Annotated in this window: 228 protein-coding genes, 2 tRNA genes, 1 other RNA gene, 6 pseudogenes and 1 riboswitch (2 of these 238 running past the window's edge); of the genes and pseudogenes, 111 read left to right on the top strand and 126 right to left on the bottom strand. The window is 61.5% G+C overall.

The features are described from left to right. Positions 1-575, bottom strand: the 5' portion of a protein-coding gene (locus AC1DLV_RS08815; RefSeq protein ID WP_476799170.1) for a gamma-glutamylcyclotransferase. The gene continues 115 nt to the left of window position 1, outside the view; the window shows 575 of its 690 coding nt (coding positions 1-575); the start codon lies at positions 573-575; its stop codon lies beyond the left edge, outside the window. Positions 576-695: 120 nt separating this feature from the next. On the opposite strand from AC1DLV_RS08815, the gene AC1DLV_RS08810 reads away from it, so the two are divergent. Next, positions 696-1,694 carry an acetyltransferase domain-containing protein gene (locus AC1DLV_RS08810; protein ID WP_476799169.1) on the top strand — a complete coding sequence of 333 codons (999 nt, stop codon included), beginning with the start codon at positions 696-698 and terminating at the stop codon, positions 1,692-1,694. Then, complete coding sequence (locus AC1DLV_RS08805; RefSeq protein ID WP_476799168.1) at positions 1,691-2,167, top strand: methyltransferase family protein; 477 nt, start codon at positions 1,691-1,693, stop codon at positions 2,165-2,167. The genes AC1DLV_RS08810 and AC1DLV_RS08805 overlap by 4 nt, the downstream gene beginning before the upstream one ends. Before the next feature lie 7 nt (positions 2,168-2,174). Here AC1DLV_RS08805 and AC1DLV_RS08800 read toward each other — a convergent pair whose 3' ends face one another. The 3 genes from AC1DLV_RS08800 to AC1DLV_RS08790 form a co-directional block, all read right to left on the bottom strand. Continuing rightward, positions 2,175-2,561: a MerR family transcriptional regulator gene (locus AC1DLV_RS08800; RefSeq protein ID WP_476783864.1), complete on the bottom strand. Its 387-nt coding sequence runs from the start codon at positions 2,559-2,561 to the stop codon at positions 2,175-2,177. 161 nt (positions 2,562-2,722) lie between these two features. Beyond that, positions 2,723-4,153 (bottom strand): magnesium transporter, encoded by a 1,431-nt coding sequence (gene mgtE / locus AC1DLV_RS08795; protein WP_476799167.1) that lies wholly within the window; start codon positions 4,151-4,153, stop codon positions 2,723-2,725. A 125-nt stretch (positions 4,154-4,278) separates the two neighbouring features. Next, positions 4,279-4,701 carry a MerR family transcriptional regulator gene (locus tag AC1DLV_RS08790; protein ID WP_476799166.1) on the bottom strand — a complete coding sequence of 141 codons (423 nt, stop codon included), beginning with the start codon at positions 4,699-4,701 and terminating at the stop codon, positions 4,279-4,281. Between the two features lie 72 nt (positions 4,702-4,773). Between AC1DLV_RS08790 and AC1DLV_RS08785 the strand changes: the two genes are divergently transcribed. After that, on the top strand, positions 4,774-7,053 hold the full coding sequence (locus AC1DLV_RS08785; protein WP_476799165.1) for a heavy metal translocating P-type ATPase: 2,280 nt from the start codon (positions 4,774-4,776) through the stop codon (positions 7,051-7,053). Between the two features lie 373 nt (positions 7,054-7,426). On the opposite strand, the gene AC1DLV_RS08780 is transcribed toward AC1DLV_RS08785, so the two are convergent. After that, positions 7,427-7,511: transfer RNA gene (locus AC1DLV_RS08780), tRNA-Leu, on the bottom strand. A gap of 208 nt (positions 7,512-7,719) precedes the next feature. On the opposite strand from AC1DLV_RS08780, the gene lipB reads away from it, so the two are divergent. Then, positions 7,720-8,460 (top strand): lipoyl(octanoyl) transferase LipB, encoded by a 741-nt coding sequence (gene lipB, locus AC1DLV_RS08775; RefSeq protein ID WP_476799164.1) that lies wholly within the window; start codon positions 7,720-7,722, stop codon positions 8,458-8,460. 464 nt (positions 8,461-8,924) lie between these two features. On the opposite strand, the gene AC1DLV_RS08770 is transcribed toward lipB, so the two are convergent. The 22 genes from AC1DLV_RS08770 to AC1DLV_RS08665 form a co-directional block, all read right to left on the bottom strand. Then, positions 8,925-9,611, bottom strand: a complete 687-nt coding sequence (locus AC1DLV_RS08770; RefSeq protein WP_476788325.1) for an ABC transporter ATP-binding protein — start codon at positions 9,609-9,611, stop codon at positions 8,925-8,927. Then, on the bottom strand, positions 9,612-10,898 hold the full coding sequence (locus AC1DLV_RS08765; protein ID WP_476799163.1) for a lipoprotein-releasing ABC transporter permease subunit: 1,287 nt from the start codon (positions 10,896-10,898) through the stop codon (positions 9,612-9,614). Continuing rightward, entirely contained in the window at positions 10,895-12,223 is a 1,329-nt protein-coding gene (gene proS, locus AC1DLV_RS08760) for a proline--tRNA ligase (protein ID WP_476799162.1), read from the bottom strand. The genes AC1DLV_RS08765 and proS overlap by 4 nt, the downstream gene beginning before the upstream one ends. A 463-nt stretch (positions 12,224-12,686) precedes the next feature. Then, positions 12,687-12,956: a DUF1467 family protein gene (locus tag AC1DLV_RS08755; protein ID WP_476799161.1), complete on the bottom strand. Its 270-nt coding sequence runs from the start codon at positions 12,954-12,956 to the stop codon at positions 12,687-12,689. After that, a complete protein-coding gene (mce, locus tag AC1DLV_RS08750) occupies positions 12,953-13,357 on the bottom strand; it encodes a methylmalonyl-CoA epimerase (protein ID WP_476799160.1) in 405 nt (134 codons plus the stop codon). The genes AC1DLV_RS08755 and mce overlap by 4 nt, the downstream gene beginning before the upstream one ends. Positions 13,358-13,371: 14 nt before the next feature. Continuing rightward, positions 13,372-15,042: a ribonuclease J gene (locus tag AC1DLV_RS08745; protein ID WP_476799159.1), complete on the bottom strand. Its 1,671-nt coding sequence runs from the start codon at positions 15,040-15,042 to the stop codon at positions 13,372-13,374. Positions 15,043-15,064: 22 nt separating this feature from the next. Further along, a complete protein-coding gene (locus tag AC1DLV_RS08740) occupies positions 15,065-15,892 on the bottom strand; it encodes a biotin--[acetyl-CoA-carboxylase] ligase (protein ID WP_476836151.1) in 828 nt (275 codons plus the stop codon). Between the two features lie 4 nt (positions 15,893-15,896). After that, positions 15,897-17,333 (bottom strand): NADH-quinone oxidoreductase subunit NuoN, encoded by a 1,437-nt coding sequence (nuoN, locus tag AC1DLV_RS08735; protein ID WP_476799157.1) that lies wholly within the window; start codon positions 17,331-17,333, stop codon positions 15,897-15,899. A 17-nt stretch (positions 17,334-17,350) separates the two neighbouring features. Next, the gene (locus AC1DLV_RS08730; protein ID WP_476799156.1) at positions 17,351-18,856 is read right to left on the bottom strand and encodes an NADH-quinone oxidoreductase subunit M; all 1,506 of its coding nucleotides are present in this window, start codon (positions 18,854-18,856) and stop codon (positions 17,351-17,353) included. Beyond that, entirely contained in the window at positions 18,856-20,844 is a 1,989-nt protein-coding gene (gene nuoL, locus AC1DLV_RS08725) for an NADH-quinone oxidoreductase subunit L (RefSeq protein ID WP_476799155.1), read from the bottom strand. Before nuoL ends, AC1DLV_RS08730 begins: the two co-directional genes overlap by 1 nt. A gap of 10 nt (positions 20,845-20,854) precedes the next feature. Next, complete coding sequence (nuoK, locus tag AC1DLV_RS08720; protein WP_269929749.1) at positions 20,855-21,163, bottom strand: NADH-quinone oxidoreductase subunit NuoK; 309 nt, start codon at positions 21,161-21,163, stop codon at positions 20,855-20,857. A 2-nt stretch (positions 21,164-21,165) separates the two neighbouring features. Then, positions 21,166-21,786, bottom strand: a complete 621-nt coding sequence (locus tag AC1DLV_RS08715) for an NADH-quinone oxidoreductase subunit J (RefSeq protein WP_476799154.1) — start codon at positions 21,784-21,786, stop codon at positions 21,166-21,168. Positions 21,787-21,914: 128 nt separating this feature from the next. Next, positions 21,915-22,406, bottom strand: a complete 492-nt coding sequence (nuoI, locus tag AC1DLV_RS08710; RefSeq protein WP_055970601.1) for an NADH-quinone oxidoreductase subunit NuoI — start codon at positions 22,404-22,406, stop codon at positions 21,915-21,917. After that, the gene (gene nuoH, locus AC1DLV_RS08705; protein WP_476786561.1) at positions 22,406-23,449 is read right to left on the bottom strand and encodes an NADH-quinone oxidoreductase subunit NuoH; all 1,044 of its coding nucleotides are present in this window, start codon (positions 23,447-23,449) and stop codon (positions 22,406-22,408) included. The genes nuoI and nuoH overlap by 1 nt, the downstream gene beginning before the upstream one ends. An 8-nt stretch (positions 23,450-23,457) precedes the next feature. Then, positions 23,458-25,539 (bottom strand): NADH-quinone oxidoreductase subunit NuoG, encoded by a 2,082-nt coding sequence (nuoG, locus tag AC1DLV_RS08700; protein WP_476799153.1) that lies wholly within the window; start codon positions 25,537-25,539, stop codon positions 23,458-23,460. A gap of 78 nt (positions 25,540-25,617) precedes the next feature. After that, positions 25,618-26,307 (bottom strand): NADH-ubiquinone dehydrogenase, encoded by a 690-nt coding sequence (locus tag AC1DLV_RS08695; RefSeq protein WP_476799152.1) that lies wholly within the window; start codon positions 26,305-26,307, stop codon positions 25,618-25,620. Between the two features lie 85 nt (positions 26,308-26,392). Further along, positions 26,393-27,700, bottom strand: coding sequence for an NADH-quinone oxidoreductase subunit NuoF (gene nuoF, locus AC1DLV_RS08690; protein WP_476799151.1), 1,308 nt, complete (start codon positions 27,698-27,700; stop codon positions 26,393-26,395). 11 nt (positions 27,701-27,711) lie between these two features. Next, positions 27,712-28,758 (bottom strand): NADH-quinone oxidoreductase subunit NuoE, encoded by a 1,047-nt coding sequence (nuoE, locus tag AC1DLV_RS08685; RefSeq protein WP_476799150.1) that lies wholly within the window; start codon positions 28,756-28,758, stop codon positions 27,712-27,714. Further along, a complete protein-coding gene (locus AC1DLV_RS08680; protein WP_476788332.1) occupies positions 28,759-29,949 on the bottom strand; it encodes an NADH-quinone oxidoreductase subunit D in 1,191 nt (396 codons plus the stop codon). A gap of 9 nt (positions 29,950-29,958) precedes the next feature. After that, positions 29,959-30,564 carry an NADH-quinone oxidoreductase subunit C gene (locus AC1DLV_RS08675; RefSeq protein WP_476799149.1) on the bottom strand — a complete coding sequence of 202 codons (606 nt, stop codon included), beginning with the start codon at positions 30,562-30,564 and terminating at the stop codon, positions 29,959-29,961. A 6-nt stretch (positions 30,565-30,570) separates the two neighbouring features. Then, positions 30,571-31,152 carry a NuoB/complex I 20 kDa subunit family protein gene (locus tag AC1DLV_RS08670; protein WP_476799148.1) on the bottom strand — a complete coding sequence of 194 codons (582 nt, stop codon included), beginning with the start codon at positions 31,150-31,152 and terminating at the stop codon, positions 30,571-30,573. Continuing rightward, positions 31,143-31,508 (bottom strand): NADH-quinone oxidoreductase subunit A, encoded by a 366-nt coding sequence (locus AC1DLV_RS08665; RefSeq protein WP_476799147.1) that lies wholly within the window; start codon positions 31,506-31,508, stop codon positions 31,143-31,145. The genes AC1DLV_RS08670 and AC1DLV_RS08665 overlap by 10 nt, the downstream gene beginning before the upstream one ends. Positions 31,509-31,851: 343 nt before the next feature. Between AC1DLV_RS08665 and AC1DLV_RS08660 the strand changes: the two genes are divergently transcribed. The 8 genes from AC1DLV_RS08660 (at position 31,852) to AC1DLV_RS08625 (ending at position 42,149) form a co-directional block, all read left to right on the top strand. Beyond that, a complete protein-coding gene (locus AC1DLV_RS08660; protein WP_476799146.1) occupies positions 31,852-33,078 on the top strand; it encodes a winged helix-turn-helix domain-containing protein in 1,227 nt (408 codons plus the stop codon). Then, a riboswitch (cobalamin riboswitch) is annotated at positions 33,073-33,279 on the top strand. It overlaps the preceding gene by 6 nt. 39 nt (positions 33,280-33,318) lie before the next feature. Then, the gene (locus AC1DLV_RS08655; protein ID WP_476799145.1) at positions 33,319-33,756 is read left to right on the top strand and encodes a DUF1636 family protein; all 438 of its coding nucleotides are present in this window, start codon (positions 33,319-33,321) and stop codon (positions 33,754-33,756) included. Next, the gene (gene cobW / locus AC1DLV_RS08650) at positions 33,753-34,790 is read left to right on the top strand and encodes a cobalamin biosynthesis protein CobW (protein WP_476799144.1); all 1,038 of its coding nucleotides are present in this window, start codon (positions 33,753-33,755) and stop codon (positions 34,788-34,790) included. The genes AC1DLV_RS08655 and cobW overlap by 4 nt, the downstream gene beginning before the upstream one ends. Positions 34,791-34,803: 13 nt before the next feature. Beyond that, positions 34,804-38,436 carry a cobaltochelatase subunit CobN gene (locus AC1DLV_RS08645; RefSeq protein WP_476799143.1) on the top strand — a complete coding sequence of 1,211 codons (3,633 nt, stop codon included), beginning with the start codon at positions 34,804-34,806 and terminating at the stop codon, positions 38,434-38,436. Further along, entirely contained in the window at positions 38,433-40,010 is a 1,578-nt protein-coding gene (cobG, locus tag AC1DLV_RS08640) for a precorrin-3B synthase (protein WP_476799142.1), read from the top strand. The genes AC1DLV_RS08645 and cobG overlap by 4 nt, the downstream gene beginning before the upstream one ends. A 2-nt stretch (positions 40,011-40,012) precedes the next feature. Next, complete coding sequence (locus AC1DLV_RS08635; protein WP_476799141.1) at positions 40,013-40,645, top strand: precorrin-8X methylmutase; 633 nt, start codon at positions 40,013-40,015, stop codon at positions 40,643-40,645. After that, complete coding sequence (locus tag AC1DLV_RS08630) at positions 40,642-41,391, top strand: precorrin-2 C(20)-methyltransferase (RefSeq protein ID WP_476799140.1); 750 nt, start codon at positions 40,642-40,644, stop codon at positions 41,389-41,391. Before AC1DLV_RS08635 ends, AC1DLV_RS08630 begins: the two co-directional genes overlap by 4 nt. After that, positions 41,388-42,149, top strand: coding sequence for a precorrin-3B C(17)-methyltransferase (locus AC1DLV_RS08625; RefSeq protein ID WP_476799139.1), 762 nt, complete (start codon positions 41,388-41,390; stop codon positions 42,147-42,149). The genes AC1DLV_RS08630 and AC1DLV_RS08625 overlap by 4 nt, the downstream gene beginning before the upstream one ends. On the opposite strand, the gene AC1DLV_RS08620 is transcribed toward AC1DLV_RS08625, so the two are convergent. Next, positions 42,116-42,883 (bottom strand): cobalt-precorrin-6A reductase, encoded by a 768-nt coding sequence (locus tag AC1DLV_RS08620; protein WP_476799138.1) that lies wholly within the window; start codon positions 42,881-42,883, stop codon positions 42,116-42,118. The two genes, AC1DLV_RS08625 and AC1DLV_RS08620, sit on opposite strands and share 34 nt — an antisense overlap. Before the next feature lies 1 nt (position 42,884). Here AC1DLV_RS08620 and cbiE point away from each other — a divergent pair, with 1 nt between their 5' ends. The 3 genes from cbiE to cobM are packed head-to-tail and all read left to right on the top strand — an operon-like array spanning position 42,885 to position 45,258. After that, on the top strand, positions 42,885-44,114 hold the full coding sequence (gene cbiE / locus AC1DLV_RS08615) for a precorrin-6y C5,15-methyltransferase (decarboxylating) subunit CbiE (protein ID WP_476799137.1): 1,230 nt from the start codon (positions 42,885-42,887) through the stop codon (positions 44,112-44,114). Continuing rightward, positions 44,111-44,497, top strand: coding sequence for a cobalamin biosynthesis protein (locus tag AC1DLV_RS08610; protein WP_476799136.1), 387 nt, complete (start codon positions 44,111-44,113; stop codon positions 44,495-44,497). Before cbiE ends, AC1DLV_RS08610 begins: the two co-directional genes overlap by 4 nt. Beyond that, a complete protein-coding gene (gene cobM, locus AC1DLV_RS08605) occupies positions 44,494-45,258 on the top strand; it encodes a precorrin-4 C(11)-methyltransferase (protein ID WP_476799135.1) in 765 nt (254 codons plus the stop codon). The genes AC1DLV_RS08610 and cobM overlap by 4 nt, the downstream gene beginning before the upstream one ends. On the opposite strand, the gene AC1DLV_RS08600 is transcribed toward cobM, so the two are convergent. Beyond that, on the bottom strand, positions 45,225-46,340 hold the full coding sequence (locus tag AC1DLV_RS08600; RefSeq protein ID WP_476799134.1) for a cobalt-precorrin-5B (C(1))-methyltransferase: 1,116 nt from the start codon (positions 46,338-46,340) through the stop codon (positions 45,225-45,227). The genes cobM and AC1DLV_RS08600 overlap by 34 nt on opposite strands. Before the next feature lie 53 nt (positions 46,341-46,393). On the opposite strand from AC1DLV_RS08600, the gene cobA reads away from it, so the two are divergent. From cobA to AC1DLV_RS08555, 9 genes are all read left to right on the top strand, one after another. After that, the gene (gene cobA / locus AC1DLV_RS08595; RefSeq protein WP_476799133.1) at positions 46,394-47,179 is read left to right on the top strand and encodes a uroporphyrinogen-III C-methyltransferase; all 786 of its coding nucleotides are present in this window, start codon (positions 46,394-46,396) and stop codon (positions 47,177-47,179) included. Continuing rightward, positions 47,176-48,489: a cobyrinate a,c-diamide synthase gene (locus AC1DLV_RS08590; RefSeq protein WP_476799132.1), complete on the top strand. Its 1,314-nt coding sequence runs from the start codon at positions 47,176-47,178 to the stop codon at positions 48,487-48,489. Before cobA ends, AC1DLV_RS08590 begins: the two co-directional genes overlap by 4 nt. Position 48,490: 1 nt before the next feature. Next, positions 48,491-49,249, top strand: a complete 759-nt coding sequence (cobS, locus tag AC1DLV_RS08585) for an adenosylcobinamide-GDP ribazoletransferase (RefSeq protein ID WP_476799131.1) — start codon at positions 48,491-48,493, stop codon at positions 49,247-49,249. A gap of 24 nt (positions 49,250-49,273) precedes the next feature. Then, the gene (gene cobT / locus AC1DLV_RS08580) at positions 49,274-50,284 is read left to right on the top strand and encodes a nicotinate-nucleotide--dimethylbenzimidazole phosphoribosyltransferase (RefSeq protein ID WP_476799130.1); all 1,011 of its coding nucleotides are present in this window, start codon (positions 49,274-49,276) and stop codon (positions 50,282-50,284) included. 191 nt (positions 50,285-50,475) lie between these two features. Next, complete coding sequence (locus AC1DLV_RS08575; RefSeq protein WP_476799129.1) at positions 50,476-51,462, top strand: sulfate ABC transporter substrate-binding protein; 987 nt, start codon at positions 50,476-50,478, stop codon at positions 51,460-51,462. An 81-nt stretch (positions 51,463-51,543) separates the two neighbouring features. After that, entirely contained in the window at positions 51,544-52,365 is an 822-nt protein-coding gene (cysT, locus tag AC1DLV_RS08570; RefSeq protein ID WP_476799128.1) for a sulfate ABC transporter permease subunit CysT, read from the top strand. Position 52,366: 1 nt separating this feature from the next. Continuing rightward, entirely contained in the window at positions 52,367-53,275 is a 909-nt protein-coding gene (cysW, locus tag AC1DLV_RS08565; protein ID WP_476799127.1) for a sulfate ABC transporter permease subunit CysW, read from the top strand. Continuing rightward, a complete protein-coding gene (locus tag AC1DLV_RS08560; protein ID WP_476799126.1) occupies positions 53,272-54,294 on the top strand; it encodes a sulfate/molybdate ABC transporter ATP-binding protein in 1,023 nt (340 codons plus the stop codon). Before cysW ends, AC1DLV_RS08560 begins: the two co-directional genes overlap by 4 nt. Positions 54,295-54,467: 173 nt before the next feature. Next, the gene (locus AC1DLV_RS08555; protein WP_476784842.1) at positions 54,468-54,917 is read left to right on the top strand and encodes an RrF2 family transcriptional regulator; all 450 of its coding nucleotides are present in this window, start codon (positions 54,468-54,470) and stop codon (positions 54,915-54,917) included. A 15-nt stretch (positions 54,918-54,932) separates the two neighbouring features. Here AC1DLV_RS08555 and AC1DLV_RS08550 read toward each other — a convergent pair whose 3' ends face one another. From AC1DLV_RS08550 to AC1DLV_RS08540, 3 genes are all read right to left on the bottom strand, one after another. Further along, positions 54,933-55,850 carry an LLM class flavin-dependent oxidoreductase gene (locus AC1DLV_RS08550; RefSeq protein WP_476799125.1) on the bottom strand — a complete coding sequence of 306 codons (918 nt, stop codon included), beginning with the start codon at positions 55,848-55,850 and terminating at the stop codon, positions 54,933-54,935. A gap of 128 nt (positions 55,851-55,978) precedes the next feature. Then, positions 55,979-56,131, bottom strand: coding sequence for a hypothetical protein (locus AC1DLV_RS08545; protein ID WP_476799124.1), 153 nt, complete (start codon positions 56,129-56,131; stop codon positions 55,979-55,981). Positions 56,132-56,451: 320 nt separating this feature from the next. Continuing rightward, on the bottom strand, positions 56,452-56,727 hold the full coding sequence (locus AC1DLV_RS08540; RefSeq protein ID WP_476799123.1) for a glycine zipper domain-containing protein: 276 nt from the start codon (positions 56,725-56,727) through the stop codon (positions 56,452-56,454). Between the two features lie 367 nt (positions 56,728-57,094). Between AC1DLV_RS08540 and AC1DLV_RS08535 the strand changes: the two genes are divergently transcribed. The 7 genes from AC1DLV_RS08535 (at position 57,095) to AC1DLV_RS08505 (ending at position 62,168) form a co-directional block, all read left to right on the top strand. Further along, positions 57,095-57,580 (top strand): hypothetical protein, encoded by a 486-nt coding sequence (locus AC1DLV_RS08535; RefSeq protein WP_476799122.1) that lies wholly within the window; start codon positions 57,095-57,097, stop codon positions 57,578-57,580. A 416-nt stretch (positions 57,581-57,996) separates the two neighbouring features. Next, the gene (locus tag AC1DLV_RS08530) at positions 57,997-58,317 is read left to right on the top strand and encodes a DUF982 domain-containing protein (RefSeq protein WP_476799121.1); all 321 of its coding nucleotides are present in this window, start codon (positions 57,997-57,999) and stop codon (positions 58,315-58,317) included. A 145-nt stretch (positions 58,318-58,462) separates the two neighbouring features. After that, positions 58,463-59,344, top strand: a complete 882-nt coding sequence (gene rfbA / locus AC1DLV_RS08525; protein WP_476799120.1) for a glucose-1-phosphate thymidylyltransferase RfbA — start codon at positions 58,463-58,465, stop codon at positions 59,342-59,344. Beyond that, positions 59,337-59,900, top strand: coding sequence for a dTDP-4-dehydrorhamnose 3,5-epimerase (gene rfbC, locus AC1DLV_RS08520; RefSeq protein WP_476799119.1), 564 nt, complete (start codon positions 59,337-59,339; stop codon positions 59,898-59,900). The genes rfbA and rfbC overlap by 8 nt, the downstream gene beginning before the upstream one ends. Further along, positions 59,897-60,976, top strand: coding sequence for a dTDP-glucose 4,6-dehydratase (rfbB, locus tag AC1DLV_RS08515; RefSeq protein WP_476799118.1), 1,080 nt, complete (start codon positions 59,897-59,899; stop codon positions 60,974-60,976). The genes rfbC and rfbB overlap by 4 nt, the downstream gene beginning before the upstream one ends. Further along, on the top strand, positions 60,973-61,854 hold the full coding sequence (gene rfbD / locus AC1DLV_RS08510) for a dTDP-4-dehydrorhamnose reductase (protein ID WP_476799117.1): 882 nt from the start codon (positions 60,973-60,975) through the stop codon (positions 61,852-61,854). The genes rfbB and rfbD overlap by 4 nt, the downstream gene beginning before the upstream one ends. After that, positions 61,851-62,168: a hypothetical protein gene (locus AC1DLV_RS08505; RefSeq protein WP_476799116.1), complete on the top strand. Its 318-nt coding sequence runs from the start codon at positions 61,851-61,853 to the stop codon at positions 62,166-62,168. The genes rfbD and AC1DLV_RS08505 overlap by 4 nt, the downstream gene beginning before the upstream one ends. 329 nt (positions 62,169-62,497) lie before the next feature. Here the strand turns inward: AC1DLV_RS08505 and AC1DLV_RS08500 are convergent. The 3 genes and pseudogenes from AC1DLV_RS08500 to AC1DLV_RS08490 all read right to left on the bottom strand — a co-directional run. Next, positions 62,498-62,855 (bottom strand): annotated as a pseudogene (locus AC1DLV_RS08500) (transposase); the annotation flags it as partial. 118 nt (positions 62,856-62,973) lie between these two features. Further along, positions 62,974-64,566 (bottom strand): hypothetical protein, encoded by a 1,593-nt coding sequence (locus AC1DLV_RS08495; RefSeq protein WP_476799115.1) that lies wholly within the window; start codon positions 64,564-64,566, stop codon positions 62,974-62,976. Further along, positions 64,563-65,420 carry a glycosyltransferase family protein gene (locus AC1DLV_RS08490; protein ID WP_476836150.1) on the bottom strand — a complete coding sequence of 286 codons (858 nt, stop codon included), beginning with the start codon at positions 65,418-65,420 and terminating at the stop codon, positions 64,563-64,565. The genes AC1DLV_RS08495 and AC1DLV_RS08490 overlap by 4 nt, the downstream gene beginning before the upstream one ends. Positions 65,421-65,851: 431 nt before the next feature. Between AC1DLV_RS08490 and AC1DLV_RS08485 the strand changes: the two genes are divergently transcribed. The 3 genes from AC1DLV_RS08485 to AC1DLV_RS08475 all read left to right on the top strand — a co-directional run bounded on the left by AC1DLV_RS08485 (position 65,852) and on the right by AC1DLV_RS08475 (position 68,977). Beyond that, positions 65,852-66,184, top strand: a complete 333-nt coding sequence (locus AC1DLV_RS08485) for an NAD-dependent epimerase/dehydratase family protein (protein WP_476799113.1) — start codon at positions 65,852-65,854, stop codon at positions 66,182-66,184. Positions 66,185-66,346: 162 nt separating this feature from the next. Continuing rightward, positions 66,347-67,261 (top strand): glycosyltransferase family protein, encoded by a 915-nt coding sequence (locus tag AC1DLV_RS08480; RefSeq protein ID WP_476836149.1) that lies wholly within the window; start codon positions 66,347-66,349, stop codon positions 67,259-67,261. Between the two features lie 45 nt (positions 67,262-67,306). Further along, positions 67,307-68,977 carry a methyltransferase domain-containing protein gene (locus tag AC1DLV_RS08475; protein ID WP_476799111.1) on the top strand — a complete coding sequence of 557 codons (1,671 nt, stop codon included), beginning with the start codon at positions 67,307-67,309 and terminating at the stop codon, positions 68,975-68,977. Between the two features lie 144 nt (positions 68,978-69,121). Here the strand turns inward: AC1DLV_RS08475 and AC1DLV_RS08470 are convergent. Next, positions 69,122-70,221 (bottom strand): IS3 family transposase gene (locus tag AC1DLV_RS08470; RefSeq protein ID WP_476799110.1). Its coding sequence is split into 2 segments (ribosomal slippage): positions 69,122-69,957 and positions 69,957-70,221, totalling 1,101 coding nucleotides; the frame shifts between segments, so codons are not numbered across the junction. Positions 70,222-70,307: 86 nt separating this feature from the next. Continuing rightward, positions 70,308-70,391 (bottom strand): annotated as a pseudogene (locus AC1DLV_RS08465) (IS3 family transposase); the annotation flags it as partial. 5 nt (positions 70,392-70,396) lie between these two features. Between AC1DLV_RS08465 and AC1DLV_RS08460 the strand changes: the two are divergent. Further along, positions 70,397-70,581, top strand: a pseudogene (locus AC1DLV_RS08460) (IS66 family transposase); the annotation flags it as partial. Positions 70,582-70,800: 219 nt separating this feature from the next. Here the strand turns inward: AC1DLV_RS08460 and AC1DLV_RS08455 are convergent. The 3 genes from AC1DLV_RS08455 to AC1DLV_RS08445 form a co-directional block, all read right to left on the bottom strand. Further along, a complete protein-coding gene (locus AC1DLV_RS08455; RefSeq protein WP_476799109.1) occupies positions 70,801-71,850 on the bottom strand; it encodes a class I SAM-dependent methyltransferase in 1,050 nt (349 codons plus the stop codon). Positions 71,851-72,232: 382 nt separating this feature from the next. Further along, positions 72,233-73,444, bottom strand: a complete 1,212-nt coding sequence (locus AC1DLV_RS08450; protein ID WP_476799108.1) for an acyltransferase family protein — start codon at positions 73,442-73,444, stop codon at positions 72,233-72,235. After that, positions 73,441-74,409 (bottom strand): class I SAM-dependent methyltransferase, encoded by a 969-nt coding sequence (locus AC1DLV_RS08445; RefSeq protein WP_476799107.1) that lies wholly within the window; start codon positions 74,407-74,409, stop codon positions 73,441-73,443. Before AC1DLV_RS08445 ends, AC1DLV_RS08450 begins: the two co-directional genes overlap by 4 nt. A 213-nt stretch (positions 74,410-74,622) precedes the next feature. Here AC1DLV_RS08445 and AC1DLV_RS08440 point away from each other — a divergent pair. The 3 genes and pseudogenes from AC1DLV_RS08440 to AC1DLV_RS08430 form a co-directional block, all read left to right on the top strand. After that, positions 74,623-75,260 (top strand): annotated as a pseudogene (locus AC1DLV_RS08440) (IS5 family transposase); the annotation flags it as partial. 117 nt (positions 75,261-75,377) lie between these two features. Beyond that, a pseudogene (locus tag AC1DLV_RS08435) lies at positions 75,378-76,397 on the top strand (IS110 family RNA-guided transposase). Between the two features lie 412 nt (positions 76,398-76,809). Beyond that, positions 76,810-77,016 (top strand): hypothetical protein, encoded by a 207-nt coding sequence (locus tag AC1DLV_RS08430; protein ID WP_476799106.1) that lies wholly within the window; start codon positions 76,810-76,812, stop codon positions 77,014-77,016. A gap of 47 nt (positions 77,017-77,063) precedes the next feature. Here AC1DLV_RS08430 and AC1DLV_RS08425 read toward each other — a convergent pair whose 3' ends face one another. The 5 genes from AC1DLV_RS08425 to AC1DLV_RS08405 all read right to left on the bottom strand — a co-directional run bounded on the left by AC1DLV_RS08425 (position 77,064) and on the right by AC1DLV_RS08405 (position 82,946). Continuing rightward, positions 77,064-78,155, bottom strand: a complete 1,092-nt coding sequence (locus tag AC1DLV_RS08425; RefSeq protein WP_476799105.1) for an acyltransferase family protein — start codon at positions 78,153-78,155, stop codon at positions 77,064-77,066. Further along, on the bottom strand, positions 78,152-80,008 hold the full coding sequence (locus AC1DLV_RS08420) for a methyltransferase domain-containing protein (RefSeq protein WP_476799104.1): 1,857 nt from the start codon (positions 80,006-80,008) through the stop codon (positions 78,152-78,154). Before AC1DLV_RS08420 ends, AC1DLV_RS08425 begins: the two co-directional genes overlap by 4 nt. Beyond that, positions 80,008-80,946, bottom strand: coding sequence for a glycosyltransferase family protein (locus tag AC1DLV_RS08415; protein WP_476799103.1), 939 nt, complete (start codon positions 80,944-80,946; stop codon positions 80,008-80,010). Before AC1DLV_RS08415 ends, AC1DLV_RS08420 begins: the two co-directional genes overlap by 1 nt. Positions 80,947-80,978: 32 nt before the next feature. Next, positions 80,979-82,055 (bottom strand): NAD-dependent epimerase/dehydratase family protein, encoded by a 1,077-nt coding sequence (locus AC1DLV_RS08410; RefSeq protein WP_476799102.1) that lies wholly within the window; start codon positions 82,053-82,055, stop codon positions 80,979-80,981. Between the two features lie 642 nt (positions 82,056-82,697). Next, the gene (locus AC1DLV_RS08405; RefSeq protein WP_476799250.1) at positions 82,698-82,946 is read right to left on the bottom strand and encodes a helix-turn-helix domain-containing protein; all 249 of its coding nucleotides are present in this window, start codon (positions 82,944-82,946) and stop codon (positions 82,698-82,700) included. A gap of 143 nt (positions 82,947-83,089) precedes the next feature. Between AC1DLV_RS08405 and AC1DLV_RS08400 the strand changes: the two genes are divergently transcribed. The 31 genes and pseudogenes from AC1DLV_RS08400 (at position 83,090) to AC1DLV_RS08250 (ending at position 109,538) form a co-directional block, all read left to right on the top strand. After that, positions 83,090-83,722, top strand: a complete 633-nt coding sequence (locus AC1DLV_RS08400; RefSeq protein WP_476799101.1) for a hypothetical protein — start codon at positions 83,090-83,092, stop codon at positions 83,720-83,722. Positions 83,723-83,798: 76 nt separating this feature from the next. Further along, a complete protein-coding gene (gene ehuB / locus AC1DLV_RS08395) occupies positions 83,799-84,701 on the top strand; it encodes an ectoine/hydroxyectoine ABC transporter substrate-binding protein EhuB (RefSeq protein WP_476799100.1) in 903 nt (300 codons plus the stop codon). After that, positions 84,698-85,357: an amino acid ABC transporter permease gene (locus AC1DLV_RS08390; protein WP_476799099.1), complete on the top strand. Its 660-nt coding sequence runs from the start codon at positions 84,698-84,700 to the stop codon at positions 85,355-85,357. Before ehuB ends, AC1DLV_RS08390 begins: the two co-directional genes overlap by 4 nt. Then, positions 85,347-86,006, top strand: a complete 660-nt coding sequence (locus AC1DLV_RS08385; RefSeq protein WP_476799098.1) for an amino acid ABC transporter permease — start codon at positions 85,347-85,349, stop codon at positions 86,004-86,006. Before AC1DLV_RS08390 ends, AC1DLV_RS08385 begins: the two co-directional genes overlap by 11 nt. Before the next feature lie 120 nt (positions 86,007-86,126). Beyond that, the gene (locus tag AC1DLV_RS08380; RefSeq protein ID WP_476799097.1) at positions 86,127-86,876 is read left to right on the top strand and encodes an amino acid ABC transporter ATP-binding protein; all 750 of its coding nucleotides are present in this window, start codon (positions 86,127-86,129) and stop codon (positions 86,874-86,876) included. Between the two features lie 32 nt (positions 86,877-86,908). Next, positions 86,909-87,922, top strand: a complete 1,014-nt coding sequence (locus AC1DLV_RS08375) for a succinylglutamate desuccinylase/aspartoacylase family protein (protein ID WP_476799096.1) — start codon at positions 86,909-86,911, stop codon at positions 87,920-87,922. Between the two features lie 180 nt (positions 87,923-88,102). Beyond that, the gene (locus AC1DLV_RS08370) at positions 88,103-88,312 is read left to right on the top strand and encodes a transcriptional regulator domain-containing protein (RefSeq protein ID WP_476799095.1); all 210 of its coding nucleotides are present in this window, start codon (positions 88,103-88,105) and stop codon (positions 88,310-88,312) included. Continuing rightward, positions 88,236-88,874, top strand: a complete 639-nt coding sequence (locus AC1DLV_RS08365) for a DUF2285 domain-containing protein (protein ID WP_476799094.1) — start codon at positions 88,236-88,238, stop codon at positions 88,872-88,874. The genes AC1DLV_RS08370 and AC1DLV_RS08365 overlap by 77 nt, the downstream gene beginning before the upstream one ends. Before the next feature lie 148 nt (positions 88,875-89,022). After that, positions 89,023-89,304 carry a helix-turn-helix transcriptional regulator gene (locus tag AC1DLV_RS08360; protein ID WP_476799093.1) on the top strand — a complete coding sequence of 94 codons (282 nt, stop codon included), beginning with the start codon at positions 89,023-89,025 and terminating at the stop codon, positions 89,302-89,304. A 153-nt stretch (positions 89,305-89,457) separates the two neighbouring features. Next, positions 89,458-90,210, top strand: a complete 753-nt coding sequence (locus AC1DLV_RS08355; RefSeq protein ID WP_476836148.1) for a replication initiator protein A — start codon at positions 89,458-89,460, stop codon at positions 90,208-90,210. 365 nt (positions 90,211-90,575) lie between these two features. Then, positions 90,576-91,097: a DUF2840 domain-containing protein gene (locus AC1DLV_RS08350; protein WP_476799091.1), complete on the top strand. Its 522-nt coding sequence runs from the start codon at positions 90,576-90,578 to the stop codon at positions 91,095-91,097. Beyond that, positions 91,094-91,639 (top strand): S26 family signal peptidase, encoded by a 546-nt coding sequence (locus AC1DLV_RS08345; protein ID WP_476799090.1) that lies wholly within the window; start codon positions 91,094-91,096, stop codon positions 91,637-91,639. Before AC1DLV_RS08350 ends, AC1DLV_RS08345 begins: the two co-directional genes overlap by 4 nt. Positions 91,640-91,707: 68 nt before the next feature. Next, entirely contained in the window at positions 91,708-92,043 is a 336-nt protein-coding gene (locus AC1DLV_RS08340) for a DUF736 domain-containing protein (protein WP_476799089.1), read from the top strand. Between the two features lie 3 nt (positions 92,044-92,046). Continuing rightward, entirely contained in the window at positions 92,047-92,856 is an 810-nt protein-coding gene (locus AC1DLV_RS08335) for a lytic transglycosylase domain-containing protein (protein WP_476799088.1), read from the top strand. A 247-nt stretch (positions 92,857-93,103) separates the two neighbouring features. Next, positions 93,104-94,879 (top strand): relaxase/mobilization nuclease domain-containing protein, encoded by a 1,776-nt coding sequence (locus AC1DLV_RS08330; protein WP_476799087.1) that lies wholly within the window; start codon positions 93,104-93,106, stop codon positions 94,877-94,879. 23 nt (positions 94,880-94,902) lie between these two features. Further along, the gene (locus AC1DLV_RS08325; RefSeq protein WP_476799086.1) at positions 94,903-96,885 is read left to right on the top strand and encodes a conjugal transfer protein TraG; all 1,983 of its coding nucleotides are present in this window, start codon (positions 94,903-94,905) and stop codon (positions 96,883-96,885) included. A 2-nt stretch (positions 96,886-96,887) separates the two neighbouring features. Further along, positions 96,888-97,379 (top strand): ribbon-helix-helix domain-containing protein, encoded by a 492-nt coding sequence (locus AC1DLV_RS08320; RefSeq protein WP_476799085.1) that lies wholly within the window; start codon positions 96,888-96,890, stop codon positions 97,377-97,379. Between the two features lie 406 nt (positions 97,380-97,785). Then, a complete protein-coding gene (locus tag AC1DLV_RS08315) occupies positions 97,786-98,073 on the top strand; it encodes a PIN domain-containing protein (protein WP_476799084.1) in 288 nt (95 codons plus the stop codon). A gap of 276 nt (positions 98,074-98,349) precedes the next feature. Beyond that, positions 98,350-99,285, top strand: coding sequence for a P-type conjugative transfer ATPase TrbB (gene trbB / locus AC1DLV_RS08310; protein WP_476799249.1), 936 nt, complete (start codon positions 98,350-98,352; stop codon positions 99,283-99,285). Further along, complete coding sequence (locus AC1DLV_RS08305) at positions 99,282-99,614, top strand: TrbC/VirB2 family type IV secretion system protein (RefSeq protein ID WP_476799083.1); 333 nt, start codon at positions 99,282-99,284, stop codon at positions 99,612-99,614. Before trbB ends, AC1DLV_RS08305 begins: the two co-directional genes overlap by 4 nt. Then, the gene (locus AC1DLV_RS08300; RefSeq protein WP_476799082.1) at positions 99,614-99,877 is read left to right on the top strand and encodes a VirB3 family type IV secretion system protein; all 264 of its coding nucleotides are present in this window, start codon (positions 99,614-99,616) and stop codon (positions 99,875-99,877) included. The genes AC1DLV_RS08305 and AC1DLV_RS08300 overlap by 1 nt, the downstream gene beginning before the upstream one ends. 10 nt (positions 99,878-99,887) lie before the next feature. Beyond that, positions 99,888-102,374: a conjugal transfer protein TrbE gene (trbE, locus tag AC1DLV_RS08295; RefSeq protein WP_476799081.1), complete on the top strand. Its 2,487-nt coding sequence runs from the start codon at positions 99,888-99,890 to the stop codon at positions 102,372-102,374. Then, on the top strand, positions 102,371-103,135 hold the full coding sequence (gene trbJ / locus AC1DLV_RS08290; protein ID WP_476799080.1) for a P-type conjugative transfer protein TrbJ: 765 nt from the start codon (positions 102,371-102,373) through the stop codon (positions 103,133-103,135). The genes trbE and trbJ overlap by 4 nt, the downstream gene beginning before the upstream one ends. Before the next feature lie 11 nt (positions 103,136-103,146). Beyond that, positions 103,147-103,473 carry a putative entry exclusion protein TrbK-alt gene (gene trbK-alt / locus AC1DLV_RS08285; protein WP_476799079.1) on the top strand — a complete coding sequence of 109 codons (327 nt, stop codon included), beginning with the start codon at positions 103,147-103,149 and terminating at the stop codon, positions 103,471-103,473. A gap of 2 nt (positions 103,474-103,475) precedes the next feature. Beyond that, entirely contained in the window at positions 103,476-104,852 is a 1,377-nt protein-coding gene (trbL, locus tag AC1DLV_RS08280) for a P-type conjugative transfer protein TrbL (protein WP_476799078.1), read from the top strand. A gap of 3 nt (positions 104,853-104,855) precedes the next feature. Beyond that, positions 104,856-105,545 carry a conjugal transfer protein TrbF gene (gene trbF, locus AC1DLV_RS08275; protein ID WP_476799077.1) on the top strand — a complete coding sequence of 230 codons (690 nt, stop codon included), beginning with the start codon at positions 104,856-104,858 and terminating at the stop codon, positions 105,543-105,545. Further along, a complete protein-coding gene (gene trbG, locus AC1DLV_RS08270; protein WP_476799076.1) occupies positions 105,542-106,567 on the top strand; it encodes a P-type conjugative transfer protein TrbG in 1,026 nt (341 codons plus the stop codon). The genes trbF and trbG overlap by 4 nt, the downstream gene beginning before the upstream one ends. After that, on the top strand, positions 106,564-107,775 hold the full coding sequence (locus AC1DLV_RS08265; RefSeq protein WP_476799075.1) for a TraB/TrbI/VirB10 family type IV secretion system protein: 1,212 nt from the start codon (positions 106,564-106,566) through the stop codon (positions 107,773-107,775). Before trbG ends, AC1DLV_RS08265 begins: the two co-directional genes overlap by 4 nt. Continuing rightward, positions 107,772-107,858: pseudogene (locus AC1DLV_RS08260) on the top strand (DUF2274 domain-containing protein); the annotation flags it as partial. The gene AC1DLV_RS08265 and the pseudogene AC1DLV_RS08260, both read left to right, overlap by 4 nt. A gap of 215 nt (positions 107,859-108,073) precedes the next feature. Continuing rightward, positions 108,074-108,292: a hypothetical protein gene (locus tag AC1DLV_RS08255; RefSeq protein ID WP_476836147.1), complete on the top strand. Its 219-nt coding sequence runs from the start codon at positions 108,074-108,076 to the stop codon at positions 108,290-108,292. Beyond that, positions 108,285-109,538, top strand: coding sequence for a site-specific integrase (locus tag AC1DLV_RS08250; protein WP_476799073.1), 1,254 nt, complete (start codon positions 108,285-108,287; stop codon positions 109,536-109,538). The genes AC1DLV_RS08255 and AC1DLV_RS08250 overlap by 8 nt, the downstream gene beginning before the upstream one ends. 153 nt (positions 109,539-109,691) lie before the next feature. Here the strand turns inward: AC1DLV_RS08250 and AC1DLV_RS08245 are convergent, their stop codons facing one another. Continuing rightward, the gene (locus AC1DLV_RS08245; protein WP_476836146.1) at positions 109,692-110,018 is read right to left on the bottom strand and encodes a hypothetical protein; all 327 of its coding nucleotides are present in this window, start codon (positions 110,016-110,018) and stop codon (positions 109,692-109,694) included. Positions 110,019-110,280: 262 nt separating this feature from the next. On the opposite strand from AC1DLV_RS08245, the gene AC1DLV_RS08240 reads away from it, so the two are divergent. Both AC1DLV_RS08240 and AC1DLV_RS08235 read left to right on the top strand, forming a co-directional pair. Beyond that, positions 110,281-110,808, top strand: a complete 528-nt coding sequence (locus AC1DLV_RS08240) for a hypothetical protein (protein ID WP_476836145.1) — start codon at positions 110,281-110,283, stop codon at positions 110,806-110,808. 144 nt (positions 110,809-110,952) lie between these two features. Further along, entirely contained in the window at positions 110,953-111,552 is a 600-nt protein-coding gene (locus AC1DLV_RS08235) for a hypothetical protein (protein ID WP_476799070.1), read from the top strand. Between the two features lie 26 nt (positions 111,553-111,578). Here the strand turns inward: AC1DLV_RS08235 and AC1DLV_RS08230 are convergent, their stop codons facing one another. Next, positions 111,579-111,914, bottom strand: a complete 336-nt coding sequence (locus AC1DLV_RS08230) for a hypothetical protein (protein WP_476799069.1) — start codon at positions 111,912-111,914, stop codon at positions 111,579-111,581. Between the two features lie 118 nt (positions 111,915-112,032). On the opposite strand from AC1DLV_RS08230, the gene AC1DLV_RS08225 reads away from it, so the two are divergent. Continuing rightward, positions 112,033-112,479, top strand: a complete 447-nt coding sequence (locus AC1DLV_RS08225; protein ID WP_476799068.1) for a Ros/MucR family transcriptional regulator — start codon at positions 112,033-112,035, stop codon at positions 112,477-112,479. On the opposite strand, the gene AC1DLV_RS08220 is transcribed toward AC1DLV_RS08225, so the two are convergent. The 3 genes from AC1DLV_RS08220 to AC1DLV_RS08210 form a co-directional block, all read right to left on the bottom strand. Continuing rightward, positions 112,480-112,695: a hypothetical protein gene (locus AC1DLV_RS08220; RefSeq protein WP_476836144.1), complete on the bottom strand. Its 216-nt coding sequence runs from the start codon at positions 112,693-112,695 to the stop codon at positions 112,480-112,482. Continuing rightward, complete coding sequence (locus tag AC1DLV_RS08215) at positions 112,683-112,955, bottom strand: DnaT-like ssDNA-binding protein (protein ID WP_476799066.1); 273 nt, start codon at positions 112,953-112,955, stop codon at positions 112,683-112,685. Before AC1DLV_RS08215 ends, AC1DLV_RS08220 begins: the two co-directional genes overlap by 13 nt. A 395-nt stretch (positions 112,956-113,350) precedes the next feature. Next, positions 113,351-113,485, bottom strand: coding sequence for a hypothetical protein (locus AC1DLV_RS08210; protein WP_476799257.1), 135 nt, complete (start codon positions 113,483-113,485; stop codon positions 113,351-113,353). 35 nt (positions 113,486-113,520) lie between these two features. On the opposite strand from AC1DLV_RS08210, the gene AC1DLV_RS08205 reads away from it, so the two are divergent. Continuing rightward, the gene (locus AC1DLV_RS08205; protein ID WP_476799248.1) at positions 113,521-113,799 is read left to right on the top strand and encodes an autotransporter domain-containing protein; all 279 of its coding nucleotides are present in this window, start codon (positions 113,521-113,523) and stop codon (positions 113,797-113,799) included. A gap of 114 nt (positions 113,800-113,913) precedes the next feature. Here AC1DLV_RS08205 and AC1DLV_RS08200 read toward each other — a convergent pair whose 3' ends face one another. Both AC1DLV_RS08200 and AC1DLV_RS08195 read right to left on the bottom strand, forming a co-directional pair. Beyond that, positions 113,914-114,744, bottom strand: coding sequence for an aldolase/citrate lyase family protein (locus tag AC1DLV_RS08200; RefSeq protein WP_476799065.1), 831 nt, complete (start codon positions 114,742-114,744; stop codon positions 113,914-113,916). A 12-nt stretch (positions 114,745-114,756) separates the two neighbouring features. Next, positions 114,757-115,266, bottom strand: a complete 510-nt coding sequence (locus tag AC1DLV_RS08195) for a cupin domain-containing protein (RefSeq protein ID WP_476799064.1) — start codon at positions 115,264-115,266, stop codon at positions 114,757-114,759. 173 nt (positions 115,267-115,439) lie between these two features. On the opposite strand from AC1DLV_RS08195, the gene AC1DLV_RS08190 reads away from it, so the two are divergent. Continuing rightward, positions 115,440-116,264, top strand: a complete 825-nt coding sequence (locus AC1DLV_RS08190; RefSeq protein ID WP_476799063.1) for a glycosyltransferase family 2 protein — start codon at positions 115,440-115,442, stop codon at positions 116,262-116,264. 72 nt (positions 116,265-116,336) lie between these two features. Here AC1DLV_RS08190 and AC1DLV_RS08185 read toward each other — a convergent pair whose 3' ends face one another. The 4 genes from AC1DLV_RS08185 to AC1DLV_RS08170 form a co-directional block, all read right to left on the bottom strand. After that, a complete protein-coding gene (locus AC1DLV_RS08185; protein WP_476799062.1) occupies positions 116,337-116,993 on the bottom strand; it encodes a hypothetical protein in 657 nt (218 codons plus the stop codon). 12 nt (positions 116,994-117,005) lie between these two features. Beyond that, positions 117,006-117,584 (bottom strand): DUF2213 domain-containing protein, encoded by a 579-nt coding sequence (locus AC1DLV_RS08180; RefSeq protein ID WP_476799061.1) that lies wholly within the window; start codon positions 117,582-117,584, stop codon positions 117,006-117,008. A gap of 151 nt (positions 117,585-117,735) precedes the next feature. Beyond that, on the bottom strand, positions 117,736-117,945 hold the full coding sequence (locus tag AC1DLV_RS08175; RefSeq protein WP_476799060.1) for a hypothetical protein: 210 nt from the start codon (positions 117,943-117,945) through the stop codon (positions 117,736-117,738). Between the two features lie 118 nt (positions 117,946-118,063). Beyond that, the gene (locus AC1DLV_RS08170) at positions 118,064-118,321 is read right to left on the bottom strand and encodes a DnaB-like helicase N-terminal domain-containing protein (RefSeq protein ID WP_476799059.1); all 258 of its coding nucleotides are present in this window, start codon (positions 118,319-118,321) and stop codon (positions 118,064-118,066) included. A 111-nt stretch (positions 118,322-118,432) separates the two neighbouring features. Between AC1DLV_RS08170 and AC1DLV_RS08165 the strand changes: the two genes are divergently transcribed. Further along, on the top strand, positions 118,433-118,681 hold the full coding sequence (locus tag AC1DLV_RS08165) for a DUF982 domain-containing protein (protein WP_476799058.1): 249 nt from the start codon (positions 118,433-118,435) through the stop codon (positions 118,679-118,681). Between the two features lie 68 nt (positions 118,682-118,749). Here AC1DLV_RS08165 and AC1DLV_RS08160 read toward each other — a convergent pair whose 3' ends face one another. After that, positions 118,750-119,019, bottom strand: a complete 270-nt coding sequence (locus AC1DLV_RS08160) for a helix-turn-helix domain-containing protein (RefSeq protein ID WP_476799057.1) — start codon at positions 119,017-119,019, stop codon at positions 118,750-118,752. A 413-nt stretch (positions 119,020-119,432) separates the two neighbouring features. Between AC1DLV_RS08160 and AC1DLV_RS08155 the strand changes: the two genes are divergently transcribed. Then, positions 119,433-119,666, top strand: coding sequence for a hypothetical protein (locus AC1DLV_RS08155; protein WP_476799056.1), 234 nt, complete (start codon positions 119,433-119,435; stop codon positions 119,664-119,666). Between the two features lie 115 nt (positions 119,667-119,781). Here the strand turns inward: AC1DLV_RS08155 and AC1DLV_RS08150 are convergent. Continuing rightward, positions 119,782-119,857 (bottom strand) — tRNA-Lys (locus tag AC1DLV_RS08150). Between the two features lie 101 nt (positions 119,858-119,958). Continuing rightward, positions 119,959-120,873, bottom strand: coding sequence for a PhzF family phenazine biosynthesis protein (locus AC1DLV_RS08145; protein WP_476799055.1), 915 nt, complete (start codon positions 120,871-120,873; stop codon positions 119,959-119,961). 186 nt (positions 120,874-121,059) lie between these two features. Between AC1DLV_RS08145 and AC1DLV_RS08140 the strand changes: the two genes are divergently transcribed. Genes AC1DLV_RS08140 through AC1DLV_RS08130 form a run of 3 tightly spaced genes read left to right on the top strand, consistent with a single transcriptional unit; the run spans position 121,060 to position 124,281 of the window. Continuing rightward, the gene (locus AC1DLV_RS08140; protein WP_476799054.1) at positions 121,060-122,358 is read left to right on the top strand and encodes an efflux RND transporter periplasmic adaptor subunit; all 1,299 of its coding nucleotides are present in this window, start codon (positions 121,060-121,062) and stop codon (positions 122,356-122,358) included. Between the two features lie 4 nt (positions 122,359-122,362). After that, the gene (locus AC1DLV_RS08135; RefSeq protein ID WP_476799053.1) at positions 122,363-123,067 is read left to right on the top strand and encodes an ABC transporter ATP-binding protein; all 705 of its coding nucleotides are present in this window, start codon (positions 122,363-122,365) and stop codon (positions 123,065-123,067) included. Positions 123,068-123,069: 2 nt separating this feature from the next. Further along, entirely contained in the window at positions 123,070-124,281 is a 1,212-nt protein-coding gene (locus AC1DLV_RS08130; RefSeq protein ID WP_476799052.1) for an ABC transporter permease, read from the top strand. Positions 124,282-124,291: 10 nt separating this feature from the next. Here AC1DLV_RS08130 and AC1DLV_RS08125 read toward each other — a convergent pair whose 3' ends face one another. From AC1DLV_RS08125 to AC1DLV_RS08115, 3 genes are all read right to left on the bottom strand, one after another. Further along, positions 124,292-124,744, bottom strand: a complete 453-nt coding sequence (locus AC1DLV_RS08125) for a cupin domain-containing protein (protein ID WP_476799051.1) — start codon at positions 124,742-124,744, stop codon at positions 124,292-124,294. A 108-nt stretch (positions 124,745-124,852) separates the two neighbouring features. Next, complete coding sequence (locus AC1DLV_RS08120; protein WP_476799050.1) at positions 124,853-125,566, bottom strand: hypothetical protein; 714 nt, start codon at positions 125,564-125,566, stop codon at positions 124,853-124,855. A 10-nt stretch (positions 125,567-125,576) separates the two neighbouring features. Continuing rightward, a complete protein-coding gene (locus tag AC1DLV_RS08115; RefSeq protein WP_476799247.1) occupies positions 125,577-126,689 on the bottom strand; it encodes an endonuclease/exonuclease/phosphatase family protein in 1,113 nt (370 codons plus the stop codon). 150 nt (positions 126,690-126,839) lie between these two features. Here AC1DLV_RS08115 and AC1DLV_RS08110 point away from each other — a divergent pair, with 150 nt between their 5' ends. The 3 genes from AC1DLV_RS08110 (at position 126,840) to AC1DLV_RS08100 (ending at position 128,551) form a co-directional block, all read left to right on the top strand. Continuing rightward, positions 126,840-127,346 carry a BA14K family protein gene (locus AC1DLV_RS08110; RefSeq protein ID WP_476799049.1) on the top strand — a complete coding sequence of 169 codons (507 nt, stop codon included), beginning with the start codon at positions 126,840-126,842 and terminating at the stop codon, positions 127,344-127,346. A gap of 135 nt (positions 127,347-127,481) precedes the next feature. Next, the gene (locus AC1DLV_RS08105) at positions 127,482-128,147 is read left to right on the top strand and encodes a BA14K family protein (RefSeq protein ID WP_476799048.1); all 666 of its coding nucleotides are present in this window, start codon (positions 127,482-127,484) and stop codon (positions 128,145-128,147) included. 110 nt (positions 128,148-128,257) lie between these two features. Beyond that, the gene (locus AC1DLV_RS08100) at positions 128,258-128,551 is read left to right on the top strand and encodes a PilZ domain-containing protein (protein WP_476799047.1); all 294 of its coding nucleotides are present in this window, start codon (positions 128,258-128,260) and stop codon (positions 128,549-128,551) included. 211 nt (positions 128,552-128,762) lie between these two features. Here AC1DLV_RS08100 and ilvC read toward each other — a convergent pair whose 3' ends face one another. From ilvC to AC1DLV_RS08075, 5 genes are all read right to left on the bottom strand, one after another. After that, on the bottom strand, positions 128,763-129,782 hold the full coding sequence (gene ilvC, locus AC1DLV_RS08095; protein ID WP_476783265.1) for a ketol-acid reductoisomerase: 1,020 nt from the start codon (positions 129,780-129,782) through the stop codon (positions 128,763-128,765). A 24-nt stretch (positions 129,783-129,806) separates the two neighbouring features. Then, positions 129,807-130,460 (bottom strand): TetR/AcrR family transcriptional regulator C-terminal domain-containing protein, encoded by a 654-nt coding sequence (locus tag AC1DLV_RS08090; protein ID WP_476799046.1) that lies wholly within the window; start codon positions 130,458-130,460, stop codon positions 129,807-129,809. 136 nt (positions 130,461-130,596) lie between these two features. After that, the gene (locus AC1DLV_RS08085) at positions 130,597-131,856 is read right to left on the bottom strand and encodes an FAD-dependent oxidoreductase (RefSeq protein ID WP_476799045.1); all 1,260 of its coding nucleotides are present in this window, start codon (positions 131,854-131,856) and stop codon (positions 130,597-130,599) included. A gap of 76 nt (positions 131,857-131,932) precedes the next feature. Next, complete coding sequence (locus tag AC1DLV_RS08080; RefSeq protein WP_476799044.1) at positions 131,933-133,849, bottom strand: potassium transporter Kup; 1,917 nt, start codon at positions 133,847-133,849, stop codon at positions 131,933-131,935. Between the two features lie 115 nt (positions 133,850-133,964). Beyond that, positions 133,965-134,705, bottom strand: a complete 741-nt coding sequence (locus AC1DLV_RS08075) for a pyridoxine 5'-phosphate synthase (protein WP_476799043.1) — start codon at positions 134,703-134,705, stop codon at positions 133,965-133,967. 131 nt (positions 134,706-134,836) lie between these two features. Between AC1DLV_RS08075 and AC1DLV_RS08070 the strand changes: the two genes are divergently transcribed. Both AC1DLV_RS08070 and AC1DLV_RS08065 read left to right on the top strand, forming a co-directional pair. Next, positions 134,837-135,226 (top strand): SpoIIAA family protein, encoded by a 390-nt coding sequence (locus AC1DLV_RS08070; protein ID WP_476836143.1) that lies wholly within the window; start codon positions 134,837-134,839, stop codon positions 135,224-135,226. A gap of 47 nt (positions 135,227-135,273) precedes the next feature. After that, positions 135,274-136,146 carry a hypothetical protein gene (locus AC1DLV_RS08065; protein ID WP_476836142.1) on the top strand — a complete coding sequence of 291 codons (873 nt, stop codon included), beginning with the start codon at positions 135,274-135,276 and terminating at the stop codon, positions 136,144-136,146. 51 nt (positions 136,147-136,197) lie between these two features. Here the strand turns inward: AC1DLV_RS08065 and AC1DLV_RS08060 are convergent, their stop codons facing one another. After that, entirely contained in the window at positions 136,198-137,325 is a 1,128-nt protein-coding gene (locus AC1DLV_RS08060; protein WP_476799040.1) for an ATP-dependent DNA helicase, read from the bottom strand. Positions 137,326-137,470: 145 nt separating this feature from the next. Here AC1DLV_RS08060 and AC1DLV_RS08055 point away from each other — a divergent pair, with 145 nt between their 5' ends. Then, positions 137,471-137,986, top strand: a complete 516-nt coding sequence (locus AC1DLV_RS08055) for an N-acetyltransferase family protein (RefSeq protein WP_476799039.1) — start codon at positions 137,471-137,473, stop codon at positions 137,984-137,986. Between the two features lie 60 nt (positions 137,987-138,046). Here AC1DLV_RS08055 and AC1DLV_RS08050 read toward each other — a convergent pair whose 3' ends face one another. Genes AC1DLV_RS08050 through AC1DLV_RS08030 form a run of 5 tightly spaced genes read right to left on the bottom strand, consistent with a single transcriptional unit; the run spans position 138,047 to position 140,980 of the window. Further along, a complete protein-coding gene (locus AC1DLV_RS08050; RefSeq protein ID WP_476799038.1) occupies positions 138,047-138,685 on the bottom strand; it encodes a glutathione S-transferase family protein in 639 nt (212 codons plus the stop codon). Positions 138,686-138,734: 49 nt separating this feature from the next. Next, a complete protein-coding gene (locus tag AC1DLV_RS08045) occupies positions 138,735-139,094 on the bottom strand; it encodes a nitrile hydratase accessory protein (RefSeq protein WP_476799037.1) in 360 nt (119 codons plus the stop codon). Next, positions 139,063-139,722 carry a nitrile hydratase subunit beta gene (gene nthB, locus AC1DLV_RS08040; protein ID WP_476799036.1) on the bottom strand — a complete coding sequence of 220 codons (660 nt, stop codon included), beginning with the start codon at positions 139,720-139,722 and terminating at the stop codon, positions 139,063-139,065. Before nthB ends, AC1DLV_RS08045 begins: the two co-directional genes overlap by 32 nt. Further along, on the bottom strand, positions 139,719-140,336 hold the full coding sequence (gene nthA, locus AC1DLV_RS08035; protein WP_476799035.1) for a nitrile hydratase subunit alpha: 618 nt from the start codon (positions 140,334-140,336) through the stop codon (positions 139,719-139,721). The genes nthB and nthA overlap by 4 nt, the downstream gene beginning before the upstream one ends. A gap of 47 nt (positions 140,337-140,383) precedes the next feature. Then, on the bottom strand, positions 140,384-140,980 hold the full coding sequence (locus AC1DLV_RS08030; protein ID WP_476799034.1) for a LysE family translocator: 597 nt from the start codon (positions 140,978-140,980) through the stop codon (positions 140,384-140,386). Positions 140,981-141,170: 190 nt separating this feature from the next. Between AC1DLV_RS08030 and AC1DLV_RS08025 the strand changes: the two genes are divergently transcribed. Continuing rightward, on the top strand, positions 141,171-141,929 hold the full coding sequence (locus tag AC1DLV_RS08025) for a hypothetical protein (RefSeq protein WP_476799033.1): 759 nt from the start codon (positions 141,171-141,173) through the stop codon (positions 141,927-141,929). A 43-nt stretch (positions 141,930-141,972) separates the two neighbouring features. Here AC1DLV_RS08025 and ilvN read toward each other — a convergent pair whose 3' ends face one another. Both ilvN and AC1DLV_RS08015 read right to left on the bottom strand, forming a co-directional pair. Continuing rightward, complete coding sequence (ilvN, locus tag AC1DLV_RS08020; RefSeq protein WP_476788552.1) at positions 141,973-142,545, bottom strand: acetolactate synthase small subunit; 573 nt, start codon at positions 142,543-142,545, stop codon at positions 141,973-141,975. A 76-nt stretch (positions 142,546-142,621) separates the two neighbouring features. Beyond that, positions 142,622-144,406 (bottom strand): acetolactate synthase 3 large subunit, encoded by a 1,785-nt coding sequence (locus AC1DLV_RS08015; protein ID WP_476799032.1) that lies wholly within the window; start codon positions 144,404-144,406, stop codon positions 142,622-142,624. A 366-nt stretch (positions 144,407-144,772) separates the two neighbouring features. Here AC1DLV_RS08015 and AC1DLV_RS08010 point away from each other — a divergent pair, with 366 nt between their 5' ends. Continuing rightward, positions 144,773-146,596: an ATP-binding protein gene (locus AC1DLV_RS08010; RefSeq protein ID WP_476799031.1), complete on the top strand. Its 1,824-nt coding sequence runs from the start codon at positions 144,773-144,775 to the stop codon at positions 146,594-146,596. 65 nt (positions 146,597-146,661) lie between these two features. Here the strand turns inward: AC1DLV_RS08010 and AC1DLV_RS08005 are convergent, their stop codons facing one another. The 6 genes from AC1DLV_RS08005 to miaA form a co-directional block, all read right to left on the bottom strand. Further along, entirely contained in the window at positions 146,662-146,973 is a 312-nt protein-coding gene (locus AC1DLV_RS08005; RefSeq protein WP_476799030.1) for a hypothetical protein, read from the bottom strand. A gap of 140 nt (positions 146,974-147,113) precedes the next feature. After that, the gene (minE, locus tag AC1DLV_RS08000) at positions 147,114-147,377 is read right to left on the bottom strand and encodes a cell division topological specificity factor MinE (RefSeq protein ID WP_476799029.1); all 264 of its coding nucleotides are present in this window, start codon (positions 147,375-147,377) and stop codon (positions 147,114-147,116) included. Beyond that, on the bottom strand, positions 147,374-148,189 hold the full coding sequence (gene minD, locus AC1DLV_RS07995; protein ID WP_476799028.1) for a septum site-determining protein MinD: 816 nt from the start codon (positions 148,187-148,189) through the stop codon (positions 147,374-147,376). Before minD ends, minE begins: the two co-directional genes overlap by 4 nt. Positions 148,190-148,208: 19 nt before the next feature. Then, positions 148,209-148,916 (bottom strand): septum site-determining protein MinC, encoded by a 708-nt coding sequence (gene minC, locus AC1DLV_RS07990; RefSeq protein ID WP_476799027.1) that lies wholly within the window; start codon positions 148,914-148,916, stop codon positions 148,209-148,211. Between the two features lie 305 nt (positions 148,917-149,221). Beyond that, positions 149,222-150,013, bottom strand: a complete 792-nt coding sequence (locus tag AC1DLV_RS07985; protein WP_476799026.1) for a GGDEF domain-containing protein — start codon at positions 150,011-150,013, stop codon at positions 149,222-149,224. Between the two features lie 74 nt (positions 150,014-150,087). Then, positions 150,088-151,035 carry a tRNA (adenosine(37)-N6)-dimethylallyltransferase MiaA gene (gene miaA / locus AC1DLV_RS07980; protein WP_476799246.1) on the bottom strand — a complete coding sequence of 316 codons (948 nt, stop codon included), beginning with the start codon at positions 151,033-151,035 and terminating at the stop codon, positions 150,088-150,090. Here miaA and serB point away from each other — a divergent pair. Together serB and AC1DLV_RS07970 are read left to right on the top strand one after the other, a co-directional pair. Next, positions 151,025-151,909 carry a phosphoserine phosphatase SerB gene (serB, locus tag AC1DLV_RS07975; RefSeq protein ID WP_476799025.1) on the top strand — a complete coding sequence of 295 codons (885 nt, stop codon included), beginning with the start codon at positions 151,025-151,027 and terminating at the stop codon, positions 151,907-151,909. The genes miaA and serB overlap by 11 nt on opposite strands. Continuing rightward, on the top strand, positions 151,909-152,481 hold the full coding sequence (locus AC1DLV_RS07970) for a GNAT family N-acetyltransferase (protein ID WP_476799245.1): 573 nt from the start codon (positions 151,909-151,911) through the stop codon (positions 152,479-152,481). Before serB ends, AC1DLV_RS07970 begins: the two co-directional genes overlap by 1 nt. A 44-nt stretch (positions 152,482-152,525) precedes the next feature. On the opposite strand, the gene AC1DLV_RS07965 is transcribed toward AC1DLV_RS07970, so the two are convergent. The 7 genes from AC1DLV_RS07965 to AC1DLV_RS07935 all read right to left on the bottom strand — a co-directional run bounded on the left by AC1DLV_RS07965 (position 152,526) and on the right by AC1DLV_RS07935 (position 158,652). Beyond that, complete coding sequence (locus tag AC1DLV_RS07965) at positions 152,526-154,034, bottom strand: DegQ family serine endoprotease (RefSeq protein ID WP_476799024.1); 1,509 nt, start codon at positions 154,032-154,034, stop codon at positions 152,526-152,528. 124 nt (positions 154,035-154,158) lie between these two features. Further along, a complete protein-coding gene (locus AC1DLV_RS07960) occupies positions 154,159-154,344 on the bottom strand; it encodes a DUF2065 domain-containing protein (protein WP_476799023.1) in 186 nt (61 codons plus the stop codon). A 3-nt stretch (positions 154,345-154,347) separates the two neighbouring features. Continuing rightward, the gene (hflC, locus tag AC1DLV_RS07955; RefSeq protein ID WP_476799022.1) at positions 154,348-155,289 is read right to left on the bottom strand and encodes a protease modulator HflC; all 942 of its coding nucleotides are present in this window, start codon (positions 155,287-155,289) and stop codon (positions 154,348-154,350) included. Next, entirely contained in the window at positions 155,289-156,392 is a 1,104-nt protein-coding gene (gene hflK / locus AC1DLV_RS07950; RefSeq protein ID WP_476799021.1) for an FtsH protease activity modulator HflK, read from the bottom strand. The genes hflC and hflK overlap by 1 nt, the downstream gene beginning before the upstream one ends. A 149-nt stretch (positions 156,393-156,541) precedes the next feature. Continuing rightward, on the bottom strand, positions 156,542-157,060 hold the full coding sequence (locus AC1DLV_RS07945) for a dihydrofolate reductase (RefSeq protein ID WP_476799020.1): 519 nt from the start codon (positions 157,058-157,060) through the stop codon (positions 156,542-156,544). 42 nt (positions 157,061-157,102) lie between these two features. Beyond that, positions 157,103-158,110 carry a DUF4424 domain-containing protein gene (locus AC1DLV_RS07940; protein WP_476799244.1) on the bottom strand — a complete coding sequence of 336 codons (1,008 nt, stop codon included), beginning with the start codon at positions 158,108-158,110 and terminating at the stop codon, positions 157,103-157,105. 104 nt (positions 158,111-158,214) lie between these two features. Next, positions 158,215-158,652: an Lrp/AsnC family transcriptional regulator gene (locus AC1DLV_RS07935; protein WP_109575434.1), complete on the bottom strand. Its 438-nt coding sequence runs from the start codon at positions 158,650-158,652 to the stop codon at positions 158,215-158,217. Between the two features lie 129 nt (positions 158,653-158,781). On the opposite strand from AC1DLV_RS07935, the gene rocF reads away from it, so the two are divergent. Both rocF and AC1DLV_RS07925 read left to right on the top strand, forming a co-directional pair. Next, positions 158,782-159,702, top strand: a complete 921-nt coding sequence (gene rocF, locus AC1DLV_RS07930; protein ID WP_476799019.1) for an arginase — start codon at positions 158,782-158,784, stop codon at positions 159,700-159,702. Further along, on the top strand, positions 159,702-160,754 hold the full coding sequence (locus tag AC1DLV_RS07925) for an ornithine cyclodeaminase (RefSeq protein ID WP_476799018.1): 1,053 nt from the start codon (positions 159,702-159,704) through the stop codon (positions 160,752-160,754). The genes rocF and AC1DLV_RS07925 overlap by 1 nt, the downstream gene beginning before the upstream one ends. A 4-nt stretch (positions 160,755-160,758) precedes the next feature. Here the strand turns inward: AC1DLV_RS07925 and AC1DLV_RS07920 are convergent, their stop codons facing one another. Both AC1DLV_RS07920 and AC1DLV_RS07915 read right to left on the bottom strand, forming a co-directional pair. Continuing rightward, the gene (locus tag AC1DLV_RS07920) at positions 160,759-161,937 is read right to left on the bottom strand and encodes an acetate/propionate family kinase (RefSeq protein ID WP_476799017.1); all 1,179 of its coding nucleotides are present in this window, start codon (positions 161,935-161,937) and stop codon (positions 160,759-160,761) included. Positions 161,938-161,942: 5 nt separating this feature from the next. Further along, positions 161,943-164,330: a phosphoketolase family protein gene (locus AC1DLV_RS07915; protein WP_476836141.1), complete on the bottom strand. Its 2,388-nt coding sequence runs from the start codon at positions 164,328-164,330 to the stop codon at positions 161,943-161,945. A gap of 213 nt (positions 164,331-164,543) precedes the next feature. Here AC1DLV_RS07915 and AC1DLV_RS07910 point away from each other — a divergent pair, with 213 nt between their 5' ends. Genes AC1DLV_RS07910 through AC1DLV_RS07895 form a run of 4 tightly spaced genes read left to right on the top strand, consistent with a single transcriptional unit; the run spans position 164,544 to position 169,110 of the window. Then, positions 164,544-165,125 (top strand): hypothetical protein, encoded by a 582-nt coding sequence (locus tag AC1DLV_RS07910; protein ID WP_476799015.1) that lies wholly within the window; start codon positions 164,544-164,546, stop codon positions 165,123-165,125. A 1-nt stretch (position 165,126) separates the two neighbouring features. Further along, positions 165,127-165,789 (top strand): ABC transporter ATP-binding protein, encoded by a 663-nt coding sequence (locus AC1DLV_RS07905; protein WP_476799014.1) that lies wholly within the window; start codon positions 165,127-165,129, stop codon positions 165,787-165,789. Next, positions 165,782-166,465, top strand: a complete 684-nt coding sequence (locus tag AC1DLV_RS07900; RefSeq protein WP_476799013.1) for an ABC transporter ATP-binding protein — start codon at positions 165,782-165,784, stop codon at positions 166,463-166,465. The genes AC1DLV_RS07905 and AC1DLV_RS07900 overlap by 8 nt, the downstream gene beginning before the upstream one ends. Continuing rightward, positions 166,462-169,110, top strand: a complete 2,649-nt coding sequence (locus AC1DLV_RS07895; protein ID WP_476799012.1) for an FtsX-like permease family protein — start codon at positions 166,462-166,464, stop codon at positions 169,108-169,110. Before AC1DLV_RS07900 ends, AC1DLV_RS07895 begins: the two co-directional genes overlap by 4 nt. Before the next feature lie 28 nt (positions 169,111-169,138). On the opposite strand, the gene AC1DLV_RS07890 is transcribed toward AC1DLV_RS07895, so the two are convergent. From AC1DLV_RS07890 to AC1DLV_RS07875, 4 genes are all read right to left on the bottom strand, one after another. Further along, a complete protein-coding gene (locus AC1DLV_RS07890; RefSeq protein ID WP_476799011.1) occupies positions 169,139-170,143 on the bottom strand; it encodes an AraC family transcriptional regulator in 1,005 nt (334 codons plus the stop codon). Between the two features lie 408 nt (positions 170,144-170,551). Next, positions 170,552-171,439: a hypothetical protein gene (locus tag AC1DLV_RS07885; RefSeq protein WP_476799010.1), complete on the bottom strand. Its 888-nt coding sequence runs from the start codon at positions 171,437-171,439 to the stop codon at positions 170,552-170,554. Between the two features lie 337 nt (positions 171,440-171,776). After that, positions 171,777-172,571 (bottom strand): thymidylate synthase, encoded by a 795-nt coding sequence (locus AC1DLV_RS07880; RefSeq protein ID WP_476799009.1) that lies wholly within the window; start codon positions 172,569-172,571, stop codon positions 171,777-171,779. Between the two features lie 247 nt (positions 172,572-172,818). Continuing rightward, entirely contained in the window at positions 172,819-173,130 is a 312-nt protein-coding gene (locus tag AC1DLV_RS07875; protein WP_476799008.1) for a DUF2853 family protein, read from the bottom strand. A gap of 181 nt (positions 173,131-173,311) precedes the next feature. Between AC1DLV_RS07875 and ssrA the strand changes: the two genes are divergently transcribed. Together ssrA and AC1DLV_RS07865 are read left to right on the top strand one after the other, a co-directional pair. Further along, positions 173,312-173,672, top strand: a transfer-messenger RNA (tmRNA) gene (ssrA, locus tag AC1DLV_RS07870). Positions 173,673-173,785: 113 nt separating this feature from the next. Further along, complete coding sequence (locus AC1DLV_RS07865) at positions 173,786-174,343, top strand: AAA family ATPase (RefSeq protein ID WP_476799007.1); 558 nt, start codon at positions 173,786-173,788, stop codon at positions 174,341-174,343. On the opposite strand, the gene AC1DLV_RS07860 is transcribed toward AC1DLV_RS07865, so the two are convergent. Both AC1DLV_RS07860 and AC1DLV_RS07855 read right to left on the bottom strand, forming a co-directional pair. Beyond that, entirely contained in the window at positions 174,336-175,490 is a 1,155-nt protein-coding gene (locus tag AC1DLV_RS07860) for a GGDEF domain-containing protein (RefSeq protein ID WP_476799006.1), read from the bottom strand. The genes AC1DLV_RS07865 and AC1DLV_RS07860 overlap by 8 nt on opposite strands. Before the next feature lie 198 nt (positions 175,491-175,688). Continuing rightward, a complete protein-coding gene (locus tag AC1DLV_RS07855) occupies positions 175,689-176,894 on the bottom strand; it encodes a multidrug effflux MFS transporter (protein ID WP_476836140.1) in 1,206 nt (401 codons plus the stop codon). Positions 176,895-177,064: 170 nt separating this feature from the next. Here AC1DLV_RS07855 and AC1DLV_RS07850 point away from each other — a divergent pair, with 170 nt between their 5' ends. The 5 genes from AC1DLV_RS07850 to AC1DLV_RS07830 all read left to right on the top strand — a co-directional run bounded on the left by AC1DLV_RS07850 (position 177,065) and on the right by AC1DLV_RS07830 (position 179,345). Continuing rightward, positions 177,065-177,718 carry a TetR/AcrR family transcriptional regulator C-terminal domain-containing protein gene (locus tag AC1DLV_RS07850; RefSeq protein ID WP_476799004.1) on the top strand — a complete coding sequence of 218 codons (654 nt, stop codon included), beginning with the start codon at positions 177,065-177,067 and terminating at the stop codon, positions 177,716-177,718. A gap of 152 nt (positions 177,719-177,870) precedes the next feature. Continuing rightward, positions 177,871-178,410, top strand: coding sequence for an SspB family protein (locus tag AC1DLV_RS07845; protein WP_476799003.1), 540 nt, complete (start codon positions 177,871-177,873; stop codon positions 178,408-178,410). 17 nt (positions 178,411-178,427) lie between these two features. Continuing rightward, complete coding sequence (locus tag AC1DLV_RS07840; RefSeq protein ID WP_476799002.1) at positions 178,428-178,619, top strand: DUF4169 family protein; 192 nt, start codon at positions 178,428-178,430, stop codon at positions 178,617-178,619. After that, entirely contained in the window at positions 178,616-178,852 is a 237-nt protein-coding gene (locus AC1DLV_RS07835; RefSeq protein ID WP_476799001.1) for a ribbon-helix-helix domain-containing protein, read from the top strand. The genes AC1DLV_RS07840 and AC1DLV_RS07835 overlap by 4 nt, the downstream gene beginning before the upstream one ends. Positions 178,853-179,030: 178 nt before the next feature. Further along, positions 179,031-179,345, top strand: coding sequence for a BrnA antitoxin family protein (locus AC1DLV_RS07830; RefSeq protein ID WP_476799000.1), 315 nt, complete (start codon positions 179,031-179,033; stop codon positions 179,343-179,345). 30 nt (positions 179,346-179,375) lie between these two features. On the opposite strand, the gene AC1DLV_RS07825 is transcribed toward AC1DLV_RS07830, so the two are convergent. The 4 genes from AC1DLV_RS07825 to AC1DLV_RS07810 all read right to left on the bottom strand — a co-directional run bounded on the left by AC1DLV_RS07825 (position 179,376) and on the right by AC1DLV_RS07810 (position 186,217). Next, entirely contained in the window at positions 179,376-183,287 is a 3,912-nt protein-coding gene (locus AC1DLV_RS07825; RefSeq protein ID WP_476836139.1) for an AsmA family protein, read from the bottom strand. A 286-nt stretch (positions 183,288-183,573) separates the two neighbouring features. Further along, on the bottom strand, positions 183,574-184,098 hold the full coding sequence (locus AC1DLV_RS07820; protein WP_476798998.1) for a hypothetical protein: 525 nt from the start codon (positions 184,096-184,098) through the stop codon (positions 183,574-183,576). Between the two features lie 76 nt (positions 184,099-184,174). After that, positions 184,175-184,630, bottom strand: coding sequence for a GNAT family N-acetyltransferase (locus AC1DLV_RS07815; RefSeq protein ID WP_476798997.1), 456 nt, complete (start codon positions 184,628-184,630; stop codon positions 184,175-184,177). A 171-nt stretch (positions 184,631-184,801) separates the two neighbouring features. After that, the gene (locus AC1DLV_RS07810) at positions 184,802-186,217 is read right to left on the bottom strand and encodes an FAD-binding oxidoreductase (RefSeq protein ID WP_476798996.1); all 1,416 of its coding nucleotides are present in this window, start codon (positions 186,215-186,217) and stop codon (positions 184,802-184,804) included. Positions 186,218-186,440: 223 nt separating this feature from the next. Here AC1DLV_RS07810 and AC1DLV_RS07805 point away from each other — a divergent pair, with 223 nt between their 5' ends. The 3 genes from AC1DLV_RS07805 to AC1DLV_RS07795 all read left to right on the top strand — a co-directional run bounded on the left by AC1DLV_RS07805 (position 186,441) and on the right by AC1DLV_RS07795 (position 188,118). Next, complete coding sequence (locus AC1DLV_RS07805) at positions 186,441-187,157, top strand: hypothetical protein (RefSeq protein ID WP_476798995.1); 717 nt, start codon at positions 186,441-186,443, stop codon at positions 187,155-187,157. A 135-nt stretch (positions 187,158-187,292) separates the two neighbouring features. Then, complete coding sequence (locus tag AC1DLV_RS07800) at positions 187,293-187,772, top strand: thioesterase family protein (protein ID WP_476798994.1); 480 nt, start codon at positions 187,293-187,295, stop codon at positions 187,770-187,772. Between the two features lie 148 nt (positions 187,773-187,920). After that, positions 187,921-188,118, top strand: coding sequence for a hypothetical protein (locus tag AC1DLV_RS07795; protein ID WP_476798993.1), 198 nt, complete (start codon positions 187,921-187,923; stop codon positions 188,116-188,118). 36 nt (positions 188,119-188,154) lie between these two features. On the opposite strand, the gene AC1DLV_RS07790 is transcribed toward AC1DLV_RS07795, so the two are convergent. Both AC1DLV_RS07790 and AC1DLV_RS07785 read right to left on the bottom strand, forming a co-directional pair. Further along, the gene (locus tag AC1DLV_RS07790; RefSeq protein ID WP_476798992.1) at positions 188,155-189,033 is read right to left on the bottom strand and encodes a dienelactone hydrolase family protein; all 879 of its coding nucleotides are present in this window, start codon (positions 189,031-189,033) and stop codon (positions 188,155-188,157) included. Between the two features lie 207 nt (positions 189,034-189,240). Next, entirely contained in the window at positions 189,241-189,363 is a 123-nt protein-coding gene (locus AC1DLV_RS07785) for a hypothetical protein (protein WP_476798991.1), read from the bottom strand. A gap of 83 nt (positions 189,364-189,446) precedes the next feature. On the opposite strand from AC1DLV_RS07785, the gene AC1DLV_RS07780 reads away from it, so the two are divergent. Then, positions 189,447-190,133 (top strand): hypothetical protein, encoded by a 687-nt coding sequence (locus tag AC1DLV_RS07780; protein WP_476798990.1) that lies wholly within the window; start codon positions 189,447-189,449, stop codon positions 190,131-190,133. A 13-nt stretch (positions 190,134-190,146) separates the two neighbouring features. Next, the gene (locus AC1DLV_RS07775) at positions 190,147-190,575 is read left to right on the top strand and encodes a hypothetical protein (protein WP_476798989.1); all 429 of its coding nucleotides are present in this window, start codon (positions 190,147-190,149) and stop codon (positions 190,573-190,575) included. Between the two features lie 129 nt (positions 190,576-190,704). On the opposite strand, the gene AC1DLV_RS07770 is transcribed toward AC1DLV_RS07775, so the two are convergent. Then, positions 190,705-191,358: a DapH/DapD/GlmU-related protein gene (locus AC1DLV_RS07770; RefSeq protein ID WP_476798988.1), complete on the bottom strand. Its 654-nt coding sequence runs from the start codon at positions 191,356-191,358 to the stop codon at positions 190,705-190,707. A gap of 42 nt (positions 191,359-191,400) precedes the next feature. Further along, entirely contained in the window at positions 191,401-191,889 is a 489-nt protein-coding gene (locus AC1DLV_RS07765) for a CreA family protein (protein WP_476798987.1), read from the bottom strand. A gap of 120 nt (positions 191,890-192,009) precedes the next feature. Between AC1DLV_RS07765 and AC1DLV_RS07760 the strand changes: the two genes are divergently transcribed. The 4 genes from AC1DLV_RS07760 to AC1DLV_RS07745 all read left to right on the top strand — a co-directional run bounded on the left by AC1DLV_RS07760 (position 192,010) and on the right by AC1DLV_RS07745 (position 195,634). After that, complete coding sequence (locus AC1DLV_RS07760) at positions 192,010-192,213, top strand: hypothetical protein (protein ID WP_476798986.1); 204 nt, start codon at positions 192,010-192,012, stop codon at positions 192,211-192,213. A gap of 38 nt (positions 192,214-192,251) precedes the next feature. Next, the gene (locus AC1DLV_RS07755; protein ID WP_476798985.1) at positions 192,252-192,830 is read left to right on the top strand and encodes an SCO family protein; all 579 of its coding nucleotides are present in this window, start codon (positions 192,252-192,254) and stop codon (positions 192,828-192,830) included. Between the two features lie 20 nt (positions 192,831-192,850). Further along, complete coding sequence (locus AC1DLV_RS07750) at positions 192,851-193,723, top strand: 50S ribosomal protein L11 methyltransferase (RefSeq protein ID WP_476798984.1); 873 nt, start codon at positions 192,851-192,853, stop codon at positions 193,721-193,723. A gap of 81 nt (positions 193,724-193,804) precedes the next feature. After that, a complete protein-coding gene (locus AC1DLV_RS07745; RefSeq protein WP_476798983.1) occupies positions 193,805-195,634 on the top strand; it encodes an aminopeptidase P family protein in 1,830 nt (609 codons plus the stop codon). A gap of 232 nt (positions 195,635-195,866) precedes the next feature. On the opposite strand, the gene AC1DLV_RS07740 is transcribed toward AC1DLV_RS07745, so the two are convergent. From AC1DLV_RS07740 to rsmH, 22 genes are all read right to left on the bottom strand, one after another. Further along, the gene (locus tag AC1DLV_RS07740) at positions 195,867-196,163 is read right to left on the bottom strand and encodes an AzlD family protein (RefSeq protein WP_476784732.1); all 297 of its coding nucleotides are present in this window, start codon (positions 196,161-196,163) and stop codon (positions 195,867-195,869) included. Further along, entirely contained in the window at positions 196,160-196,888 is a 729-nt protein-coding gene (locus AC1DLV_RS07735) for an AzlC family ABC transporter permease (protein WP_476798982.1), read from the bottom strand. The genes AC1DLV_RS07740 and AC1DLV_RS07735 overlap by 4 nt, the downstream gene beginning before the upstream one ends. A 190-nt stretch (positions 196,889-197,078) precedes the next feature. Continuing rightward, positions 197,079-197,669 carry a 3'-5' exonuclease gene (locus AC1DLV_RS07730; protein WP_476798981.1) on the bottom strand — a complete coding sequence of 197 codons (591 nt, stop codon included), beginning with the start codon at positions 197,667-197,669 and terminating at the stop codon, positions 197,079-197,081. Positions 197,670-197,677: 8 nt separating this feature from the next. Next, on the bottom strand, positions 197,678-199,831 hold the full coding sequence (gene ligA / locus AC1DLV_RS07725; RefSeq protein ID WP_476798980.1) for an NAD-dependent DNA ligase LigA: 2,154 nt from the start codon (positions 199,829-199,831) through the stop codon (positions 197,678-197,680). 134 nt (positions 199,832-199,965) lie between these two features. Beyond that, positions 199,966-201,642, bottom strand: coding sequence for a DNA repair protein RecN (gene recN, locus AC1DLV_RS07720; protein ID WP_476798979.1), 1,677 nt, complete (start codon positions 201,640-201,642; stop codon positions 199,966-199,968). A gap of 10 nt (positions 201,643-201,652) precedes the next feature. Beyond that, complete coding sequence (locus AC1DLV_RS07715) at positions 201,653-202,522, bottom strand: outer membrane protein assembly factor BamD (RefSeq protein ID WP_476798978.1); 870 nt, start codon at positions 202,520-202,522, stop codon at positions 201,653-201,655. 184 nt (positions 202,523-202,706) lie between these two features. Then, the gene (lpxC, locus tag AC1DLV_RS07710) at positions 202,707-203,642 is read right to left on the bottom strand and encodes a UDP-3-O-acyl-N-acetylglucosamine deacetylase (protein WP_476798977.1); all 936 of its coding nucleotides are present in this window, start codon (positions 203,640-203,642) and stop codon (positions 202,707-202,709) included. Between the two features lie 278 nt (positions 203,643-203,920). Next, a complete protein-coding gene (gene ftsZ, locus AC1DLV_RS07705) occupies positions 203,921-205,612 on the bottom strand; it encodes a cell division protein FtsZ (RefSeq protein ID WP_476798976.1) in 1,692 nt (563 codons plus the stop codon). 70 nt (positions 205,613-205,682) lie between these two features. Further along, positions 205,683-206,993, bottom strand: coding sequence for a cell division protein FtsA (ftsA, locus tag AC1DLV_RS07700; RefSeq protein WP_476783873.1), 1,311 nt, complete (start codon positions 206,991-206,993; stop codon positions 205,683-205,685). Further along, the gene (locus AC1DLV_RS07695; RefSeq protein ID WP_476798975.1) at positions 206,990-207,931 is read right to left on the bottom strand and encodes a cell division protein FtsQ/DivIB; all 942 of its coding nucleotides are present in this window, start codon (positions 207,929-207,931) and stop codon (positions 206,990-206,992) included. The genes ftsA and AC1DLV_RS07695 overlap by 4 nt, the downstream gene beginning before the upstream one ends. Beyond that, the gene (locus AC1DLV_RS07690) at positions 207,919-208,845 is read right to left on the bottom strand and encodes a D-alanine--D-alanine ligase (RefSeq protein ID WP_476783871.1); all 927 of its coding nucleotides are present in this window, start codon (positions 208,843-208,845) and stop codon (positions 207,919-207,921) included. Before AC1DLV_RS07690 ends, AC1DLV_RS07695 begins: the two co-directional genes overlap by 13 nt. Before the next feature lie 359 nt (positions 208,846-209,204). Further along, positions 209,205-210,170 (bottom strand): UDP-N-acetylmuramate dehydrogenase, encoded by a 966-nt coding sequence (gene murB, locus AC1DLV_RS07685; protein ID WP_476798974.1) that lies wholly within the window; start codon positions 210,168-210,170, stop codon positions 209,205-209,207. Further along, positions 210,167-211,573 (bottom strand): UDP-N-acetylmuramate--L-alanine ligase, encoded by a 1,407-nt coding sequence (gene murC, locus AC1DLV_RS07680; protein WP_476798973.1) that lies wholly within the window; start codon positions 211,571-211,573, stop codon positions 210,167-210,169. The genes murB and murC overlap by 4 nt, the downstream gene beginning before the upstream one ends. Continuing rightward, positions 211,570-212,697 (bottom strand): undecaprenyldiphospho-muramoylpentapeptide beta-N-acetylglucosaminyltransferase, encoded by a 1,128-nt coding sequence (gene murG, locus AC1DLV_RS07675; protein WP_476798972.1) that lies wholly within the window; start codon positions 212,695-212,697, stop codon positions 211,570-211,572. The genes murC and murG overlap by 4 nt, the downstream gene beginning before the upstream one ends. A 1-nt stretch (position 212,698) precedes the next feature. Beyond that, on the bottom strand, positions 212,699-213,853 hold the full coding sequence (gene ftsW, locus AC1DLV_RS07670; protein WP_476798971.1) for a putative lipid II flippase FtsW: 1,155 nt from the start codon (positions 213,851-213,853) through the stop codon (positions 212,699-212,701). Beyond that, positions 213,853-215,253: a UDP-N-acetylmuramoyl-L-alanine--D-glutamate ligase gene (gene murD / locus AC1DLV_RS07665; protein ID WP_476798970.1), complete on the bottom strand. Its 1,401-nt coding sequence runs from the start codon at positions 215,251-215,253 to the stop codon at positions 213,853-213,855. Before murD ends, ftsW begins: the two co-directional genes overlap by 1 nt. A gap of 7 nt (positions 215,254-215,260) precedes the next feature. Further along, positions 215,261-216,343, bottom strand: a complete 1,083-nt coding sequence (gene mraY, locus AC1DLV_RS07660) for a phospho-N-acetylmuramoyl-pentapeptide-transferase (RefSeq protein ID WP_476798969.1) — start codon at positions 216,341-216,343, stop codon at positions 215,261-215,263. 24 nt (positions 216,344-216,367) lie between these two features. After that, positions 216,368-217,801 carry a UDP-N-acetylmuramoylalanyl-D-glutamyl-2,6-diaminopimelate--D-alanyl-D-alanine ligase gene (locus AC1DLV_RS07655; protein WP_476798968.1) on the bottom strand — a complete coding sequence of 478 codons (1,434 nt, stop codon included), beginning with the start codon at positions 217,799-217,801 and terminating at the stop codon, positions 216,368-216,370. Continuing rightward, positions 217,798-219,252: a UDP-N-acetylmuramoyl-L-alanyl-D-glutamate--2,6-diaminopimelate ligase gene (locus tag AC1DLV_RS07650; RefSeq protein WP_476798967.1), complete on the bottom strand. Its 1,455-nt coding sequence runs from the start codon at positions 219,250-219,252 to the stop codon at positions 217,798-217,800. Before AC1DLV_RS07650 ends, AC1DLV_RS07655 begins: the two co-directional genes overlap by 4 nt. A 54-nt stretch (positions 219,253-219,306) precedes the next feature. Next, positions 219,307-221,025 carry a peptidoglycan D,D-transpeptidase FtsI family protein gene (locus tag AC1DLV_RS07645; RefSeq protein ID WP_476836138.1) on the bottom strand — a complete coding sequence of 573 codons (1,719 nt, stop codon included), beginning with the start codon at positions 221,023-221,025 and terminating at the stop codon, positions 219,307-219,309. Continuing rightward, positions 221,022-221,396 carry a cell division protein FtsL gene (gene ftsL, locus AC1DLV_RS07640; protein ID WP_476798965.1) on the bottom strand — a complete coding sequence of 125 codons (375 nt, stop codon included), beginning with the start codon at positions 221,394-221,396 and terminating at the stop codon, positions 221,022-221,024. Before ftsL ends, AC1DLV_RS07645 begins: the two co-directional genes overlap by 4 nt. A gap of 4 nt (positions 221,397-221,400) precedes the next feature. Continuing rightward, positions 221,401-221,971, bottom strand: partial view of a 16S rRNA (cytosine(1402)-N(4))-methyltransferase RsmH gene (gene rsmH / locus AC1DLV_RS07635; protein WP_476798964.1) — the 3' portion only. Its footprint extends 440 nt past the window's final position; the window shows 571 of its 1,011 coding nt (coding positions 441-1,011); the start codon falls outside the window, past its right edge; the stop codon is at positions 221,401-221,403.

Here is a 221,971-nt window from a genome sequence, read left to right as displayed (position 1 = left end):
GAGCCCCAATGGCCGCAGGTCGTGGCCAGCCGCTCGACGACTTCGTCTTCCCCAAGAGCTCCGGCATAGGCGCGGCCGGCGCGATTGACGACGAAGGCAAGTGCGGTCAGCGGACCGTCATCTGTGGCAAGGGTCAGCCAGCGTGGCTTGTAGGTCGAAGGCTTCAGCGTCATCTCGCGGCGGTAGAGCTTGTCGAGCTGCGCGCGCCTGTCGCCATCCATGAGCCTGAGCGCCACGCCCTTGCACTGGCCGCCACGATCCATCCCCATCATCAGGCCGGGCTGGTCTTTCGTTGCCCGCCAGCGGTTCATGCTGACGCAAAACGAGCGGTGCCAGCCCCGCGCCAGCGCTACCTTTTCCTCGGTGTGCTCGACCTCAGGCTTCCAGATCAGCGAACCATAGGCAAACAGCCAAAGCGGGCCGCCCTCCGGATGCGCCGAAAGCGTCTCATCGATCATCGCCTCATAGTCGGCATCGTCGAGATGCACTGCATCCGGATCGGGGCCGGCATCGGCTACGTCGCGATGGCAACGCGCCACCAGTTCTTCGGTCAGCGACATCCTGCGTCCGGTCATCCCCACCTTCAATTCCTTAACCCTGTGCATGACCGGCAGCGCGGCTCTCTACCGCCCCGCTTCAACCATGATAGTGCTGCATGGGCGCAGCAACACGCGAGAACGCCGAAGCGATTGGCCATGACGATGCATCCGAGCACTGAACAAGTTCAAGCCCCTTTACGGCGCGTGTCGGTCATCGACATCGCCCGTGGCGTAGCCCTCGTCGCCATGGCGATCTATCACTTTGCCTGGGATCTCGAGTTCTTTGGCTACGCCGATCCGGGCATGACCGCCTATGGCAACTGGAAGCTTTTTGCGCGCTGCATCGCCTCGAGCTTCCTGTTCCTCGTCGGCGTCAGCCTGGTATTGGCCCATGCCAAGGGCATCCGCTGGCCCGGCTACTGGCGAAGGCTTGGCATGGTGGTCGCGGCAGCGCTGGCGATCACGGTCGCAACCTGGTTTGCCACACCCGACACCTTCATCTTCTTCGGCATCCTGCACCAGATCGCGCTGGCCAGCGTACTCGGCCTTGCCTTCCTGCGCCTGCCCGCCCTGCTGACGCTGGTCATTGCCGCCTTGGTCATCGCAGCACCAAACTATCTGCGCTCGGACGCCTTCAACCATCCCGCGCTTTTGTGGATCGGCCTGTCCACCGTCAATCCGCGCTCCAACGATTTCGTACCGCTGTTTCCCTGGTTTGGCGCGGTTTTAACCGGCATTGGCGTTGCCGGCCTCGCGCTCAAGGCAGGCCTGTTTGAGAAATTGTCCCGCCTCCAGCCCGGCGCCTGGTCGCGACCGCTCAGCTTTTTCGGCCGCCACAGCCTTGCTTTCTATCTCATCCACCAGCCGGTGATGATTTCGCTGGTCTGGGCCTTCGCCCAAATTTTCCCGGCTCCCGTCGAAACGCGCGAAGTGACGTTCCTCAAATCGTGCCAGCGCTCGTGCGAGCAAAGCCGCGACACGGATTTCTGCTCGCGCTACTGTGTGTGCATGCTCGACGAGTTGCAGAAGGATGATTCGTTCGACCGCCTCTATGCCGCAGACCAGAGCCCGGAACTCAAGGCGCTTGTCGGGCAAACCGCTGCCATGTGCTCGACCAACACCGACAACCAGACGATACCAGGAGGAGCGCAATGACCGACCTCAACGCCGCCCCCAGCAGGGTGCCATGGCCGCCGATCGTCTATCTCCTGGCTATCGCGGTGGCTGTAGTCCTCGGACTGCTCTACCCCTTGCCTTGGCTCACCGAGCCGCTGTCGGACCTGCTTTACGCGGCCGGCTGGTTGGCTGTGGCCGGCGTGGTTGCGATCTATTACTCAGCCATGCAGACGCTGAAGCGCGCGAAGACCACGATCCGCCCCGACAGGCCCTCGGAGCATCTGGTGACCTCGGGCGCCTTTTCCTTCACCCGCAACCCGATCTACTTCGCCAATACGCTGTTGATGATCGCCATTGGCCTGATCACGTCCAGCGTCTGGTTCATCGTCCTTGCGGTGATCGCGGCCTTCGGCACGCAGAAACTCGCCATCGAGCGCGAGGAAAAGCACCTGCAAGCCCGCTTCGGCAAGAAATATATCGATTATAAAAAGAAGGTGCGGCGCTGGATCTGACCAGCGCTCAGGTGTTGACGCCGAGTTCGACCAGCCGTTCGACGCAGGATTCTTCGGCCTGATCGAGTTCGGCCAGCGTCTCCTCGAGGTCGCGGCGCTTCTGGCGCAGATCCTCGCGCTTTTCTTCGATGCGCTTGATCATCAGCTTGAGCTGACCAACCTCGCCGGGGGGCGCGCGATACATCTGGATGATCTCGCGAATCTCGTTGATCGAGAATCCAAGCCGCTTGCCGCGCATGATCTGCCGAATGAGCTGCCGGTCAGAAGGGCGGAACAGGCGGGTGCGGCCACGGCGGACTGGCTGCACCAGCCCCTCGTCCTCATAAAAACGCAGCGTCCGCGTCGAAATGTCGAATTCGCGGGTCAATTCGGTGATCGAGTAATATTCCCGCATCGTCTCTCCACCCAGCCAGCGTCGCCGCGCCGCTTTCAAATCATGCCGCGCTAGCCGAGGCGATCACGCCATGCGACAGTACACGCCGCGCAGCCAAAAGGACCCTTTTTGATCCCCAAGGAGTCTCGCACGCGACTTACGTAAAAGTCAATTGAACAACCTTACCTCGCAGCCGCGCCAAGATGCAGCCACCAGGTGGCAAGGCTGAGGAAGGCAAGGAAGCCGATGACATCGGTGATCATGGTCGTGAAGATCGAGGACGAGATCGCCGGGTCTGCGCCGAATTTGTCGAGCAACAGCGGGATCAGGATGCCCCCGAGTGCCGCAGCCAGCATGTTGAGCACCATGGCGGCGGCGATGACGAAGCCCAGGTCCGGGTTGTGAAACCACAGGCCTGCGACCAGGCCGAGGATCGTTGCGATGATCGCGCCATTGAGCAGGCCCACCATCACCTCGCGGCGAATGACGCGACCTGCATTGTAGATGTCGAGGTCGCGGGTGGCGAGCGCACGCACGGTCACCGTCATCGTCTGCGTGCCGGCATTGCCGCCGAGCGAAGCGACGATCGGCATCAGTGCAGCCAAGGCCACCATCTCCTCGATCGTGGCGCCAAACTGGCTGATGACCGATGCCGAGATGAAGGCGGTACCAAGATTGACCAGAAGCCATGGCACGCGCGAGCGCGAGGTCGCGCGCACGGTATCGGACAACTCCTCGTCGCCGACGCCGCCCATGCGCAAGAGGTCTTCCTCGGCTTCCTGCTGGATGACGTCGACCACGTCATCGATGGTCAGCACGCCGACGAGGCGCTCGTTCTCGTCGACGACGGCGGCGGAGAGCAGATCATATTGCTCGAATTCGCGCGCAGCCTCTTCCTGGTCCATCGTCGCCGGGATGGCGTGGCGCGTCTCGTGCATCACCTCTTCGATCTTGACCGCGCGCTTGGTACGCAGGATCTGGTCAAGGTCGACAGCACCCAGCAGCTTGAAGCTCGGATCAATGACAAAGACCTGGCTGAAACGGTCGGGCAAATCCTTGTCGTCGCGCAGATAGTCGATGGTCTGGCCAACGGTCCAGAACGGCGGCACCGCCACAAACTCGGTCTGCATGCGCCGACCGGCCGATTCTTCGGGATAGTCGAGCGAACGCCGCAGCCTGATGCGCTCGGTGAACGGCAGCTGCGCCAGGATCTCGTTCTGGTCCTCCGTGTCGAGGTCTTCCAGAATGTAGACCGCATCGTCCGAATCGAGTTCCTGGACCGCCTGGGCGATCTGCGCATTGGGAAGATTGTCGACGATATCGAGGCGGATCGCCTCGTCGACCTCGGTCAGCGCCGAGAAATCGAAATCCGAGCCCATCAGCTCGACCAGCGCCAGCCGCTGCTCGGGCAGCAAGGCTTCCAGCAGGTCGCCAAGTTCGGACTGGTGCAGGACGGAGACGTCGCGCTTCAGCGTCAGCGTATCGCGGTCGGCGATCGCAGCGCCGATATGGGCCAGGAATGAGGCAAGGATGACCCCGTCTTCGCCATAGATTTCGGCGCGGACAGCGTCAGCGGCGTCGGCGCCGTGCGTATGGTTGTATCGGGCTTCCATCGGCGCCTCCCGCTTGCGGATTTCGGGATCGAGGTGGGCTATCCCTAGCCCGCAAAGGGCGGGAATATCAAACGAAATACGGCTCGAGAGGCCGGCGCGGCATTGTCATTTCTGGCCTGTTTCAATCAGGCCACATGCTCGCTCACGCATTGCTTGTGGTCGGCCAGTACCTCGATGATGCGGCAGTCGCAAATGCGGCCATGACCGCATTCGTCGATCATGCGCGAAAGCTCGCCGCGCAGGGCCTGAAGCCGCTCGATGCGCCGGTCGACTTCGAGCAAGTGCGACTTGGCGATGCTGTCGGCCTGATGGCACGAGGCCTGCGGCTCCTGCGACATGACCAGCAACTCGCGGATATGATCGACTTCGAAGCCCAGCTCGCGCGCATGGCGGATGAAGTTGAGCCGGTCGATCTCGGTCTTGCCATAGCGGCGCTGATTGCCCTCGGTGCGCGGTGGCGCCGCAATCAGCCCGATCTGTTCATAAAAGCGGATCGTCGGCACTTTCACGCCTGTTCGCCGCGCCAGTTCGCCTATCGGCAGATTCATCGAAAAATCCTCTTGATGCTCTAGTGACTAGAGGTTCTAGCATGACTGCATATAGGATTGAAAGGACCCGAAATGAACGATGCCAGCCACGGCAAAACACGATTCCGCGTTGGCGGCATGGATTGCGCGTCTTGCGCGACCAAGATCGAAAACGCAGTCATCCGCCTCCCCGGCATCACCGAGGTTGGCATTTCGGTCTCAGCCGGCACGATGACGGTTTCGCATCAAGGACCAGCACCCTCTGCCGAAATTTCAAAGCAGATGAAGGCGCTCGGCTACTCCGTCGCCATGCTCGGTGCCGCGCGCACGGCAGAGGTCCACGACCACAAGCACGGTCCGTCCTGCAGCCACGATCACGACCACAGCGGCCACGATCACAGCCATGGTGACCACGCCGGGCACGATCACGGCGATCACTCCGGACACAACCATGGCGCGCCAGCCGCGAACACTGAAGACGCGGGCCACGCCCATTTCGACCTCGACGACGGCCCTTGGTGGACTTCGCGCAAGGCCAAGCTGACCATCGCCTGCGGTTCAGCACTCATTGCTGCCTATGCCATCGGCCAATTTCTGCCGCAGCTCGGCCATTGGGCATTTCTCGCGGCACTCGCAGTCGGTCTCGTGCCGGTATCGCGGCGCGCCTACGCCGCAGCCATGACTGGCACGCCGTTCTCGATCGAAACGCTAATGACCATCGCAGCCATCGGCGCCGTGTTCATCGGCGCCACCGAAGAAGCGGCGATGGTGGTGCTGCTATTCCTCATCGGCGAATTGCTGGAAGGCGTCGCCGCGCGCCGCGCTCGCGCCAGCATACGCGGCCTAGCTGATTTGGTGCCCAAGACAGCCCTGGTCGAGGAAGGCGGGTCAACCCGCGAAATGCCGGCCGATGCGGTTCAGGTCGGCGCGATCATACTGGTCAGGCCGGGCGACCGGGTTGCCGCCGATGGCACCATCGTCGAGGGTTCAAGCACGCTCGACGAAGCGCCGGTGACCGGCGAGAGCGTGCCGAGGTTGAAAACCACAGGCGATTCCGTCTTCGCCGGCACGATCAACACCGATGCCGTGCTCAGGGTCCGCGTCACTGCCGCCGCCGCCGACAATACGATCGCGCGCGTCATCAAGCTGGTCGAGGAGGCGCAGGAGAGCAAGGCGCCCACAGAACGCTTCATCGACAGCTTTTCGCGTTATTACACGCCGATGGTGCTGGTCGTCGGCGCACTCGTCGCCATTATGCCGCCGCTCGTCGCCGGCGGTTCGTGGGAAGAATGGATCTACAAGGGCCTCGCCATCCTATTGATCGGCTGCCCCTGCGCGCTCGTCATCTCAACGCCTGCCGCTATTGCCGCGGGCCTTTCCGCCGGTGCCCGCCGCGGCCTACTGCTCAAGGGCGGTGCCGTGCTCGAAGGCATGCGCCGCGTCACCACGGTCGCGCTCGATAAGACCGGCACGCTGACTGAAGGCAAGCCCAAGGTCACCGACATTATTGGCGTTGGCCGCTCGGAAGCCGATGTCCTGTCGCTGGCAGCTGCGCTTGAAACCGGCTCCAACCACCCGCTGGCCCTCGCCATCCTCGGCCGTGCCAAGGCGGACGGCGTGGCGATCCCTCCAGCGATTGACGCCAAGGCCGTCGCCGGCAAAGGCGTCACCGCCAAGGTCGGCGGCGAGGATGTGCTCCTGGCTTCGCCGCGTGCCGCCGAAGAATTGGCAGGATTGTCGACTGAGCTAAAGGGCCAGATCGCCGCCTTCAACGCCGACGGCAAAACCGTCTCGGTGCTGGTGGTCGCAAACAAGGTCGCGGGCATCCTCGCCATGCGCGACGAGCCGCGCGCAGACGCCATAGAAGCCCTTGCGATCCTCAAGGCCGACGGCATCGCCACGGTCATGCTGACCGGCGACAACGAAGCCACCGCCAAAGCAATAGGCAAGGGCCTCGGCATCGCCGTTCGCGCTGGCCTGATGCCCGACGACAAGCAGCGCATCGTGCGCGAGCTGCAGAAGCAGGGCCAGTTTGTCGCCAAGGTCGGCGACGGCATCAACGACGCCCCTGCCCTTGCCGCGGCCGATTTCGGCATCGCCATGGGCGGCGGCACCGACGTTGCGCTGGAAACCGCCGACGCTGCGATCCTGCATGGTCGTGTCACCGACATCCCTGACATGATCGCGCTGTCGAAAGCGGTGATGAACAACATCACCCTGAACATCACCATCGCACTAGGCCTCAAGGCAGTGTTCCTGGTGACGACCATCATCGGCCTAACCGGTCTGTGGCCGGCAATCCTGGCCGACACCGGCGCCACCGTGCTGGTCACTGCCAACGCCATGCGCCTGCTCGCCTGGCGCGGCCGCTGAGATAAAGTCCTCCCAAGGATTGCCCGGGGCCGTTCGACGGCTCCGGGCAATCGTGCATTCAATGGCAGGCCGCCAAGGCCGCCCCCGGAATCAAAAAAACTAGCGTCGAAAACCGAAGCCAATCGTCGGAAAGGCCAATCTTCAAAATGGATTGTGCAGGGATTCACGGCGACTCAAGCGCCCTTTTGCGCAACCGACAAGACGCGCAGCACTGTAGCTGCGCCTGATCGCGAGCCATAACGACCAACCGCAGCAAAGCTGCACAATCTTTTGTAAAGTCTTTGAAAAAGCCGGCTAGCCCCGGCGAGGTTCAAACTGTTTCGTCCTGTAAGGAACAGCTTGTTCAGGTGATTGGTTGTCACCTGAAAAGTGATGGTGCGGTCGAGAAGACTCGAACTTCCACGGGTTGCCCCACAGCGACCTCAACGCTGCGCGTCTACCAATTCCGCCACGACCGCACTGTCACAGAGGGCCGGTCCGAACCGGCTCGCGGCATGTAGCAAATCGTTTCCGGGGAGACAAGCGCCCTAAGCAATATTCGTCCATCATTCTTGCATGCCCCAGGGGAACTATGGGCTCTGCATAGCAATAGCCGGCTTTCAAAGCCCAGGGACTGGACCTTTCTGCGCCGAGCCGCCATATCAGGTCGACGAACGGACCCCCAAAATGACCGACCGCAGCCAGATAGCCACGTCGTTTCTCGCCATTCCGGGCTCAGCACCCGTCGAATGGCGAATCGAACCCGGCCTCACTCCCTATGATCAGGCACTCGCCTTCATGGAATCACGCGCCGATGCGATTCGTCAGGGCACCGCCGGTGAAATGGTCTGGCTGGTCGAGCACCCGCCGATCTACACAGCCGGCACCAGCGCCCATGAGCAGGATCTGGTCGAGCCCGACCGTTTCCCGGTGTTCAAGACCGGCCGTGGCGGCGAATACACCTATCACGGCCCTGGCCAGCGGGTGGCCTATGTCATGCTCGACCTCAAGCGGCGCCGCGAGGACGTCCGCGCCTTCGTCGCCGCACTCGAAGCCTGGATCATCTCGGCGCTTGCGGCCTTCAACGTGAAGGGCGAGCGCCGCGAGGACCGCGTCGGTGTCTGGGTGGTCCGTCCCGACCGCCCAGCCCTACCGGACGGCTCGGCGGCGGAAGACAAGATCGCAGCCATCGGCATCCGCCTCCGCCGTTGGGTGAGCTTCCACGGCATCGCCATCAATGTCGAACCGGAGCTCGGCCATTTCTCCGGCATCGTGCCTTGTGGTGTCACCGACCACGGCGTAACCAGCCTGGTCGATCTAGGCCTGCCGGTAACGATGAGCGACCTCGACGTGGCACTCAAAGCCGCCTTTGAAGAGATTTTCGGGCCTGCCGGCGCAGTCCCTGAGTCGATCCGGCAAACAGCCTGAGGTCACGGCTATTGGCTGCGGCCCATGGCACCCAATCCATTCCGGCATCGGGATAGACCCGGTGCCTCATTGTTCATTGGTTGAGAATTCCATCAAAAAAGGAAGGTCCCCAACAAGCGCTCAAATCAGAGTGCGCCGATCCACATCGCCATGGTGACGAGGAAGGTGCTCATGCAGACCATCGAAATGACATCCTGTACCAGCTCGGTCATCTGTTGCTCCTGTTTTTAATATGTTCTCATTTTGTTCTATTTCTGTTCAGATGTCAACGCACGCCATTGCATTCGGGCGCAGGCGCCCGCCGCAAGCGAATCGACAGTAAATGAAGCGTTTATGCGAGCGCAGTCAGGCCCCAGCGCGTTAACAAACGCACTTCAGCGGTGGTTGCGATCGATTGAACCTGGAACACCGGTTTGCCTGGCCGCGATGCCAGGCAGGCGTGGTGGCGCCCTGTCGCGCCGCCGCTAGCGCAGCGCGACGATCTTGCCTTCGGAGAGCGTGACGCGGCGGTCCATGCGCGATGCAAGCTCGTGGTTATGCGTGGCGATCAGTGCTGCCAGGCCCGACTGGCGGACAAGTGCCGACAGCGCATCAAAGACATAACCCGCCGTCACCGGATCCAGATTGCCGGTCGGCTCATCGGCCAAAAGGACGAGCGGAGCATTGGCCACCGCGCGCGCGATCGCCACTCGCTGCTGTTCGCCGCCGGAAAGTTCCGAGGGGCGATGCAGGGCGCGCTTGCCGATCTTCATATAGTCGAGCAGCTGTTCTGCCCGCTCGCTCGCTTGGGCCGGGCTCAGGCCCTTCACCAGCTGCGGCATCATCACATTCTCCAGCGCGGAGAATTCAGGCAGCAAGTGATGGAACTGATAGACGAACCCGACGTCGTTGCGGCGGATCGCGGTGCGCTCGTCGTCCGACAGGCGCCCGCATGCGCGGCCGTTCAAGAAGACATCGCCGGCGTCAGGGCGCTCGAGCAGGCCAGCCGTATGCAGCAGCGTCGACTTGCCAGCGCCGGATGGCGCCACCAGCGCCACCATCTCGCCAGGCTTCAGCGAAAAATTGGCGTTGTTGAGGATCGTCAGCTTGCGCGAGCCCTGCTCATAATGGCGTTCAACGCCCTTGAGCTCGATAACGTGCTCGATGCCCATTTATTCGTACCTCAGCGCGTCGACCGGATCGAGCGTTGCCGCCCGCCATGCCGGAAACAGGGTCGCGAGGAACGACAGTACAAGCGCCATCAGCACCACCGAGACAGTTTCGCTGACATTCATCTTGGCCGGCAGCTGGGACAGGAAATAGAGCTCCGGATTGAACAGAACGGTGCCGGACAGCCAGGAGAAGAACTGCCTGATGCGTTCGACATTGAGGCAGATCACGACACCGAGCAGCACACCCGCAATGGTGCCGGTCATGCCGATGGCAGCACCGGTCATCAGGAAGATGCGCATCACCGCACCACGCGTCGCGCCCATCGTACGCAAGATGGCGATATCGTGGCTCTTGTCCTTCACCAGCATGATCAGGCCCGAAATGATGTTGAGGGCCGCGACCAGCACGATCAGCGTCAGGATCATGAACATGACATTGCGCTCGACCTGCAGTGCAGAGAAGAAGGTCTGGTTGCGTTGTCGCCAGTCGGTCAGGAAGATCGGCCGTTGTGCCGCCTCCTCGACCTTGGTCCTCAGCGCGTCGACATCGTCGGGATTGTCGACATAGATCTCGATCGACCCGACCTTGCCTTCGGAATTGAAATAGAGCTGAGCCTCGTTGAGCGGCATGAAGAGGATCGACGTATCGTATTCGGACATGCCGACTTCGAAGATGCCAACGATCGGATAGGCCTTGACGCGCGGCGTCGTGCCCATCGGCGTCACGTCGCCGTCGGGCGAGACAAGCCGGATGGAATCGCCCAGCACCAGGCCCATATTCTCGGCCATGCGCTTACCGATGACCACGCCCTCGCCGTTGTCGAAACCGACGATGGAGCCCTGCTTGATGTTGTTGGCGACCAGCGTCACCTTGCCGAGGTCACTGCCTCTGATACCACGCACCAAGGCGCCGGCACCCGCACCGACATTGCCTTGGGCCAGCACCTGGCCTTCGACCAGGGGGATTGCGTATTTGACGCCGGAAACGCCATTGATACGGTCGGCCACCGCCGCGTAATCCTCAAGCGGCGTGTCGATCGGCGTCGCGATCAGATGGCCGTTGACGCCGAGAATGCGGGTCAGAAGCTCGGCGCGAAAGCCGTTCATCACCGCCATCACCACGATCAGCGTGGCAACACCCAGCATGATGCCGAGGAAAGAAATCGAAGCGATGACGGAAATCACCGTCTCCTTGCGCTTCGAACGCAGGTAGCGCCATGCCACCATGCGCTCGAACACCGAAAAAGGCCCTGCGCCCGCCGGTTTCGCCGCCACCACTTGGTTCATGCCTTGACGCCCAGTTTGGCCAGTGCCTGCGCCACCGGCATCGTCTCGCGCTCGCCGGTCTTGCGGTTCTTGATCTCGACCTCGCCGGCTGCCGCGCCACGCGGGCCAACGATCACCTGCCATGGCAGGCCAATCAGGTCGGCGGTAGCGAATTTGCCGCCGGCGCGCTGGTCAGTGTCGTCATAGAGCACGTCCTTGCCCGCCGCTTCGAACGTCTTGTAGAACTCGTCGCAGATGCGGTCGCATTCGCTGTCGCCGACCTTCATGTTGATCAGGCCGATGTCGAAGGGTGCCACGGCCTCCGGCCAGATGATGCCGTTCTCGTCATGGCTTGCCTCGATGATCGCAGCGATCAGGCGGCTCGGCCCGATGCCATAAGAGCCCATCGACACGAAATGCTCCTTGCCGTCGGGGCCCATGACCTTGGCGCCCATCGGCTTTGAATATTTCTCGCCGAAATGGAAGATATGGCCAACCTCGATGCCGCGCGCCGAAACCTTGTCAGTTTCGGGCACCGCGGCCCAGGCAGCTTCGTCGTGCATTTCTTCGGTCGCCGCGTAAGGCGTCGTCCATTGCTTGACGATGCCGTCGATCTCGCCGTCATTGGCGAAGTCGGTCGCAGCGCCAGGCACCGGCAGGCCAAGATAATCGCGGTGGCAGAACACCTGGCTTTCGCCGGTTTCGGCCAGGATGATGAATTCGTGGCTGAGGTCGCCGCCGATCGGGCCGGTGTCGGCGCGCATCGGGATCGCCTGCAGGCCCATCCGCGTGAAGGTGCGGAGATAAGAGACGAACATCCTGTTGTAGGCGGCCTTGGCGCCGTCGAAGTCGAGGTCGAAGGAATAGGCATCCTTCATCAGGAATTCGCGGGAACGCATGACGCCGAAGCGTGGGCGCACCTCGTCGCGGAATTTCCACTGGATGTGGTAGAGGTTGAGCGGCAGATCCTTGTACGACTTGACGTAGGACCGGAAGATTTCCGTGACCATTTCTTCGTTGGTCGGGCCAAACAGCATGTCGCGCTCGTGGCGATCCTTGATGCGCAGCATTTCCTTGCCGTAGTCGTCGTAGCGACCGCTTTCGCGCCACAAATCTGCCGATTGGATGGTCGGCATCAGGATTTCGAGCGCACCGGCCCGGTCCTGCTCTTCGCGCACGATCCGGCAGATCTTGTCGAGCACCCGCTTGCCCAGTGGCAGCCACGAGAAACTGCCGGCGCCCTGCTGTCGGATCATGCCAGCACGCAGCATCAGCCGGTGGGAAATGATGTCCGCCTCGCGGGGATTTTCTTTCAGAATGGGCAGGAAATAGCGCGACAGACGCATCGAGTGTTCCATGAAAACGATGATGCCGGAATCGGCACGAGAAAGAGGCTTGCTTGAACGCGCTTCATAGCCATTTCAAGGCCGAATGGAAACCCGCGCAGTCCGTTTCGACGCAGCGTCACAATACCCTGACTGGTTGATGGGCAGCATATGCACGTCAATTGTGCATTGCAGCACAGGATTGCCCGCTCAGAAGCAAAATTCCGCGTGACATTCCATTTCCGGTTAGTCTAATGTGCCTCGATAACCGAGAGGGTGGAGAATAAATCCGCTCTCCTACGCGGTCAAAGTCTTGGGAGGATGCGATCTAGGCGCGATAACTCGCTGCCGCCGGTTACCGGAAAGCAGGTCGGACGCGTTTAATTGCAAGGCCTTGTGCCTTGCATTTTTTTTGGCCAAACAACAGCTTGCCACACGCGCCTAAGAAACGACCTTAGCCGCGTTCCCTAAGCTCTGGAATGCGTCATTTGATCTCGGGGATGAACTGCGGAAAATCGTCGAAACTGTAGCCCAACCCTTTGGTTACGGCATAAAACGCGCCAATCAAGAGAGCTGTTACCAGGGTCGTCCATAGCATGGCGCGTAGCATATGCGGCCCACGTGGCGCGCTCGCCTCGGTCCCTGGCACTACATCATGAGCTTCGTCCTGCGTCTTGACGCCGAAAGGCAGGATGGCGAACAAAGTCAGCCACCAGAAGACGAAATACATCGCGGCGAGCGAAATCCAGGTCATGCCTGCTCCAATTCGACCAGTGTTCCCTGGAAATCCTTGGGGTGGAGAAACAGCACAGGCTTGCCATGCGCCCCGATCTTCGGGCTGCCGTCGCCGAGCACGCGCGCGCCCGACGCCTTGAGGTGGTCGCGCGCCGCCAGGATGTCGTCGACCTCATAGCAGACATGATGCATGCCGCCCGACGGGCTCTTTGCCAAGAACGCCGCAATCGGCGAGCCCTCGCCGAGTGGCTCGAGCAGTTCGATCTTGGTGTTGCCGACATCGATGAAGACGACAGTCACGCCGTGCTCGGGCAGTGCCTGCGGCTCGGTCACCTTGGCGCCGAGCGTGTCGCGATAGACAGCGCTCGCAGCCGCCAGGTCCGGCACGGCAATGGCGACGTGATTGAGACGTCCGAGCATATCAGGTCCTGCCCTCAGCGGGTGACGAACACCGTCACCAGCGGTTTCTTGCCCCAGGCTTCGTTGGCCGCCCCGCGCACTGCGCGACGTACGGCCTCCTGAACCAGGTCGAGGTCTTTTCGGCGCGCACGGGGTATGGAGTCCACGGCGCCTATTGCCGCATCGAGCATCAATTCCTCGAGCGCCTCGCCGCCAGCATCTGCTTCGGCGACGCCGATCGCCACCAGATCCGGATCGCCCGACAATTCATACTTGTCGTCGAGCACTACATTAACGGCAACATGGCCGGCAAAAGACAGCTTGCGCCGGTCGCGGATGCCCATCGCCTCGTCGGAGCCGATCAGCTTGCCGTCCTTGTAGACGCGCCCGAACGGCACCTGGTCGATGATCTCTGCGGCACCCGGCCAGAGCCTAAGCATGTCACCGTCGCGTATCTGCGCCACTTCGGGAATGCCCGACATCGACATCAAGGAGCCTTGGCCGACAAGATGGGCAGCTTCGCCATGCACCGGCACGCCGATGCGCGGACGAACCCATTCATACATGCGCTTGAGTTCGCTGCGGCGCGGGTGGCCAGAGACGTGGACCAACGCATCGCCGTCCTCGATGATCTTGATGCCCTGGTCGATGAGCTGGTTCTTGATCTCGAGGATCGCCTTCTCATTGCCGGGAATCGTTCGCGATGAGAAAACGACGGTGTCGCCAGGCGACAGTGCCACCGACTTCATCTCGTCGCGCGCCAGCTTGGCCAGTGCCGCACGCGGCTCGCCCTGGCTGCCGGTGCAGATCACGACAAGGTTTTCGCGCGGAATGTAGCCATAGTCGTCTTCGGAGACGAATTCCGGCAGCCCGTCCATGTAGCCGAGCTCGGTCGACACGTCGATGACGCGCTTGAGCGAACGGCCCATGACCAGCACCTGGCGGCCGGCGTCGCGCGCGGCTTCCGCGATGGAACGGATACGGCCGACATTGGACGAGAAGGTGGTGACGGCAACGCGGCCCTTGGCTTCTTCGATGACCTTGCGCAGGCCCTGGCCGACCTGCTGTTCGGACGGCGAGTCGCCCTCGCGCAACGCGTTGGTGGAATCGCAGATCAGCGCCAGAACGCCCTTGTCGCCATAGGCGCGGAAACGCGCCTCATCGATCATGGGCCCGATTTCGGGGGCCGGGTCGATCTTCCAGTCGCCGGTGTGGATCACGGTACCGGCAGGGGTGGTGATCGCCAGCGAAACCGGCTCGGGGATCGAGTGGCTGACCGCAATCGCCTCGATCTCGAACGGCCCGACTGTGAATCTTTCGCCAGCACGATAGATGGTCACCGGAATTTTCGGTGCGCCCTGTTCCGACTGGCGCTTTGCTTCGAGCAACCCGGCCGCGAACGGCGTCATCCAGACCGGTGCCTTCAGCTTCGGCCAGGTGTCGTGCAGCGCGCCGTAGTGATCCTCGTGCGCATGCGTGATGATGATGCCGCGGAGGTTCTTCAGCTCTTCTTCGATGAAGCGGGTGTCGGGCAGCACAAGGTCGACGCCGGGAAGGGTCGCATCTGGGAAGGTCACGCCAACGTCGATGATGATCCACTCGCGCGCATTCGCCGGGCCGAAGCCATAGAGAGCGAAGTTCATGCCGATCTCGCCGACGCCGCCTAGCGGCACGAATACGAGCTCAGCGTTTTCCGCTTTCGCCATCCTAGAAATCCTTTCAGGCCTGTCAGGCCGCGCCGGCCGAAGCGACCGCGCCGAAATGTACATCGCCAGCGGCGATCTTTACCGTTTCACCTTTAGCGTCACGGATCACGAAGCGGCAATCCTCGTCGATGGTCTCGAAGACGCCGCGCACCACATTTCCCTCGATCCGCACAGCGACTTCGCTGCCAAGACCGGCAGCGCGCGCAAGCCAGCGCTTGCGGATACCGGCCAATCCCCGGCCTTCGGCCCAGATGCGTTCGTTTTCGCTCCAGGCATCGGAGAGCGCCAGGAACAAAGTCTCTGCATCAACCCCGGCACCAAGGCTGGCAAGCGAGGTCGCAGGATATGGCACGTCGGTCGGATGAGCCACGACATTGACGCCGATGCCGATCGCTATCGCCAACCTCCCTTGCCCGAGCAAGGTCGATTCAAGCAGGATGCCGGCAAGCTTTGCGCCGGATGCCAAAACATCGTTCGGCCATTTCAGCTCGAAGCGCTTGACGCCCTGCCCGCTGCCGCCGTCCACGCCGACCGAAAACCGGGCGTTGGGCGCCACCGCATCGAGTGCATCGGCAAGTGCGAGGCCTGCAACAAAACCAAGCGTCGCTGCATATTGCAGATCGTGGTCGAGAACCTTGAGCAAGGTGGCGGCGAGATTGCCTTCGGGCGTCGCCCAGACGCGGCCACGCCGACCCCGCCCGCTTTCCTGCTTCTTGGAAACGACCCAGAGCTTGCCCGGGTCGCCTGCCAGAGCCCGCTCCAGCGCCAGTGCATTTGTCGACCCTACCGCGTCGTGGGCTTCCAGGCGAAAGCCGTCAGCACTTGCGGTCGGTGCGAGTTGGAACCCCATACCGTCAGAAGAATGTCTTGGCAGCAGCTTCCGCCATCTGCCCGACCGGACCGCCAATCAGCACGTAGAAAAGCACGAACGCGCCGGACAGGCCGAGCACGAGGCGAAGCTCGCCCGCCATCGGCTGGAAACCGCCGACCGGCTCATCGAACCACATGATCTTGATGATGCGCAGGTAATAGTAGGCGCCCACAACCGAGGCCAGCATGCCGATCACCGCCAGCGCGTAGAGCTTTGCGTCGATCGCCGCGAGGAACACGTACCACTTCCCCCAGAAGCCCGCGAGCGGCGGGATGCCGGCCAGCGAGAACATCAGGATGGTCAGGATCGTCGCCATCATCGGATTGGTCGAGGACAGGCCGGCGAGATCGCTGATCTGTTCGACATTGCCGTCCTTGCGGCGCATGGCGAGGATGAAGGCGAAGGTGCCGAGCGTCATCACCAGATAGATCAGCATGTAGATGACCACGCCGCGCACGCCAGCCTCGCTGTTGGCGGCGAGGCCAACCAGCGCATAGCCCATGTGACCGATCGACGAATAGGCCATCAGACGCTTGATGTTTTTCTGGCCGATCGCCGCAAACGACCCCAGCAGCATCGAGGCGATGGAGATGAAGACGATGATCTGCTGCCAGTCGCTGCCGATCGGCTCGAACGCCCCCATGGTGACACGCACGATCAATGCCATCGCCGCCATCTTGGGGGCAGCAGCGAAGAACGCCGTCACCGGCGTCGGTGCACCTTCGTAGACGTCGGGTGTCCACATGTGGAACGGCACCGCCGAAATCTTGAAGCACAGGCCGGCAAGCACGAACACCAGGCCAAAGACCAGACCGAGCTGACGTTCGCCATCGCCAAGAGCTGCGGCAATCGCCTCGAACGAAGTGTGGCCGGTGTAGCCGTAAACGAGGCTGATACCGTAAAGCAGCATGCCTGACGACAGGGCGCCGAGAACGAAATACTTCAGACCAGCTTCGGTCGAACGCACGTTGTCGCGGTTGATCGCAGCGATGACGTAGAGCGCAAGCGACTGCAACTCTAGCCCGAGATAGAGCGCCAGCATGTCGTTGGCCGAGATCATCAGCAGCATGCCGAGCGTCGCCAGCAGGACCAGCACGGGAAACTCGAACTTGTCGAATTTCTCGGCCTTGGCGAAACCGACCGACATGATCAACGTCACCACCGCACCGAGCAGCGTCAGAACTTTCATGAACCGGGCGAACGGATCGGAGATGAAGGCCGTGCCGTAGCCCGCCCCGTCATGCCCGAACACCAGCATCCAGGCGCCGGCTGCAATGAGCAGCGCGACGGCAAGGCCGGTCACGGTCGAGTTGGCGCGCTCGCCGGAAAACACACCCACCATCAATAGCGCCAGCGCGCCGACGGCGATGATCAGCTCCGGCATGGAGAGCGAGAGGCTCGAAAGGAGTTCGGGCGTCATGGTTCGCAAAACCCCTGTCAGTTCGCCGCCGCGGTCTGCGCGGCGTCGATCGATACGGTTACGTTGTTGATCAGCGCCTTGACCGAAGCGGTCGTGACGTCGAACACCGGCGTCGGATAGACACCGTAGAAGATGACCAGGATGATCAGCGGGTAGAGCACTGCCTTCTCGCGGCCCGACAGGTCGAACAGACCCTTCAGGCTTTCCTTGGTCAGCGCGCCGAACACCACGCGGCGGTAGAGCCACAGTGCGTAGGCAGCCGACAGGATCACGCCGGTGGCCGCGATCAACGCTACCCAGGTGTTGACCTGGAAGATGCCGAACAGCGTCAGGAACTCACCGATGAAACCGCTAGTGCCGGGAAGACCGACATTGGCCATGGTGAAGATCAGGAAGGCGACGGCGTATTTCGGCATGTTGTTGACCAAGCCGCCATAGGCCGAGATCTCACGGGTATGCATGCGGTCGTAAACGACACCGACGCAGAGAAACAGCGCGCCCGAAATCAAGCCGTGGCTGAGCATCTGGAAGATCGCCCCCTGCACGCCCGTCTCGTTCATCGCGAAGATGCCCATGGTCACGTAGCCCATATGGGCAACCGACGAATAAGCGATCAGCTTCTTCATATCCTCCTGCATCAGCGCCACCAGCGAGGTGTAGACGATGGCGATGACCGAAAGAGCGAAGACCATCGGCGCGAAGAACTCGGACGCCAGCGGGAACATCGGCAGCGAAAAGCGCAGGAAGCCGTAACCACCCATCTTCAGCAGGATGCCGGCCAGGATGACCGAGCCTGCCGTCGGCGCTTCGACGTGCGCGTCGGGCAGCCAGGTGTGGACCGGCCACATCGGCATCTTCACCGCAAACGATGCGAAGAAGGCGAGCCACAGCCAAGTCTGCATGTTGGCCGGGAAGTCGTGCGCCAGAAGCGTCGGGATATCGGTCGTGCCGGCCTGCCAGAACATCGCCATGACAGCGAGCAGCATCAGCACCGAACCGAGCAGCGTGAACAGGAAGAACTTGAAGCTGGCATAGACGCGGCGCTTGCCGCCCCAAACGCCGATGATGATGAACATCGGGATCAGCACGGCTTCAAAGAAGACGTAGAACAGCACGATGTCCAGGGCGACGAACACGCCGATCATCAGCGTTTCCAGAATCAGGAACGCGATCATGTATTCCTTGACGCGCTTTTCCACCGACTCCCAGCTTGCCAGGATGCAAAGCGGCATCAGGAAGGTCGTCAGGATGACGAACAGCATCGAAATGCCGTCCACGCCCAGATGGTAGGAAATGCCGGAGTCGAGCCAGGCGGCCTTCTCGACGAACTGGAAGCCAGCTTCCGTGTTGTCGAAATAGATCCAGATCAGCAGCGACACCGCGAAGGTGAACACCGTGGTCAGCAAGGCTACGTTGCGGATATTGCGGCGCGCAGCGTCACCATCGTCCCTGATCAGAAGGATCAGGAACGCGCCGACCAGCGGCAGGAAGGTGACTAGCGACAGAATGGGAACGCCAGACATCAGAAGGAGCTCCCGAGCATCATCCAGGTAACGAGGGCCGCCACGCCGATCAGCATAGCGAAAGCGTAGTGGTAGAGGTAACCGGTCTGCAGCTTGACGACACGGTTGGTCACGTCGACGACGCGGGCAGAGATGCCGTCGGCGCCAAAGCCGTCGATCACCTTGCCATCGCCGGTCTTCCACAGGAAGCGGCCGAGCCACTTGGCCGGGCGGACGAACAAGAAGTCGTAAAGCTCATCGAAGTACCACTTGTTGAGCAGGAAGGCGTAGAGCCCGCGATGGCGCTCGGCCAGTACCTTCGGCATCTCCGGCGAGCGGATGTAGAAAAGGTAGGCCATGGCGAAACCGCCGATCATTGCCGCGAACGGCGCGAGCTTCACCCACATCGGCACGCTATGGAAATCGTGCAGGATGTGATTGGTGTCGAGCGTGAACAGTGCGCCCTTCCAGAACTCCGCATAGGCTTCGCCAATGAAGTAGTCGTGGAACATGACGCCCGCAAACAGCGCGCCGACAGCCAGGATGAACAGCGGCACCAGCATCACCGGCGGCGATTCATGCACATGGTGCATGACGTCGGCTGTCGCGCGAGGCTTGCCGTGGAAGGTCATGAAAATCAGACGCCACGAATAGAAGCTGGTGAAGCAGGCGGCGATGACGAGCATCGCGAAGGCAAAACCTGCGACCGCATTGTGGCCGACGAACGCGCCTTCGATGATGGCATCCTTGGAGAAGAAGCCGGCCGTGCCGATGATCGTCGCCGGGATACCAACGCCAGTCAGCGCCAGCGTGCCGATGACCATCATCCAGTAGGTGGTCGGGATCAGCTTCCTGAGGCCGCCCATCTTGCGCATGTCCTGCTCGTCGGAAACGGCATGGATGACCGAACCCGAACCCAGGAACAGCAGCGCCTTGAAGAAAGCGTGCGTGAACAGATGGAAGATCGCCGCCGAGTAGAAGCCCAAGCCAAGTGCCACGAACATGTAGCCGAGCTGCGAGCAGGTCGAATAGGCGATGACGCGCTTGATGTCGTTCTGGACCAGGCCGACGGTTGCCGCAAAGAAGGCGGTGAACGCACCGATGAAGGTCACGACCGTCAGGGCCGAGTGCGACAGCTCGAACACCGGCGACAGGCGCGCCAGCATGAACACGCCGGCGGTAACCATCGTTGCGGCATGGATCAGGGCCGACACAGGCGTCGGGCCCTCCATGGCGTCCGGCAGCCAGGTGTGCAGCGGCACCTGCGCCGACTTGCCCATCGCGCCCATGAACAGCAGCAGGCACACGACCGTCAGCGCGCTGTGCTTGTCGAGCGCATAGCCGAGGAACGTCAATACGGTTTCACCATGCTCGGCAGCGCCTTCAGCCGGCAGATAGGTCGCAGCACTTGCAAAGATCGTGCTCAATTCGACCGAACCGAACAATACGAACAGGCCGAAGATGCCAAGCAGGAAGCCGAAGTCGCCGACGCGGTTGACCACGAAGGCCTTGATGGCGGCGGCATTGGCCGACGGCTTTTTGTACCAGAAACCGATCAGCAGGTAGGACGCGAGGCCCACCCCTTCCCAGCCGAAGAACATCTGGACGAGGTTGTCCGACGTCACCAGCATCAGCATGGCGAAGGTGAACAGCGACAGATAAGCGAAGAAGCGCGGCCGATGCGGGTCGTGATGCATGTAGCCGATCGAGTAGATGTGAACGAGCGCCGACACCGTGTTGACCACGACCAGCATGACCACCGTCAGCGTGTCGATGCGCAGTGCCCAGTCGGCCTGCACGGGCCCAACATCGAGGAAGCGCAGCACCGGCACGGTGAAGGCTTGCACATCGCCAAAGCCCACCTTGATGAAGGCGACCCAGGACAGGACGGCCGACACGACCAGCAGGCCGGAAGTGATGTATTCGGATGCCTTCGCTCCGATCGAACGGCCAAACAGGCCGGCGATCAGGAAACCGAGAAGCGGAAGGAAGACGATTAGCTGATACATTTTTGTCCCGTCAGCCCTTCATCATGTTCACGTCTTCGACCGCGATGGAGCCGCGGTTACGGAAGAATACGACCAGAATGGCAAGCCCGATTGCCGCTTCGGCGGCGGCGACCGTCAGCACGAACAGCGCAAACACCTGGCCGACGAGATCGCCGAGCTGGGCCGAAAACGCCACGAAATTGATATTGACCGCAAGCAGGATCAGTTCGATCGACATCAAGATGACGATGACGTTCTTGCGGTTCAGGAAGATGCCGAACACGCCAAGCGTGAACATGACCGCCGATAGCGTGAGATAATGCGCGATGCCGACAACCATGGTCAGATTCCCTTGCCCGTCTCGACCTTCTTGACCTCGATCGCAGTAGCCGGCGTGCGGGCGACCTGGGCCGAGATGTTCTGGCGCTTGACGTTTGGCTTATGGCGCAGCGTCAAGACGATCGCGCCAATCATGGCGACCAGAAGCACGAGGCCAGCGATCTGGAAGAAGTAGATGTAGTTTGTGTAGAGGATGTCGCCGAGCGCTGCCGTGTTGTGGCGCGTGGCGATATCAGGCGTGGGCTGGGCCACTGCTGATCCGAGCTTCGGCGCGAAGGCATAGCCGCCTGTGACCACGATCAACTCGGCGGCCAGGATCAGGCCGACGAATGCTCCGATCGGCGCATATTGAAGAGCGCCCGACTTGAATTCGGCAAAGTCGACGTCGAGCATCATGACGACGAACAAAAACAGCACCGCCACCGCGCCGACATAAACGACGAGCAGGATCATCGCCAGGAACTCGGCACCGGTCAAAAGGAACAGACCCGCCGCGTTGAAGAACGTCAGGATCAGGTAGAGCACCGAGTGAACCGGGTTGCGCGCCGAAATGACCATGAAGGCCGACGCCACCGCGATGAAGGCGAAGAGGTAGAAAAATACCGCTTCAAGTCCGTTGAGCATGGGTTCCCCCGGTTTTCCTTTCGGGCAGTACGCCTTTGCGCCCTGCCCTGTTCACGTCCTTGCTCCGCCTCCGGTGCAGGTCGCGCGTTCCTTAGACGAGCCGGCTTGGCCCGTCCATTGTTCAAGCCTCAGCGATAAGGCGAATCCATCGCGATGTTGCGCGCGATCTCGCGCTCCCACCGGTCGCCATTCGCAAGCAGCTTGTCCTTGTCGTAGTAAAGCTCCTCGCGCGTTTCCGTCGCGAATTCGAAGTTCGGCCCCTCGACGATGGCGTCGACCGGGCAGGCTTCCTGGCAAAAGCCGCAATAGATGCACTTCACCATGTCGATGTCGTAGCGCACCGTGCGGCGGGTGCCGTCATTGCGGCGCGGGCCGGCCTCGATGGTGATGGCCTGCGCCGGGCAGATCGCTTCGCACAGCTTGCAGGCAATGCAGCGCTCTTCGCCATTGGGATAACGGCGCAAAGCATGCTCGCCACGGAAGCGCGGGCTGACCGGACCCTTTTCATGCGGATAGTTCAGCGTCGCCTTGGGCGCGAAAAACTGGCGCATGGAAAGGAAGAAGGCGCCGACGAAGTCCTGCAAAAGCAGTGATTTGGCGGCTTGGGCTAGCGCGGACATTATGCCATTCCCGTAAGCTTGAGGAAGGCGGCGGTAATGACGACCATCGCCAGCGAAATCGGCAGGAACACCTTCCAGCCCAGACGCATCAGCTGATCATAGCGGTAACGCGGCACGAAGGACTTCACCATGGCGAACATGAAGAACACCATGCAGACCTTGAGCACGAACCAGATCACGCCAGGCACCCAAGTAAAGGGCGCGAAGTCGAAGGGCGGCAGCCATCCGCCGAGGAACAGGATCGTCGTGAGCGCGCACATCAAAACGATCGCGACATACTCGCCGAGGAAGAACAGCAAGAACGGCGTCGACGAATATTCGATCATGTGACCGGCGACGAGTTCCGACTCGGCTTCGACCAGGTCGAAGGGTGGCCGGTTCGTCTCGGCCAGCGCCGAGATGAAGAAGATTACGAACATCGGGAACAGCGCGAGCCAGTTCCAGTCGAGGAACGTGTTGGGCAGTCCGAGCCGCGTGCCGATGCCATCGCCCTGCGACAACACGATGTCGGTCAGGTTGAGCGAGCCGGCGGTGAGCAGCACGCAGACGATGACGAAGCCGATCGAGACTTCATAAGACACCATCTGAGCCGCCGAACGCAGCGCGCCGAGGAACGGATATTTCGAGTTCGACGCCCAGCCGCCCATGATCACGCCATAGACCTCAAGCGAGGAGATGGCGAAGACATAGAGGATGCCTACATTGATGTTGGCGATCGCCCAGCCTTCGCTGACCGGGATCACCGCCCATGCCGAGATCGCAAGCACCGCCGAAACCACAGGAGCGAGCAGGAACACGCCCTTGTTGGAACCGGACGGAATAATCGGTTCCTTGAAGACGAACTTCAAAAGATCGGCGAATGCCTGCAGCAGGCCCCAGGGGCCGACGACGTTCGGACCGCGGCGCAGCTGTACGGCAGCCCAGATCTTGCGATCGGCATAAAGGATGTAGGCGACGAAAATCAGCAGAACGACGATCAGAACGACCGACTTCAGCAGAATAATCAGCGCCGGCAGGACGTAGAAGGAGAAAAAGGTATCCATGACAGCCTTTACTCCGCCGCCTGCTTGAAGCCATTTTTGGCCAGTGCCGAACACTCGGCCATCACCGCCGACGCACGTGCGATCGGATTGGTGAGATAGAAGTCCTTCACGACAGAGGTGAAGGCGCCCTTGTTCAGCCGGCCACCAAGCTTGGCAACCTTGGCAATGTCGTCACTGTTGCCGGCATCGATCTCGTCGATACGGGCGAGATGCGGATGCTCCTGATAAAGCTTGGCACGCAGCTGCGACAGGGAATCGAAGGGCAGCTTGTGGCCGAGCATGTCGGACAGCGCCCTGAGGATCGCCCAGTCCTCCTTGGCATCGCCAGGCGCGAAGCCGGCGCGGCCAGTCTGCTGCACACGACCTTCAGTGTTCACATAAGTGCCCGACTTCTCGGTGTAGGCGGCAGCCGGCAAAATGACGTCAGCGCGATGTGCGCCGGTATCGCCATGCGTGCCGATATAGACAACGAATGCGCCGTCGGCCTTGCTCAGGTCGAGCTCGTCGGCACCGAGCAGGAACAGCACGTCGGTCTCGCCGAGCATGCCGGCAACGTTCTTGCCCCCCTCGCCCGGCACGAAGCCGACGTCGAGACCGCCAACGCGGGCGGCTGCGGTGTGCAGCACGGCAAAGCCGTTCCAGTCGGCACGGCTGGCATTGACCGCAGTCGCAAGCTTGGCAGCCTGACCGAGCACCGCGGCACCATCGGCACGCGCGATCGCACCCTGGCCGACGATGATCAGCGGATGGGTCGCCTTCTTGAGAACCGAGAAGAACTTGCCATTGCCTTCGGCCAGATCCTTGAGCGTATCCGGGCCCGAACCTAGCTGTTCGTATTCGTAGCGCGTATCGCCGATCTCGCCGATGACGGCGACCGGCACATTGGCGGCGCGCCAATGCTTGCGGATGCGGGCGTTAAGCACCGAAGCCTCGAAGCGCGGATTGGCGCCGATGATGAGGATGGCGTCGGCCTGCTCGATGCCTTCGATGGTCGGGTTGAAGATGTAGCTTGCGCGGCCGAGCGAGGGATCGAGCGCTGCACCATCCTGGCGGCAGTCGATATTGTTCGAGCCAAGCGAGGAGATCAGCTGCTTGAGCGCGTACATTTCTTCTGCCGTGGCAAGATCGCCGGCAATGGCGCCGATACGATCAGCCGAGGTCTTGGCGACAGCTTCCTTGATGGCAGCGAAGGCTTCTGGCCAAGTCGTCACTGCCAGCTTGCCGTCCTTGCGGACGTAAGGCCGGTCGAGGCGCTGGGTGCGCAGCCCGTCCCAGATGAAACGGGTCTTGTCGGATATCCACTCCTCGTTCACCTGCTCGTTGATGCGCGGCATAATGCGCATCACTTCGCGGCCACGCGTGTCGACGCGGATGGCCGAACCGACCGCGTCCATCACGTCGATGGATTCGGTCTTGGTCAGCTCCCACGGACGCGCCTGGAAGGCATAGGGCTTCGAGGTCAAGGCACCAACCGGGCACAGGTCGATGACATTGCCCTGCAACTCGGAGGTCATTGCCTGTTCGAGATAGGTGGTGATCTCGGCGTCTTCGCCGCGGCCGATCAGGCCGAGCTCGGAAATACCGGCCACTTCAGTGGTAAAGCGAACGCAGCGCGTGCAGTGGATGCAGCGCGTCATGATCGTCTTGACCAGCGGGCCGATATTCTTGTCTTCGACCGCGCGCTTGTTTTCATTGTAGCGCGAACCGTCGAGGCCGAAGGCCATCGCCTGGTCCTGCAGGTCGCATTCGCCGCCCTGATCGCAGATCGGGCAGTCGAGCGGGTGGTTGATGAGCAAGAACTCCATCACGCCTTCGCGGGCCTTCTTGACCATCGGCGTGTTGGTGAAAATCTCAGGCGTTTCGCCGTTCGGGCCGGGGCGCAGATCACGCACGCCCATGGCGCAGGATGCCGCCGGCTTGGGCGGTCCGCCCTTCACCTCGACAAGGCACATGCGGCAATTGCCGGCGATCGACAGCCGCTCATGGAAGCAGAAGCGCGGCACTTCCGCGCCAGCCTCTTCCGCAGCCTGCAGCAGCGTATAGTGGTCGGGTACCGAAATCTCTTTCCCGTCGACCTTAAGCTTTGCCATAGCGCCTCAAATCCCGCGGATGATCCGCATTCCGTCCTGCAAGGGGCGCGGCCTGCGCTGCGCCCCGAAATCCACAATTCACCCGGCGGTCTTGCCGCCAGCCAGCGTTGCCGCCTGCCCGATCCAGTCGTCGCGACCGATCCGACCCTTGAAGCCGAGATAGTCGTCGGCCCAGGCCACTTCTTGTCCCGTCCAGCCAGCGATCTGGCCGTAGGTCCAGATGCCCAAACCGTTCAGCACCTGCTCCAGTTTCGGGCCGATGCCGGCGATCGCCTTCAGATCGTCAGGCGCTTCCGGCCGTTCGATAGACGCCGGCTGCCTGAAATCCTCTGGCAGAAGCCCCACCGGCGCTTCAGCCACAACCGCAACCTCGGCAACGACCGGCTCAGCCGCTCGCGTCGCCTCGACCTTCTCCAGCTTGCGCGCCAAGGTCTTCACCTCGGCAATCAGCGAGGCCGTGCTGGCCTCAGCCCTTTTCGCTGCCGCCTGCCTAGCCTGCGTCGCACCGCTGAAATCGCCAAAATCCGGCGAAAACAGCCGCTGCGCAGCCTCAGACACGCCAGTCACGGCCCCGATCCAGACGCCCATGGCGTGACTGGCAAGGCCGACACTCAGTGCGGAAGCAGCAGCGATTCCGGCGGCGGGATGAACCATCAGATTTGCCGTACCGGCAAACTCCTTGGGCAGCATCGCCACGAAGTCCCTGTTCATCTGCTCCAAACGTTCCATCTCAGGCACTGCACTTTCGGGAATGGGAAATGTCGACATTGGTGTCTCCTTGTCGCCTTCGCCGTTCGCCTCTGCCTCGTCGTTTCCTGTTTCGGACCTTTGGCCCGCACTTTCTGACTAATTCTTACTCTGCCGCCACCAGCACGGGCTCCGCGCGATGAGAATTGCGCGAGAACTCGTCGATGCGCCGCTCGATCTCCGGGCGGAAGTTGCGGATCAGGCCCTGGATCGGCCATGCTGCCGCATCGCCCAGCGCACAGATCGTATGGCCTTCCACTTGCTTGGTGACGTCGAGCAGCATGTCGATCTCGCGCTTGTGCGCTTCGCCACGCACCAAGCGTTCCATGACGCGCCACATCCAGCCGGTGCCTTCGCGGCACGGCGTGCACTGGCCGCAGCTCTCGTGCTTGAAGAAGTAGGAAAGCCGCGCAATCGCCTTCACGATATCGGTCGACTTGTCCATGACGATCACGGCAGCCGTGCCAAAGGACGACTTGCGTTCGCGCAGGCCGTCGAAATCCATAGGGCAGTCGATGATGTCCTCGGCCTTGACCAACGGGCACGATGCACCACCAGGGATAACCGCCAGCAGATTGTCCCAGCCGCCACGAATACCGCCGCCATGCTTTTCGACCAGCTCGCGGAAGGTGATGCCCATGGCCTCTTCGACCGTGCAGGGCGTGTTCACGTGACCGACAAGCATGAACAACTTGGTGCCGACATTGTTGGGACGGCCGATGCCCGAGAACCAGGCAGCGCCACGGCGCAGGATGGTCGGCGCAACAGCGATCGACTCGACGTTGTTCACAGTCGTTGGGCAGCCATAGAGGCCGACATTGGCCGGGAACGGCGGCTTGAGACGCGGCTGGCCCTTCTTGCCTTCGAGGCTTTCGAGCAGCGCGGTTTCTTCGCCGCAGATGTAAGCACCAGCGCCGTGATGGACGTAGATGTCGAAATCGTAGCCGTTCTTGTTGTTCTTGCCGATCAGCTTGGCGTCATAGGCCTCGTCGATGGCGCGCTGCAGCGCTTCGCGCTCGCGGATGAACTCGCCACGCACATAGATGTACGCGGCAACGGCACCCATGGCGAAACCGGCGAGCAAGCAGCCCTCGACCAGCGTATGCGGGTCATGGCGCAGGATATCCCGGTCCTTGCAGGTGCCTGGCTCGGATTCGTCGGCATTGATGACGAGATAGGACGGACGGCCATCGGCGTTCTGCTTGGGCATGAACGACCATTTGAGACCAGTCGGGAAGCCGGCGCCGCCACGGCCGCGCAGCCCCGATGCCTTCATCTCGTTGATGATCCACTCGCGGCCCTTTTCGATCAGGCCGGCGGTGCCATCCCAATGTCCACGCGACATCGCTCCGGCCAGCGACTGATCGAAGCGGCCGTAGATGTTGGTGAAAATGCGGTCCTTGTCTTCAAGCATGTTCTTGCTCCTCAGACCGGCTTCTTGCCGAAGACGCGGATGTATTCAGCCTCACCGCCCTTGGCGAGCGCCTTGGCCTGCTTGACCCAGTCGTCACGTTCGATGCGACCATGAAAGCTAAGATAGCCGTCGACCCACTCGCGCTCCGCCTTCCTCCACGACGCCACCTGGGCGAAGGTAAAGATGCCGAGTTCGTGCAAGGTGCCTTCGATCTTCGGACCAACGCCCGAGATCAGCTTGAGGTCGTCGACAGCAGCCGGCTTGGCGATGCCAGCCGGACGGTTCTTGTCGTCGAGCGACGGCTTTGCGGGCGCCGCCTCGGCCTTGGCAGGCACGGCAGCAACAGCGGCGGGCTGTGGCGCTTCGGCCTTCACCTGCTCGGCGCCAGCTTTCGCAGCCTTGGAAGCGGCCTTGGCATCCCTGTCGCGGGTGGATTTGAGCACACCCTTCTCGTCCGTGAGCGAGGTGAACCCGGTCAACGGCGCGGAGAACACGCGGCCGGTCTGCGGGCCCGTCTTGACCTGCTCGCCCTTGCCCGCTTCGAACTGGTCGATGATCTCGCCCAGCCGTTCCGGCGTCAGGTCCTCGTAGGTGTCCTTGAAGATCATGACCATCGGCGCGTTGACGCAAGCGCCAAGGCACTCGACCTCTTCCCACGACAGCGTTCCCGCCTCGTTGGTGTGGAACTGATCGTGATGGATCTTGGAGCGGCATACATCCATCAGCTCTTCCGAGCCGCGCAGCATGCAGGGCGTGGTCCCGCACACTTGAATGTGCGCGCGCGTGCCGACCGGCTTGAGCTGGAACTGGGTGTAGAACGTCGCCACTTCCAGAGCGCGGATATAGGGCATCGCGAGCATGTCGGCGACATGCTCGATGGCGGCCTTCGTCACCCAGCCGTCCTGCTCTTGCGCAAGCATCAGCAACGGGATGACGGCCGACTGTTCGCGGCCCTTGGGGTACTTGTTGATCCAGGTCTTGGCCTGCGCGGTCATCGCCTTGTTGAAGGCGAATGACGCTGGCTGGACGCTGGCTTCTGCGAGACGGCGGACTGACATTTAGCGGTCGACCTCACCAAACACGATGTCGAGGGAGCCGAGAACGGCTGAGATATCCGCCAGCATGTGGCCGCGGCACAGGAAATCCATCGCCTGGAGATGGGCGAAACCTGGTGCGCGCAGCTTGCAGCGGTATGGTTTGTTGGTGCCGTCGGAGACGAGGAAGACGCCGAATTCGCCCTTGGGCGCTTCGACGGCCGCATAAACCTCGCCTGCCGGCACGCGGTAGCCTTCGGTGTAGAGCTTGAAGTGATGGATCAGCGATTCCATCGAGCGCTTCATCGCCTGGCGCTTCGGCGGAACCACCTTGCCGTCCATGTTCGAGACAGGACCGACGCTTTCCTTGCCGAGAAGCAGATCGACGCACTGACGCATGATCTTCGCCGACTGGCGCATCTCTTCCATGCGGATCAGGTAGCGGTCGTAGCAGTCGCCGTTCTTGCCGATCGGAATGTCGAATTCCATCTCGGAGTAGCACTCATAGGGCTGGCTCTTGCGCAGGTCCCAGGCAGCGCCCGAACCACGCACCATGACGCCCGAAAAACCCCAGGCCCAGGCGTCGTCGAGCGAGACCACGCCGATATCGACGTTGCGCTGCTTGAAGATGCGGTTCGGCGTGAGCAGATCGTCGAGGTTTTTCACCGTCTGCAGGAACGGATCGATCCACTTGCCGATGTCTTCGACCAACTTCTGCGGCAGGTCCTGGTGGACACCGCCCGGCCGGAAATAGGCAGCGTGCATGCGCGCGCCGCAAGCACGCTCATAAAACACCATCAGCTTTTCGCGCTCTTCAAAGCCCCACAGCGGCGGGGTCAGTGCGCCAACGTCCATCGCCTGCGTCGTGACGTTGAGCAGGTGCGACAGGATGCGGCCGATCTCGGAATAGAGCACGCGGATGATCTGGCCGCGCTTGGGCACATCGATGCCGAGCAGGCGCTCGATAGCCAGCGAAAACGCATGTTCCTGGTTCATCGGCGCGACATAGTCGAGCCGATCGAAATAGGGGATCGCCTGCAGATAGGTCTTCTGCTCGATCAGCTTTTCGGTGCCGCGATGCAAAAGGCCGATATGCGGATCAACGCGATCGACGACTTCGCCATCGAGCTCGAGCACCAGGCGCAGAACGCCGTGCGCCGCCGGATGCTGCGGGCCGAAGTTGATGTTGAAATTGCGGACGGAGGTTTCAGCCATTTCGGCGCCTCAATTCGTCTTGGCTTTTTCGTCGCCCGGCAGCACGTAGTCGGTGCCTTCCCAGGGAGACAAAAAGTCAAAATTGCGGAATTCCTGCTTGAGCTCGACCGGCTCGTAGACGACGCGCTTCTGCTCGTCGTCGTAGCGAACCTCGACGAAGCCGGTGAGCGGGAAGTCCTTGCGCAGCGGATGGCCTTCGAAGCCGTAGTCCGTCAGCAAGCGACGCAGGTCCGGATGGCCGGAGAACAGGATGCCGTACATGTCGTAGGCCTCGCGCTCGAACCAGTCGGCGCCCGGATAGACCGACGTCACCGACGGAACCGGCGTATCCTCGTCCGTGCTGACCTTGACGCGGATGCGCAGGTTCTGGTGCGGCGACAGCAGATGGTAGACGACGTCGAAACGCTTGCGGCGCTGCGGATAGTCGACACCGGCCGCGTCGATGAAAGACACGAACTGGCACTGCACGTCGCTGCGCAAGAACGTCAGCACGCTAACAATATCGGCAGCCTTCACCGTCAGCGTCAATTCGCCATAGGCGACAGCGCTTTCTTCAAGGTCCGCATCGAGCTTTTCGGCAATGTAGGCGGCGAGGTCGTTTAGGGCTTCACTCATTTGGGCTCACCGCTCTATCGTGCCGGTGCGGCGGATCTTCTTCTGCAGCATCAGGATGCCATAGAGCAGCGCTTCGGCGGTCGGAGGACAGCCGGGAACGTAGATATCGACAGGCACGACGCGATCGCAGCCGCGCACCACCGAATAGGAATAGTGATAGTAGCCGCCGCCATTGGCGCACGAGCCCATCGAAATGACGTAGCGCGGCTCAGGCATCTGGTCGTAGACCTTGCGCAGGGCCGGTGCCATCTTGTTGGTCAGCGTGCCAGCGACGATCATCACGTCCGACTGCCGCGGTGAAGCGCGCGGCGCGATGCCGAAACGCTCGGCGTCATAGCGCGGCATCGAGATGTGCATCATCTCGACGGCGCAGCAGGCCAGACCGAAGGTCATCCACATCAGCGAGCCGGTGCGCGCCCAGGTGATCAGCGCTTCGGACGAGGTGACGAGGAAACCCTTGTCGGAAAGCTCGCTGTTCAGATCGCCAAAGAAGGCGTCGTCAGAACCGATGAGCTTGCCGGTGTTCGGATCGATGATGCCTTTCGGCCTCGGTGCGATCAGGGTGCCGGAGGCGTCGTTCAATCCCATTCCAGCGCTCCCTTTTTCCACTCATAGATGAAGCCGATGGTCAGCACGCCCAGGAAGATCATCATCGACCAGAAACCGAGCATGCCGATCTCGCCGAAGGACACCGCCCACGGAAACAGGAAGGCGACCTCGAGGTCGAAGATGATGAACAGGATGGAGACCAGATAGAAGCGGATGTCGAACTTCATGCGGGCATCGTCAAACGAGTTGAAGCCGCACTCGTAGGCAGAAAGCTTCTCCGGATCCGGATTGCGATAGGCGACAAGAAAGGGCGCTGCGATAAGCGCGATGCCGACTAGAAGCGCCACACCGATAAAAATGACGATGGGCAGATACGAACTCAGGAGAGCGTTCATGCTGCGAATTCCGTTGGTGGCCTATCCACCCAGATTTACAGCACGAGGTCCGTTTCCGGAAGCGCGACAGATTCTCGCCGAGCCGGACGAAACGGTCGTGCTGCAATGCGGCGACGGTTAGCGCAGGCGGTCGGGCGAAGCAAGTCCAACCTTGTCCAAAACGAGGCAAACCCCACCGCTGGACCAAAATCCTGCGTGCGTGGCTCCTATTTGATTTCCTTCGTCTTTTACTCCACTTTTAACTCCTGACAAGTCCGGAACCGCAGACCTGCTAGCGTTTGCAACAAAGATCGATTCTCGTACCCTTGCGTCACCTCACAACAGACTGCGATGGCTTGCCGCAATGAAAGAAAAAATCTCACTCCCCACGGCCCGCCGCATCGCGCTTGCGGCCCAGGGGTTCATGGACCCGCGCCCCGCAGGCACGGTCACGCGACGTCACCTGCAGCGCGTGCTCGACCGCCTCGGCCTGTTCCAGATCGACTCGGTCAGTGCAGTCGTGCGCGCGCACTACATGCCGCTTTACTCGCGCCTCGGCCCCTACCCGATGACGCTGCTCGACGACGCCATGCAGTCGCGCAAACGCCTGCTGTTCGAATATTGGGCCCACGAAGCCTCGCTGTTGCCGCTCGAGACCTTTCCCCTGATGCGCTGGCGCATGGCGCGGGCTGAGGAAGGGATGTATGGCGGGCTTGCCAAGTTCGGCCACGCGAACAGACCTTATATCGAGGAGATCTTCCGCCACGTGGTTGACCGTGGCCCGATCGCCGCTTCCGAGATTGAAGGCGCCAAAGGCTCGGGCGGCTGGTGGGGCTGGAGCCGGGAAAAACACGCTTTCGAATGGCTGTTTTGGGCCGGGCGGATCACCACCCATTCGCGCCGTGGCTTCGAGCGTCTTTATGATCTGCCCGAGCGAGTCTTGCCTGCGGGCATTTACAACAGTCCCATCCCTGCCCCGGCCGACGCCCATCGCGAGCTGTTGCGAATCTCTGCCCGGGCCCATGGCGTGGCTACGGCCGCCTGCCTGCGCGATTACTTCCGCCTGTCGCCCGCAGAAATGAAAGGTCGCCTCGAAGAGCTGGTCGAAACAGGCGAACTGATTCCCGTCCGCGTCGAGGGCTGGGACAAGCAGGCCTATCTGCACGCCCAGGCCCGCATTCCACGCAAGGTCAGTGCCCGCGCCTTGCTCGCGCCGTTCGATCCACTGGTCTTCGAACGCAGCCGCGCCGAAAGCCTGTTCGGCTTCCGCTACCGAATCGAGATCTACACGCCCGCCGAAAAGCGCCAGTACGGTTATTATGTCCTGCCCTTCCTGCTCGGCGAACGAATCGTCGCGCGCGTCGACCTCAAGGCTGACCGCCCAGCCGGTGTCCTGCGCGTCCACGCCGCCTATGCAGAGCCCTGCGCCCCGCCCGAAACGGCGGCCGAACTTTATGAAGAGCTGAAGCAGATGCGCGACTGGCTTGGCCTCGAAAGCATCAAAGTCACGCCGGCCGGCGATCTTGGACCGGCGCTGAGCGACATTGCGGGTCGCTCCCTCACGTTGACTCCACCCCTCGCGAAAGCCTAAATCGACCCAGACGGTCTCCTCCCGGCAAGGGGAGGAGCTAAGAGGGAATGCGGTGCGGCGCTTTTGGCGTCAAATCCGCGGCTGTCCCCGCAACTGTAAGCGACGAGCCAAGACCGGTAACCACTGGGATGTCCTCCCGGGAAGGCGGCACGAAGGCGACGACTCGCGAGCCAGGAGACCTGCCGTCTGAAACATTGATCCGATCGCCTGGCGGGTGTCCCAGGTAAGGAGCCTGATATTTTGGAACTCGACGACAATCTCTCGGTCGAAACTTTAGACGCATCCAGCGATGCCGAAGATTCGCGTGTAGCGGATGTGACTATTCTCGTCTGCGCGTCCTGCCGCGACGAGACCGGATCGGACATCCACCCTCGCGCCGGTGCCAAGCTCGCCGAAGCGACACGCGCCGCAGCTGCACACGAAGGCATCGCCGTGCGCAGCGTCGAATGCCTCGGCAACTGCAAGCGCCGCCTGAGTGCTGCGATCCTGCGCGACGGCTCATGGAGCTACGTCTTCGGCGATCTCGCCATTACCTCGGGCGATGACCTCATCACCGGTGCCAAACTCTTCGCCACTTCCACCGACGGCCTGATCCCATGGCGTGGCCGTCCCGACAGCCTCAAGCGCGGGCTCATCGCGCGCATCCCTCCCCTCGATCTCATCAAGGAAGACAAATGACCGCATCCGTCGAACGCGTTCCCTGCACCGTCATCACCGGCTTTCTCGGTGCCGGCAAGACGACGCTGCTCCGCCACATCCTCGAAAACGCCAAGGGCAAGCGCCTCGCCATCATCGTCAATGAGTTTGGCGATGTCGGCATCGATGGCGAAATCCTCAAAGGCTGCGGTATCGACACCTGCCCGGAGGAAAACATCGTCGAACTGGCCAATGGCTGCATCTGCTGCACCGTCGCCGACGATTTTGTCCCCGCGCTCGACCAGATCCTGTCGCGCTCGCCACGCGTCGACCACATCTTGATCGAGACTTCGGGGCTGGCACTGCCCAAGCCGCTGATCCAGGCTTTCCAGTGGCCCACGGTCAAGAGCCGCGTCACTGTTGACGGCGTTATCGCCGTTGTTGACGGCCCGGCGCTCGCAGAAGGCAAGGTCGCCTCCGACATGGACGCGCTCGCCGCCCAGCGCGCCCAGGACGAGACGCTCGACCATGACGATCCGGTCGAAGAAGTGTTTGAAGACCAGGTCGCCTGCGCCGACCTCATCATCCTGTCGAAAAGCGACCTGCTCGATGAAGCTGGACTTGCGCGCGCCAACGCCATTGTCGGCGAGCACCTGTCGCGCGCGGTCAAGATCGTGCAAACCTCGCACGGCAAGGTCGACCCCTCGGTGTTGCTTGGCCTTGGCCTCGCTGTCGAAGACGACATCGAAAATCGCAAGACCCACCATGACGGCGCCTTCGACCACGAGCACGACGATTTCGACTCGTTCGTCATCGACATTCCTTCGATTTCCAACCCGGATGAACTGGCCAGGCGCGTCGCCACCGCCGCCGAGGAAGAAAACGTGCTGCGCGTGAAGGGCTTCGTCGAAGTCGGCGGCAAGCCCATGCGCCTGCTCGTCCAGGCTGTCGGTCCGCGCGTCAATCACTACTACGACCGCGCCTGGACGGCCGAAGACGACCGCCGCTCGCGTCTGGTGGTGATCGGCCTCAAGGGCCTCGACCGCCCGGCCATCGAGCGCATCCTTGTAGGCTGAGCGGGCCAGTTAGATGCATATCCTCACCACCACATCCGCCTCGCTCGACGATCTCGTCGAGCCTGTCGACCTCAGGCAAACGCCTGCGGATGTGGTGGCGTTGTCCTTCACCGACAGCGATCTCGCCGGCATCGCCGCCGCCTGGAAGGCGGACGCGGCAAGCCTGCCATCGATGCGGCTCGCCAGCCTGCGCGACCTCAGGCACCCGATGTCGGTCGATCTCTGGATTGACAGCGTAGCTGTGCACGCCAAGGTCATCATCGTCCGCATCCTCGGCGGCTATGACTGGTGGCGTTATGGTTGCGACCAACTGGCTGCCATTGCCCGAGAAAAGGGCATCGCTCTTGCGCTGCTGCCGGGCGAAAGCCACGATTCGGACTCGCGGCTGATCGAAGGCTCGACCTTGCCGCGCACAGAGCTCGACGCGCTGCTTGGCTATTTCCGCGAAGGCGGACCGCAAAACATGAAGGCGCTGGTTGCGCGGCTGGCTGGACTGGCGGGTTCAGGAGCCAACGCCAATGCACCTGTGACGGTGCCCAAGGCTGGTTTTTACGATCCGGCGCGAGGCGTGGTCGAATCCCCGTTAACGGGGCAGGAGCCAACGACCGAAATCCTAGCGTCGCCGCTCATCCGCCCCTTCGAGGCACCTTCTCCCCGTGAACGGGGAGAAGGAAATGTCGTCCCCATCCTGTTCTATCGCTCGATGCTGCTGGCAGCCGATGTCGCCCCCATCGATGCGCTGGTCGACGCGCTCACCCGCCAAGGCATCCGGCCCGTCCCGATTTTCGTATCAAGCCTGAAGGACAAGGAATCGCTCAGCTTTGTCGAGGCAGCTCTTTCAGCATTAAAGCCATCGGCCATCATCACTGCTACGGCGTTTGCCTCGGGAGCGGAACCCGGCGCGGAAACGCTGTTCGACCGCGCCGGCGTTCCCGTGTTTCAGGTGATCGTCGCCACCACCCGCCGTGAAGCGTGGGAGGGTAGCCCACGTGGGCTGGCACCGGCAGATCTTGCGATGCATGTCGTCATGCCCGAGCTCGACGGCCGCATCCTCGCCGGCGCCATCTCATTCAAATCCGAAAGCGAACTCGACCCGGCGCTCGGCTTCCGCGCCTTTGCCAACCGACCCGAGCCGGACCGCGTCGAACAGGTCGCCACTCGCATCGCGGCACATCTCAGGCTGCGCGAGACGCCGCCCGAAAAGCGCAAGCTTGCGATTCTCATCCCCGATTATCCCAGCGCGCCCGGCCGCACAGGCTATGCCGTCGGCCTCGACGTACCCAACAGCGTGCTCGCCATGCTGCAGGACCTCAAGGACGCCGGGTACGGCGTTGAATCGATTCCGGAATCACCGCGCGCGTTGCTCGATTTGATTGAGACAGGCGGGCACGGGCTGGCACTTGACAACTATCTTGCGCTGTCCGCTGATCTGCCCACGGATGCAAGGAAAGCAGTCGAAGCGGCGTGGGGCGAAGCAGATGCCGATGCAGCCGACAGGACAAGGAAGCGCTCGACGTTGCCCCCCTCTGTCCTGCCGGACATCTCCCCCTCGAGGGGGGAGATTGGCAGCTTCGGCGAAGACGCTCTTCCTGCATCGTCGGCGATTGGCGACGGCCCAGATGACAGTCTGATCTCCCCCCATGAGGGGGAGATGTCCGGCAGGACAGAGGGGGGCGACGTCGAGCGCGACACATCCGCTTCCGCTCACGACACCCAATCCTTTCCCTTCCGCGCCGCAACCTTTGGCAACATCACGGTCGCCCTCGCCCCGGATCGCGGGCGCTCGGCCGATCGCCGTGCCGACTATCACGATCCGACCCTGCCGCCGCGCCATGCGCTGCTCGCCTTTGGCCTGTGGCTGCAAAAGTCGCTCGGCGTCCACGCGATCATCCATGTCGGTGCGCATGGCACACTTGAATGGCTGCCGGGCAAGACTGTCGCTCTGAGCCAGAGCTGCTTTCCCGAAATCGTCACCGGATCGCTGCCGGTGGTCTATCCCTTTATCGTCTCCAATCCCGGGGAGGCAGCCCAGGCCAAGCGCCGCGTTTCGGCCGTCACGCTGGGCCACCTGCCCCCGCCACTTGCGAGCGCGGGCCTCGACGAGAACCAGCACAAGCTTGAAAAACTGGTCGACGAATATGCCCAGGCCGACGGTCTCGACCGCCGCCGCCGCGACCGGCTGGCCAAGCTGATCGTCGAGATGGCGTCCCAGACAGGCCTCGCCGGCGAAGCGGGCGTTGCCAACACCGACGCGCCCGACGAGGCGCTGCGCCGCATCGACGCCTGGCTTTGCGACCTCAAGGATTTCGCCATCAAGGATGGCCTGCACATCTATGGTCGCGCCTCAGACGACGAACACGACGCGATTCGCAGGCAAAGTGCTGCCAGCGAACGCGAGGGCCTGATCGCCGCGCTCGACGGTCGCCACGTCAAGGCCGGCCCCTCAGGCGCACCGGCGCGCGGACGCACCGACGTTTTGCCCACCGGCCGCAACCTCTTCACCTCAGATCCGCGCACCATGCCGACGGCGACCGCCTTCGACCTCGGCAAGGCTGCGGCCGACGAAATCATGCGCAGTTATCTGCAGGGCCATGGCGACTGGCCACGCGCGCTGGTCATTGACCTCTGGGGCAGTGCCTCGTTGCGCACCGGCGGCGAAGAGATCGCCCAAGGCCTGGCGCTGATGGGCTGCCGGCCGCAGTGGGATTCCGCCACTGGCCGCGTCACCGGCATCGAGGTGTTGCCGCCGGCAGCGCTTGGCCGCCCGCGCGTCGACGTCACCTGGCGCATTTCGGGACTGTTCCGCGACATGTTCCCGACCCAGATCGCGCTAGTCGATGCGGCAGTGCGCGCAGTCGCCACGCGAGACGAGGACGACCAGGAAAACCCGCTCGCCGCCAGCACCCGCGCCTCGGGCAAAGTCGAGCCACGCATCTTCGGCTCATCGCCCGGCACCTATGGCGCGGGCCTTGAGGACCTGCTGTCTTCGGGCGACTGGACCACGCGCGACGAACTTGGCCGCGCCTATCTCGACGCGGCCTCGTACGCCTATGGCGGTGCCGAGGGTGAAGGTGTCTCCGCACCGGGTGCTTTTGCCGGCCGCATCGCCGAAGCCGACCTGCTCGTCCACACCGGCGACGACCCCGGCCGCGACATCCTCGAAGGCTCGGCCGACGTCGCTTTCATCGGCGGCTTTACGGCAGCCCTTGCCACACTCGGCAAAAACGCCGACGTGATCGTGCTCGACACCACGGACCCGCAGAAGCCGCGCCCGCGCTCGGTCACGGAAGCCGTCGGCCGCGTCGTGCGCGCTCGCGCCACCAACGCCCGTTTCATCGCCGGCCAGATGCGTCATGGCCCACGCGGCGCCTCGGAATTCGCCGAGACCGTCGATCGGCTGATCGGCTTTGCCGAAACCACCAACGCCATATCAGGCGCGTTGATCGAGGCCGTCCACGACGCCTATCTCGGCAACGATGCCGTGCGTGCCTTCATGTTGCGCGAGAACCCGGCGGCGGCGAAATTCATCGCCGAACGTTTCGCGACCGCCCGCCGTCGCGGCCTGTGGCATCCCTTGCGCAACTCCATCGACGACGATCTCGCCGCACTGATCGCCGAAGCCTCGGAAAAAGAGGTCGCGGCATGAACAGCTTCTCGCGTCGTGGCGCCTGCCCCGCTCTTTCCGCCCCGATGCTGACAGGCGACGGACTGCTCGTCCGGCTCAATCCAGTCGCTGGAGAAATCGCACCCAAGCTATTGATCGGACTCTGTGAGTCCGCGCTTCGCCATGGCAACGGCATCGTTGAGGTTACCGCTCGCGGCAGCATCCAGATCCGAGGCCTGACCACCCAAAGCGCCGCGCAACTTGCCGCCGAAGTCGATACGCTCGGCATTGTGGTTCGCACCGGCGTTCCAGTCGACACAAGTCCACTTGCGGGGATTGATCCGACTGAAACAGCCGATCCCGCACCGCTCGCCGCTGCAATTCGGCAGGCAATCTCGGCAGCCGGCCTGGCCGCACGGCTAGGTCCCAAAGTCTCCATCGTCGTCGATGGACTTGGACAGATCGGTCTTGGCGCCATCATTGCCGATGTCAGGCTGGAAGCCGCCGACGCCCAGCACTGGCGCCTGTCAGTCGCCGGCGACGAACAGGCCGCGACTTTTGTCGGCGAGTTCAGGGCGGAAGCCGCCTGCCATGCGACCATCGCCATACTAGGATCTGTAGCGGCCCTTGGGCGCCAGGCTCGCGCCCGCGACCTGGCGGTGCCGGCCATCCTGGAAGCAATTGAAGTCTCGGCGACGTCTCATTCCTTACCACCCCCCTCTGTCCTGCCGGACATCTCCCCCGCAAGGGGGGAGATCAGCCACTTGGGCGTCAGTGCTCCGCGCCCGGATCTTGCAAAATATGATACTCCTAGCGCCACGTCCGCCGGGCACACTGACATCGGAGATTGGCGGAAGCCGACGCGACAGCTGATCTCCCCCCTTGCGGGGGAGATGTCCGGCAGGACAGAGGGGGGTGGGAAGGATCACGATCTAACCACAGCAGCAGATGATTCATTCCCGCAGCGAATCCCTGCAACCGATTCATCTTCCATCGGAATCCTACAGCTAAGAGAGCAACGAATCGCCCTCGGCACAGCCCTGCCGTTCGGCTCTGCCCGTGCCGAAATGCTGATTTCCCTTTGCGAAGCAGCCATCGAGCTCGGCGCAACCGGCATCCGCCCCGGCCCCGCCCGTTCGCTCCTATTCATGGGCATGACTCACACCGCCTGCGACGCGCTTCGCTTCGAAGCAAAAAAACTTGATTTCGTCACTGCCGCCGCAGATCCACGCACCCGCATCGCCGCCTGCCCGGGCGCGCCGGCCTGCGCATCAGGCATGATCGCCGCGCGCGACGTGGCGGCCGAAATCGCGCGAACCATCGGCCTGGACCTCGACCCGACACTTAGGCTGCATGTCTCCGGCTGCGCCAAGGGTTGCGCCCATCCCGGCCCCGCTGCCCTCACCATTGTCGGTGACGAAAAAGGGGCGGCATTTGTCGTCGGCGGAACGGCGAAAGGGCTTCCGGCTGCTTACACCGCAGGATATGAAGCCGCGCGTGGCGTTGGCCGGCTCACAGAACTTCTCGCCGCCGAGCGACAGCCGCATGAGGACGCCACCGCTTGCCTCGCCCGGCTTGGCGCCAAGCGCTTGGCGCAATCGTTACGACAAGGATGACCATGGCCGCCTACGACTACATCCACGATGGCATGGCCATCTACGAGCGATCCTTCGCCATCATCCGCTCGGAGGCCAACCTCTCGCGCTTTTCCGAAGAGGAAGCCGATGTCGCCGTGCGCATGATCCACGCTTGCGGCCTGGTCGAGGCGGCTGAACATTTCGTCTTCTCCGAAAACTTCGTGTCCGCAGCGAGCGCAGCCCTCAAGGCCGGCGCACCGATCTTTTGCGACGCAGAGATGGTGGCGCGCGGCGTCACCCGGGCCCGCCTGCCCTCAGACAACGAGGTGATCTGTACGCTGCGCGACCCGCAAACAGCCGAAATCGCGCAAAAACTCGGCAACACCCGTTCCGCCGCCGCCATCGACCTCTGGGGCGATAAGATGGCCGGCTCGGTCATAGCCATCGGCAACGCACCGACCGCGCTGTTTTATCTGCTTGAAAAGCTGCGTGACGGTGCGCCCAAGCCTGCCGCCATCATCGGCATGCCGGTCGGCTTCGTTGGGGCTGCAGAATCAAAGGACGCGCTGGCCGAAAACTCCTACGGCGTGCCTTATGCCATCGTGCGTGGCCGCCTCGGCGGCAGTGCCATGACCGCCGCCGCCCTCAACGCACTTGCGAGGCCGGGCCTGTGACATCAGCTCAGAAAGGTCGCCTCATCGGCGTCGGCACCGGCCCGGGCGATCCCGAGTTGCTGACCTTGAAGGCTGTGCGTGCGCTGGCCGAGGCCGACGTGATCGCCCATTTCGCCAAACGCGGCAACAACGGCAACGCCCGCACCATCACCGATGCGCATTTCCGCGCTGGGGTCATCGAACTGCCACTGCTGTACCCGGTCACTACCGAGATCGATAAGGATCACGACGACTACCGCGCGGCGATCACAAGCTTCTATGAAGAGTCAGCGCGGGCGGTTGCAGCGCATCTCCAGGAGGGACGCACCGTGGCGGTCCTGTCCGAGGGCGACCCGCTGTTTTATGGTTCCTACATGCATCTGCATGTGCGGCTGTCTCATCTCTTCCCGACCGAAATCATCCCCGGCGTCACCGCCATGTCCGGCTGCTGGTCGCAGACCGGCGTGCCGATCGTCCAGGGCGACGACGTGCTGTCGGTGCTGCCGGGCACCATGAGCGAGTTCGAGCTGACCCGCCGCCTCGCCGACACCGACGCCGCCGTCATCATGAAAGTCGGCCGCAACCTGCCCAAGATCCGCAAGGCGCTTGACGTCACCGGCAAGCTCGACCGCGCCATCTATGTCGAGCGCGGCACAATGCCGAACACGCTGTCGATGCGGCTTGTCGACAAGGCCGACGACACCGCACCCTATTTCGCCATCGTGCTGGTACCGGGTTGGGCCGGCAAGCCGGGGGCGGACCTATGAGCGGCCGCCTCGTCGTCATCGGCCTCGGCCCCGGCAATGCCGATCAGGTCACGCCGGAAGCCACCAATGCCGTTGCCGAAGCCAACTTCTTCTACGGCTACAAGCCCTATCTCGACCGCCTCGATCTGCGCCCGGACCAGACGCGCGTCGCCTCCGACAACCGCGAGGAGATTTCCCGCTCCAACGCGGCGCTGGAAATGGCAGCATCCGGCCACAACGTTGCTGTCGTCTCTGGCGGCGACCCCGGCGTCTTCGCCATGGCCGCTGCAATCTGCGAGGCGATCGAAGCCGGCCCCAAGGAATGGCGCGACATCGACCTCGCCATCGTGCCCGGCGTCACCGCCATGCTGGCAGTTGCCGCCCGCGTCGGCGCACCGCTCGGCCATGATTTCTGCGCGATCAACCTGTCGAACAATTTGAAGCCGTGGGAACTGATCGAGCGCAGGCTGGTGGCGGCGGCTACCGCCGGCTTCGTCATTTCGCTCTACAATCCGATCAGCAAGGCACGCCCCTGGCAGCTCGCCAGCGCGTTAGAGACACTACGCGTGCATCTGCCTGCGACGACGCCCGTCATCTTCGGCCGTGCCGCCGGCCGACCCGACGAACGGATCGAAATCGTCATGCTAGGTGAGGCCGCTGCGGAAAAAGCCGACATGGCGACCTGCGTCATCATCGGCTCGCCAGAGACCCGTCTCATCGAGCGCGATGGCAAGCGCCCGCTTGTCTACACGCCGCGCTTTGCAGTCGGGGCAAACTGATGATCGACAAGGTCGAGGAGCGCGGTAACGGTCGAGGCGGATGGCACATCCGGCAGTTCCGGCCTGCGGAACAGGATCACCTCGGTCCCAATTCCCCGCGCGGCTGCGATCTTGCCATAGGTGGCCGCACCGCCGCTGTTCTTGGCGACGATGACGTCAATGCGATGCGCCTCGAGCAAGGCATGCTCGTCAGCCTCCCGAAACGGCCCGCGCGCCAGAATGTAGGTGGCTTCGGGCACACCGAGCGGCGGCTCGATCGGGTCGACGCTGCGAATGATGTAGGAATGCTGGGGCGCGGTCACGAAAGGCGCGATCTCCTGCCGGCCAAGCGCCAGGAAGACGCGGCGCGGATTTACGCCCAGCGCAGCCACTGCTTCGTTGGAATCGTCGACCAGCGTCCAGTTGTCGCCGGCGACCGCCTCCCAGGCAGGGCGGCGCAGTGCCAGGATCGGCACGCCAGACAGGCGCGCGGCCTCGGCAGCATTGGCCGAAATGCGCGCAGCATAAGGATGCGTGGCATCGATCAGCAGGTCGATTTTGTGCGCGGCAAGCCACTCGGCCAAGCCCTTCGCACCACCAAAACCGCCGCTGCGCATCGGCACCGGCTGCTCGACCGGATTTTCAGTGCGCCCAGCCATGGACAGCTTGATGTCGAGATCGGCGCGCGTGGCGAGCTTCGCTGCCAGTTGCCTCGCCTCGGTGGTTCCGCCCAAGATCAATATGCGGTGGGTCATCATGCCTGCTGATTTCACGCCGATGGATAAATGGCTGACGGTCGTCGGTATCGGCGAGGACGGTGTAGCGGGTCTCGGCGACGAGGCCAAGCGCGCGATCTCGGCAGCGACCCATGTCTTCGGCGGCAAGCGCCATCTTGCGTTGGCAACCGGATTGATCAACGGCGAGGCCCACGCCTGGCCGACGCCTTTCGACAACGAAATGCTAGATGTCACCGCCCTCCGTGGCCAAAAGGTTTGCGTGCTCGCCTCCGGCGATCCGTTCCTGCATGGCGTCGGCGTCACGCTATCGCGTCAAGTGCGATCAGGCGAAATGCGGGTGCTGCCAGCCCCTTCTGCCTTTTCGCTCGCCGCTTCGCGCCTTGGCTGGGCGCTGCAGGAGATCGAGACGATTTCGCTTCACGGCCACGCCATCGAGCTGATCCGCCCGCTGCTGCAGCCCAGCGCCCGCATCCTCGCACTGACTTCGGACGCAGAAGCGCCGGCTGCCCTCGCGAAACAGCTCACAGACAGCGGCTTTGGGAGCTCGAAACTCACTGTGCTCGAAGCTCTTGGTGGTCCAAGCGAGCGAATTCGCGCAACCAACGCGACAGCCTTCGATCTCCAAAACATCAATCCACTCAATGTTTTGGCGCTTGAGATTGAATCAACGTCGGAAGCCCGCATTTTGCCGCTTGCTTGCGGCCTCGCCGACAATCTGTTCGAACATGACGGCCAGATCACCAAGCGCGAAATACGCGCCATGACCCTATCCGCGCTTGCCCCGCGCCGGGGCGAGCTTGTGTGGGACATCGGTGCTGGTTCCGGCTCTATCTCGATCGAATGGATGCTTTGCCATCCCTCGCTGCGCGCCATTGCCATCGAGGCCAATGCCGAACGTGCCGCCCGCATCGACCGCAACGCCAAGGCGTGTGGCGTGCCCGGCCTCGCGATCGTCCATGGCACCGCCCCCGCGGCACTCACCGACCTGCCCGCACCCGACGCGATTTTCATCGGCGGCGGCGGCAGCGAACCGGGCGTCTTCGACGCGGCCATTGACGCCCTGCGTCCTGGCGGACGCCTCGTCGCCAATGCCGTCACGCTTGAAATGGAAACGCTTCTGCTCGCCAGGCATGCCATGCTCGGCGGTAACCTCATTCGTCTTCAAGTCTCCCGCGCCGCCCCTGTTGGCTCGATGACCGGCTGGCGGCCGGCAATGCCGGTCACGCAATGGAGCTGGGTGAAGCCATGATGATCGCAGGCATAGGCTGCCGCAAAGGCGCAGCGCACGAAGACATCTTGTCCGCCATCGAAACCGCGCTCGAAGCGCACGGGCTCGCTGTAACCGCACTGTCAGCGCTCGCCACTGCCGCGCTCAAGCGAGACGAACAAGGCATCATCGCCGCCGGACGAACCCTCGATCTGCCTTTGCTGGTCGTCGAGGACGCGAAGCTGAAACTTGCCGAGCCGCGCACGCTCAGCCGCTCGCAAGCCTCTCTCGAAGCCGCAGGCACGCCGTCCGTCTCGGAAGCCTCGGCCCTTGCCGCCGCCGGCGACGATTCGAGCCTGCTTGGCCCGCGCATCGCAGTAGGCCCCGCCACCTGCGCCATCGCCATCAGTGGAGCCCGCATTTGACTGTCCATTTCATCGGCGCTGGCCCCGGTGCCGCCGACCTCATCACCGTGCGTGGCAGCAAGCTTCTGGCCGCCTGCCCGGTCTGCCTCTATGCCGGCTCGATCGTTTCGCCTGAACTTTTGTCCTACTGTCCGGAGGACGCAAGGCTGGTCGATACCGCTCCGATGTCGCTCGGCGAGATCGAAGCTGAATATGTCGCCGCACACGCCGCCGGCCATGACGTCGCCCGCCTGCATTCCGGCGACTTGTCAGTATGGAGCGCGGTCGCCGAGCAGATCCGGCGGCTGGAAAAGCACGATATCGCCTACACACTGACGCCGGGCGTGCCCTCCTTCGCAGCTGCGGCTGCAGCGCTCAAGCGCGAGCTAACCATTCCAGAAGTCGCCCAGAGCCTGGTGCTGACCCGCGTATCCGGTCGCGCGTCGAAGATGCCGCCGGGCGAAACGCTCGCCGGCTTCGGCCGCACCGGCGCCACGCTAGCCGTTCACTTGGCTATCCACGCCATCGACCAGGTCGTTTCGGAGCTCACCCCTCACTATGGCCCGGATTGCCCGGTGGCGATTGTGTTCCGCGCTTCATGGCCGGACGAGCGTATCATCCGCGCCACGCTGTCGACCATCGCGGCCGAACTGGCCAAAGACCCGATCGAGCGCACCGCCATCATCTTCGTGGGCGCCTCGCTGGCTGCAGAGGATTTTCGCGAGAGCTCGCTCTACGACGCCTACTATCAGCGCCGCTTCAGGGGCCGCGACGGGTTATGAGACGAGGCGAAGGGCGCATGCCCCATCAGCTCTCCCTCGCGGTTGAAGACGAGGATTTCGAGCGCGATGTCAGGATCGTTGAGCGCAGCGGCCGCCGTGCGCCAGGCCGCCTTGGCGATCGCATCGCCAATACCGACGCCGGCCTTTCTGGCCTCGATAAAGGCTTCGGCCACGGTGTTGGCGCTCCGGATACGCGCGGCAAGCGCCTCGTCCGCTCCGGCCTCAACGGCCACCGCGGCCAGCCCTTCCAGATCGGCGGAGCCCCTATTCGAATGCACATCGAGCAGGCCTTGCGACAGCTTGGTCATCTTGGCGACGCCGCCGGCGATCGTGACCTTCGGCACCGGGTGCGCTCGGATGTATTTCAGCATGCCGCCAACGAAGTCGCCCATGTCGATCAGTTGAACCTCGTGCAGATCATGGAACTTCTGCACCGCCATTTCGGAGGCGTTGCCGGTCGAGCCGGCGACATGGTCGAAGCCCATGGCACGCGCCACGTCGACGCCGCGATGGATCGAATGGATCCACGCCGAGCAGGAATAGGGAATGACGATGCCCGTCGTCCCCAGGATCGAGATACCACCCAGAATGCCGAGCCTCGGGTTCAGCGTCCTCAGCGCCATTTCCTCGCCGCCGGCGACGGAAATTGTGACCTCGACGTCGGCGCCCTCGCCGAATACCTCGGCGATCGCGCCTGTTATCATCTTGCGCGGCACCGGATTGATCGACGCCTGGCCCGGCGGGATCGGCAGGCCCGGCCGCGTCACCGTTCCGACGCCCTTGCCCGCCTTGAACACCACGCCGCTGCCCAGCGCACCCGGCCGCACCGTGCTCATGACCAGCGCGCCGTGGGTCACGTCGGGATCGTCGCCAGCGTCCTTGACGATGCCGGCCATGGCCGCATCGTCCAATCGCTCCTGTTTCGCCAGCGCGAAAGCCACCTTTTGGCCACTCGGCAAGGTGATTTCCACCGGGTCTGGGAATTGCCCCGACTGCATGGCGATGCACGCCGCCTTGGTCGCGGCGGTGGCACAGGCACCGGTGGTCCAGCCGCGCTTGAGCGGACGATCTTCTTCATTCATGACGCGATCTATAAGCTTGCCGAAGCTACGCGTCATCGGCGAAAGCGACACGCATGAGTCTTGAAAAAGCCATTGCACGTTTGAAGTACGAGCCGCAGACGCTCGAGCCCGGCCATGTCTGGCTGGCCGGCGCCGGTCCGGGCGATCCCGGCTGCCTCTCGCTCGACGTGCTGTCGGCGCTTGCCCAGGCCGACGCATTGGTCCATGACTCGCTGGTAACGCCCGAAATCCTTGATATTGCCGAGCAAGCCGAAAAATTCTTCGTCGGCAAGCGCGGCGGCAGGCTGTCGATCCCGCAGGACGACATCAACGCACTTCTGGTCAAACTGGCGCGAGAAGGCCGCAAGGTCGTGCGCCTCAAGGGCGGCCACCCCTTCGTCTTCGGCCGTGGGGCTGAAGAAGCTCTGGTGCTGACCCGGGAGAACATTCCCTGGCGCGTGCTTTCCGGCATCACGTCGGCGTTCGGTGGCCTGACCTCGGCGGGCATCCCCGCGACCATGCGCGGCGTCAACGGCGCGATCATCCTGGCCACCGGCTTTGCCGCAGTCAGCGACGACCGGCCTGACTGGGCAGCCCTTGCCCGCACAGGCCAGCCCATCGTCATCTATATGGGCCTGACACATATGGCGGACACCGTGGCGGAGCTTCTGGCAGCGGGCCTGCCCGAGGAAACACCCGCGGCATTTGTCGAAAACGGCTCGATGCCGCAGGAGCGCACGGTGACCGCATTGCTCGGCACTCTGGTAGAGACCGCCAAGCGCGAGAAAATCGTCTCGCCGTCCCTCATCGTCATCGGCGGCATCGTGGCACTACGCGCCGAACTCACGGGGCAAAAATGACGGCGCGCGGGCTGATCATCGGCGCGCCGCGTTCAGGCTCGGGCAAGACCAGCGTCACCATCGGCCTGCTGCGCGCCTTTGCGCGCCGTGGCTTGCGCGTGCGCGGCGCGAAATCGGGGCCTGACTACATCGATCCCGGCTTCCACAAAGCGGCCACAGGCCTGCCCGGCGTCAATCTCGACAGCTGGGCAATGCCGCCGTCGCTGCTCAACACACTTGCCGCGAACGCCGCCGCCGATACCGACCTGGTCATCATCGAAAGCGCCATGGGCCTGTTCGACGGCATTCCAGCACCATACGGCCGCTCGGGCGCTGCCGCCGATCTCGCCCGGCTCTACGGCCTGCCGGTGCTTTTGGTGCTCGACGTCTCCGGCCAGTCTCAGACATCAGCCGCCATTGCCAAGGGTTTCGCCACCTACGACGCTGAGGTTCGCATCTCGGGCGTGGTGCTCAACCGGCTTGGCAGCGACCGCCACCGCCGCCTTGCCGGCGACGCCATCGAAGCGCTTGGCCTGCCCGTCGTCGGCGGCATTTTACGCGACCCTACGCTTTCCCTGCCGGAGCGCCATCTGGGTCTCGTCCAGGCCGAAGAGCACGCCGACCTCTTCGCCCATATCGATAAGCTCGCCGACATGGCCGAGCGCTCGCTCGACCTTGATGCCATCATGGCCCTCGCCACGCCGCTCGCGCCCGGCGCAGGCGACCAGAGCTTTGCGCTTTCGCCGCCCGGCCAGCGCATCGCCCTCGCCCAGGACGCCGCCTTCACCTTCCTCTACCCGCACGTCGCCGCCCACTGGCGCGCCATGGGGGCTGAGCTTGTGCCGTTCTCGCCGCTCGCCGACCAGGCGCCAGACGCCTCCTGCGACGTCTGCTGGTTGCCCGGAGGCTATCCCGAACTGCACCCCGGCAGGCTCGCAGCCGCGCGGAACTTTCTTTCCGGCACACGTCACTTCGCCGAAACCAAGCCGGTCCATGGCGAGTGCGGCGGCTTCATGGTGCTTGGCGAAACCATCGAAGACGCCGATGGCGCGACCCACCCGATGCTCGGCCTGCTCGGCCATGCCACGAGCTTCGCCAAGCGCAAGATGAATCTTGGCTACCGCCAGGCGCGGCTTAGCGCTGCCTGTCCACTCGGTGAAGCCGGCAGCGCGATCCGTGGCCACGAATTCCATTACGCCCAGACGATCAAGAAAGGCGAGGACTTGCCGCTCGGCGACATCGCCGACGGCCAGGGCAATCCACTCGGCACGTTTGGTGGCCGGCGCGGCTACGTCACCGGTACTTTCTTCCACGCCATAGCGAGGGCCTGAGATGGCCTCGCCAGAGACAATCTTCGACGATTTCCGCATCGGGCTGGTCTTCTTCACGCGCCTGCCGCTGCCGCATTTCGAGGTGCGCGACCGCACATTGGCAGACGCCATCTGGACCGCACCGCTGATCGGGCTGGTCGTCGCCGTTGTCGCCTGGTTCGCTTACGCCGTCGCCACGCTGCTCGGCCTCGCGCCCAGCCTCGGCGCAGCCCTTGCCTTGACAGCAAGCATGCTGATCACCGGCTGCCTGCACGAGGACGGACTGTCCGACACTGCGGACGGCTTTGGCGGTGGCCGCACGCGCGAGCGCAAGCTCGAGATCATGCGCGACAGCCGCATCGGCACCTATGGCGCCTGCGCGTTGGCACTGTCGATCCTCGCGCGCTGGAGCGCGATTGCCGATCTGGCCACGCCTGGCCATGTCTTTACTGGCCTCGTCGTCGCCCATGTCGCCTCGCGCGCGCTCATCCCGGCCTTCATGCAGATGTTGCCACAAGCTCGTATCGACGGCTTGTCGGCCGGTGTCGGCACCCTCTCCGACAGTGTTGTCCTGACTGCCCTCGCCATCGGCGCTGTGGCGTTGCTGCTGCTCGGCCTCAAGGGCGCGGTCGTTGCGGCCATTTGTCTGGCACTGCTGTTTGTCGCATTTCGAAAACTCTGCCTCGCCCAGATCGGCGGCCAGAGCGGCGACACCATCGGCGCCATCCAGCAACTCGCCGAGATCACGTTGCTTTTCGCCGCTTCCGCCATCTTGGCTTGATTCATATCAGGAGTACTCGCAGCCATGGCCTTCAAATCGCTCGATGAATTGCGCGCAGCCTGCACCGCTCTGCCCGCCGGCAGCGATGCCGCCGCGCAGGCCGTGGCTAGCCGTCAGGACACGCTGACCAAGCCGCGCGGCAGTCTCGGCAAGCTCGAAACCATCGCCGCATGGCTGGCGCGCTGGCAGGGTCGCGACATGCCGAGGCTCGACCGGGTCAAGGTCATTGTCTTTGCCGGCAACCATGGCGTGACCGCCCAGGGCGTTTCAGCCTATCCCTCCGAGGTGACGGTGCAGATGGTGGCGAATTTTGCTGGCGGCGGTGCCGCCATCAATCAGCTCGCCCGCCTTGCCGGCGCCGAGCTGTCGGTGATCCCGCTCGACCTCAACCACCCCACCGGCGACTTCACGCAAGACGTTGCGATGAACGAGGCGGAGTTCCTCGCCGCCGTTGCCACCGGCTATGAAGCGGTCGACGAGGACCTCGATCTGATCTGCTTCGGCGAAATGGGCATCGGCAACACGACTCCTGCGGCGGCAATAGCTGCGGCACTCTTCGGCGGCACCGGCCGCGATTGGGCCGGCCGTGGCACAGGCGTCGACGATTCGGGCCTGTCGCGCAAATTCGCCGCCATCGACGCTGGCCTTGCTCGCCACGCCGCGAGCCTCGCCGATCCGTTGGCTGTTGCCGCAGCACTCGGTGGCCGCGAACTCGCCGCGATCTTGGGCGCCACGCTCGCCGCGCGTCACCTTGGCGTGCCCGTCCTGCTCGACGGTTTCGTCGTCACCGCAGCTGCTGCTCCGCTCGCGAAATTGCACCCCCAAGGCCTTGCCCACACCCTTTCCGCACATGTCTCCGCCGAAGCCGGTCACCGCCAGCTTCTCGAAGCGCTTTCGCTTTCGCCCCTGCTCGATATGGGCATGCGGCTTGGTGAAGGCTCGGGCGCTTGCCTGGCGGTCAACATCGTGCGCTCGGCGCTCGAATGCCACGCCCGCATGGCCAGTTTTGCCGAAGCAGGCGTCACAGACAAATAGTCGGGATTTTCCGGTTCGACAGGGACACGACTGTCGAGATGGAAAATGATTTCTTCTGAAGCTCTGAAAGGAGACAAAAAATCTCCATCCCGTGGCCGAGGCAACTTGCCTCTGCCTCCCGCGAACGCAACCTCCCGACTATCTTGCGGCCTACTTTAGCCATTTGCCGCTTGTCTCAGGAGAATGCCCCCATGAAACGCTTCCTACTCGTTGGTGCAGCGCTTGCCGCCATCCTCGCCGGCCCGCTGCAGGCCAATGCCGCAGACAAGCTGCTCAATGCCTCCTATGACGTCGCCCGCGAGCTGTTCGCCGCCGAGAACGCGGCGTTCATCGCCAAGAACCCGGGTGTGTCAGTCGACCAGTCACATGCCGGCACTTCCAAACAGGCGCGCGCCATCGTCGAGGGGCTTGAGGCCGACGTCGTCACCTTCAATCAGGTCACCGACATCGACTTCCTGGTCAAGAACGGCTTTGTATCAGACGACTGGAAGAAGGACTTCGCCAACCAGGCCTCGCCCTTCTATTCGCTGCCATCCTTCCTCGTCCGCGCCGGCAACCCCAAGAACATCAAGGACTGGTCGGATCTGGTCCGCGACGACGTCAAGGTGATCTTCCCGAACCCCAAGACCTCGGGCAATGCGCGCTACACCTATCTCGCGGCAACCGCCTACGCCAAGGAAGCCTTCAAGGGCGACGACGCCAAGGTGAAGGAATTCGTGACCAAGCTGTTCGACAACGTGCCGGTATTCGATACCGGCGGCCGCGCCGCCACCACGACCTTCGTCGAGCGCAACATCGGCGACGTGCTGATCACCTTCGAGGCCGAGACCCGCTCGATCGCCAAGGAATACGGTACCGACAAGGTCGAAAGCGTCATCCCCTCGGTCAGCCTGCTTGCCGAATTCCCTGTCGCCATCGTCGACAAGGTGGTCGACAAGCGCGGCTCGCGCGACCTTGCCAAGTCCTATCTCGACTTCCTGTATACGCCTGAGGGACAGCGCATTGCCGCCCAGCACGGCAACCGCGTCCACGAGCCCGCCGTCGCTGCCGAATTCAAGGACCAGTTCCCTGAGGTTCGCCTGGTCACCGTCGAGGACGTCTTCGGCGGCTGGGACAAGGTCCAGAAGGAGCATTTCGGTTCGGGCGGCCTGCTCGACCAGATCTACGGCGAACGTTGACCCTCGCCACCCATTGTTGTTGAGAATTGGAGAGCCGGCCATGCCGGCTTTCCGCATTGATGTATCCAGGAAGGCATTTCAGTGGCGCGCCGCATTCTGCCAGGGTTTCCCCTGGCGCTGGGGATAACCCTCGTCTACGTCTCGATCATCGTCGTGCTGCCGCTCGGCGCGCTCGTCTTCAAGGCGGCCAGCCTCGGTTTCGAGGATTATTGGCGCATCGTCTCCTCGCCGCGTGCGGTTGCGAGCTACCGCGTCACGGCCCTTTCGGCACTCGCCGCCACCGCGTTCAATCTCGTCTTCGGCATGGGGCTCGCCTGGGTGCTGGTGCGCTACCGCTTCCCTGGCCGCCGCATCGTCGACGCGCTCGTCGACCTGCCCTTCGCCCTGCCCACGGCAGTTGCCGGCATAGCGCTAACCACGCTGTTTGCAGAAAACGGCTGGTTCGGCTCGGTCCTTGCTCAAGCCGGCATCAAGGTCGCCTACACCCCGCTCGGCATCATGGTCGCCATGGCATTCACCAGCCTGCCCTTCATCGTCCGCACGGTACAGCCGGTGCTGGAAGACCTCGACCCAGCACTTGAGGAAGCCGCCCAAACACTCGGCGGAAGCGACCGCTCGATCTTCCTGCGGGTCATCCTGCCGCTGTTGGCGCCCGCCTTGCTCGCCGGCCTGTCCTTGTCCTTCGCCCGTAGCCTCGGCGAGTTCGGCGCCATCATCTTCATTGCCGGCAACCAGCCGATGTCCACCGAGATCACGGCACTCCTCGCCTTCATCAGGCTTGAGGAATACGACTACCAGGCCGCCGCGGCGATTGCCTCGGTGCTGCTCATCACTGCCTTCCTGATGCTTGCCATCACCAACATCCTGCAGGCGCGCGCCCTGCGCTACACGGCGAGGGGCTGAGATGAGCGCTTCCATCAAAGGCCGCCCGCCTCGTGTCGGCGACGCACCAGCCTTCCGCCGCGCCCTGATCGGCATCGTGCTGACGCTGGTCGCCATCGTCATCATCGCCCCCCTGGCCGTCATCGGCTACCAGGCGTTTTCGCAAGGCATCAAGGTCTATGCCGCCGCGATCGCCCATCCCGACACGCTGCACGCCATCTGGCTTACAGTCGTCACTGCACTGATTGCCGTGCCAATTAACACCGCCTTCGGCGTCGCCGCCGCCTGGGCGATGACCAAGTTCGACTTCCGGGGCCGCCGCTTCCTGCTTGTCGTCATCGAGATTCCGTTCTCGATCTCGCCGATTGTCGCCGGTGTCGCCTATCTCTTCGTCTACGGCCTGCAGGGTCTGTTCGGACCAGCGCTCGAATCCGCCGATATCAAGATTCTGTTCGCCCTGCCCGGCATCGTGCTGGCCTCGATGTTCGTCACTGCACCCTTTGTCGCCCGCGAGCTGATCCCGCTGATGCAGGCGCAAGGGCGCGATCTGGAAGAAGCAGCCACCTCGCTCGGCGCGTCGGGCTGGCGCACTTTCTTCTCCGTCACCCTGCCCAACATCCGCTGGGCCCTGCTCTATGGCGTGGTGCTGTGCAACGCCCGCGTCATGGGCGAATTTGGTGCGGTCTCGGTCGTCTCGGGCAACATCCGCGGCCAGACCAACACGCTGCCGCTGCATATCGAGCTGCTCTACCACGACTACCAGACGGCTGGCGCCTTCGCCGCCGCCTCCATCCTGGCGCTGCTCGCTGTAGTCACACTCATCGCCAAGGTCCTGCTTGAACGCCAGGGCGCGGGCCGTGCCCGCCGCCGCCCCGCGCTTGCAGCACCGATTGCCGCTCCAAAAACCGTTTCCGCTGAGGTTTCGTCATGAAAATCCGCCTCGACAATGTCGCGAAGAACTTCGAGACCTTCCATGCCGTACGCGGCGTTTCACTGGAGATCGAAAGCGGCGAACTCGTCGCCCTGCTCGGCCCTTCCGGATCGGGAAAGACCACCATCCTGCGCATGGTCGCGGGCCTCGAATATGCCGATGCCGGTCACATCTATTTCGGCGACGAAGACGCCACCGACATTCCGGTGCGCGACCGTGGCGTCGGTTTCGTCTTCCAGCATTACGCGCTGTTTCCGCATATGACGGTGGCGGAGAACATCGCCTTCGGCATGAAGGTTTCCAAGATCCGCCGCGACAAGGCCGCCATCGACACCCGCGTCGCCGAGCTTTTGCGACTGGTCCAGCTCGACGGCCTGGGGGAACGTTTCCCCGGCCAGATCTCGGGCGGCCAGCGCCAGCGCGTCGCCCTTGCCCGTGCGCTGGCCGTCGATCCCAAGGTGCTTTTGCTCGACGAACCTTTTGGCGCGCTCGACGCCAATGTGCGCCGCGACCTGCGCCGCTGGTTGCGCGAGATCCATCAGGAGCTTGGCATTACCACGCTGTTCGTTACCCACGACCAGGAAGAAGCGCTCGATCTCGCCGACCGCGTCGTCATCCTCGACAAGGGCCAGATCGTGCAACAGGGCACGCCCGAAGACGTTTGCCGCAACCCGGCCTCGGCCTTCGTCATGAATTTTCTGGGCGACACCAACCGCTTTGCCGCGACCGTCTCGGGCGGCCATGCACGACTTGGCGACGCCAAAATCCCCGCGCCCGGCTTCGCCGACGGCCCGGTTGAAATCTTCCTGCGCCCCAGCGATCTCGGGTGGAATTCGGCAGGCGAAGGCATCCCCGCGACCGTCGCTCGGGTCATCGATCGGCCTGCTGGTCGGCGCATTCTTGCGGTCATGGCGTCGGGCGAAGCGATCGAACTCGACGTCGCCCCCGAGACCCAGGTCAGCGCTCGTGAACAGGGCGTCATCACCATCGAGCGGGCCCGAGTCTACGCAGCGGGCTGAATCAGCCTCAAGACCCGCAAAACTTACGGAAAATCAACGTGTTTCGGCTTGTATATCAAGTCTGTGGAATTTATCTCTGGTGAAGGCCGGAATGCGATGGGGACGAATCGTTATCCTCGGCAAGCAACCTCACGCTGCGACAAGCAGCCGAAAGCCGATGACACGCGTTCACCATGCTGACTAAAAAAGGCAAATACGGCCTCAAGGCCCTCGTCTACCTGTCCCAACTGCCGGCCGGCCAGCTCGCCTTCGTCGGCGACATTGCAACCGCCAACAAGATCCCGAAAAAGTTTCTCGACGCCATCCTGGGCGAACTGCGCAATGCCGGATTCGTCCAGAGCCGCAAGGGCAAGGACGGCGGCTACCGCCTCGCCAAGTCCGCCAGCGAGATCAAGATCGGCCATGTCGTGCGCGTGCTCGACGGCCCCCTGGCGCCAATCCCTTGCGCCAGCCGCACCCAATACCAGCCCTGCGACGACTGCGACGAGGCCACCTGCCAGATCAGGCACATGATGCTCGAGGTGCGCCAGGCCATCGCCGGCGTGCTCGACAACCGCAGCCTCGCCCAGGTGCGCGACGCCGCCAATGACGACATCCTGAGCGAAGCCTTGCACCACGCCTGAGGCGCGTCCATCACCTCAGACGACCCGACGAAGCACCATTGGCCGGTTGCGGCGGTGCGCTGGCGCTGGCTCGTGCCGCCTGAAGGCCTTGCGCAACGGCGGAATGACCTGGCGCCCGAATGTCTCGATCGCATCGGCGTCATCGAGACCGTGAACGATGAAGTCGGTCACGCCGAGCTCGACAAAGCCTGCCAGCGCCGAGACCATCTGTTCCGGCGCGCCGCCAAGCTGCCATGCCTGGATGCCTTCGCCGACATACACTGGCAAGGAAAAGCCAATGCGCTGCGCGCGACCAAATGGATCGGCCGCGACCCGAACACGCTCGATCAGCCGGCCTGTGTCCTCGAACCCGCCTACCGGCAGCTCGAACCGGTCGGCGTGACGGCCGGCGATTTTGAGCGCCGTACCAGACAATCCGCCGAGCTGCAGCTCAATGGCAGCGCCGTCGACCGCCTTCATCGGCACAAAGCCGCCATGGATGCGATAGAACAAACCTTCATGGTCGAAGGGTCGGGCATTGCTCCACAGCCGCTTGAGCAGCGTCAGATATTCGTCCGTCCGCCCCAGCGTAGCGACCAGGCCGCTATCGTCATTTGTCTCGCGCAGGTCGCGGCTTGGCGGCACGCGCAACGCCAACCGGCCGGAGCCAAGCTGGCCAAGCGCCGCAAACTGTCGGGCTGCAACGACAGGTGCCACGATGCCCGGCCAATGCGAGGCCAGGACGGCGATCAATCGGGTGCTGCGCAACGCCAGCGATGCCAGGTCCATATTGGCAAGCAGGCCGCCCATGTCATCTATCATGACCCGGTCGAAACCGGATTGTTCAAGCAATCTGAGTTGCTGGACCGCAACTGCGGTATCGGAGAAGAATGAACTATGAAGTTCGTCGCTGTCGGCTGTGCCGCCCGGGCAATGGGTGAAGTCGATCTGCATCGCAAACTCCTTCATCTTGTCAGGAACAGTTATTGGCGCCGCCCACGCCGGTTCACGCGCTACTCGCAATAGCCTTCTTCAGTTGGGTTGAGAGAACATGACGCCACTTCCAGCGCCAATCAGAACTGCTAGTGGACCAGTCCAACGACCATCGCCACGGTGAAGCCGAACGACACCGTGAAGATGAGGTAGGACGCAAGCTGGGCAAATGCCACCGGCTTGACGGTCGAAGCCGCGCTCTGCGCGGGCCGGCCGTGTGAGAGATACTGGGTCTGTGCCATCGCAATCTCCATCATGCCGTTAGTCTATAAAAATAATAGACTTTGTCGATTGCTAATTTTGGCAAGATTGTGGAACGGCTTTGCCGCCGGTCAGGCCACCCGGAGCATTTTTTCCCTCACAGACCGCGCAATTCAAAAGCGAAACGCTGCAGGTTGCCGCAAGACGTTGTGATTACACTTTTGAAAACAAAGAGATAAAGCGAAACGCCGGTTCCTCGGAGAATTGCGACTGCGGCGACACGCTCTCTGAAAGCTGGTCAAAAAAACATCCCGAAGGCGCGTCAGCACCTCCGGGATGCCATGAAAAACGGCTAGCCGGCTCAGTAATAGCCGCCGCGCGGGCAAGCCGCGACGTAGGTACGGCCATAACGATCACGGAATCGGCACTGGTTAGGTTCGTTCGCCCGGCCGATCAGGCCTCCGGCGACGGCACCCACGGCACCGCCCACGAGCGCGCCTTCGGTACGATTTCCGGGGGCGGCAACGGCACTGCCGATCGCCGCACCGCCAAGGCCGCCAATGGCTGCACCCTGCTGCGTCTGCGAACAGGCCGCCAGCGGCACCAGCAGTGCAAGACTCAAAACCAGTTTCTTCATCGCCAATCTCTCCAAAAAATGTGGTCCCCACCTCGCCTACAATGCGCGGTGGCCATAATCGATCCATCGCGCCTGGTGGTGCGTGATCGCCGAGTCCCTTCGGCCATTGAGATGCCTCGGCAATTCGGCATGAATCGGGCGATCGCGCAGCAACAACAAGGCGGGTCGGCCAATAGCGCCAGGCCCGGTCGTCCGTGCATCGAACAGGCTTGTCCCGCCACTCGCTGCGCACTGCCCACGCGGGGTAAGCGACGGCACTGACCAACTCCGATCGCCACCGCTGACCCCACTGAATCTCATCATTGGAAATCCCGATTTTGCTGCGCTACGCAAGGTGCAAGCCGATTCGCCATGCATTGGGACCATCATGAACAAGGCAGCCACTTCTTTTGCCCTCGTCGCCGTGCTGACGGCGCTGCTGATGGCACTCAGCCTTGCTGTGGCGCGGCACGGCTATCCGCTCGGCATCACCGGCGTGAAGCGGCTGGACGCCATCGCCAACGCCGACACGTTCCTGCCCCTGGCGGCGATCTACTTCTCTGCCGCCATGCTGATGATGATCCTGCCGCTCAAGGCCGCAAGTGTTGTCCTGCTCAACGCCGCGGATACGATCCATTGGGTTGTCGTCGCACTGTTTGCGACCATCGTCGGCAGTCTCGCCGCGCGCTGGGCCTTCGGACAGACAAGCGCGCCATGGGCTTTGCTCGACTGGCGCTTCCTGTTCGTCCTGGCAATCGTCGGCTGTCACCTGGCCATGAACGAACTCCGACGCAATGTCCTTTTGCGCAGCCTGTTCTTCGCCATCTTCGCCATCGCCACCCTGGCTTGCCTGTTTTGGTCGTTTCGCATCTGAGGGTGGGCGAGAAGCCTGAAGTGGCGGCCCCAGGCCGCCATTTTCCGTGCCCCCACAGTGCGCCTGCCGGTTCGCACTGTTCCCGCCCAGAACGCCATGATGCCATAGGAGTTAGCTCCAGCCGCACGCTCACCTGACGAAAGGCTGGATTTCTGGACGCCTGCGCGGATTCATCTGGTTGAAATGACGGTCACAGCGGATTGTCACTTAGGCAGAAGAGTTACTGCGACAGGGATCGAACCTGGGACCCACTGATTAAGAGAAACCGGTCAGGCTGAAAAGCGCAGTAAAATCAACGCCATCGGTTTCCAACCAGCACTGCCGGAACACGCTAAAAGCACCGGAACAAATCGCGAATTGGAAACCATTTCCACGTTTGTTTTTGAGGTCATTCCAAACACCTGCCCTACTGGAGAATGAAGGCGCTATCCTGGTGCGCACCAGTCGCGGCGCTTGGCTTATTGGCGCGGCGCGGCTGCACATTCATACAACGGTCTTTCCACAGGTGCTTAAGAGCAGTCGGTCCAGTCTACAAAACGGCCTTGCGTGCCTGCCATGCGGCGCGAGATGGGCAACTGACTGTTGATGGCGCGCGCAATGCGTTTGCTAGGTTTGCTCGATCGGTTGGAACAAGAGAGCTGCTCGATGCAGCGCCGGTTGCCCTTCGAATACACCAAGGTCTATCGGGGCCAGTGGAACAAACCGTTCAACATGTTCGGTCGCGCACGATTCAGTAGACCATCACATAAAATTACACTTCAAAATCAAATGTCAAAAATTGTAGGATGAAGCTCGGCTAGATACCCGTCATTGGTATCCTCCGTTTGACGTGCAGTTTGCAAAACGGTTGATTCTACCCACTGATATACAGGATTTGCTACTTTGAAGGGCATCATACTAGCCGGTGGTAGCGGCACGCGACTCTACCCAGCCACGCTTGCGGTCTCAAAGCAGATATTGCCAATCTACGACAAGCCGATGATCTATTATCCGCTTGGCGTTTTGATGCTGGCGGGTATCCGTGACATCCTGATCATTTCGACGCCGCGCGACCTGCCGCAGTTCCAGCAGCTTCTGGGCGACGGATCGGCCTTTGGCGTGTCGTTTTTTTATGCCGAGCAGCCCTCGCCCAACGGCCTGGCCGAGGCCTTCATCATCGGGCGCAAGTTTGTCGGCACAAGCCCGGTGGCGCTGATCCTGGGCGACAATATCTTTTACGGCGACGGGCTTTCGGAGCGCTGCCGCACCGCTGTGGGCCGCGAAAGCGGCGCTTCGGTGTTTGCCTATCAGGTCGAGGACCCGCAGCGCTACGGTGTCGTGAGTTTCGACAAGGCGACCCAGCAGGCGCTGACGATCGAAGAAAAGCCGACCGAGCCGAAGTCGAACTGGGCGGTCACCGGGCTTTATTTCTACGATAACTCGGTCATCGACATCGCCGCGTCGATCAAGCCGTCGCCGCGTGGCGAGCTTGAGATCACCGACGTCAATCGCACCTATCTCGACCAGGGCAAGCTGCACGTCGTCCGCCTGGGCCGCGGTTATGCCTGGCTCGACACCGGCACCCATGACAGCCTGCACGACGCCTCGTCTTTCGTACGCACGATTGAACATCGCCAGGGTATCAAGATCATGTGTCCCGAAGAGATCGGCTTTGAACTGGGCTGGCTGACCGATGAAGAGGTGCTGCGCCGGGCCGCCTCGCTCGGCAAGACCGAGTATGCGCGTTATCTCGAACGGCGGGTCAGGGAAATCAGCCATGGTTGAAGTGCGCAAACTTGGCCTGGACGGCGTCTTGGAGATCCGGCCAGCCAAATTCGAGGACGAACGCGGCTTCTTTTCCGAGACATGGAACGCCGAGAAATTGGCTCAAGCTGGTATCACCGTCGACTTCGTCCAGGACAACCAGTCGTTCTCGCGTGCGCGCGGGGTCATGCGCGGCTTGCATTTCCAGACGCCGCCCTTTGCCCAGGACAAGCTGGTGCGGGTGCTGCGCGGCGCGATCTTCGATGTCGCTGTCGATATCCGCAAGGGCTCGCCCAGCTATGGCAAATGGGTCGGGCTGACGCTGTCGGACAAGCAGTGGAACCAGATCCTGGTGCCCAAGGGCTTCGCGCATGGCTTTGTCACGCTCGAGCCCGACACCGAGGTCGTCTACAAGGTATCAGCACCTTATTCGCAGCCGCATGACCGCTCGATCCGCTTCGACGATCCCGACATCGCCATTGACTGGCCGGTGCCAACAGCTGAAATGATCCTGTCGGCGAAGGATGCTGCGGCGCCCTTGCTGGCTGAAGTCGAAACCGGATTTGTCCATTCGTGAAGCACGCTCTCCAAACTGTTTTGGTCACCGGCGGTGCCGGTTTCATCGGCTCGGCGGTCTGCCGCCACCTGGTTGGCACTGGCAAATACCGTGTCGTCAATCTCGACAAGCTGACCTATGCCGGCAACCTGACGTCGCTGCGTGATCTCGAAGGCAATCCCAATTATGCCTTTTACCACGCCGACATCTGCGACACCGACACGGTGCGCCAGATCCTGGCCGACGAGAAGGTCGAGTTGGTGATGCATCTGGCGGCCGAAAGCCATGTCGACCGCTCGATCGACGGGCCGATGGCCTTTGTCACCACCAATGTCGTCGGCACCGCCAGCTTGCTGTCGGCCGTCCTCGACCATTGGCGCAGCCTTAGCGAGGAGGCGCGCCGGCGTTTCCGCTTCCACCACGTTTCGACGGACGAGGTTTTTGGCGACCTGCCGTTCGATTCCGGCGTCTTCACCGAGGAATCGCCCTACAAGCCGTCATCGCCTTATTCGGCGTCGAAGGCGGCATCCGATCATTTCGTCCGCGCCTGGCACGAGACCTACGGGCTGCCGGTGGTGCTGTCCAACTGCTCGAACAATTACGGGCCCTATCATTTCCCCGAAAAGCTGATCCCGCTGGTCATTGCCAATGCGCTGGATGAGCAGCCGCTGCCGGTCTATGGCAAGGGTGCCAATGTGCGCGACTGGCTGTTTGTCGAAGATCACGCCAGGGCGCTGGAAGCGGTGATGACCAAAGGCCGGGTCGGCGAGAGCTACAATATCGGCGGCCGCGCCGAGCGCACCAATCTCGAGGTCGTTCAAACCATCTGCACCTTGCTCGACGCGCGCCGGCCAAGGACGGGCGGTCAGTCGCATCTCGACCTGATCGCCTACGTCACCGACCGCCCGGGCCACGACCGGCGCTACGCCATCGACCCGACCAAGAGCGAGCACGAGCTCGGCTGGACGCCTGAGGAAACCTTCGAGACCGGCCTTGCCCGGACCATCGACTGGTATCTGGCCAATGGCTGGTGGTGGCGGCCGATCCGCGAACAGCGCTTCGACGGGAGCCGCCAGGGACTGGTCGGCGCCAAGTGAAGATTCTGGTCACAGGAACGTCGGGCCAACTGGCCCGTTCGCTTGCGGAGCAGGCAAAGGGCCAGGTCGAGATCGTGCTGGTCGGCCGCCCCGATCTCGATCTTGAGAACCCGGCGACCTTCGCTCCGGTCCTGAACTCGGTCGCCCCCGACATGGTGATCAATGCGGCGGCACATACCGGCGTCGACCAGCAGGAAGATGAGCCCGAACGTGCCTTTCGCATCAACGCCGAGGCACCGGCCGAATTGGCGCGGCTGACCAGGCTTGCCAGCATTCCGATCGTCCATGTTTCCACCGACTACGTCTTTGACGGCACTTCGACGCGCCCCTATGTGGAGACCGACCAGCCCAATCCGCAGACGGTCTACGGCCGCAGCAAACTTGCCGGCGAAGACGCCGTTCGTTCTGGCAATCCGGATCACCTGGTCGTCCGCACCGCCTGGGTGGTCAGCCGCTACGGCCGCAATTTCGTCAAGACGATGTTATCATTGGCGACGACGCGCGATCGCCTTAAGGTCGTGGCCGATCAGTTCGGCAACCCGACCGAAGCCCATGACCTTGCCGATGGCCTTTTGGCGGCGGCAATGGTCCGGCGCCGCGAAGGTGGCTTTCCCAGCGGCCTCTACCATCTCGCCGGCCAAGGCCGAGCAAGCTGGTACGACCTGGCGAGCCATGTGTTTGCGGTCAGCGCTTCGCTTGGCGGACCTTCGGCTGCGGTCGAGCCGGTTGGCAGCGACCAGTGGCCGGCCAAAGCGGCGCGTCCGGCAAATTCGGAGCTCAACTCGGACGCGTTCTTTCGCGACTTCGGTTATCGTGCCGGCGAATGGAAAGACAAGGTTCAAGCGTTGGTGGTGGAGCTGGGTGCCAGCCGTGTATGAAGTACACGCGCCAACAGCGGAAACAAACCGGCTTCATACACGCGCCCCACTCCAACAGCCGAACAAAGGACAACAGCGTGGCCCTCTTTTGGCACATCCTGGATCTGTCGGCGGCGTGTGCCGAACTTGTCGAGCAGGGCTTGGTTGTTTCGTCCTCTGAGCTTGCGCCCTTGAAATATGAAGTGGGCTCGCCTGCAGCCGCAACACCCTGCGACGGCAGCACGGGCAGCACCCTGAAACTGCCAATTAGACAATTTGCGATGCGAGAAAAGTGCCTTCGGCTCGGATTGAAGGCCGGAGCTTTTGCAACGTGACAATCGGCAATGCGATGAGTGTTGCTAGCTTAGCGCGGTGCATTACATGTTTGATCCGAGGCTTTGATGGGGCATCCTTATCGTGTGAATCAAGGAATGCACTACGTCCTAAGAGCGGAAGGAAATGGAGGGGACAGCCAAAGTCTCTCTGTTCGCCAGCATGCTCTCGCACGGTGACGTTGGTCAAGTTGCGTGGTCGAACCAGGCCACTTCCACCGCAACGGAAAAGGTATCGTCCATAGCAAACACAGGGTACGCTGATAGCGGCCCTCACCGTCCTCAACACGAGCTTCTGATCCAGGTGGAAGACCCAAACATTATCTACAGGGTCATCGCAGCGATGCCCTCACGGCCCTAGCTGACAGAGGTTCTGCCTCCTGGCACCCGCCCCTCAAGGAAGGGCCGGTAATCGGAACCGCCTTTGACGACTGCGTGTACGACACGCGCCATCTTGGCGGGAATAGCGGTCATCGCCTTGCGGCGCAGATCTGAATTGTCGTGATCTCTCGCGATGTAGCGTTCGAACTTGTGCCGGAAGCCGTTCTCATGCTGACGGATCGCGATTTGCCCGGCGATCCATAGAGTGCGGCGCAGCCGAGCGTTGCCGAACTTGGAAAGGCGGGTCTGGCCTCGATATTGACCAGACTGCTGTGTCGAGAGCTCCAGTCCACAGAACTTGAGAAACTGGCTGGGGTCTCAGGTCAAAAAAGTGATTGTTGTGGTCGACAATGCCACAGCCACAGAGACGCCGTCCCTAACAACGGACAGGCTCCAAATTCGTAGCTCTCATCTACACAAACACTTATCATCTTTTGAAGATGCGTGAGAATGCTTTTCCGAATTTTCGTGTTTTCCTCGCCCAATCTACCGCACGCTCCTCTCCCCGAGACAGAGCTACGCCCGACCCCGAAACTTGACGATTGAAGAATGTTGGATTGCGGTCATCACAGCAAAGTAGCGATGCAATCTCCGCGCTTGACTGGTTCCATTTCGTGCGGTCAGTTTCGGTGACTGAATTCCCTGTTGGTCTTATCGAAATACCTGCCACCAATTTCTCGATAACTATCGGGACTACGCTACTGTCCAGCAAAGCGAACAGCTGAAGGGCGTAGTCCTCGTAGTAGAGGACACGTTCCTCGCTTTCAGGTGGCATCCTGGCCACCACTGACCGTGGCAAGATCATTCCGCAAAACGGTATCCGATTATTGCCATTTAGCCCTGAGCTAAAACAACTCGCAGAAAAAAGCGTAGATACAGACGAGGGTGGAAACGCTCCTGCGTCAGTCGCCGTGGGATCTTCCTTGAAGTAGCGAGTATCCAAGAAAAACAACGAATTGCATGGCGCTGTCGCTAGGGCATAACATAACCGTCGTGCTTCGTTGGGAAATAGCCAGTCATCATCATCAACAAACCAAACATATTCTTCAGAAACAGTGCGTATTGCCTCCATTGCCAGACGGTTTCGACTGTCTGATTTTTGGTCGGCCGCGACACTCAACACGCTCACGCCTTCAGGTAAATTCGCCATCTCAGGTAAAGTAGCGTCCGTCACAAGATAGCATCGGAAGCGCTCGCGACCCGAAGGCATCGCCGCAATAAACGACTGAATGGACATAATTGTACGGTTAAGAAGATTTGGCCGCTTGAACTGCGTCCTGACTATTATCGCAACCGACTTCGGCAACCTACCTTCAGCCGCGCACCGAAGAGCTTCAAGCTCGATGTCTATGCCTTCACCGTGTCCAACTATCACATCACCATTTGACGTGTGAATCACACGATTTGCGACCTTCTCGTTGGCATAATTTTTGAACTTACTCGAGCGTGCAGCCTTGTCAAAAAAACGTCGCTCACCGCGGCTATCATGGAAGCAAGCCAACTGTGGTGCCAATAGCAGCGCCAGTCCCGCGCACAAGATCTCGATACTGAGGCATAAATCATACAACTGAAATCCCTCAAAGGGCGGCAGTTTCACAGCCCGTTTACGAAGCGCCTTCGAGTTGATTAGAAGGACATTGCCATCGACGGACTGGGCAGGAAGAATGCGACCTTGGAAATTCGGACCACCAAGTGGGCCGGACAGATACCTTACTCTCAATGTTGGGCTGTATCCGACTTGGATGGCTGAAATTCCCGAGTTCCCACAGGCACCCCAATTTGGCCAGTCTTGCTGCAGTTCATTGACCAGGCCACTGACCCTGATGTCAAAACCAATTGGCAGGTATACGTCATCATGAACAACACAGACGATATCGTCTGTTCCGTCGGCAATAATTTTATCTAACAATCTAAAGTATGATGTCTGACCACAATGAAATTGCACGTCACGAATGCTAGGATTCCGAATTGAAAATAGCGATGCATGCTCTTCAGATCGAGCGACGACATGAACTTTCAAGAACTCGTCCTCAGCTTGTGAAACCGATTTACGCCCAAGATCTTGACCATTGGATGGCGGCGTTTAGGATGAAATTCCTTAACTGGTGACATTGCTAGATACCGCTCCAATGCCCTCTCAACCGCCTCAGCGTTTGAATGAGATTTCAAGAGGCGGATAGCTTTTTCTTGCCCGGCTTCTCCAAAAAATTTTCGGGCAATGACTATAAAATTTCGCAAGGAAAAACATTCTTCATTGCTTAGCAGGTCGGGCCTATAAAATGGCCCTCCAGAATAGTGGATTATTGGAGCCTGCGGGCAATATAGAACCCTCCATCCAGTTAGCCAAGCTCTCCATGAAAGATCAACATCTTCGGTGTATAAAAAATATTCTTCATCCATCCCTCCAACTGATTGATAGAATGAAGAATCGATTAGACTGAATGCACCACTTGCCCACGGAGTGTCCAGCCCCCGTTTATCGTACTCTTTGGGATGCTCAAATGGCCACTGCCGGCCCTCAACGATAGCCACACCTCCCCTGTCATGAACTTTCAGCAACTGGTCGATCGTACCGGGAATAGGGACGCAATCCGGATTGAGGACGACAAATGAATCTTTTGGTTTGGCATAGCCGAAGAGTACGTTGTGATTTCTTGCGAAGCCGGTGACACTTCCAGAATCATTTGGAACATCAACTACGTCTACACCGTGAAATCTGCCGCTCTGTATCCGCCTATTCGAATGGCCGTCATAACAAATAGAAACCAGCACCACTGGATACTGGCTTGCGGCAGCAAGCCTCGGCATCAGAACTTCCTCGATATGGCGTATATGCTGTGGTCCATAAACCACTTGAACAACTATTTTATCCATTGGATTGCGGTGCATCCACAGAGCGATTAAAGTTTTGGTACGTCTGATACGGCACGTATTTCAGAGGGGCAACCCGAACGGCCATCGTTTTTTTATGAGGTTGCGTATTGAGGAGTACCCCAGACGATGGCTCGGCTTCAGGTTCGGCGGAATCCCGCTCTCGATCCCCAGTCCAAAGCCGACTTCGCTTGGCCGGAAAATGCCGGCGCTTGGCACTACCGGATACCGCAGCCCTGAGGTGGCCCAATTGTCAAAGATGACGCGCATAGTCACCGGAGGCGCGGGCGTTATGGGCAGCGCTATATAGAGACCGCCGGCTTGAGGGGAGAAAGATCCGTTGCGGTTATGCGACCGCAAATCCTACGAGCGTTTACGGCGCGACCAAACTCTAACAGGAACACATTCTATCATCTTGGACGTCCGCCTTTGGCGTGGGGTTGGATATTGCATGGCTTCAGAATGTTTATGGTCCGGGCCAATCGCTGATAAACTCCTACACTGGGGTCGTCAGCCTGTTCGCGCGAATTGCCCGCGCCGGCAAGAGCATCCCTCTCTATGAGGATGGCTTTATATTGCGCAATTTCGTTTATATTGGTAATGCCGCTAACGCCTTGTTGGCAGGAATCGACAGGGGCCATGATGGAATCTCCCGGTTCGATGTCGGCTCCGGCGTGGCACATACAATTGCAGGTGGCAGAATTCTTCGCCAATCGATATCACGCGCCGCAGCCGCAAGTGAACGGCGAGTTCCGCAACGGCGATGATCGTCACGCGTCGTGCATCATCCACCCAACAATTGACCCTCTATCGTGGCAGCCTCAATTGCGGGTCGAGCGCGGCCTATCGAATCTTTGCGACCGGGCAGCGACCCAAGAGAGGAGCGTGGATAGTTGATATCGAAAGCGCAATCATTGTGGCAACCGGGCATGAGGCTCCGGATCCAGTGCATCCTCTACAACACTAGCGTGGAAAGCATTCGAACGACTTTTGTTTGTCTCGCTCAGGCGGTCGAGCAGGCTATCCGACACGGCCTCATCAAGTCAGCAGAAATCGCCTATGGCGATTGTTCGGGCGAACCGGTTCTGACCAATCAATTGATCGCCAGTTGGCGGAACCAGATCGAAAATGCCGAGTACGTAGATTTTGCATATACTTATTTCGGCAGGAACCTGGGGTCCGCTCGCGGCCATAATTCACTTATGGAACTTGCTGGCGCCGAACATCACCCTGCAGGTATTCACGGGCCCTTGCTAATCATGAATCCCGATGTGAAGCTTGCACCGGACGCGTTGGTTCACCTTTTAAAAACATTGCAGCGCCCCCAAGTTGGCCTCGTCGAGGCACGCCAACTTCCAATTGAACACCCCAAGGCATTTGACACATCGAGTGGGCGGACCTCCTGGGCATCGACCGCCTGTGCCCTTACGTCGAGCGAGGTTTTCTGGGAGGTGGGCGGCTTCGATGCTGACACGTTTTTTCTTTATTGTGACGACGTCGACTTCTCTTGGATGGTGCGCGAAGCCGGATATGATGTCGTATACCAACCGGCAGCGGTCGTTTTTCACGACAAGCGGCTCAAGCCGGACGGGAGTTGGCCGGCTGGAGACGCGGAAATTTACTACTCCGCCGAAGCGGCGCTACTGTTGACGCACAAATGGTCACGCGGAGACCTGACTGAGAAGATTCTCGGTTTTTTTGAGAAACAGGCTGACCCGCTACACGCGAAGGCGCGCGACGAATTCATCAAGCGAAAGACGGAGAACCGGCTACCGGCACAACGGGATTCAGGTCACAAGATAGGTATTTTTGACCATTTCCGTTATGCAAAACACCGTTTCTAAGCTTGGGCACCTCTGTCGAAAGCGCGCAGCCTTGACGGAAAGACTATGAACTTGACCTATGACAACTCATATGCGCCTAACAACGTCTATGGGCACGCGTGCTCGCTAGTGCGCATTTACACTGCGACGGCCCAAGGCATTCATTTGGACGTTGGATGCGGCAACGGTCGCATGGCCGAATTCATCCGGGAAATGGGCCGCACCTATGTCGGCGTCGACATGGATGCCGACGCCTGCAATGACCTTGAATGCCGGGGGGTTGAGACCCATCCCATGGTACTTTCTAATGAGGATGCAACCTTCGACCGACTTGTAGAGATAGTCGGAGGGCGCCCGCTGGCTTCAATAACCATTCTCGGTACCTTGGAGCATGTCGTCGATCCGGCAGGTATAATTAGGGCTCTGCGCAGGATTGCGGGACCGGGCAACACACTTTTGGTAGTGAGCGTACCGAATCTCAGCCATACTGAGACTGTAGTCAAAATGCTGCTTGGTCACTTCGACTACACGATCGATGGGCTATTTGATCACAGTCCGATGATCAACTTCACGGACGGAACCCTTTCCCGCATGATGCAGCAATGCGGCTTCTATCAAGTTGGGTCCAAAGACACTACTTTCCGCGCTGCGGACAAGACGTTGCCTTTCAATGACGATGCTCTCGGCCAATCATCTTCCCTCTACCAGTTTGCGTCTTATATCCGCACGCTGGCCGACGACCACGCGACGACTTATCAGCTTGTGCGCGCCTATCTGCCAGGCCCTACCGACAATAAAGCAAGCTGGTTTATTGATCCGTCCAAAATGCCAAAGAGACCGTTCCTATCGATCGTCATTCGCACGCTCGGGACTGGCCTCGACGCCTTGCGGGACACGTTGACTTGTCTGGCCGGCCAATCTTGCGATGACTTCGAGGTTCTTGTCGTAGGGCATAAGCTCGACCTTGAGCGTCAGATTGGCGTGGAGGGCATTCTCTTCGAGATGCCTCCCTATCTACGCGAGAAGACTTCATTTCTCCGAGTCGAAGAAGGCAACCGAACGGTACCTCTAAATGTCGGCTATGCTGCTGCTAAGGGCCGCTACATCGTGACGTTAGACGATGACGATTTAGTGTTTGGGCATTACGTTGATACGTTCCGGGTATTAAATGAAGACCATCCATGCATGCTTCTTAGAGCAGCTTGCGTGTCACAGAATTTCGAACCCTCTCAAGTAGCAGGCGGCCCACAGGCGTCAATGGCGGTTTCGGCTATCGAAATGCGCTATCCAAGCGAATTCAACTATGTTGACCATCTGTCGGACAACTTTACCCCCTGCATGTCCGTAGCATACCCTCGGGAAGCGTTTCATTCCCTGCGGTTGCGTTTCGATGAGAGCTTAACAACCGCAGAAGACTGGGATCTCATGATGCGCGCGGCATCCATATTCGGAGTAGCAAGCTCACCCGAGATTACCTCAATCTACAGACGGTGGAGCGGCCGACAGTCATCATCAGCCGCAATGCATTCGCAAGAAGTCTGGAATGAAAATCGGCTCACGATAGTTCGGAAGCTTGCTCGCATCCCGGTTCTGCTTGCGCCTGGCGTCGTCGCGACAATAGTCAGTAGGTCTGAAGCCAAATCATCTAGATCACGACTGCGTCTCTTGCAAAAAATCCAGAGAGAGTTGAAGCGCTTTGCGCGGCGAAGGCTCGGCCTGAAGGTCAGTTTTGACTAGGAAGGTACCGAGCCATTTGCGCCAATGCGAGAGCATAACTTCTGACCTGAGACCCCAGTCTCCTCCGATTTGTCAGAGAGTCCGGGGCTTGCGTGCTCTGAGACCGAAGTTTGGGCGCCGGAGGCTGGAGTTTTCCGGCTGCGGTCATGGTGACGGGCTGGCAGCGCCACCGAGATTTTGCAACGCGATCGGGACGTTATATCCGGTCGCGCTGTGAGGACGAACCTCGTTGTAGTATTGACGCCAATCCTCCAACTTTTCACGGGAACCTGCAAGCGTCAGGAACCAATGCGCGTTTAAGCATTCAGCCCTGAGCTTGCTATTGAAGGCCTCGATATAGCCGTTGTCTGTGGGCTTTCCTGGTCGTGAGAAGTCGAGCGTGACGTCATTGGCGTAAGCCCACAGATCGAGGTCGCGTGAGATGAACTCACTACCATGTCGACCCTTATCGTCTTCGGATAGCCAAGCCGGCCGCATACGCGTTCGAGTTGTCTGCACCACATCCTGGCCGCGATAAGTGAAGCGCGGATCGGTCGCCGGACAATAGCGCGAATGGGTGTCGACGATAGTCAGGATGCGCAGGTTCTTGCCCGTCGCAAGCTGGTCCTGGACAAAATCCATCGCCCAAACATCGTTCGGTCCGACAGCATCCCGGCGGTCCTCCCTGAGCTTCGCCTTGACACGTCTCTTGGGATGCTTGTTGCGGAGCTGATGACCCAACTCATTGATCCTGCGTGTCATCTTCATGTTGACGATCCATCCCTCCCGGCGCAACAACACATGGACGCAACGGTAGCCGTAGCGCACCCGCGTCTCGCATATCTCCCGGATCCGTCGTTCGAGCGCGGCCTGCCCGGTGCGGCGAGATTTGTAATGGTAGGTGGAGGTGTCGAACGTCAGCGCTTTGCAAGCCCGCCTGATCGATATCCCCCAATCCACCAGCATCCCGTCGACCAGCTTGCGCTTCCAGGCAGGCCTTAGATTTTTCGGCGGATCACGTCCTGCAGCATCTCCCGATCGAGCGTCAGGTCGGCAACGATCTTCTTCAGGCGCCCATTCTCATCTTCCAGCGCCTTAAGCCGGCGCATTTCATCGGGCAGCAAGCCGGCATACTTCTTACGCCAGTTGAAATACGTCGCCCGGCTGATCCCGGCACGGCGGCAGATCTCCGCCACGGTCACGCCGTCATCGCCCTGCTTCAAAATGAACGCCTTTTGGGTGTCCGAAAACTTGGATGCCTTCATCGCTCTCCGCTCCTCTCCCAGCCGGGAAATTACTGCGGAAAACTCCAATTCCAAACGGTCCAGTTATCGGGGATCAGAGCACTCACAATTTCGATGTAGTCGAACACCTCCTGCCTGGCCTTTTCGCGCGTTTGGTAGGTCCTGCGCCGGATCCGCTCGCGCTTGAGCAGGTTAGTGCGAGAAGATCGCGCAGTCGCCCGCCCACTTCAACATGATCCGGATGGCTTTGCCGGGCCGAACCTGCTGGCGATGGTCCTGTTTGAGAAGTTCGCCCAGCGTCAGCCGCTTAACCGGCAGAGAGAGCGCTATGCCCGCGAGGGCATAGAACTCAGCCTTTCCACGCTGACCGATCAGGTCGGGCTTGTGCCGCGGCTTGACCTGCCGCAGGCCCTTGAGGATTTATCAAACGACCGGTCGCCTGCCATGCGCAAGTTACTCGGAAACCTGTTCGCAGACCTGCGCCAACTGGAGCAACGCATTGGCGAAGGCCGGGGGCAACGTCAGAAGTCATAGTCATTAGCATATGCGTATGACTTATCGATCTACATTCCGGTCGATAGAGGGTGAGATCCCCGCGTTTCAAGCACTCTCAGCACGATAGGCCTTACGCAGCCAGATGGATCCACCTCTACGTTCTGGAGCTTTCATAAATGCTTGGTCGACCGCCGATCGATGCTTTTGCCACAGGAAGTCATTGAAGAATGCTATTTCATAAGCCTTGCTATCCTGAAGGAGCGCACGCAAAACATAAATTTCGTTCCAGGCTCGTCCATCCCCCAGAACCCACTCTTGGATGTATTCGAATGGATAGAAAACATCATGAATGTGAATGTATACGCCTTCAGCCAAGGCCGGAAAAACTTCAAAGAATAGGTAGTTTACATCACTTCCAATTTTTGAAACGTGCGTTGAGTCGATGAAGAGGATATCATTTGCTTGAAGTTGCCGAAAGAAATCGACATCGACATCTTGGGCTCTCGATTGGATAATGTCGACTTGCTTACGATCCTTCGGCTTCAGGCGAGAATAAAGCGTTTCTGGGTATGGTTCAATGAATGTGCATTTAGCCGTTCCGCCAAGCCAAGCCTCATTGGTATCCAATGTCACTGCTGAACTGTAGCCTGACCCAATCTCGATTACGCGCTTGGGTTTGATGTGGCGCAGCATTCCATTTAGGACTATCGCATCAAAAGGTGCGAACATTGGATTGTCACTGCTATAGCGTCCATCCAAGTCATTGAGCCCGAAAGGCTTTTCTGCGTGTAGCCTGCCAAGTTCCTTGAGTAGATCAAGCTGCTCCAGCTCTCTCAAGTCTATACCTGGAATATGTTCAGGCAATTTGGGGGGGAATACTCTGTTTAGATCTTTGCGCAGCTCCTCTTTTGAATGAACTGGTGAGTAAAAATGGCCGTTTGGCACGAATGGGACAGCGTCTCCATACCTAGCAAGAAGTGAATCTCGCTCAATAAGCTCTCTCTTCAAAGCATCTAGTTCAGCGATCGGTTCCTTAAGCTCTCCCCTCAAAGTATCTCGCCCAACTGCAGCTTCCTGTAGCGCAGCACTGCGAATTCGATCGACAAGTCTTTTCCCCGACGGGGTGGCCAGAAATAATTCTCTCAGTACGCCCATTTATACAAACCCAATTTGAACTTTCCGGCTGAACCCTACAAGCGGATGCCCGTTGCAGCAAGCGCCCTTGTACAAGGATAGAGCTAAATTTGGATTCACGCCATGATGGCCTTCGCTCCAGGCATCATACTGCCTCGCAGTCGACAGATGATCGCTTTAGAGGAGCCGACACGGCCGAACTTGGCGTTATCGCTCCGGCTAACCCTCTATACTGAGGGCCAATCAAGAGGATCTCAGATTCGACGACGCCCTGCTAGGCGGCCGCGGTTCGGCCGGCGCATCACGGTCTGCGACACACGCTCGGCAGGAGAATGTTATTCGGCATTCCCGATGCGGGCCGCTTCGATCTGCCCTCTTCCCTCCATAGTAGAAGGAGGGTTCGCTAGACTTTCAAGGCAAGGCGTTTGCCTAGATTTCGCGTTCTGACCTCAATGACCCTGTACACAACTTCAATCCACAGAACACACGGCAGGAGGGACAACACCATCCCCACGCCCACTATATAATTTGGTTCGGCAATAAGTGACGGAAAAGTAACCACCCAGCACCTCTGAACTATCGCAAAAATGAGGAGGTGCCAAAGATAGATCGTATATGACCGAGATCCCAAATAGTTGAGCGCCGCAGAGACTCTGCGACCTAGCTGGAAACAGTCTTGGTCGAATGAAGCCACATAAACAAGCAGGGCCGCACCGGCGGTCGCAATCGTACTCGCCAAGGGACCGCTCCCAAAAAGTTTCTCGCTACCGAGCATTCCAATCAGACTGATCGTAAACGTAATCGCCCCCAAGGCAACAGCCTTGGATTTCGCGATTTTCAGCCCAACCGCTTCTCGATGCAGGCAGAAAATGAAGATGCCCCAAGCAAGACCATCGATCCGGACCCACCACCAGAAGCTATGAAAGCTACGATCCAAAAATGAATAGGTAACAATTGTAATCAAGGCACAAAATGCGAGTGAGCGTCTCGTGCTAGCAGCCAAGACAACCAGCGGGAACAGGAGATAAAACTGCTCTTCGAGAGACAGACTCCAGAAGTGCCCCAGAAGGGTCACCCCCTGCCCTGAAGTCATACGGTGGTATCCCCACAGGTTCATCCAATATGTCAACGACGCGATAGCTGCCGAGACATGGGTTTGGACATCGCCATAGCTGGAATACAAATTTGGACTCAGCGAAATAAACACGACAGTCGCAGCGATTGCGAGAGCACTTGCAGGCCAAAGTCGGAAAAAGCGCCTTATCCAGAAGGCCTTAATCGATGCCGATATACTCCTTCGCCTTCGGTGATCGGACCAAAAAGATCGGGAAATCACATATCCACTGATGACAAGGAATAAGTCAACGCCAATCCCAAAATTGAGTTGCGAAGTAATTTTGAAAACAGCGGTCGACCACGGAAAAAAAAATTGCGCATGCGCAATTAAAACAAATATAATCGAGATCGCCCTAAGCGTCTCGATATCAACAATAGTCCTCTTTGCACTGATCGCGCTGTGAGCTGAACTTTCTACAGCGACCTCCATCGATTGTAATAGAGGCCGATGGGTACGAGACGAGGTCAAGAGCCCTGCTGAACTTAAGCGTTCGCTCATTGTCCCTTCCCGACGAAACGGCGTACACCTTGATAGATACGACTACTTGGGTCGAGCCCAACAGACCTAGCGAAAGCGCTTACCAAGGTGTCCTTATGCGCAATCAGGTAGGCGAAGTAGTGAGGCAACTTTCCGGCATCGAGCAAGGCCGTATCGATATCTAAAATCGTTTGGAAGAACTCCTGTCCCTTTTCGGTATCGTAGAAGGCGTCATGATTTAGGCACCATGAGAGAATAAAAACAAACGTCCCATATGTCGGGATGATCTCGACTTTATCGAAAATCCGTTTCATCACATCGGGGATATCCGAGGAATGCACTGACTCCGTCGGATCATCAGTGATTAGCTCTTCCTTTGTGCACCAGCGCAGTTCAGGTTCCCAGGCCTTTTTCAAATCGGGGTCGATTGCTCGATAGAAACGTCGAGCAAAGTCTGCGTCCTCATCTGGATACTGGAAATAGTCAGGACCTATGTATTCAGCCGCCCAAAGGACTCCTCCCGGGGCAAGGGCCTTCTCGCATCGACTCAGAATAGCATTGAGATCCTCGATATGATGAAGTGAAGCAAAAAAGGTAATGAGGTCATAGCTATCCGGTTCGAGATCCACCGTGTGGATGTCCTTGCAGATAAACTCTGCCTTGTCAGCGATACCAAAGCGTTCTGCGGTTTCTCTCCCGGCACCTAAAGCAACCGGGCTCACGTCGTAGAGATCATACTGCGAAATAGCTCCCATAGAGAGCAAGTGCAATTCGCTCTGGCACTTGCCGACACCGATTCCGAGTGCTTTCAGGTTCCTCCGACCATTCAGGTACTTCTTGTGAAACCATTGTTCGCGAGACTCGACGCCACCCAGAAGCTTGTGAAGCCGTTTCTTGGCAAGGGGGTGAAAAGACCACTCCGCCCGGAGAAAAGCCTCGGCAAAATGCTGCTGATCCCAGTGATCTGCTGTGCGTTGATGGTCCATCTCTGCCCTTATCTCGCTTTGTGAGGGTCTTAGCATATTCGCCACAATAGGGAAGAACTGGAGCGAACCCCATTTAGACCAGATGACGAAGATGTCGCAGCCACTTCGAAGGTGCGCAAGCTCGAAAAGCGCGTTCTCGATCTAAGGCCCAGACCCATAGAAATGTTGGCATCGCCTCAGGTTTGTGATCCTCGACTCCGAAAGGGAGGGGTGATGAATCGGGACCATTTCTGGCTCACAGAAGAGCAGTTTCGCCGTATCGAACCTCATCTTCCGACTGACACGCGGGGCAAGGAACGCGTCGACGACCGGCGTGTCAGCGGTAACGTTCAAGTTCTGAAGTCAGGCGGGCGCCGGGTCGATGCGCCGCCGGACTACGGGCCGCGCAAGATGCTCCACAATCGGTATGTCCGCTGGGCGGCCAAGGGTGTGTGGACGGATCTCTCTCACGCGCTTGCCAGTGCCGGTGGTCCGCCCGAGCAGACTCTGATCGACTCGTCCGCCGTGAAGGCACATCGCTCGGCTTCGGGCGGTAAAGGGGGGAGCAAAATCAGGCCATCGGGCGCTCGCGGGGCGGCCGAACGACCAAAATCCATGCCCTGACCGATCGCAGTTGTCGCCCCATTGCCTTCATGCTCACCGGCGGCCAACTCGCTGACTGCACAGCGGGAGGCGAGTTGCTGAAACGTCCGCCAGACACCCACATCCTGCATGCCGACAAAGGCTATGATTCAGATGCGATCCGCCGCCAGGTCGAGGCCAGCGGCACGATGCCGAACATCCCACCAAAGGCCAACCGTCGTTCGAAAAACTGCTTCTCCCCGGTGCTCTATCGCGACCGAAATGCCATCGTTATGAGATGCCATAACGGGGCCTGCATCGCGCACTGCCCGTTATCGCTTGCATGCTGATCGGTCAGCTGGCGAACGTCCCCGTATCTGGTCTTCCAGGAGGATTACGGGACGAAACTGTTCATTGGATTGGATGTGTCGCTGGCGAAGACCGCAATCTGTGTGGTCAGCGAGCATGGCAAGATCGTGAAGGAGGCGCAGATTGCCCGTGCGCCCGAAGCGCTTGTGCGCTGGATCAGGGAACAGGATGGCACCATTGCCGCCATTGGCCTTGAGGCAGGCCCCTTGTCGTAAAGGCTGCATCGCGGGATGACCGAAGCGGACCTGGACGTCGTGCTGATGGAAACCCGGCAGGTAAAAGGGGCGCTAAAAGCAATGCCGATCAAAACGGATCGGCGGGATGCCAAAGGTATCGCACGGCTACTCCACCTCGGGTGGTTCCGGCCCGTTCACTGCAAGTCTCATCGCAGGAGATCCGCGCCGTGCTCGGAGCTCGCAAGGCCATCCAGCAGGGCATGATCGCTTTGGAGATGTCTCTGCGTGGGATGCTGCGGAACTTCGGGCTCAAGGTCGGCGCCATATCTCGCGGCAGGTGCGACCTTCGCATCCGGGAACTGGCGTTCGGCAATCCCATGCTCGAAGCAGCGACAGAACCGATGCTTCGGGCGCGGGCGTCCTTGCTCCATGAATTGGCAGGGCTAGTGCGCCACGTCCGCAACTTGGCGCAGGATGACCCGGTACGCCGTCTGCTGATGTCCATGCCCGGGATCGGTGCGGTTGTGGCGTTGACCTAGCGATCGGCAATTGATGATCCCGCCGGCTCACTTCATCGAAGAAGGTAGGGCCATGGGTAGGCCTCATCCCGTCGCGCAACCACTCAGGCGAGCGCGACGCCTCAGGCGGCATCACCAAGGCCGGCGACGTCAACTTGCGCCGGGCGTTGTGTCAAGCCGCGACCGTCATGATGCACCGAGGCCGCTCGACATGGCTGAGAACCTGGGCAGCACAGGTCGCTCGCCGCCGTGGCCGGCGCGCGCGATGGTTGCCTTGGCCCGGCGCGCCGGTGTGATCCTTCATAGGATGTGGGTCGATGACACCGACGTCCAGTCGGACATGACGGTGCCACTTGCGGCCTGAAGATCTGAGTTCTCAACCGCTGCCTGCCTGACAGCAGGCCCTCGAGGTCCCCCCAGGGACGCGGTTCCGATGATGCCGTGGTCCGGACTGTGCCGATCCACATCGAGCACGCCAATGAGATGGGCACATCGGAATTGCATTGAACCAGCATCATGTTGGCAGCCCCGCGCTGACCACGGACCGAAGCATGCACCCGGGGTGATCTCAGACGAGGGCGGCAGTAACTACAGGACGGATCAGAAAGAGCAAGGTTCATAACCGCACCTTTGCGGCCGACCTCCCATGAGCAAAACCACTTGACTGGGATGGCCTCGTTACCGAAGTCTGGGCCCTAGAATGGATGCTGGGCAGCGAGACCATGGAAAACGCGATCCCCTTGGGTGTCCTGGAACGATGCCGAGGACGTTTCCCAATGAGCGCCATCGCCAGAACGTTGGGCATCGCCCGCTGCAATCTTATGGAGGGCCCGCCTCACCAGTTGCGCGCCCCCTATCACAAGCGCGAGGATGCCGATCTGCTGGCCGACGTCAAACTGGTCATCGGCAAGCGTCCGACCTATGGCTATCGCCGTGCCACAGCAGTGAACAAACGCCTGCCGATCCGGAATCCGGGACATTAGGTCAGTATTTGCAGTGGCCGGCTCGATACGCGATCAATGTTCAACATCTATCCAGTGATAGCTTCGTTAGCTGGACCAGTTGCGCTGAGATTCGATTTGGTCTTGGGGGTTTTCGGCTTGATCTTTAAAGCCGGCTGCTCGATCAACTTCCATGAAGCCAGCCCGAATATCAAAGTTGGCACCAGCGCGAATAGGAAGTTTGCCCAGTGGTTTCCCGAATTTGCTAAGTAGTTTGCGACAATCTGCTGAAAGAGAAAGCCATAGAGATAAGTTCCGTAGGAAAAGTCGCCAAACTTTTCTGCCCAGGCAAATCGTGGAGGCGTGGCATGTCCGATCGCGAGCGTACAGTATGGAATTACTATTAAAGAAATGATTTCCGAACGTGGCCAATCAGTAGCAAGCAATGGCAGCAGCAACATCATTGCCAACGCAATTTGTAGGTTAAAATGCTTAGGTCTGAACCATAGTCGAAATACCATCCCCCAGACGAAATAAGGAGCCATTTCGACGGCGTTCACCAGATTGGTTCCCCAGAAAACGGTTGGGTGCTCTGGAATATTCCATCGAGCGAACCAGACGGATGCAACAGAAAGCGCGATGGCTGCAACCCATACATGATGCCGCGATGAAGGCAGTAACAAGACTACCGGAGTCAAAAGATACATCGAGAACTCGACCGGTAGTGTCCAAAGTGAACCGTTAACGGCATTTGGATAAACGTTGTCGGCAAATAGGCCCGGAAGATCGTATCTTGGCAAAAGAACTATGTTCTCGAAATATCGCCAAGTTCCAGAAGTTGAGAAATATGCACCAGGTGTTAGAGTACCTAGAGCTGGACCAACAAAAAATACGGTAAAGAAGCAAAGCACGATAAGCGCAGGAAATATCCGCAGCGCACGCCGCATTAGGAACCTGGGTAGGTGAGGATCTCTAATCCAGCTTTCAGAAATCAGATACCCACTGATAACGAAGAATACCTTGACCGAGATAGTCGAAACTGCATTTCCAAGATAACTGGGACCGATTCCCCCAGTAAGCGGAAATGAATGCCCGTATAAAACCAGTATCGCAGCGATCAAACGGATTGCTGCGAAATTATCTTGGCGTCGGTCTGAGTTAAAGTTAGAAGGGCTCGTCATTTTTTGGAACTGCGATGAAAGAGACTAGTTCTTCTCCACGACCTCGATCTACGCAATCGAGCAAGTAGCACAGCGAGCTCAGCCTCTGTTTGGTCGATACAATCCTCGATCCGAGGGTCTTTCCGACCTCGAAGCATCGATGGCCAGCGCATCGGAACCGACCATCGCCAGCTTCTAGACGACAATATGCGCACGATCTCCTTCAGGTAGCTTGAATGGTCAGCCGCAACAGCTAGACCGGTCGGGGTGACATTATGCAGCGAGCGAAGCCCGCGCAGTTGTCGGGTGGTGCCGGCAGGAAGTATGATGGGAAGGGTGTCCAGTTTCCGGTGTATGGCTTGATAATTTGCGTCCCATTCGCTTTGATCATGAACCGTACGAGAAGATTCAACCGATGATCTCCACCAGTGATAAATAGCGGTCACCTCATCTGCTGCGCAAACGCCTACAATCAAGGCGCCACGCAAGAAGAAGTCCCAATCTTCAGTGGTCGTCAAGGATTCATCGAATCTCACGTTCAGATCGTGAAATAGTCCGCGTGGGAAAGCGAGCGCAACGGGAGGAGTCTCGTTGGTAATCAGATGCTGCAGCAAATCAAACTTTGCCGGATATGGCTCAAGTCCACCTACTGCCCTTACACCAGTACGCTCGCGGACATCGACAGTGTCCACATCTTGACGCGCGGCAATAGTGCGAAGAATGGCGCCTGGTTGTTGCTCGGAAAGCTTCCGGAAGGTGGAAGTCCAATGCGCCATCGGGACGTCATCATCATCGAGGATCGCGATGTATTCTCCTTCCGCCTCCTCAAAACCACGGTTTAGAGGCCTCACACGATTACCGTCGTCAACTCTGATGAGACGGCAGCGTTGCCGCAACCACTCCGGTGTGTCCTCCAGCGTGCGCTCTACAGATTTCTGCTGCTCGGGCGTCAGGCGATGTCCGATCACCAGCAACTCAAAATTACGATCCTTTTGACCTGCAAGAGCCGTCAATGCTTCTACCATACAATGCGGTCGCTTGCCCTGTGTGCGCATTACCACAGACAAGAATGGTCTTTTCGGCTGCCGCGCTATGTCTTCGACATATGCGTGGCGGAGTGATTGGGGCCCCGCTGTTACGAGCTTAACAAACTGATTTACCGTGGCGGAATTGTTGACCCCGGTTCTCAATCTCAACAGAACCGCGTTTAAAGTAGTCCCCTGTGCGAGTGCTGGATGCGTATAGGGAAAATGTTGATCGCTCTTCACGATGTGCACGTCGTTACTATCGACGACGTGCAGACCCGAGGCTTGAAAGGTTCGTGTCAGCGAGTTTCGGCTGAACAGTCGAACATGGGTGTGGTCAAGTAGGCCTTCGCGGGTGTAATCCCATTGACCAAATGCCAGCTTAAATCCAACGTCCTGATGCCCGTTGTTCGGTACGCTTATAACAGCGGGGGCATTGCTCTCCCTGATTAGTTCCCTAATCGCGCGTAGCACATCATCGCCGTTTGGCAGATGCTCGAGTGTGTCCAACATAGTGAGTGACCGAAGTTTGCGTCCACCGACGATCCTCGTAAGGTCGGACACGATCTGATTGTAGGATTCGAAGAGCAACTCATATGCTTCAAAGCCCCGTGTCCTGAGTGAGGCCGGGCCGTGTGGCGCCCCGTCGACGCCGACGTACTTGAGGGCAAGTCGATGCTGGATTGGCTCCGCGATCCGTCCAAATCCGCAGCCCAAATCGAGGTGAATGCCCTCATTGTGATCTGCTTCAGACTCTACTGCCCGATAGCGCTCAAGCAATGCGACCGAATGCCCGTAGACGTTGTCATGTTGGAAAGCATTGTCGTAGAGTTCATCCGGGTTAAGCATCAGAGCGAATACCTGTGTTTGGCGTAGAAATGACCCTCAAACTCCCCAATCAGATGCTTTGGGTCCCGGGGAGCGGCGAGTTTGTTGTTCAGTTTTTTGTTCTCGTAGTTCTTTAGGGCGGCCGCCTCATCTGGGCTGCCGTTTCGAAACCACCCTGAAATGCGATCAACGAGATCTGGCCGAGACCATTTATGGGCCATCATAAGTGCAGCCTCGGCCGAGTAGCGTCGTTCGGCTGCAGAGGGTAGCCACGCGCCATCGCGAGCTACCCGCTTGTCATGGAAAACCACGGCATTGGGGGAGAAAATTACCTTATAACCGGCTTCCCGCACACGCCAGGAGTAATCGACGTCATCGCAGTAAAGGAAAAAACTCTCTGCATCAAAGCCATCAATGGTGTGAAAAAGCCTCGTTGGCGTTAGCGCACAAGCTGTTGTTGCCCATCCAGTCTCACCTGTAGATGGATCATAGCTTTTGGGATGCTCGATCGGCAGCTGTTTGGCCTCAACCATCCCGGCCATAGTCATATAGAAAGGCCGCAGCATATTCTCAAATAGGCGGGGAGACACAACAACGTCCGGATTCAAAATAAGCAAGTAGTCGGTATCGGCAAACGCCGCTAGGGCATTATGTCCCCGCGCAGATCCAAGATTTTCGCCGAAAAAATTGTAAGAAAGCTCGAACGCCCAAGCGAATTCATCTCTCAGACGGGAAAGCGCGTCGTCAGAGAGGCATGGTTGGGTGGATGTGTCGCCATAGCTAACGCGAATGCGTGACACTGGACCTTCTGAGATCGCTAAATCAGTGGCCCTGGCAAGTGACTCCAATGCTCTATGGATGGAAGACTCATCCATTTGGAAAAGTATCGACTGAACTTGAATCGACACTTTCTCCCGATCAGGGCGTGGCAATTCAAGTTTGCTTGTTTCGTTAGTCATTGCCTGCCATCCGTACTACAATTGGGGCTAGTTCAGATGTGGCCGCGCGCGACGAGCCAGTCGCCAACTCTCTTGGCCCCTTCGTCAAATCCTACTTTCGCGGTCACTCCAGATTTATCGATCATCTCAGCCACATCGGCAACGGCTGAACGGACATCACCGTCGCGGAACTTTCCGCAGACGACGGGCGCCGGTGCTCCATGCAGTGCTGCTATGATTTGAGCAGCTTGTATAATGGTTGTCTCCACGCCGGATCCAACATCGAATCTGTGGTCGTCGTCATCGTTGCCTAAAAGGATGTTGGCGAACACGTCAGCGACGTCCTCGACGTGGACGAAGTCTCGCCCGATCAGGCCGTCCTCATATACCGGGATCGATTGCCCGGTTCGTGCCAGCCGATGGAACACGTTGATAATTCCCGTGTATGAATTAAAGGGTGACTGACCCTCTCCATAAACATTTTGCAGGCGTAGAATACTCAAAGGCACTCCAAATGCCCCACACCAAGATGCGAGGACATGCTCCTGTGCCAGCTTGGTCGCGCCGTATATGCTAGTCGGGCTAGGAAAGACGTCTGCCGCATTGTGAGGAAGCGATATTGCTGCGCCACCGTCGATGCCGGCTGGGCTCCACCGGCTCGCCGCAAGCATTGCATGCGTCCGTGGCTTTGGATAAAATTCCCGACCACTTGATACGTCTCGCCATTTACCTTCACCATAAACGGCCCGACTGGATGCGAGAATGATCCGCTTCGGTTTGACGCCGGCACTCGCCAAAGCGTCCAGCATTTCCGTCGTTCCAACGACGTTGACCGAAGCATGCCTTGTGCCTTCAGTAAGAGACTGTGCTGTCCCAGTCTCGGCAGCAAGATGAACAATCTTGATAGGCCTATATTCTGACAACACGTTTGCCCATGTGATGGGATCGCGTACGTCGCGCTTTAGAAGGACCACACGTTCATCGAGGAACTCAGGACGGGTACCTGTAGGATGAACCTGGTCGAGAAAGCTATCGACCGCTACTACCGGAATGCCAGAGCCGCTAATTCGTGAACTGAGTGCGGAACCGATGAAACCTGCGCCGCCAGTTATTAAAATGCAGTCTTTCATGCTCGCCCCTGAAGGTCGGTACAACTTCCACAAGAACCACCAGTTGGCAGTCGGTCCCACTTAGGCAAACCGTATCCCCCTGTCAATTGTTAGTGGCCGACCACCAAAATAGGTGGCCCATTGTTACCTCAGAGGATCGTCCTCTAATTTCCTATTAAACCAAGATTACCCCAAGTGCCTCATGCTCTAGTTTTATGAAACAAGACACTGCGCTCTCTGCGCCAGTCTATAATTAGGCGATACTGAGCAAGGATAGTCTGGCTTTTACAACGTGCGTCAAATCCTTCATCTAACGGACGCTCCTTTTAACCTCGCGATGGCCGCGTGGACGCCTACTTCGTTATGACGGCGATCGAGACGATCCGCCCGTAGCGGCGGACCTTCAGGTAAATAGCGTCGATCCAGATGTAGGGCCGATCGTCCTAGATCGACCCTCCAGGAATGCCTTACCTTGTCGTCTATCTCCTCGCGCAGCCGCGAGGCGTGGTTCATGGAGATGCCCCTTATCCCCATCTCACTCGCGATCAATCAGCTTAGGGTGAAATGATCCCCATCGCCTGCATGCAATCGCGCATCGTCCTAAAAGTGTGAACGCATACCGTTTCAAGAATTGGCAGATCGTCCGCCACAAGCAGCTCAACCTCACGCGTCGCTGGCTCGTCGCGCAAACCGCACGCCCGCTCCACCGCCGTTCTCCGGAATGAACTCAATACCCGCGAGTTCGAGTGCGCGATGAATTGCAGTAAGGTTGTTGCGATGAGGAGTACGTGTTCCCCGTTCGAAATCAACGACAGTTGTCTTAGATACCGCGGCAGCCTCGGCTAGTTCGCCTTGGCTCCAGCCAAGCATAGCTCTCGCCCCTCTGCACTGCGCTACTGAAATCGAACCCATCATACAAAGTCGTTATTTTTAATTGACATTGGTCAAAAAACTCGGGTTAATGGCAACCGCTGGTAAAACTAGCAAGACGGTCGACGAGGTGTTGCCACACCCCGTTCGACCTGACCAAACCCAAGCTGGTTGGAGCTCGGATCATGGCTGATTCCGACAATACCACAGCTTTGCCTTTCGTCATCCCGGGGAGACGAAGGAAGAGTTGTGCTGTGGATGACGATGCAAAAGGTGACGCCACGGTTGGCGCCAGACTCGCCGAGAGCATTGCCACACGTTTTCTTGCGCCCATCGACCCATGCGTGGTCCTGCTGCAAGAGTGGGAGCACGCACGCCACATGGTCGTGGTGCTGTGTCGACTGCAGCAACGTCTGGAGACACGGATAAGAAACGCCCTCGGGTCTCCTATTCCTGGCGGCGCAACAGCCAAGGATCGGAAGGGCACGTCGAAGTCGGCCCTGACAGATCAACAGCAGACGCGTTGGGACGCGCTTGACCATGAGGTCGGATATTCGCGCGTCCGTGCTGCCGAGATCGAGGCCGTTGAGGCTGAAGAACAAATCGTCGACGCCGTAGCAGTCACACAAGCGCAGTCACTTCGCGGGGTGATCGCCAAACTGACAATCATTGCCGGCGGCGGCGAGAGCCAGGGTGACACATCGTCATTTCCCTGGCCGCAAATTCAGTCGGTTCTGGATGACCTCAAGCACCTGAGCGAACGCGACCGGCCCGACGACAGCCTTGACCTAGACGGAAGCAATCCACGGCGAGGCTGAACGTACTGCAGGATCGCGGGAGGCGAGACTGTGACCAAGCGCGGCAACAAACATCAAAAGTCAAAGGGAGAGAAAAATGAGCTTGAGAAGTCCAGCACGTCTTGCACGCATATGGAGCGCATTGCTTACGCTGATCGTTGTCATGCTGGGTGGCCCGGCCTTAGCCGAGACCACCAAAGAGCGGGTCTTGCGCGAAGGCAAGATCGTCATTGGCATCCACAACCGCTCGCCCTGGGGTTTTCGCGATGAAGCCACGGGTGAGGCAAAGGGATGGCACCCGGACCTGCTGAGGGCTGCGTTTTCCGAGCTCGGTGTCAAGGAGCTCGACATCCGGGTCACCGAGTTCGGGGCTTTGATCCCGGGTCTGCTGGCAGGGCGCTTCGATGCCGTTGCGTCTGGTCTTTCCATCACACCAGAGCGTTGCCGGCAGGTCGCCTTCGGCTCTCCCGATCTGAAGGTCCACGACGCGGCCATTGTGCTCGCTGGTAACCCAAAACAGATCCATGGCTTTGCGGATATTGTCAGCAAAGACATCATCATGGGTGCCGGACGCGGCAGTGTCTCGGTCAGGAATGCGGCTGCAGCCGGGGTGCCGGAAAACCGTATGCTGCTGTTTCCCGACATTGAGGCCAACATCTCGGCCCTGCGCTCCGGCCGTATCGATGTGACGGTACTGTCGTCGCCGACCGTGATCGGGCTGCTCGCCGGCGGCAAGGCCAAGGGCCTGGAGAGTGCGACCCCGTTTGTGACGACAGACGAACAGGCCACTTATGCAGCCGTCGCCTTCCGCACCGAAGACCAGGATCTGCGGGGGCTGTGGGATGAACGACTGGCTGCCCTGACGCAGGACGGCACGGTGACCAAGATCATGGCCCGATATGGCTTTGGCGCCACGGAGGTCGTGCCCAACACCGTCACCGTGGACAAACTCTGTGGCACTGGCAGCGACGGTGCTGGCACTGTGGGTGCGGGCAAATGAATATGCTCGAGATCTGGCTCGGCATCCTGCAGGGGTTTCGTGTCACCGCATTGGTGACGCTCTATGGCCTTGTCTTTGCCATTCCCTTCGGCCTTGTCTTCGGCGTCGCCCAGTATCTGACGACAGGCCCGGCGCGGTTTGTCGTGACCTCGATCATCGAGTTCTGGCGCAGCTCTGCCGTCATCATTCTGCTCTTTGTCTTCTACTACGCCCTGCCCTTGGCCGGACTGGCGCTGTCAGCGATGACGGTTGCCGCCATGGTGCTGGGGCTCAACATTGGTGGTTATGCCAGCCAGGCCGTCAGAGCCGGCCTGCAGGCCCTGGACCGTGGCCAGAAAGAAGCTGGCCACGCACTTGGGCTCAAACGCTCCACCATCTTGTTGCGCATCGAACTGCCCCAGGCACTCGTGGCGATGAGCCCGACCTTCATCAATCAGCTGATCCAGCTGGTGAAGGCGACATCGCTGGTCTCTCTGGTCACGCTGACCGACATGACCTTCCGCGCCAAGGAGATCTCCCAGATCGAGTACGATCCGGTGCCGATCTACACCTCGCTGCTGCTGGCCTACTTCATCGTCTGCTATCCGGTCGCGCTGTTCGGGCGCTGGGCGGAACGGCGCATCAACCCGGCCAGGGAGGCGCGTCGTGGCGTTTGATTTTGGCTTTGGGCTTTCAACCGTGCCCACCATCTTGAGCGCCATCGGCATGACGCTGCTGGTGGCCGCCCTCAGCTGCATTGGTGCCTCTGCGATCGGGTTCGGCTTTGAGCTGATCCGCCGCTCGGGAGGCGTCGGAGGCCTCTTCGTCGGCTTCGTGATCGACTTCATCCGGGCGACGCCGGTTCTGGTCTGGCTCTACTGCTTGTATTTCATCTTGCCGTTTTACGGCATTCGCCTTGGTGCGCTTGCCGTCGGCATCATCGGGCTCAGCCTCTATTACAGCGGCTATCTCGCGGAAGTATTCAAGGCCGGCATAGATGCTATCGCCAAAGGCCAGGCGGAAGCCGCAAGGGCCCTGGGGCTCGGCAGGATGGATGAGACCATCTTTGTCATCGCCCCGCAGATGCTGCGCAATATCGCAGCCCCCATGGGCAACTACTTCGTCTCGATCCTCAAGGCGACGCCGTATCTGGCAGTTCTGGCGGTGCCTGAGATGCTGGGCCGCGCCTTCGATATTGCGTCTGACACCTATCGCTATGCCGAGCCGCTGACGGTTGCCGGCCTCATCTTTCTTGGTCTCGCACTCGTCATCTCGCAAGCCATCAAAAGGCTTGAGATGCGCCTGCTTGGTCCGACAAGCAGATAGCTCAGCGGCCGGTAGACCAGCAACGGGTCGCGCGTCTTACGAACGTCACCGTGCACGCTCACCGGCGAAGCCATCCACCCACAATAGCTCGCTGTCATCAGCGGACCGTAGAGAGACACCATGACCCAGACCGACGACAAGCTCGCCGTCCAGATAACCTCGCTCAACAAATGGTATGGCACCTTCCATGTGTTGAAGGAGGTCGACCTCACCATCCAAACTGGGTCCCGCGTCGTGATCTGCGGACCTTCCGGTTCGGGCAAATCCACCCTGATCCGCTGTCTGAACGGGCTCGAAGCCTATCAACAGGGAACCGTGACCCTGGGCACGATCCGCCTGGGCGACAACGCGAGCGAAACCGCGCTGGCGCGGCGACAGACCGGAATGGTGTTCCAAAGCTTCAACCTGTTTCCGCATCTGACGGTTTTGTCGAACTGCACCTTGGCCTTGCGCCGGGTTCTTCGCATGCCGCGCAACGAAGCCGAGAGCCTGGCACGGCATTTCCTCGAAAAGGTCCGCATTCCCGAACAGGCGCACAAATACCCCGCGCAACTGTCAGGCGGCCAGCAGCAACGCGTGGCCATCGCCCGCGCGCTGTGCATGAACCCGCGCCTGATGCTGTTTGACGAGCCAACCTCCGCACTCGATCCCGAGATGGTCAAGGAGGTGCTCGACGTCATGACTGGGCTCGCCCACGAAGGCATGACGATGATCTGCGTCACCCATGAGATGGGTTTTGCCCGTGAGGTTGCCGACCAGGTCGTGTTCATGGATCAGGGTTGCATTGTCGAGCAGGCGTCTCCCTCGACGTTCTTTTCGACACCCAATCATCCCCGAGCCCGCTCCTTCCTCAACACGCTGTTGCATTGAAGAGCTGTGCATTGACGAGAAGGGAGGTACCAGTGACAAACGGCACACGCATTTGGACGGACATCGATTTTGACAAAGACGGCAAGCAGATCGCTTGCCTGCGGCTGCCGTTTTCGAGCCACCGCTCAGCCTATGGAACCATTCCGATCCCGATCGTCGTTATCAAAAACGGTCCTGGGCCAACCGCCCTGCTTGTCGCCGGCAATCATGGCGATGAGTATGAAGGTCAGGTTGCGCTCAGCAAACTGGCCCGACAGCTTGATGCAAGCGAACTCAGCGGCCGCATCATCATCCTGCCGGCATTGAACTATCCCGCGGTGGATGCAGGCAAACGGGTATCGCCGCTCGATCAGGGCAATCTCAACCGGCTGTTTCCGGGTTGTGCCAATGGCTCGCCAACCGAGATGATCGCCCACTACGTCGCAGAGGTGCTGCTGCCTCTGGCCGACATCGTCATCGACCTGCATTCCGGCGGCACCTCGCTGTTTTATTTGCCGTGCTGCCTGATCCGCACCGGCAGGAGCGAAGCCGAAACAGCTCAACTCATCGAACTCATGCATGTCTTCGGCGCGCCCATCGGGTCGATCAGCGACGGTTCGGGCGGCGGCGGTGCGACAACACTCTCAGCAACAGCCCAGGCGCTCGGCATTCCAGCCCTGACCACCGAACTCGGCGGCGGGGCATCGATGTCACGCAAGGGAGAAACCCTTGCCCGAGACGGAGTGACGCGCGTGCTGAATCACATAGGCATCCTGCCCGACGCCATCGTCGAACCGGCAGGGCCAACACGATCGATGCGGGTCGATGGCAGGCATGCGTTCACCTATGCGCCGGTCAGAGGAATCTTCGAACCAGCTAGCGAAATCGGCGACACCGTCACCGCCGGCCAATGCGCGGGCGTCATCCATCCGATAGCAGGGTCCCATGAGCCCCCAACGCATATCCGTTTCACCCAGTCCGGCCTTGTCGCCTGCCGCCGCGCGCCGGCCCTCACATCTGCTGGAGACTGCCTGTTTAAGCTGGTGACCGATGTCGAGCGTTTATGACGCTAGTCGATCGCGGATGACAATGCCTCCAACGATGGCAACATGGTCTGGCGTCGACTCACCCATGATGGATAGGCGCTCGCCGCCTCCTTTCCTCACAATCTGTCAATCGCCATTTTTGGCGATATCCTCGGTTTTTCCATTGCCCTAGTAAGTAGTCCGCAATTTGCTGGGGGATGGATGAAGCCGGATTCTTCTGAGTGGCACAGCTCACAGGCTTATGATTTCACCGGAAAGGTCCCAGCGGACGCACTTGCCTGGGAATTCCTAAGAAGGAATCCAACCTACCAGCAAGAGTTCGCAGACATCCACAATGAAGGTTTCACGCCTTCCTCCTCCGCGAAAAGGCTGCAGAGACGGTGGGGGCTGCGATTTCCCAGCCAATCCTGAGCGGCCGGCGGCAAAGCAGCAGGTTTACTGGACACCAGAGGTCGACCCCGGCGTCATCCTGCTCGTCAATACTCCGCCGCTTTTGGCGGAGGACTCGGACGTCCAGGCCGCTTTACCGCCGGCAGTTTCACAACGTGACGAAATCGGAGTGCATATGCGCAATTTGTCTGCAGCAAATGGCTGGCAGATTGCGCTTGTTCATGGCACCGACAGCACGCGCCCCCTAGCAGCAATAGTGCCCCTCGACGCCAAGGCACTCGAACGACTTTCATCGGTCGACAGGTTTATAAGATCGTACAAGGGACGCAGCGTACGGGACCCGCGGCTGACGTCATCACAACGGACTCGACTTGCTCGCATGCTTCGCGCCCTGGACGGCCGCATTGAAGGCGCCTCCCATTTCGAAATAGCCCATGCGCTGTTCGGCTCGCGCTTTGTCATCGCAGCGGAATGGCAAGAGTCACCATTTCGCTATGCAACGCTTCGCCTCATACGTGACGGCCACAAGATGATCGATGGCGGCTATCGCCAGTTGCTAAGGTTCCGCCGTCGCGGCTCCTGAACTCTAGTTGGCAAGTCCAGCGCCACTTTGTCTGTGCGAATTAGACCCCCCTCATTTCGCACCTGAACAGCGCTTTACCCCTTCTCCATCATCACCTGTGTCCGCCGCTTGATCTCAACGGCAATCACAAACGCGATGGAGACATCAGATGAACGGTCGAACCACCGGCTTGCCGCCGCGCTTTCTGCGCACCAAGGAAGCGGCCCATTTCCTCAGTCTCTCCGCCCGCACCCTCGAAAAGCATCGCACCTACGGAACCGGCCCCGCCTATCGCAAGCTTGGCGGCCGCGTCGTCTACGCCATCGACGACCTCGAAGCCTGGGCCGATCGCGGCGCGGTGACGTCCACCTCCGATCCGCGCGGCACGGTCCTGCCCGCCAAGCGCAATCCAACGACGCCTCCGGCACATGCCGGTCGCTACGCCCGCTGACTGCGCGGCGGTTCTCTTTTGTCGGCTCGGACTCGCCCACAGTCGGAACGCGGACAGCTCGATCTGTTCCATGCGCTTCCCGGCAATTTCGCACCCCGCGATGCGCAGGACCTCATGGCCTACCCATTCTTCTCCCTCGCAAAATCGAAACGCGTGACGCCCATCGACTTCAAGGCGGGCGATGAGACCATCCGCGTTGAGGCCGTGCCGGATCATGGCATGGCCACGATCTGGGACGCCGACATCCTGATCTGGGCCGCCAGCCAGATCGTCAATGCTCGCGACGCTGGCTTGCGCACCTCGCGCCTGATGGCGACCACACCATACGAAATCCTGACCTTCACCGGCCGAGGCGTCGGCGCGCGCGATTACCAACGCCTGAAAGCCGCGCTCGATCGGCTCCAGTCCACAACGGTCGCGACCTCCATTCGCCAGCCTGCGGAAGGCCGCCGCCATCGCTTCTCCTGGATCAATGAATGGCAGGAGCGCACCGATCGCGAGGGACGGCCCTTGGGCATCGAGTTGATCCTGCCCGACTGGTTCTATCGCGCCGTCCTCGATGACGCGCTCGTGCTGACCATCGACCCGGCGTATTTCGATCTGACCGGTGGCCTCGAGCGCTGGCTCTACCGGATCGTACGCAAGCACGGCGGACGGCAGTCCTTCGGATGGAGCTTCGACTTCGCGCGTTTGCATCAGAAGTCCGGCAGTCTCTCGCCGCTCAAGCACTTCGTCTACGACCTGCGTGACATCGTACGCCGGCAGCCCCTGCCCGGCTATCGCCTCGCCATCGCGCGCCAGGCCAATGGCCCAGACATCCTCACCTTCGTCGGTTCCGATCCGTCTTTTTTCACTCCGCCGCGCCCGCGACGGAAACCGTCAACGCGCTTTGGGGAAAAGCTGTGAATTCACTCGTGCTATCGGGGACCGCCCCTATCGTGCCATCGGGGACCCGATCCTCGTGCTATCGGGGACCGGAATCGACGATTCATCGTCGCGATTCAAAGCCTTGCGGCCGCCGTAACTTATCTAACCTAGATTCCTTCGGAATCTTTCTAACGGACCCGCGTCTTGGCAGGCTTGGGGATAACACCGCCAAGCCAGCGAGGAGCTGCCCATGCGGCCGGTTTCACCGCGCGGCCTACAGTCGACGTCCACGCCCGATCTGCGCGGTCGCATCAAGATCGCCGCGTACAAGCGCGACATCCCATCACCGACATGCCTCCCGACCTGGTCGCGCGCGAATTCCACGCAACATCAGGAGACAAAACATGACCTACATCGCAGCCTCCCGCATGCGCGGCGGCCCGACGCTGGCCGCGCTCCCAGTCAACAACCTCATCCATGTCGAACTGACCTGGATCGAAAAGAAGATCGAGCACTGGATTCGCTTCGGCGCGTCCGCTCATGAACAGATCCTCGACCGCCGTCGTAGGATCCTCTCCTTCCGGCCCGGCACCGTCTTCGCCTTCGTGCGCTGGGCCTCGAACGACTTCGGCACAATCATCTCGCGCATCGACATCGTGCGCGCCGTGGCACGCGGCGAAGCCTACCAGACGCTACCCTTCGTGCGCCCCGGCGGCGACATACTGCTCAAGATCGAGAGCTGGCCTAAGGTCGAGCGCGTGCTGCAGGCGATCGACGCCATCGAGCAGCTCGGCATCGATCCAGAAGCGGTCTCCGCGGACTATTGGCGGCACGCCCACAACCGCGTGACCGCCGGACAGGAGCCGCGCACCTATTCACTCGAGCAGCATCGCGCGTTCCTTCTGCGCCGGAGGGCGGAGCCATGAGCCGCATCGCCATCGTCCTCTCGACGGTGTTCGCGACGATGGGCGCCGGCTATCCGGCGCTCACGCCGATGCCGATCAAGCTCATCTGGAACGCCTCACCCAGCGTGCCGATCGGGCTTTATGAGATCGACTTCGACGGTCCGTTCGAAGTCACCGATCTTGTTGCCGTCGACGCACCCGAACCTCTCGCGACGTTCCTCTCCGAGCGCAGCTATCTGCCCAGGGGCGTACCGCTCCTCAAGCGCGTTCGCGCGGTTTCCGGCCAAACCGTCTGCCGCAACAACCTTGCCATCACCATTGACGCCATCGAGGCCGGCTCCGCACTCGAGCGCGATCGCGCCGGCCGCGAGCTGCCCGTCTGGCAGGGCTGCCAGCACATTCCGACCGGCGAAATCTTCCTCATGAACTGGCAGGTCCGCGACAGCCTCGACGGCCGCTACTTCGGCCTCACCTCCATCGACCAGATCATCGGCCGCGCCGTCCCGCTGTGGACCGACGAAGAAGGCGACGGTCGCTTCGAATGGCGCGCACCCATGCGGTGAGCGCGCAACAGGCGACGCTTCGCCGCGCCGTCCTCAGCATCACCGCAACAACAGAAAGGACCCATATCGTGGCTCAGATCGGACAGTTTACGCGCGAGGTGACAGGCTTTGTCGGACGCGTTCACACCCTCACCTTCCACCTTGAACTCGCTATCGTCTCGGTCGATCCGGGCGACACCGAGAATGCGCCCGACTACCGCATCCATCGCGGATCGGAGGATGGACCGGAGGTCGGTGCGGGCTGGACGCGCACGAGCGACAAGGCGGGCGAATACATCTCGTTGCAGCTCGACGATCCGACCTTCGACGAGCCGATCCGCGCGCGCCTGTTCCAGAACGGCGACGACGCCTCCTCCTGGTCGCTGAATTGGAACCGCCCGCGTGAGCGCGGCGAGAAAGCGTAAGCAATGCAGTTTCCGGGCATGTCATCACCGCAGCGGCGGCGGCACAAGCTGTGCCGTCGGCTGGCAGATGGAAGGCGGCGCGTTGGCCCGCGCCTTGCGCTTCTTCTCCTTTCCGGCCTTCTCCTCCATGCTTGCGCGACCGGCACTGCTCTTGCCGAGCCAGTCGCTGCACTACAACCGTCACAGACCGATCTCTATGCCGCTCACATCGCCGATGCCTCGAGGCGTTTCGGCGTTCCGGTCGCCTGGATACGCGCCGTCATGCGCACGGAGAGCGCAGGCGACCAACATGCCGTCTCTGGTGCCGGAGCACGCGGCCTGATGCAGATCATGCCCGACACATGGGAGGAATTGCGCACGCGTCTGTCACTAGGTCGCGATCCCTTCGACCCACGCGACAACATTCTGGCGGGCACCGCCTATCTGCGCGAGATGCACGACCGCTTCGGTTCGCCGGGGTTCCTCGCAGCCTACAATGCGGGGCCGGCGCGCTACGAAGGCTATCTTGCAGGGCGTCCATTGCCCACCGAGACCCGCGCCTATGTCGCGACGCTCGCCCCTCTTATCGGTGGAGGTCCGCTGACAGATTCAGCGCCGAGACCCGCTGCGTCGATCACGGCGGAATCTCTAGCATGGCGTCGCTCATCGCTTTTCGTTCCGACCGCCGTTGGCATCGTCGCCGCAGAGCAGGCGCAATCCGACAGCGACAAACCCGCAACGGTGGAGAGTGCCAGCGTGCGCGATGTCTCCGCCACCACACCGCGCTCGAACGGCCTCTTTGCCGTGCGTATCAGCGCAGGAAGCCCGCAATGACGGTTTTCGTGGCGTGGCGCGGACTTGCGTATCCCCGGAGAGGATGTGCGGCACCTTGGGGAGGCGCAGGGAAACACGACAGGGTAAGGCAAGATAAAAGCGCCAGCGCGGCCGGAGGCCAAGTCATTGACATGACTTGCCTTTCGCTCGGCATGGCGTTCGGTCGCGGGCATGCTGCCCGGAATTGGCCAATGATTACAACGGCTCCGCATGCACAGCCCGCCTCAGTCAAGCGGGGCCGACCGCAATGAGCCAGGGCGACAGCGATTTCCGGATCAAGCCAGGGCGCATCCGTTCGACACGGGCGCCGAAGGGGAAGGGCTTTATCCAGCAAGTCCTGCGCGCCGCCCAGAAGGCAGGGCATACGGAGGGCGGCTTTTCCAGGACCGCGACCGCCTCGCGGCGTGGTCATTCCACGTTCGGGCGAGGCCGCAACGTCTTCGGCCGCTCGCGACTGTTCAGCGGTTCTCGCCGTGTCGTGGTCGCCGCTCGCATCGCCCGTCACCAAGGCAAGGCATTCCGTTCAGTACCGCTCACCGCCCACGTCTCCTATCTCAAGCGCGAGGGCGTCAGCCGCAACGGCGAGAAAGGCGTCATGTTCGACGCCAACACCGATCGCGCCGACGATCTCGCCTTCGCGGATCGGTGCAAGGACGACCGGCATCATTTCCGCTTCATCGTCTCGCCTGAGGACGCGGCTGAAATGACCGATCTCAAGGCGTTCACACGCGATCTCGCCCGCCAGATGGAAACCGATCTCGGCAGCCGCCTCGAATGGATCGCCGTCGACCACTGGAACACCGACAATCCGCATGTGCATCTGCTCGTGCGCGGCATCGACGACACTGGTTCCGACCTCGTCATCTCACGCGACTATATCAGCCAGGGCTTGCGCTCCCGGGCTGAGGATCTGGTCGACATCGAGCTCGGCCCCAAGCCCGAGCAGAAGATCCGCAACACTCTGGAAAAGGAGATCACCGCTGAACGCTGGACCCGCATCGACGCCGAGATCCAGCGTGCCGCCGACGAGATCGGCTACGTCGATCTCAGACCCAATCAGTCCGGCCCGTCTGATCCCGAGCTGCGTCGCCTCATGGTCGGTCGCCTCCAACATATCGAAAAGATGGGCCTCGCCGTGCTGGGCGAGCCCGGACAGTGGGTGGTGGGGCTCGAAGCCGAACGAACGCTGCGCGAGCTCGGCATGCGTGGCGACATCATCAAGACGATGCATCGCGCCTTCACCGGGCGCGGTCAGGATCGTGGCGTCGCCGACTATATGGTCGACAGTGGGGTATCCGGCAGTCCGATAATCGGTCGCCTTATGGATCGCGGTCTTCACAACGAGCTGACGGGCGAAGCCTATGCCGTCATCGACGGCGTGGACGGACGCCCTCACCATGTCCGCTTCCGTGGCGTCGAAGCCTTCGACCAGGCGCCTGCCAATGGCGGCATCGTCGAAATCCGCCGGTTCGGCGGCCCGGATGATCATCGCCCGACCCTGGTGCTGGCCACCCGCTCCGATCTCGACCTTCAGGCGCAGGTCACAGCGCCAGGCGCGACCTGGATCGACCATCGGCTTGTCGAGAGAGAAACCATCCCGCTGTCGCAAGCCGGCTTCGGCGGCGAGGTACGCAATGCCATGGTGGCGCGCGCCGAGCATCTCGCCGATCAGGGGCTCGCCCGACGCGACGGCCAACGCATCGTCATGCAGCGCGCTCTCCTGGCCACGCTGCGCCGGCGCGAACTCGATGCCATTGGCGAGAAGCTCTCGATGGAGACCGGCCTGCCGCATGTGAAGGCGCGGACCGGCGAGCATGTCGCAGGCACTGTGCGCCAGCGCCTCACCCTCTCCTCCGGCCGCTTCGCCATGATCGAGGTTGTTAAGGGTGATGGCGGCCTCAGCTTCCAGCTCGTGCCCTGGTCGCGCGAGCTCGACCGCAAGCTCGGTCAGCACGTCGCCGGCGTCGTCAAAGACGGCGGCATCGAATGGTCGATCGGCCGCAAACGCGACCTCGGCCGCTGACAACGACAAGAAGGGAGCTCGCCATGTCCGCGACAAAAATCCTCTGGGGGCAAATCACCGTCGTCTTCCTGATCGTGATCGCCACCACCTGGGCCGCCACGCAGTACGTCGCCTGGCAACTGGGGTTTCAGGCGCAACTCGGCACACCCTGGTTCAAACTCGCCGGCATCCCCGTCTACTATCCGCCGGCCTTCTTCTGGTGGTGGTACTTTTTCGACGCTTATGCCCCCGAAATCTTTAACAAGGGCGGCGTCATCGCAGCGTCAGGCGGCTTCATCGCGATTGCCGTCGCCATCGGCATGTCAGTCTGGCGCGCACGCGAGGCCAAGAATGTCCAGACCTATGGCTCGGCGCGATGGGCCGAGATCAAGGAAGTAGGGGCGGCGGGCCTGCTCAGGGCGGATGGTGTGGTGCTGGGACGGGTGGAGCGCGACTATCTGCGCCATGACGGGCCGGAGCATGTGCTGTGCTTTGCGCCGACCCGTTCTGGCAAAGGCGTAGGCCTTGTCGTTCCCACGCTGCTGACCTGGCCGGGCTCGGCCATCGTCCACGACATCAAAGGCGAGAACTGGCAGCTCACAGCCGGATACCGCGCTCGGCACGGCCGCGTGCTGCTGTTCGATCCGACCAACCCGAAATCGGCAGCGTATAACCCCCTGCTCGAGGTGCGCCGCGGCGACTGGGAGGTACGCGACGTTCAGAACGTCGCGGACGTGCTGGTCGATCCAGAAGGCTCGCTGGACAGACGCAACCACTGGGAAAAGACCAGCCACTCGCTCCTAGTCGGTGCGATCCTGCACGTCCTCTACGCCGAGGGGAACAAGACGCTCGCTGGCGTCGCTGCCTTCCTGTCGGACCCACGCCGCCCGATCGAGGGGACGCTGTCGGCGATGATGACCACAAGACATCTCGGAGACGCCGGACCGCATCCCGTCGTGGCCTCGACCGCGCGCGAGCTCCTCAACAAATCCGACAACGAGCGCTCCGGCGTGCTGTCGACCGCCATGTCCTTCCTCGGTCTCTATCGTGATCCCGTCGTCGCCGAGGTCACCAGCCGCTGCGACTGGCGTATCGCGGATCTCACCACGGAGGCACGACCGGCGACGCTCTACATGGTGGTACCGCCCTCCGACATTTCGCGCACCAAGCCGCTGATCCGCCTTGTCCTCAACCAGATCGGCCGGCGGCTGACCGAGGACCTGCACTCCAAAGAGCGCAAGCACCGGGTGCTCATGATGCTCGACGAGTTCCCCGCGCTCGGCCGTCTCGACTTCTTCGAATCCGCTCTCGCATTCATGGCGGGCTACGGCATTAAGAGCTTCCTCATCGCCCAGTCGCTGAACCAGATCGAGAAAGCCTATGGTGCGAACAATTCGATCCTCGACAACTGTCATGTCCGTGTGAGCTTCGCGACGAACGACGAGCGGACCGCCAAGCGAGTCTCAGATGCCCTTGGAACCGCGACCGAGATGAAGGCGATGAAGAACTATGCCGGTCATCGGCTATCGCCTTGGCTCGGCCATCTTATGGTCTCGCGTTCGGAGACCGCGCGCCCGCTGCTCACCCCCGGCGAGGTCATGCAGCTTCCGCCAACCGACGAGATCGTCATGGTGGCCGGCACGCCGCCCATCCGCGCGAAGAAGGCTCGCTATTACGAAGACGTCCGCTTCCGCGAGCGCCTCCTACCCCCACCCGATCCGGAAAAGTCCGGCCTGCCCCGGCACAGCGATGACTGGTCAACGCTACGACCGCAGAAGCCCGATCCGGCGCTGATGGCAGCTCATGCGCCCGACAACGCCAATGCAGGCCTGCGCCGCGAACCGGAGCTTCCCGATCACGTTGCCATCGTCAAGGAAACCACAGATCAGCGCCCCGCCGAAGAGTTCGCGCATATCCTCGACGACGAGCCCGAAGATGCAGCACGCCAGCGCCAGGCGCTCAGCCGGCAGATGACAGGCATTGCCCGCCAAGTCTCGCTCGATCCCGGCGACGGTATGGAGCTGTAGTCATGCGTGATCGTCTCAACCTCACGCTTCCGGTCGAGCTCATAGTCCGGATCAACGAACTCGCTGGGCGCAAGAAGCTTCCACGATCCGCGATCGTCGAAGCCGCCGTCACGTCTTTCCTTTCGCCGGACCACTCCGACGCCAAGGAGGCGGCGTTCGCGCGGCGGCTTGACCGCCTTACCCGCCAGGTTCAACGCATGGAACGCGATCTCGGCGTCACGGCCGAAACGCTCGCACTCTTTGTACGCTTCTGGCTGTCGATCACGCCACCGCTTCCGCCCGAGGCGCAAGCCGCGGCACAGGCCAAGGGGCGCGAGCGCTTCGACGGCTTCGTGGAAACGCTCGGCAAGCGGCTACAGAAAGGCCAAAGTTTCTTGCGCGAAATTCCCAACGACATGCCTCCATCCACGTTTGACGATCAGTCTGGAGGACCCAGCCGCGGCCACGACCAAAATGAAGTCACATCAGCGACTTCATCCAACGTAGTAACGTAACTACATTTTTGATGGAGGGTGAAATTCCCATCACCACTTTATCGAGCCGCGATCTCAATTAGGACGTTGGGCGCGCAAAAACGCGGCTTTGAATGGCCCGGACTTCATCACGGACCGAGGCAAACCCGCCCATGTACTCCTCGGCATAGAAGAAGTATCAGCGACTGATCGGAAAGCGCCGCAATCTTGTTGAGATATTGTCCGTGGTAGGATTCGCTGAAGCGGATTTCGATCCACCTAGCGCCACCATTGAAAGCCGCGCGGTCGATCTTTCCTGACGTTTCTTCTTGAGACGAACATCCTTTCCGACTTGCGCAAGGCCGGCGATGGCAAAGCGGACCCGAATGTCGTCTCGTAACTATCCCGACGCGACGCAACAAGCTTCTTCATTTCCGCAATCTTGCTCATGGAACTCGAGAGCGGGGGGCAACGCGTGGAAAGGCGCGACGCGGAAGGGATGCGCTTGCGGACCTGGATGGAGACGCGCGTCATTCCTGAATTTGCCGATCGTACGCTTCCTGTCGATGCGACAGGCGCGCGGCGCCGCGCGCGATTACATGTGCCAGATCCGCGCGCCGAGCGCGAAGCGTTGATCGGCGCCTCAGCACTGGTTCATGGAATGACGGTGGTCACTCGAAATCTCGCGGACTTTTTTGCGTTCAAGGTGGACCTCGTGAACCCTTGGGAAGCCTGATCCTGACAATAGCTCGCGCCGAGCCTCGCGGGCGTTCGGCCGCTTGAGCCAATCTGACATCGTCGCTTTGCTCCGTCGGCTTCGAAGAGCAACTCCGCCGTTCTCCTGTATTTGCCCGCTACACTACGACGGCCTCTCAAAACTATTGAAGCGGCCAAATAACTGGCTCTTTTAATCATCCCGATCCAGGGCCGCGCGTCGCACCGCCCGCACGAGAACGGGGACGACGTGGCAATTTCCCAAGGAACATCCGATGCATCCTTGCGCGGTGCGCGCATGCTGCGCACGGCGCTCGGTCCGGCGATCGCCGGTTTCCTTGAAGACCCTTCAATCGTCGAGGTAATGCTCAACCCCGACGGGCGGATCTGGATCGACCGACTCGCCGGCGGACTTGAAGATACCGGCCGTACACTGTCGGCCGCTGACGGCGAACGTATCGTTCGCCTCGTCGCGCATCATGTCGGCGCCGAGGTCCATCCCGGCAATCCACGGGTCTCGGCCGAGCTTCCCGAAACGGGGGAGCGATTCGAAGGGCTTCTGCCTCCAGTGGTGGCAGCGCCCGCATTTGCGATCCGAAAGCCGGCTGTCGCCGTCTTCACGCTCGACGACTATGTCGCCGCCGGCATTATGGCCGCTGCCCAGGCCGAGGAATTGCGCAAGGCCGTCGCCGCCCGCGCCAACATACTCGTCGCTGGCGGCACGTCGACCGGCAAGACCACGCTCACCAATGCGCTGCTCGCCGAAGTCGCCAAGACGTCCGATCGCGTCGTCCTGATCGAGGATACGCGCGAGCTGCAATGCGCCGCGCCGAATCTTGTCGCACTACGCACCAAGGACGGCATCGTCTCTCTCTCCGATCTCGTGCGCTCGTCTTTACGGCTGCGTCCCGACCGGATTCCCGTCGGAGAAGTGCGCGGTGCCGAAGCGCTCGACCTTCTCAAGGCCTGGGGAACCGGCCATCCGGGTGGAATCAGCACCATCCACGCTGGCAGCGGCATCGGCGCTTTGCGCCGACTCGAGCAGCTCATCCAGGAAGCCGTCGTCACCGTCCCGCGCGCGCTGATCGCCGAGACCATCGATCTCATAGCCGTGCTCTCCGGCCGCGGCTCGCAACGACGCCTTGCCGAGCTCGCCTGCGTCGATGGCCTCGGCCCCGACGGCGACTACCGCATCACCCTCATCACTACCAGAAACGAAGGAGCATCCGCATGACCTCGTCGCTCGTCCACGCAGTTCGCCGTATCCCGGCCTTCTGCTCGGTCACCCTCATTTCGCTCACGCTCACGCCGGTCGCATACGCCTCTGGCTCGTCCATGCCTTGGGAACAGCCGCTGCAGCAGATCCTGCAATCGGTCGAAGGCCCGGTCGCCAAGATTATCGCGGTAATCATCATCATCGTAACCGGCCTGACGCTCGCCTTCGGCGACACTTCGGGCGGCTTCCGCCGGTTGATCCAGATCGTCTTCGGTCTCTCTATCGCCTTCGCCGCATCGAGCTTCTTCCTCTCCTTTTTCTCGTTCGGCGGCGGAGCGCTCATCTGATGGAGGAACTGGTTCCGGGATTCAGCGCGCCCGTTCATCGTGCGCTCACCGAACACATACTGCTCGGCGGCGCACCGCGCTCGATCGCCATCCTGAACGGTACGCTGGCGGCCGCGCTGGGCCTTGGCCTGCGGCTCTGGATCGTTGGGATCATGCTCGGCCTCATCGGTCACCTGGCAGCAGTCTGGGCAGCCAAGCGCGACCCGATGTTCGTCGACGTTGTGCGCAGGCATCTGCACATCCCCTGCCACCTTAGGGCGTGAGGTCACCGCAATGATGAACCTTGCTGAATATCGCAACCGCAATGCCCGGCTCTCCGACTTCCTGCCCTGGGTCGCGCTCGTGAGCGAGGGCGTCATCCTTAACAAGGACGGCAGCCTCCAGCGCACCGCCCGTTTCCGCGGCCCCGATCTCGATAGTGCCGTGGCAGTTGAACTGGTCGCTGTCGCCGGCCGCCTCAACAATGCCTTTCGTCGCCTCGGCTCCGGCTGGGCGATCTTTGTCGAAGCGCAGCGTCATGGGGCCGGCGCCTATCCTCAAAGCATCTTCGCCGATGCTGCGTCCGCACTCGTTGATGCCGAACGCAGGGCCGATTTCGAAGAAGCCGGCGCGCACTACGAGTCCAGCTATTTCCTGACCTTCACCTTTCTAACGCCCGCCGAAGACGCCGCGCGCGCCGAGGCTTGGCTCTACGAAGGCAGGGCCGAGAGCGGGGTCAATCCACGCGAGATCGTTACCGGCTTCATCGACCGCACCGATCGCGTCCTCCAGCTCATCGAAGGCTTCATGCCCGATTGCGGATGGCTGACCGACGCGGAAACGCTGACCTATCTCCACGCCTGCGTCTCGACTAAGGGCCATCGCGTACGCGTCCCCGAGACGCCGATGCATCTTGACGCGCTACTGGCCGACCAGTCGCTAACCGGCGGGCTCGCGCCACGCCTCGGCGACCAGCATCTCCGCATTCTCACAATTGTCGGTTTCCCAACCGCGACGACGCCGGGGATCCTGGACGAACTCAATCGCCTCGCCTTTCCCTATCGATGGTCGACGCGTGCAATTCTCCTCGACAAGGCCGATGCGACCCGTCTGCTGACCAAGATCCGCCGGCAATGGTTCGCCAAGCGCAAGTCGATCGCAGCGATCCTGAAAGAGGTGATGACCAACGAGGCGTCCGCGTTGGGCGACACCGATGCCGCCAACAAGGCGGCCGATGCTGACCTCGCGCTGCAGGAGCTCGGCGCCGACTACGCGGGCCAAGCTTACGTCACCGCGACGCTCACTGTCTGGGATGCCGATCCGCGCATCGCCGACGAGAAACTGCGACTGGCCGAAAAGGTCATCCAGGGTCGCGACTTCACCTCGATGGTCGAAACCATCAACGCCGTCGACGCCTGGCTCGGCTCCCTGCCCGGCCACGTCTACGCCAATGTCCGGCAGCCGCCGGTCTCCACTATCAATCTCGCCCACATGATCCCGCTTTCAGCGGTGTGGGCAGGGCCAGAACGGGATGAGCATTTTGCAGCGCCACCTCTGCTGTTTGGCAAGACTGAGGGCTCCACCCCGTTCCGGCTCTCACTTCACGTCGGCGACGTCGGCCACACGCTGATCGTCGGTCCGACCGGCGCGGGCAAATCCGTTCTGCTTGCACTGATGGCGCTTCAGTTCCGCCGTTATCACCGCTCGCAGGTCTTCGCCTTCGACTTCGGCGGCTCGATCCGCGCCGCCACACTCGCCATGGGCGGAGACTGGCACGATCTCGGCGGCCGACTGAGCGGCGACATCAACGAGCACGTCCAACTTCAGCCGCTCGCCCGCATCCATCATGTACCGGAACGCGCCTGGGCCGCCGACTGGATCGTCTCGATCCTAACTCGCGAGAGTGTGCAGATCACGCCCGAGGTGAAGGAACATCTGTGGTCGGCGCTGACCTCGCTCGCCAGCGCACCGGTCAACGAACGCACCATCACCGGCCTGACTGTCCTGCTCCAATCCAACGACCTAAAGCAGGCGCTGCGGCCCTACTGCATGGGCGGTCCCTATGGTCGACTGCTGGATGCGGAATCCGAGCACCTTGGCTCCGCGTCGGTGCAAGTCTTCGAGACGGAAGGTCTGGTGGGTACGGCCCCAGCACCCGCCGTTCTCGCCTACCTGTTCCACCGTATCGAAGACCACCTCGACGGCTCTCCGACCCTGCTCATCATCGACGAGGGTTGGCTTGCACTCGACGATGACGGCTTCTCCTGCCAGATCCGCGAATGGCTGAAGACGCTGCGCAAGAAGAACGCGAGCGTCATCTTCGCCACCCAGTCACTCTCCGACATCGACGGCTCCGCGATCGCGCCGGCGATCATCGAGAGCTGCCAGACCCGGCTCCTGCTGCCGAACGAACGTGCGATCGAACCACAGATCACTGCTATCTATCGCCGCTTCGGTCTCAATGATCGCCAGATCGAGATCCTCGCGCGCGCCACGCCGAAGCGCGACTACTACTGCCAATCGCGCCAGGGCAATCGCCTGTTCGAGCTCGGCCTCACCGACGTGGCGCTGGCGCTCTGCGCCGCGTCCTCCAAACAGGATCAGGCGCTGATCAGCCAGATTCACGCCCGCGCCGGCACGGACGGTTTCCTCATCGAATGGCTGCGTGCCCGCGACCTCGTTTGGGCCGCCGATCTTGTCCCGAACCTCACCAATGTCGCGCCGGCCGACACCCAAGCGCCCGGCATCCCAACCCCGAGCGAACAGGAGATTTTGATATGACGACCCGTCTACGTCCGCACCTCCGCACGGCGATCTTGGCTGCCGCTATGCTGTCCGTCTCCGTTGCTATGTCGCCCATGCTGGCAACACCGGCCCACGCATGGCGCATCGTGTTCGACCCGTCGAACTATGCACAAAATGTGCTTACCGCGGCGCGGTCGCTGGAACAGGTCACTAACCAGATTACCTCGCTTCAGAACGAGGCGCAGATACTGGTCAACCAGGCCCGCAATCTTGCCAATCTGCCGTTCTCGGCGCTCCAGCACATTCAGCAATCGGTCCAGAAGACGCAACAGCTACTCAGGCAAGCGCAGAACATCGCCTTCGACGTCCAGCAGATCGATCAGGCGTTTCAGCAGACTTACAAGAATGTCTCCCTGTCGACCTCCAATCAGCAGCTCGTCACTGACGCCCGCTCGCGCTGGCAAAACACGGTCGGCGGTTTGCAGGATGCCATGCGCGTGCAAGCCGGCGTCGTCGGCAATATCGAGACCAACCGTGCGCAGATGTCGGCGCTCGTCGGACAGAGCCAGGGAGCCACTGGCGCGCTGCAAGCGACGCAGGCCGGCAATCAACTTCTCGCCCTACAGGCTCAGCAGCTTGCTGACCTCACCGCCGTCGTTGCCGCCACGGGCCGCGCACAGGCGCTGACGGAGGCCGAACGTGCGGTGGCCGCCGAACAGGGTCGTGAACAGCGCCGCCGCTTCCTGACGCCGGGTTCTGGCTATCAGTCCGGCGACGCCAAGATGTTCAATCGCTGAGGGACACGACTATGGACGGCAAGACACTCGCGCGCATCGCAGCCGTCGTCTTCGTCGCGCTCGCCATTACGGCGACCGCGGTCGAGATGAACAGGAAAGAAGAAAAACCGATGGCGGCGATGCTGCCGGCGCCGGCGCCCTCCGCGCCAAACCCGCTGCGCGAGAGTCTCCGCCGCTGCCAGGGTTTCGGCGAAGCGGCGCTGCGCGATCGGGAATGCCTGCGCCTCTGGGCCGAGCAGCGCGATCACTTCCTCGGACTGAAGACGCCGCCGGCGACCTCGTCGGCTGAATCCATCACCTCGCCGTCTCCGAACGCGGTCGCGCCGGAGGCGCAGTAGACATGGGTAGCACCGGCGTCATCGACCAATTCCTCGGCACCTTCACGCGCTATATCGATTCCGGCTTCGGCGTCCTCGGCGGCGAGGTCGCCTTCATCGCCACGACGCTAATCGTCATCGATGTGACCCTTGCCGCGCTCTTCTGGAGCTGGGGCGCAGATGACGACATCCTTGCGCGGCTGGTGAAAAAGACGCTGTTCGTCGGCGTCTTCGCCTATCTGATCTCCAACTGGAACAACCTCGCCCGGATCGTCTTCGAGAGTTTCTCCGGGCTCGGCCTCAAAGCTTCCGGCACAGGCTTCTCGGTGCAGGACCTCCTGCGCCCCGGCAAGGTCGCGCAGACCGGTCTCGATGCCGGACGTCCCCTGCTCGAATCCATCTCCGGGCTGATGGGCTGGATTTCCTTCTTCGAGAACTTCATCCAGATCGCTTGCCTGCTCTTCGCCTGGGCGCTCGTCCTGCTCGCCTTCTTCATCTTGGCCGTGCAGCTCTTCGTCACGCTGATCGAGTTCAAGCTGACCACGCTCGCCGGATTCGTGCTGATCCCCTTCGGGCTGTTTGGGAAATCCGCCTTCATGGCCGAACGCGTGCTCGGCAACGTCATCTCATCCGGCATCAAGGTCCTAGTCCTTGCCGTCATCATCGGCATCGGCACAACCCTCTTCAGCCAGTTCACCCATGGTTTCGGCGGCCAAAACCCGACGATCGACCAGGCCATGGCGATCGTGCTGGCCGCGCTCTCGCTTCTGGGCCTCGGCATCTTCGGCCCTGGCATTGCCAATGGTCTCGTCTCCGGCGGGCCGCAGCTTGGCGCAGGTGCTGCCATCGGCACCGGTCTCGCCGCGGGCGGCATGGCAATGGCAGGGAGCGGCGCTTTCGGGGTTGCCGCGCGTGGCGGCGCTGCCGCGCTCTCGGGAGCGGCGGTCGCCGCTCGTTCTGGCGCATCCCTGGCAGGCGGCGCATCGGCCGCATACAGCCTCGGCTCGACCGGCCAGTCCGGTGCAGCAGGTGTCGCCTCCGGTATTGGCGGCGTCGCTCGGGGCGGCGGTTCGGCAGCCGTCTCGCCGCTGAAGCGCGCGGTCTCGCACGCCGGCGAATCCCTGAAATCCAGCACCTCGCTCGGCGCGAAGTCCGCATTCGAAGTCACTGGCGGCTCCTCGAACATGGGAACAATCGGTGGAGTAGCCGAGGCCGCCAACGGTACGGCCCCGCCCACCGCAGCCACGTCAGGCAGCGCAGCCGGCAGCGCGCCGGACTGGGCCAAGCGCATGCAGCGCTCCCAGCGCGTTTCCCACGGCATCCAGACAACCGCTCATGCCGTGCGCGCCGGCGACAGCCATGGCGGTAGCTCTTCCATCAGTCTTTCAGAGGGGAACTAACCGATGAACATCTTCCGACGACCAACCACGCACTACGGCAAGACGCCCGAACCCGAGACGCCATATCAACGCGCCAGCCAAGCCTGGGATGAGCGCATCGGCTCGGCCCGCGTCCAGGCGAAAAACTGGCGCTACATGGCCTTCGGCTGCCTGATCCTGTCAGGCGGCTTCGCCTCCACTCTCGTCTGGCAATCGGCGCGCGGCACAATCGTTCCGTGGGTTGTGCAGATCGATCGTCTCGGCGAGGCGCAGGCCGTGGCACCCGCCGTCGCCGACTATCAGCCGACCGATCCGCAAGTCGCCTGGCATCTCGCCCGCTTCATCGAGCAGGTCCGCTCGATCCCCGCCGACGCCATCATCGTGCGCCAGAACTGGCTGCGAGCCTATGAGTTCATGACGTCCGCTGGCGCCACGGCGCTTAACGACTATGCACGCGCCAACGACCCCTTCACCAAGGTCGGCAAGCAGCAGATCGCTGTCGACGTCTCGTCCGTGATCCGCGCCTCGCCAAACAGCTTCCGCGTCGCTTGGTCGGAGCGGCGCTATCAGGACGGCTCGCTCGCCGAGACCTCCCGCTGGACCGCCATTCTCACCATCGTCGTGCACGCGCCGCGCGACGCCGAAAAACTCCGGGCCAACCCGCTCGGAATCTACGTCAACGCAATCAACTGGTCGAAGGAGCTTGGACAATGACACCCGCCTTCCGCAAAGCCGGCAGGCCGGTTTTTCGTAAATCCTCAATTCCGCTTCTCCTGCTCGCCACCTCGGCGCTCGCAGGGTGCGCCACCGCCAACCCACCACCGGAAATTTCCTACGATAATGCTGCGCCAGCCGTGCAGACCGTCGATCCGCCAGCGCCTGTCCGCGTGGTTGAGGTACCGAAGCCGCTGCCGCTTCCCGGTCAGTTGAAGCCGGTCGAGATCTCGCGACAGGGAGCTGAACCGACCGACCCGGCCGCCCGCGTCACCCTGGCCAATGCCGCGGCGCGCGTGCAGCCGGTGCGCAATGGCTTCATCAATTCGATGCAGGTCTATCCCTTTACGCAAGGCGCGCTGTATCAGATCTATACGGCCGTCGGGCAGATCACCGACATCGCGCTCCAGCCTGGCGAGCAACTCGTTGGCTCCGGTCCAGTCGCGGCTGGAGACACCGTACGCTGGATTATCGGCGACACCGAAAGCGGCTCCGGCGCGACCAAGCAAATCCACATCCTGGTGAAGCCGACGCGGCCGGAACTGACGACCAATCTTGTCATCAACACCAACGTCCGCACCTATCACATTGAGCTGCGCTCGACAGAGCGCACCTACATGGCTTCGGTGTCGTGGCAACATCCGCAGGACCAGCTGATCGCGCTGCGCCGCCACAACGCGCAAGCCGAAGCCGTTCAACCCGTCTCGACCGGCGTCGATCTCGCCAAGGTCAATTTCCGCTATCGCGTAGAGGGCGATCGTGCACCATGGCGGCCTCTGCGCGCCTTCGACGACGGCCGTCAGGTCTTTATCGAATTCCCGCGTGGCATCGGCCAGGGTGAAATGCCGCCGCTCTTCGTTGTCGGCGCCGAAGGCAAAAACTCCGAACTCGTAAACTACCGCGTGCGCGGCCATCACATGATCGTCGACAGGCTCTTCGCTGCGGCCGAGCTGCGCTTCGGCGCCAGCGATCGCCAGAAGCGCGTCCGCATCGTGCGCACCGATGGAAGGCCGGCGTCATGAGCGAGAAATATCCCGAAATGGAAAAAGAAGCGCCGTCCTCAGTTGGCGCTCTACCGCTCATCGGCGAACCCGCAATGCGGCTCCGCCCGGAGCCACCGCGTGTGACACGACTATCGCGCAAGGTGCTCGCCGGTCTCGGTCTCATAGCCGGAGTCGGCCTAGGCGGTGCGCTGATTTATGCGCTGCAAACGCGCGATGCTGGCAACCGCGAGGAGTTGATTTCGATCGATAGCCGAGCCACGGCCGACGGCCTAGCTGGTCTTCCTCGCGACTATACCGGCCCGATCCTCGGTCCGCCCCTTCCCGGCGATCTCGGTCGACCGATCCTCAATGCGCAGAACGCGGTGCCGCCGGCGATTGGCACGTTCGATCCCGGCTTGAGCGCCGAGGAACAACGTCGTCAGCAGGAGCTTGAATCCGCGCGCACAGCAAAGCTGTTCGCGCCGACCGAGACACGGCCAGCGACGACAGGAACGCCAGCGGCAACGCAGCCGCTCTCACCCGTTCGGTCAATGCCGGATCTCGCCGCGCTCGGCCTCGGCCCCCAGCCGTCGACACCGTCCGCCCTCGACAGACAGAACGCGTTCCTCAACGCCGCGCCCGACAAGCGCACCGTTTCTCCGGATCGTGTTGCGGCTCCTGCGTCACCTTATGTGCTGCAGGCAGGCGCCGTGATTTCCGCGGCGTTGATCACGGGCATCCGTTCCGACCTGCCGGGCCAGATCACCGCACAGGTAACCGAAAACATCTATGACAGTCCGACAGGACGCTTTCTGCTAGTGCCCCAGGGCACCCGAGTCATAGGCCAGTACAGCAATGACGTCGGCTTCGGACAACGCCGCATCCTGCTCGCCTGGAACCGGCTCATCTTCCCGAATGGACGCTCGATGGTGCTCGAACTCCAGCCTGGCGCCGATGCCGAGGGCTATGCCGGTCTTGAGGATGGGGTCGATTATCACTGGTGGGAACTCGCCAAGGCTGCCGGCCTCTCGACGTTGCTCAGCGTCGGCACGGAGCTTGCCACCGACAACAATGATCGACTGATCAGCGCCATCCGTGGTGGTCCCCAGGAAACGATCAACGACGCTGGTCAGCAGATCATCCGCCGCCAGCTCAACATCGCGCCGACGCTGACCATTCGCCCAGGCTTCCCTGTCCGCGTAGTCGTCACGCGTGACCTGGTGCTCGAGCCCTATGGATCGCAATGACCAAGCTGAAACTCGGCCCCATCGCAGACAGCAGGCCCGCTAAAGTGAGGCTTGAGCTTCCGGCGTCACTGCAGCGCGATCTCAAGGAGCGGAACGTTTGGCACGCAGCCGGCGAGAGGTTAGGCCCGGGCGGCGTCGGCGGTATTGGATCAGGGATCGGACGTGGCGGTTCCCCTTCGAGCACGGCTGGACCAGGGCGGATCTTGAAACAAAATCGCAGCTGTGGCGCGATCGTTCCAGGGCCACCGCTATGACGAGACGGGACGTGACTATCCCGGCGGATTCCTGGCCGCCGCGTATGAACTCCGATACCGCCGCCGCCTATTGCGGTGAACGGCATGTCGAGGACTTCTTGCAGCGTGTCGGCACGATTTATCCGCATCCCCGCTGGATTGAGAGCACCCGCCGAAAATTCTGGTATCGTGCCGATCTTGATAAAAGCCTCGGTATCGCAGAGCGACCGACGGGGATGGGGGAACGCTTCGTTGGCGCGATCAGGAAAAAGCGGCATGGTTGAACTGCCCCGGCACGTTCACCGCGTCACCAAACGGCGCAAGGCTGGAGACGAGACAGTTTACACCTTCTATACCCGCAACCGAAACACCTCTGCTGCCTTACCTTCGATTGCCCTGCCCGAGCCCCTGACCAAAGAATTCGCCTTTGCCATTGAGATTTGCAATAGTCTCGAGCGCAGGGGCAACCGTTGGCTACTGCATGGCTCCAAACTTCCGGACCACCGCCAAAAGGAATTCTGGCCAGACGCAGAGAAAGTCCATGCAGCGTTCCAGCGCCGCCTGCATGCCGATGCCAAGGACTTCACCGCCCTCATCGCTGCATTTGAAACGCACGAGGCATTCACCTCCCTTTCCGCTTCGACGCGCCGGGGGTACCTCTTCTCGGCAAAGCTGGTTAAGGCCGCGTGGGCGTTCGACCTGCCGGCCGAACTGACAACAGTCGACGTCCAGCAAGCCATTGACAGCCTTGGAGAGACACCGGCAAGCGCCAACCAATTCCGCGCTTATCTTTCCCGGCTCATGTCATGGGGCGTGCCACGCGGGTTTTGCACGGCCAACCCGGTACAGTTCACAGAGAAGATTCCAGGCGGCGAACCGTGGAAACCTTGGCCCGAGTGGGCTTGGGAAATCCTGGTAGAGCACGCGCCGTTCAATCTGCTGCTGCCGGCTGTCTCGGCCCTGTTTACAGGCCAGAGGCAAGGTGACCTGCTGATGATGTCGCGCCCGCGGGAAACGGACAGCACGATTGAGGTTCGCGCTCAAAAGACCGGTACTACGGTTTGGGTACCCATCCACAGCGCCTACCGGACATGGATCGACAAGGCACCGAAGGCTGATGCCGTCCAGTTGCATCTCGGTGTCAGGGGGAGGCCCTACGAGACAACCGACGGCTTCCGATCAGATTGGCAGCGAATGTTGAACACTGAGCCGTTCAAACCCTTCCGTGAACACCGCCTGGTCTTCCATGGCATTCGCAAGAACGCCGTCATCAACCTGCTCGAAGTCGGATGCACCGAAACGCAGGTCGGGGCCATCTGCAACATGAGCGAAGAGATGGTCCGGCACTACGGTCGAGAGGTCCGCACCAGGGTTCTGGCGCGCGATGGAATGAAGCTTTTGGAGTCGCGCTGGAGCGAGGTTCGCCAGCCTGCGTTGGAGCAAGAACAGAACGCGAATTGGAAACCAACCGTCAAGATTGGAAACCGTTGGCAACGCGACACGTTGGCCAATCAGCGGAAAAAGGAATGACTTCAGCATGATAATGTGGGTGCATAAGGGATCGATCTCATCGCCCATGCCTATCTACGCCGACACAGTGATGTCTTGGAACTGCGCGAGGTGTTGAACCTGTTCGCTGAGGCAAAGTTTTGATTGGCCGCTACATCGTGAAAGCGCATAGCGTTATTCGAATTCGGGGTCTACCGGCTCGGGCTCCGCTGTGGCAACCTCGGGCCGTTCATTGCGCTCCCGACGCGTCTCCCCATTCTCGTCGAGCGTGTTGAGCCGGACATGCTGAGCGACGTGCTCAGCCAGCACCGCTCTATTTCGCGAAAAAGCGGCTTCGTCCCCCAGCGCCGTATCGATCTGCTTGGCGATCCAGCCAGCAGCGAGGAGCTTGCCGACGTTGATCTTGGTCAGGGGTGAATTGGGATCACCGTCCAAGTTAGGCTGTTCGCAGTAGACCTCGGCCTTCTTCCGTTGGCTGGCGAGAGCAACGGCTTCTCCCATTTCCAGCCGACAATCGCTGCAGACAGGATCTCGGCAGTGTTGTCTTCGATCTTTTCGGCAGTGGCCGTATTGCGACCACCACGGAGCGCCTTGTTCTTGATCTGGCAATCGTCTCGCCGCGCAGCTTCAACAGGCTGTCCGAATGTCGGCCGACGATCCGGTTGACCGTTTCTGGTAGCAGCGACTTGCCACTCCCAATTGCTGCGAGAACAGTACGATCAAAACGCGTGTCCCTTCGCCCGCGAGTCAGATAGCTGCGCAGTTGATCGGGCTGGCCAGAAATCAGCTCTTGGCGCGCTCGGGCAACAGCGTTGCCCTGAACTGCGGTGAGCCCGATCAACCCTCCCTCTCGCCGCGCTGTGACCCGGTTCACCCTGCCGACGACGTCAAGTGCCGTCCGGGTCGGGTTGTCGCCGCGTTCAAGCCCAGACTGCAGCGCCATGCGAATGCCTTCCTGCTGATCGGCGATGATGTTCGAAACCAGCGTGGTCGAGTGATACCGAAGCCAGTTCTCGGCTTCCACATTGCGGGCATCGAACCGGATAACGAAACGATGGCCCTCAGGGTCACGCAGCGCCGGCATTTTCTCGACCATGGCAACACCGCCACCGTTAAACGCTTGCCTTATTGCCTCGTCCAGCGGTCGGAGTGCGGCCTCGCCGCGCTCCAGGCGCTCGACCACCCGCCGAAACACGATGTTCGACCTGATGTCGTCGATCGCTTCGATGAACGCGAGGCGCAGCAATGGCTCATAGTTCGAGACAAGCTGTTCGAACTGCTCGCGCGGTGATAGTCGCTTGAGCATCGCGATAACTCAATGAGGTTGGATTGGAAGATGCTTAGAAAGCTGCCTGCGACGTTAAGCGTTTCGAGGAGCAGTAACCTAGAGTCGAATATCTCTGACACTCAGTTGAGATATTACGGGTTATCACTATTGAGTTGGAACCAGATCAACATCCAAGTGCACGTCATTTTCGCTGACGCGATGTCATTGGAAGGAGACCTGCGGAATGAACTTTCATCCCGTGTGAACGGGTTTGAGGGTCTGCGCGATATTGCCAGGCTCCGCCTCATAGCAGCCACGCACACATCCGGACAGGAAATCACCCCTACCGGCAACATTCGAATCACAGATGGTCTACATGGCCCCATCATGCGGGCGTTTGACGACGTATTTTCCAATCTGGCCAGTCTTAAGAAACTGCGGGATCGTGTCGCCCACGCAGTCATCATCAACGCTGAACCAACCATCGGCGGTTATGTCGGTGCGAAAGGCAGTCGAGATCACGTTCTTCTTTCAGAAACCGCACTTTCCGCGCTCTATGAACGGATGAAGCATGCCCTGTTGGAGCTGGCTGCTCTGAACAAGCTGGTCACCTGGAGTCGATACTTGAAGGCAAATGACCCGATGACGGCGGCAGCGTTTAAAACGCATGCTGAACGGGAATCTGCAGTCAAAGAAGCACTCGATGCTGTCACGCACGTGACTGCGCAAAGAAGCAAACTGCCAAAGCTGCCAGACTTTCCCAGCTAACTGCCAATGACAACGCTCGTGGCTCCCTAGCGCGCCACAAACGCGATGTACGCTACAGCCGTCCCCGCCGCGGGCAATGGCCGCAAGTCCTTCATGACGTGCTCAGCGCCGTCGATGACCAGCACGTCCGACATGGCAGGCTCGACGGCCGGCACCGCGAACGTGACCTGGTTGTCGGTGGCAACGATCAGCGTGCCGTCGACATACTTCTGTTCAACCCGGCGCACCGTTGCGTCGAGCGGATAAGTCGTCACTGTCGGCGCGCCCGGTTCCCATGGCGTGGCAGGGTCGGGTTCGCCGGTGGAGATGCGTTTCAGCGAGACGACGCCCTGTTTGAACTCGGCAAGGACTTCAGACGCCATGTCTCGCATCTCGTCGTAGAAACCGGCCATATGATCCATAGTTCTCTAAGTACCAGGGTTCCACTGCACTGGAATCTCAGGTAGGCGACATCGCGGAATATTAATTTGGAGAGTATTGATGTCCGCCGAGTTTCCGAATTCTAGCAATCAGCTCATTGAGCTCACCGCTGACATTGTCGCAGCGTATGTTTCGAACAATCCATTGCCAGTCGCAGAGCTTCCAGGCCTGATTGCGCAGATCCATTCCAGCATCGACAAGCTCGGTACCCCAGCCGCGCCGGCGGAAGAACTCACACTTCGGATGCCCATCAAGAAGACGGTCACGCCCGAATACATCATCAGCCTGGAAGACGGTAAGCAGTACAAAACGCTTAAGCGGCATCTTTCGGGATTGGGTCTGACCCCTGACGAATATCGCGCCAAGTGGTCGCTGCCGAGAGATTACCCAATGGTAGCCCAAAGCTACTCGGCAAGGCGGTCAGAATTGGCGAAGAGCCTCGGACTTGGTCGCAAGCCTGCCGAGAAGACGCCTGTTAAGCGAGCCGGACGGCAACCGAAGGCATAGCTAAACCACCAAGATGCCCATGCCGACGGGTGTCGGCTCTAGAAGCGGAGCCGGCAGCCCGTCGATGACCGAAACTACAGGGCCGGCAATCGTACCCGTTGACTGTTCGCCCTGATCAAAGAACCCGCGCTCGACGGTATCGACTTTCTGCCGCTTCACGCGCTTGGCTGGGTCGGCGACCACCGAGAGCGAACCCGGTGCCCTCAGTTCGAGCAAAGCTCATAGCAGGCGTTGACGACGCGCAGCGGGATCAAATCGGAAGCGAGCCCCGCACCGAATGCCGAAGCACCGGTGCGGGGCCATGCCCGGTCCTGCTCAGCGCCTCTCGTCGGCACTCCTGAGAACCGCAGCCCACAACTGCCCTCGACGTAGGTGGTGCCTCGCTGGCGGGCCGCGCCAATGTCGCCAGCTGGCACGGTATAGCCGGCGGCGGTCGCATAGACTGTGAAGCCTTCATTCGTTCCGTAGCCGGCCATACCAGATCCTTATCTTGACGAAGGCTCATGAGGCATTTTGTCTTTGCGACCAAAGGCCTAGCGCCTTTATTTCGTGACAATCACATTGATGGTGTGGGTGGCGCCACCACCGGCGCCCCAGCAATGAGATAAGCGCTCTCGGTCCACCGAACAGGGCGCAAGGAGGTACAAAATGATTGTCCGTCGGTTCTGTCAGTCTTGTGCAGGACCCATTCCACGCGCTGCTCCTCGCTGTCCGTGGTGCCTTAGAAGTTACGCGACTCCTCGTAGCCTTCCGGAACACCTGTTCGGAACGAACCGTGGAGAGGAAGGGCGGACACCCGATCGAATTGTTGATCCGGCGCGCTAGCCTTTTGGGCAGGTGCGTTACCGCACTTAGCCCTTGGCTTGCATAATCAGGCAGTCAGGCCCGGCAGTTCGCCGGGCCCATTGGTCACGGTTGGGAAGCGAGCTCTTCGAGCAATGATCTCAGCCTTGTTGGCAGGCGTCTTGTCGCCGAGCAGCTTAGAGGCCGCCGATTTGAACGACATGAACGGCACGCTCTTGTCGTCGACCTGGCGAGGACATCGACGTTGCACTCGGCACCATCAACGCAACAGCCCGCGGAATGCTGGGCTGGCGTCACGCCTTTGGCGATGTGACGCCACTGTCGATCCTGGCCTTTGCCGGCAGCAATGCCTTCACCGTCGGTGGCGTGCCGATCGCCAAGGATGCCGCGGTCCTCGAGGCAGGGCTCGACTTCAACATCGCGCCTATGGCGAAGCTCGGTGTTTCTTATACCGGGCAATTCGGCTCGGGCGTTTCCGACAACGGCGCCAAGCTCGATCTTAGTGTCAGGTTCTGAAGCCCGCTCGTCAGCCCAAACACAAAAAGCCCCGCCACCTTTCGGCAGCAGGGCAGCTCAGAAAATGCGTAGCAGGATGAGCAACCGGATCGGACGACTTGGTCGCCATTTCCGCTATCCCGGTCGCCGGCTAACTGCGATTTCACGAGCACGCTCAGAAAGCTCAGCGCGCGCACGTTCCAACGTTTCAGGGGATGCCGCAGCCCACTCAGTGAGCCGCTGCCGAACGGATGAAATCGCTTTCCCAAAATCCCAGTCTGGCGGCGCATGTTGAAAGAAAGACCGCGATATCCAAGCCCCAGTCGCACCGAGTCGAGCGAGCTGCGCAAATACTAAGTCAGGGCTGACTGGAAGGGACAAATCGTCAATACGTGCCACGCCGCCGACCGAAAAGGCCAATGACGTTCGCCGGACCTCATTCGCGATCATATCCAAGATAGGCGAAACCAGAACCTCAAAATGACTTTGCACACCGAGTTCGAGGCGGAGGTCGTTGAGACCGATCATAACTTCCTGAACACCGGGCACCGCAAGGATTTCGCGAATTCGTACAATCGCAGACGCTGTCTCAACCAGGATTGTCACGGACGCGCGTTGGTTGACGAGCCGAACAAACGTCTCGACTTCACCTGCCGTTCGAAAATATGGCAGCATGAGAGCTTTCGCGCCGTAGCGCAGCACCGCCTCGATTTCTGCCGGCGTATCGGAGTTGAGAGGATTAAGGCGAACGAAAGACTCTGCCCGCCGAAGCGATCTGGCGACAACGGCAAGGTCTTCGACATTGTGACCGGAGAGACGCGAATTCTGACCCACCTGGCGCTCGGCTTTGCCGAGTTCCTCCAGGTCGACCCCTACCCTATTGACGCCGCTGTGGTCGCCCTTCGCAGCTAAGACCGGATCGTTTGTGATTAACGTGAGGCGAAATGCATCTCCGAAGTTTGCCACGCAATTTGTCCTTCAGAGAATATCCGGAATTTCCGCCGAACGCGGCGAAAGCCGCCAATTGTCCGGGTCATTGTGGTCGTAAAGCTCGTCGATGACATTAAGATAGCCTGCAGGCTCGCCGCTCTCGTTGCGTAGCGCGTGCCAAACGCCGGGCGGCACGATCACCAGGACTGGGCGAATAGCGCCAATGCGCACGACGTCGGTTGCGCCGTTTGAAGGCGACCCTTCCCGGCCATCCCAGAGCGCAAGTTTGATGTTGCCGCCGACCCCGACGAGATGGTCGGTTTGCTTAGAATGGGCATGCCAATCGGTGACGGCGCCCGGACTGAGCTGCACCCAATTGATCTGACGAACAGAGATTCCAATCACGGACCAATCCATCCGGAAAACCTCGGTCATGAATCCACTGCGAGTGATGACATTGCCAAGCTCGTAGATTTGAACACCGACGATGTTCGGTGATGCAGCCCTGTGTCCGCCCGGATGGACAGTTTGAGGATCTCTTTTACCAATCGTCGACATGAGGATGAATTCCCGATTTTTATCCGCGTCCTTAGCGTAATATTTGCAATTGTAAACAATGCAGTGTTGGGCGATTGATTTGGCGCAGGATCGCAACAGTGAAACCCAGGGCGTGCGCCGAGAAGGTCTCGATGAGAGTCGATTTGTACACGCGATGCTGGAATGACGCCGACATGTTGGGATTCATGTTCCGGCACTACGATCGTCTTGTTCAACGGTACATCGTGTTCGACGACGGATCGACAGATGCTTCCCTGGATATCTTGCGTTCTAATCCGAAGGTCGAAATCCGGCCGATGCCGCCATACAGCGACCCCGAGTCTCGTGTGGCCTCTGGCCTCGCTGTCTTGGAGAACTGCTGGCAAGAGAGTCGTGGCATAGCTGACTGGGTGATCGTGACGGATGTCGACGAGCATCTATGGCATCCCAATCTCAAGAATTATCTGCTTTCCTTGAAAAACCAAGGCGTGACAATTGTCCCCGCTCTTGGATTTCAAATGATGTCAGAACAATTTCCTCTTCGAGGCAGCCTCCTAAGCGATACAATCACCATGGGGGCGCCATGGTCTTTGATGAACAAGATGAACATATTCTCGCCGGACGATATCGAGGCGACCCATTTTGCCCCTGGGAGGCACACCGCATCGCCACTAGGGAATGTCGTTGCTCCTGCACGCGACGAGCTGCTTTTACTTCATTACAAATATCTGGGATTTCAACGCACCCATTTGCGCTACGAACAAGCTCGCTCGCGGCAAAGGGCCAAAGATCTCGCCTTTGGATGGGGCTTCCAATATTCTTGGTCCAAGGAAGAACTTCAGGAAGATTGGAACAAGGTCGCAGCGCAACTCGTTGATATATTGGCCCCCGACCTGCGGCCTTGGGAGACCCACGAGGGACCGCGTTGGTGGGCTGAAATCCAGCGAACTACTGCCGGCGTCCCAACCATGCGTACATCGCGCTGGTTGCCATCTTGGTGGCCGTTTCGGTCGGCTTGATGTAACAGCACGTTTCTAAAGACACGGTCCGGCGGCAGCCGAGGTTCCATATTGCTGACGTCTGGTGACTGGTTACCCAGGCGGCGGCCGGAACCATGCGAGGATTTTCACGACGGATTCGCCAAACATCACCACGCCTGCAAACATGCCGAGTATGCCCACAATCAGCCATTTGACGAAGCGCCCCACAGTCATGGTGGCAACGACGAGCTTCAGGCCGGCGTTCAGGGTGTCGATGTCTTCGTCTCGCAACTGCGCGAGAAAGGTGCGGGTTTTTTCCGGCAACTCGACCATACGGTCAGCGGGCTTTGCATTCAAATCCATCTCACCCTCCATCATGCACCGAAAGGCTTCTTGGCGATGAAGCGGCCGTAGAGCGCCCAGATCGCACCTGCCAGGATCGTGACCGGACCGACGTACAGCGTTGGCGCATCCGGCGCGCCGTTCGTCCATAGCTCGGCAATCAGTGCCAGCGCTCCGAGAATTTGAAGCAAGCGAGCCCTGAGCCACCCGCGACTGGTAGGCGGGTTCATTGTTCGTCGCATGCTGCTCACGGGCGGCAAGCTCGTCGCAGACGGTTTCGGCGACCACCTCACGAACAGCTGGCACATCCTTCGGCTCGAGGGAAATTCTCGGATTGCTGGCCACCTTGTCGAGCACCTTACCGATGACCGCCTCGATGACCTTGTCTGTGATCAGGCCGCCAATGAAGTTCTGTTGCTGTGGCATTTGGAGATCCTTTCAAGAAAAGAGCCAAGCGAAGATGCGGGACAGCCAGCCGGAACTCGGCTCGACAGCGATGGTGACCGCAGGCGCTGACTTCGGCTCCAAAGGCTTGGAAATACTGGGTTTCGGGGTGGTGCTTTGAGTGGCGCCTTTCGCCGCTTTCACCCGATCAAGAAGCGCCTCGACCGCCTCCGGCTTGACCAGCGACATGTTTAGCCCGTCCCCGGCATAGAAGGACTGGCCGCGCGATACCTTGCGGCTGCCGCCCAGTGTCGGGGCCAAGCCCGGCAAGGAGGCCCATTCCTGCGCCAGCCGCTTGCCGAACTCGGTGCGGCTGATCTTACCCGCCATCAACGCCTCATAGCCGCGCCGGAGTTCGCAGTGATAGCCGGCCGAAAGCTCGCGCTTGCCGGTTTCAACAGCCTCAATGGCCTTGGCGTCCTTCAGGATCAGCGGAAGCACGATCCATTCGTCCTGCTTGACAGCGGTGCTCACTTCACCGGCCGAAAGCTCTTTGCAGTTATCGGCGGTCACCGGCACGTCAGGGTGATCGATGGTCACCGGGGCATAGCTGAACGGCGCATCCTCGCGCATCGACACGTATCGGGTGTATTCAGCCTCGAACCGGACGCGGTATCGTCTGCTGGGATCGCCGAACCGTCATTTCAGCACACCGAATTCGGCTTGATCGGCCTCCCACTTCTCGCGCTGAAACCGAGCGTTGATGCGATCCTCGTCCTTGGCGTCATCCGCCGTAAAGCTGGCTCTGCCAGTACTTCCAGCCGCGATAGAGATAGAACACCGCGTCATAGTCCTCCCGGCCCATCTCGCCGCCGAAGATGTCCTGATCAATAGGCCGCGGGTTCTTGCGCTTCACCCCGGCGCCGCTGTGCTGCATAAGGTTGAACCAGACGAAGCCCATCTTGTCCGCCGCGTCCTTGAAGACACCGTTCATTTCAGCGGCGATGCGGCCTTAATGGGCCTTGGGGTCCGTCGGCTTCACCTTGCGCGAGTAGTGAGGCTGACCAACCCTGGCAGTCCCGCCTTGCGGCACATCGGCACCAGCGACCGCTTCACATAACCGACAAGGTGGTTCGCAGTGTCGAATGACCCGCTGCATTTCTTGATGCGTATCGGGAGATTGCGGGCTTCGGCCAAGGCATCGAGGTACCGCTGCCTGCCGGAAGAAACGTTTTCAGCGTGACGGGCGAGACGGCCTTGCGCTGTCGGATCAGATCGCCTGCCACGTCATAGATTTTGCGATGGATAGGTTTGTAGAAGTGGCTCCCGGCAGGTCGCCTGACACAGCCCCATAGTGGCGTTGTTGACAAGGATAGCGCCCAAGACCGCCTGCTCGGCCTCAACGTTGTTCCGCGCGTCGCGCCACAGATCGCCAGGATGCGCCTTCATGCAACCGTCTCCCCGCACATGCGTTGGTAGTGATGGAACTCAAACCAGCCATATGGGTCAAAGAGACCGACTTCCCGCGACGCGAGATCGCATCGGTCCCTGATGCCGTGGAATTTCTCGAAGCGTGGCCCCGCGACAAGCGCAATCCGTTCTTCGATCTGGCCGAGAATGCCATGCAGGCTGCGATCAATGGATCGATACCGGTCGACGAGGCCAGAGAAGCCTTTCAGTCCTTTTGCAGCGAGCAAGGGATATTGGATCAAATTCCGTTGAAAGACTGAGCCGCGGACGGTCGCTAACCTTGAAGCAAAAACCCGGCGTCGCCATTTCTCAGTCAGCTTGTCGCGACCTAGCGCGGCAATCCCGCTTGCTCACAAAACGGTCCAAGACCATGGAAGAAGTATTGATACCCCAAGTCGACGGAGACGGTGAGGCCTAAAGACGCTGCCACCTGTAGGGCGCGGCCGATCTGGCAACTCTCCTTTCCCGCTTCGAGTTCGCGCACAAAGCGTGCACCGACCCCCGTCAGTCCGGCGAGCTGCTCCTGTGTCAGTTTCTGCGCCTTGCGTTCATTGCGGATCAGAACGGCAAGGCTTTTGCTGTCTATGATCGTATGCATTCTTCATCCCTATCGGGACTGTTATAGGCCAACAGACGAAAAGCCATAAAAAGAACCGATCGGGATGATTTTCGCGGTGAGCGTGTATTGCCATCTGAGAGCGTCCCGCTCGGGACGATTGCTCTCGGTCATTGTGCCGCCATTCGCTCGTTCCCCGTTTTGGACGGCATTCGCACGCAAAATGCCCCCAAGCGCACGATCAGAGTTGATGACGTCTAGTAATCTTCTCCGCATGCTGCAGCGCCACTACCCGCAGTTCATGGACACGCTGCGCTGGACTGTCCGGCCGGCGCGAGTTCGATCGGCTGAAGTCGGTCGACCCAACGACGCTGACCTTCGCCGTCAAGCTGCGCAGATAGCCGCCTGGGCTCGCAATCCCCTCGCCCTTTTGCTTCCGCTCAGATTGGCAGCGAATGTTGAACACTGAGCCGTTCAGGCCGTTCCTCAAACACCGCCTGATCTTCCATGGCATTCGCCAGAACGCCGTCATCAACCTGCTCGAAGTCGGATGCACCGAAACGCAGGTCGGGGCCATCTGCAACATGAGCGAAGAGATGGTTCGGCACTACGGTCTCGAGGTCCGCACGAGGGTTTTAGCGCGCAATGGAATGAAGCTTTTGGAGTCGCGCTGGAGCGAGGTTCGATAGCCCGCGCTGGAACAAGAACAGAACGCGAATTGGAAACCAAGCCTCAGGATTGGAAACCGTTTCCAATCTCACAACTCGGCCAATCAGCGAAAACCAAATGATTTCAGGAAGTTAGTGGTGGGTGCGACAGGGATCGAACCTGTGACCCGCTGATTAAGAGTCAGCTGCTCTACCAACTGAGCTACGCACCCACACAGTCGTTTCAACGACCGTGGCGGCATATAGCCATACCAATTTTCCCTGTCCACCCCCTCCGGCGCTTTTTCTTCACGTCGGCAAAAATTCCTGCAAATCAGGCGTGAATAGTGCCTTCCGCGGTCTTCACTGCGTGCCCGCCAATGCGTGCGGCGACAAGATTTCCACCTGAGACGTCCAATTCGAGCCTGATTCGTGACGGCCGGCCCATTTCGATTCCCTGTTCGATCCAGAATCGCGACACACCATCGGTCGGTTTGTCGAAATGCATGATCGCCCCGGCAAAGGCGGCCGCCGCCGAACCAGTGGCCGGATCTTCATAGGACGGGCTGCCCGGAACCATCATGCGGGCGTGGAAGGCGTTGTCGTGGCCCACGGTCTCGCGGCAATAGACATAGGCGCTGGCGACCGCGGAATCGCTCTTGCGCGGCGAAAACGCAAACCAGGCCTCGTTGTCGAAGCGGACGCGGCTGGCGGCTTTCATGTCGGCCACAGGCACGGTTATGTAGGGAACACCCGCCGACCACAGCGATACGCGATGATTCTCGAAGCCGATCTCGTGTGGCGCAAGGCCGAGTGCTGCGGCAACCGCATCAGCGCTTGCGGCAAGCGGCATCGCCTCGGGCAGCTTGGGCAGATCGAATTCGGCAAACAGGCCATTGCCGACCTTGTTCACCGCACAGCGCACAAGGCCGATATTCTCTTCCAGAACGAAGATGCCGGCGAGATCGCCTCCCTGCCCCATCTCCGTCAGCGCGACCGCTGTGCCAACCGTCGGATGTCCGGCGAAAGGCATCTCGTAGTCAGGCGTGAAGATCCGCACCCGCGCCTTGTGCTTGGGGTTTTCCGGCGGCAGCACGAAGGCCGTTTCCGACAGATTGAATTCCCTGGCGATGGCCTGCATTGCGGCCAAGCTCAGCCCCTTGGAATCGACCACCACTGCAAGCGGATTGCCAGCCAGCCTGTCTTCGGTGAAGACGTCATAGATGAAATACTTGCGTTCGATCGTCATGTTTGCTCCTTCCGCAGCCGGCAACATGAGCGAAATTTAATTTGAATTCCGGGTCCATACAGCCGATCTGTGATTTTAATGCATGCTCTTCAAAAGTGGGACCGTTTTTCCGACAGGGTCATGCGAGATCAAATGGATTAGAGCAGGCTCTAAACCTCATTTCTGGAACCATCGAAGGGATCTGGGTTGGACCAGCTTGTAAATCGCGCGGAACAGGCGAGCCCCCCCTCCATCGAGGCGGCACTCGGCCTGGACGGCAAAGGACGCTCCACACGTCGGCGCAAGAATTGGTTCTGGCTGCTTGTGGCGCTGGTTGCCGCTGCTTGCGCATATGCCGCCTATTCGTGGTTCGCGGCACCTTCCGAAAAGATGGTCTACACCACCCAGGCTGCCGCAACAGGCGATCTGACCGTCAAGGTTTCGGCCACCGGCAATCTCCAGCCCCTCACCCAGGTCGACATATCGAGCGAACTGTCGGGCGTCGTTCGTTCGGTCGCAGTCGTCGAAAACCAGCACGTCAAGAAGGGCGACATGCTCGCCGCCCTCGACACAACCAGGCTTTTGGCACAGATCGAGCGTGCCGAGGCATCAGCCAAGGCCGCTGCCGCCAAGGTCGAGGATACACGCACCACTTTGTCCGAGACCGCCCGGACTCTCACCCGCGCCGAGGAGCTGACGAAACGCGGCATGGCCACGACGCAAGCGCTCGAGGCGGCCACCGCCGAACGCGACCGGGCCCAAAGCGCGCTCGACATGGCAGCGGCCAATCTCGCCATCGCCGAAGCGGATCTCAAGCTGCAGCAGGCCGACCTCGCCAAGAGCACGATCTATGCACCCATCGACGGCGTGGTGCTGACGCGCTCGGTCAATCCGGGCCAGACCGTGGCGTCGTCCATGCAGGCACCCGTGCTGTTCGTGCTCGCTGCCGATCTTTCCCAGATGGAACTCAAGGCAGCCGTTGACGAAGCCGACATCGGCTCGGTGGCAAAGGGCCAGAACGCCCGCTTCACCGTCGATGCATTTCCCGACCGCAGTTTCGACGCCACCATCCGCGATATCGCCTATGCGTCGGTCACCACCGACGGGGTGGTCACCTACAATGCCTGGCTCGATGTCGAAAACGACGAGTTGCTGCTGCGCCCAGGCATGACCGCCACGGTCGCGATCGTCACGCGTGAGGCCAAGGGCGTGCTCACCGTACCGGCGACCGCCTTCCGCTACCGGCCGACACCAGCGGTGCGCAACTCGGGCTTCAGCCTGCAGAACCTGTTCCTGGGCCGGCCCAATCGCGGTCCGACCGACCGCAGTCGCCCGACCTCGACGCCAGCTGACGGATCGCGCACGCTCTACGTGCTCAAGAACGGCGCACCGGTTGCCATGCGGGTCAAGACTGGCTCAACGGACGGCGAACGCACCGAGATCGTCTCCGGGCTCGCTGCGGGCGATGCGGTCATCACCGCCTCGTCGTCGGCCAAGGCCAATTGACGGCATGAGCCCTGCTCCGCTCATCGTCTTCGACAAGGTCTGGAAAACCTACGGCCAGGGCGAGGCCGAGGTCCGCGCGCTCGCCGGCATCGATCTGGCGATCAGCCAGGGCGAGTTCGTCGCCATCATGGGTCCATCCGGTTCGGGCAAGTCGACAGCTATGAACATCGTCGGCTGCCTCGATACGCCGACATCAGGTCGCTACGGCTTCATGGGCACAGACGCGGGCCGGCTCGACCGCAACCGCCGCGCTGCGCTGCGCAACCTCTATATCGGCTTCGTCTTCCAGGGCTACAATCTGCTGCCGCGCACCACGGCGGCGGAGAACGTCGAACTACCACTGATCTATCGCGGCGTGGCAGCCCATGAACGGCGTGCTCTGGCCATGAAAGCGCTTGCCGAAGTCGGGCTCGAAGGCCGCGAACACCACACACCAGCCGAGCTTTCAGGCGGCCAGCAGCAGCGCGTGGCAATCGCGCGCGCCATCGTCACTCGACCTACCCTGCTCGTTGCCGACGAACCCACCGGCAATCTCGACACCGCCCGCAGCCACGAAATCATGCAACTGCTCACCCGCCTCAACGAGGAATACGGGCTCACCATCGTCATGGTCACCCACGAAGCCGACATCGCCGCCTATGCCGGCCGCACCATCGCCTTCCGCGACGGTCACATCGCCTCCGACACCCAAAAGCTCGAGGCGGCATAGCCATGATATGGGAAACCGTCCGCCTCGCCCTTCGTTCGGTTCGCCGTAACGCGCTGCGCTCGTTCCTCACCTTGCTTGGCATCGTCATCGGCGTTGCCGCCGTCATTGCCATGCTGACCATCGGCAGCGGCACGACGGCCAAGGTCAAGGCAGACATCTCGCAGCTCGGGAGCAATCTGCTGATCGTGCGCGCTGGACGTCCTCCCGCCCCGGGTTCTGGCCCGCAGCAGACCATCCGGGCGCTTGGCGAAAAGGAAGTGGCGGCACTGACCGCGCATCTCGAAGGCGTCCGCGCGGTCTCTCCCGCGTCGCAGAAGCAGGTTCGCGTCGTCTTCGGCACCGAGAGCCTGACCACTTCCGTCACCGGCACCGACAACGCCTATCTCGACGCCCGCGACTGGAAGGTGACGTCGGGCCGTCCCTTCAGCGAATCCGAGGTGCGCGGCGGCATCAATGTCTGCCTGATCGGCGAAACCGTGCGCCAGCAATTCTTCGGCGCTGGCGACCCCGACGGTGCCGCCATCCGCGTCGGCCGCATGAGCTGCAAGGTCATCGGCCTGCTCGAGCCCAAGGGTTATTCCGGTTTCGGCCAGGACCAGGACAATGTCGTCCTGATGCCGCTCTCCGCCTTCCAGCGCCGCATCGCCGGCAATCGCGACATCGAAACGATCTATGTCGCCGCCAATGACACGACGCCCACCCAAGTGGTTCAGACGCGCATCGAAGACATCCTGCGCGACACCCGCCGCGTCACCGCCGACCGCGAGGACGATTTTTCGGTACGCGACATGACCCAGATCGCCGACGCCATGGCAAGCGCCACCGCCACCATGACCGGCATGCTGGGCGCGGTGGCTGGCGTCAGCCTGCTTGTCGGCGGCATCGGCATCATGAACATCATGCTGGTATCGGTCACCGAGCGCACGCGCGAGATCGGCATCAGGCTCGCCATCGGCGCGCATGAAAAACACATCCTCGTTCAGTTCCTCGTCGAGGCGACGGTGCTGTCGTTGCTCGGCGGTCTGATCGGCATCGCCATCGGCCTGGCCCTGGCCGGAGCCGCGTCGCTCGCGCTATCGATCCCGTTTGCGCCAAGTCTCGCTGTGGTGCTGCTCGCCGTCGGCTTTTCGGCGCTGATCGGCATGGTGTTCGGCTTCTTCCCGGCTCTTCGCGGGGCCAGGCTCGATCCGATCGAAGCGCTCAGGCACGAATAGGACTTGTCGCTTATTGCTTTAACACGGTGTTGGAGGTGCCTTCCTCGACCTGATCGATCACCAAGAGCCTGACCGTCTCGGCACCCACATTTGAGCCTTGATGCCAGGTACCGATCATCTCGACGATGAAGTCGCCCTTCTTGTAGCTGGTGCTCTGGCCGGTATCGACATTGGTCACCTGCAACTGGCCCTCAAGCACATAGGCATAGCGTGCGGACGGGTGCTTGTGCACCGGCAACGTGGCTCCAGGCGGAATCTCGAAGGAAGACACCAACACCTGCACGTTCTTCTGCGGCAGCACGATCGGCTGCCCGTTGGCGGTCACTGTGGTGGAGGCAAGCGGTGTCACGACCACTTTGGCGCTGGCATTGCTATTGTCGAGCGCACCGGCCGCGCTGCTCTGAAACAGCGCCAGTGCCAGGGCGCCGGACAAGATGTTTACACGCGTGAAAAGCCTGGCCATCGAATCTCCCCGAAGTGCCGCAATGAAGCTGCGTCAATTTGTGACGCTACGGCAGCCGGGTAGCAAGGACTTCCATGCAGGGTCGTCAGCCGCAACCTGACGGCGAGTTCAGCTCTTTGAAAAGTGCCACGCCGCAAGCGCGCGCATATGCGGCATCAGCCCCTCCGGAAGATCGTGCATGCCGCGGATGATGACAGGCCCTTCGATCTCAGGATCGGTCTCTGAGGCCACGAATCGGCTGATTTGAGCAGCCAGCTCGTCGGCAGTCTCGGCCATGCGATAGCAGCGCACGATCACCGTCCCGCTATCGCCCGAAAGCGCGTAGCAGCGCTCCTCGCGGCTGGCCTGGCCAAGGTCGAGACCGGTTTCCTCGCGCACCTCGCGCGCCATGTTGTAGTCGAGGTTGACCTGCCCGTCGGAAAAATCCTCGGGCTCGAACGAACCAGCGGCGAAATAGACCTTGCCCGCATTGGCCGTGTGCGCGCCCATGCGGATCGCCACCAATGCGTTGTCGCTCGAAATCAGCATGGCATGGGCGAAAGCGTGCTCGGCGCTGGTGACCGGCTTCAGCTTCCGCCACAGCATGAAGGTCGAGAAGCGGATGGCGTGGCAGCGCCCGGTCAGCCGGTTGTCGCGATAGGCGAGTTCCGACAGCAGCACCACCGTGCCGTCGAACACCGCTGGTCTTAGCGCCTGCTCGGTCGCCCAGTTGGCTGCAATGGCAGCGGCATTGTCGATTTCGAACGGATGCGGCTCGGGATCGAGACGCACGTCAACGACGTCGACAGGCAGGATCTGGTTGCGCGGAATGTCGAAGGCCAAACGAGCTCTCTCAGGTGATATCGAGGGTGACGGCCACCGGGCAATGGTCGGAGGCCTTTGGCCGGTCCCAGCCGGCGCGCGGATATCGGTCCACCTCTTGCCCGGGCGGGAAGATGGTGCGCCACGGCTGGCCGCGACGGATGATGTCGGGCTTGGCCAGTGGGTTGGTGCGCGCCAATGCCGGCGACAGCAGGATATAGTCGAGCTGGCACAGATGCCGCTCTTGCGGTCCGCGCGTATGATAGAGCGTCCAGCGCTCCATTTCAGGTCGCCGCTCGACGATGTTTTCGGCAAAGCCGTCGCCAAGCAGCACGTCCAGGCTGGAATCGCTGTCGTTGGCGACGGTGAAATTGTAGCCCTGATAGGCGTCACCACCGATTACCAGGCGCTGGCGATAGTCGTTCATGTCGCCGCAGATCACCCAGCGTTTTTCGGCTGTATGGTCCTTGCCGAAACGGTTTTCGATGATGCGCCGCACGGCCTTGGCTTCGGCGACGCGGATCGGCATCGTGGCGTCGCGTCCATTCAGCCCGTTTCGCGGCGACCCCATCGATTTGAAGTGCACCGAATAGATGGTCAGCGGCTTGCCACCGATCTTGACGTCGATCTCCAGGCAGTCGCGCCGGAAGATGCGCTCGAACGGCTCCTGCCCCAGTTCGGCAAGCTCCGGCGTATGCAGCCCGAATTCCTCGAATGTGACATGCGCGTGGCTGGTCATGCGCACGAACTCGATCGGCTCACCACCAGCGGTCTCTGTCCGCATCATCACCGCGACATCGATGCCGCGCGAGTCGTTGCCGGAGGTTGTGTATTTGTGCTGGTAGCCCTGCCCCACCATCTTGAACAAATAGCCATACTCGAAGGCCTTAAGCGCCTCGATGTTGTCGACTTCCTGCAGGCAGATGATGTCGGCCCGGGTTTCGGCGATTGCCAAGGCTGTCAGCTGGCGGTTGTCGTCGGCATGCGCGATAGCCCGCGCCTGCTCGAGCAAGCGATATTCCGCCTCGCTGCTGATCTCAAACAAGGCCAGCGTTCGGTCCTCGTTGAGCTGGTTGCGATAGCCCGAATAATCGAACCTGTTCATCAGGTTCTCGACATTGAAGGTGGCAAGGCGCAGCGACATGGCCGCGAGCATTGCCTTCATGTCAGGCCAAATACAAGCCCTGCCGGGAACAGGCCCCGTCCGTTCATTACACGTTCAGGCTGAAGGGCTTTAACTGCGCCACCTCCATCGAAACTGTGGGCTGGGGCCTTAGGGAATCAGGAGACGACAATGAAATGCGAACTCTCATCGCTCGCACGCGCGGGGCTGCTTGCCCTCGGCCTTGTGGCGGGCATGCCCTTGGCAGCCTCCGCCGGACCGGTGGCGCTCGGCCAGATGGCCGCTCCGCAAGTATCCACGGAAGCGACGCCCGTCCAGTTTTGCGGCAATGGCGACTGTCGGCGCTATGATCGCCGCGAGGGATGGCGCGGAGAGGGCTGGCGCGGCGACGGATGGCGTGGGCGCGATGACAACTGGCGGCGACACTATCGGCCCTACCGCCCGAACTATTTCGGCGGCAGCGGCATCTATTTCAACTTTGGCGTCCCGGCCTACCGCTACTACGAACCGCGATACTACCAGCCGCGCTATTACGAGCCGCGCCGCGTCTATCGCTCAGGCGTCTCGTCGCCACATGCACGGTGGTGCTACAACCGCTACCGTTCGTATCGCGCCTGGGACAATACGTTCCAGCCTTACAACGGCCCGCGCCAGCAGTGCTGGTCGCCCTATCGCTGAGACACCGTTTTACGCGCATCCGCGGAAACGGCGAAGCAAAACAGCTGGAACGTCTGCACTCGCCACGCGTTTATATGTGCGCCGTAGCCCGGCCTGCTCCAGACCTGCACGGACGCCGTTCCCGTGGAGATCGCAATGACGCATACATTCTCAGCAGTTGCGCGCTCGGGACTATTCGTCCTCGGCGCGCTGGCTGGCACACCGTTGCCGGCTTTCGCCGGTCCGATTTCGGCACCACATTTCAACTTCCCAAATACACCTGTCGGAACGCCGGATGCACTCCAGCCCCAAAACGCTGTGCTCCCGGCGGATGCCAGTTTTGACGGCATGGTGCAACTTGTCCACGATGGTGGCTGGCACGGCGGCGGTGGCGCCATGTTCATGCCTCGCGGCGGCGGCGGCTGGCATGGTGGTGGCGGCTGGCATGGTGGCGGTTGGCACGGCGGTGGTTGGCACGGCGGTGGTTGGCACGGCGGCGGGTGGCACGGCGGCGGTGGCTGGCATGGCGGTGGCTGGTATGGCGGTTGGGGTGGCGACGCTTTCGCCTTGGGTCTGGGGCTGGGTCTAGCGGCCCCGCTCTACGCCTATGGCCCCTATGACTACAATGGCTACTATGGCCCCTACAACTATGACCCGATCTATGTGCAGCCCCGCTATGTCGTGCCGCGTTACGCCCCGGTCCGGCTGTCGAGCGCCCACATCCACTGGTGCTACAACCGCTACCGTTCGTATTCGGTCTACAACAACACCTTCCAGCCCAACCATGGTCCGCGCCGGCAGTGCTGGTCGCCCTATGGCTGAGACACCGTTTCGCGCGGCGCCAAGGCACTTGCCGGGCAACTCGATGTTTACATTGCCTGCATAATGACTACAGCGGCGTTGCCGAAGCACCGGCAAGCTGTGGGCCCTCCATGACTGACGACACGAGTACAAACAAACAGCGCGAGCACCGCAATCGCGTGCTCAAGGGCGCGTCGATCATCACCGGCGTCAGCAATTCGGAAATCACCTGTACGATCCGCAATATGCACCAGAGCGGCGCGGAGTTGCGCGTCAGCGCCGACGCACGCATCCCCGAGCGTTTCCTGCTCTACGTGTCGGTCGACGGCATAGGCTACCGCTCGATTGTCCGCTGGCGCCGAGGCGACCGCATCGGCGTACAATTCGAAGGCACCGAGCCCAAACCGGCCTGGCACTACGGCTGACGATACCATTTCAATGAAAAAAGCCGGCGGATCGCTCCGCCGGCTTTTTTGTTTCAACTGGCGTCGAGCGCCGTAGAAGTCCGGGGTCAATTCGCCCTGCCGAGCTGGATGGCGTGGCCTTCGAGAACCGGAGCGGACATTAAATCCGTGAGCACCGGAAGCGGAGAAGGCTGCGACAGGTGGCCGGCAGGGTAGAGTTGCGACGGACTTCTTAGTTCTTGGCCTTGTCGACCAGCTGGTTCTTGGCAATCCAGGGCATCATCGCGCGGAGCTTGGCGCCGACTTCTTCGATCTGGTGGCTGTCGTTCATGCGGCGGATGCCCTTGAAGCGGGCAGCGCCCGAACGGTATTCCTGCATCCAGTCGGAGGTGAACTTGCCGGTCTGGATGTCCTTGAGCACGCGCTTCATCTCGGCCTTGGTCTCGGCGGTAATGATGCGAGGACCCGAGACGTATTCGCCCCACTCGGCGGTGTTCGAGATCGAGTAGTTCATGTTGGCGATGCCGCCTTCATAGATCAGGTCGACGATCAGCTTCACTTCGTGCAGGCACTCGAAATAGGCCATCTCAGGGGCATAGCCGCCTTCGACCAGCGTTTCGAAACCGGCGCGGATCAGCTCGACCAGGCCGCCGCAAAGCACGACCTGCTCGCCGAACAGATCGGTTTCGCACTCTTCCTTGAAGTTGGTCTCGATGATGCCCGAACGGCCGCCGCCAACGCCGCAGGCGTAGGAAAGGCCGAGGTCGAGCGCGTTGCCCGAAGCATCCTGGTGAACAGCGACCAGGCACGGCACGCCGCCGCCCTTCTGGTATTCGCCGCGCACGGTGTGGCCCGGGCCCTTCGGCGCGATCATGATCACGTCGACGGTCTTCTTCGGCTCGATCAGGCCGAAATGCACGTTGAGGCCATGGGCGAAGGCAATCGCGGCACCGTCACGGATGTGCGGAGCGATCTCGTCGCGATAGATGTCGGCCTGCAGCTCGTCAGGCGTTGCCATCATCATCAGGTCGGCCCACTTGGCGGCTTCAGCCACGGTCATGACCTTGAGGCCGTCGGCCTCGACCTTCTTGGCGGTCGCCGAACCAGCCTTGAGGCCGACGACGAGTTCCTTGGCGCCCGAATCCTTGAGGTTCAGCGCATGGGCGCGACCCTGGCTGCCGTAGCCGATGATGGCGACTTTCTTGCCCTTGATCAGATTGAGATCGGCATCACGATCGTAATAGACACGCATTGGTGGGTTCCTTCCCGGTTATAATCAAAGGGCCTTCGGCCCGGTTTTCGCTCCATGAAGAGCGAGAAACTGCTGCGTTGCGCGCGCGGCGTCGCCGTCGATCTCCGCATCAGTCAATTCTAGCCGGTCACCGAGCAGCAGACGTATCTGCACGTCCCGGGCAACCAGCCCGAAAAAGGTTCGGAACGCCGTTTCGGCGTCGTCGAATTCAAGAAGTCCAGCCTCGCTGCCAGCTTCCAGCACCGGCTTGAGGCGCCGGCCCAGAGCGAAACGGCCACGCTCGAGCACGATGGCGCCAAGATCGCGCTTATCCGAGCCGGCATGCACGACCGCAACGCGGTTGAGCGCGATCGAGGTATCGCTTGAGATCACTCTAAGCCAGTCCGAGGCGAAGCGCTCCAGGCTTGCTGTCAGCGAGACGAGATCCAGCCCCTTGCGGTCGACGGGCGGCACGCGCACCTTGGACGCCTGCCACTGCACGGTCGCGGTCAGCAGGCCGTCACGGTCGCCAAACCATTTGTACAGCGTCTCCTTGGAGCAGCTCGCACGCCGCGCAACAGCCGTCATGGTGAGCCGGTCGCCGTCCTCGACAAGCAGGCGCAGCACCGCATCGAGCACGTCTTGCTGACGTGCCGTCGGTCCCTCGCCTTCCATCATCTCGGTGGTTGCCTGCAACATCGTTCCCAGCCTGCCGCGTGACGCCGGTGCGCTTGAAGATGCCGTACCGTACGTTACGGTTCGGCTTATGCCGCAATCGTGGTCGCTCCGCAAGACAGCGACAATAAATTTCTGAAAATCCGCTCGCCCGATCAGCTCAGGCAGGGATCCTGGCGGCTTGTTCCACCCGCCCAAGCCAATTGGCCTCTTTCAAGCCTGCCGGCGCAAAGGGGTCGATCAGCGTACCCGCAACAATCGAAGCCAAAAGCTGAGGCGCAGGCGGTAGCTTGGCGACCGTTGTCACAAGCCTGTCGCGCAGGAAGGGCATGACAGTCGAATCCGACTGATAAAAGGGCGTAAATGCATAAGACAGCGCCTGGAACAGCCTGACATGCCAGCGCCGCGCGCGGACATAGGCGGCGAGTGCCGCTTCGAGATCGCTCGTATGCCTCAGTGCATGCGCAAGGGCCGCGGCATCGAGCAAGGCCATGTTCGCGCCCTGCCCCAGCTGAGGGCTGGTCGAATGCGCGGCATCGCCTATCACGGCAAAACCCCGCGCAGCCGGATTTGGCAGCGTATGATGCCCGTAACGCGCCAGGGTCAGTTGTTCGAAGTCATCGATCTGGTCGAGATAACAGGAACATTCCGGCCAGAGGCCGGCTACTCGCGCCTTCCAGGCCGCAAGGCCCTCGGCCTGCACCCGTTCGACGTCGGCGGGCTTCAGGCTCCAGAAGAACGCCGCCATCTTGCGCCCGTCCGCTTCGGCGCGACCGATCGGCAGAACCCCGATCATCACGCTGGCGCGGCGATAGCGCTGCGTCAGCGCATGCGCGTCAAAGCCCGCGCCACGCCAGTCCAGCGATGCCCAGAATGCACCATAGGCAAGCGGCTTTGATTCCGTGGTGAAGCCTGCGCTGCGGCGCAGCTTCGAGCGCGCGCCGCTGGCATCGATGACAAGGTCGAACGATCCGAGCCCTCGTCCATTGGCGTCGACCAGGCGTGTTCGTTCACCGAGTTCGACTGCATCGAGTTCGGCGCCGGTAACGATCTCGATGCCCTCACGTCGCGTGGCCTGATGAAGCAGGCCGAACAGCGCCGCGCGATGAACGGCGACGCCAAAACGGCCGCCCGGGCGCGCATCATAACGCACGTCGAGCACGGTGCGCCCGCTCATGGCATCGGTGCCATGCAGCCGGTCGATCCGGCTGCCAAGTGCTTGGATTTCTCCGAACAGGCCAAGATCGTCGAGCACTGAAAGCCCGGTCGGCTGCAGGATCAGCCCCGACCCCAATGGCTTCGGTTCGCTAAACCGCTCGAAGACTGTGATACGGTGGCCGTCGCGCTTGAGACGAAGCGCTGCTGCTAGCCCCGCCGGACCGGCACCGGCGATTGCGATGTGAAGTTTTCGACCGATCATCTGCCCACCCGTCCGCAATACAGGTTCACGGATGGGTGGTGTGTTGGCAATGCTTCACTTCGTCGTAGCAATAGCGTCAGATCGAAACCTGCGTGCCGACCTCGACCACGCGTCCGGTCGGGATCTGGAAGTACTCGGTCGCATCCGCGGCCGTGCGCGCCAGGCCGATGAACAGCCTGTCCTGCCAGACCGGCATGCCGGAATTGGGCGACGCCTTCAGCGAGCGCCGCGACAGGAAGAACGACGTCGTCATGATGTCGAATTTCCAGCCCTGCTTGCGGCAGATGGCCAGCGCCTTGGGGATGTTCGGTTGCTCCATGTAGCCGAACTTCAGCTTCACCCGCATGAACAGCTCGTTGACCTGCTCCATCTTCACCCGCTCGCTGTCGGGGACCACCGGCTGCTGTGCGGTCACCACCGACAGGATGACGTTTTGCTCATGCAGCACCTTGTAGTGCTTGAGGCTGTGCATCAGCGCCGTCGGCGCGCTGTCGGGATCGCTGGTCAGGAACACGGCCGTACCAGGCACCAGATGCGGCTTCTTCTTGATCAGACTCTCGGCCAGGAAGTTGAGCGGAATCTCGTTCTTGCGCGTCTTGTCGAACAGATAGCGGCTGCCGCGCACCCAGGTCCACATGATGGTGACGATGGTGAAGGCAACCGCCAGCGACGCCCAGCCGCCCTCGAACACCTTGACGATGTTGGAAGCAAAGAAGCCAAGATCGATAAGGCCAAAAACCGTGATCGCCACAATTACGGCGGCAACCCGCCAGCGCCAGACACGCAGCATCACCACCGAAAGCAGCAGCGTCGTCACCAGCATGTTGCCGGTAACCGAGATGCCATAGGCCGAGGCCAGCTTGCTCGATTCACCGAAACCAACGACCAGCAGCATGACCACCAGCGCCAGCAGCATGTTGACGCGCGGCATGTAGATCTGGCCGAGCGTGGTTTCCGACGTATGCTGGATGACCAACCGCGGCAGCATGTTGAGCTGCACGGCCTGTCGCGTCAGCGAATAGGCACCCGTGATCACCGCCTGGCTGGCGATGACAGTGGCTGCGGTTGCCAGCACCACCATCGGCACCAGCATCCAGCCTTCGTTCATTTCGAAGAAGGGATGGCCGACATTGCCACCATGGCTAAGCACGAACGCGCCCTGGCCGACATAGTTGAGCAGCAGGCATGGAAAGACGATGCAGAGCCAGGCCAATACGATCGGCCGGCGGCCGAAATGGCCGAGATCGGCGTAGAGTGCCTCGGCACCGGTCACGGCCAGGAAGATGGCGCCGATCGTCACGAACGAAACTTCCGGCTGGTTGGTGAGGAACCGCACGATGTAGATCGGGTTTACCGCCCAAAGGATTTCCGGATCCTCGATGATGTGCACGACGCCGGAATAACCGATTGCGATGAACCAGATCAGCGTGACCGGGCCGAACACGATCGCCACGCTGCCGGTGCCGAAGCGCTGTACCGAAAACAGGATGGCCAGGATGACCAGCGTCAGCGGCACGACATAGGGCTGGAAGGCCGGCGTGACGACATTCATGCCCTCGACCGCCGACAGCACCGAGATCGCCGGGGTGATCACCGCGTCGCCGTAAAACAGCGCAGCACCAACCATGCCGAGCGCGAGGATGATGCCCGACCGCTTGGGCAGCGTACGCCGCGCCAGCGCCATCAGCGACAGCGTTCCGCCTTCGCCCCGGTTATGGGCCCTGAGCACAAACATGACATATTTGATGGTGACGATGATCGTCAGCGCCCAGATGATGAGCGACAGCACACCGAGGATATCCTCGCGCGAAGCGATCTGCCCGCCCGCCGACGCCACCAGCGCCTCGCGGAACGCGTAGATCGGGCTCGTGCCGATATCGCCGAAGACGACGCCGAGCGCGCCGATCACAAGCAGTCTCATATCGTGCGAGTGACCGTCCGTCTGGACCGCCTGCCCGCTTTTTCCCGCTTTGTCAGCGCCGGCACCGGTCATAAAACGACTCTCCGTGAAGCCGCGGGGCTCTACGCTTGCCGTGTCGCAAAAGCAACAGCTGTTTTGCGGCAGCTAATGTTCTGCCCGTGCAGGCGATGCATGGCTTGTGAGGATATTACCACCCGCACGCCTTGAGATAGCGCTTAATTGTGCCGGCCATGCCATGTTCCAGTGCATCGGCCGTCAGGCCATGGCCGATCGAAACTTCGGCCAAACCGGGAATACGCCTAATCAGTTGAGGCAGATTGTCGACGACAAGATCATGTCCGGCATTGACCGCAAGGCCAGCAGCAAGCGCTGCCTCTGCGGTTTTCCCCAGCAATTCCAGTTCTTTGGAAGCCTTTGACGAATCATCGATGCAAGCGCCGTAAGGCCCGGTGAACAGCTCGATTCGGTCCGCGCCGGTGTCGCGCGCGGCACTGACGCCAGCCGGATCGGCATCGGCAAACAGCGAAACGCGGAAGCCGCCCTTCTTCAGCCGCGCGACCACAGGCTTGAGCAGGCTCGCCTGCGCAACGAAATCCCAGCCATGGTCGGAGGTTGCCTGCAACGGATCGTCTGGCACCAGCGTCACTTGCTCGGGCTGATGCTTTTCGACCAGTTGGAGAAAGTCTTCGCTCGGATAGCCCTCGATATTGAATTCGGCCTTGGGAAATTCGTCATCGATCAGCGCCCTGATCTCCGGCAGGTCTGAAAAGCGGATGTGGCGCTGGTCGGGGCGCGGATGCACCGTCAGCCCATGCGCGCCGGCGGCGAGCGCTATGCGGCCCAGCCCGGTCACGCTCGGCCACGGCAGGTCGCGCCGGTTGCGCAGCATGGCGATGGCATTGACGTTTACGGAAAGCTTGGCGGGCATAGGCAACTCACAGTAACAATGAGACCAACGCACCTATCACGGCTTGGGTGGGAACAGAGAGCGCTTTTATGTGTTCCAGAGGGGATGCGGACGAACGCACCCCAGATCGTCGAGGACCCAGGATGAAATCCATGGAAACACCGCCGCCTTTTCGCCGCATCGACACCGACAACAGCGATGTCTTTGCCTTTGAGATCGTCGGACATTTCACCCAGGCCGACATCGAAAATGCCTATGGCCTGCTCGACGCCGCCTATGAAGGCCATGACAAGATAGACGTTCTCCTGCGCGCCAGCGGTTATGACGGCTTCGACTGGTCGGCTCTGTTCAATCCCTTGACCTTCAAGGGCAAGATGAAGGCGCTGCATCATATCAAGCGCTATGCACTGGTCGGCGGGCCCGTCTGGATGGGACCGGCGATCGGCCTCATCGCGCCGCTAACCTCGATCGAAACCAGACATTTCACTGATGCCGACGAGGCAAAGGCATGGGAATGGCTTGGGGCAAGTCCGGTAGAATAGCCTGCGGTCACACTCCGGTCACCGGCGCACGCCAGACAGCAGCAATCATGCCCAATGTTCGCATCATCGATTCGATCACCGCGCCCGGTTCCGCTTCGCGCCCGAATGAGGACAGCGCCGGCGGTAACGCCACTTGCGCCTTCGTCATCGACGGCGCCACTGGCCTCGGCGGCAACAGCATCGTTGGCCTGCACGGTTCGGACGCCGCCTGGCTCGCCCGTTTTGCCCAAAGCACCTTCGAAGAGCTTGTCCGCAACGGCCGCCCGGTTGCCGATATCGTGCGCGAGCTCAACCAGCGCGCCTTCAACGTCGTGCATGAGGCGGCCAACCTGTTGCCGATCGAACCGTGGAACATGCCGGTCGCAAGCTTCCAGATGGTTCGCATCGAAGGCGAAACACTGGTGACGCATGGCTTGGGCGACTGCCGGCTGTTTTTGGTCGACGCCGAAGGCACGACGCTCGAAACCAGCGCCATCAAAAGTGCTCACGCCAAGGAGCGCGACGGCGCCCGCACGGCAATCGCACTGTCGGGCGGCTTCGCCACGCATCAGGCGCTCGCCGACGCCCCTGTCGTGCGCGAGGAGCTGCGCAGGCGCCGCGCCGCCTACAACCGCCCTGGCGGTTCTGTCTGGACGCTGGGAACCGAGCCTGAAGCCGCAGATCATCTCGCCACTGAGCAGCTTGCCGTCGCCCTGCCCGCCAGGGGCCTGCTGTGCTCCGACGGCTTTGCCGCCCTTGTCGACCAGTATGGCCGCTACGGAATCGCTGAATTCGTCCGCGCGGCTGTGGATACCGGTCTCGCGCCGCTGTTGCAGGAGCTGCGGCACATCGAGCAGGTCGAAGACCCCGACGGCAAACAATTCCCCCGCTTCAAGGTTTCGGACGACGCGACAGCGGTCTTGTTCGAGATTGTTGCCTGACGGCGAGGATACCGCTCAGATTGAGGTCAGGCCGGCCTCACCTGAATCTCCCTAGCGCACGATCGTCAGCCGCTCGGCTGCACGAGTGATCGCCGTGTAGAGCCAGCGCTGACGCGTTTCCTTGAAGGCATAGCTCTCGTCGAACAACACGACATTGTTCCATTGCGAGCCCTGCGCCTTGTGCACCGTCAGTGCGTAGCCATAGTCGAAATCGTCGTAGCGCTTCTTGGTGCCCCAGGGGATTTCTTCGTCGGGACTCTCAAACACCTGCTTCAAAAGCTTGATCTTGGCGACGCCACGGTCGGGATCGTCCTCTTCCGGCGAGACCAGAAGATTGATGCCCGGCTTCACCGTCTCGCGCGACGAGGTCATCACCTTCCACAACGAACCGTTGAGAAGGCCCTTGGCCGGATCGTTGCGCAGGCACACCAGCTTGTCGCCGGCTTGCGGATAACCTGCAGTAAAGCCCTTCAACTCGCGCAGCCGCTGATTGTAGCGCTTGCGCGTCCGGTTGGTGCCGACAAGCACCTGGTCGGCGTCGAGCACCAGATCCTGGTTGACGTCTTCCTTGCCGATCACCTGGGCAGTGCCATAGTCGCCACGCATGAACTCGCGGCCCTCGCGCACGTCAAGCGCAAGCCTCAGGATCGGGTTGTCGCGCGCCTGGCGATGGATTTCGGTCAACAGGAAGTCGGGCTCATGCTCGGTGAAGAACCCGCCGCCCGAAATTGGCGGCAGCTGTGCCGGGTCGCCCAGCACCAAAACCGGCGTGCCGAAGGTCAAAAGATCGCGGCCGAGCTGCTCGTCGACCATCGAGCATTCGTCAATGACCACAAGCTTGGCCTTGGAGATCGGGCTCTGGCGGTTGAGCGAGAAGGTCGGCGACATCGAGGTCTTGCCGGTCTGCTCGTCGGCAATCGCTTCTTCACCCTTCGGCCGATAGATTAGCGAATGGATGGTGCGCGCATTTGTGGCACCCTTCGAGCGCAGCACCTGGGCGGCCTTGCCGGTGAAGGCGGCGAATTGTACCTGCCCGTCGACATGCTCGGCGAAATAGCGCGCAAGCGTCGTCTTGCCGGTGCCGGCATAGCCAAACAGGCGGAAAAGCTGGGGCTTTCCGGATTTGAGCCAGCGCGCCACGGCCTGCAGCGCATCGTCTTGCTGAGGTGAGAATTCCATGGGTTTGACTGACAGGATTCGCGCAGCAAGGGCAAGGGATTTGGGTTAACAGAAGCTTTCCAACTGTCAGCTTGCCCAGCTTCGTGATTGAGTGCCATTCATCGACCCATCGTCCGCACATTCAGATCCGACAAAGGAATTTCGCGTGCCGTCTGATTTTGAGGTGCCACAAATCCGCCGCCTGGTTCAGGAGGACGATACGCGTGCGGTGCGCGACCTGTACAATCGAGCGGCCGATTTCGTTGTGCTGGAATCAGGACTGGAGCCAGACGACACGACCGTTGCGGAGTTCTTCGCGGATTGCCCCCCCGGTGCCGATGTCGCGAAATCGCAGAAGCTGGGTCTGTTTCTGCCCGATGATCAACTAGTGGCAATTGCCGATCTTGGTTTCGGCTATCCCGAAACTGACGATGCCTATATCGGGCTGCTGCTGATTGACCAAAGCTGCCGGGGAATGGGCTTGGGCAGCATTTTCCTCGAACACCTGATAGGCATCGCACGGACTCGCGACGCCAGTCGTCTACTGATCGCGGTTCTCGACGAAAACCCACGTGCCCGCGCCTTTTGGGAACGCGAGGGCTTTCGTTTGATCAAAAGCTTTGCCGATTTCAAGCTCGGCCAGAAAACGCACGTCCTGCACAGAATGGGTCGGCAACTCTAGGCAAGATCGAGTAGGTGGCCGCTAGCCCTGTGACACGGCCTGCTCGGCACGCTGTCGAAGCTAGATCGGGGTCGTCGCCTGCATGCTTGGCCTGGCGCACATACGTGTCCACCACGACGCAAGATTGGCGTGACGCTGCATCATCTCACGCCCCTCGGGTGCCAAAAGGAAATAGTGAAACATCGGCGCGGCATGAAGATCCGCTAGGGACAGATTTTCGCCGGCAAGCCAAGTGCCGCGTCCCATGAGATCGGAGAGCGCCGTGAGGCATGTCTCGGCTCTCGGAAGGGACGCGGAAATGACCGCTTCGTCGGTGATGCCGCCCTTTAACGGCTTCGAGACCCGCTCCACATAGATACCCCAAACCATAACGGGATAAACATAGCCATCGGCGATGCTCATGATCTGGTTGGCGCGCGCCCTTTCCCGTGGGTCCGATGGCTGGAGCCTGGGACCATCGAACGCCTCGTCGATGTACCTTGTTATCGCGCTGGTTTCGTAGAGGCTGAAGCCGTCATGTTCGAAGGCGGGTATGCGGCCGAATGGCTGTCTTTCCAGATAGGCGGGCGGAACACCTTCGCTGGCGAAGACATCGATCGGCATGAGGTCGTAGGCTATGCCTTTTTCAGCAAGCACCAGTCGGACGGTGCGGACATAGACGCTGTAGTCGGCACCGAACACACGCGGTCTTGTCGTCATGGCAACCTTCCGGGTTTATTGCGACCGGCGCGCAACGCCCAGGCGGCGCCTAACCCCACTCAGGATCATTCTCCAACACAATCGGCTTGCCATGTGGCGTCGCGTGCGCGGCGCGCTCCCAGGCAGCGGCAACAGTGTCGACCTCGTCGCGGCCTGCAAAGCCCTTTTCAGTCAACAGGCGCTCCAATGCGGCAAGCCAACGCTCGTAATAGTCGCTGCCGTCGGTTGCGGCACCGGGCTTTTTTACCTCTGCCGAAAGCCGTTCGGCCCACTCCGTCCAGCTGAACAGGCCGCGCTCATGCAGCGCTACCGTCATGGCGAACGCCTCGGCCTGCCACGGTTCGGAGAACACTGGTCCGTCGATTTCGGCAGTCGCTTCACGCTGGCTCAAGATAGCTCTCCCAAGCATCGATGCTGACCTCTAGCTTGGGATCTGCGCCCTCGCCCCACAACTCGCCGGCTGCAAACACCACGGTGTAGACCCATTGCGGGTTTTCGCCCTGGCCATGTGCGTTGTCGTCCGGAAAGACAAAGCCTTCGCGCACCGCGTCGATCACGCCTTCCTTGCCGCGCGCATAACGCGGCAGTCTTGTATGCCCGGTGGGGTGAAAGTTCTTCGTCCGCACGCGCTGACCAGTGGCGAACCGCGCCGCCATCACAACAGGCCGGTCGCAGGGACCACCCTTGGCAAGCGTCGCCTGCACATTTTCCGCCTTTAGCACCCGCTTGGGCGTCGCTGCCAGATCGACGGCATCGCCTTCGGCAAGATCGCGCTCGGTAACGAAGCCATGGCGCTGAAGCAGCCCCTCCAACGCCTTGATCCAGATTTCATAGTAGCTTGAGCTGTAATAGTCGGCGGGGCGCAGGTTTTCACGCTTGTGCCGGCTTTCGTCGATGTTCCAGGCGCCCATGGCACCGGCTGTCAGGGTCACGCCGAGCGCGCGCTTTTCCCATTCGGCGTGGAAATAGGGCTCGTCCTTCTCGGGTGCGATCGGCCCAAAGCCCATCTGCCCGCCAAGATCGTGGGGACCGTTCATGCGGCCTCCCTGGCAAGGCCAGTACCGATCATCGAGTCGCGAGTCACCAAATCAGCCAGTTGCCCCTCGCTCCAGCCGTCAGTGCCCTTGGGACGCTGAGGCACGACGAGATAGCGCAGCTCGGCGGTTGAATCCCAGACCCGGATCTTCTTGCCGCCCGGCAGGGCAACCCCGAACTCTTCAAGCACGCCACGCGGATCGATCACCGCGCGACTGCGATAAGGCGGCGCCTTGTACCAGACCGGCGGCAGGCCAAGCACCGACCACGGGTAGCAAGAGCATAGCGTGCAGACGACGAGATTATGGGTTTCGTCAGTATTGAACACGGCTTGCATGTGCTCGCCCTGGCGGCCGGTGAAGCCGAGCGAGGCTATGGCCGCCGTGGCATCTCGCTTCAGCCAATCGGCATAATCTGGATCGCTCCATGCCTTCGCCACCACGGCAGCGCCGTTGCGCGGGCCGACCTTGGTCTCGTAGGTGTCGACAATGACGTCGATCGCCGCCGGATCGATAAGACCCTTTTTGGTGAGGATCGTCTCCAGCGCCCGCACGCGTGCGGCCATCGGGTCGAGTTCATTGTCGTGATGGTGGTCGTGGTCATGATCGTGCGACATGGCCGAAAGCTATGCGCGTGCGTGCGGCCGCGCAAGCAATTCGATGCTCATTTCAACATCGGCCACAGTGTTGCTGCGAGCAGCAGGCCCATGGCGATGTTGAACCATTTGAGCCGTACCGGATCGGCGAGAAAGCCGCGTAGCGCCATGCCGAAACCAGCCCAGCTCGAAACACTCGGCAGATTGACCAGCGCGAAGGCGCCCGAAATCAGCAGCACCGACAGGAATGGCGCTTGCGGGCTGGTATAAACCGCCATCGCCGTCACCGCCATCACCCAGGCCTTGGGGTTGATCCACTGGAATGCGGCAGCCTCCAAAAAGGTCATCGGACGCGCCTTGGAGTCACCGTCCTTGCCGAGCGAACGCGACATGCCGATCCGCCAGGCGAGATAAAGCAGGTACGCGCCACCTGCGATCTTGAGCACCGTATGCAGCGATGGAAAAGCCGTCAGCACGGCACCCAAGCCAAAGCCGACGCCAAGCAGCAGCGAAAGAAAACCGCCGCCGATGCCCAGCATATGCGGAATGGTGCGCACGAAGCCGAAATTCACGCCCGACGCCAGCAACATGAAGTTGTTCGGTCCCGGCGTGATCGAGGTCACGAAGGCATAGACCAGCAGTGCGAGGAATGCGTCGTATGACATCGTTTGCTGCCTTATTTTATGTCAGCATTATTGACCATATTAGGCCAAGGTAAAGAGCACAAACAGGGGCCAGGGGCTAGGCCAGCCGTGGGCCCGGTGGGCGTGCGCGCCGAAAAAGCTTGCTCGACGAACCGATCAGGTCTTATTCCAAGGCTGTGGATTGAACAGCAACTGACTCTCGGGGGAGAACATGTCAGCAACTGCCAAAGTCGAGGCTGCAACCGGCCTCACCCGGGAACTCATCGATCACGCGGTTACGAGCATCGAGGCGTCAGACCGCTTCTCCCTGCCGTTTCCGCACATTTTCTTCCGCGACTTCTTTCCCAAGGCTTTCTACGCCGAACTGATCAAGTCGATCCCGACCGAGGGCTACGACCCGATCACCGGCACAGGCACCCGCATGGCACTGCGCCTTTATGGCGACAATGTCGGCAAGGTCGACGCCGGTGTCCGCGATTTGTGGGCAGCCGTGTCCGAGATGCTGACATCGCCGGAAATAGAGGCAGCGATCCGCAATCAGCTTCATGAGGGCCTCGAAATCCGCGCCCGCGGCGACAAGGTCAAAAGCGTCGACGATCTCAGGCTGGTGGCCAAGCCGGTCCTCTACAGCGATAGGGACGGCTACCAGATCAAGCCGCATCCCGACGCGCGCAAGAAGGTCGTAACGATGCAGCTCTATTGCCCCGCCGACGAAAGCCAAAGCGACCTTGGAACCACGCTCTACCAGGCTTCACTGAAGGGCCTGTTGAATGTCGGCTCCTATGGTCTGGAGCCAGTCAAGACGCTGCCGTTCCTGCCCAATGTCGGCTACGCCTTCGTCGTGCTGAAGGCCTATCACTCGCTGATGAAGATGAGCTGGCATGGCCGCCCGAAGATCCACACGAGCATAAGGCGGCCGCGCGTTTCGTTGCTCAACACCTTCTACATCAACGAAAACGTCGGCTTCTGAGCAAACACCGCCCGCGCCTTTCGACAGCGGGCGGCATTGTTTGTCACATCCCCTGCGGGCCGCGATTCATCGCGGCAACGCCGGTGCGGCAGATCTCGACCAGGCCAAGCGGCTTCATGATCGCGATGAACTGCTCGATCTTCGACACCTTGCCGGTCAGCTCGAAGATGAAGTGTTCGGTGTTGGCATCGATCACCTTGGCGCGGAAGGCTTCGGCGAGCCGCAGCGCCTCGACGCGAGCCTCGCCTGTGCCGGCAACCTTGACCAGCGCAAGTTCACGCGCCAGCGCGCCGCCGGTGCCAAGCTCCTGCGCCATGACGGTCAGGTCGACGACACGATGCACCGGCACGATGCGCTCGAGCTGATGCTTGATCTGCTCGAGCACATGCGGTGTGCCGCGCGTCACGATGGTGATGCGCGACAGGTGCTTTTCATGCTCGGTTTCAGAGACTGTCAGGCTTTCGATGTTGTAGCCACGGCCGGAAAACAGGCCGATGACGCGGGCGAGCACGCCCGGTTCGTTGTCGACCAGCACCGATAGCGTGTGGTTTTCCGGATTCTCGGTTTCCTTGGCGATGAAATAGGCCGAACCGGTGGGTTGTAGCTGTGCGTTCATAAGATGAATCTCGATCTTAGGCGGTTGCGCTAACTCGTTGATTGTGCGGCCTTCCGTGAAGGCCGCACGCGATCCGTCACACCAATTCGCGGCCCTTGGCGTCGATGGCATTGGCTACCGCCTCGTCGGTCGCCTCGTCTGGCAGCAGCATCTCGTTGTGCGCCTTGCCCGAAGGGATCATCGGGAAGCAGTTGGCGAGCGTTGCCACGCGGCAGTCGAAGATGACCGGCTTCTTCACCGAAATCATTTCCTTGATCGCGTCATCGAGTTCGTCGGGCTTGTCGCAGCGGATACCGTGGCCACCATAGGCTTCGGCCAGCTTGACGAAATCGGGCATCGCCTCAGTGTAGGAGTGCGACAGCCGGTTGCCATGCAGCAGCTGCTGCCACTGGCGTACCATGCCCATGTACTGGTTGTTCAGGATGAAGATCTTGATCGGCGCGCCATACTGGATCGCCGTGCTCATCTCCTGGATGCACATCTGCACCGAGGCGTCGCCGGCAATGTCGATGACCAGCGATTCCGGGTGCGCGATCTGCACGCCCAGTGCCGCCGGCAGGCCATAGCCCATCGTGCCGAGGCCACCCGAGGTCATCCAGCGATTGGGCTTTTCGAAGCCATAGTGCTGGGCCGCCCACATCTGGTGCTGGCCGACCTCTGTCGTGATGTAGGTGTCGAGGCGCTTGGTCAGTTCATAGAGCCGCTGGATGGCGTATTGCGGCATGATCACATCGTGATTGTGCTTGTAGGCAAAGGAATCACGGGCCCGCCACTTGGCGATCTGCTCCCACCACGGGTAGAGCGCCTTCTTGTCGGCTTTGGCGGTCGCCCGCCACAGCCGCACCATGTCTTCCAGCACCCGGCCGACATCGCCCAGGATCGGCACGTCGGCGCGCACGTTCTTGTTGATCGACGACGGATCGATGTCGATGTGGATCTTCTTGGAGTTCGGCGAGAACGCGTTCAAACGGCCAGTGATGCGGTCGTCGAAACGCGCGCCGATGCAGACCATGACGTCGCAATCATGCATCGCCATGTTGGCTTCATAGCTGCCGTGCATGCCCAGCATGCCGAGCCAGTTCTTGCCCGATTTCGGATAGGCACCCAGTCCCATCAGCGTCGAGGTGATCGGAAAGCCGGTCAGGTCGACGAGTTCGCGCAGCAACTGGCTTGCCTCGGGACCCGAATTGACGACGCCACCGCCGGAATAGATGATCGGGCGCTTGGCGGTCGCCATCAGCGCCACCGCTTCCTTGATCTTCTCCAGATCGCCCTGGACCTTGGGCTGGTAGGAGGTGCGCGGCGCGGTCTGCGGAGGCGTGTAGATACCCTTGGCGAACTGCACGTCCTTGGGGATGTCGACAACCACGGGACCGGGACGGCCGGTGGTGGCAACATGGAACGCCTCATGCAGGATGCGAGCCAGGTCGTTGACGTCCTTCACCAGCCAGTTGTGCTTGGTGCACGGCCGGGTGATGCCAATGGTGTCGCATTCCTGGAAGGCGTCCGAGCCGATCAGCGACGTCGGCACCTGGCCGGTGATGCAGACCAGCGGGATCGAATCCATCAGCGCGTCCTGCAGCGGCGTCACCGCATTGGTGGCACCGGGGCCCGAGGTCACCAGCATCACGCCGGGCTTGCCGGTCGAGCGTGCGTAACCTTCGGCCGCATGGCCAGCGCCCTGCTCGTGGCGCACCAGAATGTGCTGGACGTCGTCCTGCTGGAACAGCTCGTCATAGATCGGAAGGACGGCGCCGCCGGGGTAGCCGAAGAGGTGCTTGACGCCATTGTCCTTCAGCGCCTGCACCACCATCTCGGCGCCGGTCATTTCGCGTCGTCCGCTGTCACTATGTCCGCTCATCGGTCCGTCCCGTCTTTCCTTCGCCGTTCTCGGCGGTTGCTGCTCGTTTAGTCCTGTTTCGGGCAATAAAAAAGGCCCCCGAGGGAGCCTTCACATTTGCGCATGGGGGGATTTCGCCCGGCGGTTACACCGCCTTGCCCACGCGCAATCCTACTACGAGAATGAGTGTCTTATTCATGGCGCGGACGTTAATGCGCAAGAAGGCGCCCTGTCAACCAGAGCTGAACAAATTTTCCGCAACGTCACCCTGTTGGCTGATAGATCAAATTGGAAGGTTCCTCTTAACCGCGCCTAAACCATCCGCCATCACCCCACTTTAACCGCCCTGCGCTAGATTTAGCCAAGGGGATTGGGGGGATGAAGCCGATGTACATGGAACGTCAGGCCGCTGGTGGCGAGACCACTCCGCAGGAGCGGCGCGATCCCAAGCAGGACGAAGCCCGTATCCTTGGCAATGTCGTGCAGTGCGACGGCGCCCGTGCCGTCATCAGCGCCTATGCCGAGACCGGCGGCCCAGACACCATCGGTCTATGGACCGTCGGGCGCATGATCTGCATCAATCTCGGCGAAACGCGAACCATTGGGCTTGTCTATTCCATTGCCAAGTCGGACCGATCCTGGAGCAGCCAGGGCGACAACCCGATCGAGGTCCACGTCGAGCTGATCGGCGAAGTCCGCGACGCCGGCCGCGACAAGCGCCCGACCTTCGACCGCGGCATCACCGTCTATCCCCATATTGGCGCTGTCGCCCACCGCATCCGCACCCGCGACCTTCAGGCGGTCTACGACCTGGCCGGCCGCCGCACCGTCACCATCGGGCAATTGTCGCAGGACGATAGCATCGACGCTTGCATAGCCATCGATGAGACGCTGGCCCGCCACTTCGCCGTTGTCGGCACCACCGGCGTCGGCAAGTCGACAGCCGTCTCGCTGTTGCTGCGCAAGGCGATCGCTGCGCGGCCCGATCTGCGCGTGCTGATCATGGACCCGCACAACGAATTTGCGGCCTCGCTGCCCGAATATTGCGTCAAGGTCGATTCCAACTCGCTCGACCTGCCGTTCTGGCTGTTTCGCCTCGAAGAGTTCGCCGAGGTGCTGTTTCGCGGTCGCGAGACCGACGCCGAGGAAATCGACGTGCTGCGCGACCTGATCCCAGTCGCCAAGAACCTCTATCGCAGCCCGCAAGGCGGCGCCTTCCTGCGCCGTGGCGTCGATGCGCTCACGGCTGATACGCCGGTGCCCTACCGTATGGCAGATCTGATCAAGCAGATCGACGACCGCATGGGCATGCTCGAATCTAAGAACGAGCGGCCGATCCTGAAATCGCTCCGCACCCGCATCGAATCCGCCCTGGCCGACCCGCGCTACCGCTTCATGTTCCATTCCAGGCTCATCGAAGACACCATCCACGAAACAATCGGCAACATCTTCCGCGTGCCGACCCATGGTCGCCCGGTCACCTGCTTCGAAATGGCAGGCATGCCCTCGGAAGTCGTCAATTCTGTCTGTTCGGTGCTCGCCCGCCTCGCCTTCGACCTCGCTTTGTGGAGCGAAGGTCGTCTCAAGCTGCTTCTGCTTTGCGAGGAAGCGCACCGCTACATGCCCGCCGATCATCGGCTCGGTTTCGCACCGACCCGGCATGCGCTCTCGCGCATCGCCAAGGAAGGCCGCAAATATGGCTGCTATCTCGGCGTCGTCACCCAGCGCCCTGGCGAACTCGACCCGACCATCCTGTCGCAGTGCTCGACGGTGTTCGCCATGCGGCTTGCCAACGAGCAGGACCAGGCAATCATCCGCTCGGCCATCGCCGACTCCTCGGCCTCGACCTTGTCGTTCCTGTCGTCGATGGGCCAGCGCGAGGCCATCGCCTTTGGCGAAGGCGTCGCCACCACCATGCGGCTGAAATTCGAAAAACTATCGAGCGAACTCATCCCCGGCACGGGCAAGCGGGCCACCGACGCGCCGCTGGGCAATGGCGACGATGTCGATCTGGTCGCGGTGGTCGAGCGTCTGCGCAATGTGCCGAGGCCCCAGGCTGCGGCACTTGGCTTTGCCGAGGTGGTCGACGCCCAGCGCCAGGCAGGCGACACCGACTACCGCAAGCCGCCGGCCAAACCGCTGCCCGACGATGATTTCGACACACGCTTCGGCCTGCGCCCCTCGACCTTCGGCAGGTCAGCCAGCGACTGAGGCCCTGCGAAAACCGTACCGTTATGGCGGTTTGAGATTGAGCTCAGTCCGGCATCACCTGCATCTCAGATGCCGGAACCGTCCAGCTGTTCTTCGTCCTCACCTTCCCAAGGTGTGGGCATCGAGGTTGAATTCTTGCTTAGATTGGCCTTTGGCAGCGGCATCCAGCACTTCAGTTCCGGGTCAGCATAGCCAATCACGCAACCCGGATAGGAGTCGGCCGCGCGCCAGCCTTCGATGCCGAACGCGTCGTGCCTGGCCCAATAGGCCACGTCGACTTCGGCCGGGCCCTGCTCGGACGGGCGCACCGTCACAAGGATCCTGCTGCCATCCTTTGGCGCGCTGGCCATCTGGCGCCACCGGTCAGGCTCGTCCATCGCTTCTTCCTCCGCACGTCAGCCGGCCGCCGCACAAATTGCGGCGCCCGTTGCCAGTGTTGCTGCGTTGGAGAAATACGTCCAGCGGCAAGTTCGCCGGCAGACTTACTTTGGTCTTGTGCGCCGCAGCTGCGGCCTCGTCACAACCCGGCTGAGGCACCTGCATTGGGGATGTGGATGTCGATCTCCAACGTCGATGTCGTTGCGCCGCGATCCATGGTGATACGCACGTCATCCTGATTGACCTGAATGTGCTTGGCGATCACGGCCATGATCTCCTCGCGCAACACGGCGACGAGATCGGGCTGGTTGCGATTGTTGCGCTCGTAGGCCAGCAGAAGCTGCAAGCGCTCGCGCGCCACGGGTGCACTGCCGCGACGTTTGAAAAAGTCGAACAGGTTCATGCTACCCTCCTTCCCAGAAGCCGATTGAGCAGGCCTCTTTTCTCGACCGGCAGGGCCACCGGCAAGTCTTCGCCCAGCAGTCTTCTTGCCGCGTCGATATAGGCGCGCGCAGCAGCGTTGGTGGGCTCGTTGAGCGTCACCGGCGAGCCGACATTGGACGCGCGCAGAACCGCCTGGTTCTCCGGAATGATACCCAAAAGCGGCGTCGACAGAATCTCCAGAACGTCATCAATGCTCAGCATTTCGCCGCGCGCGGCGCGCGCCGCGTCGTAGCGGGTGACGAGAATGTGCTTGATGACGTTCTCGCCCTGCTCGGCCTTCAATGTCCTGGAGTCGAGCAAGCCGATGATGCGATCGGCATCGCGGACCGAACTCACCTCAGGATTGGTGACGATGACCGCCTCATCGGCAAAGCGCATGGCAAGTTGCGCGCCGCGCTCGATGCCGGCCGGGCTGTCGCACAGCACGTAGTCGAACTTTTCACGCAGCTTTCCGATCACCTGGGCAACGCCCTCCTCGGTCAAGGCGTCCTTGTCGCGCGTTTGCGACGCGGGCAGCAGGAAAAGTGTCTCCAGGCGTTTGTCACGGATCAAAGCCTGTGAAAGCTTGGCCACCCCTTGCGTCACATTGACGAGATCGAACACAACACGCCGTTCGGCGCCCATGACCAGATCGAGATTGCGCAAGCCAACGTCGAAGTCGATGAGGGCAACCCTCTTGCCGGTCTGGGCCAGAGCTGCTCCCAGGGCGGCAGTCGAGGTTGTTTTCCCAACGCCTCCCTTGCCCGATGTGACGACCACTACCTTGGCCATGTTTTGATCTCCAATATTGTCAGTTGAGAGCCGCGACCACAACGACGCCGTCTTCCAGGAAGGCTTGTATCGGCATGCCGCGCGAGGATGTTTCCATGTCTTCGGCTGTGCGGTACCAGCCGTCCACCGCCAAAAGCTCCGCCTCGTTCTTCCGGCAGAAAATGCGTGCCTTACGGTTTCCCCAGGCGCCAGCGAAGGCGCGCCCGCGCAAGGCGCCATAGACGTGAATTGACCCGCCCGCCATGATTTCGGAACCGGAGCCAGCCGAGCCAAGCACGATCACATCTCCGTCGGGGTGATAGATTGACTGGCCCGAGCGGATCGGCGCTTCGACGATCAGCGTGGTGGATGCCGGCGGCTTTTCAGGCTTGGCCGGCGAGGCAGCCTCAGCAGGCGTTTCCTCGATGACCGCCTCTCTGGCACCGATGAGCAATGGCGGCAGATCGGAACCCAGGGCATCGATGCTTTTGTTTTCGATTGCGTAGATTCGTATGCCGCGCTCGGTGAGTAGCGACACGAGGTCTGCAATGTCACCCAGCTCCGGCTTGAGCACGTTCAGGTCGAGCACGACCGGGCGGCCTGCGAAGAACCCCGGAGAATTCTCGATCCAGCCATCCAGGCTTTGCAGCCACTCTCCCAAGGGGGCCTCCGGCACCAGCGCGAAGGCGACGAATGAGCGCGCGCGAAAGCGTATGGACTTCTTTTGGTCGACGGCGTCGCTGTTCACGGGGGAAGGTCCTTGCGAGGTGAATCGCGGGTGTAGGCGATGGTGAACAAAACGTAAATCGCATTTCGTGCACGCGCAGCGCCTCGCCTCGGCAGGTTTTCATCCCTTGTTGCCCGGCCGCAACGGCAGGAACTTCAGCACCGCAAGGGCCTGAAGCGCGCCCGGTCTGTCTCAGGTCGCGGGTCGAATCTTAGCTGTGGAAAATATCTCGGACGTCCAGCGGCAAGGTCGAGCGAGAGCCTGCATTCCGAGCAATTGTGCAGGTTTTCACCGGAATTCTTGCGTAGATGATTCCCATCGGGAATTCAGGCACAGACGCGGTTGCGGCCCTGTCGCTTGGCTTCGTAGAGCTGCTTGTCGGCGCGGCGATAAAACTCTTCGGCGGTCTCTTCCTTGTCCCACAAGGCCAGGCCGACGCTCGAGGTGACGTTAAGCTGGACACCGCTCGTCTCGATGGAAAGGGCTGCAATCGCCTTGCGCATCCTGTCGGCAACACGCTGCAACAGCTCGATATCCATGTTAGGCACGACGACGGCGAATTCTTCGCCACCCAGCCGCGCCACTACGTCGTGATATCTGGTCATGCTCTTCAGGCATTTGGCGACAGACCGCAGCACCTCATCGCCGGCATCGTGGCCGTAGGTGTCGTTGACCAGCTTGAAATGGTCGAGGTCGAGGATCATCAGCCCGACGGGCCTGTCGATACGGCGAAATTCGTGCAGGTATTCCTTCAGCGCGTCGTCGAAATAGCGCCGGTTCTGCATCCCGGTCAGCCCATCGGTAAGTGCCGCCTGTTCGAGATTGCGCGAACGCGCGCTCAGCGAAGCCGTCATTTCGCGCAGCTCGCCGCCTTCCTTTACCTGCGTGCGTATCTGCGGAAAGATGAAAAACAGCCCATACACCAGCGTACCGGTCAAAAGCAGCGCGATTGTCAGCAGCAGTGTCTGGAGGGTTTCGATACTCTCCACGCGCCCAGGCATATACAGCACGTCGGCCGGACCTTCGACCAACGTCCAGGCATAGAAAATCGCCAGCGCTGCGGTCAAAATCAGCGCGATGAACACGAAGAACGCGGTTTCAGCCCGGTGAAAGCGCATGGCACCCCTGATGAACCCCAGTGAGCTTTATGCCATGCCGCGCCTTACGGAGGGTTAATCGTTACCAGCACTTCCTATGCATCGGCCGCACTTGATGCTCCTCCGGCCTCGCCGCCGATGCGGCGCCATTCCGCCCCGAACTGGTTGCGGAACCACGTCGACTGCCGCTTGGAGTATTGACGCGTTGCGATCTTTGCCCGCTCGATAGCCTCGTCGAAGCTCATCTCTCCGGCCATGGCGCCAGCCAGCTCACGCACGCCGATCGCCTTCATCGCCGGCAGTTCCGGAGCGAGCCGCATGGCGGTGATCGCCTTCACCTCGTCCAGCGCGCCAAGCTCGATCATCTTGTCGAAACGCGCATCGATACGCTTGATCAGCAATTCGCGCTCGGGCTCGATGACGATGAATCGCGCCGTGGCGAGGTCGATCATCGGGTGCCCCTTGTCGGCCTGCCATTTCAGGATAGAGCGGCCCGAGGCCTCCAGCACCTCCAGCGCACGCACGATGCGCTGTCCGTCGCTGGCCTTGAGCCGCATGGCCACCGCGCTATCCACATTCATCAGCAACCGGTGCAGCCTGGGTGCGCCCTCCTCATTGAGCCGCCAGCGCCAGCGATCGCGGATTTCGGTGGGAATTTCAGGCATTTCCGAAATGCCTTCGGCCAGGGCCCGAAAATAGAGCCCGGTCCCGCCGACGAAGATCGGCGGCTTTTCGACAAACAACCCACTGTCGGCCAGCACCGCCACGTCGCGCAGCCAGCTGCCCGTCGAATAGGCTGTCGCCGGCGACACATGGCCGTAGAGAAAGTGGCGCGCGCGCGCCAGATCGTCGGCGCCTGGCCGTGCCGTCAGCACATTGAGCACGCTGTAGACCTGCATCGAATCGGCATTGACGATCACCCCGCCGTCGCGCTCGGCAAGGCGCAGCGCCAGCGCCGACTTGCCGCTGGCGGTCGGCCCGGCTATCAGGGTCGCGTTCTTGATGCGCCCCTCGCTTGTTCCGGAATTTTCGATGCCGCTGATTGCCACGCTGATTTCCCATCCGGACCGCGCTCTGCTGGTGCCGTCCCTTGCCGATAAGGCCTCTCGCGCCCTTGGTGCAAGCGGCTTTGTTTGGCTGGACGAGGCCATTGCCTGCGACATCGCTCTGCCCGCCGGACTTTTGGCCGACGATGCGCACGCCGCGCTCACTTCCGCCCTTGCCAGCGAAGCCATCGATTTCGCTATCCAGGACAACGCGAAGCGTAGGAAAAAGATCCTGATCGCCGACATGGATTCGACCATGATCGACCAGGAATGTATCGACGAACTCGCCGACGAGATCGGCGTCAAGGATCGCGTCGCCGACATCACCGCACGCTCGATGAATGGCGAGATCGCCTTCGAGCCAGCCCTACGCGAGCGTGTGGCGCTTCTCGCCGGTCTCGACGCCTCGGTCATCGACCGCATCATCGATATCAGGCTGACCCTTGCCTCGGGCGGCAAGACGCTGGTCGCCACGATGAAGGTGCATGGCGCCTACACGGCCTTGGTCTCCGGCGGCTTCGACGTCTTCACCTCGCGCATCGCCAAGATGTTCGGCTTCGACGAAAACCGCGCCAATCACCTGATCGAGGCTAACGGCCGCCTCACCGGCAAGGTTTCCGAGCCGATCCTCGGGCGCGCGGCCAAGGCCGATGCGCTGAACGAGATTTCCGCACGCCTCGGCCTCACCCCGGACGATGCCATTGCAGTCGGCGATGGCGCCAACGACCTCGACATGATCCGCCTTGCAGGCTCTGGCGTCGCCCTTCACGCCAAACCGTCAGTGGCAGCGCAAGCGAAGATCCGCATCGACAACTCCGACCTCACCGCCCTGCTTTACCTCCAGGGCTACAGCCGCGCCGAGTTCGCATGATGAAAGAGATCCGCACCGAACGCCTGATTTTGCGAAACTGGGAAGAACGCGATCGCGCGCTCTTCCACCGCATCAATTCGGACGCGCAGGTGATGGAGTTCTTCGGCATGCGCCGCAGCCGAGCGGAGAGCGACGCGCTGTTCGACAAGCTTCGCGGCAACATCGACCGCGACGGCTTCGGCTTTACCGCAGCCGAGATTGCCGCCACCGGCGAATGCATCGGCTTCGTCGGCATCAACCGCACCGACCTGGCGCCCTTTATCCCCCATGGCACGATGGAGATCGGCTGGCGGCTCGCACCCGAATTCTGGGGCAAGGGCTACGTCACCGAGGCGTCCGAGGCCTTGCTCGCCTATTGCTTCGAGACGTTGAACCTCGATGAGGTCGTCTCCTTTGCGGTTTCAAACAACCATCGCTCAACCGCCGTCATGCAGCGCCTCGGCATGCGCCACGATGCAGCGGGCGACTTCGACCATCCGCGCGTGCCCGACACGCACCCCGAACTCAAGCGCCACGTGCTCTACCGGCTGTCGCAAGCCGAATGGCTGAAACGGAAAAAGGCGGCCAGGTAGCCGCCTTTTTCTATTTCTTCAAAGACTTGTCCGAGTTTCCGGACTCAGTCCATGCGGAGCGTTACGAACCGCAGCTCACCGGTCTTGGACGCCAGCATCAGCAACGCGTTCTTGCGGCCCTGTTCCTTGAGCGCAGCGATACGGTCCATCACCTCTTTCGGCATCGTCACCGATTCCTGGGCGATTTCGGTAATCACCTCGCCGGCAACGATACCGCGCTCGGCTGCGGCCGAATCTTTGGCGACTGACGTCACCACGACACCGGATACTTCGGCGGCAATGCCAAACTTGGCGCGCGTGTCGTCGTTGAGCTCGCCGATGGTCATGCCGAGCACGCTGGTCGGCGCAACCACGGCACCCTTGTCGGCACCTTCTGCCGGCTTGGTGGCTTCACCTTCGGCAAGCTTCTCGCCATCCTCGAGCCGGCCGAGCGTCACCTTGACTGTCTGCTCGACGCCCTTGCGCACGATCACCACATCGACAGCCTTGCCAACCGGGCTTTCGGCAACCACACGCGGCAGGTCACGCATTTCGACGATGTCCTTGCCGTCGAACTTGATCACCACGTCACCAGGCAGGATTTGTCCCTTGTCGACCGGCCCACCCTTGATGATGCCGGCAATCAGCGCGCCCTTGGCGGTAGCCATGCCGAGGCTTTCGGCGATATCGTCGGTCACCGGCTGGATGCGCACGCCAAGCCAGCCACGGCGCGTCTCGCCGAATTGCTTGAGCTGATCGACAACGCCGGCGGCGATCTCGGATGGAATGGAAAAACCGATACCGATCGAGCCGCCCGACGGCGAAATGATCGCCGTGTTGATGCCGATCACCTCGCCATACATGTTGAACAGCGGCCCGCCCGAATTGCCGCGATTGATCGCGGCGTCGGTCTGGATGAAATCGTCATATGGGCCTGAATTGATGTCGCGATTGCGCGCCGACACGATGCCCAGGGTCACCGTACCGCCGAGGCCGAACGGGTTGCCGATCGCCATCACCCAGTCGCCGATCCGCATCTTGTTGGAATCGCCGAACTTCACCGCCGTCAGCTTCTTGGCCTTCGGATCGATCTTCAGCACCGCGATATCGGTCTTGGTGTCGGTGCCGATCAGCGTGGCTTTCAGCTTCGAGCCGTCGGAAAAATTCACCTCGATCTCGTCGGCGTCGGCAATGACGTGGTTGTTGGTGACAACGATGCCCTGCTCGGCATCGACGATGAAGCCGGATCCGAGCGATTGCACCTTCTGCGAGCCGCCATTGTCCTGGCCTCCGCGGTTCTTGAAGAACTCATCGAAGAAATCCTGGAACGGCGAGCCTTCCGGCAGTTGCGGCATCGGAACGGCGTTCTCTCCCTCTCCGCCCTTCACCGTCTGCGACGTCGAAATGTTAACGACCGCGCCAAGCAGGCCCTCGGCGAGGTTGGCGACCGATTCCGGCCCTTGCGCCAAGGCAGGCGTAACGGAGGATGGCACGACTATGGCGCCAATCATCAGCGCCGTGGTGGCGGCCAGAGAGGCCTTTCGCATGGCGCGCAAAAGGGGCGTGGAAATCATCAGGGAAGCCTCCCAGGGCTGTCTTGTCATTGATCGCGCCGGGCCGTCCGAACGCGAAGCGTCATGATGAAAACAAATAAGGCCTGTTTGCGGCCAATGCTACCGGCACGGCATAATTCATCCGTTATCCCCGGATGAGCCAGACGACGCCGACACCGATAACGATCGCGGCAAGGCCCACAGTCCTGAGCAGGGCCTCTGGCATTTCAGTCACCTGCGCCGCCAACTTCTTGGCGGCGGAGGGAAAGCCGCCATAGACCAGACCCTCGAAAACGAGAACCAGGCCTATGGCGACGATAAAGTCCTGCACTGCTTAGTTGCTGGTGCTGGGGGCTGCGACGCCGGCCGAGGGGGCTGGCGTTGCGTTGGCTGCCGGCGCTTTGCCGCTGTCGCGGAAGTAGCGGAAGAACTCCGATTCCGGCGACAGCACCATTGTCGTGCCGTCGGCATTCAATGCCGCGCCGTAAGCGTTCATCGACCGGTAGAAGTCGAAGAACTCGGGATCGCGGTTGAAGGCGTCGGCGAACACGGCGGAGCGCTGGGCTTCGCCTTCACCGCGCAGGATTTCCGATTCCTTTTGCGCTTCGGCGACGGTCTCGACCACTTCGCGGTCGGCACGGGCGCGGATGCGCTGTGCTGCTTCGCGGCCGCGTGCCCTCAGCCTTTCGGCCTCGGCCAGACGTTCTGCCTTCATGCGGTCGTAGGTCTGCTGCGACACCTCGGCGGTCAGATCCGTACGGCGGATGCGGACATCCTGGATCTCGAGGCCAAGCGATGTCGCGTCAGGCTGCAACTGATCGCGAACCTCGCGCATCATTGCCGCACGCTCTTCCGAGAGCGCCGCTTCAAAGCCGCGCACACCGTAGACACGGCGCAAGGCCGCATCGAAGCGTGTACGAAGGCGCTGTTCGGCCAGTTCCACGCTACCCGACACGGTCTGTCGGAACTTGCGGGCATCGTTGATGCGATAGGCGATGAAGGCATCGACATCGTAGAACTTGCCGCCCGAGACCTGAACGCGAATGTCGTCGAGGTCGAGCCGCATGACGCGGTCCTCAATGACCTGCACGTTGTCGGCCTCGAACATCGAGAACGGCGCCTTGAAGTAGATGCCGGGCTCGGTTTTGACGTCGACGATTTCGCCGAAGCGCAGCACGATGACCTGCTGGCGTTCATTGACCACGAAGATCGACGACCAGATCAGAATCAGGACGATTACGGCGAAGACGCCGATAATGGGGAGACGATTTGACATTACTTGCCTCCCGCCGCTGCCGGAGCGCGCTTCTGCAGTTCAGGTAGCGGCAGATAGGGCACCACGCCCTGCCCGTTGCCTTGCTCGACGATCACCTTGTTGGAGCCCTGAAGCACCTTTTCCATGGTCTCGAGATAGAGGCGCTTGCGGGTCACGTCAGGCGCTTTGGCATATTCGTCATAGACCGAGACGAAGCGCTGGGCCTCACCTTCGGCTTCCTGGACAACGCGGTTCTTGTAGGCTGCCGCGTCTTCGCGGATCTGAGCCGCTTCACCGCGAGCCTGGCCGAGCTTCTGGTTGGAATACTGATTGGATTCCTCAACGAAGCGGTCTTCGTCCTGTTCGGCACGCTGCACTTCATCGAATGCATCGGCCACTTCGCGCGGCGGTGCTGCGTCCTCGATCGAAATCGCGTTGACCGAAAGGCCAGCGCCATAGTCGTCAAGCGTCGCCTGGATGATGTCGCGCACGCCTGAAGCGATACCCTGGCGGTCGTCGCGGAAGATGTCCTGCGCCGGCCGGCGCCCGACCACTTCGCGCATCGCGCTTTCGGCGATCTGGCGAACCATGATGTCGGGTTCGGAGACGTTGAACAGATAGGCTTCCGGGTTGGAGACCTGATAGGCGACGGAGAATTTCACGTCGACGATGTTCTGGTCGCCCGAAAGCATCAGGCCCGACGACGTGTTGCCGCGAACTTCACCGATGTCGACAAGCTTTTCAGCCGTGTTGACCTTCTCGACAGTCTCGATCGGCCACCAATGGAAGTGCAGGCCTGGCTGCGACAGTTCCTGCTTGGGCTTGCCGAAACGCAGTTCAACGGCGAGTTCGTCAGGCTGCACGGTGTAGATCGACTGGAACGCCCAGAACGCGATCAATCCGGCGCCGATCAGTCCAAACAGCACGGCGCTCGAGCCGCCGCCGCCCGGAAGCGCGCGCTTGAGCTTGTCTTGGCCCCGGCGAATGATGTCTTCGAGATCGGGAGGAGAACCCTGCGGTCCGCTTGGTCGCGGCCCCTGCCCCCATGGGCCACCGCCGCCTCCGCCACCGCTGCCGCCGCCCCATGGGCCGCCGCCGCCTCCATTTTGATTGTTCCAGGGCATGAATGTCCTTTCAACTACGAAACAATGGCGGCCGCGCCTGAGACGGCCGCTTAATTACTGACACCATCTATAGTGATGCGAGCAAGCGCTTTCAACGCGACGGCCCGTAAGTGCCTCTGATTTCACTACATATGTATGAAGCCGCACTCTCAATGCACCTCGCGGCGCTTTTCGTAAACTGTGTAGCGTGTCGCATGGCTGTCTTTCTCGCCGGCGGGGAAGTCTTGCGAGCGCACGACAGCCCAGATGTTCGGCTCGATCGCGGGAAAGCGTGTGTCGCCATCTGGACTGGCCAGCACGTGGGTGACGTGCAGCCGATCCGCCAGCGGCAGGGCCTGGCGGTAGATTTCGCCGCCGCCGATCACGCAGATTTCATTGACGCCGGGCATGCAGCGTCCCTTGGCGGTCGCCAAAGTGATGGCGTCCTCGACCGATTGCACGGTTTCCGCACCATCGATTCGGTAGCTTGGATCGCGGCTCACGACGATGTTGAGCCGGCCGGGCAAAGGCTTGCCAATACTCTCATAGGTCTTGCGTCCCATGATGATCGGCTTGCCCATGGTGTCGGCCTTGAAGCGCTTGAGATCGCTCGACAGCTTCCACGGCAGGCCGTTGTCGCGCCCGATCACGCCGTTTTCGGCAATCGCCACATAGATCGCAACGTCCATCAGCCGCCCTTCCTGTTCCGGACGAATCTCCCGCCCGGCCTGTTACCTCTGGGCATCGTAAGGCTGCAGGATCAGAATATCGACATCACGCTCTGGATAATAATCTTCGGCGGTCATCTCGAAGGTCGTTGGGCCCGTCTTCTTCACATCAGTGCCGCAGAAGCTGACGATATTGACCGGATTGCCCTTGTCGATGGTCAGCTTGAATTTGCCGATGGTGCCTAGTGCCCAGTTGCCGCCGGTCGTCAGCACATATGAAACCCTGCTCTCGCTATAGGGTGGATAGCCGTCGGCGGACGTTTTTGCCGCCTTCGTCACCGCCCGCTCGAACCCCTGATCGAAGCAATATTTGGCTTTGTAGTCATCGTATTCGCCCTGGAATTTGCCATCCGTGAAGAAGCTGACGCCAGCCGTCCCGCCGACGCTCGGCTTGTAGCTATGCACCACCTTCACTGGCTTTCCCTGGGGAAACGTCGCCTTCCACCAATAGGCCGAGCGCAGCTTCCAGATCGGCTCGCGCACGCTTTTCATGCCCGAGCCTTCGTCATATTCGCTGACGGTGATGATGCCGCGGTTCTGCCAGTCGTCGGCAATCTCGGGCTTGAGCTTTTCCAGTGCCTTGTACGTCGCCTCGCCGAACGGCAAGAACGGCACGCCATTGGCCTCGAGATCCGCCGAGATATCCACCTCCGCTGCGAACGCTTTGTGCTGGAGTTCCGGCTTCACATCCTTGCCATCGATGGAAACCGAAAAACCAAGGAAATTGTCGCTGGTTTCGTCGGGGACACCCGTCATCCAATCCGGGCTGCCCTCGATGTCGGGCATCGGAAACGCCACGACCGTCTCGATGTCCTTGTCCGAATTGTTGCGGAAGACATAGTCGACCTTGACCTTGTCCATCGAGATGAACAGGTCCTCGGTTTCCATCGCGATCTGGTCGGTGCGGCCGAGGATCAGCCCGCCGGTGCCGAGTTCGGCTGTCGAGTCATTGGCGGATGCAGGTACCGCCACGAATAGCCCCACGGCGATAAGCCCGGACCGCACGCACATCACGCCACACCCCGACATTCGCCCTCTCCTCCAAGATCGATGCGCGCAAACTTATTTTGCCGAGGCAGCGCAGTCCAGATCGAGAAACTGCCATTGCCGGCTTGTTACAGCTTGGCCTTGGTGCTGCGTGGCGTGGCCAGCAAAATGCTGGTCTCGCTCCCGGTAATTCCGGGGATAAGCCTGATCCGGCGCAACACGGCGTCGAAATCCGTCAGCGTCGACGTTCCCAGTTCGACCACGAGATCCCAGCGCCCGTTGGTCGTGTGGATTTGCGACACCTCGGAGAAACCACCCAACGCGCGGATCACGCGATCGGAAACGTGACCTTCGATCTCGATCAGCATGATGCCGCGGACAGCCTGGCCGACGGCCTCGGCGCGCAGGATGACGGTATAACCGATAATGTCGCCGGACTTCTCCAAACGCTCCATGCGCGTGCGCACCGTGGCGCGCGAAACGCCCAGATCAACCGCCAGATCGGAGATGCTGCGCCGCCCCTGATGGCGGAGCAGTGTCACCAGCCTTTTGTCCAAATCGTCCATCTTGGTTCCATTTTGCTCAATATGGCCTTCATATTGCACAATTCTCATATCAGATGTGTCACTTCAAGCGCTTCAATTTGCCAGGCCAGGGCTGTTCAATGCGCGTTCATTTCACATGGACGGCAACGAATGCACTGCAAGATTTTGGGCGCACCGGTTCAGGACGGAGCCGGCCGCATGGGCTGCGAGATGGGGCCAAGCGCCCTGCGTACTGCGGGTCTCGCCGCGGCACTGACCGAACTGGGCCATAGCCTGACCGATCTGGGCACGGTGGTTCCCCAGCCTGTGCAGGTCGCCGAACACAACAACCAGGCGCTGAAATCGCTGCCGGCGATCGCCGCCTGGACGGCAGCCATCGCCGAAGCTGCCTATGCCGCAAGTGCCGATGGCATGCCCATTTTCTTGGGCGGCGATCACAGCATCAGCGCCGGCACGCTTTCCGGCGTGGCGCTGCGCGCCGCCGAACGAGGCCGGCCGCTTTTCGTGCTCTGGCTCGACGCGCATCCGGATTTCCATACGCTCGACACAACGGCAAGCGGCCATCTGCATGGCGTGCCACTCGCCTATGCCAGCGGCCTTCCGGGGTTTGACGGCTATTTCCCCACCCTTTCTGCCAAGGTCGACCCCAAGCGCATCTGCACGCTTGGCATCCGCAGCGTCGACCCCGCCGAGCGCCAGGCGCTGATGCAGGCGGGCGTCACCGTTCATGACATGCGCACGATCGATGAATATGGCCTCGCGCCGCTGCTGCGGGCTTTCCTCGAACGCGTCGCGGCGGAAAACGGACTGCTGCATGTCAGCCTCGACGTCGATTTCCTCGACCCCTCGATCGCGCCTGCCGTCGGCACCACAGTGCCGGGCGGCGCCACATTCCGCGAAGCGCATCTGGCGATGGAGATGCTGCATGACAGCGGTCTCGTCTCCAGCCTCGATCTCGTCGAACTCAATCCCTTCCTCGACGAACGCGGGCGCACCGCAAGCCTGATGGTCGACCTCACGGCGTCGCTGATGGGCCGCCGCATCATGGACCGCCCGACAAGGAGCTTCTGATGACTATTCCTAACCTCAACATCGTACCCTTTGTCAGCGTCGACAACATGATGAAGCTGGTTCTGGAAATCGGCGTCGACCGTTTCCTCACCGAGCTCGCAAGCTATATCGAAGAGGATTTCAAGCGCTGGGAGCTGTTCGACAAGACGCCCCGCCTTGCCTCGCACAGCCACGACGGCGTCATCGAGCTGATGCCGACCAGCGACGGCCAACTCTATGGCTTCAAATATGTCAACGGCCACCCCAAGAACACGCGCCAGGGCCGCCAGACCGTAACCGCCTTCGGCGTGCTCGCCGATGTCGGCTCGGGCTACCCGATGCTGCTGACCGAGATGACCATCCTGACCGCCTTGCGCACCGCCGCGACCTCGGCGGTCGCGGCAAAATATCTGGCGCCGAAAGGCTCCGACACCATGGCGATCATCGGCAACGGCGCCCAGTCGGAATTCCAGGCATTGGCCTTCAAGGCGCTGCTCGGCGTAAACAAGCTGCGGCTTTACGACATCGACATCGAGGCAAGCCGCAAATGCGCTGGCAATCTCGACGGGCTCGGCTTCGAGATCACCATCTGCAAAACCGGCCAGGAAGCTGTGGAAGGATCGCAGATCATCACCACCGTCACTGCCGACAAGCAGAATGCGACGATCCTCACTGACAACATGGTCGGATCAGGCGTTCACATCAATGCCGTCGGCGGCGATTGCCCCGGCAAGACGGAACTGCACAGCGACATCCTTTTGCGTTCTGAAATCGTCGTCGAGTACCCGCCGCAAACACGCATTGAAGGCGAGATCCAGCAGCTCGACGCCGACCACCCGGTCATCGAACTTTGGCAGGTGATCACCGGGCAGACGGCGGGCCGCAAGGACGAACGGCAGATCACGCTGTTTGATTCGGTCGGTTTCGCGATCGAGGACTTCTCGGCGCTGCGTTATGTCCGCGACCAGCTTCGCACCACCAAGCGCTATGAAGAACTCGACCTGCTTGCCGACCCGGACGAGCCTCGCGACCTGTTCGGCATGCTGCTGCGGCACCAAAAAACGCTGGCGTAAGCGGCTAGCCTGCCCCCATCTCACAGACCAGCGCGCTGGTTTGGCGGGCGATCGTCATCTCCTCATTGGTGGCGATCACCCGGACCTCGATCTTGCTCTCGGCCTGGCTGATGAGATCGCCTGTCTTCGATGGATCAAGCCTCACGCCCAGCCAGCCGAGACGATCGCAGATCGCTTTTCTTATTTCCCCGGCGTGCTCACCGACACCGCCGGTGAAGACCAGAAGCTCAATACCCTCAAGCGTATTGGCCATCGCCGCGATATTGCGTGTGACACTGAAGACAAACAGGTCGAGCGCTTCGGCAGCACGCGGATCGTCGCTGGCAAGCAGTATGCGTGTGTCTCCTGAAATGCCTGATACACCGAGCAAGCCGGAGCGACGGTAGAGCAACTGCTCGACTTCAGTGACCGACAGTCCCAAGGCCTGCTGAAGATACAGGACAATGCCCGGATCGATCGCCCCGGATCGCGTAGCCATCATCAGCCCGTCGAGTGCTGTGAAGCCCATGGTCGTATCCCGGCTTTTGCCGTCGACCATCGCACACAGGCTGCAGCCGCTGCCCAGATGCGCGACGACGGTCTTTTTCGCCAGCAGCTCCGGTGCGATTTCGCTGAGTTGGCGAGCAATGAACTCGTAAGACAGGCCGTGAAAGCCGTAGCGCCGCAATCCCATTTCTTCATATTCACGAGGAATGGCATAGCGGCTGGCCGGTGGAGCGAGCGTGCTGTGGAATGCCGTGTCGAAACAGCCGATCTGCAATAAGTCCGGCCGCAGCTCGGCCAACGCCCTGACCGGTCCCAGACTCGCCGGCTGATGCAGGGGCGCAATTGGCGTCAACGCGTCCAGCGCCGCGATGACCTCATTCGTCAGATGAACGGGGGCTGTGAAGCGGCTGCCGCCATGCACGATACGATGCCCAACCGCTTCGATCTGCCCGCCGCCGAGCACCGGATCTAGAAAACCGAAAAGCTCGCCCAGCAATGCGCCCGTCGACCTGTCGCGCACGCTCAACGGCCGGTCGGCAAGAACGCCTCCACCTGCGTCCTTGGCCGAAAAGCGCGGCGTGTCGGCCAAGCCATCAAAGACGCCCCGCATAAGAGGCGCGACCTCGCTGTTCGACACGGCCTTGAACACACCGAACTTGAGGCTGGACGAGCCAGCATTGAGAGCCAGAATGACCATCGGCACTAGTTGCGCCAAGCCCAGTCGCGCACTTCGGGCATGTCTTCGCCATGCTCGCGCACGAACCGCCAGTGTTCGGCCAGCTTGTCTTCGAAGCGGCGCTTGGCTTTCGCACCGTCAGCTCCCAGATCACCGATCCTGTCGATCGCCTCGATGGCGAGATGATAACGGTCCATCTCGTTGATCACCGCCATGTCGAACGGGGTGGTCGTCGTTCCCTCCTCCTTGAACCCGCGAACGTGGAAATTGTCGTGGTTGTGGCGCCGGTAAGTCAGGCGATGGATAAGGTATGGATAGCCGTGATAGGCGAAAATCACGGGTCTGTTGCGTGTGAACAAGGCGTCGAACGCATCGTCTGTCAGGCCGTGCGGATGCTCGCTGTCCGGCTGCAACGTCATCAGGTCGACGACATTGACGACGCGTATCCGCAGTTTGGGCAGCGCGCTCCGAAGCAGATCCACCGCCGCCAGCGTTTCAAGTGTCGGCACGTCGCCAGCGCAGGCCATGATCACATCAGGCTGGCCCTCGCCGCGCTCGCTGCCCGCCCAATGCCATATGCCGGCGCCCGCCTCGCAATGGGATATCGCGTCGGGCATAGCAAGCCATTGCGGCTGCGGCTGCTTGCCGGCAACGATGACGTTGATGCGGTCATAGGTGCGCAGGCAGTGATCGGTGACCCAAAGCAGCGTGTTCGCATCCGGCGGCAGATAGATGCGCACGATGTCCGCCTTCTTGTTGGCGACCAGATCGACAAAGCCCGGATCCTGATGGCTGAAGCCGTTGTGATCCTGCCGCCAGACATGGGAAGTCAAAAGATAGTTCAGCGAAGCGACCGGCCGCCGCCAAGCCAGCCCACGCGAAACCTTGAGCCATTTGGCGTGCTGGTTGAACATCGAGTCGACGATGTGGATGAAGGCCTCGTAGCAGGAAAAGAAGCCGTGCCGCCCGGTCAGCAGATAACCTTCCAGCCATCCCTGGCAAAGGTTCTCGCTCAGCACCTCCATCACCCGGCCGTCATGTGCCAGATGTTCGTCATAAGGCTCGATGCCTTCCATCCACACCCGGTCGGTCACATCGAAGACATCGTCGAGACGGTTGGAGGCGGTTTCATCGGGGCCCATCAGCCTGAAATTGCGGCTGTCGGCGTTGAGCACCATCACCTGTCGCAGCAGGCGCCCCATCGCGCGCGTTGCTTCTGAGGTTACGCCGCCAGGAGCGGTAACCTCGACGCCAAGCGAGCGAAAATCCGGAAGCACGAGATCGCGCTTGAGCAAGCCGCCATTGGCGTGCGGGTTGGCACCCATCCGGCGCTTGCCCTTTGGCGACAGCGCCTGCAGGTCCTCGTGCAACTGGCCCGCTTCGTCGAACAGCTTTTCGGGCCTGTAGCTGTGCATCCACTCTTCGAGCAACTTGAGGTGACCGGCATCTTTTCGCGGGTCGGTGATCGGCACCTGGTGCGCGCGCCAGAAGCCTTCGACCTTCTTGCCGTCTACTTCCTTGGGTCCAGTCCAGCCCTTGGGGCTGCGCAGGACGATCATCGGCCAGTGCGGCCGATCGGAATTGCCGGCACCTCGCGCCCTCGCCTGAATCTCGGTGATCCGCTTGAGCGCGAAATCGAGCGTCGCCGCCATCTGGCGATGCATGTCTTCGGGATCTTCGCCTTCGACGAACAGTGGCTCATGGCCATAGCCGCGCAGCAGGCTGTCCAGCTCCGACTTCTCCATCCGCGCCAGGATCGTCGGGTTGGCGATCTTGTAGCCGTTGAGATGCAGGATCGGCAGCACAGCACCGTCATGCACCGGGTTCAGGAACTTGTTCGAGTGCCAGGATGCCGCGAGTGTTCCGGTTTCAGCTTCGCCATCGCCAATGACACAGGCAACGACGAGATCGGGATTGTCGAAGGCCGCGCCAAAGGCGTGAACGAGGGCATAGCCGAGTTCACCGCCCTCATGGATGGAGCCAGGCGTCTCGGGGGCCGCGTGGCTGGGAATACCGCCGGGAAAGGAGAACTGGCGGAAAAGCTTGCGTATCCCGTCGATATCGCGGCCGATCTCTGGATAAATTTCGCTGTAGCTGCCTTCGAGATAGGTATTGGCGACCATGCCGGGTCCACCGTGACCGGGGCCGCAGACATAGATCATGTCGAGGTCGCGCGCTTTGATGACCCGGTTGAGATGGGCATAGATGAAGTTGAGGCCGGGTGTCGTGCCCCAATGTCCCAGCAGTCTGGGCTTGATGTGCTCGGCCTTCAGCGGCTCGCGCAGCAACGGATTGTCGAGCAAATAGATCTGGCCGACCGAGAGATAGTTCGCTGCCTGCCAATAACGATGAATCAACTCCAGTTCTTTGGCTTCGATCGCGTCTTGTCCGTGGCTCGGAGCAGCTTGTCCCATTGGAGTCCCCTTACATGCATTCGGAGGTCGTAAGACGAATTTCCCGAACGATAGGGCATCGACGGCAAGGCGTCATGTCAATTGTCCCGCCGTGGCTCGCCATCTCCCGGCAACCTTACGAAAGCGTATTGCACCCGCGAAGCGCTGGTAATCTGCCGATGTCATCTTGTCTTGGGCGGTGGCCGCCGTCGAAGTGCAAGGAGAACTCTCGACATGATTCGGACCGCAATCCTGTCGAGCCTGCTTGCCTCGTTTACGACGACGGCGGCCTGCACCCTCGCCGCCATGCCCTTGGCCGTGGCCGCCGAAAAGCCGGTCCAGGCCGAGAAGAACCCGCCGGGCGACATTCCAGACACCCAGGTCTTCATCGATTACGCATCCAAGGATGGTTACACGCTCAAGGTGCCCGAGGGCTGGGCGCGAACCGACTTGCCGGACGGCGCACGTTTCGTCGACAAGCTCGACGGTGTCGTGGTCACACTGTCCGACGCAGGCGTGCCACCGACTGTCGACAGTGTGCGCACGGATTATCTGCCGCAGCTGCAAAAGCAGGAACGTGCCGTCAAGATCGACGCCGTCAAGGCGGTCAAGCTGCCTGCGGGCAATGCCATCCGCATCGCCTACAGCTCCAACTCCGAACCCAACCAGGTGACTTCCAAGCAGGTCCGCCTCGAAAACCAGCGTTTTCTCTATTTCAGGGACGCCAAGCTCGTGTCGCTCGAGCTTTATGCACCGCTCGGTGCCGACAATGTCGACCAATGGAAGCTGATGTCGGAATCGTTTCAGTGGCGCTGAGATGAGCGTCCTTGCCGCACACGAACTCTATCGCTTCTACCATGTCGGCAACGATGAGACCGCAGCCCTTCGCGGGGTCAGCCTTTTCCTGTCCCCCGGCGAGATGGTTTCGATTGTCGGCCCGTCGGGCAGCGGAAAATCCACGCTTCTGGCCTGCCTGACAGGTCTCGACGAGCCTGACGGTGGCTACGTCATGATCGGCGAGCAGCGCCTGACGCGCCGGCCGGAGGCCGAGCGGGCGACCATCAGGGCGGCGAATTTCGGCATCCTGCTGCAGTCAGGCAATCTCTTCCAGCACCTGACGGTCGGCGAAAACATCTGGCTGTCGATGCTTCTGGCCGGCAAGACGGACCTGCGGCGGCTCGACGAACTGTTGCAGGCTGTCGGGCTTTCCCAGCGTGCGCGAAACTACCCGTCACAACTCTCCGGCGGCGAAACCGCGCGTGCGGGCCTTGCGGCGGCACTTGCCGCCGACCCGCCAGTGCTGATCGCCGACGAGCCGACGGCCGAGATCGACAGGGACGCCGAAGAGCGCTTGCTCGAGCATTTCGAGGCCAGGCGGGTTGCGGGCAAGGCAACGCTGATAGCCACCCACAGCACAGCACTTGCGGCGCGCGCCGACCGCATCATCCATCTTGCCGACGGGCGCATCGACAATGGTTGAGCCGCTCGTCGTCACCTCAGGCATCTCCAGAAGCTTCGCCGACGGCGCGCATGACAAGCTCGTAGTTCTTTACGACATCAACTGCCGCATAGATGCGGGCGACCGCATCGCGCTTGTCGGTGCCTCTGGCAGCGGCAAGACCACGCTGCTGCACCTCTTGGGTGGGCTCGACGCACCTTCGGCCGGTGCGATCATGTGGCCTGCGCTCGGCACACGCGCCACGCTGCGCCCAGGCAAGGTGTCCTTCGTGTTCCAGACGCCCAGCCTGTTTCCGGCACTGACGGTTTTGCAGAATGTCGGCCTGCCGCTCGTCCTGATGGAGAGCAACGACGATGTCGACGCTAAGGCGGCAGCGGTCCTCGAACGGTTCGAGCTGTCGGAGCTTGCCCAAAAGCTGCCCGAAGAGCTTTCCGGCGGCCAGGCCCAGCGGGTCGCCATGGCGCGCGCGCTGGTTAGCGGCCCACGCCTCGTGCTTGCCGACGAGCCGACAGGCCAGCTCGACAGTGCCACAGCACAGCATTTCATCGATCTCACCATCGGCTTCATCCGCAACACCGGTGCTGCTCTCGTCATTGCGACCCATGACGAGGCGGTGGCGGAACGGATGAGCCTGCGCTGGGAGATAGATCGCGGCAGGGTTTCCCACTCCACCGAGCCGCAACGGAGGCGCGCGTGAACCGCCTCTGGCTCTTCGGCCTCCTGCGCCGGCATTTCGGACGCCTTTTGGGCGCGGCGGCAGGCATCGCGGTAGCCGTCGCGCTGCTTGCCGCTCTGTCGACGTTCCTCGCCCAAAGCAGCAGTTCGATGACGCGCCGCGCGGCATCTGGCGTACCGATCGACTGGCAGGTCGAGGCGGTGCCTGGCGCCGATCTCGCCTCGATCCGCGACGCTGTCGGCAAGTCCGCCGCTGTCTCTGCCATGAGGCAGGTGCTTTATGCCGGCACGGACGGGCTCGAAGCCAGCTCCGGCGGAACGGTCCAAACGACCGGCCCCGGCAAGGTGATCGCCTTCGACGAAGGCTATCTCACGGATTTTCCGCAAGAGGTTCGACTGCTCTCGGGCAGTGCTGACGGCGTGTTGGCAGCCCAGCAGACCGCAGCCAACCTGCATGTCGCCCCCGGCGACATGATCACCATCAAGCGGGTGGCGCTGCCGCCGGTCACCGTCAGGCTCGATGGCGTGATCGAATTGCCCGATGCCGACGCGCTGTTTCAGGGGGTGGGACTGCCGCCCCAGGCAGCTCCGCAGGCGCCGCCGGACAATGTGCTCATCCTGCCCGTCACTGAGTGGCAGCGGATATTTGCGCCGCAGCAGGCCGCGCGGCCCGATACGACGCGCACGCAGCTTCACATCAGGCTGGACCATGGCCACCTGCCCGCGAGGCCGGCCGACGCCTGGACCATGGTGACGGGTGCCGCCCGAAACCTCGAAGCAGCTGTTGCCGGGCAAGCGCTGGTCGCCAACAACCTTGGCGCCCGCCTTGATGCGGTACGCGGCGATTCGCTGTACGCGGCGGTGCTGTTCTTGTTTCTCGGCGTGCCGGGCGTGGCCCTTGCCTGCCTGCTGACCTTCGCGATTGCCTCGACCGGCGCGGGTCACCGCCGGGCCGAACAGGCCCTGCTCAGGGTCCGTGGCGCAAGCATGCGCCGCATCCTGCTGCTGACTTCGGCTGAAGCGCTTCTGGTCGCAGGCGTCGGCATAACGCTCGGCCTGGTCATGGCGCAGCTTTTCGCGCGGCTGCGCTTTGGCGGGGATGCCCGGCTTGGTGTCGAAGCACTTGGGCTGTCGGTTGCTGTCGGCCTCCTGCTCGCACTCGCTGCCTTCCTCTATCCAGCTTGGCGCGACAGCCGCAGCCTGAGCGTCACTGCCTCGCGGCGCACCATCAGCCGCGCCGGCGCGCCGCTGTGGAAACGCCTTTGGCTCGACGTCGTGTTGCTTTTGGGCGCGATGGCCTTTTTCTGGCAGTCAGCCAGCACGGGCTACCAGGTCGTGCTGGCGCCCGAGGGCGTCGCCGCGACTTCGGTCGACTACAACGCCTTCATCGCGCCTGCCCTGTTCTGGATCGGTTCGGCGCTGCTGGCGATCCGCATCTCGGCGCGGATCATCGGCAGCAACGGCACGGTGCTGAAACTTCTGATTCGACCCGTGGCGGGCAGGCTGTCGAGCGTCGTTGCGGCCGCTCTGTCGCATCAGTCTCGGCGGATCACCCATGGCATCGCCATGACCGCGCTCGCAGTCTCGTTTGCGGTGTCGACGGCGGTCTTCAACACCACCTACAACGCCCAGGCCCGCGTCGACGCCGAACTGACAAATGGTTCCGATGTCACAGTCTTCGGCACCGCCACCCACCCGGCCGGAACCAGGCTGACACAACTCGCCGCCCTGCCCGATGTGGTGGCGGCAGCGCCGATGCAGCACCGCTTCGCCTATGTCGGAGCCGACCTGCAAGATTTCTACGGCATCGACCCGGTGGCAATCGGTGACGCGACCGATTTCCCTGACGCCTACTTCGCCGGCGGCAAGGCCGCCAATGTACTGGCCACCCTTGCCGAAACGCCAAACGGCGTGCTGGTGTCGCAAGAAACCGTGCAGGATTTCCAGCTCTCCGTCGGCGACACCATCAATCTGAGACTGATGAACATTGCCGACCACCAGTATCATCCAGTTCCGTTCACATTCATCGGTGTGACGCGCGAGTTCCCGACCGCGCCGAAGGACTCATTCCTCGTCGCCAATGCCGCCTACATCGCCAGGATGACCGGCGCGGACACCAGCGAATATGTGCTGATGCGGGCAAAAGGCGATCCGGCGGCCCTCGCCCACGCCGCCTCGGCGGCGCTCGCCGACGATCCGGCGTTGCAGGTCAAGGATGTCGGTTCGGCCGCCCATATCATCGGCTCCAGCCTGACGGCTGTCGATCTGTCCGGCCTCACCGCGATCGAGCTCGCTTTCGCGCTTGGCATGGCGGTCGCGGCTGCCGGCTTGATGCTCGGGCTGGGCTTCCTCGACCGGCGTCGCAGTTTCGCAATCCTCACGGCAATCGGAGCAAAACCGCGCCAGCTCGCGGCATTCCTGTGGGGCGAAGGCCTGCTGGTGGCCGTGGGCGGACTTGTCTTCGGCCTGCTCTCAGGCCTGACCATGGCCTGGATGCTGGTCAAGCTGCTGACTGGCGTGTTCGACCCCGCACCGGATGCCTTGGCAATCCCGGCAAGCTATCTGGCATTGGTGCTGGTGCTATTGCTGGCATCGATTGCCGCGGCCGTTCTGTTGACCCGCAACGTCGGCCAGGTCAAGGCGGCGGAGCTGCTGCGCGACCTCTAATCGTGTCAGACCGCAATCGTGCGCCGGGTCAGGCCATCGACATCTCGGAACTGCGCCGCAACTCCAGGGGGCTCTTGCCAGTCCAGCGCCGGCACGCATGACTGAATGCGCTGGGCTGATTGAAGCCGATCAGCCAGGCGATCTGGGAAACCGGGAGTTTCTCCTGAAGATAACGCAGGGCGAGATCACGCCGCAATTGGTCGAGGATCTCGCCAAAGCTCAGGCCTTCTGCGGCCAGCCGGCGGGCAAATGTCCTTTCGCTGAGGCCGAGCTGGCGCGCGACCGCCTTGGCCCGCGCTTCGGCGTGGGGCAGTTGGGTAGCGATGATATTCTCAACCTCTGTTCGAAACGGGCTGATGTTGGCTGCGCGCGCCGCAATGGCATCCTCGCAGCTCTTCACCATCAGGTCGTTGAGGTAGGGATCATAGCCAGCCAGGGGCAGGTCCATAACGCCCGTGTCGAAATTCAGTGCGTCTTCGGGGGCGCCAAAGTCGACGTCGCAGCCCATCGCACGCTGGATCTTGCGGCCGTCTGAACGGTGGTGCACGAAACTGACTGAAAGGGGCACGATATCTCGCCTGGCGAGATGGCGGCAAAGCCGCAGCAGCGTGACCGCGAAGCTCTCCATCAGGTGTCGGTCCACGTGCCGGGGCACCCCCACATAGGAAAGTCTGATGCAGCAGCCTGGTCCATGAACTATGCGCACCACCAATGCTTCGTCGGCGATGCGCACGTAGCGTTCTACGCGTTTGAGGGCGTCGCCAAATCGCCTGGATGACGCCGCCACATAGTAAAGCGTGCCGATCTCGCGCAGGTCGAAATCAGCCGCCATGGTCAGGCCGAGCCACTCATCCTTCACGGCGCGGGAAGCATGCTCGAGAAAGTCGATCACGGACTTGACCTTGACACGCTCGCGTCTCGCGACGGCGGCTTGCGACAGGCCAGACCGCGCAAGAAGGGGAGCGGGGTCTATGCCGCGACGTTCAAGTTGATTGACCGCCAAGTGAGCAGCCAATCCAATTGAGGTTGGCATCGCCTGATCCTCCGGAGGCCGGCCTGGTCGGTCCGTCAGACTCCAACACACGCTGAGGTTTACACTAGTGCCCGATGGCAGGTCAGCGCAATGGCAGGGTCGCCACCGACCCGAGGTCCCTGAAATCCGCTGCAACGGCGCATCGCATCCGGTGTTGACTTGCGACCGCTGCATTCCAGGCCTGCCAATTCTCCGTGGTTGCCTCCCAAATGCATCTCTCCCAGAATTGGTGACCCGGCCAAGCGGTCCAAAGCCCGCCCTAGCAGCACGCGTGAAGGCACGCGCGCCGGCGAAAAAGGGCAAGCGGGTTCGCTTGCCCTTTTTCGCCGGTCGCCATGGCCCCCGCTTCCTGTCGCCGTCACCTCCTCCTACCCCATTGCGGGAGGAGATGTCCGGCAAGAGCAATGCTCAGCGGTCGCCATCGGTCTTGTCGGACCCACCCGGAACGCCATCGCCCCCGCCGTTCCCGTAGCCGTTGTTGCCGTGGCTGCCGTTGTTACCGTTACCGTTACCGTTGTTGCCGTTGTTGCCGCTGCCGTGATTGCCGTTGTTACCGTTGCCGTGGTTGCCGTTATTGCCGGTGCCGCCAGTGTCGCCAGTGCTGCCGTTGTTGCCAGTGCCACCATTGTTACCCGTGCTGGCGTTGTCGCCAGTGCCGCCGTTGTCACCAATGTTACCCGTGCCGCTGGTACCGCCGTTGTTACCGGTACCGCCGTTGTTACCGGTGCTGGCGTTGTCGCCAGTGCCGCCGTTGCCGCCGGTGCCGCCGGTGCTACCGGTGCCGCTGGTGCCGCCGTTGTTACCAGTGCCGCCGTTGTTGCCGCTGCCGCCCTGGTCGCCGTGGCCGCCCTGGTTGCCGGCGCCGGTGGTGCCGCCAGGATTGCCGCCTGTTGCGGCGCCTGGTTTATCGTCAGTGTGAGTGCTGTGCCCGACGCCGGTGCTGCCACCGAAGATGCTGCTGGTGGTAACGGTGTCATAGATGGCACCGTTGCCGTTGCTTTGCGTGGAGCTCTTGTTGTGAGACTGGCTGTAACGCCCGCTACCCTCGCTGGACTTGGTGCCTTCAAACTTTGAATGGCTTCCGTGGCCGAAGAAGCTGTAGCCGCTCGTGTACCTGTGGGTAAATTCGCAGTTGGTCCACAACAGAAAGATCCAGCACTCGCGCTTTGTCACGCTCGGCGTGTCGTGGTGGCTCAGGCTCGTTGTCGGGCCGGCGAAGGCAGTAGAGGAATACAGCATAGCGGCCGCCAGAGCGGGCGCGATCGTCTTGATGGTCGTTTTCAGAAGCCGTTTCATCTTCAGTTCCTGCTGGAGTTGTCGATGCGGCCTAGATAGCGAGGCACCGGAAGCAGCGATTGCTGCGAGCGGCCAATCTCTTGCTGTTAGGTGCCACGGAGCGGACGGCCGTTCGGTAGATCGGCAGATCTTTGACGTGCTCAGGCGGCGCTTGCCGAACTAGGCGCTGGCCAGGCCGCGTGCGTCTGGAGCATCAGGCGTGCATACGCTGCTGACGACATGACGAGGTCGAGGAAAGACCAGGTGTCCTAGTTGTAAAGGACACCTTCCAAAAAACTGGGGAGCTGGGTGCGGACCGTTGGAGCCGGTTTTTTGCTCCAACAGAAGAAAGAGCCTGTCAGACCGCAATCGGGGCGCGGATCGTCGCGTCGGCGACATAGTTCTCCAGCCGGAAATCCTCGAAGCGGAAGGCAAACAGGTCCTTCACCTCGGGGTTGATCCACATAGTCGGCAGCGCCTTGGGCGTGCGAGAAAGCTGCTCGCGCGCCTGGTCGAAATGATTGTGGTAGATATGCGCATCGCCCAGCGTATGCACGAAATCGCCAGGCTTCAGCCCCGTCACCTGCGCCACCATCATCGTCAGCAGCGCATAGGAGGCGATGTTGAACGGCACGCCCAGGAAGATGTCGGCCGAACGCTGGTAGAGTTGGCACGACAGCTTGCCGTCCGAGACATAGAACTGGAACAGACAATGGCATGGCGGCAGCGCCATAGCGTCCACCTCCGCGGGATTCCATGCCGAAACGATCAGCCGCCGCGAATTCGGGTTCTTGCGGATCTGGTTCAGGAGAACAGCAATCTGGTCGATCTCACCGCCGTCACGCGTCGGCCACGAGCGCCACTGCTTGCCATAGACCGGGCCGAGATCGCCATTCTCGTCGGCCCACTCGTCCCAGATCGTCACGCCATTGTCGTTGAGGTACTTGATGTTGGTGTCGCCGGCGAGAAACCACAACAGCTCGTGGATGATCGACTTGAGGTGCAGCTTCTTGGTGGTGACAACAGGAAAACCTTGCGCCAGGTCGAAACGCATCTGATGGCCGAATACCGAGCGCGTGCCCGTGCCCGTGCGATCGCCACGGTCGGTGCCGTGTTCGAGGACATGGCTGAGGAGGTCGAGGTACTGGCGCATCGGTCGGGCTCGATTCGGGACTTGCCCGATCATAGCGGACCGGTGCCGTCCAAGGCAACGAAGCCGCTTCTATCCCCAACCGCGTTAAACGTCCAACGCCGGGCTTGGGGCCCGGCGCCAGCAAATCGAGAGCGATGGGCGCAGCTTAGTGCATGATCCCGAAAAGTGGGTACCGGTTTTCGGAAAAGATCATGCTCCAACAAGAAACGTAGAGCCCCATTCCGATCCAATCGGAATGGACAAGGTTCTACAGCGCGCCGAGCTTTCCGAGTTCCTTGGCCACCAGATAATAGAAGGTGACGCGGTTTTTGGTGTGATCCGCCGACATCGCGTTGCAGACCTTTTCCAGCGCGCCGTCGGCTTTCTTTGCGTCCTCGACGCCAAGCTTCTTGGCGATCCAGCCTGCTTTGACCCGGTCGAGCTCTTTGGGGTCCGTGCAGGAGACCAGGGAGGAATCGCGGTTCCTGAGCGCAATGCCCAGATGCTTGACGATCTTGGTTACCACCTCTTCCTTGGCGCCGGCATCGTACTTCTTCACGTCTGCAAGATAGTCACTCATATGAATTCCCCTCGTCGACGAATTGATGTCATCTCCCGTGGGGATTGCCGGCCTTGACCGCTTCACGCGCAATGCAGGCACCCCAGCGGCCGAAGCTTCGGTTCGCGCACGACGCGAGTCAACCCTGCGTCTTCGCGTGGTCTCACAAATCTGTCGGATGACAGCTTCGACTTGCGGTTCCGACCTTTCCTTTTGCGCGCAGCCTCCTTATATCAGGGGCGTCAGCTTGTCTGACTATGGCGATAAACTGCCGATGAAATAAGCCATTCGGACCCGGGGGCGGTACCCGGCGCCTCCACCAAAAGCTGCCGTGCAAGTGAGCGACGGTTTTTGCTGGGGGCGAAATAGGATCGACGAGGGTGTAAAGATCGGACTTTTGCCCGGCATAGTACCACCGTTATCGGGCTAAACTTGTAGTTGCAAACGACAACTATGCGGAAGCACGTCTCGCAGCGTAAGCTGTGCGATAGCTTCAAATTAAGCCCTAGAGGTTCGCACTTCTAGGCGGGGTTCGGAGGTACCTGGCAACAGAAACCTCCACTTCTCCCCCCTCCAAAATTTTTATCGCCGGCTAACGCTGGCTTTGCCGTTGTCTGGCCCTGGCCAGTCGCGGTCGGCTTGCCATGGCCGGTCCCGTTTCATCCGGAGACCTTTCATGCCCCATGACTCCAATCGCTTCTGTGTGCTGACCGGCGGCCCTGGCTCAGGCAAGACCACATTGATCGAACACCTTGCCGCCGCTGGCTTTGCCACCTCGGTCGAAGCCGGGCGCGGCATCATCAGGGATCAAGTGGCAATTTCTGGCATCGCCCTGCCCTGGCATGACCGCGCGCTTTTCGCCGAGCTCATGCTGTCATGGGAGATGCGCTCGCATGCGATTGCCAAGGCAGCCTCAGGCCCGGTCTTTTTCGATCGCGGCGTGCCCGATGTCATCGGCTATCTCAAACTTGTAGGCCTGCCAGTACCGCCCCATGTCGAAAAGGCAGCCCAAGAGTTTCGCTACAACCGCAAGGTGTTCGTCCTGCCGCATTGGCCCGAGATCTTCGCCCAGGACAGTGAACGCAGGCAGGACGAAGACGAGGCCCGGCGTACTCATGCCAGCATGGTCGAGACCTACAGCGCTTGCGGCTATGAGCTCGTCGAGGTCCCCAAGATATCAGTCGCGCAACGGCTGGCCTTCATTCTCGACAACGTCGCCAAGTCTCTCACCTGACGAATCGGGCGGCGCTCGGCAGCTGCAGCCCTTCGGCAAAGGTGCGGTTGCGGCCGGCACGCTTGGCGGCATAGAGGATCTTGTCGGCGCGGCCGATGGCGTCCCAAAGCCCTTCGCCGGCATGGAATTCGGCGATGCCGAAGCTGCAGGTGACGGTAAAATCTTCTGACATCTCGCCGAAGCGCACATCGGCAATCGCGCGGCGCAATCTTTCGGTCAACAAGAAGGCGTCGCCCACTGGCGCGTCCTTCATCACAATAACGAACTCTTCGCCGCCGATGCGCGCCGCAATGTCGCCTTCCCGCAGCGTCGCCTTGATGATCTTGGCAAAGGTCGACAACACGACATCACCTGCAGCATGGCCAAAACGGTCGTTGATCGCCTTGAACCGGTCGATGTCGCAGGCGACGATGCTCAGCGGTTCGCGATCTGTAGTCGGCAGTCGCGGCGTTCTGCTTTGCAGGCCGCGGCGATTGAGCAAACCGGTCAGCGGATCACTGTCGCGCTCGGCCTTGAGCGCCAGCACGATGTCGGCACAGGCGACCACCAGCAGCCCGAGCCCCATGCCAACCCCCAGCACCGACATGGTAAACTGCGCCCAGACCCAGAATTCGGATTCGAAAAATGCCTCGACGTTGTCGGATGGGACCGTGCTGCCGTCGAGCAGCACGCGCACGAAGAAGGTCAGGCCGAGACCAAACAGGAGCCAGACCATAGCACGGTCGATGACGTTGCCGCGCACCAGATCCCTCAGCCTCCACGCGCCGCTGAGGATGATGCAGCCCATGCCGAGATTGAGCGCATAGACTCGGATCTGGAGATTGTTGTCGACGTAGTAGAAATAGCACAGCAGGCCGACGATGGCCGCAAACCATGCCGCATGCAGGACCAGAGGCATCGACCTGCGTGAGCGTACGAGCACACCTTCGACCAGCAGCAGCGGCCCGGCGGTATAAAGCATCGCGGAGACGATCGTGTTGTAGCCGATATCGGGAGGCCACAGAGCGAACTGCACGACGGTGGCGCTGCCGACAGCCGCGAACGCAAGCGAGAAAAACAGCAGATGCCGCCGGCGGCGTTCAAGCAGCCACACGCACAAGAACGTTGCTGCAAAGAGCAGCAGCAAGGCGGAGGGAATGAATTTCAAGATTTTCGATGGCCTCGGGCGTCGTCGCTCTACTTCCGGTGGTCTTGGCAATGACTTACCGGTCCATGTGTAAATAAGACGATAGCAAGGCTGTATGAAGATGGCCGCGACGTTTCGGCTCGATCCCGACAGTCATTGGACGACCATCGGCTCTGACAACTGTGGAGCCGGGCCACAATGGCCCGGCCCCGCATGATTTCATTCCGCCGGGGCTTCAACGGCCATCTGGCTGCGGCCAAGCGATACCTGTGCCAGCACAAAGGCAATGACGGCCGAGATGGTAATGCCAAAGACCATCGGCAGCGGCGTCCCGTCGAAGAACAGTCCTGCCACCGCCATGGCAACGGCACCGGTGGCAAAGTGCAGCGTGCCCATCAGTGCGGACGCGGTACCCGCAATCTCGCCATGCTCTTCCATCGCCAGCACCGAGGTGGTGGGGATGACGAGGCCAAGGAAGCCGTAGCCGATGAACAGCAGCGTTGCGAGCACGTCGAGGCGGTCGACGCCCGACGCAAACACGGCGAGCAACGCCACCATCATCGTTGCGTAACCAACCACAGCGACCCGCACCACGCGCCGCAGCCCAAAGCGCTCGGTCAGCAATCCGGTCAGTTGCGACATGCCGATGAACGCCACCGCATTGATCGAGAAGAACACGCTGTAGACCGACGGCGACAGGCCGTAATGGTCGATCAGGATGAACGACGAATTGGCGAGGTAGACAAAGAAGCTGGCGATGCCAAAGCCACCGATGAAGGTCAGGCTGAGGAAATTGCGGTCGCCGAGCAGGAAGCGATAGCCGCTGAGGGCGCTGCGCACCGAGCTTTCGGCGCGGTGCGCGGCGGGCCGGGTTTCCTTCAGCGACGTCGACAACAGCACGATTGCCAGCATTGCGGCAGCAGTGACAACCCAGAACACAGCGCGCCAGCCGAAGCCTTCGATCACAAGGCTACCCGTCAACGGCGCAAGGATCGGCGAAACGGAAAACACCAGCATCAACAGCGACATCAGCCGTGCTGCCTCGGTTCCGGTATGCAGGTCGCGCACGATTGCGCGCGGCACCACCATGCCGGCCGAAGCACCAAGGCCCTGGATGACGCGGAAGAAGATGAGCCATTCGATATTGGGCGCGAGCGCTGCACCCACGCCGCCGATGGCAAACAGCACCAGGCCGATATAGAGCGGCGCCTTGCGGCCGATCATGTCCGAGATCGGGCCAACGACGATCTGCGCCAGCCCCATGGCGAGGAAGAAGACAAGCAGGCTCATCTGCACGGCGGCAGTGCTGGCATTGAGGTCGGCGCCGATTGTCGGCAGCGCGGGAAGATACATGTCGATTGCAAACGGGCCGATGGCCGACAAAAGGCCGAGCACGACCGCCACGCGGAGAAATTGGGGTGTCATGGTGTGTGAATCTTTCGGATCTGGTTTCCGCCGCGAAAACACGGCGACGTGTAATCCAAGGACGTTCGGCAAACCGAGATTCCGACTCCTCCCGAACCGGCCTCTCAGCACCACGTCCATATTTTTAGACAGACTTGTCCAAATCGTCAACCACCTGTATATAAAAATTCATGACACCTGCCATCGCTCCTGACATTGCGGTCGCCCGCAGCCACAGCGCCAAGCGCCACTCGATCCTCGATGCCGCAGCTGGCGTTTTCTGTCGTGAAGGCTTTGCCGGCGCCAACATCGACCTCATCGCCGCAGAAGCCGGCGTATCGCGCCAGACGGTCTACAATCATCACGGTGATAAGGAGAATCTGCTGGTCGCAGTAGTCCGAGAAATCACCGAACGCATTAACGCCAGCATTTTCGAGACCCTCGCCACCTTCCCCGACAAGCCCGTCGACCTGGAGGCCGAGTTGATCGCCTTTGCCGTGCGGCTCAACCAGAACTGCATGTGCAATCGCGACGGCAAGTTCCTGCGCAAGCTGCTGCAGACCGAAGGCGAGCGCTATCCCGAGCTTTTCACCGGCTGGCGCGAACACGGCCCGGCCAAGACCTGGGCAGCCCTTGCCGCGCGTCTTGCCCGCCTCGCCCTCGCGGGCTGGCTTGATCTGGACGATCCCGACGTCGCTGCCCGCCAGTTTTTGGCCCTCGTCAATGCCGACCTGCAAATGGCGATGATTTTCGGCGATCCCCTCTCGGAAGAGCAGCTGCGTACGGCAGCGACCAACGCCGTCCGCTGCTTCCTGCGCGCCTACGGCAAGGCACGACCAGCATAATTGGGGCCGCGTGGACGTTCACGGCGGCTTGCAGCCTGCGAGCAGGCAAGGGCTGAAATCCCAAACATTCAATAGGGCGCTATATCCGGTTTACGGCGGCCTCAAGCTTGATTACAGGTAAGGGAACGATTCAATCGGACCCGCTTATACATATGGCCGAAGACCAGATCCGCTATGACATTCTCGCCCAGGAGGCACTGCGTGGCGTCATGCGCAAGGTCCTGGCGGAAGTCGCGCGCACAGGCCTGCCGGGCAACCACCATTTCTTCATCACCTTCATGACCGGCGCGCCGGGCGTGCGCATCTCTTCGCGCCTGCATGAGCGTTACCCTGAGCAGATGACCATCGTCGTCCAGTTCCAGTATTGGGACCTCAAGGTGACCGACACCGGCTTCGAGATTGGCCTGTCCTTCTCCGATGTTCCGGAAAAGCTCGAAATCCCCTTCTCTGCCGTGCGCGGCTTCTACGACCCCTCGGTCAATTTCGAGCTCGAATTCGAGGTCAAGGCCGATCCGGTTGCCGCGTCTGAAGAAACGCCGTCAACTCCGGAGCCCATCGCTGTGGTCAAGCCGGCGGAGCGCAAGACGGCACCGAAGAAGAAGGCCAGCGCCGCCGAGAAGGAAACGTCCGAAGAGCCAGCCCACGGCAAAGGTGCTGAAGTCGTTTCGCTCGACGCGTTCCGCAAGAAATAACCCGGCGGCGAGGTCGCATGGCCGACATCGTCAATCTACGCCAGTTCAAGAAACACAAGGCGCGCGCCGAGCGCGAGACGCTTGCCGACCAGAATCGGGCGCTGCATGGCCGCACCAAGGCCGAGAAGGTGCGCGACCAGCTAACCGCCGAGCGTGCTGAAACCTTTATCGACGGCCATCGCCGCGATCCCGAAAAGTCCGACCGGTGAGCCTGGTAGAAAAACGCTCGGTGACGATTCGCGGTCACCGCACCAGCTATTCGCTGGAAAAGCCGTTTTACGATGACCTCGTCGCCATCGCGGTCGCCCGCGCCATCACCCTTGCCGCTCTCGTCGCCGAAGTCGACACCCAACGCCCGCGCGAGGCGAACCTTTCCTCCGCGCTCAGACTGTTCGTGCTGGAGCAGGCAAAGCTCAGCGCAGCGGGCGAAAACGACGCCTAGCAGCACAGGCCTTCGCCCCCTTGCCAGACACAATTTACGTAATACACTTATTGTTGACCGGGGCCATTAAACGTAATACATTTAATGAAGATCTGGTGATCTTTGCCACGCTAGGCACGGAAGCGATGTCCGTCATTAGTTTCCGGCGGGCAAATGCTGGAGAAAGGAAGCTCCTGTCATGACCGGAAAGATGTTGAAAAAAGAATTCGAACCCGGTCGCGGCTACACCAAGGAAGATTGGGACGCTGTGGACAGCCCGGAGCTGACTGAAGAAGAACTCACCCAGTTTCGCCCGGCGCGGGACATCCTGCCGCCAGAGTTTTTCGAAGGCATAGAAAAAGCACGCCGCGCTCGCGGCCGCCCTACAATCGAAGCACCCAAGCAGGTCGTGTCGATCCGGCTCGATCCCGACGTCATCGCCAAGTTCAAGGCCACGGGCAAAGGCTGGCAGAGCCGCATCAACGACGTGCTGAAGAAAGCCAAGGTCGGCTGACGCGATCGCGCGGCTGGAAAAAGAACCCGCCTACTGGCTCTGCAGCGTCTTGAAAAAATCGTCCAAACTGAGCGGGTCGAGCTTTTTCGCTGGAGCAGCGTCCACCGGCGGCGCTTGGGACGGTGCCGGCTCGCTCGGCGACATCATCGGCCGCGCTTCAGGCAAGGGTGCCTGTTGAGCCGCCGGTGAGGGTTTTGCTGCTTCCGCCTCCAGCTTCGCCCTCTCCTCAGCTTCAAGCCTAGCCTTTTCGTCAGCCGCCTGGCGTGCTTGCTCTGCCTCGTGAAGGGCCTTTTCCTTGGCTGCCTGCGCGTCCGCTTCGGCTTGGGCCCTGGCGGCGGCTTCCGCCGCACGTGCCTCCGCCTCGGCCTGCAGCCGCGCTGCCTCGGCTTGCGCCTTGGCCTCTGCTTCGGCCCTGATCCGCGCTTCTTCAGCCAGTCTCGCCTCTTCGGCGATGCGCTCGCGCTCGGCCTGCAGCGCCACGAAATGGCGCGCCTCGCGGCGCAGCCTCTGCTTTTCCAGCAACACCGCCTGCATCGCTTCGACCCGCGCCTGTTCCTTTTCCAGCGCGCGCTGCGTCAGGAACTGCGCCATCGGCGCGCTGTCAAACAGCCGCACTGTTGCGCCCGGCTCCCCTTCGACCTGGAAGCCCAGCATGGGCTCGGACCCGACCAAGGCCTCTTTGTCAGGCGTATAGGCAATGCTGCCACTGGCCGCCACGATACCGGCATTGAGGTCGCTACGCAGATCAGCCGTCAGCGTTGCGGCAGCGTTCTTCAGCGTCAGCGGCGGCGCACGCAGGACACCGCCGGCGATGGTGAAGGCCACATCCGCCTTGTCGGCGACAAAGCTGCCCTTGCCCACGATCTCGGGTGCGAATTCGGCGACACGCGCCGCATTGATGTCACGACCCAAAACATCGGCCTTGGCGATTATTGGTCCGAACGCATCAGGGTTTAAGCCAGGGATCGTCAGCCCATCGACCACAGCCGTGCCCGAACCGGCCAGCGACGCGACCAGTCCTTCGACCGATTTACCGCTTCCCGACAGCGTCGCAGAAAAATCGCCCTTGCCGCTCAGACCGCCCGCCCCCGGCATCGCTGCGACATCGGAACCCACGAGCTTCAGCTGGCCCGAAATCAGCGCCGAGCCGTCATTGTTCTTGAGTTCGATCAGGCCTTCGAGGTCACCGCCCAAAAGCTTGGCCTTGATGTTGGAAAGCCTGAGCGCCTGACTATCCATCTGCAGCCCAAGCACGGCGTCGGTAGCCCGAGCCATAGGCTCCGCCAAAAGCGTGCCGGCAGTGATTTGGAGGTCGGCGCTGAAAGGCGCTGCCGATTTTGGCGCAAAAGGTGCCGCCGGCCAAACTCCGCTTCCGCCTTCAAGTGCTGCGGCACCCAACATCATCTCGGCAAAGGGCCTGAGGTCGAGCTCGTTGAGCGTCAGGGATCCGCTGAGATGCGGCATGCCCTCACGCAGCTCCGCCCTGAGGTTCCCGGTCACCGCCCCTTGATTGACGCTACCGTCAAGCTTGTCGAGTACCAGAGCGCCCCCGGCAAGGCTGGCATCAGTCGCAAGGTGCACCTGGGTGCCCATGCCCATGCTTGGCAGGGAAACGCCAGATGTCATCAGCCAGGGCTCGATGTTGGCTGCCTGCAGCGTCAGCCGGCCATTCAGGCTCGGGTCATCGTCGCGCAGCGCCACGGTGCCGGTAAAGCCAGCCGAGGCGTCGTCGCCTTTCAGGCTGGTCGTGACTTCAAGGCCATTTTGTGGAGAACCGTTAGCCGTCAGATGCAGCTCGCCCGGCCCGGTCACGCCAAGCGGCAGCACAGGCAGCCCAGTCAGCGCCATCAGGCTGGTGGCGTCTTCATTGCGGGCGGAGAAATCGAGCTTCAGCTGCGAGCTTGCGAGCGCGTCTGGTATCGCCTGTGCCGACAGCGTCGCCAGAAGGTCCGAACCTCCAGCAACACCCTGGCCGCTCAGCGCAACGCCTGTCGAGCCATCGCCATTTTCCACCGCACTGACGACGAAATCGATCCGAGCGTCGGTCAACAGATCGGGATATGCCGCCGCGCGTGCCGCAAGCCCAGCCAGCATATGGTTGTCAGGCGACTGCTTCGCTGCTAGTGCGACCAGCGGCGCCAGGTCGACCGCCACCACCGAGGCATCGAGATTGCCCGTTGGCGCCGCGGGAAAATCCTTGACCCGCCCGGTGGCGCTGAGCGACGCACCAGCCAGCCCACCAACCGACAGCCGGTCGATCTCCAGCACGCCTTCGCGCAGGCGTAGCGCTGTATCGAGTGTGTCCGCACTGAGGCCGGCAAAATTGACCGGCCCGGCCTTCGCAGCGAGATCGAGGTCGGCATCGGTAAAGCGATTGGCCCCCTGGTCGGTCACGAATAGCGAGGCGAAAGCGCGCAGGCCTTCAACGTCGAGTTCGCCGCCATCGAGCTTCATCGTCACCGACGCCCGCGCATCGTCCGGCAACATGCTGTCCAACTCGCCGGTGAATTTGGCTTTGCCGAGGATCAGCTCGATGTCGTCGAATTTCTGTTGCTCGCGTGTCAGCGCCACCTTGGCCTTGAAGCCCGCGGCCGGCAGCCGGCGCACAGCCTCGTCGACATCATTGGCCACCCAAGCGGCAAAACCCGAGGGCTGACCTACAGCCAAAAGCAGTTGCCCGTCGAAACCCAGATTGTCGTCGGTGCGCAGGAAGCCGCTGGCTTCAAGCCGCGTGCGGCCAGGCAGCGTCGCTGCCAGCGACTTCAACTTCCAGCCGCCATCGCCCGGTTCAGCCGACAGTTTGACGTCGCGCACCGTCGTGTCGCCTGCAACGATCGCCGGCAGGCCGAGATCGATAGTACCAGGAATGGTCGGGCGCGGCAGCCCGACCAGCACCTTCTGCAGCGCCGTAAGACGCTGCGAAATCGAAAATGCAGCACCCGTCTTTTCGCCGCCGACCGCCTCGTCGAAACGCACCTGCGCGCCCTTGGCCGAGATCATGAAATGCGGTGCGGCGCCAAGATCGATCTCGGCGGTGCCATCGGCGGTGTAGGGATCGTCGAGCGGGCCGCTTTCGAAACGGAATTCTCCGACACCAAGCTTGGCATGGTTGAGGGCGAACTTGCCTTTCAGCCGCAAGCCCGGCTCGGACGGTTTGGCTGGCACCTTGGGCTTTTCGCCATCAGCCGGCGCCGGCACCTCGGGCTGAGCCTCGACCAGGCTGAACCCGCCGGAATAAAGCGCCCGGCCCTTGTCCATGCTGGCATTGCCGTCGCTTTCGAGCGTGAAGCCGTATCGCTCTGGCGTCGCGCGCAGCCTGAGCCGCATCTGGCCTGTCGGATCAACAGAGCCAGTCGAGGCCGACAGTTGCGTCTTCATGCCGTCGATGCGAAGGGCGCCATCGACGCGCCACGGCCCGGCGAGCGACTTGGCCGACACTGTCGTATTGATCTCCGACAAAAGATGCTCGCGTCCGCTTTCGGCGTGGCGCAGCATGATCTGTCCTTCGGTGATCGTCAGCTTTTCGATCGAGATTTGTTTGACGTCGAACGGCGCAGATGGCCGGATCGCCCAGTCGACCACACCGTCGGCGGCCACGTCGATCACCGCCTTGGGCCGCACAAGCCGCATGTCGTAGATCAGGAATTCGCCATGCAGCAAAGGTGCAAGCTCGGCATCCATCGAGAATGTCTCGACGGTCATCGCGTTGTCGCCGCTGGCTCCCCCGCCCATCGTGACATCTGAGAAGGTGACCGAAGGAAACGGCAGGATTCGCGCCGTCACATCACCCTGCACAGTCACCTTGCGCCCGAGGATTGCACTCGCCTCGCGCTCGAAATCGGCCTTGTAGCCCGACCAGTCGATAAAATACGGCCCAACCAGCGCCGCACACAGCGCCAGCACGAACAGTCCACCGAATATCACAAACAGGCGAGCGAGCATTGCCTTGGGGCAAATCTTTCATTGCGTCCCAGGCGTCTAACCGCAGGAGCGTGGTCATTTGGTGGCATGTTGGGCTGTGCACTGCTGCACGTCAACGCCACGCGGCAGCCTGTCCCGCGAAAAGCGCCGAATCGAAGCTAGGCGATCAGAGGCTGGTTGAAAACTCGCCCTGCCGAGTCATATGGCGTGGTTTTCGAGAACCGGAGCGGAGCGACTAGAGTACGTGAGCACCGGAAGCGCAGAAAACCGCGTCAGATGGCCGGCAAGGTAGAGTTTACAACAGCCGCTACTTGGCGTCGCGCTTGGCTTGTGCGACGGCAGCCGCCTTGCGCAGGCGTCCGCGCTCCATCGGCCTCACCAGGCTCTTGGCCTTGGCGTTTTCCACCGCCCTCATGCCCAGATGCGCCTGGCGCGTGTTGAAATCAGCGCCGCGTGCCGGCTTCTTCTGCTTGGTCAGCGCTAGCGCATGGCGGGCATTCTCCACGAGGTCGATCCGCGCAGCCAGTTGCCTTCGCCGCTCGTGCTCGCCGTTGAGGCGCCGCATGCTCATCGCCAGAACGCCGAGCTTCGCCTTCGTGCCATGGTCCTTGGTCGCCGGCTGCGTGCCCTTGGCGGCAGCCTTGCCCCGCATTTCGCGACGCTTGCGATTGGCTTCGCCCTGCGCCCGGTCGCGCCGTTCGCGCACAGCCTTCAACAGATCGCGCAGCTCGGCATCTGAAAGCTCCTGCACAGCGGGATGATGCGAGTTCTGCACCAGCTTCCACTCGTCCTCGCTCAGCGCGCGTTCTTCCTGTTTCCTGGAAACCGCCATATCTAGCCCTCGCTTCGCCAATCCGGCCGCCCCATCAGGTGGGGCGACCGAACTGTCCGGCCAAAGTGCCGTTAGGTCAAGCCGGACGACGCATCCGGATCACTTCATGCGGGAGCCCCTCGTCGTCGTGCGAACGCCGCAAGGTCTCGACGAAGCCGATGCGCCGGTAGAAGGCTGTGGCGGCTTCGTTCGCAGCATAGACCTCGACGTCGAGCAAGCCCTTGAGTGCTGCCGAATGCAGCACCAAGGCCTTGCCGAGGCCATGGCCGTGGGCTGCCGGGTCGACGAACAGCCCGCCAATGAAGCTGTCGATCAGGCCGATGAAGCCCACCGGCTCGCCGTCCATTTCGACCACCCAGTTTTCGGCTTGCGGCAGGTAGATCTCCCGCACCTTGGCCTGCTGGTCGAGCAGCTCCGCCTCGGTGAGGAACGGATGGCCAACGCGCGAGGCCTCGAGCCAGATGTCGGCCAGCCGGTTGCGGTCGGTCGTGTTGGAATAGGCGCGTATCTTCGCGCCGTGAGCGTATTTCATGGAGATATCCTTGGATTATGCAATTCAGAGAGGCGCGCAAACGCCCGCTTTGGCCTTTCGGCCCATCAGCACTTGGCTGACGCTTCAGCGATTGAAGTCTCTGCGCATAAAATCCCTTGTTGGACGGCGCCGAACTAGCAGCACCGCACCCGTCCGTCAACGCCGCAAAATCTATTCCGCCAGCGGCAGGATCTTGCCCGGGTTGAGAATGTTGTGCGGATCAAGTGCCGTCTTGATCGCCCGCATCACGGCCACTCCATGGCCATGCTCGCGCTCCATCAGTCCCATCTTGCCCTGGCCGATGCCGTGCTCGCCGGTCGAGGTGCCGTCCATGGCAATCGCGCGTTCGGCCAGCCTTTTGACGAATTCTTCAGCGCGGCCGATGTCGCCTGGGTCATTCGGGTCCATCAGAACCAGCGTGTGAAAATTGCCGTCGCCGACATGGCCGACAATCGGTGCGATTAGCCCCATCCGTTCGATGTCGGCCTCAGTCTCGGCGATGCATTCGGCCAGCCGCGAGATCGGCACGCAGGCGTCGGTCGACAGCGCCCTCGCGCCTGGCCTGAGCGTCTGGGACGCCCAATAGGCATCATGCCGCGCCTTCCAAAGTTTCGCTCGCTCCTCTGCGACCGTGGTCCACAGGAACGGCCCGCCGCCATATTCGGTAGCAATCTCGCCAAAACTCTCCGCTTGCTCGGCAACTCCGGCATCGGAACCATGGAATTCGAGGAACAGGCACGGGCTTTCGGGATAATCGAGCTTGGAATAATTCTTCATTGCCCGCATCTGCAGCGCGTTGACCAGTTCGATCCGCGCCACCGGAATGCCCATCTGGATGGTCGTGATCACCGCCTGGCACGCCGCCTCGACGCTTGGGAACGGACAGACCCCGCCCGAAATCGCCTGGGGAATGCCCTGCAGCTTGAGCGTGATCTCGGTGATGATGCCGAGCGTGCCTTCCGAGCCGACCAGCAGTCGCGTCAGGTCGTAGCCGGCCGAGCTTTTCCGCGCCCGGTGCGACGTCATCACCTCGCTGCCATCGGCCATGACTGCCCTGAGCGACAGAACATTCTCGCGCATCGTGCCGTAGCGCACCGCATTGGTGCCCGAGGCGCGCGTCGCCGCCATGCCGCCAAGGCTGGCATTGGCGCCGGGATCGATCGGGAAAAACAACCCGGTATCGCGCAGATAGGTGTTCAAGGCCTCGCGCGTCACGCCCGCTTGGACCGTGCAGTCGAGATCGTCGGCGTTCACCGCAACAACCTTGTCCATGCGCGAGGTGTCGACCGAAATGCCCCCGGCGGGCGCGTTGACATGGCCTTCCAGCGAAGTGCCGGTGCCGAATGCGATGACCGGCACGCGATGTTGTGCGCACACCCGAACGACATCCTGCACATCCGCGGTGCTTTCCACGAACACGACCGCATCGGGTGCCTGGTTGGGCAGATAGGTGGTGGTGTGGCCGTGCTGTTCGCGGATCGCCTGGCCGGTCTGGAAGCGCTCGCCGAATGTCTGCTTGAGAATGCCGAGCGCAGCCGCAATCCCCGCCTCATTGCGCGCCATCGCCTTCAGGTCGCTCAGAGCCATCATTTCCTCCCGTTCCGCAGGCATAAAGTGTGGGGTTACTACTCGTCGATCTAGAGTAGTTGGCTCGCTCCTGTCCACGTCTCTCTCGACGAATGGCCTACGCTCGGCCATTAATGTGTAAGCTCAAACATGCAGCGGGTCAGGGTTGGTACGGATCGCATTCGCATATCTTTCCCTTATCTTCTTTGCTGTGCTTCCCGCCTGGACAGTGCCGTCCTCCCCCATGTCTGGACGCATTCTGTGGACGTTCTTCGCGCTCTTTGTGTTGTGCTTTTTAGGGCCGGCCCTGCATCTGGCCCAAATCGGGCAGCCGAAATCACCAGCGTCTCCGTTTGCTCGACAACACTGGTCAAAATTCGCGACCGCAATTGCCTTGCCTTTGCTTGTGGCAGAATTGCTGGCAGTAATCGCCACCCGTACAACACCCGGCCACAACATTGTCGCTGAGATTGTGAGCGCGATTGCGAAGCTTGGCGCTGCTGTATTTCCGCTCGTGGGCAAGTTCGCGACAGAAATGGACCCGCCGTTGCCTCCTGGCCTGCTGATTCAGGCCCAAGCGGTGTTCACCGTATTCCTGCTCGCCAGTTTCATAGCGGCAGCCGGGGTTGCGCTACTGGTATTTTTGCTTCGCCCTTCGCCGCCCTCAAATGACATATGGGAACGGCCGCGAAGCTTGGACCTGAGCGACCTTATAGGGCCGCTCTTCGCCGTCATGCTTGTCGCTTCCCTTTTTGGCTGGAGCGACTTCTACAAAAACGGCCTTAATTTGAGAGGATCAGGGATCTTCAACGCCTACCAATACCTGCTCTCGGACAATGACCTGCAGCTTATCGGTGCGGCTTTTGCAAGGTTCCTCACCGTCCTGCTGATCCCGTTCGTGCTTGCATTCTGGTGGCTGCGGCTCAGGGCGCTCTATGCGCCAAGCAGAGCTAAGGACTGAAGCCGGAGGTCGCTCAGAGCCATCATTTCCTCCGCGATTGGAACAGCTTGGCGCCTTGCCGGCACCATATGCTCGGGTAATCTGCCAGCCCAGCCGGTTTATCCAGCGCTACAATCGACCAAAAAGGATCACGCCATGCCAGCACCATTCGTTTCCAGCGTGATGGAGATAGAGAAAGGCTGGATCGACTATAATGGCCACCTCAACATGGCCTATTACAATGTGCTGTTCGACCGCTGCAGCGACGAAGCACTCGATCTGCTCGGCATGGGGGCTGCTTACGTCCGCGACAGGAAGCTCACCATTTATACCGCAGAGGTGCACGTCTGCTATGTGCAGGAACTGCATCTCGACCATCGCGTCACATCAAGCTTCCAGCTGCTCGACCATGACGACAAGCGCCTGCGGGTTTACCAGGAATTGCGCCATGTCGACGGCTGGCTGGCGGCGACCTCGGAATATCTGGCGCTGCATGTCGACACGACCGGCCCGAAAGTTGCACCTTTCCCGAGTGATATCCTGGCCAATGTCGAGGCGATGCGCATGGCCCACGCTTCATTGCCCATGCCCGAGCGGGCCGGGCGTGGCATCGGCATCAAACGCAGGCCGGCATAGTGGCGGACCCGCCACAGGCCATTAACCTTACCTGTTTATAACCGGCGCCACAGCCTGAGGTTCGTTGATCGCCCCTCGCTGCCCTCCGACAATCCCACGCAGCGAAGTTGAGTCGCGGCGGCGGGCACCGGACGGCTTGAGGCAAGGCATGCACACTGACATCGAAACGACGGCCAACAAGCTTGCCTGCGATCCGCGCATCAGCGACTATGATTTCTGGCGTTCGCTCCGCAACATCAACAACGAGCTGTTTGAGATCGCCAACAACAACGGTCCGATCCCGATCGAAATGCTGCGCTGGCGCGTCATCTTGCGCGAAGCCCGCTCCAAGCGCGGCGTTGCCTGAGCACACCAAAAGAAGGCAGGACCAGCCTTTGCTTGGTCAGGCCAGCTTTTCCCTAAGGAAAGCGATGGTCCGGCCCCAGGCCAGATCGGCCGCGTTCTTGTCGTAGCGCGCTTCCGAAGTATCGTTGTTGAAGGCGTGCTGCGCCCCTTCGTAAATGTAGATCTGAAAGTCCTTGCCGGCTTTTTGCAGCGCCGCTTTGTAGGCGTCGATCCCAGCGTTTATGCGGTCGTCCTTGCCGGCATAGTGCAGCAGCAGAGCAGCCTTGATCCGTGCGATCGCCGCTTCGTCCTTGGGTTGACCACCATAATAGGCGACACCGGCCGCCAGATCAGGCGCATTGATTGCGAGCGTGTTGACGGTGCTGCCGCCCCAGCAAAAGCCCACTGCCCCAACCTTGCCGGTGGACAATTCGTGCCCCTTGAGAAATGCAACGGTTGCCACCCCATTTGCGGCCGTTTGGGCGGCGTTCATCTCGGCGAACATCTCGCGCGCCTTTTCCTCATCCGTAGGCGTTCCGCCAAGCGGCGACAGATAGTCAGGTGCCAGCGCGACAAATCCTTCCAGCGCGATCCGCCGCGCGACGTCGCGTATATGCGCATTGAGCCCCCGGTTTTCGTGGATGACAATCACGGCCGGCAGTTTGCCCGACTGACCGGCCGGATGGACCAGATAGCCATTCATCTCTCCGGATGCGCCTGGATAAGTGATGTCTTCGCCCTGAAGCCGCTTGTCGTCGTCAGCGACGATTGCCGCCAGCGCCGGGCTTGCCGAGAGCAGCGGCGCAATCGCTGCTGCGGCTGCAGCCGTGCCGGCCAACCTGGTCAGCTTCTCCATGAAGCCGCGCCGGTCGAGCGTCAGGTGGGTGTATTCGTCATAGGCGTCGATCATCGCCTGGGTGATGGCAGGTCCTGTCATGTCGTGCTCCCCTTTGTTGCTGCAGCCTGACGAACGGTCGCCCTTGCCGCCTTCCAGGCAGTTTGTCCGCCTAGCCTAGCGCAGACGCCACAACCGCCACGCTAAGCAACGCCCGCGCATCGTCCAGTCAACGATCAGTGATCAATCGGTTGGTTATCAGCGAGATTTGGCGGCTGTCGCAGCGGGCGGCCCAATCTGTCCGGAATATTAAATTTTCGTCATGTAATGCGACCCCAGCAGTGCCGCCACAATCGAGGCGAAGCTGATCCTTGCTGGCTTCGCCTTGCTTGCAGCGTCTTCGCCGAGCTCTTCGACGATCCACTGGCGCATTCCGATGCCTCCATGTGCTCGTTTCTGGTCGGGACGAATGGTTCGTTCCGGGGGGGCGTAGCTGTGTCCGCAAGGAGGATGAAATGAGCTTCTCCAGACTTGTATCCATATGCGCATTCGGGTTGACCGGCGTTGCCTTCGTGGCGCTTGCCACGCCTGGCTTCGCAGCCAGCGCAACGGCCGCGCAATCGACCACCAAGGCGTGCAGCCTGCAATATCAGGCTGCCAAGAAAGCCAATACGCTGAATGGCGAGAAGTGGCCGCAATTCCTGTCCAAGTGCAGTGCGTCCATGGACAACTCGGCTACACCTGCCACGGCCCCGGCCACCAAGTCGACCACCGCGTTGGCGCCAGCCAATCCCACCAAGCCAGCCACGAAAACCACTGCCATGGCGGCCCCTGCCGCCGCAGGTCATCAGACCACCCAGCAAATTTGCAGCCAGCAATACCAAGCCGCCAAGTCAGCTGGCACGCTGAACGGCCAGAAATGGCCGACCTTCCTCTCTAGCTGCAGCGCCAGCATCAAGAACGACAAGTCGGATGCGACGGTCGTCCCGCCGGATCCGAGCGTCGCTTCGGCCAAGGCGGTCGTGCCTACGACCTCGGCAAACGGCAAGCCGCTTTCGCCTGGTGAGGTCGCCTTCCGCCAGCGCATCCATGAATGCTCGACCGAATGGCAAGGTCAAAAGGCGGCAGGCAAGCTGCCCGCTGGTGCCAAGTGGCCGCAGTTCTGGAGCCAGTGCAATACCAAGCTGAAGGCCCAGGGCTGAGGAGCAACGAACGATGAATGCGCAGGATATCGTCAATACCGTCTCGACCAGGCTGAAGCTTGACCCGGCGGTCGCTGAAAAGGCTGTCGGCACCATCTTTTCGGTGCTCGAGCATGAGTCCGGCGGTGTCGCCAGCGCCGGCATCTTCACCAAGATCGCCGGCGCAGACGACCTCGCCCACAACTACGACGTGATGGCCGCGACAAGCGGCAATGGCGGCATCGTCGGTTCGCTGAGTTCGCTTTTGGGCGGTGCGCTTGGCGAGAAGGCCGGCGCCATGGTCAACGGCTTTTCGCAGTTGCGCTCGCTCGGTCTCGACATGACCCAGATCGAGCAGGCCGGCGAGACGCTGCTGCAGGAAGCCAAAGGTGCTGCCGGCCCGCAGACCGTGAGCGGTCTGGTTGACGCGGTTCCGGCGCTGAGGGGCCATTTCGGGCTCTAGGCCCTGCCCATCGCAGCCGGTGGGCGCGCTCACGCAGGGCTTGGGCGTGGGCGCGTCCTTTGATCTCGTGCGCCCGAATGGGCGTGCATAGAGGACGTGTTTTTCGAAAATCGTTTCCGATTTTCGGGATCACGCGCCAGGCTGGCCCGCGCGCGCTTCCCAGCGGTCCAGAAACGCCTCGATCGGCAGGCTCTGCATGTCGGGAATCGCCTCAAACAGCAGTTCCGCCGGCCAGTCCCACCAGGCAAGCGCTTCGATACGCCCGGCAATCTCTGGCGGAAAGCGCAACTTCAGCCGCCTGGCTGGCACGCCGGCAAATATCTCGAAGGACGCGACGTCGCGGGTCACCACCGCGTTCGCCCCGACCACGGCACCATTACCAATGGTCAAACCAGGCATGATCACCGCGCCATGGCCGATCCACACATCATGGCCGATATTTACAGGCTTGGCCCGCCGGCGCTCGCGGAAGCCGCTGTCGACGCCGAGATAGCGGAAATATTCGTTGGGCCGGTAGCTCACCTTGTGGGTGGTGAGCCGCTCCACCGGGTGTTCGAGCGCGTTGATGCGGGTGTTGGCGGCGATCGAGCAGAATTTGCCGATGGTGGTGTAGATCGCCTCGGCGTGGCGCTCGAAGTAAGAATAATCGCCGACATTCACCTCGCGTAGCACGACGCGCTCGCCGACAGCGACGTGACGGCCGAGCCGGCAGCCTTTCAGTTCGGCGGTCGGGTGGATGCGCGGCTCGTCATCCTTGAAACGCAGATCGGCGGGTGTGTTCATCAGGCGGATTTACGCCGGCCGCGCAGCCCTCGCAAGCAGGCTTTACTGCGGCTTGCCCTTGGACCAGACGACCTCCTGGCCATAGAGAGGAATGGTCGTCATCGACATCTTGGCCGAGCCGTTCTGCACCTGGCGCGAATGGGCGAGATAGATCAGCGTCTGGTTCTGCTTGTCGTAGATGCGGTTCACCACCTGCTCCTTCCAGATCAGGCTGATACCTTGCTTGAACACCTCCTCGCCTTCCTGGCTCAGATCGATTGCGCCGATGGTGATCGGCCCAGTCTGGCGGCAGGAAAGGGCTGTGTCGGACGGGTTCTCGAACCAGTTGCCCTTCTGCAGGCGGTCGATCACGCCACGGTCGAAATAGGAGACATGGCAGGTGATGCCCTCGACCTTGGGATCTTTGATGGCCTCGACGATGATGTCGTTGCCAAGCCAGTCGACACCGACCTCGCCCACTTGCTGGGCCATGGCGGGCACAGCGGCACCCAGCGCGACAGTGGTAGCGAGGACTGAAAGGCAAAGCCGCATGAAAACCTCCTGAAAATCCTGTCGTCGCCAACACTTGGGTCAGCCAATCGCCTGATGCAAGGCGGCCGCGAAGCATCGTGCTCGCGAACTGGTGTTTTGTGAACGAATGAGGGCGTCAACATGTCCCTTTTGGCAAAGCGCTGGGCGCGCTATGTAGGAACCATGAAACCGGCTCCGACCATACCGCTCGCAACGACCGCGTGGATCGCGCTCGGCCTTGCGGCGTTTGCGGCGGCAACGGGCCTCGCCTTCGCATTCTGGCTGGACAAGGGGGCTGGAATCTTCATGTCGCTTGTCGAAGCCGGCATGTCCTGGTGTTTCTGAAGCCTGCCTAAGAACTCGATCCACGAAAGCTTTTCTCGATGATGCGCACGATCCTTGCCGGCATTCTGATCCTCATGGCTGCCGGCGTCGGCTGGCTGACCTTCGATTGGTACAGCAACAGGAACAGCGCCCAGGCCTTCGGTGCACCGTTCGTACTCGTCGACGAAAAGGGCGCAGAAATCACCGAAGCCGCCTTCCAGGGCCAGCCAAGTGCCGTCTTCTTCGGCTTCACCCACTGCCCCGAGGTCTGCCCGACGACGCTGTTCGAGCTCGACGGCCTGCTCAAGCAGATGGGCGACGAAGGCAAGAACATCCGCGCCTATTTTGTCTCCATCGACCCTGAGCGTGACACGCCGGAGGTGATGAATTCCTATGTCACCAACGTCTCTGACCGCATCAAGGGCATCACCGGCGACCCGGCCAAGGTACAGGCCATGGCCAAGTCATTCGGCATCTACTCCAAGAAGGTCGAAACCGAAGGCGGCGACTACACCATGGACCACACCGCGTCGGTTCTGCTGCTGAACTCCAAGGGTGATTTCTTCGGCACCATCGCCTATGAGGAAAACCCCACGGCAGCGCTCGCCAAGCTCAAGCGGCTCGCGAACGAAGGCTGACACTCTCGCCCGGATCCGACATGACCCAGACACGGCTCTATTTCACCACCGGCCGCGAAGCTGCAAACCGCATCTTCGCCGCTCTCGACGCCGTCTTCGAGGAAGATGGCTGGCCGATTTCGGTGATCGAGATCGACGAGGACCGCGACATCCACGAAGTGTCGCTTTATGCCGACGGAGAAATCGAGGGCATCGCGCGCCGCATGGCCGAGGCCGTTGCAGAGGCCGGCCACACCGGCCCGATCGAGCGCGAGGTGCTGCCCGACATCGACTGGGTCGCCAAGTCGCTGGAGGGGCTGAAGCCCGTGCGGGCCGGGCGTTTCCTGGTTCATGGCGGCCATGACCGCGACGAACGCCGCCCCGACCAGATCACCATCGAGATCGAGGCCGGCCTCGCCTTCGGCACCGGCCATCACGGCACGACCGCCGGCTGCCTTGAGATGATCGAAAAGGTCGTGGCATCGGAGAAGCCGGCCAACGCGCTCGACCTCGGCACAGGCAGCGCTGTGCTCGCCATCGCTATAGCCAAGCTGGCGCAGATCCCGGTGCTTGCCACCGACATCGACCCGGTCGCCACCGAAGTCGCTGCCGCCAATGTCCGGCTCAACGAGGTCAGCGCCTATGTCGAGACAGTGACGGCCGGCGGCTTTGACGATCCGATCTTTGCGGCGCGTGGGCCTTTCGACCTGATCGTCGCCAACATCCTGGCGCAGCCGCTGATGCAGATGGCACCCGACATGGCCAAGCATGTCGTGGCGGGAAAGTCGCTGATTCTGTCTGGTATCCTCGACCGCCAGCACGACGCGGTGCTTGAGGCTTACACGGCAGAGCAATTCCACCATGTGGAAACCTTCCATCGGGAAGGCTGGGTGACGATTCACCTCAAGCGCTGATCAGCTGCGTCAGGCCTGCAGCCGTTGCCAGCATCGGCCCGCCCGGATACGGTTCCCGAAAGCATATTTCGGGAAATCACCATGTTCCAGTCCTTCGATTCCGCCGGCGATCCCTCCGTGGGCAAGCCCCGCGTAGCTCTCCTCAGGCAGTGGCTTTTGGAGAACGGGCTCGACGGCTTCATCGTGCCGCGCGCCGACGAACATCAGGGCGAGTATGTCGCGCCGCGCTCGAATCGGCTGCGCTGGCTGACCGGCTTCAGCGGTTCGGCGGGCGTGGCGATCGTTCTCGCCAAGAGCGCTTTCGTCTTCGTTGACGGGCGCTACACGCTTCAGGTGCGCGACGAGGTCGACCTCGACATCTTCACCATCGAAAGCCTGATCGACAACCCGCCGGCAAGCTGGATCAAGGAAACACTTCCCAAGGGGGCGCGGCTTGGCTTCGACCCGTGGCTGCACACGATGGGTGACGTCAAGGCGCTCACCGCCTCGGCCGAAAAAGTCGGCGCCGTGCTCCTGCCCCTCACCCAAAATCCCGTCGACGCCATCTGGGAAGACCAGCCCGACGCACCGCTGGCGCCAGTGGAAATCCACCCTGAGGCCTTTGCCGGCGAACTCGCCAAGGACAAGCTGAAGCGGCTGGCAGCGGCGATTTCCGATGAAGGCGCCACCCACACTGTCCTGACCGATCCGTCTTCGCTCGCCTGGAGCTTCAACATCCGCGGCGGCGATGTGCCCCACACGCCCCTCGCGCTTGGCTTTGCCATTCTGGCTGCCGACGGCTCGCATGCCGTGTTCATGGACAAGCGCAAGCTCGGCCGCACCGAAGAGGCCTATCTCACCCAACTCGCCGACATCAAGGCGCCCGGTGAGCTTGAGGCAGCGGTCGCTGAACTTGCCAAATCAGGCGCGAAAATCGCGCTCGACCCGGTGCTCGCCGCTGACAGATTACGCGCATTGATCGAAGACAATGGCGGCACCGTCGTGTCCGCGCCCGACCCGGCGCGCCTTCCCCGTGCGACCAAGAACAGCGCCGAGATATCAGGCTCCCGCGCCGCTCATCGCCGCGATGGCGCGGCCGTCGCCAAGCTTTTGTGCTGGCTCGACCGGCAGCAGCCAGGCAAGATCGACGAGATCGCGGTCGTCACCAAGCTGGAGGAATGCCGGCGGACGACAGGGGAAGAAACCCAGATGCCGCTGCGCGACGTGTCGTTCGACACGATCTCGGGCGCGGGTCCCAACGGCGCGATCATGCACTACCGCGTCTCGCGCGCGACCAGCCGCGTGCTTGGCGATGGCGAGCTGTTCCTGCTTGATTCGGGCGCGCAATATCAGGACGGCACCACCGACATCACCCGCACCGTGCCTGTGGGTACACCGACCGAGGAGATGCGCGAGCGTTTCACGCTGGTGCTCAAGGGCATGATCGGAATTTCGACCGCCTGCTTCCCGGCCGGTACGCGCGGCGCCGACATCGACGTCCTTGCGCGCATTGCGTTGTGGAAACATGGGCTCGACTACGCCCACGGCACCGGCCACGGAGTCGGCTCTTATCTCGCCGTGCATGAAGGCCCGCAGCGCATCGCCAAGACCGGCATGGAAAAGTTGCTCGCGGGCATGATCCTGTCCAACGAGCCCGGCTACTACAAGGAAGGCCATTACGGCATCCGGCTGGAAAACCTGATCCTCGTTACCCCAACAGCTACGCTACCGGGCGGCGACATCGCCATGCATGGTTTCGAAACGCTGACGCTGGCGCCCTTCGACCAACGCCTGCTGCGCACCGATCTCCTGACGCGCGAGGAACTCGATTGGCTCAACGCCTATCATGCACGCGTGCTCGCCGAGATCGGTCCGATGCTCGACGGCGAAGCGCTAGCCTGGCTGGAAAAAGCAACGACGGCGATAGCCTAAGCATCTTTCGGGTTAATTCAGCCCACCTGGCAGTTGGCCGCTCCTGCAGCGGCGCTGTCGTGCATCCTTCGACAGGCTCAGGATGAGGAGCGTTGGCGCTGGTACGCTGAGATCATAAGCTTCGACAGGAAGGGGATAGCGCCGGCAGTCCTCATCCTGAGCCCAGCACCGACAATCCTCATCCTGAGCCTGTCGAAGGACGCACGACACCTCAACAGCGCTACAGCCCAACTCAGCCGATGAAATGCCTGAGAGCAATCAGCACGGCGGCACCGGCGAGGAACATCGTCATCAGGCCGCCGCGCAGCGACACGAGGGCTGCGACGGCAAGGGCTGCCAATTCAGCCGGCCCGGCCGACAGTGCAGCAGGCGCCACAAGCGTGGTCAGGACCGCCGCAGGCACGGCATTGAGCCCAGCTTCGACGCGCGGATGGATGCGCTCGAAGCGCGAAATGACCAGATGCCCGCCGATACGCGTCAGATAGGTCGCAATTGCGCCGGCGATGATGATCCACAGCGTCGTGCTCATGACACCACCTCCACCGTTTCTTCCGACGTGGCCGTTTCGTTGGGACGCACCGGCATCGCCGCCGCAAACAACACCCCGGCCAGAGCGCCGATCGACACATGCCAGGGCGAGCCGACGGTCTTGTAGGCAATCATCGAGGCGACGGCGCTGGCGACAACGATCGGCAGCCAGCGCGGGCGCTTGCGAAAGCTCATGACAAGCCCGAGGAAATAGATCGGCAACAGGAAATCGAGGCCGATGGCGTGCGGATTGGGGATCAGCCGCCCGAACAACGCGCCCAGCGCGCTCTCGGCGACCCAGAACACATAGATCGGCAGCGCCATGCCCATGTACCAGGCGAAGGTGACCTCTTCGCCGCCCTCGCCCTTGCGTTCGGCCTCCGCATATTGCGGATCGACCAGGAAGAAATAGCCGACCGCCTGCTTCAGCAGCGGCCAGTGATTGATGCGTTTGCCGACCGCTGCCGAATAAAGCACGTGGCGGAAATTGACCGCGAAGATCGACAAGACGACCAGCCAGGGCGCGACATGCTGGCCAAACAGCTCGATACCGACGAGCTGGCTGGCGCCGCCATAGATGGTCGCGCTCATCAGCGTGGCCTCAGCGACCGAGAAACCATTGTCGATGGCCAGCGCGCCGAACAGGATGGCGAAAGGCGCCGAGGCGACCACCACCGGCACGCTCAGGCGCACACCTTGCCAGAATTCACCTCGACGATCAGACATTTGGCCTCCGTGGCGCGCCGGCCCGAGAATCGATCTTTGATGGTTGGATGCACGATACGCAGGTCGAAGAGAACCCGCCGAGCAGCGGGACCGACGCTCGGTAGTCTGCGCGGAGGTCTGAATAAGTCAGCCGGCTTGGCGAGTCACATCAATTCCGTTGAGCCAAAGATCAATGGCCCCTAACGGACGATCAGCCACGCTTCATCGAGCAGGGCGAATAGCCGCCGGCGTGGATTCGACCTGGTGTCATGTCGAGCCTGATCGGCAGGTCGCGCATTGCCGACACGTCGAAGTGCCGCGCAATGGCCAGTGCAACCTCGCCGCAGGCATGTGCGTCCTCGGCCGCGTTGTGGTGCGTGAAGGAGAAATTGATGTGGCGCGACACCGCGTTGAGGCGATGCGACCCCAGATTCTGCCACACCTTCTGCGCCATCTTGAGGGTACAGGCATAGTCGATATCAGGACAGGCGACCCCGTAGATCGCATATGTCGCCCTGATAACACTCATGTCGAAGGCGGCGTTGTGGGCAATCACCAGCGCATCGCCGAGATCGTCCTCGAATTCCGCCATGACCTCGGGAAACTCGGCCGCGTCCTCGACATCCCCGGGACGAATTCCGTGGATGGCGATGTTGAAGCGGGAAAAGCGCATGTCCTTCGGCCGGATCAGCCGCTCCTCGACGCGCACAACCGCACCGTCCTCTATCCAGGCGAGACCAACGGAACACGGGCTGCTGCGCTGCTCGTTGGCAGTTTCAAAGTCGATGGCAATTGCACGCATGAATTCAGTCAGCCCGCCTGCTTGACCAGAGCGAACCAGCCGTCCTCATCGATCACCTCGATGCCGAGTTCGCTGGCAAGCTTGAGCTTGGAGCCGGCACCCGGCCCCGCCACCACGAGATCGGTCTTCTTCGACACCGAACCCGCCACCTTGGCGCCGAGTTTTTCGGCCATCGCCTTGGCCTCGTCACGCGACATCTTTTCGAGCGAACCGGTGAAGACGACGGTCTTGCCCGACACCGGCGAGGACACATCGCCGATGCGTTCCTCGTCGAGCGGCGTAACCTCCGCCAGCAGCGCGTCGAGCACCGGCCTGTTGTGTTCCTCGGCGAAGAACTCAACCACCGCTTCGGCAACGATACCGCCAATGCCGTTGACGCCGGTCAGTTCCTGCCAGGCGGCGTTGCCCTTGTCGCCCTTGCCCTCAGGCATCACGGCAGCGCTGCCGGCGGCGCGGAATGCTTCGAAGCTGATGTAATGGCGGGCGAGCCGCTTGGCGTTGGTTTCACCGATATGGCGGATGCCAAGCGCAAACAGGAAGCGCGAAAACTCGACCTGCCGCCGGTCATCGATGGCGGCAAACAGCTTGCGCGCCGAGGTGGCACCGAAGCCGTCGATGTTTTCGAGCTTGGTGAGCGAGCCCTCTTGCCGCCGCTTCAACGTGAAGATGTCGGCTGGCGAACCGATATGGAGTGCCGGGTCCTGCGACTGGAAGAAGAACTCGATCTGCTTTTCGCCCAGGCCCTCGATGTCGAAGGCGTTGCGCGAGACGAAATGACGAAGCCGCTCGACAGCCTGCGCCGGGCAGATCAGGCCACCGGTGCAGCGCCGAACCACCTCGCCCTCCTCCCGCACCGCATGGCTGTCGCAGGCCGGGCAGCGTGTCGGAAACGCGTAAGGCTGGGCGTCCGCCGGCCGTTTTTCCATCACCACGTCCAGGATCTGCGGAATGACGTCCCCTGCCCGCTGCACGATGACGGTATCGCCAACGCGGATATCGCGGCCCTCGCGAATCGGCTGGCCGCTATTGCCGATGCCCTTGATGTAGTCCTCATTGTGCAGCGTGGCGTTGGTCACTACGACACCGCCGACTGTCACCGGCTGCAGCCGCGCCACCGGCGTCAGCGAGCCGGTGCGACCGACCTGGATGTCTATGCCGGCGAGAATTGTCGTTGCCTTCTCGGCCGGGAATTTATGGGCAATCGCCCAGCGCGGCGAACGCGAGACGAAACCGAGCCGTTGCTGCAGATCAAGCCGATCGACCTTGTAGACGACGCCGTCGATGTCGTAGCCAAGGGTCGCGCGATTGGCCTCGATCGTCCGGTATTGCGACAAAAGCCCTTCGACGCTGTCGAACACCTTCATCAGCGGGTTGGTCTTGAAGCCGTAACGCCCGAAGGCCGCGACCATGCTCATCTGCGTGTCGGCAGGCATCGCACTGACCTCGCCCCAGGCATAGGCGAAGAAGCGCAGCGGCCGGCTGGCGGTGATCGCCGTGTCGAGCTGGCGCAGCGATCCGGCAGCGGCATTGCGCGGATTGGCGAAGATCGGCTTGCCCGCTTCTTCGTTGCGGCGATTGAGCTCGGCGAAGTCGGCGTGGCTCATATAGACCTCGCCGCGCACTTCGAGAACGTCGGGGAAATCGCCCGAGAGCACATTGGGAATGTCGGCGATGGTGCGGGCGTTGGCAGTGACGTTTTCGCCAACCTGGCCGTCGCCGCGCGTCGCCGCCGTCACCAGCCGCCCGGCCTCGTAGCGAATCGACAGCGAAAGCCCGTCAATCTTCGGCTCGGCCGTGATCGCAACCGGCTCGCTCGCGCCGAGCCTGAGGAAACGCCTGATACGTCCAACGAACTCGCTGACGTCCTCGTCGGCGAAAGCGTTGTCGAGCGACAGCATCGGCACGACATGGGTGACCTTGCCGAACTTTTCCGAAACGGCAGCACCGACCGATTTCGACGGCGAGTCCTCGCGCACCAGCTGCGGAAAGCGCTGCTCGATGGCGAGGTTGCGCCGGCGCAGGGCGTCATAGTCGGCATCCGAGATCGTCGGCGCATCCTCGGCGTGATAGCGCAGGTCGTGGCCGGCGATTTCTTCGGCCAGCCGCGCAAGCTCGGCTACCGCTTCTGCCTCGCTGAGCGAATCGACTGATTTTTCGGACATGCTGCGGCTCCGGCCAAATTGCGGCGCCACCATAAATCAGGAAGCATTTGCAAGGGAGCGGCTTTTACCGAAAGCCCACGCAAATCAGCAGGATCGCACAGGCTCCTGACAATTCGCCTGGATTGCGGATCCGATCAGGAAGCTGCGACCGTGTTCTCGCGCAGCAGACGCTCGGCGGCAGCGCGGGCCTCGTCGGTGATGGACGCACCGGAGAGCATGCGGGCGATCTCCTCCTGGCGCGCCGGCCGATCCATCTCGTGGATACCGGTAGCGACACGGTCGGTGTTGCCGGACTTGGAGATCAGGAAGTGCGTGGCCGCACGCGCGGCAACCTGCGGCGCATGCGTGACCGACAGCACCTGGACGCGGTTGGCTAGACGCGCCAGCCTCTGGCCGATAGCGTCGGCGACAGCACCGCCGACACCGGTGTCGATCTCGTCGAAGACCAGCGTCGGTGCCGAGCCACGGTCGGCGAGCGCGACTTTCAGCGCCAAAAGGAAGCGGGACAGCTCGCCACCGGACGCCACCTTCATCATCGGACCCGGCCGCGTGCCCGGATTGGTGCGCACCCAGAACTCGACCTGATCGATGCCTTCGAGCATGCGATTGTCGGCTTCGCTTGTGATTTCAACGATGAACTCTGCCCGCTCAAGCTTGAGCGCCGGCAGTTCGGCCATGACAGTCTTGCGCAGGCCCTCGGCCGCCGTCTTGCGCAGCTCGGACAGGCTGGACGCAATGCGGTCGTAGACCTCACGCGTTGCGTGCGCCTGCTGCTCCAGCGTTTGCAGCCGCCCCTCACCAGCGTCGAGGTCGGCAAGGTCGGCGACCATCGTGTCGCGCAGCTGCGCCAGATTGTCGACGACGACATTGTGCTTGCGGGCGGCGGCGCGCAGCGCAAACAGCCGTTCTTCGGCTTTTTCGAGCCGCTGCGGATCGTATTCGGTGGCACGCAGTGCCGCATCGACGCCTGACTGTGCCGCATCGAGCGAGATCATCGCCTCATCGAGCGACTTCACCACCTCGTCGAGAAGGCCGGGCACTTCGGCAGATTTACGCTGCAACCGCCTGAGCAGGCTCGCCAATTGTGGGAGCGGCGAAGACGAGCCGGACAGCACGTCCTGGGCATCCTGGATTTCGGAAGCGATCTTTTCAACGCGCATCATCGCAGCACGCAATTCGGCGAGTTCGCTTTCCTCGCCTGGCTGCGGATCGAGCTTGGTGAGTTCAGCCACCGCAGCGCGAAGATATTCGGCCTCGCGGGCGGCAGCGTCGACCCGGGCGCGATGGCGCGACAGCTCCTGCTCGGCGGCCCGCCAGATCTTCCACGCTTCAGCGACAGCCCTCGCCTCGCCGACATGGCCGCCAAACGAATCAAGCACCTCGCGATGTGCACCGCCATCGACCAGCGCGCGGTCGTCGTGCTGGCCATGGATTTCGACCAGCGCACGGCCAACGTCGCGCATCAATGTGACGCTGGATGGCTGGTCGTTGACGAAGACTCGAGTGCGGCCATCGGCCGTCTGCACGCGCCTGAGGATGATATCGCCGTCGTCGTCGATGGCATTGTCGGCGAGCAGCGTGCGTGCCGGATGGTTGCGCGGCACGTCAAATACGGCAGTCACCTGGCCCTGGGCAGCGCCATGCCGGACAAGCGAAGCATCGCCGCGCGCGCCGAGCGCGAGCGACAATGCGTCGAGAAGGATGGATTTGCCGGCACCGGTTTCGCCGGTGAGCACCGAAAGGCCCGGCGTGAAATCGATGTCCAGCCGTTCGATCAGGACGATATCGCGGATCGAAAGGCGTGAGAGCATCTAATGTTGATCAGGCGCCGGAGAACATCTTTCCGGCCTTGGAAATCCAGGAGCCGGCATTTTCGCGAGGCTCAAGTCCGCCGGACTGCAGCAGCTTGTACGAATCCTTGTACCACTGGCTGTCAGGATAATTCTGTCCAAGCACGGCCGCAGCAGTCTGCGCTTCCGAGGTCAGGCCCATCGCGTAATAGGTCTCGACCAGACGAGCGAGTGCTTCTTCGATGTGGCGCGTGTTCGAATAGTTTTCGACCACGTTGCGGAAACGCTTTGCCGAAGCGATGAATTCGCGGCGCTCGAGATAATAACGGCCGATCTGCATTTCCTTGCCGGCGAGCTGGTCGCGGGCAAAGCGGATCTTGGCATTGGCGTCGTCGACATATTCCGACGTCGGCCAGCGCTGGACCACTTCGGTCATAGCTTCGATGGTGCGGCGAGCATCCTTCTGATCCTGCGTCACGTCGCGAATCTGGCGGAAGTAGCTCAAGCCGATGATGTACTGCGCATAGGCCGCGTCATCGGTCGAAGGATAAAGCGCGAGGTAGCGCTTGGCCGAGCCGATGGCCTCTTCATAAGCGCCCTGACGATAGCTGGCGAAAGCGCCCATCACCATAGATTTGCGCGCGAACTCTGAATAGGGGTGTTGGCGATCGACAGCCTCGAACTTGCGGCTGGCTTCCTTGAGACGGCCGGCATTGAGGTTGGCAAGGCCCTGATTGTAGAGCACGTCGGCCGGTTCGGTCTGCTCGACATAGGTCGCCAGATCGACATCGGCTTCACCCGACATGCAGCCGGACAGTGCAACCGTCGGAGCGATGAGCAAAAGCGCCACAACCAGAGGCTTCACGCGCAATTTCGATCGATCGGCTCGTATCAATGACATCACAGAGTTTCGCCCCTTTGGCGCTGTTTCGCTTTTCAGGCAATGGCCATAGATCACAACTGGCTTTGCCGGGCAACGCTATCAGCTGCCATTCGCGCAATTTTGTGGCAGGTGAACACACCTGCCATTTCATCGGTCGAGTGGTGCAACAAGGTCACACCACTTTCCGGCGCATTGCCCGCGTTCAGAGCGTCCAGGGCGCGTGGACGGCGGCGCTGACTGCAATCAGTTCCGCTGAACGGCCGCGCTCGCGGCGCGACGTTTCGACGATCTCGAAAGCCGAGTGGTCAGAAAGCAGGCGCCGCAAGGCAGCTGCGTTCAGCCTGTGGCCGCCGCGATAGGAGCGGAAGCAGCCGATGAAACGTGCTCCTGCAAGGGCCAGGTCGCCCATGGCGTCGAGCGTCTTGTGACGCACGAACTCATTCGAAAAGCGCAGGCCTTCGATATTGATGATGTGGCTGTCGTCGCCGATGACCACCGAATTCTCCAGCGACGAGCCGAGCGCATAGCCGGCAGCCCACAGCCGCTCGACGTCCTTCATGAAGCCGAAGGTGCGGGCGCGCGCGATGTCACGGCGGAAGATGTCGTCGTTGATATCCGATGCAAAGGACTGGCGTCCGATCGCCGGGCTTTCGAAATCGATTTCAACCTCGAATCGCGTTCCGCCATAGGGACGGAACTCCGCCCAGGAGGCACCGCTTTCGATTCGCACCGGCTTGATAACGCGGATGTAGCGGCGCTTGACGTCCTGCACTTCGATGCCGACCTGGTCGATGGCTTCGACGAATTGCGCGGCACTGCCGTCGAGGATCGGCACTTCAGCGCCGTCGACCTCGATCAGGAGATTGTCGATACCGAGGCCGAAAAGCGCGGCCATCAGGTGTTCGATCGTTGCGACGTGAAGACCTGCGGGATCACCCAGCAGTGTACAAAGGTCGGTCGCACCCACTTCCGACACAATTGCGCGGAATTCTCGGTCGGCAACCTGAAACACCACACCCGTGTCGGCGTCCGCCGGCGCGAAATGGATAGTCACGGGCTTCCCGCTATGGACACCTATGCCCGATAGCGTGACGCGTGATTTGAGTGTTGTCTGATAATCTTGCAAGTCGATCCCCATATGCCCGTCCACTTCAAGCCCGCTTCGCCACACCACGGCGCACGGTTCTTGTCCTCGCTGGACGGGTCCTCATCCCCACGACACCCGCCCAAGCGACCTTAATCGGGGCGAAGATAGTCTTCCGGATGACAGACTCCAAATCACGGTTTCTTACTCTGTGTAACTGCGGAGCGGTGTCGACTCGCCCCGCCAAGTCAATGATTTGAATGATCTTTTCAGATCAAAAGGCGGACGTCGAGACGCCCGCCTTTCAAACAGTGTTACTGGTCGTTCACAGTTCAGTTGGCTTGCCGGCGAAGGAACGCCGGAATCTCCAGCTGATCGTCTTCCTGAGTCCGTGCCTGCGGTGCCAGACGGCCCTGCTCGTCGAGCTGGCCGCGACGCGGTGCATAGAGCTGCGATTCCTGGCTGGTCATGCGGCGCTGTTCGGGAGCCGGCTGGCGCAGCTTGGGCTCGCGCGGCTGCGCGGGCTGCAGGCGTGCAGGCTCTTCCTCGCGGCGGGTCAGGCCACTCGTCAGGCGCTTGAGCAGGCCCATCGGACCGCGGTCCTCGTGATCGGCCGGCTTGGCCTTGGCTTCCACCTCGGCTTTCACCATCGGCGGGAAGTCCTCGACGCGCGGCATGCGCTGCTGAACCGGAGCAGGCTGCATCATCTCGCGTTGGGGTGCCACCTGTGGCTGTGCCACCGGCTGCGGTGCGGGCTGATGGAACTGCTGCGGCTGCGGCTGGTACTGCTGAGCCTGCGGCTGGGCAGGCGGAGCCTGGAACAGCTTGCTCTGGGGGCGGAACTCTTCGGCCTGCGGAGCGGCTGCGCGCGGCTGAGCCATGGCAGCAGCGTTGGTTTCGGCCAGGCGGATTGCCTCGGCGACCGGATCGTTGGCACGGACTTCCATGCGCGGCTGCTCGATCGGAGCGGCCTGCTGCGCCGGACGGACCTCGACCGGACGCGGTGCCGGCTTCGGCGCCTGACGGATGGTCAGCGGTGTCGCAGCCATGTCGGCGGCGGCCTTGTCGATGCCGGTGGCAACAACCGACACGCGAATGACGCCTTCCAGGTCCTCGTCGAAGGTGGCGCCCAGGATGATGTTGGCGTCCTGGTCGACTTCTTCACGGATGCGGGTCGCAGCTTCGTCGACTTCAAACAGGGTCAGGTCGCGGCCGCCGGTGATCGAGATCAGCAGGCCCCTCGCGCCCTTCATCGAGGTTTCATCGAGCAGCGGGTTGGCGATCGCGGCTTCGGCTGCGGCCATGGCGCGGCCCTCGCCCGATGCTTCGCCGGTGCCCATCATGGCCTTGCCCATCTCGCGCATCACCGAACGGACGTCGGCGAAGTCGAGGTTGATCAGGCCTTCCTTGACCATCAGGTCGGTGATGCAGGCGACGCCCGAATAGAGCACCTGGTCGGCCATGGCGAAGGCGTCCGCGAAGGTCGTCTTGTCATTGGCGAGACGGAACAGGTTCTGGTTCGGGATGACGATCAGCGTGTCGACGCACTTCTGCAGCTCTTCGATGCCGTAGTCAGCCGTCTTCATGCGGCGCTGGCCTTCGAAGTGGAACGGCTTGGTGACGACGCCGACGGTCAGGATGCCCTTTTCGCGCGCCGCGCGGGCAACAACGGGAGCAGCGCCGGTGCCGGTACCGCCGCCCATGCCAGCGGTGACGAAGCACATGTGGGTGTTCGACAGGTGATCGATGATCTCGTCGATGCACTCTTCAGCGGCGGCGCGACCGACTTCCGGCTGCGAACCGGCACCCAGGCCCTCGGTGACGTGGGCGCCAAGCTGGATGAGGCGCTCGGCCTTCGACATGGTGAGCGCCTGAGCATCGGTGTTGGCCACCACGAACTCGACGCCGCGCAGGCCAGCAGTGATCATGTTGTTGACAGCATTGCCGCCGCCGCCGCCGACACCGAACACGGTGATGCGGGGCTTGAGTTCGGTGATATCCGGCTTCTGCAGATTGATCGTCATAGTCCTCGTCCTTTTTGCCTTTCAAGCCGCTTCGCCGTGCGGCCGCCTATGGGGCTGTCCCCGTCAATTCCTAAAAACTGTCTCTCAACCACTGACTCATGCGATGCAGTTTTCCGCCAGTTCCCGTTGCCCTGTAACGGGAAATCCCTTTTGCAGAATGGCTCTCGATGCCGGCCATCTGCGGGTAGATGAGAAGCCCGACGGCGGTCGCGAAAGCCGGCCCCTTGGCCGCCTCCGGCAGACCTGCCACGCCAAGCGGGCGGCCGATGCGTACATTGCGGCCGAGAATGCGACGCGCTGCTTCGGGCAGTCCGACCAGCTGGCTGGCGCCGCCCGTCAGAACGACGCGCTTGCCGACAGCATTGCCGTAGCCCGACTTGTTCAGGCGATCGCGAAGCAGTTCCAGCGTCTCGTCGATGCGGGCGCGGATGATGCGCGTCATCATCGAGCGCGGGATCTGCAGGGGCATTTCATTGTCGTCGACGCCGATCGGCTGGATGCTGATCAGGTCGCGGTCGTCGGCACTGCCGGGCAAGGCCGACCCGTGCATGACCTTGAGCCGCTCGGCATCGTCGAGACGCGTCGACAAGCCCTTGGCCATGTCCATGGTGACATGATTGCCGCCGATCGGAATGGAGTCGGCATGCACGAAGCGGCCGTCCGAGAAGACCGACAGCGTCGTCGTGCCGCCACCCATGTCGATGCAGGCAGCGCCCATTTCGAGTTCGTCGTCGACCAGTGCCGCCAGGCCGCTGGCATAAGGCGTCGCAACCATGTGCTCGACCGACAAATGCGAGCGGTTGATGCAGAGTTCCAGATTGCGCATCGGCGCAGAATCGCCAGTCAGCACATGCATGTCGACGCCAAGCGTGTCGCCGACCATGCCGCGCGGATCGCGTACGCCGCGTTCGGCGTCGAGCGAAAAGGCAACCGGCAGCGAATGGATGACATCGCGCTCGGCCTTGAGCGCCTGCTTGGCACCAGCGGCGAGAACGCGCTGAACATCGGCCTCTTCGACCCCATGACCACCGAGATTGATCGTGGCCGAGAACGCCTCGCTCTTGATGCGCCCGGCCGACAGATTGACGATCAACGAATCCGCGGTCAGCCCAGCCATGCGTTCGGCGGCATCGACTGCGAGACGGATGGCGTGCTCCGCGCGGTCGAGGTCCACAACGACACCCGACTTCACGCCCTGCGACTTCTGGTGGCCGATGCCGATGACCTGGGCCTGATGGGTACGTCCCTTGAGCAACTGGCTGCCCTCGGCCGGCTTCAGCTTGGCGACCACGCAGCAGACCTTGTTCGAACCGACGTCGAGCACCGTCAGGATGCCCGAGCGGCGCGAGACCGGATCTTTTTGACCGCCAAGCCAGCTCATGTTCTTTTCTCCACCTTCGCCTTGACGGCCTTCGGCTTGGTGTTCAGCGCAGCCGCGCGACGCTCGAGCGCTTCCGGCGTGAGCTGCACCACGAGCCGGTCGCCGAAGCGCATGTCGACCGCCAGGATGTCACGCGTGAAAAGCGCGTTCTCGCGATCGAGCGCGACGAGATCGGCAAGTGCCGCATCGACCTGATTCTCGGGCAATTTGACAGTGATTCCGTTGTCGAGGCGCAGATCCCAACGCCGCTCGCCAACGCGGATGTAGCCCCTCACGCGCGACGCCAGATCCGGATAGGCCTGAACCCGGGCAACGAAGTCAGCGGCGCGTTCAGCAGCACCAAAACCGATGACCAGCGGCAAGGCGACCTGACGACCGCCGGTGAACGGGGCGATGACCTTGCCATCCTTCTCGACGATGCTGAGCTGGCTGCCATGCTGCCAGATGGCAAAGGCATCGCGTTCATCGACGCGAACCTCGATCGTATCGGGATAGACCTTGCGCACGGCGGCATCGCGAACCCAGGGCAGGCTGACGATGCGCTCGCGCGCTTCTTCCGGATTGAAGCCGACCAAAGAGGTCCAGCCGTCGAGCTCAAGCTTGTCGAGAATGTCGATTTCGGATGTTTCGCGATTGCCCGAAACCTTGATCTGGTCGACGGCAAAACCGCTGCGGGCAGTCACACCCTGGACCATCGCCGGGAAGTGACCACCGAGATAAGCACCGTAGAGCGAGCTTGCGGCGAGAAACGCAGCCGTCAGCATCGACGCAGCATAGGGCGGAGGAGTGAACTCCCCACGCCAAAAGCGCGACAGCATGCGAACCGGCTTGCGCAGCAGCCGCGGCAGCACGAAATGCTCCGCGGACAAGGGCAGCCCGAAGACGCGCGGCGTCGCGCCGTTCACCCTCCTGTTCTGCCCCGATCTCAACGCAAACACGAAGCGTCCTCCACCATCCAACTCAACAACTCACCAAACGAATGCCCAGCTTGGGCAGCAATCTCAGGCACCAGCGACGTCGGCGTCATGCCGGGTTGCGTGTTGACCTCCAGCCAGACAACCTCACCATTTTCGGAATGGCGGTCGTCGTACCGGAAGTCAGACCGGGAGACGCCCCGGCACCCGATCGCTTGGTGAGCCTTAAGCGCCAGTGTTTGTATTTTTTGGTAAATATTCGGTGAAACTTTCGCGGGGCATTCGTGCTTTGATCCCCCAGCGACATATTTTGAATCATAATCGTAGAAGGCGTGCCCCGTCGGGATGATCTCGCAGACGCCGAGCGCCACATCGCCCATCACAGCGCAGGTCAGCTCGCGTCCATGGACGTAACGCTCGACCATCACCGTGTCGCCATAACGCCACTCCGACGACGAGATCACCTGCGGCGGATGCGACTGATCCTCCTTGACGATGACCACACCGAAGCTCGAGCCTTCAGCCACGGGCTTGACCACGTAAGGGGGCTTCATCGGGTGCTGGTTGCCGATCGCAAAGCGATCGAGAACCCGGGATTCGGCAATGGGAATACCGGCAGCCTTGGCGATTTTCTTCGACTGCTCCTTGTTCATCGCAAGCGCCGAAGCGAGCACGCCCGAATGGGTGTAGGGAATGCCGAGATATTCGAGAATGCCCTGGATCGTACCGTCTTCGCCGAAGGGGCCATGCAGCGCATTGAATGCCACGTCTGGCTTCAGGGCCGAGAGCACAGCACCAACGTCGCGATCAACGTCGACACGGGTGACTTGATAACCCACCTGCTCAAGCGCATCGGCACAGGCATTGCCAGACGACAGGGACACAGGCCGCTCGGACGAAAACCCGCCCAACAGAACAGCGACGTGCTTCGACTTCATCCCCAGTATCCCCTCTAGACTCGGACACAACACATTGCTTCCAAAGACTAAATCAGAGCCTCCGGAAGTTGGACCTCCGAATGGAAACGCGGGCTACGCGTTATGCGACTCAAATCAGGAAACGCTTTAGGTCAGAGAATCAGAGACTTGATTCCGTGGCAAGAGCCGATTGGAATTCATTGCGATTTGATGACCGAAGCAGCTTCCGATCAGCCCCCGAATGACAGCGCCAAAAGGCGCAAACCGGGCAGCAAAAAGCCCTCGGCGCGGTGGGCGCGAGGGCTTGCGAAACATTGTCGCTATCGATGTTCTTCGCCGCAACCCGGCCAATATCGCCGGGCGCGAGCAGGGGTTTCAACCTAGAGCAATTGCCCAAGGAACTCCTGCACTTCGTGACCTGGCTTGAAGCGTCCGAGGCGCTTGATTTCCCACTGCAGGCGGATGCCGGAATTTTCCAGCACGCGACTGCGCACCGTCTCGCCGAGATACTCCAGATCGTAGCCGGTGGCGTTGCCGGTATTGATCATGAAGTTGCAATGCAGCGGCGACATCTGCGCGCCGCCGATCATCAGCCCACGGCAGCCGGCCTTGTCGATTTCCTTCCAGGCCGAGCTGCCCTCGGGGTTCTTGAAGGTCGAGCCGCCTGTTTTCTCGCGGATCGGCTGCACCGTCTCGCGGTGATGCTGAACCGCATCCATGGCCGCCTTGATGGCGTCCTTGTCCTCGAGGTAACCCTCGAAGGTCGCCGAAGTGAAGATCAGATCGGCGGCGGCCGCGGAGTGGCGGTAGCTGTAGCCCATGTCGGCGTTCGACAGCACATGCAGATTGCCGGCCCGGTCGAGCGCGCGGACCTCGACGACGCGCTCGCGCGTCTCCACGCCATTGGCACCCGCATTCATGCGCAGCGCACCACCGATGGCACCAGGGATGCCGTGGTAAAAATGAAAGCCGCCAATGCCGCTGTCATGCGCAAGGGCAGCCACGCGCTTGTCGGGCGTCGCAGCACCTGCCCTGATCCCGGTTTCGGAAATCGCCTCGGCCTCGCCAAAACCTTTGGCGGAAAGACGTACCACGAAGCCGGGAATGCCCCCTTCGCGCACCAGGAGGTTGGAGCCGATGCCGACGACCAGAACGGGGATTTCTTCAGGCACCGCCTTCAGGAACGCCGCGAGGTCTTCTTCGTCGGCAGGCTGGAACAGCGCATCGGCAATGCCGCCGGCGCGGAACCATGTGATCTTTTCCATTTCAGCACTGGGCGTCAGGCGCCCGCGCAAGCCGGAAAGGCGATCGCCCAGTTTTGTGATCAGCGCTTCGCCACCCGTCACGACCCGCCTCCGGCGAGTTCACCCGGCAGCGCATAGGCCCATTGGGTGATGTTGCCGGCGCCGAGATAAACGACGAAGTCGCCGGGCTTGGCGAGCTCACGCACGATCGGCGCGACAGCAGCGGGGCCTTCGATGTAGCGGGCGTCGCGATGGCCGCCGGCGCGGATGCGAGCGGTCAGCGTTTCGGAGTTGACGCCCTCGATGGGATCTTCGCCTGCGGTGTAGACGGGCGCCACCATGACCGTGTCGGCATCGTTGAAGCAGGCCGAGAAATCGTCGAACAGGTCGTGCAGGCGCGTGAAGCGGTGCGGCTGGGCGATGGCGATGACGCGGCCCTTGGTAGCCTCGCGCGCCGCGCGCAACACAGCCTTGATCTCAACCGGATGGTGGCCGTAGTCGTCAAACACTTCGACGCCGTTCCAGGTGCCGGTATGGGTGAAGCGGCGCTTGACGCCACCGAAGGACGACAGGCCACGCTTCACCGCCTCGGCAGAGACCCCGAGTTCGGTCGCAACCGCAATCGCAGCGGTGGCGTTGGAAACGTTGTGGCGGCCGGGCATCGGCAGGCGCAGGCCCTCGATGGTCGTCGACGACGCCGTTTTGCGGTTGCGGATGACAACGTCGAACACGGACACGGCACCGTCCATGTGGAGATTGGTGAAACGCACGTCGGCCTGGGCGTTTTCGCCGTAAGTGATGACGCGGCGGTCCTCGATATGGCTGACCAGCGCCTGCACTTCGGGGTGATCGGTGCACATGACGCCAAAACCGTAAAACGGCACGTTCTCGACAAACTGGCGGAACGCCTCGCGCACCTTGTCGAAGCTGCCATAGTGGTCGAGATGCTCGGGGTCGATATTGGTGACGACGGCGACATCGGCCGGAAGTTTCAGGAAGGTGCCGTCGCTCTCGTCGGCCTCGACCACCATCCACTCGCCCTCGCCCATGCGGGCATTGGTGCCGTAGGCGTTGATGATGCCGCCATTGATGACGGTCGGGTCGAGTTCACCGGCGTCCAGCAACGCCGCAACCATCGAGGTGGTCGTGGTCTTGCCATGGGTGCCGCCGATCGCGACCGCATTGCGGAAGCGCATCAGCTCGGCCAGCATCTCTGCGCGGCGCACGACCGGCAGCAATTTCTCGCGCGCGGCAATGAGCTCGGGGTTGGTTTTCTTGATCGCCGTCGAAACAACGATGACTTCGGCGTCGCCAAGATTTTCGGCGCGATGGCCGACGAAGCACTCGATGCCCTTGTCGCGCAGGCGCTGCACATTGGCGCTATCGGCCTGATCGGAGCCCTGCACCTTGTAACCGAGATTATGCAGCACCTCTGCGATGCCGCTCATGCCGATGCCGCCAATGCCGATGAAATGCACGAGGCCGATCGTCTGCGGCATCTTCATGACCGCACTCCCTTCTTGAATTCCGAAACGGGTATTTTCGACGCAATAGCCTCTGCGAGGTCAGCGAGCAACCGTGTGGCGTCTGCTTTGCCGACTGACTTAGCGGCAGCCGCCATCGTGGCGAGCCGTGCCGGTTCGGCCATAGCGGTGCCCAAGAGCTCGGCGATGCGCTCCGGCGAAAGCGTTGCTTGCGGATGCACTTCGCCCCCGCCCGCCGCCGCCAGACGCGCGGCGTTCGCCGCCTGGTCATGGTCGAGCGCGTGTGGATATGGCACTAGCAAAGCGGGACGGCCGATAACGGCGATTTCGGAGACGGTCGAGGCACCCGAACGTGAAATCACCAGCTGGGCGGCGGCCATGCGCTGGGCCATGTCGGTGAAGAACGGCGAAACGTCAGCCGTGATGCCGAGCTTGGCATAGGCGGCCTTGACCTTGTCGGCATCCTCGACGCGCGCTTGCTGGGTTATCCGAAGGCGCTGGCGCTGTCCTTCGGGCAGCAAGGCAATCGCAGCTGGAACCGCATCGGAAAAGAACTGCGCACCCTGGCTGCCGCCGAAGACCAGAAGGTTGAATGCCTCCGTCCCGACCGATGCCACATAAGGTGCCTTCGCCGCTTCGATGACAGCTGGCCGGACCGGGTTTCCAGTGACGACAACCTTGGCGCTGTTGGCGCCGCTATTTTCTGGCAGGAAACCGCCGGCAATCGCATCGACCCTTTGGGCAAGCGCCTTGTTGGCGCGGCCCATCACCGCGTTCTGCTCGTGCACCATTGAAGGCACGTTGCGCCGCGTGGCGGCATAAAGCGGCGGCAGCGTCGGATAGCCGCCGAAGCCGATGACAACCGAAGGCCTGATCTTGGCTATCACCTGCGAGGTCTGCCGCACGCCACGCCATATGCTCCAGAAGGCGCGCAGCAGTGAAACCGGGTTCTTCGAGGCGATGGTCGAGGATGAAATCGGATGAACGGCCACCGCCGGAAATTTTCCAGCGTAACGTTCGGCGCGGTCGTCGGTGGCAAGATGCACCTGCCAGCCGCGCGCCGTCAGCTCGTGCGCCAGCGCCTCAGCCGGAAAGAGATGGCCGCCGGTCCCGCCGGCGGCAAGCATGACAGTTCCCTTTGCCATGTTATTCAGCCGGTACTGCGTGGCGCGGCATGGCGGAGAAGCCGCCCGGCCGGAGCTTCTCCGGCTTTTTGCGCGTCAGCGCCAGCACCATGCCCATGGAAATGGCAATGGCGATCAGCGACGAGCCGCCATAGGAGATGAACGGCAACGTCATGCCCTTGGCTGGCATCAGCTGCAGATTCACGCTCATGTTGATGATCGACTGGAAGCCGAACACCACGACAAGGCCGGCGACGGCGTAACGGGTGAAGTCGTCATGCTCCTTGAGCGCAATGCGCAGGCCACGAAGCACGATGAAAGCGAAGATCGTCATGATAATCAAAAGGAGCACGATGCCGAACTCCTCGCCGGCGACCGAAAAGACGAAGTCGGCGTGGCTGTCGGGGATGACGCGCTTGACCGTTCCCTCGCCCGGGCCGACGCCGAACCAGCCGCCATTGATGATAGCTTCGCGCCCCATGTCGACCTGGAACGTATCGCCCTCGCCTGTGAGGAAGCGGTCGATACGGCCGGCTACGTGCGGGAACACTGTGTAGGCTGCCAGGCCGCCGCCCATGCCGACCGCGCCAAGCGTGATGATCCAGAACCATGACATGCCGGCCATGAAGAACATCACGCCCCAGGTGCCGAGCACGAGGATGGTCTGACCGAAGTCAGGCTGCGCCATAAGCAGTGCCAAGACCACGCCGAGCAGGATCATCGCAAATAGATTGCCGGGGATGTCTGGATGACGCTCATGTTCGGCGAGCAGCCAGGCGGAAATGACGACAAAGGCCGGTTTGAGGAACTCCGATGGCTGGATGGAGATGCCGGCAAGAGAAACCCAGCGTCGTGCGCCCTTGACCTCGACGCCGATGAACAGCACCGCCACCATCATCACCAGCATGATGCACAGCATCACCAGCGCCATGCGCCTGATTTGGCGGACGTCGAGGAACGACACCGCAATCATCACCAGCAGTGCCGGGATCGTGAAGATGATCTGGCGCGTGGCGAAGTGGAAGCTGCCCAAGCCGATACGTTCGGCGACGGCCGGGCTTGCGGCGAACGAAAGCACGATGCCCAGTCCCATCAGCGACAGGAATGCCGCGAGGAACCAGCGATCGACGGTCCACCACCACAAGGCAACGGGACTTCTGTCGAGACGGCTGGCCATTATCTTGCCCCTCCGATAGCGCTGACGCCATCAATAGCATTCACAGCTTGCCTGAAGGCTTCGCCGCGAATCTCGAAATTCTTGAATTGATCGAAGCTGGCGCAGGCCGGCGACAACAGGATCACCGCTTCGCTCGAATCGTCCTTGGCGGCATCTTCGGCCGCATGTTCGACCGCAGCAGCCAACGTGCCCGATATTTCGTAAGGCACCGCCTCGCCAAGCGTTGCGGAAAAGCCGGGAGCCGCCTCGCCGATGAGATATGCGCGTGCAATGCGCGAAAACAGGCTGCGCAACGGCTCGATGCCGCCTTCCTTGGGCAGGCCGCCGGCGATCCAGTAGATGCGCGGGAAGCTCGACAGCGCAGGTGCTGCGGCGTCCGCATTGGTCGCCTTGGAATCGTTGACGAACAGCACATGGCCCTTGCGGCCGACCTGCTCCATGCGGTGAGCAAGGCCCGGGAAGCTTTCGAGCCCGGCCTGGATCTCGCCGAGATCGAGCCCGACCTTCAGGCAGGCTGCCACGGCGGCAAGTGCGTTCTGCGCATTGTGCTGGCCGCGTAGCGAACCGATGCCTTCGAGGAAGGCGATGCGGCTGTAGCGGCCGTCGACCGCCTCCATCAGGTCGGTGCCGTCGGCGAAATAACCATGGGTCAAAGGCAGGCGCTTGGAGATACGCACCACTTCCTTGCCGACGCGCTCGAGCCGGTCGGCGATCTGGGCGCAATAGACGTCGTCGACGCCGATGATCGCCGTTTCGCTGCCGGCGACCAGCCGCTCCTTGATCGAAGCGTAGTGCTGCATGGTGCCGTGACGGTCGAGATGGTCGGGTGTCAGGTTGAGCAGGATGCCGGCCGTCGGATTGATCGAGGGCGCGAGATCGATCTGGTAGGACGAGCACTCGACAACGTAGTGGCGGTCGGGCTGCGGCGGATCGAGCGTCATCACCGCGCGGCCGATGTTGCCACCCATCTGCGTATCGCGCCCTGCCGATTGCAGGATGTGCGCGGTCAGCGCCGTCGTCGTCGACTTGCCGTTGGTGCCGGTGATGGCAATGAACGGCGCTGTCGGAGCTGTAGTGATGCGTTCGCGCGCAAACAGCTCGATGTCGCCGATGATTTCGACACCAGCGCCGCGCGCTAGCTCCACCGTCCAGTGCGGCTTCGGATGCGTCAGCGGAACGCCCGGAGACAGCACGAAGGACGAGATGCCGGCCCAGTCCGCACCGCGCAGATCGCCCGTAGCGATACCTTCTGCGGCAGCCTTCGCCACGCTTTCGGGATTGTCGTCCCAGGCTAGAACCTCCGCTCCGCCCTCGCTCAATGCGCGCGCGGTCGCAATCCCCGAGCCGCCGAGGCCGAAGAGCGCTACTCGCTTTCCCTGAAATGAGGTGGCGGGGATCATGGGAACCTCAGCGCAGCTTGAGGGTGGAAAGGCCGATCAGCGCCAGAATAACAGCAATGATCCAGAAACGGATAACCACTTGGCTCTCGGTCCACCCAAGTTTTTCGAAATGGTGGTGGATCGGCGCCATCAGGAACACCCGTCGTCCGGTTAGCTTGAAGAAGCCGACCTGGATGATGACCGACAGTGCTTCCATCACGAACAGGCCACCGACGATCGCCATGACGATCTCGTGCTTGGTGGTGACCGCAACGGTGCCGATCAGGCCGCCGAGTGCGAGCGAACCGGTGTCGCCCATGAAGATGGCGGCGGGTGGCGCGTTGAACCACAAGAAGCCAAGACCAGCACCAATGACAGCACCCAGGATGACGGCGAGTTCGCCGGTGCCGGGCACGAAGTGGATCTGCAGGTATTCGGCGAAGACCGCGTTACCCGAGAGGTAGGCGATGACGCCGAAGGAGGCCGCTGCAATCATGATCGGAACGATGGCGAGGCCATCGAGCCCGTCGGTCAGGTTCACCGCATTGCCAGCGCCTACGATGACGAAGCAGGCGAAGGGGATGAAGAACCAGCCGAGATTGAGCAGGAAATCCTTGAAGAAGGGGAAGGTCAGCGACGACGAGAACGGCGCCTGGCCGTTGTGCATGATGATCCAGGCAGCGATGGCCGCGATCACGAACTCGATGCCGAGACGCGCCTTGCCGGAAAGACCGAGATGCGATTGCTTGGTGACCTTGAGGTAGTCGTCATAAAAGCCGATTGCACCGAAGCCGAGCGTGACGAACAGCACCACCCAGACATAGACGGAGGCGATGTTCGCCCACAAAAGAGTCGAACCGATGATACCGCACAGGATCATCAGCCCGCCCATGGTCGGCGTGCCGGCCTTCTTGAAGTGGGTCTGCGGGCCGTCGGCGCGGATCGGCTGACCCTTGCCTTGCCGCAGGCGAAGCGCATTGATGATCGCCGGTCCGAAGATGAAGACGATCAGCGCCGAGGTGATCAGCGCTCCGCCGGTGCGGAAGGTGATGTAGCGGAAGACGTTGAAGAACGACACCTTGTCCGCGAAGTCGACAAGCAAAGTTAGCATAAGTATCGGTCCCCCGAGACCCCGTCAGGTCGGTGTGGTGTTGCCGGCATGCGCCGGGAATGTCTTGATGAGCGCGTCAACCAGTCTGGAAAAGCCGATGCCTTTCGAAGACTTGATCATGACGGCGTCGCCGGGCTGAATCGTCTTCATCAAGACAGTTTTCAGCTCCTCGACGCCAGTACGATACTCGGCCCTGAACCCCTCAGGCAGCGTATCGGCAAGTGCCTTCATTTCCGGCCCGGCCATCAGAACCATGTCGGTCCGGGTTGAGCCGATCAGATCGGCGAGTGCTGCATGCAGCTTGGCCGAATGGCTGCCAAGCTCCAGCATGTCGCCGAGAACGGCGATGCGTCGGCCTGCACCATAGATCGGTGTGGCGTCGAGCAGCTCGATCGCCGCCTTCATCGAAGCTGGATTGGCGTTGTAGCTTTCGTCGATCAGCGTGATAGGCCCGTTCGGAAGCTGCAGGATATGGCGCTGCCCGCGGCCGCTCTCCGCCGTCATGGACGCGAGTGCTATGGCAACGGTCGGAACATCGGCGCCACAGAGATGGGCAGCACCCAGCACGGCGAGCGCGTTCTGGACGATGTGGCGTCCCGGCGCACCGATACGGGCCGGCACATCGCGGCCGCCAATACGCGCCACGATCATCGAATGATCGGCTTCGAGCGTGCATTTCAGCAGCCGGAAATTGGAGCGGGCATTTTCGCCATAGCTCATCACATTGTCGATGCCGGCTGAGCGGGCGAATTTTTCGAGCAGCTTGAAACGGCCGTCATCGCGGTTGAGCAGCACCGCCCCACCCGGCTCGACGCCTTCGAATATCTCGGCCTTGGCCCTGGCGATCTCATCGAGACTGCGGAAGAAGCCGAGATGAGCAGCAGCGATCAGGGTCAAGACCGCGATATGCGGGCGCACCATGCGCACCAGCGGGCTGATCTCGCCTGGGTGGTTCATGCCGATCTCGAAAACGGCGTAGTCGCAATCCTCGGGCATCCGCGCCAGCGTCAGCGGCACGCCCCAATGGTTGTTGAACGAAGCGGCCGACGCATGCACCTTGCCGACGGACGACAAAGCGTGGCGCAGCGCTTCCTTGGTCGAGGTCTTTCCGACTGATCCGGTGACGGCGATGATGCGCGCCCGCGACCGGGCCCGCGCCGCTATGCCAACCTTTTCAAGTGCCGCAAGCACGTCGGGCACAACGATCATCGGCGCGCTCAGACGCCCAAGCGCCGGCAGCTTACCTTCGGCAACGACAAGCAGGCCAGCACCAGCCTTGATGGCAGCAGTAGCGAAGTCGTGGCCGTCCATCGCATCGCCCTTGATGGCGAAAAACGCTTCGCCGGGCTTCAGGCTGCGGCTGTCGATGGAAATTCCAGTGATGCCTTCGGGCATCTGGCCGAGCGGGCGACCATCTGTTGCCTCAACAAGAGCGTCGGAGGTCCACAGAAGGCTCATGCCGTTGCTCCGGCAAGCGCCTTGCGGACTTCCTCATGGTCGGAGAAATGCAGCGTCTCGCTGCCGATGGTCTGGCCCACTTCGTGGCCCTTGCCGGCAACAATCAGCGTATCGCCCGCATGCAGCATGCCGACCGCCTCCTGGATGGCCTCCCGGCGGTCGCTGATCTCAGTGGCTCCCGGGGCTGCTGCCATAATCGCCGCGCGGATGGTTGCAGGCGACTCCGAGCGCGGATTGTCGTCGGTGACGATGGTGACATCGGCCAGACGGGCGGCGATTTCGCCCATGATCGGCCGTTTGCCCCGGTCGCGGTCGCCGCCACAGCCGAACACGACAATGACGCGCCCCGTGGTGAACGGCCTCACGGCTGCCAGCACGTTTTCCAGCGCGTCAGGCTTGTGGGCATAGTCGACATAGACTGGCGCGCCGTTCGCCTTGGTGCCGACAAGATCGAGACGGCCGGGCGCACCTTCGAGATGTTCAAGCGCCGCAAGCGCCTTGGCGACATCCGTGCCAGTTGCAATCGCAAGGCCGGCAGCGACGAGCGAGTTGGAAACCTGGAAATCGCCGGCGAGCGGCAGGTCGATCTCATAGATCACTCCGCCGCATTCGATTTCGGCGCGCTGCCGGTGGCGTTCGTGCTCGACCCGCTTGAGGGCGAGGAACTGGCCGCTACGGCCGACAGTCAACACATTGAGACCTGAAGCACGCGCGGCATTGATGGTCGGCTCAGACCACGGATCGTCGGAGAAGATGACTGCTGGCGCGCCCTTGGGCAAAAGCGTGTCGAACAGGCGCAGCTTGGCGCGGTGATAATCCTCGACCGTCGGATGGTAATCCATGTGGTCGCGGCCGAGATTGGTGAAGCCGCCGGCTGCCAGGCGCACGCCGTCGAGGCGACGCTGGTCGAGGCCATGGCTCGACGCCTCCATCGAAGCATGGGTCACGCCTGCATCGGCCAGTTCGGCCAGAAGTTTGTGCAGCGCCACCGGGTCCGGCGTCGTCAGCTGGCCGTATTCGTTGCGCCCGGGCGCAACGACGCCGGTCGTGCCGATGCTGGCCGCGGCATAACCGGCATGCTTCCATATCTGTCGGGTAAAGGCTGCGACCGAAGTCTTGCCGCTGGTGCCGGTGACGGCAACCATGGTCTCGGGCTGGCGGCCATAGAACTTGGCTGCGGTGAGCGCCAATGCCTGGCGCGGATCATCAACCGAAATGACTGGAACGCCAACCGAAGCAAGGTCCGCACCTTTGGCCGCCACAACAGCCACCGCGCCCCGCTTGGCCGCGTCGCCGGCGTAAGCCGCGCCATCGGCCTTGCTGCCGGAAACGGCAAAGAAGACGGTTCCGGCATTCACCTGCCGTGAATCCGAAGAAACCCCGCTCACCTCGACATCTCTGGGCAGAACCCCATCGACGGGCAGGATACCGGCAAGGTCAAATAGTTTCATCGAGTTCCGTTCGCTACATACAAAGTGGCGCGCCACCACGGCGCGCCTCTAGAATCAAGGGTAGGAGGCCAGCGTTGCCCCAACTTCTTGGCCGAATTCTGGCTTGACGCCAAGCAGAGGTGCCGAGCGCCGTATAATGTTGGCGACCATCGGCGCTGCGGTGAAGCCGGCTGTGGCCGAACGGGTCGAGCCTTCCTTTTTCGGCTCGTCGATGATGGTCAGCACCAGATACTGCGGATCGTCCATCGGGAAGGCGGCTATGAAGGCGTTGAAGTTCTTCTCCTTCGAGTAGCGCCCGTTGACAACTTTTTCAGCCGTACCGGTCTTGCCGCCAACGCGATAGCCGGGAACCGTGGCGCGCTTGCCGGAACCGCCTGGCGCCGTCGCGTTCAGGTTGTACAGATAGCGCATATCTTCGCTGGTCTTCTCGCTTACCACCTGCTTTGAGACAGCGATTGCCTCTTCCAAGGTTCGCGGCAGGAAGGTCGGCGTCATGTAGCGGCCGCCGTTCATCAGCGCAACCGCGCCGGCCGCCGTCTGCAGCGGCGTTGTCGAGAACCCGTGTCCAAACGCGGCGGTGATCGAGTGCACCTTCTTCCAGACCTTCGGTTCGGTGGGACGCGCTGATTCAGGAAGTTCGGTTTGCAAGCGGTCGAGCAGGCCAAGGCGCTTGAGGAATTCGCGGTGCCCCTCGATCCCGACAACGTCAGCCTCTTTGGCCGAACCGATGTTGGACGAATAGATGAACACTTCCGGCACCGTCAGCACACGACCCTTGCCGTGGAAGTCACGGATAGTCTGGCGACCGATGGTAAGCGGGCGGCTGGCATCGACGGTGCTGTTGAGCGTCATCTTGCCCGAATCCAGCGCCATCGCGGTGGTGAAGCTCTTGATGGTCGAGCCCATCTCGAACAGTCCCGCCGACATCCGGTTCATCCGGTCCTTGTCTTGAGCATTGAACGGATTGTTCGGATCAAAGTCCGGCACCGAGCCCATACCAAGGATTTCGCCGGTCTTGACGTTGATCACCACCGCACCGGCCGCCAGCGCGCGATGTTGTTCCATCGCCGACTGGATCTCGTCGCGCACGATGTGCTGGACGCGCAGGTCGATGGAAAGCTTGACCGGCTTGAGGTCCTTGGCGATCGCCAGCCCCGAGGCCTGCAGGTCGGCAAGCCCCTGGTCGTCGATATACTTCTCAAGGCCAGAAATGCCCTTGTTGTCGATGTTGGTCAGGCCGACGATGTACGAAGTCGTCTCGCCACTGGGGTAGAAGCGGCGCTTTTCGGTCCGAAAACCGATGCCGGGAATACCCAGCTGCATGATCTCGGCCTGCTGCTTGGGCGTCAGCTGGCGCTTGAGCCAGACAAATCCGGTACCACTCTTGAGCTTGAGATAGGTCTGTTCGACCTCGATATCGGGCAGCACGGTCGACAGTTTCTCGATCGCCTCGTCGGCGTCGACGATGCGACGTGGCTCGGCAAACAGCGAAGCCGTCTTGATGTCGGTGGCCAGCACCTCGCCATTGCGGTCGACGATGTCGGGACGCGAGGCGGTGACACGCGATTCAGGCCCGCTCGACATTTCGGGGTCCAGCATGCCGAGATAGACGAGGCGTCCGGCAATCGTCGCATAGATGCCGAAGAACACCGCCATGGTCATGACGACGCGGTTGCGCGTGCGCCCGCCATTCGCCTTGCGCGCGCTGTCGACGACGATCGACGTTCCCTTGCCTTCGCTATTGCCGCGTTTCTTGCCGAACCAGCCGATCATCGGGCAATCCCTCCAGTCACGGTCTGGTCCGGGGCAGCTTCGGCAACACCGCCGAAACGCTCTTTGGTGATGTCTTCGATCGTCAGCGGCCGCACAGGCAGTTCATTGAGACCGACGATCTGGCGGGCATCCAGTGGCTGAAGCTTGAGCTCGGACTCGTAGGCCTGCGATAGCTTCTGCAGACGCGAGGGCTGGGTGAGCAGGCTCCAGTCGGCTTTCAAAAGATCGATCGTGTCTTCCTCGAAACGGATCTGCGCCTCGATCTTGTTGACGGCCTTGAGCTGGTTTTCGGCCTCGTCCTTGGTCTTGTAGGTGAATGCCGCGGCGCCAACCATGACGGCGATCAGCACGATGTCACTGGTGCGGAACATTGGCTCACCTTTCTCCCGACTGACTGACGTCGGGAAGCTTCGGAAGTCCGAAAATGGAAAAGTCTTCGCCGCGCGGGGCAGCCGCGGTGCGCACAGCCGCCCGCAGCTTGGCCGAGCGCGAACGCGGGTTGATGGCCGTCTCGGCGTCACTTGGCCCGACCGCACCGCCCGCCTTGTCGAAAGTCGTGACGATGGTTTCGAGTTCGGGCATGTAGCGCGAGCGCGACGGGCTGGACGACCGGTCAGTGATGAAACGCTTGACGATCCTGTCTTCCAGCGAATGGAAGGTGACGACGACAAGCCGCCCACCGGGCTTGAGCGCGCGTTCGGCTGCAAACAGCGCGCGCGCCAGCTCGCCAAGCTCGTCGTTGACGTAAATGCGCAGCGCCTGGAACACGCGCGTCGCCGGATGAATCTTGTCCTTGGGCGCGCGGCCGATATGGGTCTCGATGGCATCGGCCAGATCGAGCGTGCGTTCGAAAGGACGCTTTTCGCGGCGGCTTTCAATCATGCGGGCAATGCGCCCGGCATGGCGCTCTTCACCGAGGAAACCAAAGATACGCGCCAGATCGCCC

The sequence above is a fragment of the Aminobacter sp. 01T433 genome, assembly GCF_056398585.1.
This window is presented reverse-complemented; position numbering and strand designations above follow the sequence as displayed.

Excerpts from the sequence above, each read along its gene's own strand:
- AC1DLV_RS08810 (WP_476799169.1), top strand. The coding sequence starts at position 696 with ATGACGATGCATCCGAGCACTGAACAAGTTCAAGCCCCTTTACGGCGC.
- AC1DLV_RS08805 (WP_476799168.1), top strand. The coding sequence starts at position 1,691 with ATGACCGACCTCAACGCCGCCCCCAGCAGGGTGCCATGGCCGCCGATC.
- AC1DLV_RS08800 (WP_476783864.1), bottom strand. The coding sequence starts at position 2,561 with ATGCGGGAATATTACTCGATCACCGAATTGACCCGCGAATTCGACATT.
- mgtE (WP_476799167.1), bottom strand. The coding sequence starts at position 4,153 with ATGGAAGCCCGATACAACCATACGCACGGCGCCGACGCCGCTGACGCT.
- AC1DLV_RS08790 (WP_476799166.1), bottom strand. The coding sequence starts at position 4,701 with ATGAATCTGCCGATAGGCGAACTGGCGCGGCGAACAGGCGTGAAAGTG.
- AC1DLV_RS08785 (WP_476799165.1), top strand. The coding sequence starts at position 4,774 with ATGAACGATGCCAGCCACGGCAAAACACGATTCCGCGTTGGCGGCATG.
- lipB (WP_476799164.1), top strand. The coding sequence starts at position 7,720 with ATGACCGACCGCAGCCAGATAGCCACGTCGTTTCTCGCCATTCCGGGC.
- AC1DLV_RS08770 (WP_476788325.1), bottom strand. The coding sequence starts at position 9,611 with ATGGGCATCGAGCACGTTATCGAGCTCAAGGGCGTTGAACGCCATTAT.
- AC1DLV_RS08765 (WP_476799163.1), bottom strand. The coding sequence starts at position 10,898 with ATGAACCAAGTGGTGGCGGCGAAACCGGCGGGCGCAGGGCCTTTTTCG.
- proS (WP_476799162.1), bottom strand. The coding sequence starts at position 12,223 with ATGCGTCTGTCGCGCTATTTCCTGCCCATTCTGAAAGAAAATCCCCGC.
- AC1DLV_RS08755 (WP_476799161.1), bottom strand. The coding sequence starts at position 12,956 with ATGACCTGGATTTCGCTCGCCGCGATGTATTTCGTCTTCTGGTGGCTG.
- mce (WP_476799160.1), bottom strand. The coding sequence starts at position 13,357 with ATGCTCGGACGTCTCAATCACGTCGCCATTGCCGTGCCGGACCTGGCG.
- AC1DLV_RS08745 (WP_476799159.1), bottom strand. The coding sequence starts at position 15,042 with ATGGCGAAAGCGGAAAACGCTGAGCTCGTATTCGTGCCGCTAGGCGGC.
- AC1DLV_RS08740 (WP_476836151.1), bottom strand. The coding sequence starts at position 15,892 with ATGGGGTTCCAACTCGCACCGACCGCAAGTGCTGACGGCTTTCGCCTG.
- nuoN (WP_476799157.1), bottom strand. The coding sequence starts at position 17,333 with ATGACGCCCGAACTCCTTTCGAGCCTCTCGCTCTCCATGCCGGAGCTG.
- AC1DLV_RS08730 (WP_476799156.1), bottom strand. The coding sequence starts at position 18,856 with ATGTCTGGCGTTCCCATTCTGTCGCTAGTCACCTTCCTGCCGCTGGTC.
- nuoL (WP_476799155.1), bottom strand. The coding sequence starts at position 20,844 with ATGTATCAGCTAATCGTCTTCCTTCCGCTTCTCGGTTTCCTGATCGCC.
- nuoK (WP_269929749.1), bottom strand. The coding sequence starts at position 21,163 with ATGGTTGTCGGCATCGCGCATTATCTCACGCTATCGGCGGTCATGTTC.
- AC1DLV_RS08715 (WP_476799154.1), bottom strand. The coding sequence starts at position 21,786 with ATGCTCAACGGACTTGAAGCGGTATTTTTCTACCTCTTCGCCTTCATC.
- nuoI (WP_055970601.1), bottom strand. The coding sequence starts at position 22,406 with ATGTCCGCGCTAGCCCAAGCCGCCAAATCACTGCTTTTGCAGGACTTC.
- nuoH (WP_476786561.1), bottom strand. The coding sequence starts at position 23,449 with ATGGATACCTTTTTCTCCTTCTACGTCCTGCCGGCGCTGATTATTCTG.
- nuoG (WP_476799153.1), bottom strand. The coding sequence starts at position 25,539 with ATGGCAAAGCTTAAGGTCGACGGGAAAGAGATTTCGGTACCCGACCAC.
- AC1DLV_RS08695 (WP_476799152.1), bottom strand. The coding sequence starts at position 26,307 with ATGTCGACATTTCCCATTCCCGAAAGTGCAGTGCCTGAGATGGAACGT.
- nuoF (WP_476799151.1), bottom strand. The coding sequence starts at position 27,700 with ATGCTTGAAGACAAGGACCGCATTTTCACCAACATCTACGGCCGCTTC.
- nuoE (WP_476799150.1), bottom strand. The coding sequence starts at position 28,758 with ATGTCAGTCCGCCGTCTCGCAGAAGCCAGCGTCCAGCCAGCGTCATTC.
- AC1DLV_RS08680 (WP_476788332.1), bottom strand. The coding sequence starts at position 29,949 with ATGGCTGAAACCTCCGTCCGCAATTTCAACATCAACTTCGGCCCGCAG.
- AC1DLV_RS08675 (WP_476799149.1), bottom strand. The coding sequence starts at position 30,564 with ATGAGTGAAGCCCTAAACGACCTCGCCGCCTACATTGCCGAAAAGCTC.
- AC1DLV_RS08670 (WP_476799148.1), bottom strand. The coding sequence starts at position 31,152 with ATGGGATTGAACGACGCCTCCGGCACCCTGATCGCACCGAGGCCGAAA.
- AC1DLV_RS08665 (WP_476799147.1), bottom strand. The coding sequence starts at position 31,508 with ATGAACGCTCTCCTGAGTTCGTATCTGCCCATCGTCATTTTTATCGGT.
- AC1DLV_RS08660 (WP_476799146.1), top strand. The coding sequence starts at position 31,852 with ATGAAAGAAAAAATCTCACTCCCCACGGCCCGCCGCATCGCGCTTGCG.
- cobW (WP_476799144.1), top strand. The coding sequence starts at position 33,753 with ATGACCGCATCCGTCGAACGCGTTCCCTGCACCGTCATCACCGGCTTT.
- AC1DLV_RS08645 (WP_476799143.1), top strand. The coding sequence starts at position 34,804 with ATGCATATCCTCACCACCACATCCGCCTCGCTCGACGATCTCGTCGAG.
- cobG (WP_476799142.1), top strand. The coding sequence starts at position 38,433 with ATGAACAGCTTCTCGCGTCGTGGCGCCTGCCCCGCTCTTTCCGCCCCG.
- AC1DLV_RS08635 (WP_476799141.1), top strand. The coding sequence starts at position 40,013 with ATGGCCGCCTACGACTACATCCACGATGGCATGGCCATCTACGAGCGA.
- AC1DLV_RS08625 (WP_476799139.1), top strand. The coding sequence starts at position 41,388 with ATGAGCGGCCGCCTCGTCGTCATCGGCCTCGGCCCCGGCAATGCCGAT.
- AC1DLV_RS08620 (WP_476799138.1), bottom strand. The coding sequence starts at position 42,883 with ATGACCCACCGCATATTGATCTTGGGCGGAACCACCGAGGCGAGGCAA.
- cbiE (WP_476799137.1), top strand. The coding sequence starts at position 42,885 with ATGCCTGCTGATTTCACGCCGATGGATAAATGGCTGACGGTCGTCGGT.
- AC1DLV_RS08610 (WP_476799136.1), top strand. The coding sequence starts at position 44,111 with ATGATGATCGCAGGCATAGGCTGCCGCAAAGGCGCAGCGCACGAAGAC.
- AC1DLV_RS08600 (WP_476799134.1), bottom strand. The coding sequence starts at position 46,340 with ATGAATGAAGAAGATCGTCCGCTCAAGCGCGGCTGGACCACCGGTGCC.
- cobA (WP_476799133.1), top strand. The coding sequence starts at position 46,394 with ATGAGTCTTGAAAAAGCCATTGCACGTTTGAAGTACGAGCCGCAGACG.
- AC1DLV_RS08590 (WP_476799132.1), top strand. The coding sequence starts at position 47,176 with ATGACGGCGCGCGGGCTGATCATCGGCGCGCCGCGTTCAGGCTCGGGC.
- cobS (WP_476799131.1), top strand. The coding sequence starts at position 48,491 with ATGGCCTCGCCAGAGACAATCTTCGACGATTTCCGCATCGGGCTGGTC.
- cobT (WP_476799130.1), top strand. The coding sequence starts at position 49,274 with ATGGCCTTCAAATCGCTCGATGAATTGCGCGCAGCCTGCACCGCTCTG.
- AC1DLV_RS08575 (WP_476799129.1), top strand. The coding sequence starts at position 50,476 with ATGAAACGCTTCCTACTCGTTGGTGCAGCGCTTGCCGCCATCCTCGCC.
- cysW (WP_476799127.1), top strand. The coding sequence starts at position 52,367 with ATGAGCGCTTCCATCAAAGGCCGCCCGCCTCGTGTCGGCGACGCACCA.
- AC1DLV_RS08560 (WP_476799126.1), top strand. The coding sequence starts at position 53,272 with ATGAAAATCCGCCTCGACAATGTCGCGAAGAACTTCGAGACCTTCCAT.
- AC1DLV_RS08555 (WP_476784842.1), top strand. The coding sequence starts at position 54,468 with ATGCTGACTAAAAAAGGCAAATACGGCCTCAAGGCCCTCGTCTACCTG.
- AC1DLV_RS08550 (WP_476799125.1), bottom strand. The coding sequence starts at position 55,850 with ATGCAGATCGACTTCACCCATTGCCCGGGCGGCACAGCCGACAGCGAC.
- AC1DLV_RS08545 (WP_476799124.1), bottom strand. The coding sequence starts at position 56,131 with ATGGCACAGACCCAGTATCTCTCACACGGCCGGCCCGCGCAGAGCGCG.
- AC1DLV_RS08540 (WP_476799123.1), bottom strand. The coding sequence starts at position 56,727 with ATGAAGAAACTGGTTTTGAGTCTTGCACTGCTGGTGCCGCTGGCGGCC.
- AC1DLV_RS08535 (WP_476799122.1), top strand. The coding sequence starts at position 57,095 with ATGAACAAGGCAGCCACTTCTTTTGCCCTCGTCGCCGTGCTGACGGCG.
- AC1DLV_RS08530 (WP_476799121.1), top strand. The coding sequence starts at position 57,997 with ATGAAGGCGCTATCCTGGTGCGCACCAGTCGCGGCGCTTGGCTTATTG.
- rfbC (WP_476799119.1), top strand. The coding sequence starts at position 59,337 with ATGGTTGAAGTGCGCAAACTTGGCCTGGACGGCGTCTTGGAGATCCGG.
- AC1DLV_RS08505 (WP_476799116.1), top strand. The coding sequence starts at position 61,851 with ATGAAGTACACGCGCCAACAGCGGAAACAAACCGGCTTCATACACGCG.
- AC1DLV_RS08490 (WP_476836150.1), bottom strand. The coding sequence starts at position 65,420 with ATGGATAAAATAGTTGTTCAAGTGGTTTATGGACCACAGCATATACGC.
- AC1DLV_RS08480 (WP_476836149.1), top strand. The coding sequence starts at position 66,347 with ATGAGGCTCCGGATCCAGTGCATCCTCTACAACACTAGCGTGGAAAGC.
- AC1DLV_RS08475 (WP_476799111.1), top strand. The coding sequence starts at position 67,307 with ATGAACTTGACCTATGACAACTCATATGCGCCTAACAACGTCTATGGG.
- AC1DLV_RS08455 (WP_476799109.1), bottom strand. The coding sequence starts at position 71,850 with ATGGGCGTACTGAGAGAATTATTTCTGGCCACCCCGTCGGGGAAAAGA.
- AC1DLV_RS08450 (WP_476799108.1), bottom strand. The coding sequence starts at position 73,444 with ATGAGCGAACGCTTAAGTTCAGCAGGGCTCTTGACCTCGTCTCGTACC.
- AC1DLV_RS08445 (WP_476799107.1), bottom strand. The coding sequence starts at position 74,409 with ATGGACCATCAACGCACAGCAGATCACTGGGATCAGCAGCATTTTGCC.
- AC1DLV_RS08430 (WP_476799106.1), top strand. The coding sequence starts at position 76,810 with ATGAGCGCCATCGCCAGAACGTTGGGCATCGCCCGCTGCAATCTTATG.
- AC1DLV_RS08425 (WP_476799105.1), bottom strand. The coding sequence starts at position 78,155 with ATGACGAGCCCTTCTAACTTTAACTCAGACCGACGCCAAGATAATTTC.
- AC1DLV_RS08420 (WP_476799104.1), bottom strand. The coding sequence starts at position 80,008 with ATGCTTAACCCGGATGAACTCTACGACAATGCTTTCCAACATGACAAC.
- AC1DLV_RS08415 (WP_476799103.1), bottom strand. The coding sequence starts at position 80,946 with ATGACTAACGAAACAAGCAAACTTGAATTGCCACGCCCTGATCGGGAG.
- AC1DLV_RS08410 (WP_476799102.1), bottom strand. The coding sequence starts at position 82,055 with ATGAAAGACTGCATTTTAATAACTGGCGGCGCAGGTTTCATCGGTTCC.
- AC1DLV_RS08405 (WP_476799250.1), bottom strand. The coding sequence starts at position 82,946 with ATGGGTTCGATTTCAGTAGCGCAGTGCAGAGGGGCGAGAGCTATGCTT.
- AC1DLV_RS08400 (WP_476799101.1), top strand. The coding sequence starts at position 83,090 with ATGGCTGATTCCGACAATACCACAGCTTTGCCTTTCGTCATCCCGGGG.
- ehuB (WP_476799100.1), top strand. The coding sequence starts at position 83,799 with ATGAGCTTGAGAAGTCCAGCACGTCTTGCACGCATATGGAGCGCATTG.
- AC1DLV_RS08390 (WP_476799099.1), top strand. The coding sequence starts at position 84,698 with ATGAATATGCTCGAGATCTGGCTCGGCATCCTGCAGGGGTTTCGTGTC.
- AC1DLV_RS08380 (WP_476799097.1), top strand. The coding sequence starts at position 86,127 with ATGACCCAGACCGACGACAAGCTCGCCGTCCAGATAACCTCGCTCAAC.
- AC1DLV_RS08370 (WP_476799095.1), top strand. The coding sequence starts at position 88,103 with ATGAAGCCGGATTCTTCTGAGTGGCACAGCTCACAGGCTTATGATTTC.
- AC1DLV_RS08365 (WP_476799094.1), top strand. The coding sequence starts at position 88,236 with ATGAAGGTTTCACGCCTTCCTCCTCCGCGAAAAGGCTGCAGAGACGGT.
- AC1DLV_RS08360 (WP_476799093.1), top strand. The coding sequence starts at position 89,023 with ATGAACGGTCGAACCACCGGCTTGCCGCCGCGCTTTCTGCGCACCAAG.
- AC1DLV_RS08350 (WP_476799091.1), top strand. The coding sequence starts at position 90,576 with ATGACCTACATCGCAGCCTCCCGCATGCGCGGCGGCCCGACGCTGGCC.
- AC1DLV_RS08345 (WP_476799090.1), top strand. The coding sequence starts at position 91,094 with ATGAGCCGCATCGCCATCGTCCTCTCGACGGTGTTCGCGACGATGGGC.
- AC1DLV_RS08335 (WP_476799088.1), top strand. The coding sequence starts at position 92,047 with ATGCAGTTTCCGGGCATGTCATCACCGCAGCGGCGGCGGCACAAGCTG.
- AC1DLV_RS08330 (WP_476799087.1), top strand. The coding sequence starts at position 93,104 with ATGAGCCAGGGCGACAGCGATTTCCGGATCAAGCCAGGGCGCATCCGT.
- AC1DLV_RS08325 (WP_476799086.1), top strand. The coding sequence starts at position 94,903 with ATGTCCGCGACAAAAATCCTCTGGGGGCAAATCACCGTCGTCTTCCTG.
- AC1DLV_RS08320 (WP_476799085.1), top strand. The coding sequence starts at position 96,888 with ATGCGTGATCGTCTCAACCTCACGCTTCCGGTCGAGCTCATAGTCCGG.
- AC1DLV_RS08315 (WP_476799084.1), top strand. The coding sequence starts at position 97,786 with ATGGAACTCGAGAGCGGGGGGCAACGCGTGGAAAGGCGCGACGCGGAA.
- trbB (WP_476799249.1), top strand. The coding sequence starts at position 98,350 with ATGCTGCGCACGGCGCTCGGTCCGGCGATCGCCGGTTTCCTTGAAGAC.
- AC1DLV_RS08305 (WP_476799083.1), top strand. The coding sequence starts at position 99,282 with ATGACCTCGTCGCTCGTCCACGCAGTTCGCCGTATCCCGGCCTTCTGC.
- AC1DLV_RS08300 (WP_476799082.1), top strand. The coding sequence starts at position 99,614 with ATGGAGGAACTGGTTCCGGGATTCAGCGCGCCCGTTCATCGTGCGCTC.
- trbE (WP_476799081.1), top strand. The coding sequence starts at position 99,888 with ATGATGAACCTTGCTGAATATCGCAACCGCAATGCCCGGCTCTCCGAC.
- trbJ (WP_476799080.1), top strand. The coding sequence starts at position 102,371 with ATGACGACCCGTCTACGTCCGCACCTCCGCACGGCGATCTTGGCTGCC.
- trbK-alt (WP_476799079.1), top strand. The coding sequence starts at position 103,147 with ATGGACGGCAAGACACTCGCGCGCATCGCAGCCGTCGTCTTCGTCGCG.
- trbL (WP_476799078.1), top strand. The coding sequence starts at position 103,476 with ATGGGTAGCACCGGCGTCATCGACCAATTCCTCGGCACCTTCACGCGC.
- trbF (WP_476799077.1), top strand. The coding sequence starts at position 104,856 with ATGAACATCTTCCGACGACCAACCACGCACTACGGCAAGACGCCCGAA.
- trbG (WP_476799076.1), top strand. The coding sequence starts at position 105,542 with ATGACACCCGCCTTCCGCAAAGCCGGCAGGCCGGTTTTTCGTAAATCC.
- AC1DLV_RS08265 (WP_476799075.1), top strand. The coding sequence starts at position 106,564 with ATGAGCGAGAAATATCCCGAAATGGAAAAAGAAGCGCCGTCCTCAGTT.
- AC1DLV_RS08255 (WP_476836147.1), top strand. The coding sequence starts at position 108,074 with ATGAACTCCGATACCGCCGCCGCCTATTGCGGTGAACGGCATGTCGAG.
- AC1DLV_RS08250 (WP_476799073.1), top strand. The coding sequence starts at position 108,285 with ATGGTTGAACTGCCCCGGCACGTTCACCGCGTCACCAAACGGCGCAAG.
- AC1DLV_RS08245 (WP_476836146.1), bottom strand. The coding sequence starts at position 110,018 with ATGGGAGAAGCCGTTGCTCTCGCCAGCCAACGGAAGAAGGCCGAGGTC.
- AC1DLV_RS08230 (WP_476799069.1), bottom strand. The coding sequence starts at position 111,914 with ATGGCGTCTGAAGTCCTTGCCGAGTTCAAACAGGGCGTCGTCTCGCTG.
- AC1DLV_RS08225 (WP_476799068.1), top strand. The coding sequence starts at position 112,033 with ATGTCCGCCGAGTTTCCGAATTCTAGCAATCAGCTCATTGAGCTCACC.
- AC1DLV_RS08215 (WP_476799066.1), bottom strand. The coding sequence starts at position 112,955 with ATGGCCGGCTACGGAACGAATGAAGGCTTCACAGTCTATGCGACCGCC.
- AC1DLV_RS08210 (WP_476799257.1), bottom strand. The coding sequence starts at position 113,485 with ATGTCGTTCAAATCGGCGGCCTCTAAGCTGCTCGGCGACAAGACGCCT.
- AC1DLV_RS08195 (WP_476799064.1), bottom strand. The coding sequence starts at position 115,266 with ATGTCGACGATTGGTAAAAGAGATCCTCAAACTGTCCATCCGGGCGGA.
- AC1DLV_RS08190 (WP_476799063.1), top strand. The coding sequence starts at position 115,440 with ATGTTGGGATTCATGTTCCGGCACTACGATCGTCTTGTTCAACGGTAC.
- AC1DLV_RS08185 (WP_476799062.1), bottom strand. The coding sequence starts at position 116,993 with ATGCCACAGCAACAGAACTTCATTGGCGGCCTGATCACAGACAAGGTC.
- AC1DLV_RS08180 (WP_476799061.1), bottom strand. The coding sequence starts at position 117,584 with ATGCGCGAGGATGCGCCGTTCAGCTATGCCCCGGTGACCATCGATCAC.
- AC1DLV_RS08175 (WP_476799060.1), bottom strand. The coding sequence starts at position 117,945 with ATGAACGGTGTCTTCAAGGACGCGGCGGACAAGATGGGCTTCGTCTGG.
- AC1DLV_RS08165 (WP_476799058.1), top strand. The coding sequence starts at position 118,433 with ATGGAACTCAAACCAGCCATATGGGTCAAAGAGACCGACTTCCCGCGA.
- AC1DLV_RS08160 (WP_476799057.1), bottom strand. The coding sequence starts at position 119,019 with ATGCATACGATCATAGACAGCAAAAGCCTTGCCGTTCTGATCCGCAAT.
- AC1DLV_RS08155 (WP_476799056.1), top strand. The coding sequence starts at position 119,433 with ATGTTGAACACTGAGCCGTTCAGGCCGTTCCTCAAACACCGCCTGATC.
- AC1DLV_RS08145 (WP_476799055.1), bottom strand. The coding sequence starts at position 120,873 with ATGACGATCGAACGCAAGTATTTCATCTATGACGTCTTCACCGAAGAC.
- AC1DLV_RS08135 (WP_476799053.1), top strand. The coding sequence starts at position 122,363 with ATGAGCCCTGCTCCGCTCATCGTCTTCGACAAGGTCTGGAAAACCTAC.
- AC1DLV_RS08130 (WP_476799052.1), top strand. The coding sequence starts at position 123,070 with ATGATATGGGAAACCGTCCGCCTCGCCCTTCGTTCGGTTCGCCGTAAC.
- AC1DLV_RS08125 (WP_476799051.1), bottom strand. The coding sequence starts at position 124,744 with ATGGCCAGGCTTTTCACGCGTGTAAACATCTTGTCCGGCGCCCTGGCA.
- AC1DLV_RS08115 (WP_476799247.1), bottom strand. The coding sequence starts at position 126,689 with ATGTCGCTGCGCCTTGCCACCTTCAATGTCGAGAACCTGATGAACAGG.
- AC1DLV_RS08110 (WP_476799049.1), top strand. The coding sequence starts at position 126,840 with ATGAAATGCGAACTCTCATCGCTCGCACGCGCGGGGCTGCTTGCCCTC.
- AC1DLV_RS08105 (WP_476799048.1), top strand. The coding sequence starts at position 127,482 with ATGACGCATACATTCTCAGCAGTTGCGCGCTCGGGACTATTCGTCCTC.
- AC1DLV_RS08100 (WP_476799047.1), top strand. The coding sequence starts at position 128,258 with ATGACTGACGACACGAGTACAAACAAACAGCGCGAGCACCGCAATCGC.
- ilvC (WP_476783265.1), bottom strand. The coding sequence starts at position 129,782 with ATGCGTGTCTATTACGATCGTGATGCCGATCTCAATCTGATCAAGGGC.
- AC1DLV_RS08090 (WP_476799046.1), bottom strand. The coding sequence starts at position 130,460 with ATGTTGCAGGCAACCACCGAGATGATGGAAGGCGAGGGACCGACGGCA.
- AC1DLV_RS08085 (WP_476799045.1), bottom strand. The coding sequence starts at position 131,856 with ATGATCGGTCGAAAACTTCACATCGCAATCGCCGGTGCCGGTCCGGCG.
- AC1DLV_RS08080 (WP_476799044.1), bottom strand. The coding sequence starts at position 133,849 with ATGACCGGTGCCGGCGCTGACAAAGCGGGAAAAAGCGGGCAGGCGGTC.
- AC1DLV_RS08075 (WP_476799043.1), bottom strand. The coding sequence starts at position 134,705 with ATGCCCGCCAAGCTTTCCGTAAACGTCAATGCCATCGCCATGCTGCGC.
- AC1DLV_RS08070 (WP_476836143.1), top strand. The coding sequence starts at position 134,837 with ATGGAAACACCGCCGCCTTTTCGCCGCATCGACACCGACAACAGCGAT.
- AC1DLV_RS08065 (WP_476836142.1), top strand. The coding sequence starts at position 135,274 with ATGCCCAATGTTCGCATCATCGATTCGATCACCGCGCCCGGTTCCGCT.
- AC1DLV_RS08060 (WP_476799040.1), bottom strand. The coding sequence starts at position 137,325 with ATGGAATTCTCACCTCAGCAAGACGATGCGCTGCAGGCCGTGGCGCGC.
- AC1DLV_RS08050 (WP_476799038.1), bottom strand. The coding sequence starts at position 138,685 with ATGACGACAAGACCGCGTGTGTTCGGTGCCGACTACAGCGTCTATGTC.
- AC1DLV_RS08045 (WP_476799037.1), bottom strand. The coding sequence starts at position 139,094 with ATGCTTGGGAGAGCTATCTTGAGCCAGCGTGAAGCGACTGCCGAAATC.
- nthB (WP_476799036.1), bottom strand. The coding sequence starts at position 139,722 with ATGAACGGTCCCCACGATCTTGGCGGGCAGATGGGCTTTGGGCCGATC.
- nthA (WP_476799035.1), bottom strand. The coding sequence starts at position 140,336 with ATGTCGCACGATCATGACCACGACCACCATCACGACAATGAACTCGAC.
- AC1DLV_RS08030 (WP_476799034.1), bottom strand. The coding sequence starts at position 140,980 with ATGTCATACGACGCATTCCTCGCACTGCTGGTCTATGCCTTCGTGACC.
- AC1DLV_RS08025 (WP_476799033.1), top strand. The coding sequence starts at position 141,171 with ATGTCAGCAACTGCCAAAGTCGAGGCTGCAACCGGCCTCACCCGGGAA.
- ilvN (WP_476788552.1), bottom strand. The coding sequence starts at position 142,545 with ATGAACGCACAGCTACAACCCACCGGTTCGGCCTATTTCATCGCCAAG.
- AC1DLV_RS08015 (WP_476799032.1), bottom strand. The coding sequence starts at position 144,406 with ATGAGCGGACATAGTGACAGCGGACGACGCGAAATGACCGGCGCCGAG.
- AC1DLV_RS08010 (WP_476799031.1), top strand. The coding sequence starts at position 144,773 with ATGTACATGGAACGTCAGGCCGCTGGTGGCGAGACCACTCCGCAGGAG.
- AC1DLV_RS08005 (WP_476799030.1), bottom strand. The coding sequence starts at position 146,973 with ATGGACGAGCCTGACCGGTGGCGCCAGATGGCCAGCGCGCCAAAGGAT.
- minE (WP_476799029.1), bottom strand. The coding sequence starts at position 147,377 with ATGAACCTGTTCGACTTTTTCAAACGTCGCGGCAGTGCACCCGTGGCG.
- minD (WP_476799028.1), bottom strand. The coding sequence starts at position 148,189 with ATGGCCAAGGTAGTGGTCGTCACATCGGGCAAGGGAGGCGTTGGGAAA.
- AC1DLV_RS07985 (WP_476799026.1), bottom strand. The coding sequence starts at position 150,013 with ATGCGCTTTCACCGGGCTGAAACCGCGTTCTTCGTGTTCATCGCGCTG.
- serB (WP_476799025.1), top strand. The coding sequence starts at position 151,025 with ATGCCGCTGATTGCCACGCTGATTTCCCATCCGGACCGCGCTCTGCTG.
- AC1DLV_RS07970 (WP_476799245.1), top strand. The coding sequence starts at position 151,909 with ATGAAAGAGATCCGCACCGAACGCCTGATTTTGCGAAACTGGGAAGAA.
- AC1DLV_RS07965 (WP_476799024.1), bottom strand. The coding sequence starts at position 154,034 with ATGATTTCCACGCCCCTTTTGCGCGCCATGCGAAAGGCCTCTCTGGCC.
- hflC (WP_476799022.1), bottom strand. The coding sequence starts at position 155,289 with ATGTCAAATCGTCTCCCCATTATCGGCGTCTTCGCCGTAATCGTCCTG.
- hflK (WP_476799021.1), bottom strand. The coding sequence starts at position 156,392 with ATGCCCTGGAACAATCAAAATGGAGGCGGCGGCGGCCCATGGGGCGGC.
- AC1DLV_RS07945 (WP_476799020.1), bottom strand. The coding sequence starts at position 157,060 with ATGGACGTTGCGATCTATGTGGCGATTGCCGAAAACGGCGTGATCGGG.
- AC1DLV_RS07940 (WP_476799244.1), bottom strand. The coding sequence starts at position 158,110 with ATGTGCGTGCGGTCCGGGCTTATCGCCGTGGGGCTATTCGTGGCGGTA.
- AC1DLV_RS07935 (WP_109575434.1), bottom strand. The coding sequence starts at position 158,652 with ATGGACGATTTGGACAAAAGGCTGGTGACACTGCTCCGCCATCAGGGG.
- rocF (WP_476799019.1), top strand. The coding sequence starts at position 158,782 with ATGCACTGCAAGATTTTGGGCGCACCGGTTCAGGACGGAGCCGGCCGC.
- AC1DLV_RS07925 (WP_476799018.1), top strand. The coding sequence starts at position 159,702 with ATGACTATTCCTAACCTCAACATCGTACCCTTTGTCAGCGTCGACAAC.
- AC1DLV_RS07920 (WP_476799017.1), bottom strand. The coding sequence starts at position 161,937 with ATGGTCATTCTGGCTCTCAATGCTGGCTCGTCCAGCCTCAAGTTCGGT.
- AC1DLV_RS07915 (WP_476836141.1), bottom strand. The coding sequence starts at position 164,330 with ATGGGACAAGCTGCTCCGAGCCACGGACAAGACGCGATCGAAGCCAAA.
- AC1DLV_RS07910 (WP_476799015.1), top strand. The coding sequence starts at position 164,544 with ATGATTCGGACCGCAATCCTGTCGAGCCTGCTTGCCTCGTTTACGACG.
- AC1DLV_RS07905 (WP_476799014.1), top strand. The coding sequence starts at position 165,127 with ATGAGCGTCCTTGCCGCACACGAACTCTATCGCTTCTACCATGTCGGC.
- AC1DLV_RS07900 (WP_476799013.1), top strand. The coding sequence starts at position 165,782 with ATGGTTGAGCCGCTCGTCGTCACCTCAGGCATCTCCAGAAGCTTCGCC.
- AC1DLV_RS07890 (WP_476799011.1), bottom strand. The coding sequence starts at position 170,143 with ATGCCAACCTCAATTGGATTGGCTGCTCACTTGGCGGTCAATCAACTT.
- AC1DLV_RS07885 (WP_476799010.1), bottom strand. The coding sequence starts at position 171,439 with ATGAAACGGCTTCTGAAAACGACCATCAAGACGATCGCGCCCGCTCTG.
- AC1DLV_RS07880 (WP_476799009.1), bottom strand. The coding sequence starts at position 172,571 with ATGCGCCAGTACCTCGACCTCCTCAGCCATGTCCTCGAACACGGCACC.
- AC1DLV_RS07875 (WP_476799008.1), bottom strand. The coding sequence starts at position 173,130 with ATGAGTGACTATCTTGCAGACGTGAAGAAGTACGATGCCGGCGCCAAG.
- AC1DLV_RS07865 (WP_476799007.1), top strand. The coding sequence starts at position 173,786 with ATGCCCCATGACTCCAATCGCTTCTGTGTGCTGACCGGCGGCCCTGGC.
- AC1DLV_RS07855 (WP_476836140.1), bottom strand. The coding sequence starts at position 176,894 with ATGACACCCCAATTTCTCCGCGTGGCGGTCGTGCTCGGCCTTTTGTCG.
- AC1DLV_RS07850 (WP_476799004.1), top strand. The coding sequence starts at position 177,065 with ATGACACCTGCCATCGCTCCTGACATTGCGGTCGCCCGCAGCCACAGC.
- AC1DLV_RS07845 (WP_476799003.1), top strand. The coding sequence starts at position 177,871 with ATGGCCGAAGACCAGATCCGCTATGACATTCTCGCCCAGGAGGCACTG.
- AC1DLV_RS07840 (WP_476799002.1), top strand. The coding sequence starts at position 178,428 with ATGGCCGACATCGTCAATCTACGCCAGTTCAAGAAACACAAGGCGCGC.
- AC1DLV_RS07830 (WP_476799000.1), top strand. The coding sequence starts at position 179,031 with ATGACCGGAAAGATGTTGAAAAAAGAATTCGAACCCGGTCGCGGCTAC.
- AC1DLV_RS07825 (WP_476836139.1), bottom strand. The coding sequence starts at position 183,287 with ATGCTCGCTCGCCTGTTTGTGATATTCGGTGGACTGTTCGTGCTGGCG.
- AC1DLV_RS07820 (WP_476798998.1), bottom strand. The coding sequence starts at position 184,098 with ATGGCGGTTTCCAGGAAACAGGAAGAACGCGCGCTGAGCGAGGACGAG.
- AC1DLV_RS07815 (WP_476798997.1), bottom strand. The coding sequence starts at position 184,630 with ATGAAATACGCTCACGGCGCGAAGATACGCGCCTATTCCAACACGACC.
- AC1DLV_RS07810 (WP_476798996.1), bottom strand. The coding sequence starts at position 186,217 with ATGGCTCTGAGCGACCTGAAGGCGATGGCGCGCAATGAGGCGGGGATT.
- AC1DLV_RS07805 (WP_476798995.1), top strand. The coding sequence starts at position 186,441 with ATGTCTGGACGCATTCTGTGGACGTTCTTCGCGCTCTTTGTGTTGTGC.
- AC1DLV_RS07800 (WP_476798994.1), top strand. The coding sequence starts at position 187,293 with ATGCCAGCACCATTCGTTTCCAGCGTGATGGAGATAGAGAAAGGCTGG.
- AC1DLV_RS07795 (WP_476798993.1), top strand. The coding sequence starts at position 187,921 with ATGCACACTGACATCGAAACGACGGCCAACAAGCTTGCCTGCGATCCG.
- AC1DLV_RS07790 (WP_476798992.1), bottom strand. The coding sequence starts at position 189,033 with ATGACAGGACCTGCCATCACCCAGGCGATGATCGACGCCTATGACGAA.
- AC1DLV_RS07785 (WP_476798991.1), bottom strand. The coding sequence starts at position 189,363 with ATGCGCCAGTGGATCGTCGAAGAGCTCGGCGAAGACGCTGCAAGCAAG.
- AC1DLV_RS07780 (WP_476798990.1), top strand. The coding sequence starts at position 189,447 with ATGAGCTTCTCCAGACTTGTATCCATATGCGCATTCGGGTTGACCGGC.
- AC1DLV_RS07775 (WP_476798989.1), top strand. The coding sequence starts at position 190,147 with ATGAATGCGCAGGATATCGTCAATACCGTCTCGACCAGGCTGAAGCTT.
- AC1DLV_RS07770 (WP_476798988.1), bottom strand. The coding sequence starts at position 191,358 with ATGAACACACCCGCCGATCTGCGTTTCAAGGATGACGAGCCGCGCATC.
- AC1DLV_RS07765 (WP_476798987.1), bottom strand. The coding sequence starts at position 191,889 with ATGCGGCTTTGCCTTTCAGTCCTCGCTACCACTGTCGCGCTGGGTGCC.
- AC1DLV_RS07760 (WP_476798986.1), top strand. The coding sequence starts at position 192,010 with ATGTCCCTTTTGGCAAAGCGCTGGGCGCGCTATGTAGGAACCATGAAA.
- AC1DLV_RS07755 (WP_476798985.1), top strand. The coding sequence starts at position 192,252 with ATGATGCGCACGATCCTTGCCGGCATTCTGATCCTCATGGCTGCCGGC.
- AC1DLV_RS07750 (WP_476798984.1), top strand. The coding sequence starts at position 192,851 with ATGACCCAGACACGGCTCTATTTCACCACCGGCCGCGAAGCTGCAAAC.
- AC1DLV_RS07745 (WP_476798983.1), top strand. The coding sequence starts at position 193,805 with ATGTTCCAGTCCTTCGATTCCGCCGGCGATCCCTCCGTGGGCAAGCCC.
- AC1DLV_RS07740 (WP_476784732.1), bottom strand. The coding sequence starts at position 196,163 with ATGAGCACGACGCTGTGGATCATCATCGCCGGCGCAATTGCGACCTAT.
- AC1DLV_RS07735 (WP_476798982.1), bottom strand. The coding sequence starts at position 196,888 with ATGTCTGATCGTCGAGGTGAATTCTGGCAAGGTGTGCGCCTGAGCGTG.
- AC1DLV_RS07730 (WP_476798981.1), bottom strand. The coding sequence starts at position 197,669 with ATGCGTGCAATTGCCATCGACTTTGAAACTGCCAACGAGCAGCGCAGC.
- ligA (WP_476798980.1), bottom strand. The coding sequence starts at position 199,831 with ATGTCCGAAAAATCAGTCGATTCGCTCAGCGAGGCAGAAGCGGTAGCC.
- recN (WP_476798979.1), bottom strand. The coding sequence starts at position 201,642 with ATGCTCTCACGCCTTTCGATCCGCGATATCGTCCTGATCGAACGGCTG.
- AC1DLV_RS07715 (WP_476798978.1), bottom strand. The coding sequence starts at position 202,522 with ATGTCATTGATACGAGCCGATCGATCGAAATTGCGCGTGAAGCCTCTG.
- lpxC (WP_476798977.1), bottom strand. The coding sequence starts at position 203,642 with ATGGGGATCGACTTGCAAGATTATCAGACAACACTCAAATCACGCGTC.
- ftsZ (WP_476798976.1), bottom strand. The coding sequence starts at position 205,612 with ATGACGATCAATCTGCAGAAGCCGGATATCACCGAACTCAAGCCCCGC.
- ftsA (WP_476783873.1), bottom strand. The coding sequence starts at position 206,993 with ATGAGCTGGCTTGGCGGTCAAAAAGATCCGGTCTCGCGCCGCTCGGGC.
- AC1DLV_RS07690 (WP_476783871.1), bottom strand. The coding sequence starts at position 208,845 with ATGAAGTCGAAGCACGTCGCTGTTCTGTTGGGCGGGTTTTCGTCCGAG.
- murC (WP_476798973.1), bottom strand. The coding sequence starts at position 211,573 with ATGAAGATGCCGCAGACGATCGGCCTCGTGCATTTCATCGGCATTGGC.
- murG (WP_476798972.1), bottom strand. The coding sequence starts at position 212,697 with ATGGCAAAGGGAACTGTCATGCTTGCCGCCGGCGGGACCGGCGGCCAT.
- ftsW (WP_476798971.1), bottom strand. The coding sequence starts at position 213,853 with ATGGCCAGCCGTCTCGACAGAAGTCCCGTTGCCTTGTGGTGGTGGACC.
- murD (WP_476798970.1), bottom strand. The coding sequence starts at position 215,253 with ATGATCCCCGCCACCTCATTTCAGGGAAAGCGAGTAGCGCTCTTCGGC.
- mraY (WP_476798969.1), bottom strand. The coding sequence starts at position 216,343 with ATGCTAACTTTGCTTGTCGACTTCGCGGACAAGGTGTCGTTCTTCAAC.
- AC1DLV_RS07655 (WP_476798968.1), bottom strand. The coding sequence starts at position 217,801 with ATGAGCCTTCTGTGGACCTCCGACGCTCTTGTTGAGGCAACAGATGGT.
- AC1DLV_RS07650 (WP_476798967.1), bottom strand. The coding sequence starts at position 219,252 with ATGAAACTATTTGACCTTGCCGGTATCCTGCCCGTCGATGGGGTTCTG.
- AC1DLV_RS07645 (WP_476836138.1), bottom strand. The coding sequence starts at position 221,025 with ATGATCGGCTGGTTCGGCAAGAAACGCGGCAATAGCGAAGGCAAGGGA.
- ftsL (WP_476798965.1), bottom strand. The coding sequence starts at position 221,396 with ATGTTCCGCACCAGTGACATCGTGCTGATCGCCGTCATGGTTGGCGCC.